The organism is Arthrobacter psychrochitiniphilus (genome assembly GCF_003185915.1).
GTDB lineage: Bacteria > Actinomycetota > Actinomycetes > Actinomycetales > Micrococcaceae > Specibacter > Specibacter psychrochitiniphilus.
The window spans coordinates 1-229,205 of the sequence record NZ_QHLZ01000001.1 but is presented as its reverse complement, the minus strand read 5'-3'; the positions used below and the strand labels follow the sequence as shown (position 1 = coordinate 229,205).

General features: G+C 60.7%; 213 protein-coding genes, 3 tRNA genes and 1 riboswitch. Of the genes, 147 read left to right on the top strand and 69 right to left on the bottom strand.

Annotation, left to right across the window (positions count from 1 at the left end; translation table 11 throughout):
* Positions 1–73 precede the first annotated feature (73 nt).
* A complete protein-coding gene (locus CVS29_RS01080; RefSeq protein ID WP_110104480.1) occupies positions 74–1,450 on the top strand; it encodes a CoA transferase in 1,377 nt (458 codons plus the stop codon).
* Here the strand turns inward: CVS29_RS01080 and CVS29_RS01075 are convergent.
* The 5 genes from CVS29_RS01075 to CVS29_RS01055 all read right to left on the bottom strand — a co-directional run bounded on the left by CVS29_RS01075 (position 1,447) and on the right by CVS29_RS01055 (position 7,368).
* Positions 1,447–2,847 carry a glycoside hydrolase family 3 protein gene (locus CVS29_RS01075; RefSeq protein ID WP_110104479.1) on the bottom strand — a complete coding sequence of 467 codons (1,401 nt, stop codon included), beginning with the start codon at positions 2,845–2,847 and terminating at the stop codon, positions 1,447–1,449. The genes CVS29_RS01080 and CVS29_RS01075 overlap by 4 nt on opposite strands.
* Entirely contained in the window at positions 2,844–3,683 is an 840-nt protein-coding gene (locus CVS29_RS01070) for a carbohydrate ABC transporter permease (protein ID WP_110104478.1), read from the bottom strand. The genes CVS29_RS01075 and CVS29_RS01070 overlap by 4 nt, the downstream gene beginning before the upstream one ends.
* Before the next feature lies 1 nt (position 3,684).
* The gene (locus CVS29_RS01065; RefSeq protein WP_110104477.1) at positions 3,685–4,647 is read right to left on the bottom strand and encodes a carbohydrate ABC transporter permease; all 963 of its coding nucleotides are present in this window, start codon (positions 4,645–4,647) and stop codon (positions 3,685–3,687) included.
* Between the two features lie 124 nt (positions 4,648–4,771).
* Positions 4,772–6,124, bottom strand: a complete 1,353-nt coding sequence (locus tag CVS29_RS01060) for an extracellular solute-binding protein (RefSeq protein WP_110104476.1) — start codon at positions 6,122–6,124, stop codon at positions 4,772–4,774.
* A gap of 92 nt (positions 6,125–6,216) precedes the next feature.
* A complete protein-coding gene (locus tag CVS29_RS01055) occupies positions 6,217–7,368 on the bottom strand; it encodes an ROK family protein (protein ID WP_110104475.1) in 1,152 nt (383 codons plus the stop codon).
* Positions 7,369–7,862: 494 nt separating this feature from the next.
* Between CVS29_RS01055 and CVS29_RS01050 the strand changes: the two genes are divergently transcribed.
* The 9 genes from CVS29_RS01050 to CVS29_RS18600 all read left to right on the top strand — a co-directional run bounded on the left by CVS29_RS01050 (position 7,863) and on the right by CVS29_RS18600 (position 16,275).
* Entirely contained in the window at positions 7,863–8,360 is a 498-nt protein-coding gene (locus tag CVS29_RS01050; protein WP_110104474.1) for a GNAT family N-acetyltransferase, read from the top strand.
* A gap of 42 nt (positions 8,361–8,402) precedes the next feature.
* On the top strand, positions 8,403–9,803 hold the full coding sequence (locus tag CVS29_RS01045; protein ID WP_110104473.1) for an LssY C-terminal domain-containing protein: 1,401 nt from the start codon (positions 8,403–8,405) through the stop codon (positions 9,801–9,803).
* Between the two features lie 124 nt (positions 9,804–9,927).
* Positions 9,928–10,224 (top strand): Asp-tRNA(Asn)/Glu-tRNA(Gln) amidotransferase subunit GatC, encoded by a 297-nt coding sequence (gene gatC, locus CVS29_RS01040; protein WP_110104472.1) that lies wholly within the window; start codon positions 9,928–9,930, stop codon positions 10,222–10,224.
* Between the two features lie 3 nt (positions 10,225–10,227).
* Positions 10,228–11,790 (top strand): Asp-tRNA(Asn)/Glu-tRNA(Gln) amidotransferase subunit GatA, encoded by a 1,563-nt coding sequence (gatA, locus tag CVS29_RS01035; protein ID WP_110104471.1) that lies wholly within the window; start codon positions 10,228–10,230, stop codon positions 11,788–11,790.
* Positions 11,790–13,298 carry an Asp-tRNA(Asn)/Glu-tRNA(Gln) amidotransferase subunit GatB gene (gene gatB, locus CVS29_RS01030; protein WP_110104470.1) on the top strand — a complete coding sequence of 503 codons (1,509 nt, stop codon included), beginning with the start codon at positions 11,790–11,792 and terminating at the stop codon, positions 13,296–13,298. The genes gatA and gatB overlap by 1 nt, the downstream gene beginning before the upstream one ends.
* A 251-nt stretch (positions 13,299–13,549) precedes the next feature.
* Positions 13,550–14,605 (top strand): hypothetical protein, encoded by a 1,056-nt coding sequence (locus CVS29_RS01020; protein ID WP_179442380.1) that lies wholly within the window; start codon positions 13,550–13,552, stop codon positions 14,603–14,605.
* Positions 14,606–14,629: 24 nt separating this feature from the next.
* Complete coding sequence (locus CVS29_RS01015; protein WP_110104468.1) at positions 14,630–15,439, top strand: hypothetical protein; 810 nt, start codon at positions 14,630–14,632, stop codon at positions 15,437–15,439.
* Positions 15,436–15,885 (top strand): hypothetical protein, encoded by a 450-nt coding sequence (locus CVS29_RS18605; protein WP_211315070.1) that lies wholly within the window; start codon positions 15,436–15,438, stop codon positions 15,883–15,885. The genes CVS29_RS01015 and CVS29_RS18605 overlap by 4 nt, the downstream gene beginning before the upstream one ends.
* 87 nt (positions 15,886–15,972) lie before the next feature.
* On the top strand, positions 15,973–16,275 hold the full coding sequence (locus CVS29_RS18600) for a hypothetical protein (protein WP_211315069.1): 303 nt from the start codon (positions 15,973–15,975) through the stop codon (positions 16,273–16,275).
* Positions 16,276–16,283: 8 nt separating this feature from the next.
* On the opposite strand, the gene CVS29_RS01005 is transcribed toward CVS29_RS18600, so the two are convergent.
* Positions 16,284–17,291, bottom strand: a complete 1,008-nt coding sequence (locus tag CVS29_RS01005; protein ID WP_110104467.1) for a formylglycine-generating enzyme family protein — start codon at positions 17,289–17,291, stop codon at positions 16,284–16,286.
* Positions 17,292–17,423: 132 nt separating this feature from the next.
* On the opposite strand from CVS29_RS01005, the gene CVS29_RS00995 reads away from it, so the two are divergent.
* Complete coding sequence (locus CVS29_RS00995) at positions 17,424–18,632, top strand: NAD(P)/FAD-dependent oxidoreductase (protein WP_245931997.1); 1,209 nt, start codon at positions 17,424–17,426, stop codon at positions 18,630–18,632.
* 35 nt (positions 18,633–18,667) lie between these two features.
* Here CVS29_RS00995 and CVS29_RS00990 read toward each other — a convergent pair whose 3' ends face one another.
* Positions 18,668–19,276 carry a LysE family translocator gene (locus CVS29_RS00990; RefSeq protein WP_245931996.1) on the bottom strand — a complete coding sequence of 203 codons (609 nt, stop codon included), beginning with the start codon at positions 19,274–19,276 and terminating at the stop codon, positions 18,668–18,670.
* Between the two features lie 170 nt (positions 19,277–19,446).
* Here CVS29_RS00990 and CVS29_RS00985 point away from each other — a divergent pair, with 170 nt between their 5' ends.
* A complete protein-coding gene (locus CVS29_RS00985) occupies positions 19,447–20,670 on the top strand; it encodes an amidohydrolase family protein (protein ID WP_110104465.1) in 1,224 nt (407 codons plus the stop codon).
* A 90-nt stretch (positions 20,671–20,760) separates the two neighbouring features.
* On the top strand, positions 20,761–21,492 hold the full coding sequence (locus CVS29_RS00980; protein ID WP_146212953.1) for a hypothetical protein: 732 nt from the start codon (positions 20,761–20,763) through the stop codon (positions 21,490–21,492).
* A 179-nt stretch (positions 21,493–21,671) separates the two neighbouring features.
* On the opposite strand, the gene CVS29_RS00975 is transcribed toward CVS29_RS00980, so the two are convergent.
* On the bottom strand, positions 21,672–22,025 hold the full coding sequence (locus CVS29_RS00975; RefSeq protein ID WP_306457037.1) for a hypothetical protein: 354 nt from the start codon (positions 22,023–22,025) through the stop codon (positions 21,672–21,674).
* A 17-nt stretch (positions 22,026–22,042) separates the two neighbouring features.
* Between CVS29_RS00975 and CVS29_RS00970 the strand changes: the two genes are divergently transcribed.
* Complete coding sequence (locus CVS29_RS00970) at positions 22,043–22,345, top strand: hypothetical protein (RefSeq protein ID WP_110104462.1); 303 nt, start codon at positions 22,043–22,045, stop codon at positions 22,343–22,345.
* A gap of 63 nt (positions 22,346–22,408) precedes the next feature.
* Here CVS29_RS00970 and CVS29_RS00965 read toward each other — a convergent pair whose 3' ends face one another.
* Positions 22,409–27,817, bottom strand: a complete 5,409-nt coding sequence (locus CVS29_RS00965) for an endo-alpha-N-acetylgalactosaminidase family protein (RefSeq protein ID WP_110104461.1) — start codon at positions 27,815–27,817, stop codon at positions 22,409–22,411.
* Positions 27,818–28,200: 383 nt separating this feature from the next.
* Between CVS29_RS00965 and CVS29_RS00960 the strand changes: the two genes are divergently transcribed.
* From CVS29_RS00960 to CVS29_RS00940, 5 genes are all read left to right on the top strand, one after another.
* Positions 28,201–29,106: an SIS domain-containing protein gene (locus CVS29_RS00960; protein ID WP_110104460.1), complete on the top strand. Its 906-nt coding sequence runs from the start codon at positions 28,201–28,203 to the stop codon at positions 29,104–29,106.
* A gap of 131 nt (positions 29,107–29,237) precedes the next feature.
* A complete protein-coding gene (locus tag CVS29_RS00955; RefSeq protein WP_245931995.1) occupies positions 29,238–30,278 on the top strand; it encodes an ROK family protein in 1,041 nt (346 codons plus the stop codon).
* A gap of 11 nt (positions 30,279–30,289) precedes the next feature.
* The gene (locus CVS29_RS00950; protein ID WP_218868120.1) at positions 30,290–31,297 is read left to right on the top strand and encodes a 1-phosphofructokinase family hexose kinase; all 1,008 of its coding nucleotides are present in this window, start codon (positions 30,290–30,292) and stop codon (positions 31,295–31,297) included.
* 13 nt (positions 31,298–31,310) lie between these two features.
* The gene (locus CVS29_RS00945) at positions 31,311–32,162 is read left to right on the top strand and encodes a class II fructose-bisphosphate aldolase (protein ID WP_110104459.1); all 852 of its coding nucleotides are present in this window, start codon (positions 31,311–31,313) and stop codon (positions 32,160–32,162) included.
* Between the two features lie 33 nt (positions 32,163–32,195).
* Complete coding sequence (locus tag CVS29_RS00940) at positions 32,196–32,993, top strand: DeoR/GlpR family DNA-binding transcription regulator (protein WP_110104458.1); 798 nt, start codon at positions 32,196–32,198, stop codon at positions 32,991–32,993.
* A gap of 8 nt (positions 32,994–33,001) precedes the next feature.
* On the opposite strand, the gene CVS29_RS00935 is transcribed toward CVS29_RS00940, so the two are convergent.
* Positions 33,002–33,703, bottom strand: coding sequence for a response regulator (locus CVS29_RS00935; protein ID WP_110104457.1), 702 nt, complete (start codon positions 33,701–33,703; stop codon positions 33,002–33,004).
* On the bottom strand, positions 33,700–35,397 hold the full coding sequence (locus tag CVS29_RS00930; protein ID WP_218867991.1) for a sensor histidine kinase: 1,698 nt from the start codon (positions 35,395–35,397) through the stop codon (positions 33,700–33,702). The genes CVS29_RS00935 and CVS29_RS00930 overlap by 4 nt, the downstream gene beginning before the upstream one ends.
* A gap of 154 nt (positions 35,398–35,551) precedes the next feature.
* Between CVS29_RS00930 and CVS29_RS00925 the strand changes: the two genes are divergently transcribed.
* Positions 35,552–36,943 (top strand): cation:dicarboxylate symporter family transporter, encoded by a 1,392-nt coding sequence (locus CVS29_RS00925; protein WP_110104456.1) that lies wholly within the window; start codon positions 35,552–35,554, stop codon positions 36,941–36,943.
* A gap of 104 nt (positions 36,944–37,047) precedes the next feature.
* Here the strand turns inward: CVS29_RS00925 and efeB are convergent, their stop codons facing one another.
* The 4 genes from efeB to CVS29_RS00905 form a co-directional block, all read right to left on the bottom strand.
* Positions 37,048–38,385: an iron uptake transporter deferrochelatase/peroxidase subunit gene (gene efeB / locus CVS29_RS00920; RefSeq protein WP_110104455.1), complete on the bottom strand. Its 1,338-nt coding sequence runs from the start codon at positions 38,383–38,385 to the stop codon at positions 37,048–37,050.
* Positions 38,385–39,641, bottom strand: a complete 1,257-nt coding sequence (gene efeO / locus CVS29_RS00915; RefSeq protein WP_110104454.1) for an iron uptake system protein EfeO — start codon at positions 39,639–39,641, stop codon at positions 38,385–38,387. Before efeO ends, efeB begins: the two co-directional genes overlap by 1 nt.
* A 123-nt stretch (positions 39,642–39,764) precedes the next feature.
* The gene (gene efeU / locus CVS29_RS00910) at positions 39,765–41,417 is read right to left on the bottom strand and encodes an iron uptake transporter permease EfeU (protein ID WP_110104453.1); all 1,653 of its coding nucleotides are present in this window, start codon (positions 41,415–41,417) and stop codon (positions 39,765–39,767) included.
* A 124-nt stretch (positions 41,418–41,541) separates the two neighbouring features.
* The gene (locus tag CVS29_RS00905) at positions 41,542–42,219 is read right to left on the bottom strand and encodes a histidine phosphatase family protein (RefSeq protein WP_110104452.1); all 678 of its coding nucleotides are present in this window, start codon (positions 42,217–42,219) and stop codon (positions 41,542–41,544) included.
* A gap of 70 nt (positions 42,220–42,289) precedes the next feature.
* Here CVS29_RS00905 and CVS29_RS00900 point away from each other — a divergent pair, with 70 nt between their 5' ends.
* Positions 42,290–43,171, top strand: a complete 882-nt coding sequence (locus CVS29_RS00900) for a CPBP family intramembrane glutamic endopeptidase (RefSeq protein ID WP_110104451.1) — start codon at positions 42,290–42,292, stop codon at positions 43,169–43,171.
* Positions 43,172–43,353: 182 nt separating this feature from the next.
* Here CVS29_RS00900 and CVS29_RS00895 read toward each other — a convergent pair whose 3' ends face one another.
* Positions 43,354–43,992: a VOC family protein gene (locus tag CVS29_RS00895; protein ID WP_110104450.1), complete on the bottom strand. Its 639-nt coding sequence runs from the start codon at positions 43,990–43,992 to the stop codon at positions 43,354–43,356.
* Positions 43,993–44,106: 114 nt separating this feature from the next.
* On the opposite strand from CVS29_RS00895, the gene CVS29_RS00890 reads away from it, so the two are divergent.
* From CVS29_RS00890 to metX, 3 genes are all read left to right on the top strand, one after another.
* Positions 44,107–46,644, top strand: coding sequence for a Tex family protein (locus tag CVS29_RS00890; RefSeq protein ID WP_373366675.1), 2,538 nt, complete (start codon positions 44,107–44,109; stop codon positions 46,642–46,644).
* Between the two features lie 220 nt (positions 46,645–46,864).
* Positions 46,865–46,982: riboswitch (SAM riboswitch) on the top strand.
* Between the two features lie 75 nt (positions 46,983–47,057).
* Positions 47,058–48,374: a bifunctional o-acetylhomoserine/o-acetylserine sulfhydrylase gene (locus CVS29_RS00885; RefSeq protein WP_110104448.1), complete on the top strand. Its 1,317-nt coding sequence runs from the start codon at positions 47,058–47,060 to the stop codon at positions 48,372–48,374.
* A 92-nt stretch (positions 48,375–48,466) separates the two neighbouring features.
* Positions 48,467–49,573: a homoserine O-acetyltransferase MetX gene (metX, locus tag CVS29_RS00880; protein WP_110104904.1), complete on the top strand. Its 1,107-nt coding sequence runs from the start codon at positions 48,467–48,469 to the stop codon at positions 49,571–49,573.
* Between the two features lie 77 nt (positions 49,574–49,650).
* Here the strand turns inward: metX and CVS29_RS00875 are convergent, their stop codons facing one another.
* On the bottom strand, positions 49,651–50,097 hold the full coding sequence (locus tag CVS29_RS00875) for a hypothetical protein (protein ID WP_110104447.1): 447 nt from the start codon (positions 50,095–50,097) through the stop codon (positions 49,651–49,653).
* A 169-nt stretch (positions 50,098–50,266) separates the two neighbouring features.
* On the opposite strand from CVS29_RS00875, the gene CVS29_RS00870 reads away from it, so the two are divergent.
* Positions 50,267–51,949: an MFS transporter gene (locus tag CVS29_RS00870; protein ID WP_110104903.1), complete on the top strand. Its 1,683-nt coding sequence runs from the start codon at positions 50,267–50,269 to the stop codon at positions 51,947–51,949.
* Positions 51,950–51,964: 15 nt separating this feature from the next.
* On the opposite strand, the gene CVS29_RS00865 is transcribed toward CVS29_RS00870, so the two are convergent.
* Positions 51,965–52,777, bottom strand: a complete 813-nt coding sequence (locus CVS29_RS00865) for an SGNH/GDSL hydrolase family protein (protein ID WP_245931994.1) — start codon at positions 52,775–52,777, stop codon at positions 51,965–51,967.
* 103 nt (positions 52,778–52,880) lie between these two features.
* Here CVS29_RS00865 and CVS29_RS00860 point away from each other — a divergent pair, with 103 nt between their 5' ends.
* Entirely contained in the window at positions 52,881–53,522 is a 642-nt protein-coding gene (locus CVS29_RS00860; protein ID WP_110104446.1) for an alpha/beta hydrolase, read from the top strand.
* A gap of 142 nt (positions 53,523–53,664) precedes the next feature.
* On the opposite strand, the gene CVS29_RS00855 is transcribed toward CVS29_RS00860, so the two are convergent.
* The 3 genes from CVS29_RS00855 to CVS29_RS00845 all read right to left on the bottom strand — a co-directional run bounded on the left by CVS29_RS00855 (position 53,665) and on the right by CVS29_RS00845 (position 54,968).
* Entirely contained in the window at positions 53,665–53,895 is a 231-nt protein-coding gene (locus CVS29_RS00855) for an RNA-binding S4 domain-containing protein (RefSeq protein ID WP_110104445.1), read from the bottom strand.
* A gap of 96 nt (positions 53,896–53,991) precedes the next feature.
* The gene (locus CVS29_RS00850) at positions 53,992–54,624 is read right to left on the bottom strand and encodes a DUF1700 domain-containing protein (RefSeq protein WP_110104444.1); all 633 of its coding nucleotides are present in this window, start codon (positions 54,622–54,624) and stop codon (positions 53,992–53,994) included.
* The gene (locus CVS29_RS00845; protein ID WP_179442382.1) at positions 54,621–54,968 is read right to left on the bottom strand and encodes a PadR family transcriptional regulator; all 348 of its coding nucleotides are present in this window, start codon (positions 54,966–54,968) and stop codon (positions 54,621–54,623) included. The genes CVS29_RS00850 and CVS29_RS00845 overlap by 4 nt, the downstream gene beginning before the upstream one ends.
* A gap of 101 nt (positions 54,969–55,069) precedes the next feature.
* On the opposite strand from CVS29_RS00845, the gene CVS29_RS00840 reads away from it, so the two are divergent.
* A complete protein-coding gene (locus CVS29_RS00840) occupies positions 55,070–56,266 on the top strand; it encodes a lactonase family protein (RefSeq protein ID WP_170120856.1) in 1,197 nt (398 codons plus the stop codon).
* 45 nt (positions 56,267–56,311) lie between these two features.
* Here the strand turns inward: CVS29_RS00840 and CVS29_RS00835 are convergent, their stop codons facing one another.
* Positions 56,312–58,240, bottom strand: a complete 1,929-nt coding sequence (locus tag CVS29_RS00835; RefSeq protein ID WP_110104441.1) for an HNH endonuclease signature motif containing protein — start codon at positions 58,238–58,240, stop codon at positions 56,312–56,314.
* A gap of 370 nt (positions 58,241–58,610) precedes the next feature.
* Between CVS29_RS00835 and CVS29_RS00830 the strand changes: the two genes are divergently transcribed.
* The 3 genes from CVS29_RS00830 to CVS29_RS00820 all read left to right on the top strand — a co-directional run bounded on the left by CVS29_RS00830 (position 58,611) and on the right by CVS29_RS00820 (position 62,480).
* Positions 58,611–59,996: a glycine--tRNA ligase gene (locus tag CVS29_RS00830; RefSeq protein WP_110104440.1), complete on the top strand. Its 1,386-nt coding sequence runs from the start codon at positions 58,611–58,613 to the stop codon at positions 59,994–59,996.
* A 2-nt stretch (positions 59,997–59,998) separates the two neighbouring features.
* The gene (locus tag CVS29_RS00825) at positions 59,999–60,988 is read left to right on the top strand and encodes a GNAT family N-acetyltransferase (protein ID WP_110104439.1); all 990 of its coding nucleotides are present in this window, start codon (positions 59,999–60,001) and stop codon (positions 60,986–60,988) included.
* Positions 60,989–61,178: 190 nt separating this feature from the next.
* Positions 61,179–62,480: a YibE/F family protein gene (locus CVS29_RS00820; RefSeq protein ID WP_110104438.1), complete on the top strand. Its 1,302-nt coding sequence runs from the start codon at positions 61,179–61,181 to the stop codon at positions 62,478–62,480.
* On the opposite strand, the gene CVS29_RS00815 is transcribed toward CVS29_RS00820, so the two are convergent.
* The 3 genes from CVS29_RS00815 to CVS29_RS00805 form a co-directional block, all read right to left on the bottom strand.
* A complete protein-coding gene (locus CVS29_RS00815) occupies positions 62,424–63,749 on the bottom strand; it encodes an FAD-dependent oxidoreductase (RefSeq protein ID WP_245931993.1) in 1,326 nt (441 codons plus the stop codon). The genes CVS29_RS00820 and CVS29_RS00815 overlap by 57 nt on opposite strands.
* Positions 63,742–64,437: a class I SAM-dependent methyltransferase gene (locus CVS29_RS00810; protein WP_257032615.1), complete on the bottom strand. Its 696-nt coding sequence runs from the start codon at positions 64,435–64,437 to the stop codon at positions 63,742–63,744. Before CVS29_RS00810 ends, CVS29_RS00815 begins: the two co-directional genes overlap by 8 nt.
* A gap of 76 nt (positions 64,438–64,513) precedes the next feature.
* Positions 64,514–65,692: a type III polyketide synthase gene (locus CVS29_RS00805; protein WP_110104436.1), complete on the bottom strand. Its 1,179-nt coding sequence runs from the start codon at positions 65,690–65,692 to the stop codon at positions 64,514–64,516.
* Positions 65,693–66,172: 480 nt separating this feature from the next.
* Here CVS29_RS00805 and mgtE point away from each other — a divergent pair, with 480 nt between their 5' ends.
* Positions 66,173–67,531 (top strand): magnesium transporter, encoded by a 1,359-nt coding sequence (mgtE, locus tag CVS29_RS00800; protein WP_110104435.1) that lies wholly within the window; start codon positions 66,173–66,175, stop codon positions 67,529–67,531.
* A 103-nt stretch (positions 67,532–67,634) separates the two neighbouring features.
* On the opposite strand, the gene CVS29_RS00795 is transcribed toward mgtE, so the two are convergent.
* The 4 genes from CVS29_RS00795 to CVS29_RS00780 form a co-directional block, all read right to left on the bottom strand.
* A complete protein-coding gene (locus CVS29_RS00795) occupies positions 67,635–69,089 on the bottom strand; it encodes an MFS transporter (protein WP_110104900.1) in 1,455 nt (484 codons plus the stop codon).
* 251 nt (positions 69,090–69,340) lie between these two features.
* Positions 69,341–69,928 (bottom strand): TetR/AcrR family transcriptional regulator, encoded by a 588-nt coding sequence (locus CVS29_RS00790; protein ID WP_110104434.1) that lies wholly within the window; start codon positions 69,926–69,928, stop codon positions 69,341–69,343.
* Between the two features lie 86 nt (positions 69,929–70,014).
* Positions 70,015–72,363, bottom strand: coding sequence for a YhgE/Pip domain-containing protein (locus tag CVS29_RS00785; RefSeq protein ID WP_110104433.1), 2,349 nt, complete (start codon positions 72,361–72,363; stop codon positions 70,015–70,017).
* Complete coding sequence (locus CVS29_RS00780) at positions 72,364–73,167, bottom strand: ATP-binding cassette domain-containing protein (protein WP_170120855.1); 804 nt, start codon at positions 73,165–73,167, stop codon at positions 72,364–72,366. It abuts the gene before it with no gap.
* Positions 73,168–73,541: 374 nt separating this feature from the next.
* Here CVS29_RS00780 and CVS29_RS00775 point away from each other — a divergent pair, with 374 nt between their 5' ends.
* The 6 genes from CVS29_RS00775 (at position 73,542) to CVS29_RS00750 (ending at position 79,717) form a co-directional block, all read left to right on the top strand.
* A complete protein-coding gene (locus CVS29_RS00775; protein ID WP_110104431.1) occupies positions 73,542–74,588 on the top strand; it encodes an alpha/beta fold hydrolase in 1,047 nt (348 codons plus the stop codon).
* A gap of 107 nt (positions 74,589–74,695) precedes the next feature.
* Positions 74,696–75,877: a tRNA dihydrouridine synthase DusB gene (dusB, locus tag CVS29_RS00770; protein ID WP_110104430.1), complete on the top strand. Its 1,182-nt coding sequence runs from the start codon at positions 74,696–74,698 to the stop codon at positions 75,875–75,877.
* 116 nt (positions 75,878–75,993) lie between these two features.
* On the top strand, positions 75,994–77,268 hold the full coding sequence (locus tag CVS29_RS00765) for a deoxyguanosinetriphosphate triphosphohydrolase (RefSeq protein ID WP_110104429.1): 1,275 nt from the start codon (positions 75,994–75,996) through the stop codon (positions 77,266–77,268).
* Positions 77,269–77,390: 122 nt separating this feature from the next.
* Positions 77,391–79,379 (top strand): DNA primase, encoded by a 1,989-nt coding sequence (dnaG, locus tag CVS29_RS00760; RefSeq protein ID WP_110104428.1) that lies wholly within the window; start codon positions 77,391–77,393, stop codon positions 79,377–79,379.
* A gap of 63 nt (positions 79,380–79,442) precedes the next feature.
* A tRNA-Asn gene (locus CVS29_RS00755) sits at positions 79,443–79,518 on the top strand.
* A gap of 126 nt (positions 79,519–79,644) precedes the next feature.
* Positions 79,645–79,717: transfer RNA gene (locus CVS29_RS00750), tRNA-Asn, on the top strand.
* Between the two features lie 69 nt (positions 79,718–79,786).
* Here the strand turns inward: CVS29_RS00750 and CVS29_RS00745 are convergent.
* The 5 genes from CVS29_RS00745 to CVS29_RS00725 form a co-directional block, all read right to left on the bottom strand.
* The gene (locus CVS29_RS00745; protein WP_110104427.1) at positions 79,787–81,043 is read right to left on the bottom strand and encodes a phospholipase D-like domain-containing protein; all 1,257 of its coding nucleotides are present in this window, start codon (positions 81,041–81,043) and stop codon (positions 79,787–79,789) included.
* A gap of 92 nt (positions 81,044–81,135) precedes the next feature.
* Positions 81,136–81,732, bottom strand: a complete 597-nt coding sequence (locus tag CVS29_RS00740) for an SOUL family heme-binding protein (RefSeq protein WP_110104426.1) — start codon at positions 81,730–81,732, stop codon at positions 81,136–81,138.
* Positions 81,733–81,828: 96 nt separating this feature from the next.
* Complete coding sequence (locus tag CVS29_RS00735; protein ID WP_110104425.1) at positions 81,829–83,562, bottom strand: thiamine pyrophosphate-dependent enzyme; 1,734 nt, start codon at positions 83,560–83,562, stop codon at positions 81,829–81,831.
* Positions 83,559–85,172 (bottom strand): FMN-binding glutamate synthase family protein, encoded by a 1,614-nt coding sequence (locus CVS29_RS00730; protein WP_110104424.1) that lies wholly within the window; start codon positions 85,170–85,172, stop codon positions 83,559–83,561. Before CVS29_RS00730 ends, CVS29_RS00735 begins: the two co-directional genes overlap by 4 nt.
* A 164-nt stretch (positions 85,173–85,336) precedes the next feature.
* Positions 85,337–86,557: a multidrug effflux MFS transporter gene (locus CVS29_RS00725; RefSeq protein ID WP_110104423.1), complete on the bottom strand. Its 1,221-nt coding sequence runs from the start codon at positions 86,555–86,557 to the stop codon at positions 85,337–85,339.
* Between the two features lie 317 nt (positions 86,558–86,874).
* Between CVS29_RS00725 and CVS29_RS00720 the strand changes: the two genes are divergently transcribed.
* The 6 genes from CVS29_RS00720 (at position 86,875) to CVS29_RS00695 (ending at position 92,109) form a co-directional block, all read left to right on the top strand.
* Positions 86,875–87,714, top strand: coding sequence for a phage holin family protein (locus CVS29_RS00720; protein ID WP_245931991.1), 840 nt, complete (start codon positions 86,875–86,877; stop codon positions 87,712–87,714).
* Positions 87,715–87,804: 90 nt separating this feature from the next.
* Positions 87,805–88,440: a CDP-alcohol phosphatidyltransferase family protein gene (locus tag CVS29_RS00715; protein WP_245931990.1), complete on the top strand. Its 636-nt coding sequence runs from the start codon at positions 87,805–87,807 to the stop codon at positions 88,438–88,440.
* Entirely contained in the window at positions 88,437–89,324 is an 888-nt protein-coding gene (locus CVS29_RS00710) for a DMT family transporter (RefSeq protein WP_110104420.1), read from the top strand. The genes CVS29_RS00715 and CVS29_RS00710 overlap by 4 nt, the downstream gene beginning before the upstream one ends.
* Positions 89,325–89,382: 58 nt before the next feature.
* Positions 89,383–90,588: a glycosyltransferase gene (locus CVS29_RS00705; protein ID WP_110104419.1), complete on the top strand. Its 1,206-nt coding sequence runs from the start codon at positions 89,383–89,385 to the stop codon at positions 90,586–90,588.
* Positions 90,589–90,658: 70 nt separating this feature from the next.
* Positions 90,659–90,732: transfer RNA gene (locus CVS29_RS00700), tRNA-Ile, on the top strand.
* A gap of 162 nt (positions 90,733–90,894) precedes the next feature.
* Complete coding sequence (locus CVS29_RS00695) at positions 90,895–92,109, top strand: acyl-CoA dehydrogenase family protein (RefSeq protein WP_110104899.1); 1,215 nt, start codon at positions 90,895–90,897, stop codon at positions 92,107–92,109.
* Positions 92,110–92,140: 31 nt separating this feature from the next.
* Here the strand turns inward: CVS29_RS00695 and CVS29_RS00690 are convergent, their stop codons facing one another.
* Positions 92,141–92,752, bottom strand: a complete 612-nt coding sequence (locus CVS29_RS00690; protein ID WP_110104418.1) for a M23 family metallopeptidase — start codon at positions 92,750–92,752, stop codon at positions 92,141–92,143.
* 349 nt (positions 92,753–93,101) lie between these two features.
* Between CVS29_RS00690 and rpsB the strand changes: the two genes are divergently transcribed.
* The 6 genes from rpsB (at position 93,102) to CVS29_RS00660 (ending at position 98,687) form a co-directional block, all read left to right on the top strand.
* Entirely contained in the window at positions 93,102–93,989 is an 888-nt protein-coding gene (gene rpsB / locus CVS29_RS00685; RefSeq protein WP_110104417.1) for a 30S ribosomal protein S2, read from the top strand.
* A 156-nt stretch (positions 93,990–94,145) separates the two neighbouring features.
* A complete protein-coding gene (gene tsf, locus CVS29_RS00680; protein WP_110104416.1) occupies positions 94,146–94,973 on the top strand; it encodes a translation elongation factor Ts in 828 nt (275 codons plus the stop codon).
* 248 nt (positions 94,974–95,221) lie between these two features.
* Positions 95,222–95,983 (top strand): UMP kinase, encoded by a 762-nt coding sequence (gene pyrH / locus CVS29_RS00675; RefSeq protein ID WP_110104898.1) that lies wholly within the window; start codon positions 95,222–95,224, stop codon positions 95,981–95,983.
* 121 nt (positions 95,984–96,104) lie between these two features.
* Entirely contained in the window at positions 96,105–96,662 is a 558-nt protein-coding gene (frr, locus tag CVS29_RS00670; RefSeq protein WP_110104415.1) for a ribosome recycling factor, read from the top strand.
* 470 nt (positions 96,663–97,132) lie between these two features.
* Positions 97,133–98,023: a phosphatidate cytidylyltransferase gene (locus CVS29_RS00665; protein WP_110104897.1), complete on the top strand. Its 891-nt coding sequence runs from the start codon at positions 97,133–97,135 to the stop codon at positions 98,021–98,023.
* 64 nt (positions 98,024–98,087) lie between these two features.
* Positions 98,088–98,687 carry a DivIVA domain-containing protein gene (locus CVS29_RS00660; RefSeq protein WP_373366676.1) on the top strand — a complete coding sequence of 200 codons (600 nt, stop codon included), beginning with the start codon at positions 98,088–98,090 and terminating at the stop codon, positions 98,685–98,687.
* 62 nt (positions 98,688–98,749) lie between these two features.
* Here CVS29_RS00660 and CVS29_RS00655 read toward each other — a convergent pair whose 3' ends face one another.
* From CVS29_RS00655 to CVS29_RS00645, 3 genes are read right to left on the bottom strand one after another with little or no spacing between them, the layout of a single operon-like run.
* On the bottom strand, positions 98,750–100,249 hold the full coding sequence (locus CVS29_RS00655) for a sodium/solute symporter (protein ID WP_110104413.1): 1,500 nt from the start codon (positions 100,247–100,249) through the stop codon (positions 98,750–98,752).
* Entirely contained in the window at positions 100,246–100,593 is a 348-nt protein-coding gene (locus tag CVS29_RS00650) for a DUF485 domain-containing protein (protein ID WP_179442384.1), read from the bottom strand. The genes CVS29_RS00655 and CVS29_RS00650 overlap by 4 nt, the downstream gene beginning before the upstream one ends.
* Positions 100,594–100,634: 41 nt before the next feature.
* Positions 100,635–101,360: a LytR/AlgR family response regulator transcription factor gene (locus CVS29_RS00645; RefSeq protein WP_110104411.1), complete on the bottom strand. Its 726-nt coding sequence runs from the start codon at positions 101,358–101,360 to the stop codon at positions 100,635–100,637.
* A 137-nt stretch (positions 101,361–101,497) separates the two neighbouring features.
* Here CVS29_RS00645 and CVS29_RS00640 point away from each other — a divergent pair, with 137 nt between their 5' ends.
* Positions 101,498–102,136, top strand: a complete 639-nt coding sequence (locus tag CVS29_RS00640) for a maleylpyruvate isomerase family mycothiol-dependent enzyme (protein ID WP_179442386.1) — start codon at positions 101,498–101,500, stop codon at positions 102,134–102,136.
* Between the two features lie 47 nt (positions 102,137–102,183).
* Here the strand turns inward: CVS29_RS00640 and CVS29_RS00635 are convergent, their stop codons facing one another.
* Positions 102,184–103,401 (bottom strand): sensor histidine kinase, encoded by a 1,218-nt coding sequence (locus tag CVS29_RS00635; protein ID WP_373366715.1) that lies wholly within the window; start codon positions 103,399–103,401, stop codon positions 102,184–102,186.
* Between the two features lie 184 nt (positions 103,402–103,585).
* Between CVS29_RS00635 and CVS29_RS00630 the strand changes: the two genes are divergently transcribed.
* Together CVS29_RS00630 and CVS29_RS00625 are read left to right on the top strand one after the other, a co-directional pair.
* Entirely contained in the window at positions 103,586–103,954 is a 369-nt protein-coding gene (locus CVS29_RS00630) for a DUF485 domain-containing protein (protein WP_110104409.1), read from the top strand.
* Positions 103,955–103,993: 39 nt separating this feature from the next.
* Positions 103,994–105,610 (top strand): solute symporter family protein, encoded by a 1,617-nt coding sequence (locus CVS29_RS00625; protein ID WP_373366716.1) that lies wholly within the window; start codon positions 103,994–103,996, stop codon positions 105,608–105,610.
* Positions 105,611–106,097: 487 nt separating this feature from the next.
* Here CVS29_RS00625 and CVS29_RS00620 read toward each other — a convergent pair whose 3' ends face one another.
* The 3 genes from CVS29_RS00620 to CVS29_RS00610 form a co-directional block, all read right to left on the bottom strand.
* Positions 106,098–106,847, bottom strand: a complete 750-nt coding sequence (locus tag CVS29_RS00620; protein ID WP_110104408.1) for a hypothetical protein — start codon at positions 106,845–106,847, stop codon at positions 106,098–106,100.
* Positions 106,848–106,849: 2 nt separating this feature from the next.
* Positions 106,850–107,254 carry a DUF4383 domain-containing protein gene (locus CVS29_RS00615; RefSeq protein WP_110104407.1) on the bottom strand — a complete coding sequence of 135 codons (405 nt, stop codon included), beginning with the start codon at positions 107,252–107,254 and terminating at the stop codon, positions 106,850–106,852.
* A gap of 123 nt (positions 107,255–107,377) precedes the next feature.
* On the bottom strand, positions 107,378–107,848 hold the full coding sequence (locus tag CVS29_RS00610; protein WP_110104894.1) for an Lrp/AsnC family transcriptional regulator: 471 nt from the start codon (positions 107,846–107,848) through the stop codon (positions 107,378–107,380).
* 181 nt (positions 107,849–108,029) lie between these two features.
* Here CVS29_RS00610 and pdhA point away from each other — a divergent pair, with 181 nt between their 5' ends.
* The 4 genes from pdhA (at position 108,030) to CVS29_RS00590 (ending at position 112,063) form a co-directional block, all read left to right on the top strand.
* Positions 108,030–109,133, top strand: coding sequence for a pyruvate dehydrogenase (acetyl-transferring) E1 component subunit alpha (pdhA, locus tag CVS29_RS00605; RefSeq protein WP_110104893.1), 1,104 nt, complete (start codon positions 108,030–108,032; stop codon positions 109,131–109,133).
* On the top strand, positions 109,130–110,146 hold the full coding sequence (locus CVS29_RS00600; RefSeq protein ID WP_110104406.1) for an alpha-ketoacid dehydrogenase subunit beta: 1,017 nt from the start codon (positions 109,130–109,132) through the stop codon (positions 110,144–110,146). Before pdhA ends, CVS29_RS00600 begins: the two co-directional genes overlap by 4 nt.
* Entirely contained in the window at positions 110,143–111,588 is a 1,446-nt protein-coding gene (locus CVS29_RS00595; RefSeq protein WP_110104405.1) for a dihydrolipoamide acetyltransferase family protein, read from the top strand. The genes CVS29_RS00600 and CVS29_RS00595 overlap by 4 nt, the downstream gene beginning before the upstream one ends.
* 106 nt (positions 111,589–111,694) lie before the next feature.
* A complete protein-coding gene (locus CVS29_RS00590; protein WP_110104404.1) occupies positions 111,695–112,063 on the top strand; it encodes an SPW repeat protein in 369 nt (122 codons plus the stop codon).
* A 206-nt stretch (positions 112,064–112,269) separates the two neighbouring features.
* Here CVS29_RS00590 and CVS29_RS00585 read toward each other — a convergent pair whose 3' ends face one another.
* Together CVS29_RS00585 and CVS29_RS00580 are read right to left on the bottom strand one after the other, a co-directional pair.
* Positions 112,270–112,917, bottom strand: coding sequence for a hypothetical protein (locus tag CVS29_RS00585; RefSeq protein WP_110104403.1), 648 nt, complete (start codon positions 112,915–112,917; stop codon positions 112,270–112,272).
* A 91-nt stretch (positions 112,918–113,008) separates the two neighbouring features.
* Complete coding sequence (locus CVS29_RS00580; protein ID WP_110104402.1) at positions 113,009–113,605, bottom strand: TetR/AcrR family transcriptional regulator; 597 nt, start codon at positions 113,603–113,605, stop codon at positions 113,009–113,011.
* Positions 113,606–113,706: 101 nt separating this feature from the next.
* Here CVS29_RS00580 and CVS29_RS00575 point away from each other — a divergent pair, with 101 nt between their 5' ends.
* From CVS29_RS00575 to CVS29_RS00545, 7 genes are read left to right on the top strand one after another with little or no spacing between them, the layout of a single operon-like run.
* Positions 113,707–115,314, top strand: coding sequence for a carboxyl transferase domain-containing protein (locus tag CVS29_RS00575; protein ID WP_110104401.1), 1,608 nt, complete (start codon positions 113,707–113,709; stop codon positions 115,312–115,314).
* Between the two features lie 8 nt (positions 115,315–115,322).
* Positions 115,323–117,410, top strand: coding sequence for an acetyl/propionyl/methylcrotonyl-CoA carboxylase subunit alpha (locus CVS29_RS00570; RefSeq protein WP_110104892.1), 2,088 nt, complete (start codon positions 115,323–115,325; stop codon positions 117,408–117,410).
* A 2-nt stretch (positions 117,411–117,412) separates the two neighbouring features.
* Positions 117,413–118,576 carry an acyl-CoA dehydrogenase family protein gene (locus tag CVS29_RS00565; RefSeq protein ID WP_110104891.1) on the top strand — a complete coding sequence of 388 codons (1,164 nt, stop codon included), beginning with the start codon at positions 117,413–117,415 and terminating at the stop codon, positions 118,574–118,576.
* Positions 118,577–118,596: 20 nt separating this feature from the next.
* Positions 118,597–119,451: a CoA transferase subunit A gene (locus CVS29_RS00560; protein WP_110104400.1), complete on the top strand. Its 855-nt coding sequence runs from the start codon at positions 118,597–118,599 to the stop codon at positions 119,449–119,451.
* 2 nt (positions 119,452–119,453) lie between these two features.
* A complete protein-coding gene (locus CVS29_RS00555; protein ID WP_110104399.1) occupies positions 119,454–120,107 on the top strand; it encodes a CoA transferase subunit B in 654 nt (217 codons plus the stop codon).
* Positions 120,104–120,613 (top strand): MaoC family dehydratase, encoded by a 510-nt coding sequence (locus CVS29_RS00550; protein ID WP_110104398.1) that lies wholly within the window; start codon positions 120,104–120,106, stop codon positions 120,611–120,613. The genes CVS29_RS00555 and CVS29_RS00550 overlap by 4 nt, the downstream gene beginning before the upstream one ends.
* 58 nt (positions 120,614–120,671) lie before the next feature.
* Positions 120,672–121,481: an HpcH/HpaI aldolase/citrate lyase family protein gene (locus CVS29_RS00545; protein WP_110104397.1), complete on the top strand. Its 810-nt coding sequence runs from the start codon at positions 120,672–120,674 to the stop codon at positions 121,479–121,481.
* Between the two features lie 168 nt (positions 121,482–121,649).
* On the opposite strand, the gene CVS29_RS00540 is transcribed toward CVS29_RS00545, so the two are convergent.
* Positions 121,650–122,225, bottom strand: coding sequence for an NADPH-dependent FMN reductase (locus CVS29_RS00540; RefSeq protein ID WP_110104396.1), 576 nt, complete (start codon positions 122,223–122,225; stop codon positions 121,650–121,652).
* Positions 122,226–122,343: 118 nt separating this feature from the next.
* Between CVS29_RS00540 and CVS29_RS00535 the strand changes: the two genes are divergently transcribed.
* From CVS29_RS00535 to CVS29_RS00480, 12 genes are all read left to right on the top strand, one after another.
* On the top strand, positions 122,344–122,847 hold the full coding sequence (locus tag CVS29_RS00535; protein WP_245931989.1) for a MarR family winged helix-turn-helix transcriptional regulator: 504 nt from the start codon (positions 122,344–122,346) through the stop codon (positions 122,845–122,847).
* A gap of 33 nt (positions 122,848–122,880) precedes the next feature.
* A complete protein-coding gene (gene dxr, locus CVS29_RS00530; RefSeq protein WP_110104394.1) occupies positions 122,881–124,095 on the top strand; it encodes a 1-deoxy-D-xylulose-5-phosphate reductoisomerase in 1,215 nt (404 codons plus the stop codon).
* A 22-nt stretch (positions 124,096–124,117) separates the two neighbouring features.
* Positions 124,118–125,449, top strand: a complete 1,332-nt coding sequence (locus CVS29_RS00525) for a M50 family metallopeptidase (protein ID WP_110104393.1) — start codon at positions 124,118–124,120, stop codon at positions 125,447–125,449.
* Positions 125,450–125,507: 58 nt separating this feature from the next.
* Positions 125,508–126,164 carry a MarR family transcriptional regulator gene (locus tag CVS29_RS00520; protein WP_110104392.1) on the top strand — a complete coding sequence of 219 codons (657 nt, stop codon included), beginning with the start codon at positions 125,508–125,510 and terminating at the stop codon, positions 126,162–126,164.
* 60 nt (positions 126,165–126,224) lie between these two features.
* On the top strand, positions 126,225–126,698 hold the full coding sequence (locus CVS29_RS00515) for a hypothetical protein (protein ID WP_110104391.1): 474 nt from the start codon (positions 126,225–126,227) through the stop codon (positions 126,696–126,698).
* Between the two features lie 9 nt (positions 126,699–126,707).
* Positions 126,708–127,001 carry a YciI family protein gene (locus CVS29_RS00510; protein WP_110104390.1) on the top strand — a complete coding sequence of 98 codons (294 nt, stop codon included), beginning with the start codon at positions 126,708–126,710 and terminating at the stop codon, positions 126,999–127,001.
* A 150-nt stretch (positions 127,002–127,151) separates the two neighbouring features.
* Entirely contained in the window at positions 127,152–128,318 is a 1,167-nt protein-coding gene (gene ispG, locus CVS29_RS00505; RefSeq protein WP_110104389.1) for a flavodoxin-dependent (E)-4-hydroxy-3-methylbut-2-enyl-diphosphate synthase, read from the top strand.
* Positions 128,275–129,168 (top strand): GNAT family N-acetyltransferase, encoded by an 894-nt coding sequence (locus tag CVS29_RS00500; protein ID WP_110104388.1) that lies wholly within the window; start codon positions 128,275–128,277, stop codon positions 129,166–129,168. Before ispG ends, CVS29_RS00500 begins: the two co-directional genes overlap by 44 nt.
* Before the next feature lie 147 nt (positions 129,169–129,315).
* On the top strand, positions 129,316–129,822 hold the full coding sequence (locus CVS29_RS00495) for a MarR family winged helix-turn-helix transcriptional regulator (protein WP_110104387.1): 507 nt from the start codon (positions 129,316–129,318) through the stop codon (positions 129,820–129,822).
* A gap of 77 nt (positions 129,823–129,899) precedes the next feature.
* Positions 129,900–131,402 carry an MFS transporter gene (locus CVS29_RS00490; RefSeq protein ID WP_245931988.1) on the top strand — a complete coding sequence of 501 codons (1,503 nt, stop codon included), beginning with the start codon at positions 129,900–129,902 and terminating at the stop codon, positions 131,400–131,402.
* A gap of 58 nt (positions 131,403–131,460) precedes the next feature.
* Positions 131,461–133,488 carry an NADPH-dependent 2,4-dienoyl-CoA reductase gene (locus CVS29_RS00485; protein ID WP_110104385.1) on the top strand — a complete coding sequence of 676 codons (2,028 nt, stop codon included), beginning with the start codon at positions 131,461–131,463 and terminating at the stop codon, positions 133,486–133,488.
* The gene (locus CVS29_RS00480) at positions 133,488–134,036 is read left to right on the top strand and encodes a PadR family transcriptional regulator (protein WP_110104384.1); all 549 of its coding nucleotides are present in this window, start codon (positions 133,488–133,490) and stop codon (positions 134,034–134,036) included. The genes CVS29_RS00485 and CVS29_RS00480 overlap by 1 nt, the downstream gene beginning before the upstream one ends.
* Before the next feature lie 69 nt (positions 134,037–134,105).
* Here CVS29_RS00480 and CVS29_RS00475 read toward each other — a convergent pair whose 3' ends face one another.
* From CVS29_RS00475 to CVS29_RS00465, 3 genes are all read right to left on the bottom strand, one after another.
* Positions 134,106–134,378 (bottom strand): hypothetical protein, encoded by a 273-nt coding sequence (locus CVS29_RS00475; RefSeq protein ID WP_110104383.1) that lies wholly within the window; start codon positions 134,376–134,378, stop codon positions 134,106–134,108.
* A gap of 177 nt (positions 134,379–134,555) precedes the next feature.
* Complete coding sequence (locus CVS29_RS00470) at positions 134,556–135,311, bottom strand: ABC transporter permease (protein ID WP_170120853.1); 756 nt, start codon at positions 135,309–135,311, stop codon at positions 134,556–134,558.
* Positions 135,308–136,141 carry an ABC transporter ATP-binding protein gene (locus tag CVS29_RS00465; protein ID WP_245931987.1) on the bottom strand — a complete coding sequence of 278 codons (834 nt, stop codon included), beginning with the start codon at positions 136,139–136,141 and terminating at the stop codon, positions 135,308–135,310. The genes CVS29_RS00470 and CVS29_RS00465 overlap by 4 nt, the downstream gene beginning before the upstream one ends.
* Positions 136,142–136,350: 209 nt before the next feature.
* Between CVS29_RS00465 and CVS29_RS00460 the strand changes: the two genes are divergently transcribed.
* Both CVS29_RS00460 and CVS29_RS00455 read left to right on the top strand, forming a co-directional pair.
* The gene (locus tag CVS29_RS00460) at positions 136,351–138,144 is read left to right on the top strand and encodes a proline--tRNA ligase (protein ID WP_110104381.1); all 1,794 of its coding nucleotides are present in this window, start codon (positions 136,351–136,353) and stop codon (positions 138,142–138,144) included.
* Positions 138,145–138,317: 173 nt separating this feature from the next.
* Entirely contained in the window at positions 138,318–139,118 is an 801-nt protein-coding gene (locus CVS29_RS00455; RefSeq protein ID WP_110104380.1) for a sulfite exporter TauE/SafE family protein, read from the top strand.
* A 14-nt stretch (positions 139,119–139,132) separates the two neighbouring features.
* Here CVS29_RS00455 and CVS29_RS00450 read toward each other — a convergent pair whose 3' ends face one another.
* Together CVS29_RS00450 and CVS29_RS00445 are read right to left on the bottom strand one after the other, a co-directional pair.
* Complete coding sequence (locus CVS29_RS00450) at positions 139,133–140,119, bottom strand: aminoglycoside phosphotransferase family protein (RefSeq protein WP_110104379.1); 987 nt, start codon at positions 140,117–140,119, stop codon at positions 139,133–139,135.
* A gap of 289 nt (positions 140,120–140,408) precedes the next feature.
* The gene (locus CVS29_RS00445; RefSeq protein WP_110104378.1) at positions 140,409–142,157 is read right to left on the bottom strand and encodes a DUF4439 domain-containing protein; all 1,749 of its coding nucleotides are present in this window, start codon (positions 142,155–142,157) and stop codon (positions 140,409–140,411) included.
* Positions 142,158–142,327: 170 nt separating this feature from the next.
* Between CVS29_RS00445 and CVS29_RS00440 the strand changes: the two genes are divergently transcribed.
* The 6 genes from CVS29_RS00440 to CVS29_RS18315 all read left to right on the top strand — a co-directional run bounded on the left by CVS29_RS00440 (position 142,328) and on the right by CVS29_RS18315 (position 148,305).
* Complete coding sequence (locus CVS29_RS00440) at positions 142,328–142,957, top strand: ribosome maturation factor RimP (RefSeq protein ID WP_245931986.1); 630 nt, start codon at positions 142,328–142,330, stop codon at positions 142,955–142,957.
* Positions 142,958–142,959: 2 nt separating this feature from the next.
* Positions 142,960–143,931 carry a transcription termination factor NusA gene (nusA, locus tag CVS29_RS00435; protein ID WP_110104376.1) on the top strand — a complete coding sequence of 324 codons (972 nt, stop codon included), beginning with the start codon at positions 142,960–142,962 and terminating at the stop codon, positions 143,929–143,931.
* Positions 143,932–144,070: 139 nt separating this feature from the next.
* Positions 144,071–144,337, top strand: coding sequence for a YlxR family protein (locus tag CVS29_RS18755; RefSeq protein WP_281268033.1), 267 nt, complete (start codon positions 144,071–144,073; stop codon positions 144,335–144,337).
* Positions 144,338–144,528: 191 nt separating this feature from the next.
* Entirely contained in the window at positions 144,529–147,465 is a 2,937-nt protein-coding gene (gene infB / locus CVS29_RS00425; RefSeq protein ID WP_110104374.1) for a translation initiation factor IF-2, read from the top strand.
* Between the two features lie 104 nt (positions 147,466–147,569).
* Positions 147,570–148,004 carry a 30S ribosome-binding factor RbfA gene (gene rbfA, locus CVS29_RS00420; RefSeq protein WP_110104373.1) on the top strand — a complete coding sequence of 145 codons (435 nt, stop codon included), beginning with the start codon at positions 147,570–147,572 and terminating at the stop codon, positions 148,002–148,004.
* A gap of 154 nt (positions 148,005–148,158) precedes the next feature.
* Complete coding sequence (locus tag CVS29_RS18315; RefSeq protein ID WP_170120852.1) at positions 148,159–148,305, top strand: hypothetical protein; 147 nt, start codon at positions 148,159–148,161, stop codon at positions 148,303–148,305.
* Between the two features lie 556 nt (positions 148,306–148,861).
* Here the strand turns inward: CVS29_RS18315 and CVS29_RS00410 are convergent.
* Positions 148,862–149,635, bottom strand: a complete 774-nt coding sequence (locus CVS29_RS00410; protein ID WP_110104371.1) for a hypothetical protein — start codon at positions 149,633–149,635, stop codon at positions 148,862–148,864.
* A gap of 133 nt (positions 149,636–149,768) precedes the next feature.
* Here CVS29_RS00410 and truB point away from each other — a divergent pair, with 133 nt between their 5' ends.
* From truB to CVS29_RS00370, 8 genes are all read left to right on the top strand, one after another.
* Positions 149,769–150,746: a tRNA pseudouridine(55) synthase TruB gene (gene truB, locus CVS29_RS00405; protein WP_110104370.1), complete on the top strand. Its 978-nt coding sequence runs from the start codon at positions 149,769–149,771 to the stop codon at positions 150,744–150,746.
* A complete protein-coding gene (locus tag CVS29_RS00400) occupies positions 150,743–151,147 on the top strand; it encodes a hypothetical protein (RefSeq protein WP_110104369.1) in 405 nt (134 codons plus the stop codon). Before truB ends, CVS29_RS00400 begins: the two co-directional genes overlap by 4 nt.
* On the top strand, positions 151,144–151,587 hold the full coding sequence (locus CVS29_RS00395) for a hypothetical protein (protein WP_110104368.1): 444 nt from the start codon (positions 151,144–151,146) through the stop codon (positions 151,585–151,587). Before CVS29_RS00400 ends, CVS29_RS00395 begins: the two co-directional genes overlap by 4 nt.
* A complete protein-coding gene (locus CVS29_RS00390) occupies positions 151,584–152,828 on the top strand; it encodes a GNAT family N-acetyltransferase (RefSeq protein WP_110104367.1) in 1,245 nt (414 codons plus the stop codon). The genes CVS29_RS00395 and CVS29_RS00390 overlap by 4 nt, the downstream gene beginning before the upstream one ends.
* A gap of 85 nt (positions 152,829–152,913) precedes the next feature.
* Positions 152,914–153,855 carry a bifunctional riboflavin kinase/FAD synthetase gene (locus CVS29_RS00385; RefSeq protein WP_110104366.1) on the top strand — a complete coding sequence of 314 codons (942 nt, stop codon included), beginning with the start codon at positions 152,914–152,916 and terminating at the stop codon, positions 153,853–153,855.
* Positions 153,856–154,012: 157 nt separating this feature from the next.
* Complete coding sequence (rpsO, locus tag CVS29_RS00380) at positions 154,013–154,282, top strand: 30S ribosomal protein S15 (protein WP_110104365.1); 270 nt, start codon at positions 154,013–154,015, stop codon at positions 154,280–154,282.
* 384 nt (positions 154,283–154,666) lie between these two features.
* Positions 154,667–156,907 carry a polyribonucleotide nucleotidyltransferase gene (locus CVS29_RS00375; RefSeq protein ID WP_110104364.1) on the top strand — a complete coding sequence of 747 codons (2,241 nt, stop codon included), beginning with the start codon at positions 154,667–154,669 and terminating at the stop codon, positions 156,905–156,907.
* A 3-nt stretch (positions 156,908–156,910) separates the two neighbouring features.
* Complete coding sequence (locus CVS29_RS00370) at positions 156,911–158,275, top strand: M16 family metallopeptidase (protein WP_110104363.1); 1,365 nt, start codon at positions 156,911–156,913, stop codon at positions 158,273–158,275.
* 60 nt (positions 158,276–158,335) lie between these two features.
* Here CVS29_RS00370 and CVS29_RS00365 read toward each other — a convergent pair whose 3' ends face one another.
* Genes CVS29_RS00365 through moaA form a run of 3 tightly spaced genes read right to left on the bottom strand, consistent with a single transcriptional unit; the run spans position 158,336 to position 160,151 of the window.
* The gene (locus CVS29_RS00365) at positions 158,336–158,752 is read right to left on the bottom strand and encodes a hypothetical protein (RefSeq protein WP_110104362.1); all 417 of its coding nucleotides are present in this window, start codon (positions 158,750–158,752) and stop codon (positions 158,336–158,338) included.
* Between the two features lie 25 nt (positions 158,753–158,777).
* Positions 158,778–159,059 carry a MoaD/ThiS family protein gene (locus CVS29_RS00360; protein WP_110104361.1) on the bottom strand — a complete coding sequence of 94 codons (282 nt, stop codon included), beginning with the start codon at positions 159,057–159,059 and terminating at the stop codon, positions 158,778–158,780.
* A 3-nt stretch (positions 159,060–159,062) separates the two neighbouring features.
* Positions 159,063–160,151 (bottom strand): GTP 3',8-cyclase MoaA, encoded by a 1,089-nt coding sequence (gene moaA / locus CVS29_RS00355; protein ID WP_110104889.1) that lies wholly within the window; start codon positions 160,149–160,151, stop codon positions 159,063–159,065.
* A gap of 190 nt (positions 160,152–160,341) precedes the next feature.
* On the opposite strand from moaA, the gene CVS29_RS00350 reads away from it, so the two are divergent.
* The 13 genes from CVS29_RS00350 to CVS29_RS00290 all read left to right on the top strand — a co-directional run bounded on the left by CVS29_RS00350 (position 160,342) and on the right by CVS29_RS00290 (position 172,898).
* Positions 160,342–161,715: a molybdopterin molybdotransferase MoeA gene (locus CVS29_RS00350; RefSeq protein ID WP_110104360.1), complete on the top strand. Its 1,374-nt coding sequence runs from the start codon at positions 160,342–160,344 to the stop codon at positions 161,713–161,715.
* A complete protein-coding gene (moaC, locus tag CVS29_RS00345) occupies positions 161,703–162,239 on the top strand; it encodes a cyclic pyranopterin monophosphate synthase MoaC (protein WP_110104359.1) in 537 nt (178 codons plus the stop codon). The genes CVS29_RS00350 and moaC overlap by 13 nt, the downstream gene beginning before the upstream one ends.
* The gene (locus CVS29_RS00340) at positions 162,236–162,736 is read left to right on the top strand and encodes a MogA/MoaB family molybdenum cofactor biosynthesis protein (RefSeq protein WP_110104358.1); all 501 of its coding nucleotides are present in this window, start codon (positions 162,236–162,238) and stop codon (positions 162,734–162,736) included. Before moaC ends, CVS29_RS00340 begins: the two co-directional genes overlap by 4 nt.
* Positions 162,726–163,211, top strand: a complete 486-nt coding sequence (locus CVS29_RS00335; RefSeq protein WP_110104357.1) for a molybdenum cofactor biosynthesis protein MoaE — start codon at positions 162,726–162,728, stop codon at positions 163,209–163,211. The genes CVS29_RS00340 and CVS29_RS00335 overlap by 11 nt, the downstream gene beginning before the upstream one ends.
* Positions 163,212–163,221: 10 nt before the next feature.
* Positions 163,222–163,980 carry a 4-hydroxy-tetrahydrodipicolinate reductase gene (gene dapB / locus CVS29_RS00330; RefSeq protein WP_110104356.1) on the top strand — a complete coding sequence of 253 codons (759 nt, stop codon included), beginning with the start codon at positions 163,222–163,224 and terminating at the stop codon, positions 163,978–163,980.
* 103 nt (positions 163,981–164,083) lie between these two features.
* The gene (locus CVS29_RS00325; protein WP_218868133.1) at positions 164,084–164,473 is read left to right on the top strand and encodes a hypothetical protein; all 390 of its coding nucleotides are present in this window, start codon (positions 164,084–164,086) and stop codon (positions 164,471–164,473) included.
* 3 nt (positions 164,474–164,476) lie between these two features.
* On the top strand, positions 164,477–165,265 hold the full coding sequence (locus CVS29_RS00320; protein ID WP_110104354.1) for an alpha/beta fold hydrolase: 789 nt from the start codon (positions 164,477–164,479) through the stop codon (positions 165,263–165,265).
* A gap of 88 nt (positions 165,266–165,353) precedes the next feature.
* Positions 165,354–166,259, top strand: coding sequence for a 4-hydroxy-tetrahydrodipicolinate synthase (dapA, locus tag CVS29_RS00315; RefSeq protein ID WP_110104353.1), 906 nt, complete (start codon positions 165,354–165,356; stop codon positions 166,257–166,259).
* The gene (locus tag CVS29_RS00310) at positions 166,260–167,951 is read left to right on the top strand and encodes a ribonuclease J (protein WP_110104352.1); all 1,692 of its coding nucleotides are present in this window, start codon (positions 166,260–166,262) and stop codon (positions 167,949–167,951) included. It abuts the gene before it with no gap.
* Between the two features lie 204 nt (positions 167,952–168,155).
* Complete coding sequence (locus CVS29_RS00305; RefSeq protein WP_110104351.1) at positions 168,156–171,095, top strand: FtsK/SpoIIIE family DNA translocase; 2,940 nt, start codon at positions 168,156–168,158, stop codon at positions 171,093–171,095.
* Positions 171,096–171,171: 76 nt separating this feature from the next.
* Positions 171,172–171,789: a CDP-diacylglycerol--glycerol-3-phosphate 3-phosphatidyltransferase gene (gene pgsA / locus CVS29_RS00300; protein WP_110104350.1), complete on the top strand. Its 618-nt coding sequence runs from the start codon at positions 171,172–171,174 to the stop codon at positions 171,787–171,789.
* Positions 171,790–171,797: 8 nt separating this feature from the next.
* Complete coding sequence (locus CVS29_RS00295; RefSeq protein WP_245931985.1) at positions 171,798–172,310, top strand: CinA family protein; 513 nt, start codon at positions 171,798–171,800, stop codon at positions 172,308–172,310.
* 147 nt (positions 172,311–172,457) lie between these two features.
* The gene (locus CVS29_RS00290) at positions 172,458–172,898 is read left to right on the top strand and encodes a helix-turn-helix domain-containing protein (RefSeq protein WP_110104349.1); all 441 of its coding nucleotides are present in this window, start codon (positions 172,458–172,460) and stop codon (positions 172,896–172,898) included.
* Positions 172,899–173,083: 185 nt separating this feature from the next.
* Here CVS29_RS00290 and CVS29_RS00285 read toward each other — a convergent pair whose 3' ends face one another.
* Complete coding sequence (locus CVS29_RS00285) at positions 173,084–173,557, bottom strand: MarR family winged helix-turn-helix transcriptional regulator (RefSeq protein WP_110104348.1); 474 nt, start codon at positions 173,555–173,557, stop codon at positions 173,084–173,086.
* 71 nt (positions 173,558–173,628) lie between these two features.
* Between CVS29_RS00285 and CVS29_RS00280 the strand changes: the two genes are divergently transcribed.
* The 9 genes from CVS29_RS00280 to dapF all read left to right on the top strand — a co-directional run bounded on the left by CVS29_RS00280 (position 173,629) and on the right by dapF (position 182,591).
* A complete protein-coding gene (locus tag CVS29_RS00280) occupies positions 173,629–173,850 on the top strand; it encodes a DUF3046 domain-containing protein (protein WP_110104347.1) in 222 nt (73 codons plus the stop codon).
* Positions 173,851–174,221: 371 nt separating this feature from the next.
* Positions 174,222–175,274, top strand: coding sequence for a recombinase RecA (recA, locus tag CVS29_RS00275; protein ID WP_110104346.1), 1,053 nt, complete (start codon positions 174,222–174,224; stop codon positions 175,272–175,274).
* A gap of 8 nt (positions 175,275–175,282) precedes the next feature.
* The gene (locus tag CVS29_RS00270; RefSeq protein ID WP_110104345.1) at positions 175,283–175,810 is read left to right on the top strand and encodes a regulatory protein RecX; all 528 of its coding nucleotides are present in this window, start codon (positions 175,283–175,285) and stop codon (positions 175,808–175,810) included.
* A gap of 55 nt (positions 175,811–175,865) precedes the next feature.
* Positions 175,866–177,233 carry an aggregation-promoting factor C-terminal-like domain-containing protein gene (locus tag CVS29_RS00265; RefSeq protein WP_245931983.1) on the top strand — a complete coding sequence of 456 codons (1,368 nt, stop codon included), beginning with the start codon at positions 175,866–175,868 and terminating at the stop codon, positions 177,231–177,233.
* Between the two features lie 63 nt (positions 177,234–177,296).
* Positions 177,297–178,880 carry a tRNA (N6-isopentenyl adenosine(37)-C2)-methylthiotransferase MiaB gene (miaB, locus tag CVS29_RS00260; RefSeq protein ID WP_110104344.1) on the top strand — a complete coding sequence of 528 codons (1,584 nt, stop codon included), beginning with the start codon at positions 177,297–177,299 and terminating at the stop codon, positions 178,878–178,880.
* A gap of 20 nt (positions 178,881–178,900) precedes the next feature.
* Complete coding sequence (gene miaA, locus CVS29_RS00255; protein ID WP_110104343.1) at positions 178,901–179,827, top strand: tRNA (adenosine(37)-N6)-dimethylallyltransferase MiaA; 927 nt, start codon at positions 178,901–178,903, stop codon at positions 179,825–179,827.
* A gap of 361 nt (positions 179,828–180,188) precedes the next feature.
* On the top strand, positions 180,189–180,695 hold the full coding sequence (locus tag CVS29_RS00250; protein ID WP_146212952.1) for a DUF6318 family protein: 507 nt from the start codon (positions 180,189–180,191) through the stop codon (positions 180,693–180,695).
* An 8-nt stretch (positions 180,696–180,703) separates the two neighbouring features.
* A complete protein-coding gene (locus CVS29_RS18750) occupies positions 180,704–181,630 on the top strand; it encodes a hypothetical protein (RefSeq protein ID WP_245931982.1) in 927 nt (308 codons plus the stop codon).
* Between the two features lie 43 nt (positions 181,631–181,673).
* Positions 181,674–182,591 carry a diaminopimelate epimerase gene (gene dapF, locus CVS29_RS00240; RefSeq protein WP_110104341.1) on the top strand — a complete coding sequence of 306 codons (918 nt, stop codon included), beginning with the start codon at positions 181,674–181,676 and terminating at the stop codon, positions 182,589–182,591.
* Here dapF and CVS29_RS00235 read toward each other — a convergent pair.
* The gene (locus tag CVS29_RS00235; RefSeq protein ID WP_373366677.1) at positions 182,588–183,232 is read right to left on the bottom strand and encodes a class I SAM-dependent methyltransferase; all 645 of its coding nucleotides are present in this window, start codon (positions 183,230–183,232) and stop codon (positions 182,588–182,590) included. The two genes, dapF and CVS29_RS00235, sit on opposite strands and share 4 nt — an antisense overlap.
* A gap of 152 nt (positions 183,233–183,384) precedes the next feature.
* On the opposite strand from CVS29_RS00235, the gene hflX reads away from it, so the two are divergent.
* Together hflX and CVS29_RS00225 are read left to right on the top strand one after the other, a co-directional pair.
* On the top strand, positions 183,385–185,046 hold the full coding sequence (gene hflX / locus CVS29_RS00230) for a GTPase HflX (RefSeq protein WP_110104339.1): 1,662 nt from the start codon (positions 183,385–183,387) through the stop codon (positions 185,044–185,046).
* Positions 185,039–187,066, top strand: a complete 2,028-nt coding sequence (locus CVS29_RS00225; protein WP_110104338.1) for an ATP-dependent DNA helicase — start codon at positions 185,039–185,041, stop codon at positions 187,064–187,066. The genes hflX and CVS29_RS00225 overlap by 8 nt, the downstream gene beginning before the upstream one ends.
* Before the next feature lie 57 nt (positions 187,067–187,123).
* On the opposite strand, the gene lexA is transcribed toward CVS29_RS00225, so the two are convergent.
* Positions 187,124–187,867 carry a transcriptional repressor LexA gene (gene lexA, locus CVS29_RS00220; RefSeq protein ID WP_110104337.1) on the bottom strand — a complete coding sequence of 248 codons (744 nt, stop codon included), beginning with the start codon at positions 187,865–187,867 and terminating at the stop codon, positions 187,124–187,126.
* Between the two features lie 279 nt (positions 187,868–188,146).
* Here lexA and CVS29_RS00215 point away from each other — a divergent pair, with 279 nt between their 5' ends.
* The 8 genes from CVS29_RS00215 to CVS29_RS00185 all read left to right on the top strand — a co-directional run bounded on the left by CVS29_RS00215 (position 188,147) and on the right by CVS29_RS00185 (position 194,686).
* Positions 188,147–188,626, top strand: coding sequence for a LysM peptidoglycan-binding domain-containing protein (locus tag CVS29_RS00215; RefSeq protein ID WP_110104336.1), 480 nt, complete (start codon positions 188,147–188,149; stop codon positions 188,624–188,626).
* 122 nt (positions 188,627–188,748) lie between these two features.
* On the top strand, positions 188,749–189,846 hold the full coding sequence (locus CVS29_RS00210) for a histidinol-phosphate transaminase (RefSeq protein ID WP_110104335.1): 1,098 nt from the start codon (positions 188,749–188,751) through the stop codon (positions 189,844–189,846).
* A gap of 241 nt (positions 189,847–190,087) precedes the next feature.
* Positions 190,088–190,714, top strand: coding sequence for an imidazoleglycerol-phosphate dehydratase HisB (gene hisB / locus CVS29_RS00205; RefSeq protein ID WP_110104334.1), 627 nt, complete (start codon positions 190,088–190,090; stop codon positions 190,712–190,714).
* On the top strand, positions 190,711–191,391 hold the full coding sequence (hisH, locus tag CVS29_RS00200; RefSeq protein WP_245931981.1) for an imidazole glycerol phosphate synthase subunit HisH: 681 nt from the start codon (positions 190,711–190,713) through the stop codon (positions 191,389–191,391). Before hisB ends, hisH begins: the two co-directional genes overlap by 4 nt.
* On the top strand, positions 191,391–191,540 hold the full coding sequence (locus CVS29_RS18310; RefSeq protein WP_170120851.1) for a hypothetical protein: 150 nt from the start codon (positions 191,391–191,393) through the stop codon (positions 191,538–191,540). The genes hisH and CVS29_RS18310 overlap by 1 nt, the downstream gene beginning before the upstream one ends.
* 114 nt (positions 191,541–191,654) lie before the next feature.
* Positions 191,655–192,389 carry a bifunctional 1-(5-phosphoribosyl)-5-((5-phosphoribosylamino)methylideneamino)imidazole-4-carboxamide isomerase/phosphoribosylanthranilate isomerase PriA gene (gene priA / locus CVS29_RS00195; protein WP_110104332.1) on the top strand — a complete coding sequence of 245 codons (735 nt, stop codon included), beginning with the start codon at positions 191,655–191,657 and terminating at the stop codon, positions 192,387–192,389.
* Positions 192,390–192,401: 12 nt separating this feature from the next.
* On the top strand, positions 192,402–193,298 hold the full coding sequence (locus CVS29_RS00190) for an SseB family protein (RefSeq protein WP_245931980.1): 897 nt from the start codon (positions 192,402–192,404) through the stop codon (positions 193,296–193,298).
* 41 nt (positions 193,299–193,339) lie between these two features.
* The gene (locus tag CVS29_RS00185) at positions 193,340–194,686 is read left to right on the top strand and encodes an MFS transporter (RefSeq protein WP_110104330.1); all 1,347 of its coding nucleotides are present in this window, start codon (positions 193,340–193,342) and stop codon (positions 194,684–194,686) included.
* 116 nt (positions 194,687–194,802) lie between these two features.
* Here the strand turns inward: CVS29_RS00185 and CVS29_RS00180 are convergent, their stop codons facing one another.
* Positions 194,803–195,210 carry a DUF1844 domain-containing protein gene (locus CVS29_RS00180; RefSeq protein WP_110104329.1) on the bottom strand — a complete coding sequence of 136 codons (408 nt, stop codon included), beginning with the start codon at positions 195,208–195,210 and terminating at the stop codon, positions 194,803–194,805.
* 277 nt (positions 195,211–195,487) lie between these two features.
* Here CVS29_RS00180 and infC point away from each other — a divergent pair, with 277 nt between their 5' ends.
* The 4 genes from infC (at position 195,488) to CVS29_RS00160 (ending at position 198,400) form a co-directional block, all read left to right on the top strand.
* Positions 195,488–196,633 (top strand): translation initiation factor IF-3, encoded by a 1,146-nt coding sequence (gene infC / locus CVS29_RS00175; protein WP_110104328.1) that lies wholly within the window; start codon positions 195,488–195,490, stop codon positions 196,631–196,633.
* A 104-nt stretch (positions 196,634–196,737) separates the two neighbouring features.
* Complete coding sequence (gene rpmI / locus CVS29_RS00170; RefSeq protein ID WP_044571805.1) at positions 196,738–196,932, top strand: 50S ribosomal protein L35; 195 nt, start codon at positions 196,738–196,740, stop codon at positions 196,930–196,932.
* Positions 196,933–197,039: 107 nt separating this feature from the next.
* The gene (gene rplT, locus CVS29_RS00165; protein ID WP_110104327.1) at positions 197,040–197,423 is read left to right on the top strand and encodes a 50S ribosomal protein L20; all 384 of its coding nucleotides are present in this window, start codon (positions 197,040–197,042) and stop codon (positions 197,421–197,423) included.
* Positions 197,424–197,488: 65 nt separating this feature from the next.
* Positions 197,489–198,400, top strand: coding sequence for a TrmH family RNA methyltransferase (locus CVS29_RS00160; protein ID WP_110104326.1), 912 nt, complete (start codon positions 197,489–197,491; stop codon positions 198,398–198,400).
* Between the two features lie 39 nt (positions 198,401–198,439).
* Here CVS29_RS00160 and CVS29_RS00155 read toward each other — a convergent pair whose 3' ends face one another.
* Complete coding sequence (locus CVS29_RS00155) at positions 198,440–199,660, bottom strand: MFS transporter (RefSeq protein WP_110104325.1); 1,221 nt, start codon at positions 199,658–199,660, stop codon at positions 198,440–198,442.
* 140 nt (positions 199,661–199,800) lie between these two features.
* Between CVS29_RS00155 and CVS29_RS00150 the strand changes: the two genes are divergently transcribed.
* The 3 genes from CVS29_RS00150 (at position 199,801) to CVS29_RS00140 (ending at position 201,194) form a co-directional block, all read left to right on the top strand.
* Positions 199,801–200,214, top strand: coding sequence for a (deoxy)nucleoside triphosphate pyrophosphohydrolase (locus CVS29_RS00150; protein WP_218868147.1), 414 nt, complete (start codon positions 199,801–199,803; stop codon positions 200,212–200,214).
* Between the two features lie 79 nt (positions 200,215–200,293).
* Positions 200,294–200,485 carry a DUF5302 domain-containing protein gene (locus tag CVS29_RS00145; protein ID WP_110104323.1) on the top strand — a complete coding sequence of 64 codons (192 nt, stop codon included), beginning with the start codon at positions 200,294–200,296 and terminating at the stop codon, positions 200,483–200,485.
* A gap of 160 nt (positions 200,486–200,645) precedes the next feature.
* Complete coding sequence (locus CVS29_RS00140) at positions 200,646–201,194, top strand: DUF4870 domain-containing protein (RefSeq protein WP_110104322.1); 549 nt, start codon at positions 200,646–200,648, stop codon at positions 201,192–201,194.
* Between the two features lie 58 nt (positions 201,195–201,252).
* Here CVS29_RS00140 and CVS29_RS00135 read toward each other — a convergent pair whose 3' ends face one another.
* Positions 201,253–202,461: an Rv2578c family radical SAM protein gene (locus tag CVS29_RS00135; protein WP_373366678.1), complete on the bottom strand. Its 1,209-nt coding sequence runs from the start codon at positions 202,459–202,461 to the stop codon at positions 201,253–201,255.
* Positions 202,462–202,664: 203 nt separating this feature from the next.
* On the opposite strand from CVS29_RS00135, the gene CVS29_RS00130 reads away from it, so the two are divergent.
* The gene (locus tag CVS29_RS00130) at positions 202,665–204,164 is read left to right on the top strand and encodes a long-chain-fatty-acid--CoA ligase (protein ID WP_110104321.1); all 1,500 of its coding nucleotides are present in this window, start codon (positions 202,665–202,667) and stop codon (positions 204,162–204,164) included.
* Between the two features lie 89 nt (positions 204,165–204,253).
* Here the strand turns inward: CVS29_RS00130 and CVS29_RS00125 are convergent, their stop codons facing one another.
* The 3 genes from CVS29_RS00125 to CVS29_RS00115 are packed head-to-tail and all read right to left on the bottom strand — an operon-like array spanning position 204,254 to position 205,985.
* Complete coding sequence (locus CVS29_RS00125) at positions 204,254–204,892, bottom strand: SIMPL domain-containing protein (protein WP_110104320.1); 639 nt, start codon at positions 204,890–204,892, stop codon at positions 204,254–204,256.
* Positions 204,889–205,419 carry a hypothetical protein gene (locus CVS29_RS00120; RefSeq protein WP_245931979.1) on the bottom strand — a complete coding sequence of 177 codons (531 nt, stop codon included), beginning with the start codon at positions 205,417–205,419 and terminating at the stop codon, positions 204,889–204,891. Before CVS29_RS00120 ends, CVS29_RS00125 begins: the two co-directional genes overlap by 4 nt.
* A complete protein-coding gene (locus tag CVS29_RS00115) occupies positions 205,416–205,985 on the bottom strand; it encodes a hypothetical protein (RefSeq protein WP_110104319.1) in 570 nt (189 codons plus the stop codon). The genes CVS29_RS00120 and CVS29_RS00115 overlap by 4 nt, the downstream gene beginning before the upstream one ends.
* A gap of 150 nt (positions 205,986–206,135) precedes the next feature.
* Here CVS29_RS00115 and pheS point away from each other — a divergent pair, with 150 nt between their 5' ends.
* Complete coding sequence (pheS, locus tag CVS29_RS00110; protein WP_179442389.1) at positions 206,136–207,230, top strand: phenylalanine--tRNA ligase subunit alpha; 1,095 nt, start codon at positions 206,136–206,138, stop codon at positions 207,228–207,230.
* Positions 207,231–207,235: 5 nt separating this feature from the next.
* Positions 207,236–209,779 carry a phenylalanine--tRNA ligase subunit beta gene (pheT, locus tag CVS29_RS00105; protein ID WP_110104318.1) on the top strand — a complete coding sequence of 848 codons (2,544 nt, stop codon included), beginning with the start codon at positions 207,236–207,238 and terminating at the stop codon, positions 209,777–209,779.
* A gap of 189 nt (positions 209,780–209,968) precedes the next feature.
* On the opposite strand, the gene CVS29_RS00100 is transcribed toward pheT, so the two are convergent.
* Positions 209,969–210,592 carry an MBL fold metallo-hydrolase gene (locus CVS29_RS00100; protein ID WP_170120850.1) on the bottom strand — a complete coding sequence of 208 codons (624 nt, stop codon included), beginning with the start codon at positions 210,590–210,592 and terminating at the stop codon, positions 209,969–209,971.
* An 85-nt stretch (positions 210,593–210,677) separates the two neighbouring features.
* Between CVS29_RS00100 and CVS29_RS00095 the strand changes: the two genes are divergently transcribed.
* The 3 genes from CVS29_RS00095 to CVS29_RS00085 all read left to right on the top strand — a co-directional run bounded on the left by CVS29_RS00095 (position 210,678) and on the right by CVS29_RS00085 (position 213,228).
* Positions 210,678–211,034, top strand: a complete 357-nt coding sequence (locus CVS29_RS00095) for a GntR family transcriptional regulator (protein ID WP_110104316.1) — start codon at positions 210,678–210,680, stop codon at positions 211,032–211,034.
* Positions 211,031–212,038, top strand: coding sequence for a hypothetical protein (locus tag CVS29_RS00090; protein ID WP_110104315.1), 1,008 nt, complete (start codon positions 211,031–211,033; stop codon positions 212,036–212,038). The genes CVS29_RS00095 and CVS29_RS00090 overlap by 4 nt, the downstream gene beginning before the upstream one ends.
* A gap of 236 nt (positions 212,039–212,274) precedes the next feature.
* The gene (locus CVS29_RS00085) at positions 212,275–213,228 is read left to right on the top strand and encodes an FUSC family protein (RefSeq protein ID WP_110104314.1); all 954 of its coding nucleotides are present in this window, start codon (positions 212,275–212,277) and stop codon (positions 213,226–213,228) included.
* Between the two features lie 52 nt (positions 213,229–213,280).
* Here CVS29_RS00085 and CVS29_RS00080 read toward each other — a convergent pair whose 3' ends face one another.
* Positions 213,281–214,255 (bottom strand): quinone oxidoreductase family protein, encoded by a 975-nt coding sequence (locus CVS29_RS00080; protein ID WP_110104883.1) that lies wholly within the window; start codon positions 214,253–214,255, stop codon positions 213,281–213,283.
* A 140-nt stretch (positions 214,256–214,395) separates the two neighbouring features.
* Between CVS29_RS00080 and argC the strand changes: the two genes are divergently transcribed.
* From argC to CVS29_RS00035, 9 genes are all read left to right on the top strand, one after another.
* Positions 214,396–215,442 (top strand): N-acetyl-gamma-glutamyl-phosphate reductase, encoded by a 1,047-nt coding sequence (argC, locus tag CVS29_RS00075; protein ID WP_110104313.1) that lies wholly within the window; start codon positions 214,396–214,398, stop codon positions 215,440–215,442.
* A complete protein-coding gene (gene argJ / locus CVS29_RS00070; protein ID WP_110104312.1) occupies positions 215,439–216,608 on the top strand; it encodes a bifunctional glutamate N-acetyltransferase/amino-acid acetyltransferase ArgJ in 1,170 nt (389 codons plus the stop codon). Before argC ends, argJ begins: the two co-directional genes overlap by 4 nt.
* Positions 216,609–216,839: 231 nt before the next feature.
* The gene (argB, locus tag CVS29_RS00065; protein WP_110104311.1) at positions 216,840–217,736 is read left to right on the top strand and encodes an acetylglutamate kinase; all 897 of its coding nucleotides are present in this window, start codon (positions 216,840–216,842) and stop codon (positions 217,734–217,736) included.
* The gene (locus CVS29_RS00060) at positions 217,736–219,028 is read left to right on the top strand and encodes an acetylornithine transaminase (RefSeq protein WP_110104310.1); all 1,293 of its coding nucleotides are present in this window, start codon (positions 217,736–217,738) and stop codon (positions 219,026–219,028) included. The genes argB and CVS29_RS00060 overlap by 1 nt, the downstream gene beginning before the upstream one ends.
* Positions 219,029–220,027, top strand: coding sequence for an ornithine carbamoyltransferase (gene argF / locus CVS29_RS00055; protein WP_110104309.1), 999 nt, complete (start codon positions 219,029–219,031; stop codon positions 220,025–220,027).
* A 2-nt stretch (positions 220,028–220,029) separates the two neighbouring features.
* Positions 220,030–220,563 (top strand): arginine repressor, encoded by a 534-nt coding sequence (locus CVS29_RS00050; protein ID WP_110104308.1) that lies wholly within the window; start codon positions 220,030–220,032, stop codon positions 220,561–220,563.
* Positions 220,564–220,706: 143 nt separating this feature from the next.
* Complete coding sequence (locus tag CVS29_RS00045) at positions 220,707–221,912, top strand: argininosuccinate synthase (protein WP_110104307.1); 1,206 nt, start codon at positions 220,707–220,709, stop codon at positions 221,910–221,912.
* A gap of 2 nt (positions 221,913–221,914) precedes the next feature.
* Positions 221,915–223,330, top strand: a complete 1,416-nt coding sequence (argH, locus tag CVS29_RS00040) for an argininosuccinate lyase (protein WP_110104306.1) — start codon at positions 221,915–221,917, stop codon at positions 223,328–223,330.
* 117 nt (positions 223,331–223,447) lie between these two features.
* The gene (locus CVS29_RS00035) at positions 223,448–224,182 is read left to right on the top strand and encodes a maleylpyruvate isomerase family mycothiol-dependent enzyme (RefSeq protein ID WP_110104305.1); all 735 of its coding nucleotides are present in this window, start codon (positions 223,448–223,450) and stop codon (positions 224,180–224,182) included.
* A gap of 54 nt (positions 224,183–224,236) precedes the next feature.
* Here CVS29_RS00035 and CVS29_RS00030 read toward each other — a convergent pair whose 3' ends face one another.
* The 4 genes from CVS29_RS00030 to CVS29_RS00015 form a co-directional block, all read right to left on the bottom strand.
* Positions 224,237–224,707, bottom strand: a complete 471-nt coding sequence (locus tag CVS29_RS00030; protein WP_110104304.1) for an SDR family oxidoreductase — start codon at positions 224,705–224,707, stop codon at positions 224,237–224,239.
* Between the two features lie 55 nt (positions 224,708–224,762).
* Complete coding sequence (locus CVS29_RS00025) at positions 224,763–225,245, bottom strand: GNAT family N-acetyltransferase (protein WP_110104882.1); 483 nt, start codon at positions 225,243–225,245, stop codon at positions 224,763–224,765.
* A 212-nt stretch (positions 225,246–225,457) separates the two neighbouring features.
* Positions 225,458–225,994, bottom strand: a complete 537-nt coding sequence (locus CVS29_RS00020; protein ID WP_110104303.1) for a TetR/AcrR family transcriptional regulator — start codon at positions 225,992–225,994, stop codon at positions 225,458–225,460.
* Between the two features lie 339 nt (positions 225,995–226,333).
* A complete protein-coding gene (locus tag CVS29_RS00015) occupies positions 226,334–226,591 on the bottom strand; it encodes a metal-sensitive transcriptional regulator (protein ID WP_110104302.1) in 258 nt (85 codons plus the stop codon).
* 526 nt (positions 226,592–227,117) lie between these two features.
* On the opposite strand from CVS29_RS00015, the gene CVS29_RS00010 reads away from it, so the two are divergent.
* Together CVS29_RS00010 and CVS29_RS00005 are read left to right on the top strand one after the other, a co-directional pair.
* Entirely contained in the window at positions 227,118–228,512 is a 1,395-nt protein-coding gene (locus tag CVS29_RS00010) for an MBL fold metallo-hydrolase (protein WP_110104301.1), read from the top strand.
* Between the two features lie 108 nt (positions 228,513–228,620).
* On the top strand, positions 228,621–229,205 hold the full coding sequence (locus CVS29_RS00005) for a rhodanese-like domain-containing protein (RefSeq protein ID WP_110104300.1): 585 nt from the start codon (positions 228,621–228,623) through the stop codon (positions 229,203–229,205).

The window sequence follows — 229,205 nt, the reverse complement described above, 5'->3', positions numbered from 1 at the left end:
GGCGGCACCCAGCCGAAGGCTAGGTCCGGTGCCCCGGTGGCCGGTCATGGGGTAGTTGTCGTACTCTGATGCCATGGGTGAGAAGCAGTTTCCGCAAGAGCCGGCGAGCACCGGTAACGGGGTGCTGGCCGCGGCCTTTGATGTGACCGGGCTGGCGGTCTCCAGCATGAGTGCTGCAGCCGGGGCAATTGCCCGGTTAGTCCAACACCATGGCTCCACCGCCCCTGACCTTTCCATCGACAGTCAGCTTGCCTCCTTCTGGTTTGGGGCATCGTTCAAACCTGTTGGCTGGGAGCTGCCTCCGGTGTGGGACAGCATTGCCGGGGACTACCGCTGCGCCGACGGCTGGATCCGGCTGCACACCAACGCTCCTCATCACCGTGCTGCTGCCTTGTCGGTACTTGGGCTGGGAGCCGGCGCAGACCGCGCAACTGTTGGCACCGAAGTCGAACATTGGATGGGGGAAGACCTAGAAGCTGCGGTGGTTGCGGCTGCTGGCTGTGCCGCGTTCATGCGCTCGCAGGAGCAGTGGCTGGCGCATCCGCAGGGCCAGTCTGTGGCTGCCGAACCGCTGGTGATCTGGGGTGCCCCGCGGCTGACGGACGACGGCGGCACGCGCCAACACGCCCGGCCCGCCAGTGCCGCACGCCCACTGGAAGGGGTGCGGGTGTTGGATTTAACCCGTGTCATCGCCGGTCCCGTGGCCACCCGATTCATGGCGATGTACGGGGCAGAGGTGCTACGAATCGATCCGCCAGAGTGGGCGGAGCCTGGGCTGGAAGCCGAGCTGACGGTGGGCAAACGCTGTGCCCGGCTGGACCTGAAATCTGCCGACGGGCTGGCCAAGTTGCACGAACTACTCGCCGGGGCCGACATCCTTATCCACGGCTACCGCCCTGACGCGCTGGACCGGCTGGGCCTGTCCGAAGGCTGGCTGGCGGAGCGCCATCCGAGCCTGGTCAACGTGGCGCTGGACGCTTATGGGTGGAGCGGGCCGTGGAAGCGCCGGCGCGGCTTTGACTCACTCGTGCAGATGAGCTGCGGGATTGCGCACGCCGGGATGCTTCACTTCGGCTCGGACCGTCCACATCCGCTGCCCGTGCAGGCCCTGGATCACGCTACGGGGTACCTTTGTGCCGCAGCCGCTATCGACGCCTGGCGCGAGCGTCTGGATGGAATTCTCCGCAGCGCCAAGTTCTCGCTGGCCCGGACTGCCGTGGAGCTCATGCGCACCGGGCCCTCGGACCCGCTGGCGCCGCCACCCCTACTTGACCCGGCGGTGCTGCTGCCCGAAGAGACCGCGTGGGGCCCAGGCCTGCGGCTGCCGCCGGCGTGCCGAATTTCCGGTCTTGTTGCCTCTGCCGATGTTCCGGCCCGGGGATTGGGCAGTTCCGAGGCTCGTTGGCTCAAGCCCCGGAATGCCCGAGTGGTGCGCGCCGAGGGAGGCTAGAGAAGCAGCTCCATGAGGGCCGTGGACACTGCCAGTGATGCCCCGTAGCTGACAATGTCGGCACCGCCGCGGGGCCAACCGCACTCCACGGTGATGGTGTTGTGCCCAGCGGAGCGAAGAGCTTGGGCCAGGGCCCAGACCGGATGGTCGGCGTCCAGCCCGCGTCCCACGAGGGCCACCTTCTGGCCCGGGTTCAGGCTTTCTTGAGGCACGGTGCCTCCCGTGGCGGCCGGACCCCACGGGACGGTGCCTACGGCAAAGTTGGCCTGTGTTTCCAACTGGACCACGGCGGCCGGGGACGGATCAGCCAGCCAGGTATCGGCCGTGGCAGAGAGATCAAAGGTGCTACGGATTTCTGCCGCCGCTGGAATGGCCGCGGAAGAATTCACGGCAGCACCGCTGTGGGCGGGGAAGTCCCCAGCCAGTTTTGCGGTGCGCGCCGCGGCGTCCTGCAGCCGGGCCAGCGGGAGTGTGCCCTCAGCAACTGCCGCCACCACGCCCTCGAGCACGTCCTGGTACTGGCGGGCCGTGGTCTCGGAGCCAATGCACAGCAGATCGGCACCGGCTGCCAGGGCACGGACTGCAGCCGCCGGTATGCCAATGACTCCGGAGGCACCCACCATGTCTAAAGCGTCTGTGATCACGGCACCTTTGAACCCGAGCTGGCCGCGCAGAATATCCTGCAGCACAATCGGCGAAAAAGTTGCAGGGTTGGCAGGGTCCAGTGCCTCAACCACAATGTGGCTGGTCATGATGCTTCCAACCCCAGCCATGGCCGCCGCCTTGAACGGAAGTAGTTCCCGTTCAAGAAGCGTCTGCAGCGGGGCTTTAACCCGGGGCAGGGCCAGGTGTGAATCATCGTGGGTGTCCCCATGCCCGGGGAAATGCTTGGCACAGGCAGCCACGCCGGCAAGCTGCAGGCCCTCCACCCAAGCCACCGTGTGCCGGGCCGCGTGGACGGGGTCCGCACCGAAGCTGCGGACCCCAATTACGGGGTTTTCGTCCGCGGAGTTCACATCGGCATCCGGGGCAAGATTCAAATTGATGCCAAACGCTGCGAGCTCCATGCCAATGGCCGAGGCCGCCGCAGCCGTCACATGGACGTCGTCTATCCGCCCCAGGACCGCATTGCCAGGCTGGTTGGAACCGGCCAGGTAGTGCAGGCGAGTGACATCGCCGCCTTCCTCATCGACTGACAGGAGGGCGTGCGGGGACCGCCGGCGCAACTGCGTGCACAGTGCCGCAAGCTGATCCCACGAGACCAGGTTGGTGCCGAACAAGCACACGGCGGCCAATCCGTCGTCGAACGCGTCAAGAAGCCAGTCCGGTGCAGTGGTGCCGACAAATCCTGGCATGAGCGTTCCGGCGGCCAGACGCCGCACATCCACCGGGCTCATCCCTTCACCGCCCCGCTGACGAGCCCGGAACTCATCTTGCCCTGGACGATCAAAAAGAAGATGATGACCGGAACGGCAACGAGCATGGAAGCGGCCATGACCATCCCCCAGTCGGTCTCCCGGGTGGCCGAGGCTTGGACGAAGCCGCGCAACCACAGCGGCAGTGTGCGGGACTGGTCCTCGGTCATGACGACCAGGGCGACGGTGAACTCATTCCAGGCCTGCAAGAACGCATAAACCCCGGACGCCACCAGGCCCGGTGCAAGCAGCGGGAAGGTGATCTTCAGGAACGCCTTGGTGCGGGAGAGCCCGTCCACCATGGCGGCCTCCTCCAGCTCTGCGGGGACGCCGGCGACGAAGCCGCGCAACATCCAGATCGTAAAGGGCACAACTGCGGCCGTGTACAAGATGGTCAGGCCCACAATGTTGTTGAGCATGCCAACTGAGCTCATCATCTTGTACTGGGCGATGAACATGCCTTCGGCCGGGAGCATCTGGATCAACAGCAGTGCCAGGATGAAGGACTTGCGGCCCTTGAACTTGAAGCGGCTGACGGCCAGGGCACCGAGGAAGGCGATGATCAGCACGGCCGCGACCGTGCTCAGCGTGACCGTCAGTGAGATGGTGAGTGCGCCGAGGAACTTGCCGTCGGCCAGGGCTGCCGTAAAGTTCTCCAGCGATCCGCCGAAGGGCAAGAACGTGGGTGTGGTGGACTGCAAAACAACGTTGGGCAGCATGGAGGAGTTGAACATCCAGTAGACCGGGAAGGCCCACAGGATTGCTATTGCCACGGCCAGGGCGGTGAACAGAGCAGTAATGATTGACTTGCGCCGCATGTTAGTTTTCTTCCTTCATGAGGGAACGGACGTAATACCAGCTGATGCCGATTGTCAGGATCAGCATGAGGATGGACACGGCGCTTGCCATACCGAAGTCCCCGGAGCCCACGCCGAGCTGGTAAATGAAGGTGCCCAGCATGTTGGTTTCGTTGGCAACACCGCCGGCGTCTTGCAGGAGCTTGATCTGGGTGAACACGCGCAGGTCCCAGATCAGCTGCAGCAGCAGCACGATCGACAGGACCGGGGCTATCAACGGCAAGATGATGTAGCGGGTGCGCTGCCAGCCGGTGGCTCCGTCCATACCGGCGGCTTCGAGGACCTCGCCGGAGATTTGGGTCAGGCCGGCGTAGAGGCTCAGCGCCACGAACGGTACGGACATCCACACGACAATGACGACGGCGATCAGGAAAAACGTGACCGGATCGGCCAGCCAGTTGTGGCCTTCGGCATCAATGCCGAACTGGACTAGGAGCCAGTTCAAGACGCCGCGGCGCCAGTCGATGAGCCAGACCCACACGGTCATGGCGGCCACAACGGGCATAGCCCAGGCCAGCAGCATGGAAACTTGCAGCATCAGGCGCGCTGCCGTGCCGACGCGCTGCATCAACAGGGCCAAGAGGCCGCCGATTGCCACGGTCAGGAACGCCGAAAGCAGACAGAACAGCAGTGAACGGCCAAGGACCACCCAGAGTTCGGAGGTGCCCAGAAGTGCAATGTAGTTCTCGAAGCCGACGAATTCAGGAGATCCGCCGAACTGCTGCATCAGGCCGAATTTTTGGAAGCTGGTGATAATCTGCCAGCCCACGGGGTAGCCCAGGGCTACCAACAAGATGATGATGGCCGGAAGAATCAGGTAGTAAGGAGCCTTGCTGGCTTTGCGGCGCCGGATGGCGGGGCCTGGCTCGGATGACTGTCCGCCGCGACCGGGTGCGAGGGGGGGCGCTTTGGCGTCCGTTGACATAGGGGGCCTTTCGTGACGGCGGAAACTGCCGTGGTTCTTGCTACAGGTGGCAAAGCGGTGGTGACCGGGGCTCTTACGAACCCCGGTCACCACTATTGGTGCTGTGTAGCTGCGCTCTGGGCTGTTACTTCAGGTTCAGCTGCGGGGTGATCTTTTCGTCGTACTGCTTGGCCAGTGCGGCAAGGTCAGTGGCGTCGCGAAGTTTTCCGAAGAACTCCTCAAGGACCAGCGAGGTCTCAACGGATGCCCAGCCGGGAGCGGCGGGGGTCAGCTTGGAGTTGGAGGCGGAGGCAATGGCTGCCTTGGCGAACTGGTCATCGCCCAAGGAATTCACGTAGTCCGAGTTGGCCGGGCCCAAGCCCGCACCGCCGAGCATGTTCTGGTATTCCTCGGAGAAGATGATGCGCATCAGGTCCTTGGCCAGATCCTGATTCTTGGACTTGGCGGAGATGCCGATGTTGGAACCGCCGGCCAGGACCGGAGCAGGCTTGCCGTCGTTGCCGGGAAGCACCAGAGTGCCGAACGTGTCCTCATTCCAGGTGCGCACGTCCTTGCCCGTTGCATCATCCTTCTTCAAGTCGCCGATGGACCAGTGGGCCCAGCCCGGAGCCATGATGGTGGCAGCAGCCAGGCTCGTCTTGCCTGTGGGCTTGCCGTCATCGCCGAGGATTTCATCGGCGTCGTTGATGTACAGCCACGGGGTGGCATCCTTGGCATCAGAGGGCGCCTTGGAAGCATTTTTGTACAGGTCCTGCAACTGTTCCAAGCCCTTGAGCGTCTTGGCATCGGCAAGGGTGGAAACCCACTTGCCGTTTTCCTTCTTGGCCAGATCCCCACCGTTCGCGAAGATCCAGGAAACGCCGTTGCGCCAGTCCTGGCCACCCAGGAAGAAGCCGGAGAAGTTCTTGATCTCGCGCGGATTCTTATCAGCAATGCTCTTCACACCTGCATTGAACTCATCCAGCGTGGTGGGCGTGGCAACGCCGGCTTCTGTCCAGATGTCTTTACGGGTGAACATGTAGCGTGAACCGAAGTAGTAGGGCAGCGCGAACTTCTTGCCGTCCACCGAACCTGCCTCGACGAAGGACGGCAGGAGCTTGTCACCGCCGAGTTCGTCGTACATGTCGGAGAGGTCGGCAAAGGCTCCGACGTTGGTGAAGGTGGGGGACTGGGTGTTGCCCATTTCCACCACATCCGGGGTGTTGTTGGCATCGGGCAGTGCCGTGGTCATCTTGGTGACAAGGTCCCCCCAGCCCTGTTCTTCAATCTTCAACGTGGCGCCGGTCTTGGCCTTGAAGGTGTCTTTCAAGTAGCCGCGCAGCTCATCAGAGGTGTCCCCTCCTGCGAGCCACAGGGTGATAGAGCGGTCGGCGTTATCTGACGGGTTACTCCCGGACTCGGCGGAAGTGCCGGAACCACAGGCTGACAGGGTCAATGCTGCAGCGGTAATAGCTGCGATCCCCAGATACTTCTTCATGCAATTTCCTCTTTCGACAAGGGGCCTCGGGTGGGCCGCAAGGGAACGATGTGGTGCTTATTCAAAGGTGTGTGGTGCCTGGCGGAATGCGCCTAGTCCACTCCCAACTGACTGGACAGAACCATGACGGCCGTACCGCGGAGCACCGTTTTTTCGGGTTCATCCGCGAGTCGAACAGTTGTTGGGGGTGGGTAGAGGGGGAGCACCCGTTGGGCGAGTGTTTCGCGGACGCTCTCAATCAGCGTCCCGTCCAGGAGGGCGGCCGGACCGCAAAGGACAACCTCCGCGACGTCGATGGCCGCCACGATCGGGGCTAGGGAAATGGCTAGGCGTTCGCCGGCGGTACGCAGGACAGCATGAGCGGCGGCCTCGGGGTCCGGGCTTTGCGCCGCGGCGGCGAGGGCCGTCTCGAGGGCGGGCACGGCCAACCAGGTTTCCAGGCAGCCGGTGCGGCCACACTGGCACGTGGCGCCGCCGTCGGTACCTACTGTGACATGGCCGATTTCTCCTGCGGCGTGGTGGACACCGCTGGCACGGACCCCGCCCACCATAATGCTGGAACCGACGCCGCGGCCCACCCGGACCAGGATCATGTCATCACTGCCGGTGCCGAAAGTGTATTCACCGTGCAGGGCGGCGTCGGCATCGTTATGGACAAGGGTGGGCAGGCCGGTAGCAGCCTGGATGGTGGCACCCAGCGGCACATTGACCCAACCCAGGTTGGGTGCGGTGATGACCACGCCGTCAGCGTCCACGATTCCGGGGCTGCCCACGCCGATTCCCAGCAACGGCTCGGTGGCCAGCGCCACGGCGTCCCGGGCCAGACCTGTAACGAGTGCCGTCAGCTCGGCACCGCTTTCGGAGGTGATGGCACAATCCGTGCGGGCCAAGATGGTGCCGTCCAGGTCCATGACGGCGGCGCGCAGGACATTGTTTTCCGTCAGGTCCAGGCCAACGATCTGCAGGCCGTGCCGGTTGATGTCGACGAGGATGGAGGGCTTGCCGGGGCGTATTGCCTCGGAAGGGCCCAGCTCTACGGCGTGAGTGCGGGCGATCAGCTCGGTGACAAGGTCAGAGATGGTGACACGGGTCAGGCCAATAGCGCGGGAGAGGTCGGCGCGGCTCATGGCACCGGCGGCGTGCAGGGTGCGCAGCACTAGTGAGAGGTTGTAGGCGCGGACGTCGGAGGGAAGGCTGCCTGCGCGGTCTGGGCCCGTCCTGATGCGGGGCCGTGGAGTGATCATGAATGTTAGTAAACTGTACTAACAAACTTTTTGTAAAGCTTTTACGCAAACTGGCCCCAGCGGCCCCAAGTGTGATAATGCTCTCAATGGCGTGAAATTCACGCACCCGCGGACGCTGCCAGTAACGGGAGGTCCGTGCATAGCTGCTGAGCTGCCTCGTCCTCGGCGCGTGGCCATCCTCTCCGCACCAATAAAGCGCACACTGGCACTTCGCAGCGCGCGTAAACAAGCCGTAAACAAGCGGCAATCCGTCTCGATTCCGGGGCCGGGCGGGCACTGACCGCAGAAACTGCCCGGCACCATACCCGTGCAAGTCACGAGGGAAAGCCGGACGAGACCGGCTGGAAAGACAGGGGAACCAGCTGGAAAGACAGGGGAACCGGACTGTGTCCGAAGCCGGTCTGCGGTGCTTTTGGTGTCAAGTGCGAGGCGTAGGGGAGCGAGAATTGAGAAAATACGTCACGCCAGCACCGAAAACGGAGAAATTTCCCGCCATGAACTTAAGCATCCGCACTGCAATTCCTTCCGATTATGACGCCATCGCTTGTATTACAGCCGACGCCTACCTTGGTGCCCGGTATTTTGAGAACGTGGACCATCCATACATGCGCAAGATCTTGCAGGTGGCCGAGCGGGCAGCTGTGGCGCAGATGATTGTGGCAGAGCGGGATGGCGCCGTCATTGGGTCAGCCACCTTAGCGGTGTACGGCGATGAATGGGCGGATGTAGCGCTGCCCGATGAGCTGGAATTCCGGCTTCTGGTGGTGGACCCTGCTGTGCAGCGCAGTGGTGCCGGGCGGTCCATGGTGGAATACATTCTGGCCCATGCCAAAAGTCTGCCCGGGATCAATGCGCTTAGCCTGACCACGGGCGAGGACTGGGTCAGCGCCCACGCCCTGTATCAGCGGCTGGGATTTTCCCGTGCACCCGAGCGTGACTGGCCCATCCCGGAAAACGGCAAGATGTTGCGTGTGTACCGGATGGAGCTTTAATGAGGAGGTGCCACCAAAAAGCCTCCGCTATAGGATGGCCTCATGAGACCCGGGGAGCACTCCGCGCCAGTACCGGCCGCACCTGTTGCCGCGCCAGTACTGGCCGCGCTAGAGGGCAGCCAGCATAAAGTGGGCAGCCATGACCAGCTGCTGCAGCGGAGCTCATTTAACTCGCTGGTGGACAACCTCGTCTTTGCCTTCAGCGGGATTGCGGCGTTGTGGCTGGCCTGGCTGATATTGAGTGAATCGTTGCACGTGGGCTGGTACCTTGTGCCGTTCTTCGTCCTGTTCTGGCTCATCTTGGCCTACCTGGTGTTGCCACGGGTGCATAAGATTTTGACCTCCATCTATGTCCCTGATTACTTCATTGGCCGCGCCCGCACCAGTGACGGGCTGCTGGGAGACCCCATTAACCTTGCCGCGGAGGGCAGTGAAGCCCAACTGATCGCGGCCATGAGTGGTGCAGGCTGGATCCGCGCCGATGCGGTGACCTTGCGCTCAAGCTGGCGCATCATCACCTCCACGGTATTCAAACGCAGCTACCACAAGGCGCCCGTGAGCCCCTTGCTGCTCTTTGGCCGGCAACAGGACCTGGCCTATCAGCAGGAAGTGGCTGGCAATCCCGCCAAACGCCACCACGTGCGGTTTTGGAAATGCCCCGATGGTTGGTTGCTGCCAGGCGGGCATAAGGTTGAGTGGCTCGCCGCGGGCACCTTTGATAGGGCTGTGGGCTTCTCACTTTTCACGCTCCAGATCACCCACAAGATCGATTCCGACACCGACGTTGAGCGGGATCACATCGTGGCAACTCTGACGGAGAGCCACCCAGAGGTATCGGTGCGCATTATTGAGGATTTCTCCACCGGCTACCACTCACGCAACGGTGGCGGGGACAGCATTGAAACTGACGGAAACCTGCCCGTGGTGGACGTTGGCAAGGTGAAGGGCGCCGCCCTGGCCGCGGACCAGAGTGCGGAGGCGCGTGTGGCTGCGCGGGAACGGCGCCGGCCGCTCTCGATTGTGCTTGGAGTGGTCCTCATGAGCATCCGGGTAGTGGTTGGTGTTCTCACCTTGAGCCTGGCGGTGGGGGACAGGGTCAGCATTATTGGCGAGGTAGCGGCCTCACTTCCCGGTGGTAACGCCTCCCTAGCTGCCCTGTTCGTGAACATTGCCATGGCCGTCACGGCCGCCTCCATACTCCTGTATGCGGCGCTCTCGGCCCTGGTTTTTCGCGGCAGCAATAGGGCTCGGGTCACGGTCATGGGCTTGAGCGTGTTGTTGTTGGCGGGTGCGGCCCTGGGTTTCTTCAGTGGCACCTCCGTCACCTTGCGCGGGGATCTGTTCGGCCTGCCCGTGGATATCCTGGTGCTGCTGGCACTGTCCGCGCAGAACTCAAGTACGTTCTCGCGCCGGGAAGCGAGCCCTGCTCCGAGCGTTGAATGACCATGCGCCAGTAGTAAATGCGCGGGCAGGAAACGCGTCAGTAGGAAATGCCAGGCGGGATTTGCCGCCCGCCATGGGAGATAAGCTAGGGGTACACACTTATTTACTTTTGTAGGGGAGATCCATGGCTGCGATCAACCGTGACGACGTGGCGCATCTGGCGCAACTGGCTCACATCGAGATGAGCGACGAAGAACTGGAGAGCATGGCCACTGAACTGGCAGTGATTGTGGATGCAGTGAAGAGCGTCAGCGAGGCTGCCGGGGCAGATGTTCCCGCCACCTCACACCCGATCCCGCTGACCAATGTCATGCGCGAGGACGTAGTGGGCCATGTGCTTACCGTGGAAGAGGCCCTGTCCGGGGCGCCCGATGCCGCCGATGGCCGCTTCAAGGTTCCCGCAATTCTGGAGGAGAGCTAATCCATGAGTGCATCTGCATTGATCCGTTCCAGCGCCGCCGTGATGGCCGCCAAACTCGCCTCAGGCGAGATCACCTCCGTTGAGCTGGTTCAGGCTCACCTTGACCGTATTGCCGAGGTCGACGGCGGTGAGCGCGGCATCCACGCGTTCCTGCACGTTAACGCCGAGGAAGCGCTGGCCGTGGCTGCCGACGTCGACGCCCGCCGCGCCGCCAGCGAAGAGCTCCATGAGCTTGCCGGTGTGCCCATCGCCATCAAGGACCTGATTGTCACCAAGGGCCAGCCCACCACGGCTGCTTCCAAGATCCTTGAGGGCTGGATGAGCCCCTATGACGCCACCGTCATCAAGAAGATCCGCGCCGCCCGCATGCCCATGCTGGGCAAGACGAACCTTGACGAATTCGCCATGGGTTCCTCCACCGAGCACTCCGCGTACGGCATCACCCGCAACCCGTGGGATCTGGACCGGATTCCCGGCGGCTCCGGCGGTGGCTCGGCTGCAGCCGTGGCAGCCTTCGAAGCACCCCTGGCCTTGGGCACTGACACTGGCGGTTCCATCCGCCAGCCCGGCGCCGTCACCGGTACCGTGGGCGTCAAGCCAACGTACGGCGCGGTTTCGCGCTACGGTGCCATCGCCATGGCGTCCTCGCTGGACCAGATTGGCCCGGTATCCCGCACCGTCTTGGACGCAGCCTTGCTTCAGGAAGTCATTGGCGGGCACGATCCCCTTGATTCCACGTCCCTGACGGATCCCTCCACGGGCCTGGCCGACGCCGCCCGCTTGGGCAACGTTGCCGGCATGAAGATCGGTGTGGTGAAGGAACTGCACGGCGAAGGTTTCCAGGCCGGCGTTGAAAACCGCTTCAACGAATCCCTGGACTTGTTGCGCGAAGCAGGGGCTGAGATCGTTGAGGTTTCCTGCCCCAACTTCAAGTACGCCCTCGGTGCCTACTACCTGATCATGCCCAGTGAGGCATCTTCTAACCTTGCCAAGTTCGACGGCGTCCGGTTCGGCAACCGCACGTTGCCCACCGATGCTCCGCTCACCATTGAGCGTGTCATGGCTGCCACCCGCGCCGCCGGTTTCGGCGATGAGGTTAAGCGCCGCATCATCTTGGGCACCTACGCCCTGAGCGCTGGCTACTATGACGCCTACTATGGTTCCGCGCAGCGTGTGCGCACTTTGGTGCAGCGCGATTTCGAGGCCGCCTTCGCCCAGGTGGATGTGCTCATCTCACCCACCACGCCCACCACGGCGTTCAAGCTGGGTGAAAAGATTGATGACCCGCTGTCCATGTACCTGCTGGACATTGCCACGATTCCGGCCAACCTGGCCGGCATCCCCGGCTTGACCCTGCCTGGTGGCCTGGCCGATGAAGACGGCCTGCCCGTGGGTATCCAGCTGCTGGCCCCGGCCCGCGAGGACGCCCGCGTTTACCGTGTTGGTGCCGTGCTGGAATCCCTGTTGGAGACCAAGTGGGGCGGCCCCATTCTGGACCAAGCCCCGGCACTGGCATCCACCGCCGACGAGGCCACCGCCAAGATCGCAGCCGAGGAGGCAAACTAATGAGCAACGAAACCATTCTGAGCTTCGAAGAAGCCCTGGAAAAGTACGATCCAGTCCTTGGTTTTGAGGTGCACGTTGAGCTGAACACCAAGACCAAGATGTTCTCCTCGGCACCGAACGTCTTTGGTGATGAGCCAAACTCCAACGTCAATGAGGTGTGCCTGGGTCTGCCCGGCGTGCTGCCCGTGGTCAACAAGAAGGCAGTCGAGTCCTCGATCCTGATCGGCCTGGCGCTGAACTGCAAGATTGCCCCGCACAGCACGTTTGCGCGTAAGCAGTACTTCTACCCGGACACCCCCAAGAACTTCCAGACCTCCCAGTACGATGACCCCATCTGCTACGACGGCTGGATCGATATTGAACTTGAGGACGGCACCGTCTTCCACGTGGAAATTGAGCGCGCCCACATGGAAGAAGATGCTGGCAAGCTCACCCACATGGGAGGTGCCACGGGACGCATCCAGGGTGCTGATTACTCCCTCGTGGACTACAACCGTTCGGGCGTGCCCCTGGTTGAAATCGTGACCAAGACTATCGAAGGTGCCGGTTCACGTGCGCCGGAACTGGCCAAGGCTTACGTTGCCGCCATCCGCGAGATTGTGAAGAACCTGGGTGTCTCAGACGCGAAGATGGAGCGCGGCAATGTCCGTTGCGACGCCAACGTCTCCCTGCGCCCCTACGGGCAGGAAAAGTTCGGCACCCGCACCGAGACGAAGAACGTGAACTCGCTGCGCGCCGTCGAAAACGCCGTGAAGTTCGAGATCCAGCGCCACGCCGCCGTCTTGGATTCCGGTGTGCTGATCACGCAGGAAACCCGCCACTGGCATGAGGACACCAAGTCCACCACCTCGGGCCGGCCCAAGTCAGATGCTGATGACTACCGTTACTTCCCCGAGCCGGATCTGGTCCCCATTGTCACCAGCGCCGCCTGGGTTGAGGAGCTCCGCGCCACTCTGCCCGAGCCGCCGGCCGAGCGCCGCAAGCGCCTGCAGGCGGACTGGGGCTACACCGACATGGAATTCCGCGACGTGGTCAACGCCGGACTCATGGACGAGATTGAAGAAACCGTCACCGCTGGCGCAACAGCAGCTGCGGCCCGTAAGTGGTGGATGGGTGAAATCGCACGCCGCGCCAAGCTGGCAGACGTGGATCCCGCCGCGTTGGGCGTCAGCCCCGCCGTCGTGGTGGAGATTGAGAAGCTCATCGCCTCGGGTGCCATCAATGACAAGCTGGCCCGCAAGGTGCTGGACGGTGTCCTTGAGGGCGAAGGCACACCCACAGAGGTCGTGGCCAAGCGCGGCCTGGCCGTTGTCTCCGACGACGGCGCCCTGCAGAGTGCGATTGACGAGGCCCTGGCAGCCCAGCCCGATGTTGCCGAGAAGATCCGTGGCGGCAAGGTGCAGGCCGTTGGTGCGATTGTTGGTGGCGTCATGAAGGTGACCCGTGGACAGGCCGATGCGGCTCGCGTGCGCGAGCTGATCCTCAAGACCCTGGGCGTGGAGGGCTAGTCCCCACACCCTCCCGACGTGTGGCTCGCAAGCGAGCCGCACTTCGGGGCCCTCGGGTGTGTGGGCCCACCCACACCCTCTTTCCCGTTCTTCCTCTTCGAGCCCTGACTTCCCCTTTGGAAGGTCACGGCTCGCAGTTTTTTCTGAGGTACTGTCACAATGCCGCTGGTGCAGGGGAGTGTCTGAGCCCGGGTGTAGCCTGTGAACGGGCCCTGAATGGGGCCAGTATCTGTCTCGAGGGGGACCAAGCAATGAGTGGACCACAACCCTGGCCGGGCCCGAACGGAAAGCCGTCAGGGAGCAACGTTCCACCCCCACCAAATGTGCCACCTGCCGGGTCACCCAGCGGACCATTTGCCGGGCCACCCGCTGGCCCGCCCAGCGGAGAGTCCAAGGGCAAGGGCAAGATCGCGGCCTGGATCGCGGCTGGAACCGTCCTTCTGGGCGCCATCATTGTGGGCGCGGTCTTTGCGGTAAATACCCTCTTGGGTGTCCCGGCCCAGCCGCCGCTTGCTGGCACGGCCGGCCAGAACCAGGGCGCCTCGCCCAACTCCTCGTCACAGATGCAAGACGCCATCGGGGAACAAGACTCTGCGCCACAACAGGGCCAACCCGAGTCGCAGACCGCACCCCAGCGCCTGAACACAGTAGATAACTCCGGCTACTCCAATGCTGACAAGGCGTATTGCAAGTGGCAGGGGAAAGTGGTGTTTGTGGGGGCCTCGGACTCCTTCCGTGCTGCGATCTGCGAGATCAACGGCGAGACCACTTACCTGGGTCTGGATAAGAAATCAGGCTCCACGATAGTGCTACCGGCGAGCCGAACCTCCAACTCAGCCCAAGCCCGAAACGGCAACTACAGCTATGCCTTGAACGCCTCAACGTTCACCATCTCGGCAAATAATGATGTTATTGCGGAAGAAAAAATGCTTTCGTGGTGGACTCCCAGTGCCCCAGAGTTGAAGTTGCCAGGGGACTTGGGCCTGAGCCAGCCCATCTCCTACCCGGCGTGCGATGGTACCGGGGTCATTGTGCTGGCCACAGCATTCGAACCAGCCACCAATGCGGCCACCATTGAACAGGCGTTACGGGCCAACCCAGGATCCATGTACCTGCGCACTGACCTGTCCTGCGATAACTTCCGGGGCCCGTCCAAGGCTAATAGCAATGGCAATTCCATTTACGCTGTCATCAAGGCCGTGCCGGGGAGCAAATCCGATGTCTGTGCCGCCATGAAGGCGTATGACGCCACTGGTGAATGGCTGGAAAACAATGTTGATCCGGCAACTAATGTCACGTGCTCGTGAGGGTACCCGTGGCATCATGAAACCATGACTTACGCTTGGGACATCCGTGCACGTGTGCAATCTGAGGGAGGGGCCCATGTCCAGGAGGACAGTTGTGGCCACTACGGCCCCAACGCGTGGATCATTGACGGCGCCACAGCGCTCCTAGAACCTCTGAACCTGCCATCCGCCTCGGACCCGCAATGGCTGGCCCAGCTTTTGAGCATGAAATTTGCCCAGGCCTCCGCACGAACCGGGGAACACCAGCGTGGGTCCGCGCAACCCGATGACAGCGGTGTTCGTGGCGTGCTTGCGCGTGCGCTGGAGGAGATTGATCATGAGGCAACGGCACTCGTGGGAAATGAAAAGGTGCGTTTTCCCAGCGCTGCCGTTTCCGTAGCCCAGCTGAACAGCAGCGGAGTTGAGATCGCCAGTCTGGCCGACTGTACTGTTGTTGCCAGAATGCCAGACGGAGAAACCCTCCTGATCCGGGCCGAACTTGCCGATTCCCGCATCCCACCGGAGGCAACGGCCCAGGCCCGGCTGCGCCTGCTGCAACAGGATCGCGAACTGCGTAACACCCCGGGCCGGTTGTGGGTGGCGCGGCGGGAGCCGGAAGCGGCTGATCACGCCCACGTGGTCCAGATTGGGCGTCCCGAGCTTTTGGTGATGGCCAGCGATGGGGCGTGGCGCGCAGTCGATCTTGGCCTGGTCAGCGGACCGGGCGAGTTCCTGGACCGGAGCCGCAACACCCTTGATGCCTTGGGGCTCCTGCATGAATTACGCATGCACCAGCAGCGGATCGGTGAGGTGGCCGATGACGCAACCATCCTCACCCTGGCCCCGCAGGCTTGAGCCGCGCAGAACCCAACCTCTCGAACTTCAGCCGCGCAGCCATGACCCGGCGCATCACCTGGGAGCAGCTGCCGCAAACGGTGCGCGACGGCGTCGAGAGTATCTTGACTGAGCCGGTGGTGGCTGCCGTGTCTGCCCCAGGCGGGTTTTCCCCGGGGTCGGCGGACCGGGTGTTGCTGGCCTCGGGGCGGCGGGCGTTTGTGAAGGCTGCCAGTGCGCTTGAGAATGCCACAACTCCGGTGCTGCACCGCCGCGAAGCCGCCGGCGCTTTGGCCCTGCCACAAGACATTCCGGCGCCTGAATTTCTGGGAATGTACGACTTCTGGGAATGTACGACTTCTGGGAATGTACGACGACGGCATCTGGGTTGCGCTGGTACTGGCCGATGTAGCGGGTCACCATCCGCAGGAGCCCTGGCAGGAGAGCGAACTTCTCGCGGTACTTGACGCACTGGAGAAGATTGGCCGTGTCCCGCTCAGGACGGAACTGCCGTTGCCGCACTCTCAAGAAGCGCTCAAGGGCGCCTTCATGGCTTGGGAGAAGTTGCGGACTGGTCCTGGGCTGCCAGCGGGGCGTCCTGGGTGGACGCGCTCAGCGTGCTGATCAACGTCAAGACGTTCAACCCCGAGGCGGCGCTGGATCATTGGTTCACCACACACCCCGTATTCGCCGCAGTGGGGGAGGATTCCGTAGCGGAGGATTCGATCAACGCCGTGATGGCAGGGTGGGCTGGATACTTCCTGGACATGTCCCGGCGCCCCGACCCGCCGGGCATCCCCACGTTGCGGGAGAGCCAAAGAAGGCAGGGGCAGATTGTGTGCGCGTGGCTGCGCTAGTGGCTGGATTAGTGCTGGGCGGCGACGGTCCTGAATCCGAGGTTTCCGCTGGCAGATTCGGGGGAGTTGGAGCTGCGGGCCGCTAGCCGGTAGCGGTTGCAATAAGAATCGTGGCACAAGTAGGAGCCGCCGCGCATCACCCGGCCGCGCCCAATGGTGGGGCCCGCCGGATCTTCCACAGTTCCTGCGGCCAGGCAGCTCTTGTAGTACTTGGGTAAGAACCAGTCCGCGCACCATTCCCAGACGTTGCCGCTGGTCTGGAGCAGGCCGTACCCGTTGGCTTCGAAACTGGCCACGGGAGCGGTGGTGAGGAATCCGTCGTCGCACGTGTTTTCCGTGGGAAAAGTGCCCTGCCAAATGTTGCAGCGGTGCAGGGTCTCGCCGTCGGCTCCTGTTCCGTGGAGCTCATTTCCCCAGGGGTACCGTGATTGGACTAATCCGCCGCGGGCAGCATATTCCCACTGTGCCTCGGTAGGCAGGACCCGGCCCGCCCACGCGCAATATGCCAAGGCATCCGTGTGCGAGACCTGGGTGACGGGGTGTTCCGGGATGTCCTGCCAGTGTGAGAGCGGCCCGGCTGGGTGCGCCCAGCTGGCACCGCGCACGTTCAGCCACCAGGGAGTGCCAGCTGCGGTGCCGAGAATATCGGCCTGATCCGCCTGGACGGCAAGGTGAAAAACGGCAGAAGTACCGTAGATTTCAGACTCCGTGCGGTAGCCGGTGGCTGCAATGAAGGCGGCGAATGCGGCGTTGCTGACGGCGGTGACATCAATTTCGAAGTCTGAGACGGAAACTTGGTGGACGGGCGTTTCACCGTCGGCGGGGTAGCCCTCGTCAAAGGGATCGCCCATGGCGAACGTGCCTGCCGGGATGTTCGCCTGCTGCGCATGAAAGGAATCTGTGGATGAGCTGTTCCCGGTTTTGGCGGGGACGCTCAGAGAAAACACCTGGTTCGTGGCGGAGGAATGCTCCGCATGGCCCGGCGCACGGCCTTCGGGACTGCAACAACTAGACATGGACTCTCTTCACACAGGGATCAAAGTACTCCTACCAGTCTAAGGAGTGAGACACGCCCTGGTGACACGCCCTGGTGACACGCCCGGGTGGGATGGTGGAATTTTCATGGCTGGATGTGCCAGCATGGCGCCATGGATGTTGATGCACTGAATGTTGATGCACTGAATGTTGACGCAATGAATGTTGATGCACTGAATGTTGACGCAATGAATGTTGATGCAATGAATGTTGATGTGGTGAATAGTGACGTGGTGAAAGCTGACGTAGTGATCATTGGCGGCGGAATTGCCGGGTTGTCCCTAGCCTGGGCCCTGGCCCCTACACGAACAGTGGTGTTGGTGGAAGCGGAGCCGGCCTTGGCGTTCCACACCTCCGCCCGCTCGGCCCGGCAGATGCAGCCACATTATGGCCCGGCCGTCATTCAAGAGTTGACCCGGCGCAGCATCGCCATGGTGGAGGATATTTCAGCCACGCTGGCGGCGCCCATCCTGATACCTCGCCCGCTCATCATGCTGGGCAACCACGCTGAGGTAGCGGAGCTGTTGGCGGGCCAGCCCGGCCTGAAATTGTTGGGCCACACCCAGGCCATGGCGCTGAGCCCGGATCTGCGCCCCGATACATTTTTTGCAGCAGCCCTGGATGACTCCGCCAAGGAGGTGGATGTGCCGGCCCTGCTGGAGTACTACCGCCGGCAGGGTCTGGCGGCAGGTGCCACCGTGCTCTTGAGTGCCCCCGTGACCACGGTACAGCATGATGACACGGGGTTCACGCTGACAGCGGGGGAGCATGAAATCAAGGCCTCAGTTGTGGTCAATGCTGCGGGTGCCTGGGCGCAGGAGGTGGCCACGCTCTGTGGCGTGCCATCTCAGAGCCTGATCCCGTACCGGCGCAGCGTGGCCATAGTTTCCACGGCAGGGCCTGTGAATCCGGCGGGGCCCATGGTGGAGCCCTTCGATGAAAGCTACTACTTCAGGCCCCACGGCGGGAACCTCCTGATCTCACCATGTGAGTCAGTGCCTGCTCCGGCGGGTGACGCGCAGGTGGTGGATGCCGATATTAGGGCACTGATCGAGCGCATTGACGCCGTGACCACCCTGGGGATCACCGGCGTCGTCCGGGCGTGGACGGGGCTGCGTACAGAAGCCCCGGATGGCATTCCCGTGGTGGGCTTCGATGCGGCTGTGCCCAACTTCTTCTGGCTCGCCGGGCAGGGCGGGTATGGGATTCAAACCTCGGCCGCGCTGGCCACGCTCGCGGCCGCGATGATCACCGGGACACTGCCGGCGGCAGATCAGGAACTGGCTGGCGAACTGAGCCCGCAACGGGCCGGCGTGCTGTAGCTGGCAGATTTAACTGCCAGCCCTAACTGGCGGTCTTAACTGGCGGCGCCGGAAACCATGACGCCAACACCCAGGACGCCCAAAATGGCGCTGCTGATCCGCTCGATCATGGAATTGACCTTGGGCTTGCGCAACCACTTCATGGCCCGGTTCGCCACAAAAGCAATGACAGTCAAATAGAGGAAGCCGATCACGGCCAGGGTCAGGCCCAACACCATGGCCATGGCCAGTGTGTTCACGCCCCGGGGGATGAATTGGGGCACCACGGCTAGATAAAACAGGCCAACTTTGGGGTTCAGAAGAGTGGAGATCATGCCGGCACCAAACCCAGCACGCTTGCTGTAGACCAGCGGTTGCGCACCATCATGGGCTGCCGCCAGGCCTGCCTTGGCAGCCTTGCGCGCCTTCAGGAACGAGGAAACTCCCAAGTACAGCAGGTAGATGCCGCCAGCAATCTTAATCCACCGGAACACCTCCGCTGACTGTTCCAAAATGGCGGCCAGTCCAAAGCCCACCAGGGCCGCCCAGAGCAGCGCGCCCACGCCGGAGCCTGCTGCTGCTGCAATGCCTGCCCCACCCGGTTCAGTGAAATACGCAGCACCATGAAGGTGTCCGGTCCGGGAATGAGGGCGAGCATCAGGCACAGTCCGGCAAAGCCCAGGAGTGAAACAAAAGTCATAAGTTCAATTCTCGCCGGGGGCAAGCCGGTGCGGCAAATGCAGGTGCCCTGCACGGCCATCTTGATGTCTGTCATGCCAGACGTGGCTCTGTGGCGTGGCGCCCGGGCCGCCCCATGGCGCCGTACGCTAAGAACATGAGCGAACTGATCTCCAATATTGGCGAACTAATGACCCAGGATGGCGAGCTGGGTACGCTGTACAACGGCGCCATTGTGCTTGAGGGGGAGCGCATCTCATGGATCGGTCCCAGCGAGCAGGCGCCCGCGGCGGATACCCATACGGATGCCCAGGGCCGGGCGGTGCTTCCCGGCTGGGTGGACTCGCACACGCATCTGATCTTCGCCGGAGACCGCACGGCCGAGTTTGAGGCGCGTATGGCCGGGGAGAAATACAGTGCCGGAGGCATAGCGGTGACCATGGAAGCCACCCGCAACGCAGGCGACTACGATCTCACCCGCATGGGCCTGGGTCGCGTTGGCGAGGCAGTCTCCCAGGGCACCACCTATCTGGAGACCAAGACAGGCTACGGTTTGGATGTGGATAACGAAGCCCGCTGCGCCCGGATCGCCTCCACCGTGGTGGACGAGGTCACGTACCTGGGTGCCCACCTGGTCCCGGCCGGCATGGACGCCGATGAGTACACCGCGCTAGTTTGCACGGACATGCTCGACGCCGTCCGCCCTTACGTCTCCTGGGCCGATGTGTTCTGTGAGCGCGGCGCCTTCACGGAAGAGCAGTCACGTGCCGTGCTTAACGCCTGCCGTGCCGCCGGCCTCGGGCTGCGCGTGCACGGCAATCAGCTGGGCCACGGAGCCGGGGTTGGGCTAGCCGTGGAGTTCAAGGCCGCCAGCGTGGACCACGTCAATTTTCTGACCGATTCCGATGTGGCCCTGCTTGCGCAGTCGTGGTCAGGCTGGCAGGCCGGTGCCAATGCGGGGCGCGGGGCGGGTGAGCGTGGCACGGTCGCCACCGTGCTGCCAGCCTGTGATCTTTCCACCCGGGCGCCGCTGGCACCCGCCCGCCAGCTGCTCGATGCCGGGGTGCCAGTGGCCATCGCTTCCAATGCCAACCCCGGTACCTCCTACACCTCCTCCCTGGCATTCTGCGTTGCAACGGCCGTGCTGCAGATGGGTCTGAGCGTACATGAGGCTGTGCGCGCTGCTACGTATGGGGGAGCACTGGCATTGGGTCGGGAAACCGGGCTTGACCAGGATGGGAAGCGGGCTGTTGGCACCCTTGCCGTGGGACACAGGGCTGATCTGCACATGCTCCGGGCGCCGTCCGCAACGCATCTTGCCTACCGCCCCGGCATGCCACTGACATCCGGTGTGTGGCGAGCCGGCGTGCGGGAAATCTAGGGTGCTGGAAATATAAGGTGCGGGAAGCCTAATGGTAGGGGTGGATCTGGCCAGTTCTAGATACCCCGGCCAAGGTAGAGTGGCAAGCAAATGAAGAGCTCGAGAAGTCAATTGCGTGATCGTGGATTCCTGGGTATCGAAGATCTTGGCGTATTCAGCCATCTGTCAACGGCGGACCTGGCTCAACTGCTGGACTCTGAGGATTCGCTGGAGCGATCCGCTGCCATTCGCCTGCTCGCACAAAAAGCACAACCGGATGCTTCGACGAACCGGCTCTTTGCGGATCGGCTCAAGCGCGAAACCAAGCTTTACACCAAGATTGAGCTCTGTGAAGCACTCCAAACTGGTGGTGAAGAAGCCGCTCAGATGCTGATTCCACTGCTAGGTACAATCGGCAGAAATCAACACAAGCAGCCATCCACTGATGCGTTCAGAAAATCTAGCTATCCGCTCCCAAGGGACATTGTGGCGCGAATTCTTGCTCGAATGGACCCCGCAATTTTGCCCACCATGACATCGGTCATTCAGAGCGGGACCCGGGCACAGGTAGTGGAGGTCATTGATGCTGTTGGCTTCATGTGCTTCTATTCCTCAGCGACCGAAGCTCATCGCTTGGTTGCGCTGCGAGCGCTGCTCAAAAGGCTCCAGGGCAGTCCGAATGATGAGCTAATGCAGTGGAAAATTGTGCGTGCACTGGAGAGTTTCAACCATCCCGACTCCTTATCGATCCTGCGCGGGATTATTGAGGACAGCGCGGTGCCTGCACTCCACCAGGAAGCGCAGCGCTCACTAGCGTTGGCCCTCAAACAACCCGCTATGTGAAAGCCGCAGATTTTTCCCCATTGATACACGGCAAGACTCGTTCGTGATGCCTGTTACCCGTTGCCCGCTTCCCGGCTGTGGTCGGAGCGGTAAGGCATGGCTGATCGGTGTCAATACCAGCCCGTTCAATACCAGCCTGTTCATTGCGGGGCTGGACGTGAGTACAGCGGGATCACCGATCATATCGAAGACTCATGCACCTGAACCTCATGGGTTTGCGGGGGCTCAAGCGATTGATTCTTTGTTTCTACCCGCCGGGTGTACCCCTCTGCGATCAGAACAGCCATGACCGAGAGCAGACCAACGGCGAGGAGAACAATTCCAACCAACCCCACTTGAACGTTCTGGTTTGTATCGGTATTTGGTGTACTAGGGTCGCTGACCCACATGCTTATCTTCCCCATAGCCACCAGAACGATGCCGCAAATCGTTGCACCGAGGGATACTGTCCAGGCAGCAATTCTTGCCCACCGCTGGCGCCCCGTAATGTGTGTCATTGCAGAAGCATACTGCCCGAGCGGCAGAGCAACCAGAGGGAAGGAAATGGCTCATGCCCACACTGGCTCATGCTCACACTGGCTCATGCCCACAGCTGGCACGCCTCAAGCATGGGCGTGCGAAAAGTGGCTCCTTCTACCGCATGGCCAAGATGTGTTGGGCTGCTTTTGTCCCTCTGAGGGCTGGCGTAGAGGACGCCGGCAAGGAGCAACCCGTAACCGGCTCTTGGACGGGGATGCACGTCTCTGAACTGCAGCTCACGGGCCAGAAGTCTTTAGTCAGCATTCAATTCCCCGTTGTTCCGGCATCTCACAGCACTCCTGGAGGAGCGCAAAAGGAAGGGGTGCTGGCTTGAATTTCTTCAAGCGAGCACCCCTTCTTAGTCACTGCTTACTGCTTACTGCCGTGGTGACAGTGGCTAGAACCTAACCATGGCGCCGGCGGCGGCGGACCAACATGGTCCCCGCACCACCAAATAGGGCCAGCAAGGCAACGCCGAGGATCGGCAGCACTCCGTTGGCGCCAGTGTGGGAGAGCTCATCCCCGCCGGCGGGAGCAGTGGTTGCTCCCGAACTTGCGCCCGGTGTGGTTGCGCCAGGTGTAGTTGCACCCGGTGTGGTTGCGCCAGGTGTAGTTGCACCCGGGGTGGTAGCCCCCGGTGCTCCCGGAGTTGTGGGTCCCGTGGTGGCCGGAGCCGTCGGTCCCGTGGTGGCCGGCGCAGTGGTGGCCGGAGCCGTCGGGTCCGTGGTGGCGGGGGTTCGGTGGTGGGCGGGTCCGTCGGGTCCACTGCCTTGGCAGTGATCGTGAGGTTGACGGTTCCGCTTGCTTCCTTGCCGAACTTATCCGTACCAGTGGCAGTCAGCGTCGCTGTGCCAACAGCTGCGTCAGCCGGAACAACCAAGCTAAACGTAGCCACACCATCAGCGTTGGCCACGGCCGTGAGGTCATCGCCGGCTGCCAAGGCAGCAACGGCACCGGTGGTCAGCTTCAAGGTGGCTGTGGAGCCAGCCTTCAAGTCGGCAACCGTAACCTTATGTGTGGAGCCTTGCGCAACGGCGTTGCCACCGTCAACAACGGGTACCAGCGTCAAGGCCGGGGCCTCATCGCCACAGCTGAACTTGGCATCTGCCCAGTCAGCCCACTCGTCGCCATTGGTGCCGCCCACATTGATCTTGGCAACGTTCAGGTCAACGTAGTTCTTACCCGTGACATCGGCAGTGAGCTTAAGTGCCTCGTCATCAACTGTCAGCTGCGGGGACGTGGCAAGAGTTTCGCCATCGCCAACCACGGTGAACACCACGTTGCCGCGGTGTGCCTTGGGCAGCTTTGCATCATCGATGCCTACCATGGCGGTGAAACTGGTGCACTGTCCGCCCAAGTAGAAGCGAACACTGGAATCGGCGTGAACACCCAGACCCTTCTTGTAGACGGTGGCATCGATCGTGATCGGAGCACCGTCGCCTTCGGCGTCCTCACCGTTGTTCAAGTCACGCTCAACAGGGCCCCATCCGTTGGTGGGCGTGCCCACAAACTCCAGGTCGCTTGCGAAGACGTCCTGGGTGGGAGCTGCCGGCGGGGTGCCAACAATGCTCACGGCGACGGAGCCGGTGGCTGCCTTGCCGTTGCTGTCGGTACCAGCCACGTTGATGCTTGACTCGCCCTCGGTTGCATCCGCGGCAACCTTGTAGCTGTAGGTGGCAATGCCTGTGGCGTTGGCGGTTGCCTTGCCCAGTTCGGCGGTTCCCAGCGAGAAGGTTGCCTCAGAGTTGGCCTTCAAGTCACCAACGGTGACGGTGTAGGTCTTGCCCTGCTCCAGCGGACCGGCCGGGTTGACCACGGGGGCCAGCTCGAGTGCGGGGGAGTCATCCGAGCAGCGGAACATGGCGTCGGCCCAGTCGGCCCAGTCATTGCCGTTGCTGCCGTTGGGGTCAACAATCAGCTCAATATATTTGGCGCCGTTGAGCTTGACGTCAATGTTCTTGGCAGGTGTTGCGCCTGTCATAATGCCGGAATTGTAAAGTTCCGTTCCATCGCCGAGCACCTTGAAGATGACAGAGCCCTTAGTGCCTTGGAAATCGTCAACGCCGATGAGGGCGGTGAAAGCGGAGCACTGTGCACCCACAAAGTACTTGATCTTGGAGGCTGCGTGAACGCCGAGGCCCTTGCTGTACGTTTTACCGTCCAGCGTCAGTGCCTTGCCATCCTTTTCTCCCTGCTCGCCGTTGCTCAGGTCCTTTTCTGCAGGACCCCAACCATTATCAGGAGTGCCAATCCACTGCATGTCTGAGGCATAGGTATCTTCGGTGGGCGGGTGGGGCATGGTGTAGGCGCCCAGTGTGGTTTCCGCCACGCGAGCCCCGATCGGAGCCACCGTGGTGGTGTAAGTGGACGTGGCCTTGATGTTGTAATTGCCATCTGCCGTGGCCGGAGCCACCACATTCCACTTGGTGACTAGTGATGCGCCCGGAGCCAAGGAGGTTGCCGTGGCGGAGGTTGTTGCGGTGGCAGTCCAGCCCTCCGGCAACTGCAGTGAAACCTTGGCGTTAGCGACGGCGGCGGGCTCATTGGAGACCAACGTGGTGGTGAACTCGTTATCAGTTCCCTGCTCAATGATGGGTCCGGTTTGTGCAAGGGACAGCTGCGCACAGGCCGGAGTTTTGCTGGACTCACCCAGGTCACGGATCAGAAGATTATCCAAAGAGAAATCCGCTGCCGTGGTTCCGCTGCGCAACAAGCCAACATAGCTATCCCCACAGGCCGAAGCAGTGAAGTTCTGCACCCAACGCTCAGTTGTTTGCATGAGCGGGACAGGAGTTGACACAGTCTGTACTGCCCCTGCTGCCCCGTCATAGCCGCCTACCCAGGTGTATTCGCCAGCCTTGGCAGACTGGTAATCGAAGGAAATCTCATAGTCGTGACCCTGCGTAAAGGCCATGGTGGCGGGGGTGGTGCGGTACACCAGGCCCCCATTTTCCTCGTGTGAGAGCAAACTGAACTGGCCATCAAGGACGTTGTCAATGGGCTTGTTGTTCCAGCCCTTTTGCGTGTAAGGTGCGTGGATTGGGGCCAGGTGGGTACGCGGATCGGTGATACCACCGGCGTTGCCCTTCACAAACGGGCCCCAGCCCTGGTCAACGTTTTCAAAGTCTTCAGCCAACACCACACCGGTCGGTGAACCGGAAACCACATCAGCGGCACTGACATGCTCGGTCTTGATGACCCGGAAATCATCAATCAAGACGGCGGTGCTGCCTGCCGGGGCGGAGAACTTCACGGTAGGTGCATCGCCGTTGTTCGCCACGTCAATCAGCACGCGGACGCGTTGAGTGTAGGTGCGGTTCTTCTGATCTGCTGCAACAGTGTTGAACAAAGCAGAGGAGTTTGTGGTGTTCTTCACCGCGGGCTTATTCGAAACCGTTGCCTCAAGCGTGGTTTCACGTTTGCCGCGCGGGAACTTCTCCTGGTTGTTCACGGTTGGGTCAATCTCAACCCAGGCACTGACAGAGTAGGTGCCCTTATTCAAGGGAGCCAGTTTTTGCGAGATGCTGGAGGCGGCAGCCCCGAACTTGACGCTGTTCAGGCCCTTGGCAGAGTTGTTCACGGTGACATCACCTGTTGGTGCCCAATTGGCCAGGGCGCCGGAGTTGAAACCCGGGTCCTTGATGCCGGTGCCAAAGCCCCAGGCGGCGTCAGCGTTCGCCGGAACTGTTGCCAGTGCCGAGGTCGGTGCCAGCACGTAGGCGGTATTGGCCTTCGGGGACAGGCTGATCTTGCCGCCTGTGACAGGAACGTCGCTGAGGAACTTACGGCCCTGATCGGTGAGCTCATAGAGCTTCAAGGTGCTCTGTGTGGCGAAGGCTGGGGTCAGAGTCCATGTCTGGGCGCCGCCATCACGGCTGTAGTTGTACAGCTTGGTCTGGTTGTTGGTGTCATTGACGGCCTCTTCACCGAACTGCACCAAATCGCTGGACCAGGGGAGCAAATAATTGTGCCCCTCCAGAACCTTGGCACCGTTCTGAGTGATGATGCGATTCTCCAGCGTGGTGCCCGTGACGCGCAGATTATTCTCGAGGGTGATGGCCTCGGGTGTCCACGTGGTGATTTCCTGCTGCTGGAGGAACTTGGCGGGGACGTTGTTGTCCCAGACGTTCTTGAGGAAATTGTTGTAGTTGTTCTGTCCCGTCCAGCCCTGCCACTCCACCAAGTGTGGTGTGCCTAGGCGCGGATCCGGGTTCCACGTATCGCGTTGGGTGTTCTGGGAGAAACGCAGAATTTCTGAGTTCCAACCCTTATTGGTGCTGCCACCGTAGTTTTCATCCACAGCCCAGTGTGACCAGGTGTTGTTGCGGACCAAGGAATCAGCCCACTCAGAAGAAACCGAGTACCCGGCATCGATGAGGTTGCGCTGGAGGCGCTCGCCCACCCATCCTGACTCGTAATACACATCAACATAGTTGGCCGTCAGATTGTCATTGACAGATTCGGCCATGCCATCCAAGCGGGATTTCTGATCTCCAGAAAGCACGTCGTGGCGTTGGTCAATGATGTAAGCCTGTTCCAGCCAGTTCCAGTTCTTCTGCGGCGGTTGCTTAATGAACTGCTCATTGAATGAATGGGCAGAAGGGTAGGCCTCGGTGTTGTTGATGTGCACAGTGAACGTGGCACCAAACTTCTTGGCCTGCTCCAGCATGGTGTTCATGTCGGCAAGCCCGCCAGCGCGGACGTTGAAGTTGCCGTCAAAGTCGGTGTTGGCGGAGTCGTGGCCCTCCGAGGTGAAGCCCTTCTCCAAGGAGTACTGGCCCAGTCCATCAGTGGCCAGAGCTACGTGCTTGACGTCATCGAGGGTGCGCAGGAACGGGTTGGTTGCCTGGCTGGCAAAGTTGAAGGGAATGCTCTGAACTACACGGTTCTTCACATCCTCCCAACCATAAGGTTTGATCTGAATATCACGCGAGGCAATGGCGCCATCTTGCCAATTGACTTTTCCATCGGCGTTGACGTCGCCGGTGATGATGACCTTGGCCATGGGTAGTGGCTCAGTTTCGGTGGAGTTCTTGGCACGGTACAGCCAGGCACCGGAGGAGAAGCCTACCAACTTGTTGGCGCCATCGGCCTTGACTTGACGCCAGATCCTGCCCTTGTCGGCGCCAGCGAGCCCGTTATCCGGGGCCCCAAAGGCACCGTCATACATTGAGTTGGACTCAAAGCTGGCTGCCAAATCATTGGTGTTGGCTATAGCCACCATGGAGGTTTTAGCCTCAGCATCAACAGCAGTGTCAGCGGTCAGCGCGGTGATGTTGTCACCGCTCTTGGCTCGGTCAACGGAAACCACTGCGGTGGCAAGGCTCGCCCCGGCCTGAGCTGAGGACAGTGTGATGAGGTCCTGGTCCATGATCTGGAGGCGTTCGACCTTGGCGGTCCCGGTTTCGGTGATCTCGGTGATGTTGAATGTGAGCACATTCTTCTCAACAGCGAGTTTGGCTTTCATGCTCACGCCAGCCATACCGGGAACGGCAATGGCGTACTCGATCGACTTGCCATCGACATTGACCTTGGAAGTCACGGTGACGGCCTGATCCGCGCCGTTGATCTTCATCTTGGTGGCGACGGCGGTGGCGCCCGTCATGGTTTTTGTCCCCAGCGTGTATTTCAGCGCCTGCGGGAAGGCAGTAGAAACCTCGACGGACATGGTTCCTGAGGTAATCACCGCCGTTCCATCAGCCGCGAAGGCAGGTAGGGCGGCGGCGATAGGGACAATGGTGCCAGCCATGACGGCCCCGGCAATTCCCATCCCCAACCACTTTCGGTGGTGTCGGGTCAATGACATCAAGAACTCCTTGAACAGCTTTGTTGCAGGTGCAAGTGGCAATTTGCGCACTTGTTGGTGGTGACGCTGATGAGGGTGAGCTTAAGGATTGTGGCCCACCTCACTCTGTTATCCATAACACTGTAGCAGTCCAGCGCTTGTGTGACGCCTCGTTTCGGCAACACTTTTTTGCTTGATGAGGGCGCTGCGCGCGCCCTGGCGAGGCCCTGGCCCTGAGCGACCCACGCCCTTCCTGCCAGGGCCAACCGGCGTGATGGTCAGTGATTGAATCTGACGTTTTCAAGACGTAAGCAATCAAGTTGTGCTATTGTTGAGGCAGCAGAAGATACCCGAAGGTATTGAGAATTTGCCCTCGGGGCCCTATTTGAGGAGAAATAAGTAGCATGAGCGAGAACACCCAGCTTGGCCCCTTCATGGATGCCGAACTCACCAGCCAGCCCGAAGTGTGGGCCCAGGCAATTGCCCAGGCTAAGAGTGAGAACCTGCTACCGGCCGACGGCGCACGCGTTGCTGTCATTGGCTGCGGCACCTCTTGGTTCATGGCACAGAGCTACGCCACGGCACGTGAAGCCGCCGGCAAGGGTGTAACCGACGCCTTCGCCGCATCCGAAGCCTTCTTGGGTGCCGAGCGCGGCTATGACGCTGTCATCGCCATCACCCGCTCAGGGACCACCACCGAGGTGCTGGAAATCCTCACCGCGATCAAGGGCACCGTGCACACCGTTGCACTGGTGGGCGATATCAACTCACCGATCATGACCTTGGCTGACGCCGTAGTGGAGCTTCCCTACGCTGACGAGCAATCAGTGGTGCAGACCCGCTTCGCCACCACCGCGTTGACCTACCTGTTGACAAGTGTTGGCATGGATCTGAGCGCCGCCGTTGAGGACGCCAAGATCACCGTCACCGCACCCGTTGAGCAGGAACTTATTGACGCTGAGCAGTTCACCTTCTTGGGAACCGGCTGGACCGTAGGCCTGGCCCACGAGGCTGGCCTGAAGATGCGCGAAGCCGTTCAGGGCTGGACCGAATCCTACCCGGCCAAGGAATACCGCCACGGCCCCATCTCCATCGCAGCCCCGAACCGTGTCACCTGGATGTTCGGCGACCAGCCCGAAGGCCTGGACCGCGACGTTGCCAAGACCGGCGCCCTGTACATCAACACCACCGTGCATCCGTTGGCCGAGCTGGCCCGCATTCACCGCGTCACCTTGGAACGTGCCCGCGCCCGCGGCATGAACCCTGACCTGCCGCGTAACCTCTCACGCTCGGTCATCCTGGACGACTAGTCACACCGGTGTCCGGCTAAAATGTTAGGCACCCCACTTCTTCCGAGGTGGGGTGCCTGCTGTTTGCCACCACCCTTTGAGCCGCAACCTTCCCAAGTTTGCACGCACTGAACGCCGAAAGAGACTTATTCATGAACACCTTGATGAACCGCGCTGGAGAAACTGGTGCTGCTGATGACAGCGGTGTAGGCAACACCTCTCTTGTCCAGGATGCCGTCCTGGCTTTTGATATTGGTGGCACTGACATGAAGGCCGGAATTGTCCTGGGTGGACTAGGCGGTGAGGGTGGACTAGGCGGTGAGGTTGGGCTAGGCGGTGAGGTTGAGGTCCGTGACCTCCAACGCCACCCCACACCTCTTGACGGGGAGCGCTCGGGGGCCAGCGTTTGCGCCCGCATTGTTGAGCTCACGGGACAGTACCGTAGCGCCCATCCCGAGCTGAAAATCTCCGCCGTTGGCGTCACAGTGCCCGGCATTGTGGATGAAGAGAACGGTATTGGCGTGTTTTCAGCCAACTTGGGCTGGAAGAACTTCCCCTTCACAGCAACACTGACACAAGCCCTTGGCCTGCCTGTGGGATTCGGGCACGACGTCGGGATGGCTGGTGAAGCTGAATTCCGGCTAGGTGCCGCCGTGGGCAAGACGGATGTGCTGGTCATGGTCATTGGCACGGGAATTGCCGGGGCCGTGGTGTGTGATGGCAAACGTATTGCCGGTGGCGGCTACGCAGGTGAAATTGGCCACGCCATGGTGCCTTCTCCGGATGGCGGCATGGCCATCATGGAATCCCTGGGCTCGGCAGGGGCTGTTGCCCGCCGCTACACCGCTGCCACCGGCACACCTGTGGCAGGGGCCCGCGATGTTTTGGCGCTGGCCGCCGAAGGTGACCTTGCGGCCAAGACCGTCTGGGCTGATGCCATAGACGCCTTGGCTTTTAGTGTGGCTCAGTGCGTATCCATCCTAGGTACCGAAACAGTTGTTCTTGGTGGTGGCTTGTCCATGGCTGGCGCGGCACTCTTTGAACCGTTGGCGGCACGGGTTGATGAACTCCTGACGTTCCACCGCCGCCCCCACTATGTACACGCAGCCCTGGGCGAGAACGCCGGCCTCATAGGTTCGGCACTGAAGGCTCGCAGCCTTCACGCCGCCTCGGCCGAGGAAGGGACAGCATGAACAACCCTGGCATGAACAACCCTGGCGTGAACAACTCTGGCGTGAACAACTCTGATTTGAACAACCTGGTCCTGACGCTCACCCCCAACCCGGCCGTTGATGTCACTTACACCGTTGACGGCGTGGAATTGGGTTCCTCCCACCGTGTCCCCACCCCGTTGTACAGGGCCGGCGGAAAAGGCTTAAACGTCTCACGGGTTGCCCACCAGCTGGGCTTTCCCACCCTGGCCATCGCCACGGTGGGCGGACTGTCGGGGGAGCGGTTCCGTGCGGACCTGGCATCCTCCGGCATACCGCACCACTTGGTACCCGTGGCTGCTGCCACCCGCAGCAGCATCGCCTTGGTGGATACCGCCGCGGATTATTGCACCAGTATTTTCAACGAGTCCGGCCCAGCACTCACCGCACAAGAGTGGCAGCGTCTGGCTGCGGCGGTGGTGGATGGCTTGGCTGGCAGCCAAACATCCACCGGTGTCCGCAAGCCGGGCGTGCTGGTGGGCTCGGGTTCCCTCCCGGAAGCTGCGCCGGATGATTTCTATCCGGCACTGGTGGCTCTGGCTCACGCTGCCGGGGTTCCGGCCATCATTGACACCTCGGGTTCCGGCATTGTGGCTGCTGCCAAGGCCGGAGCCGATCTACTCAAGCCCAATAACCACGAGCTCATGGAAGCCGTCGCTGAAAAGGACCTGGTTAGTGCCGCCCGCAAACTCATGGACTTCGGTGCCAAACGGGTGCTCGTCAGTGTTGGCGAGGAAGGCATGCTGGCCTTCAGCGCCGAGAGCCCGGGTACTTTTTTGCAAGCGAAACTGCCAGCACCCCTAAGTGGGAACCCCACGGGGGCCGGAGACGCGGCGGTGAGTGCGGCCGCCGTCGCGCTTGCCCAGGGAGTCTTGGACCTGCGGGAGATCCTGCGCCGGGCCACCTCCTGGAGTGCCGCCGCCGTTCTCATGCCCGGTGCAGGGGAAATATCCCCACGGTACGCGGAGCTCGCCGATCAACTCATCATCACAGAACACTAAGGACCTTTTTAAGATGGCATTGACAAACACCCGCGAGATCATGGACCTGGCCGTCAAGACAGGGGTGGGACAGGGCGCGTTCAACGTGATCCACCTGGAGACCCTTGAAGGGCTGATTGCCGGAGCGGAGCGGGCCGGGCGCCCTCTGATCCTGCAGATCTCGGAGAACTGCGCCAAGTTCCACGGTGGGCTGGAACCCGTTGCGGCAGCCACCCTGGCAGCGGCCCGAAAGGCCAGCGTGCCGGTGTCCGTGCACCTGGACCACGCCGAGGATGAAACCCTGGCCTACCAGGCCGTGGACTTGGGATTCGGCTCCATCATGTATGACGGCGCACACTTTGAGTATGAGCAAAACGTTGAGGTTACGGCCCGTGTGGCCGCCTACGCCCATGAGCGCGGCGTATATGTTGAGGCCGAGCTGGGCAAGGTGGGTGGCAAGGACGGTGCGCATGCCCCCGGTGTGTTGACCGATCCGCTTGAAGCGGCAGCCTTTGTTGCTGCCACGGGCGTGGATGCGCTGGCCGTAGCGGTGGGTTCCTCACATGCCATGACCGAACGTTCCGCAGCCTTGAACCTCACCCGTATAGCGGAGCTGAAGGCCGCCTTGAGCGTGCCCCTCGTGTTGCACGGCTCATCGGGTGTCTCGGATGAGAACATAGTGGCAGCCATTGCGGCAGGCATGACTAAGATCAATGTCTCCACACACCTGAACGGGTTCTTCACCCGGGCGGTGCGAGAATATTTGCAGGACAACCCTGCCGTGGTGGATTCACGCAAGTATCTTGGCGCTGGCCGCGATGCTTTGATCCCGGAAGTTTCACGGCTATTGAGCATGTTTGCAGGAATTGCCGCAACGGAAAGCTAATTCTCAAGGCCTGTGGGCCGCCAAGGAGTGGACATGAACAGAACTGAACGGCTCACAGCCATTTTGGACATCTTGGCGGCCGACGGCCATGTAGAGGTCGATGAGATCGTGGGAAAGCTCGGGGTCTCCCCGGCTACGGCCCGCCGCGATCTGGACTCGTTGGCCAATGAGCGGCTGCTGACACGAACCCGTGGCGGTGCCACCAGTGGTTCTGTTTCCTATGACCTTCCGGGGCGCTACAACCGTGATGACCATGCGGAAGAAAAGCAGCTGATCGCGCACGCTGCCAGCGCGTTGATTCCCAAGGGCGCTGTTATTGGTTTGTGCGGCGGAACCACCAGCACGGCTTTGGCACAGGTGCTCTCCACCCGCGAGGACCTGATGGTGCATTCCAACAGGCCCACGCTGACGGTTGTCACCAATGCCATCAATATTGCGGCGCAGCTGGCCATCCGCCCCAATTTTAAGATCATGGTGACAGGTGGGATCGTCAACCCGCGCTCGTACGAGTTGGTGGGTCCCTACGCCGACAGTATTTTGCAGCGCGTGGCACTGGATTTTGCCTTCATTGGTGTCAACGGGATCGAGCCAGGTGCCGGTCCCACCACCAATGATGAGGGGGAGGCCTCGGTGAATTCCAGGATGGCTCGGCGCGCCTCGGAAGCCTACATTTTGGCGGATGCCTCAAAAATTGGCAAGCGCGCCTTCGCCACCATGGAAGAGCATGATTTCCGCAACCTGATCACTGATGCCCGCATCACCGATGAGCAGCTTGCGGCGTTCCGGGAAGCCGGTACCAACGTGATTGTGGCCCCGCCGCTTGAGCATTGAGTAGTTGCTCAGCGGGGGAGTAGCCAGTGGTATTCCAGTTCCGGGCGGCCTGGGGAACCATGCCGGGGCGCTTTGCTGGCGGAACCAGTTTCCACCAAATGATCCATATACCGGCGCGCTGTCACTCGGGACATGGCTAGTTCGGCAGCGGCCTCGGTGGCCGATGCTGGATGCTGGTGGGAACGGAGCCAATCAGCTACTGCTCGAAGCGTCTCCGGAAGCATGCCCTTGGGCAACACCAATTTCCCTGTGGGCCGCAGCTGTGAAAGTGCCCGGTCAATGGCATCCTGGGAGGTTTGGGTCCTGTCCGCCAGAACAGAGTGGTAGCTGCGGTAATTCTCCAGCTTTTCCCGGAACGCAGCAAAAGTGAAGGGCTTGATCAGATACGCCGTAATGCCCAGCGCAATGGCTGACCGCACCACCTGAACATCGCGCACCGCCGTGATGGCCACAACATCCGGGACCAGTCCCAGTCCGTGAATGCGCCGCAACAAATCCAGACCGTGCCCATCTGTGAGGTTCATGTCTAACAGAATCAGTTGCACGGCAGGGATGGCGGGATCATGCAAGGCTGCCAACGCGGCCTGCATGCCATGGGCTTGGGCCACCACCTCAAAACCGTCCAAGCGGCGCACATACTCTGCGTGAGCGGTCAACGCGATGGCGTCATCGTCCACCACAAGGACCCTGATGGGGGCAGGTACGCTCATGGTGTTCCGTTCATTGATGACGAATGGGCTTCAAGGGCGTCCACCGGAAAAACCGCGGTCATGAGGGCACCGCCGTCGTTCTCACCGGTGATGGTGCCGCCCAGAGCGGTGGTTGCGCGGCGAATCAGTGCCATGCCGTAGCCGCGACCGCCCGGGGAGACCGAGGATTTATCTGTGGTGCCTATTCTGCCAAGGATATCCAAATCGGTAGTGGGCAGGCCGGGACCGTTGTCGGCAACTGTAATGGTGAGCTCGCCGTCGGCCACCAGCAGATCCACCCACACTGTGGGACTGTCGCTACAACTAGCGGCGGCGTCCATGGCGTTGTCCACCAAGTTGCCCAGCAGTGTGACCAGTTCGCGCGGATCCAAGGTGTCCGGTGGCAGTATTCCGGCGGCGGTCAGCTCCAGGCTCACGCCGCGCTCAGCAGCCTGGGCGCGTTTGCCCAGCAGCAGAGCGGCCAGGAATGGCTCATCGAGTGCTTCGACAAATTTCCCGCCCAGGCGCACGGTGTCACGATGTTCAGCCGTGGCGAAGTCCAAGGCTTCACGGGGCCGCTCTAGTTCGATCAAGGAAATGATGGCGTGCAGCCGGTTTGCATGTTCGTGGGTTTGGGAACGCAGGGCCTCCACCAACGTCTGGGTACTGCTGAGGCTGCTCGCCAGGGCCGTCAATTCTGTGTGGTCACGCAAGGTTGTCACAGTCCCTGCTGGAGCGTTGTTCCCCGGGGCGAGCGCCGGACGCTGGCTCACCACCAAGAGCCGATCACCGGCTAGATGAACCTCATCGGTGGCGGTACGGCCACTTTCCAACAGTTCCCGCAGTGAATCCGGCAGTCCCAAGGAATTCAAACTAGGCTGCGCTGCTGGCGTCTGCCCGGCAGTGGGAGCCGTGTGCCCTAGTGACTTGTGCCGTAGTGAGGTGTGCTCTGATGACTTGTTCCCGAGCGCCGTGATCCCGAGCAGCAATGCCGCGTGGTCGTTGTAGAGCACTATGGTGCCGCGCGTATCCACCAGTACCAAGCCTTCACGCACTGAATGGAGCACGGATTCGTAGTACGTGAACAGCTGGCCCAGTTCTTCAGGGCCCCAACCCAGGGTGACGCGTTTGAGGTATCTGCCCAATGCCCAAGCTGCCAAGGAACCGGCCATCAACAGCGCTGCAGCCAGCCCCAGAACTGTGGGGAGCCTGCTGGCTACCAGCACTTGGACATTGTCCACGGTGGTTCCAGCTGCCACCATGGCAAGCACTGTCCCGTCAGTGTCCTTGACGGGAACAATCACGCGAACCGACGGCCCAAGAGTGCCCGCCGTGGTTTCAAAATAAGTACTTCCGGCCTGTGCCTGGGCGATGGATCCCACATATTGCTTGCCGATCTCTGCAGGATCGGGGTGAGTCCACCGGATACCTGCGGGGTTCATCATGGTGACGAAATCTACGTGCGCATCAGCCATCACGGACTTTGCATACGGCTGCAGCGTGGCGCTCGGATTGGGTTGCTTAGCCGCAGCTGCCACGGCGGGGGAATCGGCGATTGCGGTGGCCACGGCAAGCAGCCGCGCGCTGGTCTGCTCATAAGTGCGGGAGCCGGCGTCGTGCACCATCACCGTGGCCAACCCGGCGGTCAAGAGCACCACAAAAATCAGGTTGGCAACGAACAACCTGCGGGCAATACTCCAGCCACGCCACACCATGAACAACCTTTCGTGCGACCAATATGAACACAACGGTGAGATAAGTCACGTTGCGGGGCAATCTTATGTGAGGCGGATGCCACGCCCTACCTACCAATGCTAATCACCAGCCGCGCAGACCTGCAAAGCAAAAACGCATAAGCAAGGAGTCACTATGAGCTCTCAAGGACGAGGGACCCTCAGCACGGCCAAGCCGGCAAAACGCCGGCTGGATAAAACCCATTGGCTGTACATTGCGGTCATCGCCGCGGTGGTTTTTGGTGCGGCGATCGGCCTGCTTGCTCCCGAAGTGGGCAAGTCACTGAAGCCGCTCGGGACCATGTTCATTGCGCTGATCAAGATGGTCATTGCACCCATCATTTTCTGCACCTTGGTGATTGGTGTTGGCTCCATTGCCAAGGCTGCCACCGTGGGCAAGGTGGGTGGCCTGGCGCTGCTGTACTTCATGACCATGTCCACCGTGGCGCTGGCTATTGGTTTGCTGGTGGGCAACATCATCCACCCGGGAGCCGGTTTGCACTTGCAGCCTTACAAGGCCGGTGGCGGCGCCGAGGAGAACTCCACTGTGAAGTTTTTGATGGAAATGATCCCCGGGGATATCCCCGTACTGCCCACCCTGGTGCTGGCCCTCATGGTTGGTTTCGCAGTGCAGTCCCTGGGCAAGGCCGGCGAGCCGGTGCTCAACGGCGTCAAGCACATTCAAAAAGTAGTGTTCAAGCTGATGACCATGATCATGTGGCTGGCTCCGGTAGGCGCCTTCGGTGCCATTGCCGCAGTAGTAGGTGCCACGGGCTGGGCCGCCATTGGTTCCATGGCCATCCTCATGGGTGCCTTCTACCTGACGTGTGCACTGTTCATCGTGGTGATCTTGGGTTCCATCCTGCGTCTAGTGACTGGCCTGAACATCTTCACCCTGATGCGTTACCTGGGCCGCGAATACCTGCTTATTTTCGCAACCTCCTCCTCCGAGTCGGCCCTGCCGCGACTGATGGCCAAGATGGAACACGCCGGTGTTTCCAAGCCCGTTGTCGGCATCACTGTCCCCACCGGATACTCCTTCAACCTTGACGGTACCGCCATCTACCTGACCATGAGTGCCTTGTTCATCTCCACCGCCATGGGCCTGCCGATGAACCTTGGCGAGCAGATTGGCCTGCTGGTCTTCATGGTCATTGCCTCCAAGGGTGCTGCCGGTGTCACCGGTGCCGGTCTGGCAACTCTGGCTGCCGGTTTGGCCGCTCACAAGCCGGTTCTGCTCGATGGCATGGGCGTGATTGTGGGGATCGATAAGTTCATGTCCGAGTGCCGCGCACTCACCAACTTCACCGGCAACGCCGTGGCCACCTTGCTGATTGGCAAGTGGACCCACGAGCTTGATATGGACAAGGCCCGCGAAGTCCTAGCCGGCCGTGACCCGTTCGATGAAATCAATATGGACGACGACGATCACGGCTTCGGCTCTTCGGCTGGTGCTGAGGTTACCCCGGGTGCTGCTGACGGTTCCGCTATCTTGGAAAAGGACAACCGCGTCCCCGTAAACGTCTAGTTTCAGCCCGCACCAACGAATCGATCCGTGAGCTAATGCCGCTTAGAAGTGTCTAAGAGGCATTAGCTCACGGGTCGATCTGGGAATAGCTGAGCGGGAGCCGTCTAGGCGAAGAATTCTTTGCCGTAGTAGCTACCCGCGGCGGGTAGCCCGGCCGGAACGGCAAATACTCCTGAGCCCACGTGCCGGATGTACTCGTTGAGCCGGTCCGATTTTCCCATCTTGCGCTGCAGCGAGATGAATTGTTCCGGGTCTTTCTGGAAGCTCAAGAACATCAGGCCTGCATCGAGCCTGCCTACGGAGTCCAGTCCATCGGTGAAGTTGTAGCCGCGGCGCAGGATCTTGGTGCCACCATTGTTTTCATGCGCGGCCAGGGCCATGTGTGAATCACCTGGAATGGCAGGGGCGCCGCCGTGCACGGCATGGAAGTTTGGGACATCATGTTCCTTGGCCCCTGACAGGGGTGCGCCCTCGGCCTTGGTGCGGCCAAAGATGCTTTGCTGGTCCCCAATGGGGTCCTCGTCCCAGGTCTCAATGAGCATGTGGATTTTGCGGGCCACCAAGTAGCTGCCGCCTACCATCCATGGTTGTCCGGCCTCGTCCCCGACCCACACGTGCTGCGCAAAGTCGTCGTCGCTGGTGATGTTCCGGGTGCCGTCCTTGAAGCCCATGAGGTTTCGCGGCGTGGTTTGATTCGCCCCGGCCGAGGCGCGGCCAAAGCCCAGGACAGTCCATTTTGTTCGCACGGACGTCCGGGCCATCCGTGCCAGGTTCCGTACCGCGTGGTATGCCACTTGCGGATCGTTGGAACAGGCCTGGATACACAGGTCACCGCCTGTCATGGCGGGATCCAGCGATTCCCCGGCCATGGCGGGCAGCTGTGCAAAGTCCACGGGCTTGAACTTCTCCAGCCCAAACCGTTCGTCAAAGAGCGAGGGCCCAAAACCCAGTGTCAAGGTCAGTCCGTGGGCACCCAAATCTGTAGCCTCACCCGTGTCAACGGGAATGGCGTGCTCACGGCTGGGCTCAACTTTCCCTACGGGGCGCCCGGCCGTCATTTGTGCCATGGCCGCAGACCACTTGGCCAGCACCAGCTGCAACTCCACGGCGGTTGTGGCGGTCAGATCAAAGCTGGTGAATACCAGATGGTCCTGCGGGGCTGTGGCGATCCCTCCTTGGTGTTCCCCGTAGAAAGGTTCCGTGAGGGCAGAACGCTGCTCCACCAGTTCAAGGTCGGTGGGCGGCGTGGGCGCCTTGGCGCCAGTCAGTGCCACAGCAGCACCAGCACCCAAAACCAGCCCGCCGGCACCGGCAACGGCTGCCGAGCCGCCAAAGAATCGTCGCCGCGAAAGCTGCTGTGTAGCAGGCTGTTCAGGCTGTTGTGTTTGTTGTGCAGGTTTTTGGGCGGGTTGTTGGTCCGGGGCGGCTGTGGGCTCGTTCATTAGACGGTGGCTACCTTTTCCGAGATCTTGGCCAGCGGTGCCTGCAAGGCCTGGATCAGTGCGGTGAGCTTGGCGCCGTCGCTCTTCTTGAGCTCGTCCGTGTAGGGCTTCCAGCCGCCCAGGGCCGCCTCATCCTGGTAGCCTGTCAAGGCCTTGTTGACATTCTCAAACTGGGCCTCAATTTGGGCGCTCAGGGTCCCGTCAATCTCTTCCAAGGCGGGCTTAAGGTATTCAAATGCCTGCTGTGAGCCTTCAATGTTGGCGGCGAAGTCCAGCAGATCCAGCTTGGAGTATGCTTCTTCTTCGCCGGTGATTTTGGAGGACTGGACCTCCTCGAGCAGTCCGCTGGCGCCGTTAGCCAGTTCCTCGGGCTTGTAGGCGCCGGTGTTTTCCAATTCCTTGGTCAGGGATGCCAGCGTGTGAACATTCTTCACGATCCCGGCAGCCAGCGCTTTGGTGGAGGCAGTGATGGCTTTGGCTTCGAAGAGGTCCTTTTCGAGGGGGTGGAAACCTGTCCACTCGGTGCCTGGTTCAACATCGGCCACACGCAAATCCAGGGCCGGATCCAGATCGGGGAAGCTCTCTGCCACGGGCTCAATCCTCTCGAAGAAGGGGCGCGCCGCTGCGTAGGCTTTTTGGGCGGCGTTCACGTCACCGGCATCCACTGCGGTTTGCAGCGCCGCCACGGCGCTGACAAGGTTCTCCACCTGACCTGTTACGTACTTTGCGTAGCCGCTGGTGCCTTCTTTGAGTAGTTCGCTGACACCGTTGGCTGCGGCTGAGGCAGCACTACCGGTCACCGTGAAGGGGACATTCTCTGTGCTGGCGCCGGGGCAGTAGAGCTGGTATTGGCCACCAGCCAAGGTCACGGTGAAACTGACAGGCTTCAGGCCGGGGATGACGTTCTCACGCTCGCCCAGGATTCGCTTGTCGCTGAGCAGTTCTACTTCGCTGACGCCGGAGGCATCCTTGTTCATTACGGTGAAGGTGACTGGGCCAGCCGGTGCAAAAGCGTGGTCAGGCACGCATTGTTCTTCACCGTTGACCTGCTCAACACTGACGTTGATCTGGGCTGCGCCATTACTGACGGGAGCAGCGCCCTCCTGAGAAGTGCTCTCTGCCGATTTTCCAGAGGAGTTCTCAGAGGAGTTTCCAGAGGAGGGAGCGGCGCCGCATGCTGCCAGCGAAAGCGCTAGCACTGCCGCTCCGGCGAAGAGGGCAGGAACTCCGGGGCGGGTGATTCGGGAGGAAGTCATTGAGGTCCTTAGATCAAGCTGGTGGTCTATATGAGGTGTGTTGCAAAAGTGATGCTCTAAAACGTGGTGTCTACAAAAGGATCGATTTCACGGCGTCCAGCGGCTGTTTCAAGATGCTGATTTTCAAGATGCTGCTGCCGAGCGCTGCGGGGTGGTTTCGGATTTTGTGGCGCGTGCTGTGCTGGTACCTGCTGCCCGGAGCTTTCGCAGGCCTGCGACGGCCAGGAAGAGTGCGGTGATGCCCAAGAGCGCTGGCAGATACCGCGCCCACAGAACGTTTTCTGAGGCGGCGGATTCGTAACTGTTCAGTGCCGCCACGGTGGAACTAACCTGGGCGTCCGGGACGTGCCAGCCTTGCCCGTTGTGCACGGCAATGGTCCGTGGTGAGCCAAGCCCGCCACCGGTGAGGGTGAGGGTGCTGGCCTGAGTGTTGACGGCGTCCACTATGACCCCTTGGGCCATCCAGAGCGTGATCTGGCCCTGGTGCTTCCACGAGGCGGTGAAGGGGCCCGGGTTGGCTGAGGCGCTGATACCCACCGGCATGCGGCCGCCGTTGAGAGTGGCCAGTTCCTTGGCCGTGAGGGTGGCAGATTCGGTGCTCTCGCCGGCAGTTCTCTGGCCTGGTGCGCTCTTGCTCGTGAAGACCGAGACGGTGCGCCCGGCGTGAGATTCCGTGCCGTGTCCCGTGAGTTCATGCGAAATTTCGGTGCCGTTGCTAGCTGTTTCTACGAGGGAGAGGGATGCTGGCGCGGACCAAGAAGCAAAGAGATCTCCGAGAGTGGCACCGGAAGCGTCTCTTTGCTGCGCAACGCGCAGCGTGGCTGCCGGGTCACCGGAGGAGGTGATGGCCGCCGTCGTGCTGGTAGCAAGAGAGTTCGCGGGGATGGCCAGGGGTGCGGCGATGGCGAGGGTCAGGGCAGCAATGCCCATGGCTCCGGCAGTGGCGAAGTACACGCGCGGCAGGGCTGCCGGGCTGGGTCGCCAGGTGCGCGGCCAGAGGATGAAGGCCAGCATGGGGATCAGGTACAGGGCCCAGCCCAAGAGCTCCACAACGCGGGGATCCGGCGAGATGCCGAACACGCCGGTGAGGATTGCGGCCCGGGCGGAGCCGTTGGGTGCCAGCCAGGTGAGATCGATCGTGGTGCCTTGGCCTACGTTAAGCCACCCGGCCTCGTGCGCGGTCCGTAGGGATTTCATGACCAGACCGGCGGCCACGAACACCAGAAATATGCCGGTGGCTTTGAAGAACTTGGCCAGGTTGAGCTTGATGGCGCCGCGAATGAGCAGGAAGCCAATGCCGCAAGCAATGCCCAAACCCAGCACGGCGCCCAATCCGGCTGCCAGCGGGCTCAGGGATGATTGGAAGGCGGCAACCATGAAGACGGCGGTTTCCACGCCTTCTCGCAGCACGGCCAGAAACGCCATGAGCGCCAGTGCAGTGACGGAGCCGCCCTTGAGGGCCGACCAAGCATGCGTCTCGAGAACGGATTTCATGGAGCGCGAATTCTTGCTCATCCACAGGATCATGTAGGTCACTATCAGCACGGCCGCGGCGCCAATGAGCGTCTCCATGGCTTCTTGCTGCTGTTGTGGCAGCGCCGCTGAGACTAGTTCCAGCACAATTCCTGTGAGGGCGCTCAGGAGGACCGCGGCACCCACACCCAGCCACATTGGCCGAAGGGATACGCCATTGCGGCGCAGAAATGCTGCGATCATACCCACTATGAGAGCGGCTTCGAGGCCTTCACGAAGGCCAATGACAAATGTTGCGAGCACGTGTTGCTCCGGAGTCCGTCGAAGGTGCGACTGGGGTCTGCCCCTGTACTTAGGCAAGGTTACCCTTTGAAGGACTAAAAAATATAATTAGGCCAGTGGAGTGTGGCCTATTGCGGCACTTGTGTCACCAAATGTGTTCGGGAGCGTCCATGACTGTTTTGGTGGGCTCGGCGGCCGTCCATTGCGCAAAGGGGGCGTCCAGGATGTAGCGCTGGCCGTCCTTGATGAGGGTGCGAGTTTCGGCGTTGGAGGGATTGTTCAGTGACTCAAAATACTCCACCGACCAGTGGAACCAACGCATGCAAAATAGCCGCATGGTCAGCCCGTGCGTGACCAGTAACGTGTTGGGAGCGTAGTCGGGGCGGGCCCAGTGGCGGAAGAGGGTTTCCATGAAGGAGGAGACCCTGTCATAAACATCTGAGCCCGATTCGCCTTCCCGAAAGCGGTAGAAGAAGTGACCGTAGGCGTTGCGGAGTTCCTTTTGGTCGGCAATCTCTGCGGGGTTCTGGAAATTTGCCCAATCCTGCTCCCGCAACCGCGGCTCTTCCATGACGGTCTCTACGAGGTCCCCCAAATTCATGGCTTCAAGGGTTTGATGGGCACGCAGATACGGTGAGACGTAGACGCGCACTTTTTGGCCATCCAATTGCCTGCGCACATGCTCACCGGTTGCCTTCGCCTGGGCCACGCCCAGCTCCGTCAATGGGATCCGGTAATCCGGCAGCCGGTTGTAAATGCTCTGGTCCACATTAGCCGCCGACTGGCCGTGACGGACCATGATGATTTGACGAGGAGCACCCATCTGCTGACCCTATCCCAGCCGGGGTGCGGTCCGGGTGCACAAATGCTCTGGGCCGTGCATCATTACGTATATGAGTGAACAGCGTCCCGTACTTCCCGCGTCCGACGGCGGCCCTTTTGTCCCAGCCCCAACCCCCTCACGTGCCGGGGGCGCTGGACTTGTGGGAAGCCCTGATTTTGCTGGGGGTGCGGATTTTGCTGGGGGTGCGGAGTGGGGGAGTAAGTCCCGGCGCCGGCTGATCATTGAAGTATTGCTGGTCCTGGGACTCTCACTGGGGCAGTCGGCCGTGTACTCGGTGGTCTCGTTGCTGGACAAAATGAGCCGGGCACCCATAGCCCAAGGCACTTCTACCTTGAATACTGTCCAAAGCAACCGCGAGTTCTTTGACTTTACGTACCAGATTCTTGGCATCTTCTTTGCCCTGGTGCCGGTCATGCTGGTGTTTTATCTGCTGGCCGAGCCGGGCAAGTCAGTGTTCAAAAAGATCGGGCTCGATTGGCGGCACCCGTTCCGTGATGCGCTGGGTGCGCTGGGCTTGCTGGTCATCATTGGGGTGCCATCGTTAGGGCTGTATGCGGCTGGCCGGGCCATGGGCATCACCACCGAGATCATCCCCAGCGCCCTGAATCAGTACTGGTGGACTATCCCGGTACTGATCCTCTCAGCCATCCGGGCCGGGGTGCTGGAGGAAGTGATTCTCAACGGCTACCTGCTGGGGAGGTTGACAAAGATTGGGCTAAGCTGGTGGGCTGCCATCTTCCTGGCGGCATTGCTGCGGGGAAGCTATCACCTCTATCAAGGCTTCGGCCCGTTCATTGGCAACTTTGCCATGGGCCTGCTCTTTGGCTGGGTTTATAAAAAGTGGGGCCGAGTAGCGCCGTTGGTGATAGCCCACGCGCTGGTAGACATTGCGGCCTTTACGCTGGGCCCGGCACTGGGCTTCGGCGGCTGATGTTTTCTGCCCGGCGTGCTGTGTGCACTGTGCGCCGGGTACGCGAGGGCGCGCCGAAGACCGCGGACCGTGCGCCGGGTACGCGTGGGCGCGCCGGGCGAACTGAGAAACGCCAGCAGGGCCCACCCTCACTGGAGGATGGGCCCTGCTGGCTTAGTGCTTAGTACTTGATGGTGAGAGTGCTAGATGGTGACCTGGCCGTTAGCCGTTTCAAAGGTGACGGACATGATGCCGGGGGTGCCGCGCGGGGCGATCCATTCCACAGCGACGTCTTCCAGAGGGGCCTCGACGGGTTCGCCGAGCCATTCTGTGACGCGTTCGGCGCTGCCGGCAATGGTCAAGGAGGACAACCGCACGGTGGCGGCACGGGCCTGGGAAGGGTGCAAGGTGGGGTCGCCCTCCCATTTGAGCATGTAGGGGACTTGGGGGTCGGCAATCAGGCCCTTGATGCCGATCTGTTGCCAGATAAGTTCCTGGCCGTCGGGGAATTTGCGGTTGCCCGGGACCGCGCTGCGTCCCAGTCGATCCTCAAAGGGGGCTAGGTCGTCAACGGCGACGCACCAACCCATCCAGCCACCACCTGCTGCGGAGCGGGCCTTGACAGCCTGTCCAAAGGGGGCCTTATCCGAGGCCGGGTGGTTGAGGCACTCGACAATTTCCAAATAATGGTGATCGGTCAGGGGGATGATCATATTGCGGGTGCCAAAGCGCGGGTGTATTCCGCCCTTCACCGCGGTGACCCCGAGGGCTGTCGCGATTCGCTCCGTGGTGGCAGCCAATCCATCTGATTCACTGGCGTAAGAAACATGATCCATTCGCATGAGTTCATCTTGGCACTTTGTTCCATTCCGCTCGACTTAGCGTTACCTAAGTCACATGGGACGTCTGATGTTGGGGTGCTGCGCGAACTCTGCCGGTGGGGCAGAATTGGTAAGGTGACTGAGACTGATGCACCCTTGAATCTGCCCACCGCCGCAACCGTGGCCGAGCGTATAGCCACCGCCATTGCCGCCGAGTTGGGTGTGCGCGCCGCCCAAGTGCGGGCTGCCATTGGCTTGATGGACGACGGCGCGAGCGTGCCCTTTATTGCCCGGTACCGAAAAGAAGTCACCGGGACCCTCGATGACACGCAATTGCGTGATCTGGAGGAGCGGCTGCGCTATCTGCGTGAGCTAGAGGCCCGCCGCATGGTGGTGCTGGAGACCATCCACGGGCTGGGCAAACTTAGCGCGGTGCTGCGCCGATCGGTGGAGACTGCCGCCACAAAATCGGAGCTGGAGGATCTGTACCTGCCGTACAAATCCACCCGCAAGACCAAGGCGGATACGGCTAGGGAAGCGGGTCTGGAGCCTTTGCTCGACGCGCTGCTGGCGGACCCCTCAAAGTTCCCGGCCGTAGAGGCTGACGCCTTCGTGGATGCCGGACGCGGCGTGGACACAGGCGATGACGCGCTTGCCGGCGCCCGGGCCATCCTGATTGAACGTGCTGGTCAGGATGCGGTTTTGGTGGGCGAGCTGCGTGAACGGCTCTGGAAAACTGGCCGGCTGCGTTCCTCCGTCAAGGCGGGCAAGAGCTCCGACGGGGAGAAGTTCAAAGACTATTTTGACTTCGCACAGCCGCCGCACACCCTGCCCAGCCACCGGGTATTGGCCCTGTTGCGCGGTGAAAAAGAGGGTGTGCTCTCACTGGACCTGGCAGAGGGTGATACCCGCGATGCAGACGCTCAAGTGCAGGCCCGCGCCAAGTATGAAAACGCCGTGGCCCACTCACTTGGCATTGCCGAATCCGGCCGCGCTGCCGACTCCTGGCTCGTGACCAGTGCCAAGCTGGCGTGGCGCACACGCATCCTGACCCGCCTCTCGGTGGACCTGCGCGTGCGCTTGTTCCAGAGTGCAGAAGAGGAATCAGTGCGGGTCTTTGCTGCAAACCTGCGCAATGTTCTGCTCGCCGCCCCGGCCGGAAACCGCTCCACCTTGGGCCTTGATCCGGGCCTGCGCACAGGTACCAAGGTGGCGCTCGTGGACGGGACCGGCAAAGTAGCGGCAACGGATACCATTTACCCGCACGCACCGGTAAATCGCTGGAACGAATCCCTGGCAACCCTGGTATCACTGGCGCAAAGGTATGACGTTGAGTTGATTGCTATTGGCAACGGCACGGCGAGCCGTGAAACTGACAGGTTGGCCACTGAACTTGTGGCTGAGCTCAAGCGGATCAATCCCGAGCGAAAAGTCACCAAGCTGGTGGTCTCCGAAGCTGGCGCGTCCGTCTATTCGGCGTCCGCCTTGGCTAGTGCCGAACTGCCTGGCATGGATGTGTCTTTGCGCGGCGCTGTCTCGATTGCTCGCCGGCTACAGGACCCGCTGGCCGAACTGGTCAAGATCGAACCCAAATCCATTGGGGTGGGGCAGTATCAGCATGATCTGACGCCGGCCAAGCTGGACCGCTCCCTCGACGCCGTCGTAGAAGACTGTGTCAACGCCGTGGGGGTGGACCTGAATACTGCTTCACCTGCGTTGTTGGCGAGGGTGGCCGGGGTGGGTCCCTTGTTGAGCGAGAATATTGTGGCTCACAGGAACCAGCACGGGCCCTTCAGCAAGCGGCGCGAACTGCTCAAGGTGGCGCGGTTGGGGCCCAAGGCTTTTGAGCAGTGTGCCGGGTTCCTGCGGATCACCGGGGGAGCGGAGCCGCTGGATGCCTCCAGTGTGCACCCTGAAGCGTACGGTGTGGCACGTAAAATCCTCGCTGCAGTGGGTGCAGGGGCCCACGATATTGCCGGAGGCGTTGGGGCCGTGGGTGGCGTGAACCCGGCCGACTTCGTGGACGGTGACTTTGGTCTGCCCACGGTTGCTGACATCATCTCCGAGTTGCAAAAGCCTGGCCGTGACCCCCGGCCCCGTTTTGAGACTGCCACCTTTGCTGAGGGCATTGAGAAGATCACCGATCTGCGCCCCGGCATGATTCTAGAAGGCACCGTCTCGAATGTGGCCGCCTTCGGAGCCTTCGTCGATATTGGTGTCCACCAGGACGGGCTGGTCCACGTCTCAGCCATGAGCAACAGCTTCGTTTCGGACCCGCACACCGTGGTTAAATCCGGTCAAGTGGTGCGGGTAAAGGTTCTAGAAGTTGAGCCCGAGCGCAAACGCATCTCTTTGACGCTGCGCCTTGATGATCAAGCCGGGGAGAGGAACGCCAAGCCCGACGCCGGCTCCCGCACGTCCGGAGGTCCCTCACCTGCGCGCAGTGCGCCCCCAAGTGGCAGCCCGGCTCCGAAGAGTGGCAGCCCGGCTCCGAAGAGTGGAGCTAGCGGCCAGCGCCGGCAGGGTAATCAGGGCTCGCAGGGTCGCCAAGGTGGGCAGCCCCGGGATAGAGGGACGGGTACCTCCACCAATACGGCTAATACCACCAGCACAGCCAGCACAGCCAATACAGCCATGGCAGAAGCCCTGCGCCGGGCAGGCCTAGGAAAGTAGCCACTCGCTTACCGGCCCGCCCGGACAAGCCAGTGGAAAATGATCCCGATCTACACCCGAAACCCTGCCGGGCGCCGTGCAGGGGGAAAAATCTCTCCAATATCAGTGACTAATTCGCCCTAAAGCTCTCTCTTGCGCAAATTCCACGCAAATATTCGCAAAAAGTCATAAACTCGTCATATTCTTGCGAAATCTTGGGCATTCTTTCACACTGGAGGCAGGTCATGAGTGTCAGCGAATAGCCCCGGCTTGCTGACCGGCAACCCTCCTTCCGCGGCGGGGTGCCCCGGGTGAAGACCTGGCACCGAACCATCCGGTTTGAGGTGCAAGCGCGGGCCATATCCGTTCAGGCCCTTCCCGCATGGCGCGGTGGAGGGCCTTTGCCGTAGGCCTCTAGTGTGAAGGAAACAACCATGAGCAACGGTTGGTCATTTGAAACCCGTCAGATCCACGTAGGTCAGGAGCCCGACGCCACCACCGGCGCCCGTGCCCTCCCCATTTATCAGACCACGTCTTTCGTCTTCCCGTCCGCAGAGAGCGCTGCCGCCCGCTTCGCGTTGACCGAGTTGGAGCCCATCTACACGCGCCTGGGCAATCCCACCACGTCCGTTGTTGAAGACCGCATCGCGAGCCTTGAAGGCGGCGTTGGTGCGCTGATGCTGGCCTCGGGGCAGGCCGCCACCACGTTCGCCATCTTGAACATTGCCGAGTCCGGGGACCATATTGTCTCCAGCCCCAGCGTGTACGGTGGCACGTTCAACCTGCTGGCCCACACGCTGAAGAAGCTCGGCATTGAGGTCACCTTCGTTGCCGATCCCGATAACCTGGATCAGTGGCGTGCCGCCGTGCAGCCCAATACCAAGGCCTTCTTCGGCGAGACGGTCTCCAACCCGCGCCAGGACGTCCTTGACCTGGAAAACATCAGCGCGATTGCCCACGAGGCCGGTGTGCCGCTGATTGTGGACAATACTCTGGCCACCCCGTACCTGATCCGCCCGCTGGAATGGGGTGCGGACATTGTCATCCACTCCGCCACCAAGTACCTCGGCGGGCACGGTACGGCCATTGGCGGCGTGATTGTTGACGGCGGCAAGTTTGATTTCGCTGCAAACCCGGAGAAGTTCCCCGGCTTCAACACCCCGGATGAAAGCTACAACGGTCTGGTCTATGCCCGTGACTTGGGTGTGGGCTGCGCACTAGGTGCCAACCTCGCTTACATTCTCAAGGCTCGTGTGCAGTTGCTGCGTGACCTGGGAGCAGCAATTTCCCCGTTCAACGCCTTCCTGATCGCTCAGGGTATCGAGACGCTGAGCCTGCGCGTGGAACGGCACGTCAGCAACGCCGTCACGGTGGCTCAGTGGCTGGAAGGAAATGAAAACGTGGAGGCTGTGGCCTACGCGGGCATTCCCTCCAGCCCTTGGTTTGAGCGCGGTCGCAAGTACGGCCCCAACGGCACTGGTGCCATCATCGGTTTTGACATCTTGGGAGGGCTCGAGGCTGGCAAGCGTTTTGTTGACGGCCTGGAGCTGCACTCGCTGGTGGCTAACTTAGGTGATGTGCGTTCCCTCGTCATCCACCCCGCTTCCACCACCCACGCCCAGCTCACGCCGGAGCAGCAGCTGGCCGCAGGTGTACGGCCGGGTCTGGTGCGCTTGTCGGTGGGTTTGGAAAACGTTGCAGACATCATCGCTGACCTTGAAGCCGGGTTCCGCGCCGCAAAATCGGCGTGATCCGCGTGGGACGGGCTGTGGATAAGGGCTTGTTGTCCTCGGGGTTCGCTGCTGCCGCGGCGCAACCTGTTGGTGAGGACTTCTGTGCAGCTGTGGGACAAGGCGGAGGTGTGTTGCGCTCGATCGAGATCGGCGCCCTTCCCCTAGAGGCCGGGGGCGTGCTGCCCTCGGTGACCATGGCGTTTGAATGCTGGGGGACATTGAACGCCGCCGGTGACAATGCCGTGCTGATCCAACATGCCTTGACCGGAAGCACGCACGTCAGCAGGGGCGAGTCCGAGGAAGATGGTTGGTGGGAAGGCCTCGTTGGCCCCTGCGCCGTTATTGACACCAATAAGTACTTTGTGGTGTGCGCCAACATGCTGGGCGGCTGTTACGGAACCACCGGCCCCTCCAGTATTGCGGAGGACGGCAAACCCTACGGTTCCCGGTTCCCCTTCATCACCATCCGTGATTCTGTCGAGGCCGAGGCCCGGTTGTCGTCGCGCCTGGGCGTCACCTCGTGGCATGCGGTCATTGGCGGTTCCATGGGCGGTGCCCGTGCACTGGAGTGGGCGCTCATGTACCCCGAAAAGGTGCGCCGTTGCGCCGTCGTCGCTTCCTGTGCCTCCAGCACTGCCGAGCAAATTGCCTTCGCCCAGGCCCAGGTGCTGGCCATCCGGCAGGATCCGCATTTTGTTGGCGGCGACTATTACGACGGCGCTGCCCCCACCACAGGTCTGGGACTGGCCCGGCGGATCGCGCACATCACCTACAGGTCTGAGCCTGAAATGGGTCAGCGGTTTGGCCGTAAATCCCAGGACGACGGCGGCACCATTAGCCACGTGCGGCTCGCCCCGGAGGTGGGGGGACAGTTCCAGATCGAGAGCTATCTGGACCACCAGGCGCACAAGTTGGTGGGCCGTTTTGACGCGAATAGTTACATTGTCATTACCGAAGCGCTCATGAGTCACGATGCGAGCCGTGGCCGGGGGAGCCTGGAACAGGCCTTGAAAGTGGCCTCAGGGGTGGAATTCATGGTGGCTGCGGTCAACAGCGACAGGTTGTATTTCCCCACCCAATCGGAGGAGCTCGCGGCAGCGCTGCCTGGAAATGTTGTGGTTGCCAGCATTGATTCACCCATTGGACATGACGGTTTCTTGACCGAAGTGGCCGCGGTGGGAGACCTGCTAGCGGCATCCCTGTTCAGGGCCCAGTAGCTCAAAGCCGAAGTGGCATAAAAAAAGTTGTTGGTCCCCCGTTCAGGGAGACCAGCAACTTTTTTGTTCTTGAAGTGCTAGAAGTTCTTGAAGATGGCCTCGCGGTGCACCGCGTATTGTTCGGCGGTGACCTGGCCATTGCGGCGGGCTGCATCCAAGGCATCGAGTTGGCGTTTCAGCTCTGCCTCGGCCTTCATGCGCTCGTTGGCGAAACCTGTGGTTTGGTGCCCGTGCGCAGTGTCATAGTTGCGCATCGGAACACCATTGAGCAAGGTGCCCACGTAAGGGGCGTTCATTTGCGGGTGGGCAACGCCCGTTCTGCCGGCGGAATTCGGGGTGTGCTGATTATTAGGGTACTGATTGTTGTTTTGTTTGTTGTTCCGCTTGCGGGCGGCAGCCTTGATGAAGGTACTTAAGAGAGCAATGCCCACTATTATCAGCACAAAAAACGGTTGGATATTGAAGGAGGACGATGAAGAAGCGGCGCTACTGACCGCTGCAACGGACGCGAATAGGACCGGCACGAGACACCTCTTCCGAGTACGGCAGCTGAGATAGTTGCCGTACTCATCCTATCCGTGAAAGCTGGTAGATACGCCGTTTGACTCCCGGGATGAACAGAACGTGTTTTCAGTGCGAACTCGCAGAGAAAAAGGATCCCTGTGCGCATTCTTTTCCTCTACTGTGGCGGCTATGGCACACCTGCAAAGCACCATCACCGGAGGCAGCGCTACCGCGCTCGTCTCGAGCCGGCGGTGGTGGACCCTAGGCACCGTGGCCCTGGCTCAGCTCATGGTGGTTCTTGACACTACGGTGGTTAACATTGCGCTGCCCTCCGCCCAACATGATCTGGGCTTCAGCGACGGTGAACGTCAATGGGTTATCACGGCCTACACGCTCGCTTTTGGCAGCTTGCTGCTCTTGGGTGGGCGGTTATCTGATCTGGTGGGCCGCAAACGGATGTTCCTCATTGGGCTGGTTGGCTTCGCTTCGGCTTCTGCTCTCGGTGGCGCTTCAACTAGCTTCGGGATGCTCATTTTTGCCCGTTCCCTCCAGGGCGCGCTGGGCGCAATGCTGGCCCCCACTGCGCTGGCAGTTTTGACCACCACGTTCACCATTCCCAAGGAACGTTCGCGTGCTTTTGGAGTCTTCGGTGCCATTGCTGGTGCCGGAGGCGCCGTTGGGCTTCTTGTGGGTGGCTTTGTCACGGAAGATTTGAACTGGCGCTGGAACTTGTACATCAATGTTGTCATTGCCTTCTTCGCCGTGATCATGGCGAGTATTTTCATTGATAAATCCCGCGGCGGGGGACCCCGGCCCAAGCTGGATTTGCCCGGTACCATCCTCGTCTCAGCCGGTCTTTTCTCCATTGTTTACGGCTTTTCCAACGCCGAAACCCACGGCTGGGGTTCGCCGCTGACTTGGGGCATGCTTGTGGGTGCCGCCGTGCTGTTATGTATTTTTGTGCTCTGGCAGCGCCGGGCCGTCCACCCCCTCTTGCCCCTGAAGATTGTGCTGGACCGTAACCGCGGCGCCGCTTTCATCTCTGTCCTGATTGCCGGTGCCGGCATGTTTGGGATCTTCCTCTTCGTGACCTACTACGTGCAAACCTCCCTGCATTATTCGCCCATACAAGCGGGTATCGGTTTTCTGCCCATGATTGGCACGCTAATTGTGGCCGCGCAGCTGGCCACGAATCTGCTGCTGCCCAAAATGGGCCCGAAAATTGTGGTGCCGGCAGGCATGATCGTGGCCTGCATTGGCTTGGTGGCTCTGACCCGGTTGGGCTTGGAGAGCAGCTATGCGGGCGGGTTGTTGCCCGCGCTGATGATTGTCGGTTTTGGTTTGGGTCTGATCATGCCCACTTCCATCCAGACAGCAACTTACGGTGTGGAGGGCGACTTTGCCGGCGTGGCATCGGCCATGGTGAACACGAGCCAGCAGGTAGGCGGGTCCATTGGGACGGCGCTTTTGAACACTCTTGCGGCCACGGCAGCCACGGCTTATGCCGCCTCGCATCTGCCGGTCACGCCCGAGGTTCTGGCCCAGGCTGCCGTGCACAGCTACAGCGTGGCGTATTGGTGGGCAGCAGGTTTCTTCGCATTCGGTGCGCTAATGTCAGCGCTGCTCTTTCGCCGGCACCACGCCGACGCACACCCTACAAATCCGCAAGCTACGGAGCCACAACACACGGGTGCGCACCTTGCTCCCGTAACCACGCCCGGGGATTCCTTCGAACCGTTCTCCACCTCTGCCGCTTTCCCTGAGAAGCATGGCAGGCACGAGTTGCACGGCAAACACGAAAAAGCGGGCAGCGGGATCGGTGAGGGTGGGTTTGGCCAAGGATCTCAAGCTGAGCTGGCACCGGACGCCTAGCCACTCGTGGAGCGCTTATTCCCTATGAATGCTTCCGTGGACTTGCCCGAACACGGGTCCCGGGGTGGGGCGCTTGGCGGTGATGCCGTCGCCGGAGGATTGGTGGCGGAGCCTACGCAGCACCCAGGGCATCAGATATGCCTTGGCCCAGACAAGGTCTTCGGCCCGCGCCGTCTGCCATTTCTGCACGGGAAGCGGCTTGGGGACCTCAGGCACAAGCGAATTTGGAACGTTCAACGCCTTTAGGGCCATCATGGTGACAGTGTGGTGCCCCAATGGTGCAAAATGCAGGCGGTCATCAGCCCACATTTGTGGCGTCAACAGCCCACGCAGAGACCACATGTCGGCAATAACGGCGTCGTGCCGGGCCGCGATGGTGCGCAGGTTCTCGTTATAGATGGCCACCCGGCCGCGCACCATGCCCAAGACCGGGGTATCGCGGATGTCGGGGCCGTTAAAGAGCAGCACGGTGGCGCCGGTAGCCGCCATTTTTGCGACGGCGCGATCAAGCTTCTCGGCCAGGGCATCGGGGTCCGAACCCGGGCGGATCAGGTCATTGCCGCCAGCGGAGATGCTGATCAGATCGGGTTTGAGCGCAACCGCAGGCTCAAGTTGTTCATTGAGAATCTGGCCCAGCATGCGGCCGCGAACGGCCAGGTTGGCGTACTTGAAATCATCGGATCCGCGGCTGAGCTCCTCGGCAAGACGGTCCGCCCAGCCGCGGTAGCCGCCGGGGCTGTTCGGTTCGGGGTCACCGATGCCTTCGGTGAAAGAGTCACCCAAGGCGACATAGCGGGACCACGGATGCTGATGCAATGAATCATTCACACCCTAATACTGCCCGGTAACATGCCGGTGGCGCCACCCCCTACTTTTTTGCCGTGCCGCTTCGGAGGAAAGGCCCGCCCGCACGGCATGGAAAGATGGGCCCATGAATGAAACCCCTACAGTCCTTTGGTCCCGTCCCGAGAATGAGCGTGCGCGAACTCCCCTGCTGGTGATATTCCACGGCTATGGCGCGGATGAGGCCGATTTGTTTTCGTTGGCAGCTCAACTGCCGCCCGACTTCACCATTGCCTCGGTGAGGGCCCCGCTGGCGGCCGGGCCGGGATACGCATGGTTCCCGTTGCGCAACGATCTGAGTTATTCGGTGAGCGCTGTGACGGAGTCCGCGGCCGCCGTCGAACTGTGGCTTGATGCGGTGCGTGAGCAGCACACCTCGGTGAGCTTGTTGGGCTTCTCGCAGGGGATGTGCATGGCAACGTCCTTGCTGCGCCACCGGCCGGCGGATTATGCCGCCGTGGTGGGACTCTCCGGATTTGTGGTTGATGCGGAGGGCGATCCGTTCTTTGACGATGCCGCCGTGGCAGCGCGCAAACCGGAGATTTTCTGGGGCCGCGATCAGGCTGACCCGGTGATCCCCGAGAGCGCCATCGAGGCCACGAACACCTGGATGCATGGGCACGCAAAGCTCACTAAAGTCCTGTATTCGGGCATGTATCACGGCATCAATGCCCAGGAGATTGCGCATGTGGGCGAATTCCTGCAGTACAAGGTCCTGAATCCGTCCTAGGCGCTGAGCGTCACATAGGAGCTGCACCAAGCACGACGGCGGGCACCCCAGTAGGGTGCCCGCCGTTTGCGCGTGCGGTGGATCCATTAGTCAACGGATCGGTTGATCGCAGGATTCCTTTGCAACCGGATCCTTGCGGAACCTAGCCGCCCGCGGTGATGCGGACGCTTTCTCCGTTCACGGTGACAGTGTCGCCATGGTGGAGCTGGCGGCCGCGGCGGTCGTCGATCTCACCGTTGACCTTGACCAGGCCGTTCTTGATGAGCTCGGTGGCCTCCACACCGTCTTCAACCAGGCTGGCAAGCTTGAGCAGCTGGCCCAGGCGGATCATGTCGTCGCGGATGGGGATGTCAATGATCTCGTGTGCACTCATGGGTTAATTGTGCCGCATCTCTAGGCGGTTCGATGACGTGATGTCCCCGGGGATGTGCGCGGGGATGATTAGGGCCTTGCTTATTCGGGGCGTGCCTTATGGTTGTTTGCCGCCGCGGCGCAAGCCGACCACCAACAAATACACTGCGACGATAATTGGGAGGCACATCATGGCCACCCCAGCGATCAAGCCCATGCCGGGCAATACAGGGTTCGAGATGGTGGCTTCGGCAGTATCTCCCCGCACGGACACGGGCGCAACCCAGAAGGGCATGAAGGTTGCGTGGAAGGCACCGAGCATCCCGCCGGGGAAAAGCAACGTTCCCATGATTTTTTCCCAGAGTTTCCACCGTGTCCCCATCCACAGTCCGGCCAATCCAAACAGGTAGCCGATGCCGGCAAGGAAGACGCCAAAGGGGAGCAGGATGACTGTCGCAACCACCCAGAGAGTTGAGGATTGGTAGTTCTGTGGCGCCGTAGGCGGGGCTATCGGCTGTTGGAGGACCGGCGGGGGAGTGTCCGCAAGGTAACCGGTGAGCACATCATCGGGGCTACCCAGAGACGCGATTACCTCGGCCGTCGATTGGGAACCTCGTGCCATTGCTTCGGCAATGTGCTCGCGCACACCGAACAGGATTTCCTCCGATTGATCGGCGGGCAGGTGGGCAAGTCGGGCTTCGAGAGCAGCCAGGTAGTTGCCGACTTCCGGACTGTCGGTGGCGTGTTTCATGGTGTTCCTCCGGTTGATGAGTCGAGTGTGTCGGAGACGGCGGTGCTGAAGGTCTCCCAGATGCTGGCAAAGGCAGTGAGCGATTCCTGGCCAGTGGCTGTCAGCGTGTAGTAGCGCCGTGGTGCGCCTTGGGCGGATTCACGCCAGCTGGTTTCCACCAGTCCGTTGCGGCGCAGCCGTGCCAACAGGGGATAGAGCGTTCCTTCGCTGGTGAGCAGCCCCCGGCGCTGGAGGCCGTTGGCAATGTCTAAGCCGTACATTTCCCCGCGGCCGATCAAAGCAAGTACGCAATACTCCAAAACCCCCTTGCGAAGATTGGTGCTGACAGTGTCATTGAGTACCATGCAATGCACAGTACCTTGTGATGTTGAGTCATGCAACCACATATTTGGGTGGGCGGGATACCGTGGATGAAACGTACCTTTTACCGTCTGAGGAGCCCTCCATGACAGCAGTCCCATCACTTCTTGTCAGCGGCTATACCGAGGCAGGCTCCGGAACAGGACCGGGGATTGCTCGCTATGAGCTGCTGGCCGACGGTGTTGTGGGGGAGCGTCAGGCGGAAGCAGTAGCTGTGACAAACCCATCCTTCATGGCGCGCTCCGTCATGACCCACTCCGTCGTGGACCAGTCTGTCGTGGACCACGGTAAAGGCATGGTGATCTCTGTTGAGGAACTGCCACATGGCAACGTCGTGGCCCTGGACATGCAGACCTTGGAGGTTTTGGGTAGGGCTTCCAGCGGTGGCGCCGATAGCTGCCACGTAGCCATCGTTGACGATGCTGCATGGGTAGCGAACTACTCATCAGGAACTGCCGCCGTGGTGCCTCTTGCCGGCCTGCTGGATGGAACTGCGGCCAAAGTTCCAGAACTCCTGTCCCACCCCGGCAGCGGTCCGGTGTCCGGGCGGCAGGGAGAATCGCACGCCCACCAGGTTACAGCCACTGCATGGGGAACCGTCTTGGTAAGTGATCTTGGTGCCGACAGGGTGGATGAATATTCGGCCAGTTCCCGGGTGCGGATAGTATCTGCTGAACTTCCGCCGGGCACGGGACCACGCCATGTTGCGCTCCGGGGGGACTATCTGCTGGTTGCCGGTGAGTTGGACGGGCACCTTCACGTGTTGCAGCGGGCCCTTCTCGCACGCTCGGGTGATGCGTCTGTGCCAACGGCTGGTGATGCGCCTGTGCCAACGGCGGAGCAGGGCGAGGATGGGCATTCTTGGCGCTGGCTGTTCAGGGTGCCACTGGCCGAATCGGCCGCAGAGATTGCGGCTTCCGCGGAGTTTTTCCCGTCCCATATTGAGCTCTCGGCCGATGGTAAGTTGCTCTATGCCGCGGTACGGGGACCCAACACAATAGTGGTGTTGGACGTGACTGGCCTGCCGGCCAACCCGGACATAAGGAGCATTGCAAGGCCTCCTGAGTTCCTGCGCCAAGTCTCCAGCGGAGGCAGATGGCCACGGCACTTCGCTGTGGTGAGAGCCGGCCAAGGTAATCACAAGCTCTATGTGGCCAACCAGCATTCCGATCAACTAGCCGTCTTTGTCCTTGACGAGCGAGGTCTTCCAGAGGCGAGTCCGGTGCAGATGGTGAACTTTGCCAGCCCCGCCTGCGTTGTGCCGGTTATGCCGATCCTCTAAACGATGGTGCCGATCCTCTAAATCCCGGACCCGCTGGAGGTGGGGCTAGGCATCATTGCTTCGAGGAGTTCTGCTGCGCGTGAGTGAGTGGGCGATGATCTTTTTGAGCCATGTTGGATAGTGCGGCGCAGGGGGATCGTTGTTCAGGGGTGGCTGATAGGTGCCGCTGGGCATGGTCCAGCCAATTCGGCCGTCCGGGTTCACTTTGGGTGTCCAGCCGCGCACTTTCAAGCCGTTCCTCTCGGGCTCATTGATGGAGCGCCGGCGCCCATGCCGGTCTTTGTCATCCTTGAGATGCTTCATGATGTGGTGGCGTTTGCAGGCCGGGCGTACATTGGCCAGGGTGGAGGCTCCGCCGAATTCAAAGGCCCGTAGATGGTCCAACTCGGTATCCATGACGGGGTTGGGGCAGTTTGGTATGTAACAGCCGCCTGCCAGGGCCTGGAGAACCGCCTTTTCTGCGGCTCTTAGGGTGTATCGCTGTGGTTCCAGAGGCAGCGGTGCTCCCGTAATGGGATCGGTCAAAACTCGCAGGAACGTTGAGGCGTTTTTTAGTAGTTTTCTGGCGATCTCTTCTGGAATTGGCCCCCCTTCACGTCCCGCCAGTTCAGCCGGTTCATCCGTGAGGCCCAGCAATCCCAGGAAGGGAACCGTTACCAACACCAGGGCCTCCGGCAGTGGTGGATCAACCAGGCTTCTTGACTGTGCCAGATCATGCAACTGCTGAAGATAAACGGCCTCGTGCTCACGATAAGTGGCCAGAGGGCCCGAAGTGCCAGTTTTCTGCGTATTCGGTTCCTGGGTTGCCGTAGTGCCAACTCCATGGCTACCGGCAGTACTCGGTTCCTGGCTAGAGCCGGTGTTAGCCCGGCGGGTACCTGGCGCGCCCGCAGTCCCCGCTGCACCTACAGTGGCTGTGTTGGTTGTGGTGTTGTTGCTGGGTAGCTCTTGGCCGAGTAAGAGAAGGGTGGCAACATCGGCCCTGAGCTGCTCGAGGGTTCTATATTCCCGGCAATCCTGGCCGGTCCCGGGTTGGTTTGTCCCTGGTTGGTTTGTCCCGGGTTGGGTGGTTCCGGGTTGGGTGGTTCCGGTTTGGTTTGTTCCGGTGTTGCCGGCGGTGGCTTGGTCCGCGACCCGTTGTGCTGCTGCGGCGTCGGACTTGATGGTGCGGGCCAGACTGGTGCAGCGCGTGTAAATGGCGCTGGCACTAATGGTTGGCAGGTGGAGGGTCAGCCAGGACATGCCGTCCTTGCCGGCATCACATTTGATATTGCGCTTGGCAAAGGCTTCTTTGGTACGGGTGGTGATGGTTTCCGGATGCATCTTTTCCCTGGCCCTGCGGGCCTTACCAAGGAAAGATGCCGCCGTGGTGTTTTCGGAGAGCACCAGCAGCCGGGCCTCTAGCATGGCCTTATCCTCGGCTGTGGTGCTGGCTGTTTCTTGAAGAGTCAGGATTTCCTCGTTGATGATGGTGGCGTGACGCCACGAGAGGATTCCGGCTTCCAGAGCCTCCAGTACCTCTGGATGCTCCTGTACCAAGACCGTGCTGTGATGCTCCAAGGCTGCGGCTGTTGGTTCCGGAATCCCCAGCGTCAAAGCCATTTCCGTAGCCGCAGAGGAAGCTGCAACGCCGTTCTGCCACCGATCCAATTTGAGCAGCTGAGCCTCAACGGCTGATGCCCCAGATATCCGCGCTACCAGCCTTGCCTTACATCCGGCAACGGCATCTTCAAGACGCTTGATTAGGCTCAGGGCTTCCATCCCCGAGTTGTATACGCACTGTGCCACCGACAGCTGCGTTATGGGCAGTGGGAAGGGTACTGGATACTCAGGGCGTCCCTGCAGTCCGTAAAGCTCTGGACTGTCAGACCCAAAGGGTTCAATGGAAGGAAGAGTAATTGCAGCGAGGATCGAGGCCACATCCTGTGTGGCTTCAGCGCCCCGGTCCCCGGGGAAATCCTCCCGAATACTCATATCTTCAGGATAAGTCCAAAGTAATCAAAACGCAATAGTTACCCGAAGAAAAATTCTATAAATATTTCTCCGAGGAAGGAGATCAAGCACACAATGCCACACTGAAAAGGGCTGATGGGGCACGTGAAGAGGCGCCGAGAGTCTGGCCCCGGCCACCCGGCCACCCAGCCAAGCACCCGCTCCAGCCAAGCACCCGCTCCAGCCAAGCACCCGCTCCAGCTGAGGGCCGCCGTCGTCCATCAGGGGCAGCGCAAAACCAAGGGGGATGTGTGGCGCAGTGAGCAAAATTGCTCCCAACCGGGCCCCCACCGGTAATGTGGAGCGCGGGACGGACCGCACCCAGCGGCCTCGTAAGTATTAGGAGTAATAAGTGGCGCCTCAGTCCAAGCTAGACCAGGTTATTTCACTCGCGAAACGTCGCGGCTTTGTTTTTCAGGCCGGTGAGATTTACGGCGGTTCGCGGTCGGCCTGGGATTATGGCCCCCTCGGCGTTGAGCTGAAGGAAAACATCAAGCGTGAATGGTGGCAGTCGTTTGTGCGCGGCCGCGAGGACATGGTGGGACTGGATTCCTCCATCATCTTGCCCAAGGCCGTGTGGGAAGCCTCCGGGCATGTTGCCACGTTCACAGACCCCCTCGTTGAATGCACCCAATGCCACAAGCGTCACCGTCAGGACCACCTCATCGAGGCGTTCGCGGCGAAGAAGAAGCGCCAGCCCGAAAACGGGATGGAAGAGATTGTGTGCCCGGATTGCGGCACCAAGGGCCAGTTCACCGAACCGCAGCTGTTCTCCGGCCTGATGAAGACGTTCCTGGGGCCCGTGGAGAGCGACGCCGGCATGGCCTACATGCGCCCGGAAACCGCCCAGGGCATCTTTGTGAACTTCAACAACGTGCTGACCACCAGCCGCAAGAAGCCCCCGTTCGGCATTGGCCAGATCGGCAAGGCTTTCCGCAACGAGATCACGCCCGGAAACTTCATTTTCCGCACGCGCGAGTTCGAACAGATGGAAATTGAGTTCTTTGTGCCCGGCGAAGACGCCGATAAGTGGTTCAAGGAATGGGTTGAGCTGTGCTGGGACTGGTTCATCGATTTGGGCATCGACCCGGAGAACATGCGCCGCTTTGACGTGCCCGACGACGAGCGCGCCCACTACTCCGCCGGCACCATCGACTTTGAGTACAACTTCGGCTTTCAGGGTTCCAAGTGGGGTGAGCTCATGGGCGTTGCCAACCGCACCGACTATGACTTGGGCTCACACACCAAGGGCTCCGGCACGGATCTGAGCTACTTCAACCAGGCCACGGGCGAGCGCTTCACCCCCTACGTGATCGAGCCCTCCTTCGGCCTGACCCGCTCCATGATGGCGTTCCTAGTGGATGCCTACGTGGAGGACGAGGCCCCCAACGCCAAGGGTGGCGTGGACAAGCGCACCGTGCTGAAGCTGGACCCGCGCCTGGCCCCCGTCAAGGCCGCTGTCCTGCCGCTCTCCCGCAACGAGGAGCTCTCACCGAAGGCCAAAGAACTCGCCAACACGCTGCGCAAGCACTGGAACATCGAGTTCGACGACGCCGGCGCCATCGGCCGCCGTTACCGCCGCCAGGACGAGATCGGCACCCCGTTCTGCATCACTGTTGACTTCGAGACCCTCGAGGACAACGCCGTGACCATCCGTGAGCGCGACACCATGAGCCAAGAGCGAGTACCCCTGGACCAGGTCCAGGCATACCTGGCAACACGCCTCCTGGGTGCCTAAGCATGGTTGAACTAAGTTACCGGCCGTGGCAAGACGGCGATGACCTGACCCTTCTGGAGATCTGGGGAGACGCCGATTCCGCCCCAGCCGGTGCGTTCCGTGCCGCGCTGGTACCGGCGCAGGATGCCAATCCGTGGCGGCGCACCATCGTTGCTACGGACCAGGGCATTCCGGTCGCGGCCGCGGTGGTCTATTCCACCAAGCTGCACCCCTCACGCCTCTGGGCTTATGTTGAGGTTGCCAAAGACCACCGGCGCGCAGGCGTTGGCGCCACCTTGGTCACCATGTTGCGCCGCGAAGCTGACGGCGCACTTGCCGCAGGTTTGGTAAGCACGACGGCGTTGCGCACCAAGGTTGCCCCCGGCACCTCGGGCGCGGCGTTTGCCGAGGCGATGGGGCTGGCTATTTTGCAGCGGAACAGGGTTGTTGAGGTGGGCCCCGGCGCACTGAAGCTGCCCATGTTTGGGGAGGGTACCGAGGAAGAAGCCGGGGCCCGGGTACAGGATCTGGCCACCGGCTCGGTGGAACTGACTGAGGTAGTGGGCCGTTACTACGAGGCCGTGAACCAGTGGGATCCCACAGGTCCGCTGAGCCCAGGACTGGTTCAGCGCATGTTCCTTGATGACCTCACCGGCGCCCACGGCGCCTTGGTTCTGCGGGCCGAGCCCGCCAGCGCCTTCGGTGCGGACGTTGCCCCAAGCAAAAAAGGCAAGATCCAGGCCTTTGCGCTGAGCTACTCGCAGGGGCACATTGAGACCACTGAGGAAGTTGCTGCTACGGCCTCCGAGGTGTTCCTCGGCGTGGAGCCAACGCTGGGACACGATGAGGCTGTGCAGTCGGCGTACGATCTGCTGGCGCTGATCACACACCAGTACCCGGTGCTGCTGGAACTGGACGATTCCATGGAAGCTCTCTGTGCCGTGGTCAACCCCATGATTTCCGTGGGTGCGGCCAAGGTGCGCGGCACCGAAACCCTGGTTCTCGGGGAGTAACCAAAGTGCGGGCTGGCTAAGGAGGCGGAGCTGGACTCCCGGAGCGGGGATGGATTTTCAAGGTCGCTTAGCGACCGCGGAAATCTTACTGCCCGCGAGGGAGCCCAGCTCCTCCTCTGTACTTTCTCTGTGCTTTCTCAGCACCGCATGTATGAACCACCGCACTCAACCACAAGGACTTTCATAGCCCATGGGCCATTCACATTCGCACGCTGATGAATCGGCTCTGAGCCGGCCGGAGCTCCGCCGCCGCAAAGCCATGCGCCGCAGGGCTGTGGTGCTGCTGAGCTGGATCTTGGTGCCACTGGCCATCCTGACCATTATTGCCATGGCCTTGATGTGGCCCAGCACTGAAGGCTCTCCCGCAGCGGCTGGCAATCCTTATGCCGCAGCGCCAGGGGCCAGTATTGATTCTGGAACTGTGCAGCGCACGGTCACGGAGGATTGCTCACTCAGTGCAGGTGGCAGCCCAGGCAGTAGCTGCTTCATCGCCTTCACCGCCGCTGACGGGCTGGCTGAAGTTCCCGTGCTCATCAGCCCTGACATTGTGCAATCCCGTGGCGTCCACGTGGGTGACTCCATCAGATATTTGAATCTCTCCGGCCTGGCGGCTGTTACGGGTGTTGAACAAAACGGCCCCGCCTACGTCTTCATGGATTTTGTCCGGACTTTCCCCATTGGTTTACTGGCGGTGTTGTATGCCGTGGTGGTGGTAGCGGTAGCCCGCTGGCGAGGACTGCGAGCCATCGTGGGCTTGATAGGAGCGTTCGGGGTGCTGGCCTGGTTCATCCTGCCAGCACTCGCCCAGGGCCAGCCGCCGCTGCTGGTGGCCCTCACTGGCTCCAGCGCCATCATGTTCGGTGTCCTGTACTTTGCCCACGGCTTCTCCGCCCGCACCTCAACGGCGCTTCTGGGAACCCTCTTCGGGTTGGGTGTCACGGCAGGTTTGGCAGCTTGGGCGGTGGACGCCGCCGCCCTGACCGGCACCTCGGGAGAATACGGCTACCAACTTCTGAACATGACCCAGGGCATGTCCTTATCCGGCATGATCCTCTGTGGTCTGGTGATCTCCGGATTGGGAGTGCTCAATGATGTCACCATCACCCAGTCCTCCGCCGTTTGGGAGCTCTACGAGCTGGCCCCAGAGACCAGTACCCGGGAGTTGTTCACCTCTGCCATGAGAATTGGCCGCGACCACATTGCCTCCACGGTCTACACCATTGCCTTCGCCTACGCAGGCAGTGCCCTGCCGGTGCTCTTAATGGTTTCACTCTTTGACCAAGAGCTCCTGCTCGCGTTGACTGGAGTGGAACTGGCTGAGGAGATTGTACGGATTCTGGTGGGCTCCATTGGTCTGGTTCTAGCCATCCCTGTCACCACTTTGGTGGCGGTGGCTGTTGTTAAAGCGACAGGCCGCGTCCGGGCCGTGCAGGTATCAACGGATGTTGTGCATGGTGAAGCGCCGGGCAGCAAAGTTTTGGACAACGCCTAGTGTGAACAGCCCTCCCAAGGCTGCGTTGCGCAATTGCAAGAACTGCGCCGGGGACTTCCGCCCCAGCATCATGTTCAGCTGGGCTTGGTGTGCTGCAGTGCGGGCCGCGCCCATCCTGACCCGCTCAAATTCCGCCAGCCGTCTGCCCGTTTTCTCACCCCGCAGGGCAGCGACGATGATGGGGGCCACGGCGGCGGCATCCAACCACCCCAGATTCATGCCCTGACCGCCAATGGGACTGATCTCGTGGGCAGCATCTCCCACCAGCACCACCCTGCCCTGGACCATGCGCCGGGCCAGCCGGGTACGGACCTCAAAAGCGCTGAGCATACTGTTCGCCCCGGGATCAAGTTCCACCCCCGTGCGCTGACGAACAAGTTGTGCAAGGTCTGCTGCGTCCGCGTCCGTGAGCAGCGAATCCGTGTGGACAACCCAGCGGCGCAAGCGGCCCGGCAGAGGGAACGATTCCAGAATGCCTTCTGGCTCCAGAAACAACACTGCAGTGTTTCCATCGTCTCCGGTGTCGGGAAAATCGCCCATCAAATACGTGTCAGGATAGTTGCGCCCGCTGGTAGGAATGCCCAGTAGCCGGCGTACAGCGGAACGTGCACCGTCAGCACCCACCACCAGCCGGCCCTGAACATGCTCCTGAACCGGGGCGTCCACAACAGCGCAGTCTCGAACAGAAGCGTCCACAACACTAGAGGCGACCGTGCCGGAGAGCGTGAGGAAGGTGCCGCCGTCGTGGATGGACTGCACACAGAAACCACGCACCACGGCGTTCGGGTCCAGCTCTGCGAGCCGCTGGGCCAGCAGGGCCTCTGTGCGTACTTGCTTGAGGGTCAGAACAAAGGGGCGTTCCGGTGCGCCCCGTGCGAAGTCTATGGAACCCACGTCACGGCCGCCGCTGCGGGCCACACCGCTGGGGATGCGCAGGCCTTCTGCCAGCAGGGGCGCCTCCACCTTGGCCAGCGCCAGAGCCGCCAGCGCGGGCGGGTGAATGCCGATGGCGCGCGAATCGCTGCGTGGTGAGGAACGTTGTTCCAGGATGCGCACCGAGAGCCCCTCCTGCAGTAGCAGCGTGGCAAGGAACAATCCCACCGGTCCGGCGCCCACAATGACGACGTCGAACATGCTCGTGTGGGGCTGATGGGATTGGGAGGACTGGGCAGGCTTGGAAGACTGGGCAGGCTTGGCAGGCTGGTGGGGCTGATTTGGCTGGGCAGTATGGGCAGTCTGGGCAGGCGCTGGCTGTTTGGCGTCAGACATGCTGTGGCCCAGGGGTGGAGCGCAGTAGATTGCGCCAGGGCCGCGCTGATTGTACCCACCAGCCAGGTGGCAGCTGGGTCCGCAATTCGGCTGCGGTGTAGCTGCGTCGAATGGAGATTAAGCCATCGTGGCGGATAAACGAGCCCGGAAAGAACGGCCAGGTCGCCACGGAAAACAAGGCGTAGGCCAGCGGGCTGCGGGCAATGTCGCTATGCACCACCAGCTGCTGAGCCATGGCTGCGGAGTCTGTCAGAAGGTCTGTGAGCTCGGCTGCGGATAAGTGGTGGAGCATGTGGTTGGAAATGACAACGTCATACACGGCACCCTCCGTGACCAGGGCACTGCTGTGGGCCTGGCGAAACTCCACGCCGGGATGCGCCGAATGAGCGCGGGAATAACCAATCGCTCGCGGATCGGGATCGATCGCGGTGATCTGTAGTGAGAGCCCATCCCGTGCTGCCCAGCGGGCCAAGGCTGCGGGAATGTCCCCGCCTCCGCAGCCTATATCCAGCAGCGTGGTGGTGTGCGTGGTTGACAGCAACGGCCTAATGAGCTGTTTGTAGACGCTGCGCCAGCGTGAAACAACGGCGTTAATGAGGGGGAATTGAGCGTAGGTGCGGGCTAGTTTGGTGGGCTCACAATGCGGATTGTCCATTTCCTCCCGTGCCTTCTGATCCCTGACGGCCAAGAACCGGGGGCTGGCTAAAGGCTGTTCAGGGTGTGCCGGTTCTGGCGCCGGTTCTGGCGTGGGTTCTGGTGCCCGTTCAGGCATGGCCGGCCGTTACGAGTTCCCCAGTCTCGGTGGGGGGAGAGGATGGCGAGCCCACTTTCGTGAAGAGTGCCGATTCCACCGTCAGGCCGGGGCCAAAAGCCATGGCGCAGATATCCTCCCGTGCGGACTGCTGGGGAAGTTCCAGAATGTGCTTGAGCACAAACATCACTGTTGCGCTGCTCATATTGCCAAAGTTGCGCAGCGTTTCACGGGCCGGGACCAGTTGCTCCTCGCTAAGTGCCAACTTGCTTTGGACCTTGTCCAAGATACTGCGGCCCCCGGGGTGGATGGCCCAGTGCTTGATGTCGCTATAGGGCAGCCCTTGCAAGGGGGAGGAAGCCAGAAGTGGTTCCAGGGCACCCACAATGTGTTCATCAATGATTTTCGGAACATAGCTATCAAGCACCATTTCAAAACCATGATCACCAATATTCCATGCCATGGAGTCCTCACCCACAGGGGTCAACACAGTTTCAAAGTGATCAAGTTCTAAGAAGGTGCCGGTGGTTTCAAGCTCCCTGGCCGTGACTACTGCCGCTGCTGCACCGTCGGCAAAGAGAGAGGAGCCCATGATGGTGTCAGGGTTGTTGGAGGTTCGCACGTGAAGGGAACAGAGTTCCACGGAGACCACCAGCACCACAGCCTGCGGATCGGCGTCGCAAAATGCTTTGGCTGCCCGCAGTGCAGGAAAGGCGGCGTAGCAGCCCATGAAGCCTAGGTGGTAGCGCTGCACCGAAGGTGCCAGCCCCAACGCCCGGACAATCTTGTAATCGGGGCCGGGGTTGAAGAATCCGGTGCAGGAAACAGTCACAACGTGGGTGATATCCTCGGCCGTGAGGCCCTCTGCGGCGGCGAGAGCCTTGGCAGCGCACTCGATGAACAATGCTGATGCTTCGCTGGCGAACAGATCGTTACGTTCTTTGGTGGTGGGATTGAGAAGGAGTCCGGAGGCGCCGTCGTAAAATGTTGGATCCGGGCCGGCGAAGTCTAGGCTCATCTCCGCAACGGCCGTATGCCGGGTGTCAATGGCGGCTCCGTCAAAGCAGGTACGTACCAAACGCTGTCCCAAGCGTGTCAGTCCGGGCTGCGCTGCAAAGACGTCGCGTGCCACGGGCTGGATGAGAATGGTGGGGGGAACTGCCGTTTCTAAAGACCTCACTGTGACCGTCATAGTCCATTCTTAGATGCCCCGGGAGCAGAACACAATGGGTGACCCATACGGGAGTGTGTGATTCGTGGTTCCGTCCGCTCGTGGCCTAGGATGAAATGAGGGCCAATTCCTTTGCAGTACAGGGGATTGATGCCACTTAATACGCCCGGGATGGGCCTTGGAATGTTGGAGGTGAGCCGCACGCATGGACGACGGACCTAGTCGATCTACCTCACCGCGCGAGCCTCGCCTGCGCCATCGGAGAACACGCTAACTTTCATTCCCAAGACGCGCACTGCGCCGCGAGCCCCGAACTTTTGAGCCGGGGGTGCTTTCTTGGATGAGTTGTCCCGCCGAAAGACGGGAATCCAGTGGTTCCCGGTCGCCGTCGTTGGTTGCGCGGTTGCGGTTTAGCGCATCACGCCCACAACAATTTCTGCACACACCTGCGGCCAGCACTGCAGGGCGTTCCCGTGTGCACCCACCGGAGGGACCCGGAGAATGATCAAGTACCCCATCCAGACCTTTGAGAACAGCGCCGAGCTTTTGATGAAGGCATTGAACGATCACGATCTGTCCGCTATTTCGCAGGCATTACGGCCGCTAAACATCAGCGAAATTTTGGAACAGCTGGAACGGCTCAACACCATTGAGCGGGCTGTGGCCTACAGGACGCTGCCAAAGGACCGTGCCATTGAGGTCTTTGAACGCCTGGATGCGGCGCTGCAGGCAGATCTTGTCTCAGGGCTGCAGGAAGCCGATGTTGCCGAGGTCTTCGCCCAGCTGAGTCCCGATGACAGGGTGGCACTGCTGGATGAGCTGCCGGCGTCCGTGGCCAACCGCCTGATCTCGGGCCTTGATGAGAAAGAGCGGGCGCTGACCAGCACTGTGCTCGGGTACCCGCAAGGCGCCGTGGGCCGCTACATGAGCCCCGAGTTTGTCACCACTCACCCGCACCTGAGCATGGCCGAGACCTTCGCCAGGGTTCGGACACACTTGGACGACGCCGAGAGCGTCTACACTCTTCCCGTCACCGATTCAGGGCGCCACCTGGTGGGTGTTATCTCCTTGCGTGATGTGTTGAGGGCCGACGACGACGCCCTAGTGGCAGAGATCATGAAGGCGCCGCTGAGCTTTCCCGCCACCGAGGATGTGGAAGAAGCCGCCCGCTACTGTGCTGATGCCAAGGTTCTGGTGCTGCCTATTGTCGACGCCGAGGAGCGGCTGGTCGGTATCCTCACAGTGGATGATGCGCTGCAGATTCTCGAGGACGCAGAAACAGAAGACGCTGCCCGATCCGGTGGAACCGAACCATTGCGCCGTCCATACCTGGCCACGCCGGTGGGAACCATCGTCCGGGCCCGGGTGGTGTGGCTGCTGGTACTGGCACTGGGCGCCACGCTCACCGTCCAAGTCATTGGCGCCTTTGAGGCAACATTGGAACAACAAGTGGTGCTCTCACTGTTTATCCCGCTACTGATAGGCACGGGGGGCAATACCGGCAATCAGGCGGCCACCACTATCACCCGGGCCTTGGCGTTGGGCGATGTGCGCCCGCGTGACTTCGTGAAAGTCTTTGCCCGTGAAGTCAGGGTTGGCGCGTTCCTCGGTCTGCTGCTGGGTTCCTTGGGGTTCGTGATTGCCTCACTGGTATTCACCGTACCGATTGGCTGGGTCATTGGCCTGACCCTCTTGGGAGTGTGCACCATGGCGGCGAGCATTGGCGGGCTCATGCCGCTGCTGGGCAAGGCCGTGCGTGCGGACCCGGCAGTATTCTCCAACCCGTTCATATCAACCTTCGTGGATGCAACGGGCCTGATCATTTACTTCCTGATCGCCACCAGCATCCTGGGCCTCTGATCCGCTGGGGCTCTGATCCGCTGATCCTTTGGGCCGCTGGGCCGCTGGGCCGAGGGCAGACATGCCGCAGCACACACGGGCACGGGGACAGCAACGAAAAAACCTAGTCGGTGACTACTAGGACTTTTCGTGGCATGGCAGCTGCCGCAATGAGCCCCAGAATGGCGCAAACCAGCACCGCCAAAAACACCCCATGGGCCGAGGCAATGATGGTGGCCGGGCCCGTTGCAGCAGCGCCGGAGCCGGCCATTCCTAAGTTAGGTGCGCCGGAGTTAGCAGCTTCGGAGTTAGCCACGATGGTATTCGCCACGGCCCCGAAGATGGCCACGCCCACCGAACTACCAACCGCCCGTGCCAGCATGTTCGAACCCGTCACCACCCCACGTTCGCCCCAGCCCACGGAGGACTGGGCCGCCACGATGGCCGGGGTGGAAGCGAATCCCAAGCCGGCGCCGATGACCAAACAACAGGCCGCCACCACCGCAACATTGGGACGCTCAGAGGTGATAACCAGAGCCAGGGCGCCCAGGACAATGATGGACATTCCCAACACTGCCGTGTTACGAAAGCCGTGCCGCATGTACAGGCGGCCGGAGAAGCTTGAGGCAATAGGCCAGCCAATGGATTGGGCGGCTACGGCCAGCCCTGCCAGTAGAGGAACCGTGCCAATGGAGCCTTCTAAAAAGGTCGGAACGTAAGAGCTGAGGCCAATCAACACGGCCCCGACGCCGAGGGAGACCAGCGTAGTGCTCAACAGTAGGCGGCGCGAGAGTACCCACAAAGGCAGAACCGGGTTGGCGGTTCGGCGTTCAACCAGGACAAAGGCGCCGAGGCAGGCGGCGCCAAGCGCAAAACCACCGATGCTTAGTGGCGAATCCCACGCCCATGCCTGGCCGCCCTCAAGCACAGCCAAGATGATCAGCGACATTCCTGTGGCGAGCAGCACCGTGCCGGGGTAATCAATACGGACCCGCCGGCGTTCCACCTTCTCGTGGTAGGAGTGGACGATCAACACCATAGCCACCAAACACACCGGAACGTTTATGAAGAAGATCCAGCGCCAGCTGACGAACTGGGAAAACAGGCCACCAATGGCTGGGCCCAACACGGCGGCAACTGCCCAAACCCCGGAGAGATACCCTTGAGCTTTGGCGCGCTCCTCGACGGAATATATATCACCGGCAATGGTTGTGGTGGCCGGCTGAATGGCCCCGGCACCGAGCCCCTGCACAACGCGGCACGCGATCAGCACTGGCATGCTCCACGCGAACCCGGCCAGGATTGAACCCGCCATGAAGATGCTGATACCGGCCAGAATGACGGGTTTGCGCCCCAGCGTGTCAGAAAGCTTCGCATAGACCGGGACCGTTACAGCCTGTGCCAGTAGATAGACGGAAAACAGCCACGGGAACGAGGCAAAGCCACCCAAGTTCTCCACGATAGACGGCACCGCTGTGGCAAGGACTGTTGAGTCCAGGGCCACCAGGGCCATGCTGACCATGAGCGCCAGTAGAACAGGGCCCCGCTCGGACCGTAAACCCACCCCGGATCCAGCCATCACCACCTCCTGCACAATGCGCCACCCCCACGGAATGCGCCACCCCCACTCCCGGTTCAGCACGGCACTGACGCGGGGACCGCCGTCGTTCCTGCCTGGGTGCCTGCCTGGGTGCCTGCCCTGGGGGCATCTTCACTGCGCCCGGGACTGTTCCTCTCCAATCTGCACCAAAGCCGGCCAGGCCACAAGAAGCCGGACTCAAGAAGCCTGACTTAAGAAGCCGGACTCAAGATCAAGGGTGGTGAGAAGAGTTAGGGGTTGGGCGCATCTGCGGCCAGCTTGCCCGAGAAAATGAACAAGATCGCGGCGGATACCTCCGCCACGGGGGTGTCCGGGCTGAACAATAGCCATTCCAGCCCGCCCATGAGGGTGGCCCCGAAGATTCCACCGGCCATCAGTAAGCGGCTGCTCTCAGAAGTGCCGGCTGGAACCAGCGGCAACAGTGCGGCACCAAACTCGCTGACCGCCTCACGGCGCAACACCGATACCGCATTTTGCCACACCCTGTCCGTGCGGAAAATTTCCGCCGCCATGAGCTTGGCCAACGCCCTGTTCTGTGCAATCAGCGCCAGCATGTCCGAGACCATGGCCTCAATCGCGGCAAACCCCGCAGCTTGTTCACGGGCTGTGCGCAGCGTCTGCGAGAGCGAAGCCACTCCCGTGGTCAACAGCTCCTCAAAGAGCTTGTCCTTGGAAGAGAAGTTGTAATAAACACTTCCCTTGGCCACACCGGCGCTTTCGGCCACCTCATCCATGGTGGTCCCGGAAATCCCGTGCAGCGCACCGAGCTCCAGCGCGGCAGCCAGAATGGCCTTCTTGGTGGGGGAGATGCGAGGCACTTAGATTCCTTGATTCTTGAACGGAGATTAGCTTCTAATAAGTCTAAAGACATCCGGCGCGCACTCAGCTCACCGCGCCCTGTTGGCTACATCTCCAGTTCCGGATGTAGCCGTTTGATGGAGAACACCCGCTGCCGGCCGGCGCAGAACGCGCTAACTGCCACGGAACCCGCCGCAAGCACGGCCAGGAACGCCACGGAGATCCACAACCGGGAGTCTATTCCACCAGTCATCAACTGCCGAAGTCCATTCACCACGTAAGTGGCAGGCATGAACGGGTGCAGCGCCTGGAAGAAGCCGGGAGTGGTCTCCACCGGGTAGGTGCCTCCGGAGGAGCTCAGCTGCAGCATCAGCAGCACCAGGCTCACCACCCGCCCGGCGGCTGTGCCAAAGACAATGATGAACATTTGCTGCAGCGCCAGGAAACACACCGTGGTCAGATAGATGAAGGCGGCCATCGCCACGGGATACACGGGCTTCATATCCAATCCCCACAGCAGCACGGCCACCATGATCAGCACCTGGCCCAGCCCTATGGCAAGTGCCGGGAGCAGACCTGTCAGAACACTGCGCAGCCCGCTCGCCCCGGCGGCAAGCGCCCGGGTGGGAAGTGCGCGCAGCAGCAGCCAAGAGATCAGGGCACCAACAAAGGTGGCCAAGGCGATGAAGAACGGGGCAAAACCGTCGCCGAAACCATTGGATTGATTGGCCCACTGCTGGTTCATGGCAACAGGGTTTGCTAAGACCCGAGATTTTTCGGAGAGGAGAGCTGCGGAATCGTCGGGGATTGCCTTGCCGCCGTCGTCGAGCTTCTGGGTGAGTGTGTGGCTGCCGGTGGACAATTTCTGGGCCCCGTCAGCTAGTGTGGTGCCGCCTTCCACCAGCTTGCCACTACCACTTGCCAGGTCTGTGCTGCCCGTGCTCAAAGAACCGGCGCCCGTGGCCAGAGCCGCGGCCCCGTCCTTTGCCGTGCCAGCACCTTCGGCCAGCGCAGATGCCCCGCCAGCGAGCTCGGATGCGCCAGTTGCAACACGTGAAGACCCTGTGGCGGCGCTCTCGGCGCCAGTGGACAGCGCGGTGGCGCCGGTGTTCAAGGCGGTGGCACCCTGCGAGAGTTTCCCGGCACCCGTGGCCGCCTCGCCTACCCCTGCGCTGAGTTTGGTGACACCCGCGGAGACTGTGCCAGCCCCGGCGGACAGCTTTGCGGCCCCGTCAGAGAGGGGCGTGATGGCGTTCGTGGAAAGCTGGTGCGCTCCGGCCGCCAACTTTCCGGCCCCGGCTGCCAGGGGAACGGCTGCATCGTTGTGCAACGTCTCCAGGCTCCCCAATATTGCGCTGGCGGGAGTGTCTGCCGGCATGGCCTCCACGGCGGCAATGAGTGCTGCCAGCTGTGTGGATGTGGCCGTGGCACCGGCGGCCACGTCATCGGCCGTGCCGGCCAGAGTTGATGCAGACGCGGAAACCTTGCTAGCGCTCGCAGACAGGGTGCCGGCGCTGGAGAAGACAGAGGCGGCGCCGGTATCCAGTGCCTTGGCGTCTGGGACTGCCTGGGCCAGTGACGTTGCCAAGTCCGAGGCGCCGATGGCCAGGGTGTTGCTTCCCGCTGCCAATGAGGCCGCGCCGGTGTTCAGCTCTGCTACACCGCTGGCCAGTGAACTAGCACCCGTGGACAGTGTGGCTGCGCCGGTGTTTAACGTGGTGGCTCCTCCGGCCAGTGTGGAGACGCCTTGGGACAAGGAGGTGGCGCCGTCGGCGAGTTGGAGGGCACCGTCTTGGAGCGTCACGGTGCCTGCGGCCAGATCCTTCATTCCCGCCACTAATTTACCGGCACCGTCCTTGGCGCTGTCGATGCCCTGGGTGACTTCAGCGGAACCAGACGTTGCGGCCCGGAGTCCTTCTCCGGCGTCGTGCAATCCCACGAGCAGGGCGGAGGAGGTTTGCTCGCCCAATTGCTCGGACACCGCGTCCCGCACCTGGGACATGGCCTGCTTGCCCAAAACGCTCGAGAGGAAGTTATTGGTGTCGTTGAATTCGACGTCGATCATGGTTTGAGCAGGTGTGTCCGTGCCTACCGAGACGGCGTTCTTGGAGAAGTCCGCCGGGATGCTCATGGCGAAGTAGTAGCTACCGTCCGCCACACCCTGCGCGGCCGTGGCCGCATCTGTCTGCTCCCACTTGAGCTCCATGCCGTCCATGAGCTCGGCGGCGAGGTCATCACCGGCGTTCACCGGCGCGCCATCTTTGATCGCACCGGTGTCTTCGTTGACCAGAGCCACAGGGAGGTTGTCCATGTGCTTGTCGGGGGCTTGGAACGCCCACAGGTAGAGGGCGCCGTAGATGAGCGGGATGAAGAGCATCACGGCCACGGCAATTTTGGGCAACTTGCCGCGTTTGAACCGGCCAAGTTCAGTGCCAGAGGATAAAAAGGCAAACATTTAGTGGGACTCCTTGATCGGTTCGGACTGGGCTGTCAGGTGTTCGGAACTGGCTGCCGCCGCCATGGTGAGAAGCGCAGGGCCGACGGCAGGCGGGTTCACCTCGGCGGGGTTCTCCACGCGCGGGTTCACATCTGCCGGTTGAAGATTAATATCGATGAGCGCCGGGGCAATGCCCAAGTCTGCCCAGAGCTGATCATCGAAAGACGAGGCGCAGACCACCACATGGGTGCCGGAAGCTGCCAGATCTGCCAGCCGGGCCCAGATGATGGAGCGGGAAGCCGTGTTGCGCAGTTGCTCAATGTCATCCACCAGGAGCAGTTCCGGGGCGGACAGGGTGGCTAGCACCAGTCGGAGCAAGAACTGCTGACTCTCCGCCAGATCCCAAATCACAGTGTCAGCGTGGGGGATCGGTTCGTTGCCAAAGATGGGTGAGCAGAGGCGCGCCACCGCCACGTCATTGGGGCTACGCACAATGGACCACCAGGGTGCGAGCCAGGCGAGGCGTTCGCGCAAAGCAGCCCCCACAGTGACAGATTCCTCGAGGCTGTCGATGCCCACGAATCCGGCCACGGAGCTAATTTTCTGAACGGCGCGCAGTTGGCGGGGGAGGTGATGCCCGCCGACAGTCAGGCTGCCGGAGTCGGGCCTCATGCGCCCGGCCAGTGTGAGCAGCAATGCGGTGCGCCCGCTTCCAGGATCCCCTCGGAGCACTGTCAGACCCCCGTTCGTGTCAAAGGTGAGTGGGCCGTAAACAGGGCCGCGGCCTGCGTTCAACGCGAGGTTGTTGGCATGAATCTGCACAGTGGTTCCTTCTCGTGGGGTGATGGCTGCCTTGCCCGGAGGTTTTTATTTCCGGAACAGGCACCCATTCCTAATCTTTGTACTGACCAGTCAGTCTAACAATAATTTGTGGGTTTGCGGCAACTTTTGAAGGCTTCGCTACTCCGTGACCTTGGGCACTAGGCCGGGTGAATGAAAAGGGAGGCGAAGCTAAGGGAAGGATGCAGGCGCCCCTCGCGCCGAGCTAAGTGTTGTCGCATCCTTGCTGGGCCGAGCAGAATCGCGCCGAGCACGATTGGGCCGCTCCGGGTCGCGGTGGCGTGGAATGTCACAACCCTGATCTAGGGTGGGGAATATCACAAGTGGGTACTGCAGCGTTAAGAAGGGGTCCCGTCGTGCCACTCTTTGAAGGCATCAGAGCCAGCACTGTTCAAACGGATCGGCTACTCGCCAACGTGCTCACCCGGACCGGGGCAGGAGCTGGCGGGCCCGCCGTCGTGTTTGTCCACGGGAATGTCTCCTCCTCACTGTTCTGGCAGCCGATCATGCTGGCCTTGCCAGATGATGTTGACGCTTATGCCATAGATCTGCGCGGCTTCGGCGGCAGCGAGGGTGCTCCCGTAGATGCAAGCCGGGGAGTGCGCGACTTCAGCGACGATGTCTACTCGGTGGTCCGTGAGCTGGGACTTGGGCCCGTCCACCTTGTGGGCTGGAGCATGGGTGGCGGGGTTGTCATGCAATATGCGCTGGACTACCCCGTTGCAAGCATCACCTTGCAGGCGCCCGTCTCGCCTTATGGTTTTGGCGGTACCCGACTGGACGGGACCCGCCTCACCACCGATGATGCTGGCACCGGGGGAGGCGGGGCTAACCCCGGCTTCGTTGCGGCGCTTGAGGCTGGTGACACGAGTCGGGAAAACCCGCTGGGACCTTGGTCGGTCTACAAGGGTTCCTATGTCGCTGCAGGTTTTGTCTCCGAGCACGAGGACACGTGGGTGGAGTCCATGCTCTCCACTGCGACGGGCCCGGAGAATTATCCTGGCGATTCCGTGCCTTCGGAGAATTGGCCAGGCTTCGCAGCCGGCGCCAGGGGAGTCTTGAACACCATGTCACCGGGTAACTTCAACGTCTCGGCCATTGCAGAGTTGGCCATCAAACCACCCGTTCTTTGGGTGCGCGGTGATGCCGATGCCATTGTCTCTGATGGTTCCGCCTTTGACTTGAACTTCTTGGGCCAAGCCGGTGTGATCCCGGGCTGGCCGGGGCAGGAGAAGGCTCCGGCACAGCAGATGCTGGCACAGACCCGGGCCGTGCTGGAGAGCTACGCTGCGAAGGGTGGCCGTTATTCAGAGGAGGTGTTTGCTGGGTCCGGGCACTCACCGGCACTGGAACAGCCGGAAAGGTTCGTGGAGTTGTTGGTGGCGCACGTGCGCGGTGCATAGTGAAGGACTCGTCGTGAGGAGGAACCCGTGACGGGCCATGGGTCGGTCCCGGGGCGTGGGCCGCTACCCGGGGAGATTAATTTGGTGGCATTTGAGAGAATTGCATAGTGACTGTTCTTGATATCCCCACCAGCGAGACCAAATTGGACCTCCCGCCCCTGAAACTAGGCAACATCACGGTAGAAACACCCGTGGTACTCGCCCCCATGGCCGGCATTACCAACACAGCCTTCCGTAGGTTGTGCCGTGAGCACGGAGGTGGTGTGTTTGTCTCCGAAATGGTGACCTCGCGCGCCTTGGTGGAACGCACCCCCGAGTCCATGCGGCTCATCAGCCACGACCCGGATGAAAAGATCCGCTCCGTGCAGTTGTACAGTGTGGATCCTGAAACTGTGGGCAAGGCCGTGCGCATGCTGGTTGAGGAAGATCATGCGGACCACATTGATTTGAACTTTGGCTGCCCCGTGGCCAAGGTGACCCGGCGTGGCGGCGGTGCTGCCCTGCCGTGGAAACTGGACCTGTTCACCGACATTGTCCAGACAGCGGTCCGCGAAGCAACCAAGGGCGGGCTGCCGCTGACCATCAAGATGCGCAAAGGCATTGACGAGGATCACCTCACCTACCTGGAGGCTGGCCGCATAGCCCGCGACGCCGGAGTTGCCGCGGTTGCGTTGCATGGGCGCACAGCCAATCAGTTCTACTCCGGCAAGGCAGACTGGGACGCTATTGCCCGGCTGCGCGAGGCCCTCCCGGATGTTCCTGTCCTGGGCAATGGAGACATTTGGAGCGCCGAGGATGCCATCGCCATGGTGCGCCAGACCGGGGTCGACGGCGTGGTGGTGGGCCGTGGCTGCCAGGGCCGCCCTTGGCTTTTCGCTGACCTGATGTCCGCCTTTGAGGGCAGCGATGAGCGCCACAAGCCCGGCATGGCTGAGGTTGCCGCGGCCGTGTATCGGCATGCGGAACTTCTTGTTGACACCTTCGACGACGAAAACAAGGCCCTGCGTGATATCCGCAAGCACATGGCCTGGTATTTCAAGGGTTATGTGGTTGGCGGGGAATTGCGTGCGGCGCTGGCCTCGGTGCCTACACTCGAGGTGCTGCGCGGGCTGCTCGACCAGCTGGACATGTCCGGGGAATACCCAGGCTCTGACGCTGAAGGCCCCCGCGGCCGCGCCGGAACGCCCAAGCGCACAGCCCTTCCTGCCGGCTGGTTGGACAGCCGCACCGTCAGCGGCTCGGAAAAGGAAGAGCTCACCGGCGCGGAGCTGGACTCCTCCGGCGGATAACCCAACCGCCGCGCCACCACCGGTGTCAGCCGCAAAAATGATCCGACATGGCGTTTTAGTGGTGCCTGTGGACCTGCGTCCCCTCCCTGTCCGGCGATGGCCCTAAACTTAGGGACATGTCCGCTGAATTGCAGTCCGTGTATTTGCCCCATGACCAGCAGCGTTGGGTTCAAGAAGCCCCCAAGAGCACTGTGCGCACAGTGTTTGAGCGGGACAGGGCCCGGGTGTTGCATTCCTCGGCGCTGCGCCGGCTCGGTGCCAAAACCCAGGTGGTGGCCCCGGACACGGACGATTTTGTCCGCACTCGGCTGACCCACAGTCTGGAAGTGGCCCAGATTGGCCGGGAATTGGGAAGGACGCTGGGCTGTGACCCGGACGTGGTTGACACCGCCTGTCTGGCTCACGATCTTGGCCACCCGCCTTTCGGTCACAACGGTGAATCGGTGCTCAATGATCTGGCCCACGCCATTGGCGGCTTTGAAGGCAACGCCCAGACTCTGCGGCTGCTGACTAGGCTCGAGTCCAAAGTTCTTACGGCCAACGGCGGATCGGCTGGGTTGAACCTGACCCGCGCCTCCCTGGATGCCTCCTCAAAATACCCGTGGCTGGCGGTTGACGCCCCCCTCATCAACGGACTGCGCACCGGAAAATTTGGCGCCTACACCGACGACCTTCCCGTCTTTACGTGGCTGCGCGAAGGCGCCCCGGCCGGGAAGACCTGCATTGAAGCCCAGGTCATGGACCTTGCCGACGATATTTCCTACTCCGTCCATGACGTTGAAGATGCCATTGTGGCCGGTCACGTCCAGCTCAAGTGGCTGGCCAATGCGGACCAGCGTAGCCGGGTCCTGGGCTACACCCAGCAGTGGTATCTGCCCAACGTGGATGTGGCGGAGATCGATGCAGCGTTGCAACGCCTGGAAGCCACTGATGTGTGGGTGCGCCACGCAGATGGCAGCCGCCGCTCCATGGCCGCACTGAAGGACATGACGAGCCAGCTCATTGGCCGCTTCTGCCAAAGCGCAGTTGCAGCGACCCGGGCCATTCACGGAACCGGGCCGTTGGCGCGGTACGCGGCTCACGTTGTGGTGCCTACCGAAACGTTGCTGGAAATTGCTGTCATGAAGGGCCTGGCCACCACCTTCGTCATGACTACCGATCACCGCCAACCGATTTATCAGCGCCAGCAGGATGTGCTCAGCGAGCTGGTGGCCGTGCTCAGTGTCACAGGGGATGCGCACCTGGAAACCATGTTTGCCGCTGATTGGCGTGACGCGGACGACGACGCGTCCCGGCTTCGGGTGGTTATCGACCAGATCGCCTCACTCACTGATGTATCGGCACTGGCGCTGCACGAGCGGCTCGTGGGCACGGAGCGGACACTCTTATAATTTTGGCTTGTAATTCTGGCTTGTAGGGCGGCTTGCAGGGCGGCTTGCGCGGGCCGGGGAAGTTCTCAACAGGTGGGCCCGGAACGGAACCTGGGCGCAGGAAACTCACGTAAACTGGCCCGGTGGCTGGCCTGATTAAACGTGAAGATATTGATGAGGTGCGCACGCGCACCGACCTCAAGGAAATTGTTGACGCCTACGTCACCTTGAAGTCCGCTGGAATTGGATCCTATAAAGGGTTGTGCCCTTTCCATGACGAACGCAGCCCCTCCTTCCATGTGCGTCCGCAAATGGGCTATTTCCACTGTTTTGGTTGCCAGGAAAGTGGCGACGTCATATCCTTCATCCAGAAAATGGATCATATTTCCTTTTCCGAGGCTGTGGAGAAACTGGCTGGCCGGATTGGCTATGAGCTGCGGTATGAGGACGGTGGAACGGGGCCGCGCCGTGAAGATGTGGGCAAGCGCCAGCGTCTGCTGGATGCGCACAAGATTGCCGGCGAATTTTTCCGCGCCCAGCTCCTGACCCCACAGGCAGCGGCGGGCCGGGCCTTCCTGAGTGAACGCGGCTTTGACCGTGAGGCCGCCGAACACTTCGGCGTGGGCTTTGCCCCGCAGGGTTGGGACGCGCTGCTCAAGCACCTCACGGGCAAGGGCTTCACCCACGAGGAACTGAAGCTGACGGGCATGTTTTCCGAAGGACAGCGCGGCATATATGACAGATTCCGTGGACGCCTGATCTGGCCCATTCGTGACATTGCCGGGGACACTGTGGGCTTTGGTGCCCGAAAGCTCTTCGAAGACGATCAAGGCCCCAAATACCTCAACACCCCGGAAACCAGCCTCTACAAAAAATCGCAGGTACTGTATGGGATCGATCTGGCGAAGAAGGCCATCGCCTCCAAGCGCCAGCTCGTAGTGGTGGAAGGATACACCGATGTCATGGCTTGCCATCTAGCCGGCATCGACACAGCCGTGGCCACCTGCGGAACGGCTTTTGGTGCCGAGCACATCAAGGTAGCCAGGCGCCTGCTCTCGGATGACGGCACGGGCGGCGAGGTAGTGTTCACCTTCGACGGTGACGCGGCAGGGCAGAAGGCAGCGTTGAAGGCGTTCGATGAGGACCAGCGCTTCGTGGCCCAAACCTTTGTGGCGGTGGAGCCCTCCGGAGCCGATCCCTGTGAGCTGCGCCAGCGCAAGGGCGATGAGGCGGTCCATGCCTTGATTCGTTCGCGCCGCCCGCTCTTTGAATTTGCCATTCGCACCACCTTGGCCAAGTTTGATCTGAGTACCGTGGAAGGCCGGGTCAGTGGATTGCGCGCCTCGGCCCCCGTGGTTGCCTCCATTCGCGACGGCTCCACCAGGATGGGCTACAGCCAGGAGTTGGCGGGCTGGCTGGGCCTGGCCGATCCCAACGAGGTCCTGCGCGCGGTCAAGGGCGCCGAGCGTCGTTCTCATACCCAGCCCGGCTCCCATACATCAGGTGCCCACACGCAGTCGGGTTCGCAGGCCCAGCCCGGCGCCCACAGCCAGCCAGGCGCTGCGCTAACGGGGCAGGGGAACCAGAGAGACGGCGTCGTTCATGGCCGGCAGCTGCCGGGGGCCGCAGCGGAGGTGATTGAGGCGCCACCAGCTTTTGTGCGCCCGGATCCGCGAGATCCGCAGGGACGCATGGAGCGGGAGGCGCTGGAAGTGGTTTTGCAGCACCCCGGGTATTTATCGGCAGGGAATTGGCAGCACTTTGCCGCCACGGAGTTTGTGGTGCCTGCTTACAGGGCAATTCAGCAGGGCATCTATCAGGCGGGGGAGTCGCAGGAGGCAACCTCTCAGTGGCTGGAGGGGGTACGGGCTCATGTTCCGCCCGAGTTGGGTTCTCTGGTGGCGGAGCTGGCCCTGAGCCCGCTGCCGGCCACACGGGAGGAAACGCTTCAGCGGTACTGCCGGGATATTCTGCGACGGCTTTTTGAGCTGCAGATCACGCGTTTGAAGGAAGAGCGGCTCGGGGCGTTGCAGCGCATGGATCCGGCGGTCGATCCGGAGAGTTATAACTTGTTGCAGCGAGAGTTGATGGAGTTGGAAACGGCCAGAAGACAGCTTCGGGGGGACGGCTAGGGGGGTTCGGGAGGCCCCGATTTCACAACTGGCCAACCCTTTGTTATTGTTGTTCCTGCACGATCCCCTATAGCTCAATTGGCAGAGCGTTCGACTGTTAATCGAAAGGTTCCTGGTTCAAGTCCAGGTGGGGGAGCCAAAGCAAAAATTGTCTCCGGCCCCTTTCTGGGTCGGAGACAATTATTGCGTTGAGTGTGCAGAAATGATTGGTTTTGATCTAATTTGATTTGAACTGTGAATGACTGCTAGGATTTACTTGCCGCATTCCCCTATAGCTCAATTGGCAGAGCGTTCGACTGTTAATCGAAAGGTTCCTGGTTCAAGTCCAGGTGGGGGAGCTTTCCATAAAAGATCCCCGTCCTCCTTGTGAGGGCGGGGATCTTTTGCGTTGGCCGCTAACCCAGAAATCAGAGTAGGGGGCGCAGGGGCACAAGAACCGTTTCGCTGAAACGAGCCAGCGGGGATCGGTGCTCCCATTCCTCCATCGTCAAGACCTTGGAGTTGACGCTGTCCACCTCGAAGATCGTCTCCATGTCTGCGGCAAAGTCGGAGTCGTGGATTTCAAGATTGATCTCGTAATTGCCCGTCAGGCTGAGCCTGTCAATATTGGCGCTGCCCACCGTTGACCAGGTGCCATCAATGGTTGCGGTCTTGGTGTGGATCATGGCGTTGCGGTACAGCAGAACGGTCACCCCATCCCTGAGCAGCGATGTGTAGAAGCCGCGTGAAAGCCAGTCAGAAAGGACGTGGTTGGAATCCATGGGCAGGATGATGCGAACATCAACACCCCGGCGGCTGGCCGCGAGAAGGGCCCGCAGAATCTGCTGGTCCGGGATGAAATACGCCATGGTCACGTAAATATGGTTCTGAGCCCGCGCAATAGCATCCAGATAGACCCCGCGGATGGGATAGACCAGATTTGAGGGGATGTTGTTCACGGCACGGACCCGCGGCTCCCAAACCTCCGGGCTGGTTTGGGGTATTTCGGTTCTGGAGCCCGAGCAGTTCTCATTCCACACTGTCACGAACGCCTGCCGCAGATCCCATACGGAAGCCCCTACCAGGCGCAGATGGGTGTCCCGCCATTCGGTGGCATACAAGGATCCGATGTTGTAGCCGCCCACAAAGCCGGTCTTGTCATCAACAATGAGGAGCTTGCGGTGGTCTAGCCCCGTGCTGCGCACAGTCTTGGTGAGCATGGCGGTGCGGACTACCGGGAAACGGTAGACATGGACGTTGGGGTGGAAGCGGTAAAAGGAAAAGGGCACCACCAGGTTTGCGAATCCGTCATAAATGACAAACACCTCAACCCCACGTTCTGCGGCGGCGTTGATAGCGTCCTTGAAGGCCTGCCCGGTTTCATCATCTTTCCAGATGAAGGTTTCGATCATGATGCTCTCCTGGGCCTCATTGATCGCCTGGAGCATGTCCTTGTAAAGATCGGCACCGAAGGTGTACGTGGTGAGCGTCGTATCAGCTATGGTCTGTTCAAAAGTACCGGGGTGGGGGAAGCCCTTGCGCTTGCTTCTGTCCCGTTTTTTGACGGTGTCCAAGGCCACCAGGCCCGCAATGACTGCGCCCTGCACGGCAAAGAAGGCCAACAATGAGCGGAGCACGGCTTTCCGGGCGGTTTTGGCAAGGGGAGGGGGGAGTAGTTCATCCATTTTTGAAGTCTAACTGTTAGCGGCCGCTGCAGGATCTGCGGAATCAGCAGTTGGGCATGATCTCCCCTGCTGACAAATGGTGGAGTGCGCGCTTATTCGGTGTCTTCTACATCAATCATGATTTCGTTGTGGCGCAGGAATGAAGGTTTGAAAGGAGGATCGAACCTGGCAAATCGGGGAGCACCCTGAGCCTGTAATCCTGCAACGTTCATAGCATGAGTCAGGCTCACACGATGGTGTTCATAGCTCTGTTGGCTCCACCGGCCGCTGAATCTAATGACAGCAGTAAGACTTTGTGGCACCGCCCGCAGATGAACTAAAGGGTTGGTGGGAGCAGGAGCGTTTTCTAGCGTGGTGCCTTGCGGCAGAATAAACGCCACACGAAAACTCTGTTCCCCTTGTGCTCCTTCTTTTCCAGCACCGTTTCCTGCGATGCCCTGTTGTAGGACCGGGGCTGTCATCTTGATCTTTTCCGAGGAGGAGTCTTGGATAACCGGTGCCGTCATGGCAACTGTGCGGTTCACCCGATTCGCGCCGCTGATGTAGGAAAAGAGGTAGCGGAACGCTCTGTTCCCCGCTTCTTCAAACGGTCCTTCGATGATGACTTCCACCAGGAGATGCTCTGGGTAGCGGCGCAGCTGAAAATCGCTGTAGTCCCGCACCAGGTCATAGTTCAGGTGCTCAGTCATTGCTCCACGCTGTCATTGTTAGGCGCTGTCATTGCTCGGCGCTTCATTGAGCCATACTGCCTTTGCCCCATGGCGATTTCCCCTAATAATAGTGCGCTAACTTTCTGAATCGCCAACGCTCCTCATGCCTTCCTTGAGTTTTGCAATGGCGAATCCCCAGGCCTGCCCTGCCGTGGTTTGCGGGGGTACGGAGATCTCTTGCGGGTTGGTGAGAACATCGAGCAAAACCGGGCCGTCATGGCGCATGGCTTCCTGCACAGCTGCATCGAGATCGTTGGCATCCTCGACCCGAATCCCATGCAGCCCACACGAACGCGCCACCAGAGCCAAATCCGGGTTCGCCAAAATGGTGCCAAATTCCGGTAAACCGCCCTGTTCCTGTTCAAGCTTGACCATGCCCAGACGGCCATTGTTGAACACCACCAACTTCACGGGAAGGTTATAGGCCACTGCCGTGAGGAGATCGCCCAGCAACATGGTCAATCCGCCGTCACCGCAAAAGGCAATCACCTCCCGGGACCTATCCACAGCGGACGCACCCAGTGCCTGGGGCATGGCATTAGCCATTGATCCTAGATTGAAGGAGCCTAGAAGCCGCCTGGTTCCGCGCATGGTGACGAAGCGGGCCAGCCACACGGTGGACATTCCCGTGTCAGAGGTAAAGATGGCATCCGAGGCTGCGTGCCTATCCACCGCCGCGGCCACTGCCTCGGGGCGAATCAGGGCGCCGGGATTATCGAGCACCGTCCTGGCCCTGCCCACAAGCGTGGAATCATAGTCCGGTTCTGCCAGCTTGGCCTGGCGCTGCGTCCACGCCTGATACTTTTCTCTTGCGTCCGCCAAATGCGTTTGGCTTTTCTTTTCCACCAGTGCAGGAAGCAAGGCAGCCAGTGTGAGTTGGCTATCACCGACAACTCCCAAGCCCACATTGGTCCGGCGGCCAATGACAGCGCCGTTGCTATCAATTTGGATGACAGTTTTTCCCTCGGGATAGGAATCACGGTAGGGAAAGTCAGTGCCAATCATCAAGAGCGCCTCGCAGCTTCCAAAGGCGTGCTGTGCAGCGGGGTTTCCTATCAGTCCGGACTGGCCCACCTGGTATGGATTATTGGCTTCCAGCCCTTCCTTGGCCTTGAGTGTCAGGACCATGGGCGCAGCCAGTTTGCGCGCCACCTCCAGTACCGCTTCCCTGGCGCCGCGCGCACCCATGCCAACGAGGAGCGTGACTTTTGCCGCCTCGTTGAGGAGCTGTGCGGCATCGCGAATAACTCCGGGATCCGGCGCGGCGGGCTGAGCGACGTCGACAAAGTGAGGCTGGGCGTCATTAGGACTGGCGGCGCTGCCAATGTCTCCAGGGATGGTTAGCACGGCCACCCCGCGAAGGGTCATGGCGGCGTTGATGGCTTGTTCTAACAGGTATGGCATCTGGGACGGGTGCGTCACTGTTTGGGTGTAGAGCGCCACATCAGCGAAAAGCCTGTCATTGTTTATTTCCTGGAAAAAGTCACTGCCAATTTCTTCACTGGGAACCTGCCCACAGATAGCCAGTAGGGCAGTGGAGGACTTCTTGGCATCATAGAGTCCGTTGAGGAGATGGATGGATCCCGGGCCCACCGTTCCCATGCAGACGCCCAAGGTGCCTGTCAGCTGGGATTGGGCTCCGGCGGCGAAAGCTGCCACCTCTTCATGCCGGACACCAATCCATTCCAGCCCGTCTTCGCGGCGAATTGCGTCAGTCAGGGGATTGAGGGCATCACCGACCACACCCCATACTGTTTTCACCCCTAGGCCCACGAGTGCTTCAATGATGGTTTCTGCCACGGTGCTCACTGCGATGTCCTCCCGCTGAGACCGCCATGAGCGGCAAACGAATCCGGGTCCGCTGCGGACCAATCTTCAGCCCAGTCCGCGGGCGCTTGTGCCAACAGCTCGCCGGGGGCCAGCCAGTTGTATAGTTCGGCATAGGATTTGGTGTTCATGTGTCCGATCCGGCGCCGGATCATCAACGGGTTCAGCCCCGCAGGGCCTTCACTGCCCATTGAGGCCATCATTCGGAGCGCTTCGCTGACGGTTGCTTCCTGGAAACGCTGCACCCGTACGCTCTTGCTTTCAACGTCAAGGGCACGTGCCCGGCGCGGGTCCTGGGTGGTCACGCCCACCGGACAATGGTTGGTGTGGCAGCGCTGGGATTGGATACAGCCGGTGGCCATCATCATGGCCCGGGCTGCGTTGGTGTAATCGGCGCCCTGTATTAGACGCTTGACAATGTCAGTGCCGGTGGCCACCTTGCCTGCAGCGCCAATCCGTATCTGGTCTCGAAGACCAACGCCAACAAGTGCGTTGTGCAGGAGCATCAAGCCCTCCGTCAAGGGTGTGCCCATATGGTCCTCATATTCCATGGGGGCAGCACCCGTGCCGCCTTCGGAACCGTCCACAATAATGAAATCCGGAGCCACGCCCTCGGACACTATGGCCTTGCAGATGGCGAGGACGTCAGTGCGTGAACCAATACACAGTTTGAACCCCACAGGTTTGCCGTTGGCCAGTTCACGCATGGTGGCCATGAAGTGGATGAGTTCACGTGGAGTGGAGAAAACTTTGTGCGCTGCGGGGCTGACACACTTCACACCCTGGGGCACATTGCGGGCCTTGGCGATTTCCGCACTCACCTTCCCCGCCGGGAGAACTCCACCTATGCCGGGTTTGGCGCCTTGGCTGAGTTTGAGGGAAAGGCACTTGACTGAAGCGTGAGCAGCCTTGTCCGCAAACATGTCCGGATCAAAATCGCCCTCTTTGGTGCGTGCCCCAAAATATCCACTGCCTAGTTCCCACACCAAGTCCCCGCCATGGCGTAAATGATATTCGGTCAGGCCGCCTTCCCCTGTGTCATGGGCGAATCCGCCCATCGCGGCGCCCTTGTTCAACGCCAATATTGCGTTGGCGGAGAGGGCTCCGAAACTCATGGCGGAAACATTCAACAGCGCCATCTCATACGGTTGTGTGCACTCCGGTCCGCCGATGCGAACTGTGGGCGCGTGCTCCGGGGGCTCCAGAGGGGCCGTTGAGTGGACAAGGTACTCGTAGCCAACCTCGTTGACGTCCCGTTCAGTACCGAAGGCCTGTTCTTGATTAGTTCCTTTGGCGCGTTCGTAGATCAAGGACCGGGTATCCCTGTCAAAGGGCCGCCCGTCATAGTTCCGCTCGATGAAGTACTGCTGAAGCTCCGGGCGGATGTACTCTAGCGCGAAACGAAGATGCCCGATAACCGGGTAATTACGCAGAATCGAGTGCTTCTTCTGTGTGGCATCGAAGACGGCCAGAATGAAGAGCGCGGCAAAGATCACTACAGCCACCCACCAACCCGGACCGAAAAATACCACCAGAAGCGCGGAAACTGCTGTCACGAGGAGCAATATGGAAACCATAAGTATCCTGAGCATGACCCCAGCATAAACCCGGGTGCGTGCCGTGTGTCATGTTTTTCAGATCAAACTAGCTGATCACTGCAGCTCGTGCTGAAGCGCGCAGGGGAGCAACCCAGGGGAGCAACTCGGTGTCATGCATAGCAAAGGCACACCTGACACAACCGGCGCCAAGAACAGGTTTAGATGGCTGGCACCAACCGTGGCCGCACAATGAACCAGAGGGCTGCCATTGCCAGCAGAATGCAGCAGCCCATGATGATGGCCATGGGAGTGGCTGTGGCCACGCCAACAAAACCCACGACGGGGGTGATGATGCCGGCGAAGCCAAAAGTTGCAGCCCCCAGTAGCGAGGCAGCAGTACCCGCCTGCTTTCCATGACGGGCCAAGCCAAGGACCTGAACCGAGGGGAACATGAATCCGGTGGCACAGATAAAGAACCACAGTGGAATCATGACACCCCACAAACCCAAGCCCAGCTGATCGCAGATAATCATGGCAGCCGCGGCGCTCACTTGGCCTACCGTGGCCCACGCTATAACCCATTGCGGACCGGTATGGCGCATGATCCTCGAAGCGGTCTGTACCCCTGCCACAATTCCCACGGAATTCACGGCGAACAAGTACCCGTATTGCTGTGGTGTGAAGCCGTAGGTGTTTTGGAAAAGAAACGTTGATGCGGACAAATAAGTAAAGAGGGCAGCAAAGTTCAAGCCGCCCACAAATAGCGTGCCGACAAAGAATCTGTCGCTGAAGAGTGCTTTGTAGCGCTCGGCGACGCTTGCGCCGTCGGACTTCCGTTTTTCAGGCGGCAGAGTCTCAACGATGAAAACAGTGGCGGCCACAACCACCAAGCTGCCGTACGCTGCGAGGAACCAGAAGATGCCTGGCCAGTCCATAATGCCCAGCAACTGGGAACCAATCACGGGAGCCAGGATGGGGGCCATGCCGTTGACCAGCGCCATCCGGGAGAGCATCCGGACCAGCTGGTAGCCGCCGAAGAGGTCACGGACCATGGCCATCGCAACAACACCACCACCGGCGGCACCAATGCCTTGCAGCACCCGGAACACCGCCAGCATGGTGATGTCTGTAGACATGGCGGCCCCCACCGAGGCCCCCACATGCAGTGCCGTGGCCAAAATCAGGGGAACGCGCCGGCCGAACTTGTCACTGAACGGGCCAACCACCAGCTGGCCGGCAGCGAAGCCGATGGTGGTGGCAGTCAGTGTTAGCTGAACCGCCGTGGCACTGACGCCGAGTTCCTGACCGATGACAGGAAAAGCTGGCAGGTACAGATCAATCGTGAATGGGCCAAGAGCTGTTAGCAGCCCCAACACGAGAACATAGATCAGCTTTTGCCGGCGAGATAGGGCATCGCCGGGGTGCACGGTGGTGGTCAAGTAAAAAATCCTCAAGAAATATGATCTGCGCGGAGGCTAGGACGTCGGAAAGACATGCCGCCATGTCCTATTTTATGTGCTGTTGTAGCGTTCCCACCACTGTCTGATGGCGGGCGCGGGTGGCACAGAATGAGCAACCGCCGCAGGAGCTTTACTATTCCGCAACACTGGCGCGGCAGGTGAGGGCCCTACACAGCGGTCAGGGATGGTAATTTTGACTTTACGGTAGTGCCACCGTGGTGGGGGCACTACAAAGATTTCGGGTTCGTGCCGGTCTCTCAGCAGAGGCGCGGGCCCTCACAATGGAGGCGGTCTCAGTGACGGATCTGCACAAGGATCTGCATATCTCGGCGGACGACAACTTAAGGGGCCACGGTTCTGCCCTGATTGAGGCGGCCAAGACAGCGTCCCGGTTGTTGCCACGGCAGATTAACGATGAAATTGCCTTGGCCAAGCTTGAACTTGAGCACAAGAAGTCCAAGGTGGGCGCACTGGCCGTAGTTGCCGCATTGGCACTTGTGTTCACGGTGCTGTTGGTCATTGCCCTGGTGGTTGCGGCCATCGCAGGTTTAGCCACGCTCATGCCTTTGTGGCTCGCTGCCTTGATTGTCTGTGCGGCCCTGCTGCTGGTCATTGGCATCAGCGCACTCATTGGTTATAAGAAGTTCAAGTCACTGCTGCCTTTGCTTCCCCGGCACGCGTGGCGTGGACTCCGCCATGACCTTGGCATCCTCAAGGAGGGCCGCGACTTTGATCCGAGCACCCTTGACCCGGTGGTTCTGACCAAGGAACAGAAAAAGGCCGCAGCCGCAGAGGCCGACGCCGCCGCAGCCAAGGCAAAGGCTGAACGCGCTGCCAAGGAAGCTGAACAAGGCCCCAAAGCCAATGAGAGCGAACTCCTTGCCCGGACCGCCGCACGGCGTGAACACTTGCTGGGGCTGCGTGAAGATCTACTCTCCGAGGCTGACGTGAAGAAACAGGCCACCTACTTGCTAGATACTGCCAAGACTCGGGCCAAGAAAACTGTTAATAAAGCAGCCTCGAACGCTATTGGCCAGAGCGTGGAAACGGTCAAGGAGCGTTGGAAGCCGCTGGCAATATTCGCCGCCTCTGCCACCACCTGTGTATTTTTGCTGCGAAAGTTGTTGAAGAAATAATTCGCGCCCAATATTTTGCGCACAAGAGGGCCAGCGGCTCCGGTGCTGCGCCGGCTGGCCGTGGTGACCTATTCGTAGGAGGTGAGTGTCTTGGCTGAACGTGCGCCAACAAACATGGACGCTTCCAACGCCATCCTCACCATTCCCAATCTGATCACGGTGGTCCGTTTCCTTGGCACGCCCCTGTTTGTGTGGCTGGTCCTAGCCCGCGAAGAGTACGGATGGGGCGTTTTCGTCCTGGCCATGATGGGCTGCACTGACTGGATTGACGGCTATGTTGCCCGCAAACTGCACCAAACCTCTCAGCTGGGCCGGATCATGGACCCTCTCGCGGACAGGGTTGCCCTGGTAGCGGTCACCATTACGCTAGTGTTGGCGGACATCTTGCCCCTGTGGCTGCTGCTGCTGTTGGTGATTCCAGACGTGGTACTGCTGGCAGTAACGCTGTACTTCTTCCGTGGAGACGCTGATCTCAAGGTCACCATGCTGGGCAAGACGCGGACCGCCGCGCTCATGGTGGGTACGCCCATGCTGCTGCTGGCCAAGGCCCTGGATTCCGAATTTACCTTTGTCTTGGCGTGGCTGATCCTTTTCGCCGGCATGGTGATGCACGTGATCGCGTTCAGCCGCTACATGGTGGCTGTTGTGAGTAAACACCGAAAACTGCATCACCCCGCAGACGCACAGGGTGATGGCAGCCATGCCTCAGGACTGGGCAGACCATGATGTGGATTGCCGTGTTGTGCGCCGTGGCGGGTGCTTTTTTCCTCGCTTTTGGAGCTCAGCGTCAAGGCAGTGCCGTGAAAAGCAACACGGGTGGACTGACACTTGGAGGCTCAGGTTTCCTGCGTCTGCTGACCAATCCGCGGTGGGTATTGGGCCTGATTCTACTAGGTATTGGCACCGCTTTGAATGTGGTGGCACTGACACTTGGAACGTTGACAGTGGTGCAACCCATCGGGGCAATAGCCCTGGTCATCACCACTATTGTGAACTCCCGTGAGGAAGGCATCCGGCTCAACCGGGCAACGGTGGTTTCCATCACCGCCTGCGTTGCCGGTAGTGCCCTGTTTGTCCTTCTGGCGGTCAACGCCGTGCGCGAGAATACGCACGTCACCGCCACAGAGGAACTGACTGTTGTGACGCTCCTCGCCGTGGTTGTCACCATCTTCGGCGGAACCTTCATCTTGTTCAAGCGGCGTCTGAAGTCATTCTTTTACATTGTCGGCTCGGGCATGCTCTTTGGTTTTGTGGCAGTTCTAACCCGCATTATTTCTAAACAGATCTTCGATCCGAACGGGCTTTTCCTACTCAACGTCCAATGGTATTCAGTGATCGCCATTGCGGTGGCAGGAGGACTGGGCAGCTGGTTCGTCCAGAGCGCCTACGCCAACGGTCCGCCAGAATTAGTGATTGCCGGGTTGACGGTCATCGACCCCATTGTGGGAATTGCCATTGGAATTACCATTTTGGGTGAGCTTCGTGACGATGTACCCGCCGTGCTGGCGATTGCCATGGCTGGAGCGGCGATACTTGCTATCGTAGGGGTTATCGCGTTGTCAAGACACCACCCGGATGTTGTGAAACGGCGTCGAGCTGCAAAGAAATAGCAACCTCAACAATGAGCCAGCCCGCGGGCCAGTCAAGAATCCACCAGGAGCTTTATCAGTGTCATCAACTTCGAGCGAAAGCGCCCAAAAGCCGCTGACCATCTTGATCGCGGCAGACACTTACCCGCCCCACATTAACGGGGCGGCACAGTTCTGTCTCCGCCTGGCGACAGGGATGACGGCGAGGGGCCACGACGTACACGTCATGGCATGCCGTGAAGATGGTGGGCCCATGTTTACGCAGAAGCGCCCAGAAGCCACGGTTCACCGGCTGCGCTCACGGCCAGTTCCCACCCACGAATACTTTCGCGTGTGCCTGCCTTGGGAGATCAAGAGGGACATTAAGGCACTTTTTGACGTGATCAAGCCCGATGTGGTGCACGTACAAAGCCATTATATGATTGGCGAGCACGTAGTCTACGAGGCTGCACGCCGGGGCATCCGCATTGTGGCTACCAACCACTTCATGCCGGAAAACCTCAACCCCTTCCTGCCGTTCCCGCAGTGGTTCAAGAACATTGTGGGCCGGGTTTCCTGGCGGGACATGGGCAAGGTCATGAGCCAGGCCGATGTTGTCACAACACCCACACCGCTGGCTGCAAAGGCCATGCATGAGCACGCGTTCCTGCGCAAGGTGCTGCCGTTGTCCAACGGTATTGAGTCGGGCAACTATGAGCTGGCCGAGGGTGAAACAGCGCCCCGCAATCCGTACCCTACCCTTGCCTTTGTAGGGCGGTTGGCCGAAGAAAAGCACATTGATGTCCTCATCGACGCGGTTGCCAAGACGCCTGCCGAGCTGGACCTGCACCTGGTTGTGGTGGGCGGAGGTGAAGTCAAGAATGCGCTCAAGGCACAGGTGGAGAAGTTGGGGCTGTCCTCGCGGGTGACGTTTACGGGCCTGATCAGTGACGAGGAATTGCGTGAGATCTACCTCAAAGCCGATCTCTTTGTCATGCCAGGGACAGCAGAATTGCAGTCGCTTGTGACACTGGAAGCCATGAGCGCCTCCACCCCTGTGATCCTGGCTAACGCCATGGCTTTGCCTCATCTGGTAGATGAAGGAGTCAACGGCTACTTGTTCATACCCAACGACAGCGACGATTTGGCGGCGAAAATCACCAAGGTCATGAGTTTGCCGCCACAAGAGCGTGCTGCCATGGGAGAAGCAAGCCATGCGATGGTGGCTCGTCACGGGCTGAGCAAAACACTGGACACCTTTGAAGATATTTATCGTGGCGGAAGCTACGAGGATCACGCAGTTTAGCCCGTGATCCTCTAAGATCGTAGGAGTGCTTTTCCGCGGAATGAATTTTTCTTGGCAAAGCACCTTACATGGGGCCATAGCTCAGCTGGTTAGAGCGCGGGACTCATAATCCTAAGGTCCTCGGTTCAAGTCCGAGTGGCCCTACATGTAACATCACAGGCCAGGACCCTTTCGGGGGTTCTGGCCTGTTTTTTGTTTAACCGGCGTGAAAACCGGGGATATTCGTGTTGCCGAGGCCACCCGAACTAAGGTAAGTTACTGACGAGTAACATGTTTGGTTTTGGCCAGACAGCCAGTTATCCAACGATGAGTACAAGCAAAGGAAATCCCGTGTCCAAGGCTGCAGTAGATATCAACAACCTCCCCTACGCCGATGGTGACTTCTATGGGTTTGAGCAAATGCTCACCGCGAAGGAACTCGCACGCCTCCATGAAATCCGGGACTTCCTGGCACGGGAAGTCAAGCCCATTGCCACAGACTGCTGGAACCGCGCCGAATTTCCCATGGAGATCATCCCGAAGCTGGCCGAGCTGGATATGATGAGCCCCGTTCATCGCCAAGGGTATTCAAACGTGTTTGCAGGCCTTGCCCATGCGGAGTTCACTCGAGCCGATGCTTCCATTGCCACTTTCATGGGAGTCCATGACGGCTTGTTCACCGGTTCCATTGAGGCGCTGGCATCACAGGAGCAAAAGGATGCCTGGCTGCCGGATATTTACTCCCTGAAGAAGATAGGCGCGTTTGGGCTCACAGAACCCCTGGGTGGCTCCGATGTTGCTGGCGGCACCCGGACCACGGCTGTGCGTGATGGTGATAACTGGATACTCAACGGCGCCAAACGCTGGATTGGCAACGCAACATTCTCCGACTGGGTGGTCATCTATGCCCGCGACGTTGCGGATAACCAGGTCAAGGCATTCCTGGTTGACACCACACTCCCCGGCTACAGCGCCAGCAAGATTGAAAACAAGACGGCCCTGCGCACCGTGCAGAACGCGGACATCGTGTTGGAAAACGTAGTGGTGCCGCATGACTATAAGCTGGCTGGCGGTAACAGTTTCCGCGACACCAACAAGGTCTTGAAGGTCACCCGCCTCGCCGTCGCCTGGCAGGCCGTGGGGCAGCAGATGGCCGCTTTTGACGTGACCCGGCGTTATGCGGTTGAGCGTGAACAATTTGGCCGGCCCATTGCCTCCTTCCAAATGGTGCAGGACCAGCTCGTGAAGATGCTTGGCAACACGGTGGCTTCCACCGGCATGATGGTCCGCCTCTCACAGCTTGAGGACTTGGGCCAGGCCAAGGATGAACAGTCAGCGCTCGCCAAGGCGTTCACCACTGCGCGCATGCGCGAAACCGTGGCCATGGGACGTAGCCTCTTTGGCGGCAACGGGATCGTTTCTGACTACGAGATCGCCAAAATCTTCGCCGACTCTGAAGCCATCTACTCCTACGAGGGCACCTACGAGATCAATACCCTTGTTACCGGGCGCGCCATTACGGGAATATCCGCCATCGTCTAACCTTCCTGTTTGACTCCATGGACGCACCGGGTCATGGCGCCAGCGGCAGCAGTACCGACGGGCGCAGGTCCAGGATGAATTGCAAGGGATTTAGATAGTCATCCCCGCGCCGCACACCCCAATGCAGGCAAGAATGAGCCGGTGAGCTCTCGCAATGCGTAGGCCCTTCCATGGTTCCCAACTGCTGCCCTCGTGCGACGGCGTCACCTACCTTTAGTGGGGACGTGACGGGTTCGAAACTCAGCCGCAAACCATCTTCTGTGGCAAGGGTGAGGACCCCTCTAGTAACCACGACGCCGGAGAAACTCACCACCCCTTCGGTGGGTGCCAGCACTTCTGCGCCCTGCTCAGCGGCCAAGTCCACGCCCCGGTGGCCGCTGAGCCACGGGTGTGACGGTGGATCAAAAATGTGAATCACCTCCGGTTTCCCCGCCAGCGGCCAACCCCAGGCGAGGGAAACAGGTAGGGGAGTGGCCGAGGTGGTGCGAGGCGGTCCGTTCCCAAGCTGTGCGCCGGCTGAAGCCCTCGCCTCGGATGAAGCCAGGGTGGATGCGGCCAGCGCGCCGGGTGCCGGTCCAGGCAATAGTGCGATGGATAGCAGCACCGCTAGAAGCAGTGAGATTCGGCGCGAAAACAAGTTCATCCTCCCAGCGTGCGCCAACAGTACTCCTTACTAAAAGGAGACAGGCGTTCAATGTGGCTGACCCGCCGAGAAGTGGGGCTGTGGGGGAGTGAAAGTGGTAAGTCACCAACGCGGCGCTGTAGTAGCATTGACAGAGCAGTGCACTGTTTGTGCACTGACTACGCGCACCCCACCCTGATGAGGTATTCAAGATTTTTCTTGAATCCTGCAAAAGGATTGTGCCCATACGGTCCACCTTGCGGTGGTTCATGGACAGCACGATGGGTGCCAGGAGCAGAGGGAAAAGTTCGGGGAACCGATGCGAAACCCAAGGCTAAATAACCGTAAATAACTAATAAGGAGCGTCGGCATGCCCGTCGTAACAATGCGCCAGCTGCTTGACAGCGGCGTCCACTTTGGACACCAGACCCGCCGTTGGAACCCGAAGATGAAGCGATTCATCCTCACGGAGCGCAACGGCATCTACATCATTGACCTGCAGCAGTCACTGTCCTTCATTGACCGCGCGTACGAGTTCACGAAGACCACCGTTGCACACGGCGGAACCGTACTCTTCGTCGGTACCAAGAAGCAGGCTCAGGAAGCCATCGCAGAGCAGGCCACCCGTGTTGGCATGCCTTACGTAAACCAGCGCTGGTTGGGCGGTATGCTCACCAACTTCCAGACGGTTTCCAAGCGTATTGCTCGCATGAAGGAACTCGAAGAGATCAACTTCGAAGACGTTGCTTCTTCGGGCCACACCAAGAAGGAGCTCTTGCTCCTCAAGCGTGAACTCACCAAGCTGCAGACCAACCTCGGTGGTATCCGCAACCTGACCAAGGCACCGTCCGTGCTCTGGGTTGTTGACACACCGAAGGAACACCTCGCCATCGACGAGGCACACAAGCTGAACATCCCGGTTGTTGCCATCTTGGACTCTAACTGCAACCCTGACGAAGTTGATTTCCCGATCCCGGGTAACGACGACGCCATCCGCTCCGTTGCGCTGTTGACCCGCGTTATCGCCGATGCTGTTGCAGAAGGCCTGATCGCCCGCAACAATAAGGCAACCGGCAACGCAGAAGCACCGGCTGAGCCCTTGGCTGAGTGGGAGCGCGAACTCCTCGAAGGCGACAAGGCTGCCGCTCCGGCCGAAGCCGTTGTTGAAGCACCGGTTGAAGCTGTTGTTGAAGCACCGGCTGAAGCCGCTGCCGAAGCCGTAGTTGAGGCACCTGCCGAAGACGCAACCGAAAAGTAAAAACTTTTCCCGGTAGCCCTGAAGGATTTACCCTCAGGGCTACCACCTAAGGCACCGGATACTGGCAGGATCGCACCGCTGACAAAGCGCAGCGGTCCTGCCAGAACTGGCCTATCACAGATTTATATACTCAAACATCTACACTGAGGGGTTCATATGGCGAACTACACCGCCGCTGATATTAAGGCTCTGCGCGAGCGCACAGGCGCTGGAATGATGGACGTCAAGAAGGCTCTCGACGAGGCAAACGGCGACGCCGATAAGGCCATGGAGCTCATCCGCATCAAGGGCCTCAAGGGCGCCACCAAGCGTGAAGGCCGCTCCACTGCTGAAGGCCTGGTTGCCGCAGCCGTTGAAAACGGTGTTGGCGTCATGGTTGAAATTAACTGCGAGACTGACTTTGTTGCCAAGGCTGCTCCCTTCATCGATTTCTCCAACAAGGTGCTGGCCACGGCCATCTCCTCCGGAGTAAGCGACGTTGAGGCCCTGCTCGCTGTTGATGTTGACGGCAAGCCCATGTCTGAGGTTGTCATCGAAACCGGCGCACTCTTGGGTGAAAAGGTTGCTATCCGCCGCCTTGCCCGCGTTGAAGGTGCAACCGTTGACGCTTACCTGCACAAGACCTCCAAGGATCTGCCTGCACAGGTGGGCGTACTGTTTGCCGTTGACGGTGACAACCAGGAAGTTGCACACGACGTAGCTGTGCACATTGCTGCCATGTCCCCGACGGTCCTGAGCCGCGACGAAATCGCTGCCGAGACCGTTGAAAGCGAACGCCGCATTGCTGCCGAAACCGCACAGGCCGAGGGTAAGCCCGAAGCTGCCATGACGAAGATCGTTGAAGGCCGGTTGACCGGCTTCTTCAAGGAAATGGTCCTCGTTGACCAGGCCTTCGCCAAGGATTCCAAGAAGAGTGTTGGCGCTGTTCTGGAAGAAGCAGGCGTCAAGGCTGTTGCCTTCGCACGCTTCCGCGTCGGAGCATAACTCCACATTTTTGTGCTGCTCATCTCCGAGCAGTCAGACGGATGTGACGAAGAAGGGGTAGCCGCAAACTGCGGTTGCCCCTTCTTTGCGTGCAACGTCGGATAAGATTTTAGACGCACCCCTGTGGGCCGGTAAAGCACCGGCTTTGGGTGCCAGCAAACAGCATCACAAACAACGGCACCCCGGCAATTGGTACCAGGCTAGCCCTGCACACGGGCAGCCACGTACCTGTACCCACGGAAGGCATCATGACCACGAATATTTCGCAGACCGAGCAGAGCAGCGCAGCACCCGCAGAAGTGCCAGCCAAACGCCGTCGTGTGTTGTTGAAACTCTCCGGCGAGGTCTTTGGCGCAGGAAAATTAGGTGTTGACCCGGACACCATCCGCGGCATAGCCCAGCAGATTGCCAGCACGGTAGACAGGGTGGAAGTGGCTATTGTTGTTGGCGGTGGCAACTTCTTCCGCGGCGCTGAGCTCTCCGCATCGGGCATGGACCGTTCGCGTGCCGACTACATGGGCATGCTCGGAACCGTCATGAACTGCCTGGCATTGCAGGACTTCCTGGAGCAGGCAGGCGTTGACACCCGCGTCCAGAGCGCCATCACCATGGGACAAGTTGCCGAAGCGTACATCCCCCGCCGTGCCATCCGACACCTTGAGAAGAGCCGCGTGGTCATTTTTGGTGCTGGCGCAGGCCTGCCGTACTTCTCCACCGACACGGTTGCCGCCCAGCGTGCCTTAGAAGTCCACGCCGACGTGGTACTCATGGCCAAGAACGGTGTTGACGGCGTCTACACCGCGGACCCCAAGAAGGACCCCACGGCAATCAAGCTGGACACGCTCAGCTACGACGAAGCCATGGCCCGCGATATTCGCGTCATGGACCAGACCGCGTTCAGCCTGTGCAGGGACAACAACGTGAGCATGCTGGTTTTCGGTATGGAAGGCGAAGGCAATGTTGCCCGGGCCATCCTTGGCGAAGAACTGGGCACCATGGTTACCCCATAAATATTGCCGGACCCGCTGGGCCGTTGGGCGCTGCTGGACCCCGGTCACGGTAGGATGGTTGAAGGATTGCCGTGGGCATGTGCCGCGGAAAAGTTGTGCACACTTATTGAGGGAGAGACGCGTGATTGAAGATACCTTGCTCGAGGCCGAGGAAAAGATGGACAAGGCCGTAGAGGTAGCCAAGGAGGATTTCTCCGCGGTTCGCACCGGCCGTGCCAACCCCGCCATGTTCCACAAAGTTATGGTGGATTACTATGGTTCACCCACACCGTTGCAGCAGTTGGCCGCATTCGCTGTTCCGGAAGCCCGTACGCTGCTCATCACACCGTTTGACAAGACCTCTATGCATGACATTGAGCGCGCTCTGAGTTCTTCCGAGGTTGGCGCCAACCCGTCAAACGACGGCAATGTTATCCGCATTATGATGCCGGAATTGACGCAGGAACGCCGCAAGGAATACGTCAAGATTGTGCGCACCAAGAGTGAAGACGCCAAGATCTCCGTGCGCAACATTCGCCGCAAGGCCAAGGAACAGCTGGATAAGCTGGTCAAGGATGGCGATGCCGGTGAGGACGAAGGAAACCGCGCGGAAAAGGAACTGGACGCGCTCACCAAGGCTCACACAGACAATATCGATGAGTTGCTCAAACGCAAGGAAGTCGAGCTTCTCGAGGTCTAATGAAGGACCCCCAGAGCACGCCGGCCGGCTCCGATTCGGAGCCGGCCGCGTCAAATCCAGAGCTCAAGTTGGCTCAACCACCAGCCGAGTATCAATTCCCCTCACGGAAAGCCCGTCGCCAAGCTGAGCTGACAGGCATGATTCCCGTTATAGTGCCCAAAAACAGTCCGGCAGCAAAAACTAATCTCACCGAGAGAGCAACCGATAGTACGGACACTGCCACTGAATCCGGGACGCAAGAGCAGGAAGAGCCGGCAACTGCCGGGGACTCCCAGGCCAGCGCCCAGACGCAGGTACAGGTAGGCGAGCCAGCCGTGACGGCGCGTGGCAACGACGACACCCTGGCCAACAATGCCGAGGCCGTGGCTCCGGAGGAGATGGAACCCTCCCTGATAGCTCCGGGACCCGTTTCGGCACTGGCGGTGACAGGTATCCCACTGATCCCCGTGCCACAGGGCCCCATTGGAGCAATGCCTGACGTTGCTACAACACCCAAAGCACAGCGCACCCCTAAAGCCGGCCGTGACTTGCCAGCAGCAATCACTGTGGGTGTCATTTTGCTGGGGTTGGTTCTGGGGTCCTTACTGTTCTACCCCGTGGGTTTCGTAGCTCTGGCCACCGTGTTCGCCTGCGTCGGAGTCTGGGAGGTGACGCGCGCCGTCACCGGTAAAGGGATTAAAGCTCCCTTGACCCCGGTAATGGTGGGTGCCCTGGCCATGCCATCGGCTGCTTACTTTGCTGGTTCCGAGGGCCTCCTTTTCGCCCTTGTTGCCAGTGCCGGTGCCACCGTTTTATGGCGCTCACTGGATTCCGAGCCGGGAGCTGTCAAGAGCATTCTGGCCGGTCTTTTCACCCTCATGTGGATACCGTTCCTGCTCAGTTTCGTCTTCTTGATGTTGCGTGCGGAAAGCGGCCCCACACTCGCATTGACACTGGATCTTGAACACGTGAACGCCGGCGTGGTGCAAGTGATCATCATGCTCCTTTTGGTTGTTGCAAACGATACGTTCGGCTACTTGGTGGGGGTGTTGTTTGGCAAACATCCCATGGCACCAAAGATCAGTCCGAAAAAGTCTTGGGAAGGTTTTGCCGGATCTCTGGGTGGAGCAACCCTTGTGGCTATTCCTGCAACAGTGTTCTTGCTCGATCAAGACTGGTGGGTTGGTTTGGCCCTGGCCGTGGGTATGGTCTTTGCAGGCACTGGCGGAGACTTCGCCGAGTCAATGGTGAAACGAGAACTCGGTGTGAAGGACATGAGTAACCTCCTTCCCGGCCACGGCGGGGTCATGGACAGGCTGGACTCCATCTTGTTTGCCGCTCCCGTTGCTTATGTGATCTTTACTGTTTTGGGCAGTTTCTAACTCTAGAAACCCGTGCTTTGCAGCGTATGTTGCACCTCTAACGAGAAATGTTCAAGGAATGACTGTGACTGTGGAAGAAACACACCGGACCAACTCCAAGTTCAAATTGGTGGGTCCCAAGGAAGTTGGATACAACGTCAAGCAAGTAGACGTGTTCTTGGAACGTGCCCGCGCCTACTTCCTCAACACTGATACGCAGGGCAAGGCAATCACCAGCTATGACGTGCGTACGGCCTCTTTTGATCCGGCCCGCGGAGGGTACAGCGCCCTGGCGGTGGATGCGGCCATGGATCGGATTGAAGACGAGTTTGTGTTGCGTGAGAAGGAACTGCTCATCGCCTCTGAGGGTGAAAAAGCGTGGATGATGAAGATCGGCAAGACGGCGTCGGTACTGCGTGGACGGCTGCACCGCCCCGACGGGGAACGCTTCCGCCGCCCGGCAAGACGCAACGCGCAAAGCTACACCATTGAAGATGTGGACGTGCTGTGCCGTGAACTTCTGGTCTACATCGAAGACAACGGCGAGCTGAGCGTAGATGTAGTCAGGCGTGCGGTGTTCGCCCCGGCAAAGGGAACCGACGGTTATGAAGAAAGCCAAGTTGACGCCTTCCTTGACCGGGTTGTTGAGCTCATGGCCTCGATTGACCCGGTGCCCGGCAAATGAAGTCCGGCCAGTAACACCCAGCAAGCAAGCACTTCCCGAAGCCCCCGCTCAACCAGCCTGAGTCAACCGGCCTGTGAGCGGGGGTTTTCTTGTGCCAGCGGCCGTTCCGGCACATGGAGCTTAGTCATGAACCGGGAGAGTGAGGCGCTGCGCCGGTGTTTTGTGGCTTTGGAGACCAAGATGGTGACCAGGAATGCTGCCGGGACAGTCCATGCGGCGGGCTGGGTCAGCACATCACGCCACGGTGAATTGTGCGCCACCCCGGAGCCAAGAAGTATTGCGGCACCGCACAGCAGCCCGCCGGTGAGCATTCCGGCCACGGCACCGGCGTCGGTAAGCCCGCGCCACCAGATACCCAACAGCAGCAGTGGGCAAATGGTGGAGGCAGTGAATGCAAACACAAGTCCCACACTTCCCGCCAACGCCAGTGAGTCTGTCATCATGGCAAAACCAAACGGGACGACGGCGGCAAGCACGGCTGCGAGTCGGAATCCCCTGACGCTTCCCCCCAGGAGATCCTGGCTAATGACGCCGGCCAGGGAGACCACTAAACCTGAGGTAGTTGATAGGAATGCGGCAAAGGCGCCAGCTACCACCAACGCGGACAGCATGTCACCGGCCACGCCTCCTACGAGTGTGCCCGGGATCAGTAGCACCGTGGCGTCAGGGGACTCCCCGGCTCCTGGCATTGGCAGAAACGCCCGTCCCAGCACCCCGTAGATAGTGGGGAAGAGATAAAAAATAGTGAGGAGTCCCAAAACGATCAAGGTGGTGCGCCGGGCAGCAGCGCCGTTGGGGTTGGTATAGAAACGGACCAGGACGTGAGGCAGTCCGAGGGTGCCAAAGAGCAAGGCGATGAGCAAGGAAAAGGTGCGGTAGCTTGAATCGCCCGTGATGGGAGCGGCTGGGGGGAACAGTTCCGTGCCGGTCTGCAGGACGGGTCCGGGGCCCTCGCCTGCCAGCATCAGGAGGATGAAGATGGCGGGAACGGCTAGGGCAGTGAGCTTAAGCCAGTATTGAAAGGCCTGCACAAAGGTTATTGAGCGCATGCCGCCCGTGACCACTGTCAGAACCACAACCACTACTACGACGCCGGCCCCAACCCATGAAGGCAGCCCCGTGGTAGTGCGTATGGTCAGCGCTGCCCCATGTAATTGCGGCACAATGTAAAACCAGCCGACTATGACCACCAGAACACTTGTGACATAGCGGGCTGTTGTGGACTCGAGTCTGGCCTCGGCGAAATCCGGAATGGTGTAAGCCCCTGAGCGGCGCAGGGGAGCGGCCACAAAGAACAACAGCATGAGGTATCCGGCGGTGTAACCGATGGGGAACCACAGGGCATCGATTCCGGAAATGACGATGAGTCCGGCGATGCCTAGAAAACTGGCGGCGGAGAGATATTCTCCGCCAATGGCGGAGGCGTTCCACCAGGGGCGCACTGTGCGGGAAGCTACGTAGAAATCACTGGTTGTCCGGGAGACTCGCAGCCCGTAAAAGCCAATAAGGGCTGTTGTGACGGAGACAAGAATCAGGGCCGTGTAGCCAATGCTCGGATTCATTTCTCCTCCACAAGGTCCCGGTACTGGGCCTCATTTTTGGTGGCCGCACGAACATAGAGCCAGGCGCAGACACCGATGATGGGGTAGGCGCCCACTCCAAGGAGAAGCCACGGTGCGGGGATACCCATAATGCGCCACTGTGAAAAGAATGGCACCCAACTCACCAGCACCCAGCAGAAAAGCAGGGACGCCATGAATCCTGCGGTCACCACTAAGGCAAGGCGCAATTGCGAACGGATCAGTGACTGCACCATGATCTCGCCCACGGCCGATTGTTCGGCAACCTCTTGTGAAACTGAGGTTGTGGCGGGAAGATGGGGGGCTTGGGTGCGCGGGGCTGACACCCGGACCCTGCCGGGCGCTGGGGGGCGGCCGGGGCCAAGGCTCACGGAGCGGGCCGCACGCGGGTGGCCTGCAAATGGTCGCGGAGGACGGGAACGTGCCTGCGACTGACAGGAAGAACTGCACTGCCCACTGACACGGTGGGTTTTGCGGTGCTGAGCCGCAAAGCAGTGACAAATTGCATGCATACCAGATAGGAGCGGTGAATACGTAAGAATCCGGCCTCGGCCCAGCGTTGTTCAAGATCTGCCAGTGGGACACGGATCAAATAGCTGGCCTCGGCTGTGTGCAGCCGGGCGTAGTCGCCCTGCGCCTGCACAAACTTGACCTCGTCCAAGCGGATGATCCGGCTGATCCCGCCTTGGTCTACTGTGATCATTTCTACTTCGTCGACGGCGGCCGGGTGTGCCACAAGTTCCACAACCCTGTCCACCGTCCGGGTCAAGCGTTCCGTGCGTAGTGGCTTAAGCAGGTAGTCAATGGCGGCGAGCTCAAAGGCTTCGAGGGCACGGTCGTCATCGGCCGTCACAAACACGACGACCGGCGGGTTGGGGCGCTGGCCAATGAGCTCGGCTAGTTCCAGCCCGGACAGCCCTGGCATGTGGATGTCCAAGAACACGGCATCCACCTCATGTGCCGCCAAGAGATCGAGGGCTTCGGCCCCGCCCATGGCTTGGTGGATGGTGCCGACACGGGGGTCCCGGCCCAACAGAAACGCCAATTCCTCGATAGCAGGCAACTCGTCGTCAGCAACAAGCACATTGATCATGGGGCTAAGCCTAACCGCCGAGGGGCCCCGCCGGAGCGAAGCGAGGGGTGGGGAGGCGGAGAGGCGCTAACCGCGGTAGGGCGCTGAGCCGTGTTGAAGTGTTGACATGTGCTGCGGGTGCTTGCTTTGATGGCGGGATGATGAAGGAAGCTGATGTGGCGTTGTGGCGTTTAGTCCATGATGAGCGCCAAGCACTGATTGCGGATCTGGAGCCATTGGCCTCCACCTCATGGCTTAGTGCCTCCACCTGCCCGGGGTGGAATGTCCATGATGTGCTGGCCCATCTCGTGGACACGGCAAAAACCACCCGTCTGAGCTTCATGCGGGACATGCTGGCTGCTCGCTTTGATTTTGACCGCGCCAATGCTGTTGGCGTAGCGAGGGAGAAGGCCCAAGACCCGCAGGAGACGCTCGCCGAGTTCCGTGCTGTGCGTTTGCGCACCTCTTCTCCACCGGCACCTTTAGCCACCCGCCTAGTGGAGGCGTTCGTGCATGGGGAGGACATCCGCGGCCCGTTGGGGATTGACCGGGACTACCCGGCTGAGCACGTTGCCACGGCCTTGGCATATCAGCTGAAGACCTCAGTGAAGATGGGCGGTGGGAAGGAACTGGCCAAGGGGTGGCACATGATGGCTACGGATACCGTGTTCAGCCATGGTGCCGGCGCCGAGGTTCGAGCTAGTGCCATGGCACTTTTGCTGGCAGTTTCCGGCCGTCCGGTGGCCGTCACCGAATTCAGCGGTGCAGGGGCGGAGACATTCGCAGCAACGCTCTAAACCCAGCGAGTTTGGTAGCGTCAAATAAACGGTGCGGAGTCGATTTTTTAGGCGTCGTGTCCGGGCTGGTTCTTGGGCACCGTCATGGTGATCAGCATCCCGTGGCCCACCCCTGTGTCAATGGTGAGGCCGTGATCGTCCCCGTAGACCTGCCGCAGCCGGGTATCGACGTTGCGCAACCCTACATGGGTGCCGTCCTGCTGGCCTGCCAACACAAGGCGCAGTTGCTCCGGATCCATCCCCACGCCGTCGTCCTCAATGGTGACTTCCGTGTAGGCGCCTAAATCACGGGCTCCGATCTGCACCAGCCCTTTGCCCACCTTGGCCTCGATACCGTGCCGGACAGCATTCTCCACGAGTGGTTGCAGGCTCAGGAAGGGAATGACGGTACTCAGGACCTCCGGGGCAATCTGCAAGCTGACCTGAAGCCTGTCCCCGAAGCGGGCGTTCTCCAGCAGCAGGTAGCGGTCAATGCAGCGCAGTTCCTCGGCAAGCGTGGTGAAATCACCGTGCCGGCGGAACGAGTAGCGAGTGAAATCGGCGAATTCCACCACCAGATCCCGGGCCCGCTGCGGATCAGTATTGATGAAGGAAGCAATGGCATTGAGCGAGTTGTAAATGAAATGCGGACTGATTTGGGCGCGCAGGGCACGCACTTCCGCCTCTGCCAGGAGCGTGCGGGAGGAAGTAAGCTCAGCCAGCTCCAACTGGGCGGACACCCACGCAGCAACCTCGTTGGTGGCCCGGACAAGCCCAGCACTGGGTGACTTGGACAAGATGATCACGGTTCCTACAGCCCGTGAATCTACTTTGAGCGGGCAGATCACGGCAGCTTTGAGTTCACCGTCCGGGGGTAGCCCCAGCGATTCGCGCAAGGTCTTATCCAGCGTGGCCACCTGGGTGCGGCCGTTGCTCAGTGCCTTTGCTGCCAAGGCCATGACCACCTCGGAGGTAGGTTCGCGCGCTGTGGTGCCTGTCCCATCCCACGCCAAGAGGCGGGCGCCGTCTGTCATGGCAAAGGCTGCACAGTTGAGCAATGCGCGCAACTGTTTGCTCGCTTTGAGGGCGCCGGCCGGTTCCAGCCCGTCACGCAGTTGTTCACCGGCGGCTGCCGCTGAGTGCAGGGCGGCGAACGTTGCATGTTCGGCGTCGGTGCCCAATTCGCGGTAAGAACGCGAGAGCCGGAACCCTACCAAAGCAACAACGGCGACGGCGGCCACCACGGCTGCAATGGCGATGACCAGCAGGAGCGTGGAGTCGCTCAGAACAGGAGAAGACATGCTCCCAAGAGTAACCGGCCCGGGCGGTGGCGTGAGGCGGGACAGCTGAAAGGAAAACTACCGTTCGGCGCACGTCTGAGACCGTTCACCGCGACAACACCCAATACACCCCAGGGCGTGAGCAAAAACACTTCATAGTGAAAGAGATCACATCACTTGAGGAGGAATCATGGGTAATTCTGCCCACGCACGTGCTGAAGGTCCAGTGGACTTTATTGCGGAACAGAACTCGGAAGAGTTCAAGAGTTTGCGCAAATCACACAGGAACTTTGTTTTCCCGGTAGCCATTGGCTTTCTGGTCTGGTACTTCGCCTACGTCCTGTTGGCCGCTTACGCCCATGACTTCATGTCCATCAAGGTGTGGGGCAACATCAATGTTGGTTTGATCTTCGGGATGCTGCAGTTCGTCAGCACCTTCGGCATCACCACGTGGTACGTCATGTACGCCAACCGCAAACTTGACCCCCAGGCAGCGGCCATTCGCCAGCGCCTGGAAAAGCAGATTGATTCAGACGCCAAGTCCAAGGAAGAGGTCTAGCCCGTGAGCCTATCCTCCGCTCTGTTAAACGTTGCACCGCTGGCGAAGTCGCTCAGTGAACAAACCAAGGAAAATTCTTGGATCAACATTTTGATCTTCATTGGCTTCGTGGCCGTCACCATGATTGTGGTGTTCCGCGCCAGCCGTAACAACAAAACCGCTGCCGACTACTACGCGGCGGGCCGCTCCTTCTCCGGCGGCCAGAACGGTACCGCGATTGCCGGTGACTATCTCTCCGCCGCATCCTTCCTGGGCATCACCGGTGCCATTGCCGTCAACGGCTACGACGGCTTCCTGTACTCCATCGGTTTCTTGGTGGCCTGGCTTGTAGCCCTGCTGCTTGTAGCGGAACTGCTGCGCAATACCGGCAAGTTCACCATGGCCGATGTCCTCTCCTTCCGGCTCAAGCAGCGCCCCATTCGCATTGCCGCCGCCACCACCACCTTGGTGGTTTGCTTCTTCTACCTGCTGGCCCAGATGGCTGGCGCCGGCGGACTAGTCTCGCTGCTGCTTGGCTTGGACAACACCAACAAGGCCGGCCAGAACATTGTGATCGCCGTGGTGGGCGTGCTCATGATCGTCTACGTATTAATCGGCGGCATGAAAGGCACCACATGGGTGCAGATCATCAAGGCGTTCCTGCTGATCATTGGCGCGGCCATCATGACCATCATCGTTTTGGCCATGCACGGTTTCAATCTCTCTACCCTCATGGACGCCGCAGTCCAGACCTCTATCAACGAAGGCGGTGTGGGCGAGGCGTTGCTGAATCCGGGCGCCCAGTACGGCAAGGCCCCGCTTGACTTTGTCTCCCTGGCCCTGGCCTTGGTCTTGGGTACCGCGGCCCTGCCCCACGTGCTCATGCGCTTCTACACAGTTCCCACCGCCAAGGAAGCCCGCAAGTCCGTGGTTTGGGCCATCTGGCTCATTGGCGCCTTCTACGTCTTCACCCTGGTTCTTGGCTACGGTGCAGGTGCACTGATCGGCAAGGAAGCCATCCTGGCGGCCCCGGGCGGCGTCAACGCGGCGGCTCCGCTGCTGGCCTTTGTGGTGGGCGGGCCCCTGCTGCTCGGCTTCATTTCCGCCGTTGCCTTCGCCACGATCCTGGCTGTTGTTGCAGGCCTGACCATCACGGCAGCCGCATCCTTTGCCCACGACATTTACTCCAACGTCATTGTCAAGGGCGAGCCCAAGCCGGAAATGGAAGTCAAGGTTGCCCGGCGCACTGTCATTGTGATTGGCCTGGTCGCCATTGGTGGCGGCATCCTGGCTAACGGGCAGAACATCGCCTTCCTGGTGGCTCTGGCCTTCGCCATTGCAGCGTCCGCAAACCTGCCCACGATTGTGTATTCGCTGTTCTGGAAGAAGTTCACCACCCAGGGTGCGCTGTGGAGCATGTACGGCGGCCTTGCGGCGGCCATCCTCTTGATCGCGTTCTCACCGGTGGTCTCCGGCAACCCGAAGGCCATGATCCCGGGCGCCGATTTCTCTTGGTTCCCGCTGGCTAACCCCGGCATTGTTTCCATCCCGCTGGCATTCTTCCTGGGCTGGTTGGGCACGGTCTTGGATAAGAACACTGAGGACCCGCGCATTCAGGCCGAGATGGAAGTGCGCTCACTGACAGGCATTGGCGCCGAAAAGGCAGCTGATCACTAGCCACCTTCTCTGAACAAGACAAACACAGCGCAGGCCCCGGGAGGTATCCCGGGGCCTGCGCTGTGTTGCGCAGTGAAAGCTTGCGCAGTGAAGGTTGCGCAGTGAAAGCTTGCGCAGTGAAGGTTTCGGGGTGAGGGTATACGCAGTGAAGGCTTGCCCGCTTGGCCGCGGTTAAAGTTCGACGACGATCTGCCGTGGATTTCGGCGGATCGCACCTTCCGTGCATGGCTACACATAACGGCTAAGTCAGCATGGCCACTCCATTGTTCGGGCGTAGCCGAGCGATTTCTTGAGCTTTGGCTTAGATGGCATCTCAAGATGGAGCCATGTAAAGGCAGCTGACACATAAAGTTAGCTGGCGCACAGGGCACAGGGCACAGGGCACAAGGCACAAGGCACAAGGCACAAGTCAGGAGCGTGGGGTCGGTTCTAGATGTTCCGAGAACCGCCTACTGTTCCGAGTACCGAGTACCGCCTACCGTGGGGCTTAGTGGTGGTGGCCCTGGTCCTTGAGCCGTTGTAGTTGGTCCGGTACCACTGATTCCTGGTGGGTGCCGCTGTGCCCGGAATGCGGTACCGCAAGCTCACCAGCGGTGGATGCGGACATACCAACCGTGGTGATTGCAGCAACCATGACCGATGCTAGAAAAAGTGTGCCAAGAACTGCTGCTGCAGAAGGGGCGGTTGCAGGCTTTGCTGAGCTTCCCTTGCGCAATGCGGCATTGTGGCGCCAACCGAGAGCAGCAATGACGCCAAGTTCCAAGGTCAGCAGCGCAGCCAGGGTCACGTCAAAGGTTCGTTCAGATTCCGGCAAGCGCCACAAGCCAGCTAGCAGCAGAACCAGATGTAGCCCCGCAGTACTCCCCAGGACTCGGACCGCTACCTCAGGGCGTTGAAGAGTTCCGCGTCGGAATGAAACAAAGCCGTAGACCAGCGCAGCCAAGCAGTAGGCGGCAGATACTATCCCTGCAGGCCACGCTAAGAAGCTCGCCATGTCAGCAAAGCCGCCACCAGCACCGCCCGCGCCAGCACCGCCAGCCGCAACGGTGGCGGGTGTCAGCAGGCTCGAGGTGGCGGCCGCCGCCAAGGCGGCTATGCCCAGCATGGCTACGGCGATGCAACTAGCGGACAGGGCGCTTACATCAGTCCGTGCCGGGGCAATTGCCTCCTGGCTGATGGCGAACCTGCGCCCGCCCATCCCGAGGGGTGGTGCGGGGCGGTGCTGGAGCGTTGCCATGATTAGGCCGTGCGGACTGCGGCAGAGCGGTCCTGAGAGAAACCGACGGCCAACAGGACCAAGGCGCTGCCCAAATGCAGGACGTTATCGGCACCGTTGAGAGCAATGATGTTCAGGGCCGTGCCCGGAAGGAACAACCCGGCAATGCCTACCAGCAAGTACACGGACCCCACCGTGGAGTTAACTGTCTTAGCGGCCGTGACCGAGGACAAACCGGCAATTAACAGCGCTGCACCGATGGCCAAGTGAATGACGTTATGCAGGGGATTGACCTCGAAGATGATCAAGTTACGGCCTTCGGTGGCGAAGAAACCAATGCCGCTAGTAACGAAGAACCCTACAATGCCAACGAGAAGGTAGACGGCGCCGAAAACTGTGGCGAGCAATCTATTGGGTGAAGTGCGCATGATGATTTGTCCTTTTCCTTACGGCGGGGCAGAGGTTGCGCACGCCGTTTCCTGAGAGGATTCTGAATGAACCCGTGACAGTCCTTCGGAGCCATCAGGGCATTAGATTGGCGGGAGCTGCAACTATTTTTTGCGGTGCCGTTCCAGCAGCGGTGACATGCGGAAGGGCACCACCTCATTCATGGCCAAGGACGTTTCGGTGCGTTCAACGCCGTCGCACCCTAAAATTTTGCCGTTGATCCGGAAAAGATCCTCAGCCCCGGTGCATACCACCCGCACCAGTAAATCTGCCCTGCCGCTGAGGCCGTGGGCCTCAATCACTTCCGGGATGCTGGCCAGGGCCGTACCCAATTGGGGCAACTTCTTTTGTTGCACATGCACAGTAATAAAGGCTGTCAACGGATACCCCAGAAGGGTAGGGCTAATGCGGTGGTCAAAGGGCAAAAAGACGTTGTTCTTCTCCAGCGCAGCCATCCTGGCCTGAACCGTGTTCCGGGAGAGGCCCAGCCGCTGTGCCATGGCCACCACCGTTTGGCGCGGATCCTTCACAAGGGCCAAAAGAATACGTGCGTCGGTTTCATCCAAAGTAGGCATAGTGCGCAGATTAGCACGGCGGATCACTTCTCAACAGTGCATAGTGCTCAATTTCTGCGCCTCATATTGCCCGCCATGCTTTGCGTGAGTATCGTCACATTCATAGGAACCATCCTCATTACAATGCAGGGAGGCGAGCACTTTGAGCCATTTGCGCCAAGAGCCCACAGGCCGTGACGAAATGACCATGCACCAGCTGATCACCGCAGAGGGAATCCGTGTTGCCGACGCGCTGCTGGATGAATTTGTGGACGATGTTGACGGGGAGCAACTTCGAAATTTGTACCGTGACATGGTGGTGATCCGCCGGATCGACTTTGAATCAACAGCGCTTCAACGGCAGGGGCAGCTGGCGCTCTGGCCGCCCTTACTGGGTCAAGAAGCCTCCCAAGTGGGCTCGGTCCGTGCTTTGGAGGACGAGGACTTCATCTTCCCCACCTACCGTGAAAATGGTGTGGCTTATTGCCGTGGTGCCAAGATGGCCGACGCTCTCGGAGTCTGGCGCGGGAACACCAACATTGGCTGGGACCCCTACGAGCTGAATATGGCCACCCCACAAATCATCATTGGCGCCCAAACACTTCACGCCACCGGGTATGCCATGGGTCTGACCCTTGATGGCAAGGATTCAATGGCCCTTGCCTATTTGGGTGACGGTGCCACGAGCCAAGGCGACGTGCACGAATCCATGGTCTTCGCAGCCAGCTTCCAGGCACCCGTGGTCTTTTTCTGCCAAAACAATCACTGGGCCATCTCCGAGCCCGTGGGGTTGCAATCTCATGTTCCCTTGGCCGGGCGGGCACCAGGGTACGGGATACCTGGGCTGCAAGTTGATGGGAACGATGTTCTGGCCGTGCTGGCCGCCACCCGTTGGGCCGCACGCCGGGCCCGCAGCGGGGGCGGGCCCAGCTTCATCGAAGCCATCACCTACAGGATGGGGCCACACACCACCGCCGATGACCCCACCCGGTACCGTGGCGTGACCGAACTGGAGGAATGGGGCGCCAAGGACCCCATCACCCGGATGCATAGCTACCTGTTGGAGTTGGGAATGCTCGACGACGGCGCTCAAGCCGCCATTGCGGCCGAGGCTGACGCCGTGGCAGCGGACTTGCGGCTGGCCTGCATCTCCCTGCCCGACCCCGCGCCGCAGGCTGCCTTTGAGCACGTTTACGTTGACGCCCATCCCCTCCTGGAAGAGCAGCGAGTGAACTACTTGGCGTATCTAAACTCCTTTGGGGAGCAAGAGAAAACTTCCGTCACGGTACAAGGGAGCCCGTCATGACCACGCTGAGCCTGACACAAGCCATCAACGCAGGATTGCGCCGTGCGCTGGAGGAAGACCCCAAGGTAGTGTTGCTCGGAGAGGACATCGGCACCCTCGGCGGAGTTTTTAGGGTCACCGACGGACTCATGAAGGACTTCGGCTCCCACCGTGTGATCGACACGCCACTGGCCGAATCAGCCATTATCGGCACCGCGGTGGGGTTGGCCTACCGCGGCTACAGGCCCGTGTGTGAAATCCAGTTCGATGGCTTTATCTACCCCGGATTCGATCAAATAGTGTCCCAAGTGGCCAAGATGCATGTTCGCACCCAGGGCGCGGTGCGCATGCCACTGACCATCCGTGTCCCATTTGGTGGCGGCATTGGCTCACCGGAGCACCACTCCGAATCTCCGGAAGCCTACTTTGTGCACACCTCGGGTTTGCGGGTCATCAGCCCATCCAACCCACAGGACGCCTACACCATGTTGCGCCAGGCCATCGCCTGCGATGACCCGGTCCTCTACTTTGAACCCAAGCGCCGCTACCATGCCAAGGGAGAGGTGGAAGTAGACGCACCGCTGGTGCAGGCGCTGCCCATGGGGGCCTCACGGATCGTCGCCGCCGGCACCGACGTGAGTCTTGTTAGCTATGGCCCGCTGGTGAAAACCGCGCTTGATGCAGCCATTGCGGCCACGGCGGACGGGGTCTCGATCGAGGTCATTGACCTGCGTTCACTCTCTCCCATTGACTATGCACCTCTGGTGGCTTCAGTGCGCCGCACTGGCCGGCTCGTCATCACCCATGAGGCCGGACGGACGCTGGGCCTTGGCGCTGAAATTGCTGCTGTCATCACTGAGCGCTGCTTTAACTACCTTGAAAGCGCCCCCGTGCGTGTCACCGGCTTTGACATCCCCTACCCACCGTCAAAGCTGGAAAAGCACCATCTGCCGGACCTTGACAGAATCCTCGACGGCGTAGACCGCGCCCTTGGCCGCCCCAACTCACACACAGGAATGGATGACTGGGCATGATTGCAGAATTCAGGCTCCCCGACCTTGGCGAGGGACTGACCGAATCCGAGATTGTTAGCTGGCATGTTGCCGTGGGTGACCTAGTTGAGCTGAACCAGGTCATCGGCGAGGTGGAGACGGCCAAGGCCGTGGTGGAGCTACCTTCACCCTTCGCCGGCACCGTTACGGACATCACCCACGAACCCGGCACCATGGTCGAGGTGGGCGAGGTCATCATCACCTTTGAGCTCACCGAGGCACAAACGAACCATGGCACAACTGGACCGAGGACAGCGGTCCCTGACCCAGGACCGGACGGCAAACGGGTCCCCACACTAGTGGGTTACGGGGCCGATCCGGAAACCTCGGCCCGCCCCGTGCGGCGCCAACGCCTGAGCGCACCCGCTGCGCCCGCTTCACCCGCCCAGCAGATCAGGCCAGCTGCGCCCGCTGCACCGTCGCCATCGGCTCAAGCGCCTGCACCTGTGCCGGCCCCAGCACCGCCGGAAACCGTCCGAGCCCGGGCGGATCGGCCACGCTCCACCCCGCCAGTGCGGAAAATGGCACGGGATCTGGGCCTTGACTTAGACCAGCTCAACGGCACAGGAGAGCGGGGGCTGATCACCCGCCACGATGTTGTTGCTTTCGCCGGGGATCATTCCAACGGGGAGCCCTCCCACGGGAAGAACTCAGGCGGTGAGAATTCCTATGGTGACGAAGACGCGGTGGAGGCTGTGCCGTCGGCCGTGAATCCGCTGGCGCAGCGTGAGGTGCGCACGCCCATTAAGGGTGTACGCAAGTTCATGGCCCAAGCCATGGTGCAAAGCGCCTTCACGGCCCCGCACGTGAGCGAATTTCTGACCGTGGACGTCACCTCCGGGATGGACTTTTTAGAGAAACTGCGCTCGCAGAAGGACTTTGCCGGGGTCAAGATCACCCCGCTGACCCTGGCCGCGAAGGCGGTGTGTCTTGCTGCCGTGCGGCGCCCGGCCCTGAATTCGCACTGGGACGAGGCTGCGGCGGAAGTGGTCCAGTTCAACTATATGAACCTGGGCATCGCGGCGGCCACCCCTCGCGGCCTTGTGGTGCCCAACATCAAGGACGCCCAGAGGCTGGGCCTGCGCGGGCTGGCGCAGGCACTGGGAGAACTTGCCGAGACGGCCCGTGCTGGCAAGACCCAGCCTGCCGATCTGGCTGGTGGCACCTTCTCCATCACCAACATTGGCATCTTCGGCATTGACGGCGGAACCCCCATCCTGAACCCCGGCGAGGCCGGTATTTTGGCATTGGGTGCAGTGCGCCGCATGCCGTGGGAACACGAGGGTGGTATTGCCTTGCGGCAGGTCATGACCCTGAGCTTGTCTTTTGACCACAGGCTGGTTGACGGCGAACAAGGCTCACGTTTTCTCGCGGATGTGGGTGCCATCATGGCTGATCCGGCTATGGCTTTAGCGCTGGGATAAACAGGGACCAGAATGCAACCCTGCGGCTCTGGATACGCAATGTGCATGGACGTATATTTGAAGTGACCCCCACTGTGGGAGCCAACTCATAAGGAGGTTGGTATCAATGAAGAAGTGGAATCGCTGGCAAGATTATGTTGCCGTGATCGCAGGCCTATTTGCTGCACTTTCGACCCTGTGGACAACGCAGCAGAGCAGTTCGATGGTCATGATGATTGGCGCAGGAGTGCTGCTGGTTGTGGCAGGAGTCGCGAACCTGATGAGCCCGGGGCGTCCGGTAGGCGAGTGGGTTCAGATGGTTCTTGGTGCTTTGCTGTTTATTTCCCCGTGGATTGCCGGATACTCCTCTCACACGGGAGCAGCCTGGACGTCATGGATTGCCGGAGGCGTAGCATTGATCGCGGGTGTTATGGCCCTGCAGCCGAGCATGCACGAACACACCTCTTCCCATCACGGAGGGGTGGCCGCACACTGATCGAACAAATTCATGTGGCAGGGAAGCACCGGAATCTCCGGTGCTTCCCTTTTGGTTTCTTTGAGCGCCCGGCACAAGCCCCCCCCGCGCACCGCCTCGGCGCCTGCCCGGTATGTCACCTCACACCTGCGCATGGCAAAAAGCCCGTTCCCGGCCACCGCTTCCACAATCCCCAGTGTGGACGGTGTTCTCACTAGTTCAGTACGCTACAACGGGCCAAAGCTTTGATTGCCCACCGGATCAACCCAGGTCTGTGACATGTGTTCAAGCTGTGTCCGCAGGGATGGGCTCTGGTCTATGTGGCGACGGAAATCTCGGCGTGCATAGTGGGCGAAATATCCGGGAAGGACAAAGACGCTGGTCATGAGAATAAGAATCAGTGCATAGACGGCTGCGGCGCAGGTGATGCCTTTGGCGCCCATGTGAAACCACGGATCCAGGGCAAAGCTGGCAAGAGCTACGAAGATTGCTGAAAGAAATATTGCTGCGCCTACGCCGGCAGAAATGCTCGCTGCCGCACGCGAGAGCATGGGCGATTTTCCGCTGGCAATCTTTGAAATTTTGAGCTTGGATATCAGTGGGCACAGCACCATGAGCAAAAGGGCAGCAACGATCAGAAGTGCCCATAGCCAGATGATCTGTGGCCGCCACACTGCGAGCAGCCAGGCGATGCCAAGTCCAACAACACCAATTCCGGCGCACGCCGCTGCGAAACCGCGCCACTGGCCAAAACGCCAGGCCATCTCACGGAGGGCTGAAGGAGTGTGTTGGGGGGAGAGTTTGGCCACCTCCGACTCAAGCCAGTAGTGAAGTGGCCGTTGAGGGGTTGGCGGCTGCGAATAGTTGAAGCTCATTACTTGTCCTTGGTTGCCGCAATATGTTGTTAAGCCCATTGTTAGCGGCCACAGCGTTTGCCAACAAGCCGCTTCCCTCGGAGCCAGCAGCTCAGACGCCCGTCAGCGCAGCCCACGCCATGTTTTCCAAGACGGACCGGGCCGTAGCTTCGGGGTGCCCATGTAATTGCACGCTGTGCGGCGTGGAGTTGATTAGACCAAAAACTGCGTGGGCCTGGACCCGGCGCACGGCGATGGGCCGGTCAGGGAAAAGCCTGCCCAGCACCTCAACCCACAGTTCAACATAGGCTCGCTGCAGGGAGCGGACGGCGCCGCGTTCGGCGTCGGGCAGGCTGTCAAAGTCCCTGTCCTGGACCCGGATCACATCAGGTTTGCAGAGTGCAAAGTCAACGTGGAAGGCGATGAGCGCGCGGAGGGAGGGGCCGTTCTCGAGCGTGGCAGTGAGCACGGCCCGCCCACCGGCCAGCAGGTCTTCGCTGACCTCCACAAGCAGGGCGCCAAGCAGGGCCTGCTTGCCATTGAAATGTCTATAAACGGCGGGTCCGCTCACCCCGGCGGCCGCACCGAGGTCCTCGATGGACACGCCGTTGAAGCCGCGCTGGGCGAAGAGGGTCGCGGCCGATTGCAGCAGCACCCCGCGGCGCTCGGCTTTGGCCTGCGTGCGGGCTGTTAGCGGTGGTTGACTCATTATTCTCCCTGTGCTGGACATCACAGAATAGACAGACTAACCTGAAATTCAGTTAGTGGACATTAACCAAGTGTAGCTGTTATGGACCGAATGAGGAGTCGATGGAGACTTTGGTGAGCCGGGTTGACCCGGCGGGGGAGGCGTTTGCGCGCAACGATGCCCAACAACGAGCCCTTGTGGCGCGACTGCGCGAGGAATTGGCAGTGGCGGCGCGCGGTGGTCCGGAAAAATCCCGTCAGCGGCACGTGGCGCGCGGGAAACTCTTACCCCGGGACCGGATCGGGCACCTGCTCGATGAAGGCAGCCCGTTCCTGGAGATTTCCCCGCTGGCTGCCCATGGCATGTACGAGGGCGCGTCCCCGAGTGCCGGTGTGATCGCTGGCATTGGGCTGGTTGCCGGGCGCCACGTCATGGTGGTGTGTAATGACGCCACGGTCAAGGGCGGTACGTACTATCCACTCACGGTAAAGAAGCACCTTCGTGCCCAGGAAATTGCGCTGGAAAACCGGCTGCCCTGCCTTTATCTAGTGGATTCCGGTGGGGCGTTCCTCCCCAAGCAGGATCAGGTGTTCCCGGACAAGGAACACTTTGGCCGTATCTTCTTCAACCAGGCAAAGATGTCTGCCCGGAAAATCCCCCAGATTGCCGCCGTCATGGGTTCATGTACCGCAGGAGGCGCATACATGCCTGCCATGAGCGATGAAACGGTCATTGTGCGCAATCAGGGCACCATCTTTTTGGGTGGTCCACCGCTGGTGAAAGCCGCCATCGGTGAGATTGTCACAGCGGAGGAACTCGGCGGAGGGGAGGTCCACGCGGGCATCTCCGGCGTGGTGGATCATCTGGCCGAAAACGACGAGCACGCACTGTCCATCATCCGCGACATCGTGGCAACGCTGCCGCCCAACCCCGCACCGGCCTGGTCCGTGGGCGCAAGCCAGCCACCCGCCGTCGAACCCTCAGAGCTTTATGGCGCCGTGCCAACCGATCTGAACACGGCCTATGACATCCGCGAGATCATCGCCCGGCTGGTGGATGGCAGCAAATTTCACGAGTTCAAGAAGAACTACGGCACCACCCTAGTCACCGGATTTGCCACACTGCATGGCCATCCGGTGGGTATTGTGGCCAACAACGGTGTGTTGTTTAGCGAATCGGCCTTGAAGGGTGCGCACTTCATTGAACTGTGCGATCAGCGCGGTATTGCGTTGATCTTTTTGCAGAATCTCAACGGCTTCATGGTGGGCAAGGACTACGAGCACGGTGGTATTGCCAAGCACGGGGCCAAGATGGTCACGGCCGTTGCCACGGCGCGGGTGCCCAAACTGAGCGTCATTGTGGGCGGATCCTTCGGCGCCGGCAACTACTCCATGTGCGGGCGTGCCTACAGCCCCCGCTTCCTGTGGACCTGGCCGGCCTCGCGCATCTCCGTCATGGGTGGCAATCAGGCTTCCTCCGTGCTGGCTACCGTCAAGCGGGACCAGATTGAAGGCCGCGGGGATCAATGGTCCGCCGAGGAAGAAGCAGCGTTCAAGGCGCCCATCTTGGCCCAGTTCGAGGACCAAGGAAGCCCCTACTACGCCACCGCCCGCCTGTGGGATGACGGCGTGATTGACCCCGCTGACACCCGCACCGTCTTGGGCCTGGCCCTGGATGTATGCGCCCGCACCCCGTTGCCCGAGACCTCCTTCGGTCTCTTTAGAATGTGAGCCCCGTTGTGAGCCCTCTCTTTGATACAGTCCTGGTGGCCAACCGCGGCGAGATTGCCTGCCGCGTCATCGCCACCCTGCGCAGCCTGGGCATCCGCAGCGTTGCCGTGTATTCCACGGCCGACGCCGGAGCCCGCCACGTGCGCGAAGCAGATACGGCCGTGTGCATAGGCCCCGCCGCGGCCACAGGGAGTTACCTGAACATTGATGCTGTCATTGTTGCCTGCCAGGCATCGGGTGCCCAGGCAGTCCACCCCGGCTACGGCTTCCTGTCCGAAAACCTGGCATTCGCCCAGGCTCTTTCTGATGCCGGGATCACATTCATTGGTCCCAATATTGAAGCCCTGAACGTCATGGGAGATAAGATCCGCTCCAAGAACCATGTGGCAGCCGCCGGGGTGCCCGTGGTCCCCGGCATCTCCGAGCCGGGGCTCAGTGATGCGGACCTGATCGCCGCAGCGCCCGGCATCGGTTACCCGCTGCTCATCAAGCCCTCCGCCGGTGGTGGCGGCAAGGGCATGGTGAACGTGTTTTCGCCCGGGGAGCTGCCGGCTGCGCTGGCAACGGCCCGGCGTGTGGCCGCTTCTTCCTTTGGTGATGACACCTTGTTCCTGGAACGCCTGGTGGCAAACCCGCGCCACATCGAGGTACAGATTTTGGGGGACACCTTCGGCGCTGTGGTGCATCTGGGAGAACGCGAATGCTCGCTGCAGCGCCGCCATCAAAAAGTTATTGAGGAGGCGCCCTCGCCGCTACTCACCGACGCCCCGGACGGTGCCGCCATCCGTGCCCGGCTCGGGGCCGCAGCCTGTGCCGCAGCAGCCAGCGTTAACTACACCGGTGCAGGAACCGTGGAATTCATTGTCTCTAACGATGCCCCCGATGAGTTCTTCTTCATGGAGATGAACACCCGGTTGCAGGTAGAACACCCCGTCACCGAAATGGTGGTCCGGGTGTCCGGGGAGTCCCTGGACCTGGTGGAATGGCAGGTCCGCATTGCCGCAGGGGAAGCCTTGGACTTTGACCAGGACGCTGTGAGCCTTGAGGGGCACGCTACAGAGGCCCGGGTGTACGCAGAGAATCCTGCCGAGGGATTCCTACCGGCTACCGGAACAGTGGTGGCACTTGATGAGTCAGTGGCCGGGCGTGAGGGTGTGCGCGTGGACTCCTCGCTGATGGACGGGCTAGAGATCTCCGCCAACTACGATCCCATGTTGGCGAAGGTCATCGCCTGGGGTGCGGACCGGGCGCAATCCCTGTCACGGCTGGATCAGGCGCTCGCCCATTACCTGGTGCTGGGATTGCCCACCAACATCGAGTACCTGCGCCTGCTCCTTGCCGATCCGCACGTCCAAGCCGGGCACCTGGATACCAACCTGATTGAACGCAAACTGCCGGGCATGAAATTCCGTGCCATCAGTGCCAAGGAATACGCCGTGGCGCCCTGGGCGCTCGATGCCAAGCCCACGTCACTGGCGCAGGTGGCTGCGCGGCAAGCGGGGCAAGCGGGAGCGCCAGCTGCGGAGCCGCCCCGCCCGTGGGAGCGCAGCGATGGCTGGCGTCTGGGTGAACCTGAGCCGTGGCGATCCGTTTGGGCGGCACCTGGCCGCACCGGAGTGGTGACGGTCAGCGGTAACCGTGGCCGCGGGGTGATGGAAGGTCCCGGCGTCGTAAATGTCAGTGGACTGGGTGAGGGACCCCAGGAGGTGAGCGCCGATGGTCTGCTCAACGACTACCATTTTGCCCACCAGGGGGACACGGTATTTTTGGGCAGCGGCGGCTGGAGCGTTGAACTGGTGCACCTGGACAGGGACGCGGCCACCGCACGCATGATCGCCGGACTTCAACGGGCGGACGCAGCGGCGGATCCACAGCTGCGCAGCCCCATGCCCGGAACCGTGACCGTGGTCAACGCGGCTACGGGGCAGCGGGTTGAGGCAGGGGACGTGCTGCTTGCGGTGGAGGCCATGAAAATGGAACACCAAATAGTGGCACCCATGGCCGGAACCGTACACATTGGCGTAGCCGTGGGTGTGCTAGTCAAGGCGGATCAAATTGTTGCAAGCATTCAAGAAGATACTCCTGAAGGGGAATGACAGTGCCAAACTTTGAACTCAATGACGAGTACCAGGCCCTTAGCAACATGGTGGCGGACTTTGCCGATCACGTGGTGGCCCCCGTCTCCGCCAAACACGACGAGGAACACAGCTTCCCCTACGAAGTGGTGGCGCAAATGGGTGAGCTGGGCCTGTTTGGGCTGCCCTTCCCGGAGGAATTCGGCGGGATGGGCGGAGACTACTTCGCGCTCTCACTCGCCCTCGAGCAGCTGGGCCGGGTAGACCAATCCGTCGCCATCACCCTGGAGGCAGGCGTCTCGCTCGGCGCCATGCCCATCCACCGCTTTGGCACCCAGGCGCAAAAGGAAGCGTGGCTGCCGCAACTAACCTCCGGTAGCGCGCTCGCAGGCTTCGGCCTGACCGAGCCCGACGCCGGATCCGACGCCGGGGGCACCGCCACCAAGGCGCGCCTCGAGAACGGGCAATGGGTTATTGACGGGTCCAAGCAATTCATCACCAACTCCGGGACGTCCATCACGAAATTTGTGACCGTCACCGCTGTCACGGACACCCACGAACGGGCCAACGGATCCATCAAGAAAGAAATCTCCACCATCATTGTGCCCAACGGCACCCCCGGGTTCACGGTGGAAAAGGCGTACAACAAGGTGGGCTGGAACGCCTCGGACACGCACCCGCTCACCTTAGCCGGCGCCCGCGTACCGGAGGAGAACCTGCTGGGGGAGCGCGGCCGCGGCTACGCCAACTTTTTGTCCATCCTCGATGAGGGGCGCATCGCCATCGCGGCGCTGGCAACCGGCACCGCCCAGGGTTGTGTTGACGAGGCTGTCCGCTACGCGAAGGAACGCAGCGCCTTCGGCCATAACATTGGCCACTACCAAGGCATCTCCTTCAAGATTGCCCGCATGCAAACCCGCGCCCACGTGGCCCGGTTGGCCTACTATGACGCCGCCTCACGCATGCTCGCCGGCAAGCCCTTCAAGACCGAAGCTGCCATCGCTAAGATGGTCGCAAGTGAGGCGGCCATGGACAATGCCAGGGATGCCACACAGGTTTTCGGAGGTTATGGGTTCATCAACGAGTTCCCCGTGGCCCGCCACTACCGAGACTCGAAGATTCTAGAGATTGGTGAAGGAACCACCGAAGTTCAGCTCATGCTCATAGCCCGCGATCTGGGCTTGTAACACTTCCGAAAGGACCAGCCATGATCAACAAAGTAGTTGCTTCCGCGGCCGCCGCCGTCCATGACATTCACGACGGCGCCTCCCTCGCCGTGGGCGGGTTTGGTCTGTGCGGCATCCCCGTGGCCCTCATCCAAGCCCTCTACGACGGCGAAATTTCCCAACTGGAGACCATCTCCAACAACTGCGGCGTAGATGATTGGGGGTTGGGGATACTGCTTGCTGACGGGCGGATCCGGCGCACCATCTCCTCCTATGTGGGAGAGAACAAAGAGTTCGCCCGGCAATTTTTGGCCGGTGAACTCGAGGTGGAATTGACTCCGCAGGGCACACTCGCCGAAAAGCTGCGGGCCGGGGGAGCAGGGATTCCCGCTTTCTACACCGCCGCCGGGGTGGGCACCCAAGTCTCTGAGGGTGGGCTGCCCCGCAAGTACAACGGCGCCGGCGGGGTTGAGATTGCCTCACCCGCCAAGGAGGTGCGCACTTTTGGGACGGACGAGTTTGTCCTGGAGGAGTCGCTCACCCCCGATTTTGCCCTGGTGCATGCGTGGAAGGGAGACCGCCACGGCAACCTCATATTCCACGCGACGGCCATGAACTTCAACCCGCTGTGTGCCATGGCCGGGAAGATCACCATCGCCGAGGTGGAGGAACTAGTAGAGCCCGGTGAGCTGGATCCCGAACATATCCACGTCCCCGGAATCTTCGTCCAACGCGTGGTCCATATTCCCGCCGGATCGCCCGGAAGTGAGAAGCGGATTGAGAAACGTACCGTGACCAGTCCGTCGTCGAGTACTCAAACGCTTCCCAACCTCGCAAGCTCGGCCGGGGACCCCTCGCGCCCGGGGCCCCATCCCACCAGTGAACAGGGAGCATAATCATGGCACTTTCACGCAATGAACTGGCAGCCCGTGTGGCACAAGAACTGCGCAATGGACAGTACGTGAACTTAGGCATTGGCATGCCCACCCTGATCCCCAACTACATCCCCGCAGGGGTGGAGGTGGTGTTGCACTCGGAGAACGGGATTTTGGGCACCGGCCCGTATCCGCTGGATGCCGACGTGGACCCGGATCTGATCAACGCCGGCAAGGAGACCGTCACCGTCAACAAAGGTGCGGCGTTCTTTGACTCGGCGCTGTCCTTTGGCATGGTGCGCGGTGGCCACGTTGACGTGGCCGTTCTGGGCGCTATGCAGGTGGCCGCCAATGGCGACCTGGCCAACTGGATGATCCCGGGCAAAATGGTCAAGGGCATGGGTGGGGCCATGGATCTGGTGTTCGGCGCCAAAAAACTTATTGTCATGATGGAACACACTGATCGGGAAGGCAACCCAAAGATCCTGCAGCGGTGTACTCTGCCGTTGACAGGGAAGCGCTGCGTAGACCTGATCATCACTGACCTAGCTGTCATTGAAGTGAGCCCAGACGGACTGGTTCTCAAGGAACTGGCACCGGATGTCAGTGTTGAACAGATAGTAGCCGCAACCGGGGCCCCACTAAACCTGGAGATGCATGATGTGGACAACGTATGAGTGACGGACACGCAGGCTACCCCAAGGCCCGTGGGCCTGAAGTAGTGACTCAACGCGGACTCTACTACGAGGAACTGCAAGTGAAGGTGCTCTACCAGCACCGGCCCGGCCGGACCATGACGGAAACGGACAACGTCCTTTTCACCACCATGACCATGAACACGCAGGCCTTGCATCTTGATGCGGCATGGAGTGCGGAGCAGCCGTTTGGGCAGCGGATCATGAACTCCATGTTCACCTTGGCTACCATGGTGGGACAGTCCGTGGCTCAGCTGACACAGGGCACCATCGTGGCCCAGCTGGGGATGAGCGATATCTCTTTCCCGCACCCGCTGTTCCACGGCGATACCCTCTACACCGAGACGGTAGTGACGGCGAAGAGGCTCTCAGCATCCCGTCCCGGACAAGGCATTGTGGTGATGGAACATACTGGGCGCAACCAAAACGGCGTCGTGGTGGGCAAAGCCAGCAGGACCGCACTATTTTGGCTCAAGCCCCATGACTAGATAAGCCCATTGAGTAGATAAGAAGGAGCGCACAATTTCAGTGAGTCAGGAATTCAGAATGGGCCCGGCGCTGTTATTTGCCCCGGCGGACAGGCCTGAGCGTTTTGCCAAGGCGGCCCAACGCTCCGATGCCGTGATTATTGATCTCGAAGATGCTGTGGCGCCCGGGGCGAAGGCGGCGGCGCGCGAGAATATGGTGGCCAGTGGGCTGGATCCGGCACACACCATGGTGCGCATCAACGCACTTGACACCCCAGACGCCGCCTTGGATCTGGCCGCCGTTGCTGGCAGCCCGTACCGAACCGTCATGGTCGCCAAGGCAGCTGATGTTCAGGCTATCGCAGCACTCACGGACTACTCAGTGGTGGTGTTGTGCGAAAGCGCGCCCGGGATTCTGGCGGCGCCGGCGTTGGCGCAGCTGCCCAATGTTGTGGCCCTGATGTGGGGGGCGGAGGATTTGGTGGCATCCCTGGGCGGAACTTCTAGCCGGTTCACCTCCGGACCCCGGGTTGGAGAGTACCGCGCTGTGGCAACGCAGGCGCGTTCGATGCTCCTGCTGGCGGCCGGGGCTGCGGGGAAGGTTGCCATTGACTCCATTTATGCCGACTTTGCCGACCTTGCGGGGCTCGGCGTCGAGGCGGAGGACGCGGTAGCCAGCGGCTTCGCTGCGAAGGCGAGCATTCACCCCTCGCAGGTGGCAGTTATTCGGGAGGCGTACCGGCCCTCAGATGAGCAGGTAGCTGCCGCGCAGGAGCTATTGGCTGCGGCGGCGGATGCAGGCACGGGTGTTTTTGCCTTCAAGGGCCAGATGGTGGACTCTCCGATTCTGCTGCACGCCGAGGCGACGCTGCGCCGAGCCCGCGCCTAGGTCACAGCGCCAGCGCCTAAACTCAACGCATAAACCCAACGCTCGGTTACTTTCGGCGCACTTTTCATAGACGCTCCTGCAGCTTCGGGTGATTAGTAAGGAACGCTCATGCATGTGAGAAAGCGTTCCTCATTAATCACCCGAATGTAACCGAGCGTTGGGAGGGGGTTAGGCGGTGGCTAGGGCTGACTCGCGCACGCTCTTCATGGCGTTTGTCCACGGAATGAGCTGGTCCAGCATGGGGGCCAGCGATGCGGCTTGGAGCTCGGTCGGTGTGAACGTGGAGAAGTTCTCAAAGTCAGTGAACAGAGAGAACATGCCTGTCTTTTGAACATGCGCAACCTGCAGCTCGGAAAGGATGCCCCGCAGGTGCTCCATGGCGCGAACTCCGAAGGCCGAGCCGTAGCCGACCATGCCAGCAGCCTTGTTGTTGAACTCGACGTTCAGGTAAGAGATGGCGTTCGCCAGGGCAGGCTGCACCGAGTGGTTGTATTCGCCGGTGATGAAGATATAGCCGTCGAACTCGTTCATCGTGGCGGCCCAGACTTTTGTGTGATCGTTCTGGTAGTTCTGGAAGCCAGCGGGGTAGGCCTCATCCAGGACAGGGAGATTGAAATCAGCAATGTCCACGAGTTGGTACTCCGCGTCACCGCGCAGTTGAGCTTGTGCCAGAACCCACTCTGCAACGCCCGTGTTGACACGGCCGGGACGGGTGGAACCGGTGACGATGGCGATTTTGCTCATGCTGTTTTCTCCTTGATGATGGGGCGGCGCGCCAGCCAATGTAGGTGACGTGTCAATTAAAACTTGATGTTTCCATCATGACCGGACATACTTGATATGTCAACTATCTCGAAGGAATGTGAGCAAAACTATGGAGGCTCCCAAAAAGTCGGCCCAGGAGCAGACGCGCTGGCTCAACGAGAATGAGCAGCTCATGTGGTTGGAGTTACGCGAGTTCGCGAGGGGTCTGCCACGTGCCCTTGACCGCCAACTTCTCGAGGACGCCGATGTCTCAGGTGTGGAGTATTCCATCTTGGCGGCCGTCTCGGAATCGAGCCAAGGGGCCCTGCGCTCGGGAGATCTCGCCGCAACGCTTGGCTGGGAACGGTCCCGAGTCTCCCACCTGCTCAAACGCATGGAATCCAGAGGGTTCCTCCACCGCTGTGCCGCCAGTTCCGATGGCCGTGGCCAGGAAATCGCGTTAACCCAGGCGGGCTGGGAGAAGATCCGGGGCGCGGCGCCTGGCCACGTCACCATGGTGCGCGAAGTTATCTTCGACCCCCTCACGCCAGCTGCGCAGAATCAGCTCCTGGAAACACTCATCCTCATCCGCCACGCCGCCGAGGAGCGCGGGCTGTGGTGAATTCGTCGCAGCAAGTGCGGAATACTTATCATCATGGCGCATCGTAAAATCATCATCCTCGGCTCCACAGGCTCCATCGGAACGCAAGCGATCGACGTCGTCGGCCAAGCCACCCTCCCCGACGGCAGTCCCCGCTTCAGCGTCAGTGCCATCAGCGCCGGCGGCGGGAACCTTGAACTTTTGGCACAACAGGCTGTTTCCCTGCGGGTTCTGGCCGTGGGTATTTCCACGCACGACGCCGGGACCTTGCGTTCCCTGATTGACTCCCGTGCCGCTGCGGCGGGGTTGGCAGGCTTCGCCCCGGAGATTTTCTCCGGCCCGGATGCCTCCACCGTCATCGCTGCTTGGGGTGCAGGAACCCCCGAGGGTGCCGAGGTGGTGCTCAACGCCATCACTGGCTCCATCGGCTTGGCGCCAACACTTGCCGCGCTGGGTACCTCCGCCATCCTGGCGCTGGCGAATAAGGAGTCCCTGATTGTGGGCGGAGCCCTCGTGAAGGAAGCCGCATCCCCAGGCCAGCTGGTGCCTGTCGATTCGGAGCACTCAGCCTTGGCCCAGGCGCTGCGCGCTGGCACGGCAGATGAGGTTCAGAAGTTGATTGTGACAGCATCCGGTGGTCCCTTCCGCGGCCGGAGCCGGGCGGAATTGGCGGATGTGACGCCAGCGCAGGCGCTCAAGCACCCTACGTGGGATATGGGCCCCATGGTGACCACCAACTCGGCCACCCTGGTCAATAAGGGCCTGGAAGTCATCGAGGCCCACCTGCTCTTTGATGTTCCGCTGGAGAGGATCGAGGCCGTGGTGCATCCCCAATCAGTGGTGCACTCCATGGTGCAGTTCACCGATGGTTCCACCATGGCCCAGGCGTCTCCTCCAGACATGCGCCTGCCCATTGCACTGGGGCTCGGCTGGCCGGAGCGAGTCCCCGGCGCAGCACAGGCCTGCGACTGGACCAAGGCGGCGACCTGGACGTTCGAGCCACTGGATAACGTGGCCTTCCCCGCCGTCGAACTGGCCAAGGAGGCTGCGCGCCGGGGGAGTACCTGCCCAGCCGTCTACAACGCCGCCAACGAGGAAGCGGTCCATGCCTTCCATGCCGGAAGGATAGGCTTCTTGGATATTGTGGACACCATTGCGCAAGTTCTCGGTGAACACACACCCAGTTCGCAGCTAACGCTCCAGAGCGTATTAGAAGCTGAAGAATGGGCCCGCGCACGCACCAACGAGCTGCTGGCCACCAAGGGCTGAGAATCTTCAACGCAGGAAGTACATTGTGACTGTCTTACTTTTCATTGGCGGAGTGCTCTTCGTTGCCATCGGGATTGCCTTGTCAATCGCGCTCCACGAGGTGGGCCATCTGCTGCCCGCCAAGTTGTTCAAGGTCCGCGTCACCCGCTACATGATTGGCTTCGGGCCCACCATGTGGTCAAGGAAAAAGGGTGAGACCGAATACGGGATCAAGGCCATCCCGGCTGGCGGCTATGTGGCCATGATCGGGATGTATCCGCCGAACCCCACGGACGGCAGTGTCCGGCCCTCCAGTACCGGCATGTTCCAGACGCTGGCCACGGAAGCCCGCAGTGTGGCCCATGAGGAAGTGGGCCCCGACGACTCCAACAGGGTCTTCTACAAACTGCCGGTGTGGAAGAAGATCATCATCATGCTGGGCGGGCCTTTCATGAACCTGCTCATTGGGGTGGTGCTCATGGGTGTGCTGCTGATGGGCTTTGGCATGGCTGCGCCCACCACCACGGTTGCCGAAGTCAACGCCTGCCAAGTGGCATTCGGAGACCCCGTACCTGTTAATCTCAATAACTGCACGCAGACCCCCGCGGCCGCCGCCGGACTCAAGCCAGGGGACACTATTAAGTCCTTTGATGGCAAGGAAGTCACCGATTGGACTACCTTTACTAGCTGGGTGCGTGCCGCGGCCGGCCAGAGCGTGCCGCTGGTGTATGAGCGCGGTGGCCAGAATATTTCCACAACCATCACCCCGGTTCTGACCGCCCGCCCCGTCATTGGTGCCAATGGTCAAGCGGAAGTGGACGCCTCCGGAACCACCGTCACAGTTCAGGCGGGGTTCCTCGGCGTTGGTCCCACCTCGGCCATGGTGCGGCAGCCGGCGTCGGCCGTCCTACCTGTTGTGGGGGAGAACATCGCCCAAATTGGCGGGATAGTTTTCCAATTGCCGCAGAAACTGGTGGGCGTGGCCCAAGCGGCGTTCAGCTCCGAACCGCGCGACCCCAACGGACCCATCTCCGTGGTGGGCGTTGGGCGGGTTGCTGGCGAGGTGGCCGCCATGGAGGACATCCCCTTGAGCTCACGCGTCGCCACGCTTGTCAGCTTGCTGGCCGGGGTCAACCTGGCCCTGTTTGTCTTCAACTTGATCCCGCTGTTGCCGCTGGACGGCGGTCACGTCCTGGGTGCCTTGTATGAAGGGGCGCGGCGCACAGTTGCCAAGGTGTTCAAGCGCAAGGATCCTGGCCCCTTCGATATCGCCAAGATGCTGCCGGTGACCTATGTGGCCGCAGTAGTGCTGATCGCCATGGGTGCGCTGCTGATCTACGCTGACATTGTTAAGCCAGTGAATCTCTTCGGGTAAGCCCGTGGATCGCACTTAAATGGTTGATAAATAGAAAACAATCATTTATGGTTTATTCATGTTTGTTGTAACGATTGACCAACGGGGTAGTCGCAGCCACGGGGATCGCGTGCCGGAGCTGTTGGCGCTTCTCGCTGACGTGCCCACGGTCCTGGAGTTTGAGCGCACTGTGGGAGATGAGGTTCAAGGTTTACTGGCAGACCCGGAAGCAGTTCTAGAAACTGTTGTCCGAGTGCTGCGGGAGCGTGATTGGTACATAGGCATTGGGATCGGCGGTGTTGATTTGCCTTTACCTGAGCAATCCAGAGAAGCCTCCGGCGATGCTTTTGTGGCCGCCCGGGAGGCTGTGGAAACAGCCAAGAAGGCAGGGGAGCGGGTTCTCTTGTGTGTGCGGAGCCCCTCGCCGGCGGCCGCTGAGTGGTCCGGCGCAGCCGAGGCAGTGCTAGTGCTCTTAGGTGATGTTATTCGCAAGCGTTCCAGTGCCGAGTGGCGTGTGATTGATGCTCTGGAGGTGGACCCGAATGCGCCTCAGAAAGATGTTGCCCTAGTGCTAGGGATTAGCCCTCAAGCCGTCAGTAAGGCCATCCTTCGCTCAGCTCACCGGGAAGAACGTAATGGGCGCCGCGCCGCCGCACTGCTTTTGCGCCAGGCCCAACGGGCACTCACTGTCCCATGGCCCAGCGAACGTGCGCTCAATGTCAGTGCTTCGGGCTAGATTGAGGGGGCATCGCCATCAAAGGCCCGCGCCGAGCCGGCGCTAACGTAAGGAGAGTGCATGGAAGCATTGTGGATAACGGCTACTTTGCTGGTGGCTATTGTGGGCGGCTGGCCCGTAACGGCAGGGCTTCTCAAATTCGCAAAGTCTAAGACAGTACGGGCTGTGGACGCTGCCGAGGCTGCTGACGGCCCACGGCCAGAGGACGGGGCACTGGAGGTTGCCGAACCCTTCCCAGCGGCTGCGCAGCCGGGAGTAAGCACTGAGCCGGAACTAAGCACTGAGCCGGAGCACGGCGCTGAGGTTCTGCGCGGTGGATTATTGATCGGGGTTCTGGAGCGTGCGGCTGTGGCGGTAGCCATCCTGGCCGGGCAACCGGTGGCCATAGCCTATGTTGTGGCCATCAAGGGTTTGGGGCGGTACCCGGAATTGAAGGACACTCCCGCGGCCAGTGAGCGCTTCATTATTGGTACATTGGCGTCAATGTTGTTCTCGGCCAGCGTTGCGGTGCTGGCCAAAGCTCTCCTGTTATAAGGTGAAACCATGTCTATTTTCGCTGTTGAATATATCTATGGTCCAGAGGCAGAAGCTGCCCGTGTAGAGCACCGCCCCCAGCACCGGGAATGGCTTGCCGCGCAGGCCGAAGCAGATGTTGTGCTGGCCTCGGGCCCTTATGGTGACGGTGCCGGGGCACTTCTGATCTTCCGTGCTGAAAACCAGGGCGCCGTTCAGGACCTGGTGGCGCAGGATCCCATGACCATTGGCGGCGGTGTCACAGGGCTGAAGATCTCCGCTTGGAACCCTGTCATTGGTAAGCTCAGCAGCTACGTAGGATAAAAGTCACTGGCGGGTAAACCGCAGCAGTCCCGTAAAAAGCAGTCATCGAGCCTACAATCTAAGGTAGATGCTGTGGATTTTCTTTTGCGGCGCCAAAAACTGGTGCTGCTGCCGCAGTATTTGAATATAAAGAACTCCTAGGAGCATATTTTGACCTCCGTCAGTCTCGGCATGCCGCAGTTGCCGCCGCCAGTGCTTGCACCGCGTCGCAAGACCCGGCAAATCAAGGTCGGTCCCGTGGGTGTTGGCTCGGATTCACCCATTAGCGTGCAGTCCATGACCACCACACCCACCACTGACATCAATGGGACTCTGCAGCAGATTGCGGAACTCACAGCGTCCGGTTGCGATATTGTCCGTGTTGCCTGCCCGTCGCAAGATGATGCCGAGGCGCTGCCCATCATTGCGCGCAAGTCCCAAATTCCTGTCATCGCAGACATTCACTTTCAGCCCAAGTATGTCTTTGCCGCCATTGAGGCCGGTTGCGCCGCGGTACGCGTGAACCCCGGCAATATCCGTAAATTTGATGATCAGATCAAGGAAATCGCCAGGGCTGCCAAAGATCATGGCACCTCCATTCGTATTGGTATCAACGCCGGATCGCTGGAACCGGGCATCATGAAGAAATACGGCAAGGCCACTCCTGAAGCCTTGGTGGAGTCAGCAGTCTGGGAAGCTTCACTCTTTGAAGAGCACGGCTTCCACGATTTCAAGATTTCCGTCAAGCACAATGACCCCGTTATCATGGTGGCCGCCTACGAGATGCTCGCCGAACAAGGCGATTGGCCGCTCCACCTGGGTGTCACCGAGGCCGGGCCGGCATTCCAAGGCACCATCAAGTCCGCAGTGGCCTTCGGTGCGCTGCTCTCCAAAGGCATTGGCGACACCATTCGAGTCTCACTTTCTGCACCGCCTGTGGAGGAAATCAAGGTGGGCAACCAGATCCTGCAGTCGTTGAACCTGCGCCCACGCAAGCTGGAGATTGTCTCCTGCCCGTCCTGTGGCCGCGCCCAGGTGGATGTGTACAAGTTGGCTGAGGAAGTCACTGCTGGCCTCGAAGGCATGGAAGTTCCGCTGCGCGTGGCCGTCATGGGTTGCGTTGTCAACGGCCCCGGCGAAGCCCGTGAGGCCGATCTGGGTGTGGCTTCGGGCAACGGCAAGGGCCAGATTTTTGTGAAGGGAGAAGTCATTAAGACTGTGCCCGAGGACCAAATTGTTGAGACACTCATTGAAGAAGCCATGAGACTTGCCGAAGAGATGGAGTCCGACGCCGATGAGCAGACTCTCCCGGGTGGCCCCGTGGTTACCGTTTCCTAAGGAGACCACCCATGAGCCGGTGCGCGTTCTTGTCCACAGGGATACGGGCGCGCTCCGGGCCTTGATTGCGCGTGACCGCGTGGCCAACGTCTTCGTTGACTCGCTGCTCACGCAAAACAGCAGTGCCGTACCCGCCTTTCCTGGGGCGCTCATGTTGGGCTTCTTCGAGGACGACGGCGTCAGCTTGGCCGCCGCCTGCTGGGTGGGTTCCAACGTGGTTCCCATAGAGTCCACCGCCGAGCATGCCCGTGCCTTTGGCCGGTGGATGGTGGAGCATTGGGAACCTCATGCCTCAATTTTTGGCCCGGCTGAACCCACCTTGGCCATCATGGAAGTGCTCCAAAGTGCAGGGATTACCGCTCAAGATATCAGGGCCAATCAGCCACTCTTAGCCATCTCGGGACCGCCATTGGTGGCCCCCAACCCGGCGTTGACCGTGAGTGAATCCGGACAATTTTCCGAAATCCTTGTAGCCGCGGCAGCCATGTTTGAAGAAGAAGTTGGCTACTCACCCTTTCTGGGTGGAGAAGCCAACTATCGCCGTCGTGTTGCCTGGCTCATCAGTAACGGCTTCTCCTTCAGCCATGGAGATGAGGTGGGCGAGGTGATTTTCAAGGCAGATCTGGGTGCTGTCACCTCCTACGCCACCCAAGTGCAGGGTGTGTGGGTGAATCCGGAACGCCGGGGGCAGGGCTTAAGCGCTGGCTATATGGCAGCCGTGGTTGAGTTGGCGCGCAAACACGCCCCCGTCACAAGCCTGTACGTCAATGACTACAACACGAAGGCTCGGGCTTGCTACGAACGGGTCGGTTTTGAACAAGTGGGAACTTTCGCCACTATTTTGTTCTAGCCCCGCCCCTCATTCCCTCAACAACTTGGGGGAGGGTTTTCCCTGCCTCGAGGAGCGCATGGTTTGACGTCATGGTTCGGCCGCAATATAGTTGCTTAACGCAAGCAAGTATTGTGTTGAGAGCTTCAGCTACCCAGGGGGACACCTGTGATTGATCACAATGAGGCCAGCGCCATCCTCTCCCAAATGGTGGCGATAGGGCGCACCTTCAGAGTTGCCGGTCAGCGGGGCCAGGCCCATGAGTTGACGGGAACCAAACTAGGATTTCTGCAGCAGCTTCGAGGCCGCGATGTCCGTTTGGGCGAACTGGCCCATCGGCTTTCAGTTTCGGCACCCGTAGCAACCAGAACGGTCGAAGCGCTTGAATCTGCAGCCCTGGTTGAACGGCGCCCAGACCCCCAAGACGCTCGTGCGTGTCTAATCTCCATGACTGAACGCGGACGCAGACAGCTGGAAGAAAATGAAACTCGGGCCGTAAATCAATTTGCCCACGCCCTGGCGGACTGGTCAACAAGGGATGCTGTGCAAGCAATTGACATCCTTGAAAGATTAAACGGCCACCTCATTGAGGTACTGCAAGGACCAGAGTGCAATGAGGCGGCGCAAGCTGGTCTCGGAGCCACAAATAACAACGGAAACGAGCATGAGGCATGAAAGACGCCACGTCCACCGCTGTGAAAAGCCTCCAGGAAGAGCCAAGAGAATATTCCCACAGGGAAATTCTTCAGGTGATGACAGGTCTTCTCGCCGCACTCTTTACCGCGATGATCTCCACAACCATCGTCTCAACAGCGCTGCCAACCATCATGGCAGACCTCCATGGCACGCAGCGGCAATACACATGGGTCATTACGGCCAGCCTCTTGGCGATGACCATTGTGACACCCATCTGGGGCAAGCTTTCTGATTTATTTAGTAAAAAACTCCTGACCCAGATCGCCATCCTCATGTTCGTGGCCGGAGCAATTGCGGCCGGATTCGCCACCACTATCCCAGTGATGATGAGCGCACGAGCCGTACAGGGTATAGCCATGGGTGGCCTCATGGCCCTAGTGCAGTCAATTATGGGTTCCATAATTTCGCCCCGTGAGAGGGGCCGGTACGCAGGATATATGGGTGCTGTCATGGCGGTTGCTACCGTATCTGGACCGCTACTGGGCGGCGTGATCACCGATGCCCTTAACTGGCGCTGGACCTTCTTTGTCAGTGTTCCGCTGGCCATAATTGCGCTGATCTTGCTCCAACTGAAACTGCACCTGCCCACCATTAAGCGTGCATCGATCAAGATCGATTACGCCGGCGGTGTTCTAGTTGCGATCACGGCGGCCCTGCCCATGCTGTGGGTGACCTTCGCTGGTAACGATTATGACTGGATTTCGTGGGAGTCCGGCGCCTTCCTGGTGGCTGTCTTGATTTCTGCCACACTGCTGGTGGTGGTGGAGCTCCGGGCCGCCGAACCAATGATTCCGCTGCGCCTACTGCGCAATAAGACTGCAGTGTGGATGATCATTGCCAGCGTCGGGGCTGGCGTGGGCATGTTTGGTTCGGGCGTCTTCTTGACCCAGTACTTCCAGCTCGGTCTCGGAGTGAGCCCCACGCAGGCAGGAATCATGAGTATCCCCATGATTATTGGCCAACTGCTCTCAGCCATGGTTGGCGGACAGCTCGTGAGCCGGATGGGCCGTTGGAAGCCGGTGATGATGGTTGGCAGCATCATCATGCTGATTGGCCTGTTGGGCTTGGGAACCATCAACCATGAGAGCAGCTACGTCTTTGTCGCCACCTTTATGGCACTGATGGGGTTGGGGATTGGTACTTTGGTCCAAAACGTTGTCCTAGCTGTCCAGAACACCGTTGACGTCTCCGAGGTTGGTGCTGCCTCGGCGGCCATTGCCTTCTTCCGCTCCCTTGGTGGTGCCATTGGAGTTGCCGTGCTGGGAGGCGTCCTCACTCACAAGGTCAGTGAGAATTTTGCTGCTGGATTGGACCGGCTGGGTATCGCCGCAGGCGCAGGTTCAGGGGACACCCAGCTGGATATTAGCAACCTTCCGGCCCCAGTGCAGGAAGTGTTCCACAACGCTTATGCTGACGCCTTTGGCCCCATCTTTCTCATTGCTGCCATGATTGCGGCCGTGTCTGTGGTGGCGATTGCCGTGGTTCGCGGCACCCCCTTGCGAGCTACGGTGGCCATGCGCCCCGCGAACACCAGTGAACAAGAGCTGCCCGCTGGCTAGTAGGGCCAACTGGATGTGCGCTACTATTATGCAACTTGTTGCGCAAAGGAGTGCATTGATGAACGCTGGTCAGTTTCCCCACCTGTTTTCCCCCTTGGATTTGGGGTTCACCACGTTGCCCAACCGGGTGCTGATGGGCTCAATGCATGTGGGCCTCGAAGAGTTACCCGGCGGCTTTGAACGGATGGCGGCATTCTATGCCGAGCGTGCGCGCGGCGGGGTGGCACTGATGGTAACCGGCGGTATTTCACCTAATGACGCGGGCCGGCCCATGAAAGGTGGCGCCAAACTCAGCACGCCCGAGGAAGCTTTGGCGCACCGGGTTGTGACGGAGGCTGTTCACGCGGAGGGTGGAAAGATTGCTTTACAATTGCTGCACTTTGGGCGCTACGCCTCGCATTCGGCACTCGTTGCGCCTAGCGCCGCCCAAGCGCCCATCAGCCCCTTGACGCCGCGCCCACTGACCGGGGACGAGGTTGAGCAGACCATAGAAGACTTCGCCGCAGCCGCAGCACTGGCCCAATCTGCTGGCTACGACGGTGTCGAAATCATGGGTTCCGAGGGGTACTTAATCAACGAATTCATAGCCGCACGAACCAACCACCGCAGCGATGAGTGGGGTGGCTCCTACGCGAATCGGATGCGTTTCCCGGTCGAGATCATTCGGCGCACCCGTGAGAGAGTCGGTAGGAACTTCATTATTATTTACCGTCTCTCCATGCTTGACCTCGTCGAGGGTGGTTCCACCCTGGCCGAAGTCATCACCTTGGCGCAGGCCGTGGAGAAGGCCGGCGCCACCATCATCAACACAGGAATTGGCTGGCATGAGGCACGCATCCCCACCATCGCCACCTCCGTTCCACGGGCAGGTTATGCGTGGGTCACCAAGATGGTCATGGGATCGGTGAGCATTCCCTTGGTTGCCACCAACCGCATCAACACCCCAGAGGTAGCCGAACAGTTGCTGGCGAATGGCACCGCCACCATGGTGTCCATGGCCAGGCCTTTCTTGGCCGATGCCTTCTTCATGCGGAAGGCGCGTGAGGGGCGCAGCGATGAAATCAACAGTTGCATAGCGTGTAACCAGGCCTGTCTGGACCACACCTTCGTGGGGAAAACGTCCTCCTGCCTGGTCAACCCCCGCGCCTGCCACGAGAGTGAAATAGTTATTGAACCAACCTCAGACCCGCAGAAGATTGCGGTGGTCGGCGCCGGTCCGGCAGGCTTGGCGTTCGCCGTTACAGCCGCTCAGCGGGGACACCAGGTGACGCTCTTCGAGGCGGCCGGGGAGATTGGCGGGCAGTTTAATCTTGCCAAGCAGATTCCTGGCAAGGAGGAATTCCATGAAACCATCAGGTACTTCAAACGCCAGATCCAGCTCCTTGACATCACCTTGGTCCTGAACACCACAGCCACGAGTGAGGAACTACTTGCAGCGAACTTTGCCCAGGTGGTGCTGGCCACCGGCGTCACACCGCGCAAACCCGAGATAGAGGGCGTGGACCATCCCAGCGTCCTGAACTACCTTGAGGTGTTGCGGGACAAAAAAGTTGTGGGAACTAACGTAGCCATCCTCGGCGCCGGCGGCATCGGCTTTGACGTGGCCGAATACATCACGGCCCACGGCACCAGCGCCACCCTCGTCCCGGAGAAGTTCTACCGCGAATGGGGCATTGACCCGGGCTACAACAACCCTGGCGGCATCACCACGGCCATCCCGGCCCAACCAGACCGCCGGGTGGGCCTATTCCAGCGCAAGGAAAGCAAAGTCGGTGCCGGGCTGGGCAAGACCACCGGCTGGATCCACCGCACGGAGCTCAAGGCCAAGGGCGTGCAAATGGTTCCCGGCGTGGACTACCAAAAGATTGACGACGCCGGACTCCACATCCGCGTTAACGGCGCCGAGACGGTCCTTGCGGTAGATACGGTGATCCTGTGCACGGGCCAAGAGCCCCGGCGTGATCTGTTGCCGGGGCTGGTAACAGGCGGAGCTTGCGTGCATGTGATTGGTGGAGCAGATGTGGCAGCGGAACTTGATGCCAAGCGAGCCATCGATCAGGGGACTCGATTGGCCGCAAAGATCTAATGTCACTCACGCATGCCATCATGACCTCTCTGCTGGAAAAGCCCTGTACAGGTGCGGAACTGGCCAGGCGTTTTGATAAGTCTCTGGGCTACTTCTGGCAAGCCACGCATCAACAGATCTACCGCGAGCTGGGAAAGATGGAACTTTCCGGGTTGATTGCCGCTCATGGGATGCCCACGGCGCGCGGACAGCAGCGCCAGTTTGCTGTGCTGGCCGCGGGACGCTCCGAGCTTGCTTCTTGGTGTGCGCAGGAAGGAGCGTTACGGCCCATCAAGGATGCCCTCCTTGTGCGGATGCGAGCCGCCGCAGTGTTGGGTGCCACAGGTGGAGACACGGTGGATATCCTCACTGAAATGCGGCGCCACATGCTGTTGCACGGAGAGGTACTGGCCCGCTACGAGGCCATTGAGGCACACGATTTTCCGGCCGGCTCCCCACGATCCGCGGCGGATGAGCTGCAATTGGCTGTGGTGCGTGCCGGCATTGCCTACGAAAATTCGTGGCTGGCGTGGTGCCACCAGGCCTTGGCGGCTCTCGAGGCTGGCTGATTACTAGAAGGCGGCGCCGGCTGAATACTAGGCGCTGGCTGAATACTTGGCGCTGGTGCTGAGTGGGGATCAGGCGCTGGCGGATTCCTGCTCAGCGGCTTGAGCCTGGAGAAGCCGGGCAGTGTCGGCCAACAGGGCGGCGGTTTGGCTGATGACGGGAGCGTAGGAGGAGGTCCAGGCGTGCTTGAAAACAAACGCGTCTGGACCTTCCCATCGAAGATTTCCCAGGATGCGCTGGCTCAGTTCAGATTTGGTGTGCAGCAAAATACTCTGAGCCTGTTCCAGTTCCCGGGCAAAGTTACGCAGCTCCTCTGGGTTGGCGCCCTGCAAGCCATTGCTCATTGACTCTCCTGCGTGTGCCGAGTCCGAGGACCGGTTCGGGATGTGGCCTGTATGCCGTCTCTGGGTCTCGAGGGTTCGCCGAGTTGGCCGCTGAGTTATTCCCCGAGGTTTACTGAACTTCAACCCTAGGGCCAAGGTCACCGTCAAGCGATGGGCAGAGGTACCCATGACCAAGGGTTAGGCGGTGCGGCGGCGCAACGTCAGCGACGCCAAGAGCAACCCTGCCAGCACAAATGCAGCAACTACTACCAAATCCCAGACCAGCTGTGATGTGGGGCTGCTGCTCTGTGCCACCTGCTGCAATCCGTCAACTGCGTAACTCAGCGGCAGCACATTGGAAATCACTTCCAGGACGCTATTCATTTGATCTCGGGCAACGAACAAGCCACACAAGAGAATCTGGGGGATCACCACCACGGGCATGAATTGGACGGCTTGAAACTCGGTGTGGGCAAACGCCGAACACAGCAAGCCCAGCGCAACACCGAGAACAGCGGTGAGTACCGAAATCAGCACCACCCAGCCGGCATTTCCTGCAATCGCCATACCAAAGACCCAGTATGCGGTACCGGTGGCCACCAATGCCTGGGCTGCGGCCATGATGGAAAATGCCAGAGCGTAGCCGAAGAGCAGGTCAGCCTTGTGAAGGGGAGTGCTCAGTAACCGTTCCAAGGTGCCAGAGGTACGTTCACGCAGCATGGTGATAGAAGTGAGGAGAAACATCACCACGAACGGGAAAATGCCCAGCATCATGAGCCCCACACGGTCAAAAGTTCGTGGCATTCCTGGCGCCAGGGTCTCATTTTGATACAGCCAATACACCAGCGCCAGCAACACGGCCGGCACCACCAGAATTAAGGCAATGCTGCGCGGATCGGAGCGTAGTTGCAGCAGCACCCGGGTGCAGGTGGACCACAACATGGATGGATTCATCGGGCATCCTCTCCCTCGGCAGCGCTAGCAACCTCGGCTGTCTCGGTAGGAGTGCCCTGGATCAGCCGCAGGAACGCCAGCTCAAGATCGTCCGTTTCACCGCGTTGGCGCAGCTGATCCGGGGTCAACTGGGCCAGCAGTAGGCCCTCACGCAGTAGCAGCAGTGTCTGGCAGTGGCTGGCTTCCTCCATGACGTGGCTGGAGATTAACAACGTGGTGCCTTCCTCTGCCATGGCCGCAAATTGTGCCCACAAATCTGCCCGCAGAACCGGGTCCAAACCCACCGTGGGCTCATCCAGAACCAACAGAGCAGGCTTACCCACCAGTGCGCAGGCAAGGGAAACCCGGCTGAATTCTCCGCCAGATAAATTCCGGGCCTTGCGGTTGGCAAGCACGGAAAGCCCCACGGAGGCCAGCACCGCCTTCGCATCCTGCCGGCTGCTGCCATGGACAGACCCAAAATAGTTCACGTTTTCCAACACGCTCAGATCCCGGTAGACGCTGGCCGCTTGGGTGACATAGCCGACGTCGTGCCTGTTCTGGGGATCTCCTGCAGGCCGGCCCAACACGGTGAGCGTGCCAGCCGTGATCTTCTGGACCCCCACCAGGGCCCGCATGAACGTGGTCTTGCCGCTGCCGGAAGGGCCCAATAGCCCGGTGATCCTGCCCTGCGGGATATTGCAGGAAATATTCGCCAACACGGCAACCCCTCGGCGGCACACCCGCAAGCCCTCCACACTGACACTAATAGGGCCGTGGGTGCCGGATGGATCGGCCGGAACCGGGGCAAACGGTGGCTCCGGGGCTGGCATCTGCGCTCGGTGGGACATGGTTGCTCCTGGCTTGGCGCGTCGAGTGCGTGTGAGTTCAAACTAGACCCGCAGGGTGGGCGTGTCCAGCTTTGCCGCGGACTCCTGGAAAGCTGCGTGCACCTCCTGGCCCGGCCGTTGTGCGAGAGCCTGTGTGGAACCGGTAGATTAGTATCTGTCCGTCCAGCTCAAGGCCGGCGCCCACCCACTTCAAGAAATGGAAAACTCGCGTGGCACTTCGCCTTTCCACACTCTTTCTCCGCACCCTGCGTGAAGATCCCGTCGATGCCGAAGTGGACAGCCACAAGCTGCTGCTGCGTGCCGGTTACATTCGCCGCGCGGCCCCTGGTATCTACACCTGGCTTCCTTTGGGACTGCGCGTACTGCGCAAGGTTGAAGCCATTGTGCGTGAAGAGATGGACGCGATCGGCGCCCAGGAAGTCCACTTCCCGGCGCTGCTGCCCAAGGAACCCTTCGAGCAGACAAACCGCTGGCTCGAATACGGTGACGGCATTTTCCGCCTCCAGGACCGCAAGGGCGCCGATTACCTCCTGGCCCCCACCCACGAGGAAATGTTCACACTCCTTGTCAAGGACCTGTACTCCTCGTACAAGGACCTGCCGCTGAGCCTGTACCAGATCCAGAACAAGTACCGCGATGAGGCACGTCCCCGCGCAGGCCTGCTCCGTGGACGCGAGTTCATCATGAAGGATTCCTACTCCTTTGACATTGACGACGCCGGACTCGACGCCAGCTACATGGCTCACCGCGGCGCCTACTTGCGGATCTTTGAACGCCTCGGATTGGAGATCATTCCCGTCGCCGCAACAGCCGGGGCCATGGGCGGCTCCCGGAGCGAAGAGTTCCTGCACCCCATGGCCATTGGCGAGGACACTTTTGTGCGCTCGGCCGGGGGATACGCCGCCAACGTTGAAGCGGTCACCACCGTTGTGCCAGCAGCCATTGACTTCAGCAATGCCCCGGCCGCCGTGGTCCGCGACACTCCCAACTCAAGCACGATCGCAACCCTGGTGGCAGCAGCCAATGAGCTCGCACCCCGGGCCGAGGGGCAGTGGAGCGCCGCTGACACCCTCAAGAACGTGGTCCTGGCCATCGATCTGCCCACGGGCGAACGCCAGATTGTGGTTGTGGCCCTGCCCGGAGACCGCGACGTTGATCTCAAGCGCATCGAAGCCAACATTGCCGAACACCTAGAAATTGGTGGCGAAGTAGGCGTTGAGGCTGCCGGTGAAGCAGATTTGAAGAAGCACGCGTTGCTGGTCAAGGGCTACATTGGTCCAGGCCTGAGCCTTGACGGCGCTGTTCTCGGCGCCGAATCAGCCAGCAAGATCCTTTACCTGGTTGATCCGCGCGTTGTCTCCGGCACCAGCTGGATCACGGGAGCCAACGAGGACGGCAAACACGTCTTCAATCTGGTGGCAGGGCGCGACTTCAGCTGGGACGGCACCATCGAGGCCGCCCAGGTCCGCGAAGGCGATCCCGCCCCGGACGGTTCCGGCCCGCTGGAAACGGCCCGCGGCATCGAGATGGGCCACATCTTTGCCCTCGGCACCAAGTACGCGCAAGCACTCGGACTGAAGGTCCTGGACAAGAACGGCAAGCTCTCCGTGGTGACCATGGGTTCCTACGGCATCGGTGTCACCCGCGCCGTCGCCGCCCTGGCGGAGTCAAACCATGACGACAAGGGCCTGACCTGGCCCGCGAATGTGGCACCCGCAGACGTCCATGTGGTTGCCGTTGGCCGCGGCGAGGAAATCTTCGAGACAGCTGCACAGCTCACCGCCGATCTGGAAGCCAAAGGACTCGAGGTCATTTACGATGACCGTCCCAAGGTTTCCCCCGGCGTGAAGTTCGGAGACGCTGAACTCATAGGCGTCCCCACCATCTTGGCTGTTGGCCGCGGGCTCGTGGACGGCGTGGTGGAGATCAAGAACCGCGCCACCGGTGTTGCTGAAAACATCGCTGTAGCCGACGCGGTCCAGTACATCCTCGACCAGCGCTAGACTCCAAGCCCGGTACACACCTCCGCCAGCAGCCCCTCGCGGGCAGTAAGATTTCCGCTCCGTGGCCCCACCTCGTTCCTCGGCGTAGGGCCACGCGCGGAAATCCATCCCCGCTCCGTGGCTGCTGGCTCCCGTGTGGGCCGGGTTTTTTGGCAACATAAGCAAGGAAAACCATGGTTTCCGGTTTTGAAAATATTACGCTGGCCACGATCCTTTTGGTCATCGTGGCCGGCTTCGCTGCTGGCTGGATCGATGCCGTGGTGGGTGGCGGTGGGCTGATCCAGCTCCCGGTCATGCTGATGATCCCCGGAATCACGCCGATCCAGGCCCTGGCCACGAACAAGATGGGCTCCATCTTTGGCACGGCCACGAGTTCCGTGACGTACTATAAACGTGTTAAACCAGATCTGCGCACGGCACTGCCCATGGCAGGGGTGGCTTTAGTGGGAAGCGTTGGTGGTGCGGTGCTGGCCGCCAGCCTGCCGGGTTCAGTCTTTAAACCCATTATTGTTCTGGCCCTGGTGGCGGTCTTGTTGTTCACAGTGTTCAAACCCACCATGGGAGAGCTGACGGAACTTCGGCATTCCGGGCGCAAACACTACGTTATTGCGTGTTGCATTGGTGGGCTAATTGGTTTTTATGACGGCCTGATCGGGCCTGGAACCGGCTCATTCCTGGTCATCGCCATGGTGGGATTGATGGGCTACGCCTTCCTTGAAGCCAGCGCCAAGGCCAAAATTGTGAACCTTGCAACCAACGCCGGGGCCCTCATGTTCTTCCTCCCGCATGGCTCCTTGCTGTGGGGAGTAGGCCTGATTTTGGGTATGGCCAACATGGCTGGAGGCTACTTGGGTGCCCGCACCGCGGTGAAACAAGGCAGCACCTTTATCCGCGTGGTGTTCCTGGCAGTTGTCACGGTGCTCATCATCAAACTCGGCTACGACGTGTTGAACGAGAATTTCCTCAACCGCTAGTGCAGCTCCGCGGGCTAGTGCAGCTCCGTGAGCTCGTGCGCGGCTGGCAGGCCTTGCAAGGTTTTTCCTGCCATGGTGCTGGACACCCAAAGTGAGCGCTGAGCATCACCGCTGTGACCGGCCTTTTCCAGATAGCTCAGCGCATTTTCCACCTCACGGACAACACTCCAACCAGCCACTAAGTCTTCATCCAGACCGGCAGCTTGCGCCAGATCACGGGCGCGGCGGCGGAGCCCGGCTTCGGCGTTCCGAACGGGCAAATCCTGCAGCCGGTTCCACAGGCACGGCGCCACGGAAAACTCGCCATCACCGACCTGGATCTGCGGGTCAATCGCCGAATAGTGCCCGCTTCCGGGTTTGGCCAGGATGTTCAAATAATGCAGGTCGGTGTGAATCAGCACGTCATTGCTGCTTCGGCGGGAAACTGCTCCCCGTGTTTGGCAGACTTCCAAGGCTGCCTCAAGCAACCAGCGCGGAAAAGGTTCGGAGAGCATGCTCCAACGCTCGGGGAGTTCATCACAGTACCGCTCTGCTGTGGCGGCAAGCTGGGGGAGCAGGTGCCACTCTGGCCGCGCATCGGGACGAAGGGATAGTTTCTTGACGAGCTCTCCCCACACGGCAATCGCTTCATCCAAGGGCAGTTTAAGCAGCGGTCGGCTCTGATCAAGACGCTCAATCAACAGCGCCCCAATATCGCTGTCACTGGCCCACAGGGCTGCTGCTCCCTTGCCGCCCCACAAGGAAAGAGCGAGGGGTTCCAAGAAGGCTTCCTCATAGGGGAAGGCGACTTTCAGCGCGGCCGGGGTGCCGTCTGTGGTGCGGACCGGCACCACCACTGCCGTGTGGCCATACCAGGGAAGTCCGCCATCAGGCAGATCAACTAGTAGCTGCCACTGTTCCAGGGCCAGATTCAGGAAACCCGGCAGGTGCCCCAGCCAGGCCCTGCCTTCAGGCGTCTGGCGGTGCCTGCGCAGCAGGGGCTCGGGGATCTCTAGCTTCATGCTCACGGTCAAGAGCCTATCGGCTGGCACATGGGTGGGAACACCGTCGTCGTACTTTTAGTGCGGGGGGCACCTTTCACAGCAGGGCCGAGCCGATGTGGGCAGGGTGGGGCACAGCAGAGGAGGACAGGGCAGGGCGCTGTAGAACGGGGCGTTGAGTCAGAGTACGAGTCCGCTGGCACCGAGCCGGGTGCCGATCGCGAAGGAGAGGATATCCTCGCGAAGGGGTTCCCCTGCCGTACCTGCCCTGACCCGCCCTACCTGCTCTACCCCGCCGTACCCGCCCTGCCTAGGGGGCGGTTGCGGCGCTCTCAATACCCGGCAAGGCATTCAATGTGCCACCCCAAGATATCTGGGCTTCGGTGGAGTCGAGCAGCCACAGCACCGAAAGCTCTCTGAGGTTGCTGCCCTTGGGAGGCTGCTGGGTTGCATCGGGTGATCCGGCCGCTCCGGGTGAGGCTGTTGCGTAGTCGGGGTTTGCTGCGCTGAACGCCGACAAATCCGCATAGAGAGCACTGAGCTCTGCCTCCAGAGTGCTGAGGGCCGGTTTGGGCATCGAGGTAAAGCTGGCATTCAGGGCGTAACCGGCCACGGGGGCTGCCGGTGGTAGGCAGCGCAGGCGCAGTTCCTCATTGAGGACGTTGAGCTTTTGTTGGTGCCGGTCCAACAGGGCTGTGGATTTGCTAAATTGCGGTTCGGCGAATCGGGTGGAGGCAACCTGGTAAGCGTAGATCGCCTTCTGCTCGCCCAAGGCGGCGGCACTCAACGCTGCATCGATGGTGGCGCCGGGGCGCGGTTCAAGGATGGTGGCGCACTGGGGCCCGGACGGAACGGGGAAATCAACCTTGGCCGGTAGCAAACCCGACGCCGGCATGGTGGCCGCCGTCGCAGAGCCCAGTTCACGAGCCTGCAGGAGCTGACCGGTACCTACTGAAGCAAACACACGGCCCATGGATCCTTCTGCAGTCAGAGCGCTAGCGAGCAAAGATTCCGCGTTGGCCGTGAGCTCCTCACGCAACTGCGTAACTGTTGGCAGAGAAGCAGCCGTGGGTGTTGGGGTAGCGGTCTCAGTGGGCAGTCCGTCACTCAAGGCGGCAGCCTGAATGCCCAGCTGTTGTGCCGTATTTGAGAGGATTGTGCGCAATTGAGGGGTGCTAGTCACCTCAACCAATCCGAGCGCGCCGATCTGCAAGGTGGTGGTTGTTTCCCATGCAGCCTGACGCTGTTCCTGAGTGTGCGAGTACTCATCTGCACCAACGTCCGGCCCGGAAAGAACCGTCCCGAGGCTCACCACAAGGGCCGAAATAACTATCAGGAAGCATAGTCCACGCACCAACGCGACGAAACGGTTCCGCTTTGGGCGGGGCTTTGACTTGTGTGTGCTGGCATTCCCGCCACGCTCCGCTGGATTATGGGGCCCGGCGGTGCCATTCGTAGCTGTTGCGCCGGTTGCAGCCGGTTCAGTGCCCGAGACTTCATCCGTGGATACGGCGGGTGAAGCCGAGGAGGCGCCATTTTCCGCTTGCTGCTCAGCAAGCCGGCGTTCACGCCGCGACAACATCGGAGAAGTCTGGGCTACCTCAAGCGGTGCCTCCACAAGGGCCGCCACATCGGCCCCTTCAGCCCCGGCGGTGTCCGCAACGGATTCAGACAGCTCGGTGGATTCTGCATCCTCAACACCGCGGGCTTTGGCTTCCTCAGACTCCTCAGCTTCCGTCTCAGAGGTGGCTACTTCCAGCTCAGGATCGGCTACATCCGGGGTATCCGCTTCGGCGGCCAGGGGGCCCTCGCAGGAGGTGGAAGGCGCAACCGCAGATGCCTCGAGATCGGCGGTGGTACCAGCTTCCGCGGACGGCGGAACTATCATGCCATTTGCATCAATGACCAGAATCGCGGGAGCAGCTGAAGTCTTCGCAACAGGGGAGCCGGCAGCAGCCGTGGCACGCCGGGGAGCCTTGCGTACGGGACTTATGACGGCGGGGGTCTTAGCATCGGGGTCAGATGCGTTCGGCTCAGCTGAAGGATTGGGGTTGGTCACAACCGTTGATCATCTCATGACTGGCCTGTAGAGTGCACACTTTTGCAGGTAGGAGCGGCCCAACGCTGCCACAATGCGTTCATACTCACACCTCCACTGTTCAGCGGCAGCGGTGGAAACTCGGTAGTCTATATACCTACAACATCATCAATAGGGAGGCGTGCGTTTTTATGACCAAGCCAGATAGGCCAAAAATGGCCGCACGCTCAGGGAACTCGCTCTTAGCCACTGATCCAGTAGCTGAAGCGCAAAGGCTCCACACGTTTCTTACCCCTACGGTGACCGCTGCTGGACTTTTCCTAGAAGAAGTCAAGGTGCACTTTGCTGGCACCCACCGCACCGTTTCGGTAATTGTTGATTTGCCCGAAGACGAAAGTGGCGGTGTGGGCCTGGACGCCATCTCCGCGGTATCACGGATGCTCTCCGAAGCAATGGACACAGACCCCAATGACGACGGTAAGCCGTTCGATCTGGAAATTTCCTCCCCTGGAGCCACCCGGCCATTGACCGAGCCCCGACACTGGCGCCGTGCCTTGGGCCGCATGGTCAAGGTCAACGCCTCCGACCGGGAGAACTTCATGGGTAGGGTTCTGGATGTGGATGAGGAAGGTGTGCTCTTCAAGCCCGAACTTCCGGTGAAAAAGGGTATGAAACCCAAACAGGGCGAGCCGGAAAAGCTGTTGTTTTCCGTTATTCGCCGTGGTGTTGTGGAACTAGAATTTGCTCGCCTGGATGAGGCTGAGCTGGACTTGGAATTTGAACCGACCGGCGGCAACGCTGTCGATGGAGAGGGAAGCTGACTATGGACATAGATATGAGTGCGCTGCGGGAACTGGAGCGCCAAAGGGAAATTCCCCTGGATCTACTGATCCCCACCATTGAACAGGCGCTCTTGATGGCCTACCACAAGTCACCGGGCTGCCACGAGATGGCCCGCGCCGAGATTGACCGCAAGAGCGGGCATGTCACCATTTGGGCTGCAGAGCTCGACGACGATGGTGCGGCTGTTGGTGAATTCGAAGATACCCCCAAGGGCTTTGGCCGTATCGCTGCCAGCACCGCACGCCAGGTCATTCTGCAGCGCTTGCGCGATGCAGAAGATGACAACGTTGTGGGTGAATACCGTGGCAAGGAGGGTGAGCTTGTTGCCGGCCAGATCCAGCAGGGTAACAACCCCAACATGATCCAGATCGATCTGGGTGCTGTTGAAGGTGTGCTTCCTCCGAACGAGCAGGTTCCCGGCGAAGACTACCGCCACGGAAACCGCATCCGCACCTTCGTCGTTGAGGTGCACCGCGGAACCAAGGGTCCGGCCATCACCTTGTCCCGTTCACACCCGGGCCTGGTGCGCAAGCTCTTCGAAATGGAAGTTCCTGAGATTGCCGACGGCACGGTAGAAATCGTCGCCTTGGCCCGTGAAGCTGGCCACCGCACCAAGATTGCCGTGCAGGCCAACAAGGCTGGCGTCAACGCCAAGGGTTCGTGCATTGGTGAAATGGGTTCGCGCGTGCGTGCAGTCATGACCGAGCTCCACGACGAAAAGATCGACATTGTTGATTTCAACGAGGATCCGGCCACTTTCATCGCCAATTCGCTCTCCCCTTCGAAGGTGATTTCTGTCACGATCGTTGATGAGGCTGCGCGCTCCGCGCGGGTTGTTGTCCCTGATTATCAGCTGTCTTTGGCTATTGGTAAGGAAGGGCAGAACGCGCGCCTTGCTGCCAAGCTGACCGGATGGCGCATTGACATTGTCTCTGATGCCGCAGCGGTTTAGGTAAGCAGTCACGCTGCGCGGTAGAATATCTAGAGCCGGGCCTGATTTGGCCCTGGTACTCAAAGAGCATGAAGGCACAGCAGAATTGGTTAAGAAAGCAGTAGCAGCGCAAAGCGAGGCAACTGAGGCCAAGAATGCTGTGCGGACGTGTATTGGGTGCCGGGGAACGTCAGACCGGATCCAGCTGGTGCGTTTGGTCAGATCTACCAGTGCTTCTGGTGAAACGGAAGCGTTGGTTGATGTTGCACGTCGCATGCCGGGGCGGGGAGCATGGCTGCACCCCAACCCTGACTGTTGGAAACTAGCGATCAAACGCCGCGCCGTTGGCAGGGCCCTTCCGGGGGTTACAAAACTGTCCGACGTCGAAGTGTTCGCACAAAAGAATTTGCCACTTTCGGCAGAGTAAGTACATACGAACCAATTGTCCCTTTTGTGAAAGCGGGTCAGAAAACCGATGGAAACCCGATGAGTACCCAGCGATGAGTGCCCAAAAATGAGCAATTTCATATGCTCTCACGCCGCCCGTTCCGACATGGAACGGCGCAGTAAGAATTAAGCGGTTCGTACCTGTCCGGTGCGGGCCGAGACAGGAGAAATGTGGCCAAGGCCCGCGTACACGAGCTTGCAAAAGAGCTCGGCATCACCTCGAAAGAAGCAGTAAGTAAGCTTCAGGAAATGGGCGAATTTGTTCGCTCAGCTTCCTCCACCATTGAGGCCCCCGTCGTGAGGAAACTTCGCGACGCATTCCCGTCTGCAGCCAAGCCTGCCGACGCTGCGCCCGCTGCAGCAGCCCCTGCTGGCGTTGCGCCCGCAGCTGCCAAGGAAGCAGTAGCACCGAAGGCAGCCGCTGCGGCTCCCTCGGCTGCGCCCGCTGTTCCTGGCCCGAAGGCTGTTCCGGGTCCCAAGGCGGCTCCGGGTCCCAAGCCCGGCGCCAAGGAAACCGCTCCGGCTGCGCCTGCTGAAGCAGCTCCGGCCGCTCCCGCTGCATCCGCCCCGGCTCCTGCTGCCCCCGCAGCTCCGGCTGCCCCTGCGGCGCCGGCCGCCAAGGCAGCAACCCCGGGAGCCCCGCGCCCCGGCAACAACCCGTTTGCCACCTCCCAGGGCATGCCCCGCTCCGGTGCACGCAACGAACGCCCGGATAACCGTGGTGGCGATAGCCGCGCACCCCGCCCCGCTGGTTCGGGTGCACCGCGCCCTGCTGGTGCGGGTGCTTCCCGTCCCGGCAACAACCCGTTCGCACCCTCACAGGGCATGCCCCGTCCGGGTGCACCCCGCAGCGCCGAAGCTGGTGCCGCAGGTCCCCGCCCAGGTGGGCCCCGTCCGCCGGCTGGCGCACCCCGTCCGGGCGCTCCGCGTCCGGCAGGTGCTCCGGGCGCCGGTGGTCCCCGTCCGGGCGCTCCGCGTCCGGGTGGTCCCCGTCCCACACCTGGCATGATGCCTAACCGCACCGAGCGCCCTGCTGCGCCCGGCCGCGGCAACGACCGTCCCGGTGCTCCGGGACGTGGCCGTCCAGGTGCTCCCGGCGCAACGCCGGGTGCAGCTCCGGGCGGAGCTCCCGCCGGTGGTGGCTTTGGTAAGGGCGGTCGCGGTCGCGGCGGCACCCAGGGCGCCTTCGGTAAGGGCGGCGCAGGCCGTGGCAAGCAGCGCAAGTCCAAGCGTGCCAAGCGCCAAGAGCTGGAGCAGATGAGCGCTCCTTCACTCGGCGGCGTCAGCGTACCCCGCGGTAATGGGGAAACAGTGGTGCGTTTGCGCCGCGGTTCCTCCATCACCGACTTCGCTGACAAGATTGAGGCCAACCCGGCCGCACTTGTAACGGTTCTGTTCCACCTTGGTGAAATGGCTACCGCTACGCAGTCACTGGATGAAGACACCTTCGCACTGTTGGGTACCGAGCTGGGCTACAAGGTTCAGGTTGTGTCCCCCGAGGATGAAGAGCGCGAACTGCTGAGCAGCTTCGACATTGACTTCGAAGCTGAGCTTGAAGCTGAAGGCGACGACGATCTCGAGGTTCGTCCTCCCGTTGTCACCGTCATGGGTCACGTTGATCACGGTAAGACCCGTCTGCTGGATGCCATTCGCAAATCTGACGTTGTTGCCGACGAGCACGGTGGCATCACCCAGCACATCGGTGCTTACCAGGTTGTCCACGAGCACGAAGGTAATGAACGCAAGATCACCTTCATTGACACCCCCGGACATGAGGCGTTCACCGCCATGCGTGCCCGTGGTGCCAAGGTCACTGACATCGCCATCTTGGTGGTTGCAGCTGACGACGGCGTCATGCCTCAGACAATTGAAGCGCTCAACCACGCACAGGCCGCTAACGTGCCGATCGTGGTAGCCGTGAACAAGATCGACAAGGACTCAGCCAACCCGGAGAAGATCCGTGGCCAGCTGACCGAGTACGGCCTGGTTCCGGAAGAATACGGTGGCGACACCATGTTCGTTGATGTCTCAGCACGCAACGGGATCAACATTGACGAGCTTCTTGAAGCCGTCCTGTTGACCGCAGATGCTGCCCTGGACATGCGCGCCAACCCGAACAAGGATGCCCGAGGCATCGCCATCGAAGCGAACCTGGACAAGGGCCGCGGTTCCGTGGCTACTGTCCTGGTCCAGTCCGGTACCTTGCACGTCGGTGACATCATTGTTGCCGGCACCGCACACGGCCGTGTTCGTGCCATGTTTGACGAGAATGGCGATACCATCTCCGAGGCCGGCCCGTCGCGTCCGGTTCAGGTACTGGGTCTGTCCAACGTTCCCCGCGCCGGCGATACCTTCTTCGTGACAGGGGACGAGCGTACGGCCCGTCAGATCGCTGAAAAGCGTGAAGCAGCAGACCGTAACGCGGCACTGGCCAAGCGCCGCAAGCGCGTCAGCCTGGAAGACTTCGATCAGGCCGTTGCTGATGGCAAGGTTGCCAACCTTAACCTCATCCTCAAGGGTGACGTTTCCGGTGCTGTTGAAGCACTGGAAGATTCGTTGCTCAAGATCGATGTCGGTGACAGCGTTGCGCTGCGCGTCATCCACCGCGGTGTGGGTGCCATTACGCAAAATGACGTCAACCTGGCAACAGTGGATAACGCGATCATCATCGGCTTCAACGTCAAGCCGGCAGAGCGTGTTGCCGAACTGGCTGACCGTGAAGGCGTGGACATGCGCTTCTACTCGGTCATCTATGGCGCCATCGATGACATTGAGCTCGCTCTCAAGGGCATGCTCAAGCCCGAGTACGAGGAAGTTGAACTGGGTACCGCGGAAATCCGTGAAGTATTCCGCTCCTCCAAGCACGGAAACATCGCAGGCTCGATCGTACGCAGCGGCATCATCCGCCGTAACACGAAGGCACGCGTACTCCGTGACGGCAAGATCATTGGTGATAACCTCACCGTTGACTCGCTCAAGCGCTTCAAGGATGACGCAACCGAAGTCCGTACCGACTTCGAGTGTGGTATTGGTTTGGGATCGTTCAACGATCTGCAGGCCGAGGACATCATCCAGACGTTCGAAATGCGCGAGAAGCCCCGCGTATAACGTTGCATAACCGGCTGGGCGTCCCTGAGGGCGCCCAGCCGGTTTTGTATTCCCTACGATGGTCAGTGACCGTCGACAGTTTTTCCATCATGAAGGAGAGCATCATGGCTGATTCAGCCCGCGCGTCCAAGCTGGCGCAGCGTATCAAGGTTGTGGTGGCCGAGGGCCTTCGCTCCAAGGTCAAGGATCCGCGCGTCGAGGGCATCACTGTCACCGATGCACGCGTCACCAACGACCTGCAGCACGCAACCATTTACTACACGGTTTTTGGTGACGAGACTGCCAGTTCCGAGGCCAAAATTGGTTTGGAGCGTGCCAAGGGCGTGCTGCGTGCCGAAGTTGGTAAGAACATCACGGTGCGCCTGACACCCACCCTCGAATTCATTGCCGATAAGATCCCGGAGAACGCCTCCAACTTGGAAGCCCTTCTTCGGGTAGCCAAAGAGCGTGATGCTGCGTTGGCGCAAATCTCCGCTAATGCGCAGTTCGCTGGTGAAGCGGATCCGTACAAGAAGCCTGAGGAAGACGAAGACGCCTAGTCCCGTTCTCCTTAGTTGGATCCTTTGATTCAAGCACGACGGCGGCCGGTCACCTTTTGAGGGGACCGGCCGCCGTCGTACTGCGTTAAGTGGCGGACGTGAGGAATTTGTGTAGAAGAAATTAGCGCAGGCCATCATGGCGGGGATGATGGTAGTGAGCTTTTTCGTTTCTGATGACGCTGACACCGTTTCCCATCACTTGGGATACGTACGCAGTGTTGATGCTGTCCACGGCAATCACGCTGGCGTCAATGGTGATGGCTTCGGCCGGGAGTACGCCTCACCCAACTGCTCCAGATAGGGTGTCTGCGCCAGGCAAGCGGCCCTGGCATCCCGCACACCGTAAACGGTTTTCCCGTCAGGGTTGTGGCTGACTTCAAAGAAGCTCAAGTCGGCAAGCTGGACACTGTTCCCGCACCCTTGGGAGGCAACCTTCCGAACGGGTGAGGGTTGATGGTGGCCGTGAGGAGCCAGAGCAGGCCCACCGGTCACGGTCAGGGCAAAGACGCATGCGGCTATGATGGCCACAATTCTTCACCTCATATTTTTTCCCTGACAAATCTCCTGTGCTGAAGGACGGGGAATAATCGCAAAAGTTGGTTTCCCTAGGAAAGCAGTGAGCGTGAAAGTCAGCGGGTTCCAACATGCCTGCCTTCTCGGGTGAATAGGATCTTGCCCCCAGAACCATCATTTGGCGTAGCTCAGGGGATCACTGGGGACCGCGCCTGAGTTAGGCAATCCTAAGCCCTGTGCTCTGGCATGGGCAGGAACTAAAAGAGGCTAGTACAAATCCTCACAAGCGTTAAACAACAGCGGGCACCCCCGCCAGGGAGGTACCCGCTGTTTGAAACTAGTTGCTATTTGCCCCAGATGACGGGCTTGTCGCGGTACGGGTTGTCCGAGTAGTTCTCATAGTTGAAGGAAGAGTCAGAGTAGCTGGCTGCCGTTACAGCGTCGCCACCGGGAGCCAAAAAGACACTGCAGCTGGTTTTGGTGGACCCCACAACATAGCTGAAAGCATCGCCGTCGCCCTCTGTCTTGAAGGAACCGGACTTGCAATTGCCCAACGTGCCGAAAACGATTAGTTTCTGGGCTTTGGAACCATCCTTGAGGTGACCGTCCAAGTAAGCGTCGGACATGCCCGCGGTCGGCTTGGAAAGTGATGTCAGCGTTGACTCGTAGAACACGTAGTACGGAGTTTGACCGGCAAACTTGGCTGAATCTTCTAGCTTGGCCAGATCCGCCGGGTCGCCAGCAACAATCTTGGTGACAGTGGTGTCGAAGGTCGCTTCCTTGTACTTATCAGTACCCTGTTCACCGCTGTTGCTGTGCGTCTTTGCCACGTCACCAATCTTCAAATTGGTCCCGGCAGGAGTCAGCTTGCCGTTAGCAGCCGCCGGAGCGGAGGCTTCCTTGGTGGCTGATGGCTCCACTTCCGAACTGCCCCGATCTGAGTCTGAACCATCCGCTGCGCTCTCCGTGGACTGTGCGGTGGCACTTTTCTGCATGGGGATCGGTGTGGGAACGTCCTTGGTCCCTCCCATGCAACCGGTCATGCCCATCATCAAAGCAGCGCCCAAACCCAAGGTTGTTATTGAACGTTTGTACATGCTGGACATTTGCTTGGCCATGATTCTCCGTCTGAAGGGTTTACGCATCTTTAGTAACGCATCTTTAGTAATAGAACGAGCCTAGCCACTGTGACATGGCACGCGCGATGGGGACAACTCACCATGGGGGAGTAGAACCGATATACTTCAAAGCGTGCTTTCTGGACTGGTAATTGTAGACAAACCGCAGGGATGGACCAGCCACGATGTGGTTGGCCGGATGCGAAGGCTCGCAGGGACCCGGAAAGTCGGGCATGCGGGCACCTTAGACCCTATGGCTACGGGAGTTTTGGTGGTTGGCGTCAATAAGGCCACCCGCTTGCTGACGTACATTGTTGGGACCTCCAAAACCTATGAGGCCACCATCCGCCTGGGCGTTGCCACCGTGACCGACGATGCCGAAGGTGAGGTTACTCACACCACCTCCGCCCAAGACGTCACAGAGCAAGCAATCGAGGCGGGCATTGCGGCGTTGCGAGGGCCCATTGAACAGGTTCCCAGTAGCGTCAGTGCCATCAAGGTCAATGGAGAGCGTGCCTACGCCCGGGTACGCGCTGGCGAAGACGTCAAGCTGGCTGCCCGCCCTGTCACCATCCACGAATTTAGAATCCTGGACATCCGCCGCGGCACCACAGATGCGCCCGGCCTGGACATTACGCACGAGCCGCGCAGCGTCAGCTGGGTTGACGTGGATGTTACCGTTAGCTGTTCCTCAGGAACCTACATCAGGGCGCTGGCCCGGGATCTGGGCAATGGGCTGGGAGTGGGCGGCCACTTAACAGCGCTTCGACGCAGCGCCGTGGGGCCGTACAGCTTGGAGCAGGCACGTACGCTAGAAGAGTTGGCAGAGGATCTGCAGATCCTGGACATTGCCGACGCCGCCCGGGCCCTCATGGCCGTCCGTGAACTCACTGCTGAAGAAGCCATTGAATTATCCTTTGGCCGGCGCATCCTCGCCAGCTCCCACGGAAACCACACCGTGGCCGCACCGGCAGCCGCCTTCGCCCCTGACGGAACCTTGGTGGCTTTATTATCCGACGCCGGTAAATACGCCAAGCCTGTTCTGGTCTTCCCACCAGACCCGCCAGCACCTGCCCCAGCGGCAGCGACGGACCCGGAGCCGGGCAAATGACCCTTGATGGCTGGATCATTGCCGGCATGGTGGTGGGAATAGCTTCAACTGTTGTCTGCCTTGTTGCGGCGATTATGAAGAAAAAGCCCAACGATGTCACTCTGCTGTCTTTAGCCGCCGTGGAACTTTTCATTGTGGTCTATGCCATTGCCTCAGGTGTGCGCCTCCTCGGCGCCGAATCACTGGCCGGTGAGGCGTGGGAATTCTGGGGCTATATGTTTACCGCGGCCATGCTTCCGGTGGCCGGTTTCTATTGGGCCATGATGGAACGCACCCATTGGTCCAACTACGTTATGAGCGCCGTGGGCATCACAGTGGTTGTCATGCTGGCCCGCATGGCACAAATTTGGTACGGCATGGCAACGCCCGTCTCAGCATTGCAACCAGGAATTGGATTATGAAAACCAGCAACACAGCGAATACCGGCGACTCCTCCACCGACAGCACCCCGCACGGACGCACCTCGGGGGCTGGGCGGCTACTCATCACTGTTTACGCAGTGTTCGCCATCTCCGCCACGGCCCGTGCCGGGTTCCAGATTGCCACCGCGTTTGCTGATGCGCCCGTGGCCTACCTACTCTCCGCCTTTGCCGCCGTGGTGTACATTGTGGCCACGGTGGCCTTGGCCAAGCCCGGTGCTGGTTGGGCCAAGGTGGCCAGTGCGGCCATCTGCGTGGAACTTGTGGGCGTACTGGTGGTGGGTGCGCTGAGCGTGTTTGATCCGGCCGCGTTCCCGCACGCTACCGTGTGGAGCATGTTCGGTAAGGGTTATGGGTACATTCCGCTCCTGCTGCCGATCATTGGACTGATCTGGCTGTACCGCCACCGCGACGAGAAGTGAGCGAACCGGCGCCCACCCATCCTGTCCTGCCAGTCAATCCTGTCCTGGGTGATGGGAGGACCACGCTGCGTCGTCTGAGAGTGGATGATGCCGTGGCCTTCGCAGCGCTCAACCGGGACCCCCTGAACGTCACATGGACGGGTTCGCAGGCTGATATGAGTGTGCGCCAAGCTGCCTTGATGATCACCGGATCCATTGATTCCGGGTGGGAAACAGGGCACTATCTGCGCTTTGCTATCACGGAGAAACTCGACGGCGTTGACACTCTCGTGGGTACCCTCAGCCTGCAAGAAGTTTTCTCAACCGCCGGAGGCGGATCAGCCAGTGTGGGCATCAAAATGCTCCCCAGTGGACGTGGTACCGGCTGTGCACCCCGGGCCATCACGCTACTGTGTGGCTTTGCCTTTGGAAATTTGGGTCTGGAAATTCTGCACTGGCGCACCACCTCTGGGAACGAGGCCAGTAGTGAACTAGCCCGGCGCACCGGCTTTGTTCACGCCGCCCGCATTCCCGGGTACGGGCGTCTCGCCGGGAGGGTGGCCGATGGCGAGCTGTTCTACCAAGGCCGCGAACAATTCCAAAACGATGCTGCGCCTGCTCCTGAGGAACCCGCCACGCTTGAGCCCGAGTTGCCCGAGCTGCCTGAACTGCTGGGCAGGGTTGCTGCAGCGCCGATTCTTGGCGCCGGAACCATATTGTTGCGGCCCTTGACCATGGCTGATGCGCCGCAACTGGTGGAAAACTGCCGGGATGCCGAGGCTGTCCGCTGGACTACCGTGCCTCTGGAGTATTCCATGGCGGACGCCGAGCATTTCATCAATACGCTGGTCCCGGAGGGGTGGCAGAGCGGGGAAACTCTCACCTTTGCCGCCGTGGACCCTGTGAGCGATGCGCTGTTAGGCGTGGTGGATTTACAATGCAAGGTCCCGGGGGTTGCCTCCGTCGGCATTAACTTTGGCCCGCATGCCCGCGGCACTGGCGCCGCACAGGCTGCCGTTGCGCTCTTGTTGGACTACGCCTTTGATCAACTCAACCTCGCTTATCTGCATTGGCATGTGCTGGCCCCTAACTGGGCCAGCCGGAAGCTTGCCTGGAAGCTCGGCTTCCACTTTGACGGGCAAATCCGTGGGGACTACTGCGATCGCGGAACCCCCAAGGATAGGTGGGTGCTCTCACTGGCCGCAGCTGATGAGCGTTCACCGCAAGAGCCATGGACCGGCCCGGACGCAATCAACAGGTAATCTTGGACAGGGCTGTGCAAACGCCCAAGAACATTGCCCGAGAATGAGCCACCAGGGCGAGCAACTAAGTGGATGAGGAAATGTAGTGCAGATTTGGAATTCTCTGGCAGAAGTTCCCCCGGCGTTTGGCCCTACCGTGGTCACGTTGGGCAACTTTGACGGGCTCCACAAGGGTCACCAGGAAGTCCTTGCCCAGGTGCGTGCCGAGGCTGCCTCCCGTCACGGCGCAGCGGTGGCATTGACCTTTGACCCGCATCCGGCACTGGTCCACCGCCCTGAATCGGCTCCAGAGCAGATCATGGGCCTGGCTGACAAGCTCAGAGCCATGGAAGCTCTGGGCCTGGACGGGGTACTGGTGATGCCCTACAACCTCGAATTTGCCGCCCAAAGCCCCGAAGAGTTTGTGCGCAGCGTGTTCGTGGAAACCCTCGGGGCTGTCGCCGTGGTGGTGGGCCAGGATGTCCGTTTTGGGCGGGGCAACGCCGGTGACCTCAGTACCATGGTGAGTTTAGGCGCAGACCTGGGGTTCGACGTCGTGGTGGTCAATGAGGAAGGCCATGACCGGCGCTGGTCCTCCACTTGGGTCCGGGAGGCACTTCAGCAAGGCGATGTCAGCACAGCCTTGAGCGTTCTTGGCCGCGCCCACACTATGAGCGGGGAAGTGGTTCATGGCGCCGCGCGCGGGCGTGAACTGGGATTCCCCACCGCAAACCTTTCACCCGATGCGTGCGGGATCATCCCCTCCGACGGTGTTTATGCCGGCTGGATGACCGACGGCGCCGGGCACCGCTGGCCGGCAGCCATCTCCGTGGGCTCCAACCCCACCTTTATAGGTGTTAGCCGCCAGGTTGAGGCCTACGTTATAGACAGGCCTGAAGAGCCCGTGGAGGCTTTCAATCTCTATGGTCAGCATGTGGTGGTTGAGTTTGTGCAGCGGCTGCGCGGGATGGTGGCGTACACCGGTCCGGAGGCTCTCATTGAGCAGATGCATCAAGACGTGAGCCAGGCACGGGACATCCTCGCCTGAGTGTTTGATCACCTTGCTTCGACATTGGTGCCTCTTCTGCACTAAACTGAAAGATGGAATCCGGCTGCAGTCCGTGGTGGCTGGAATTTCCTGTGTTTGGCCCAGCATTTGTGTTGGACGCAGGTATTTGTTCACGGCACATTTATAGGAGTTACTTGTGGCATTAGACGCCGCTGTAAAGCAAGAAATCATGCAGGCTTTCGCAACTAGCGAAGGCGACACTGGTTCACCTGAGGTTCAGGTTGCAATGCTCTCACGTCGTATCACCGACCTGACCGAGCACCTGAAGATGCACAAGCACGATCACCACACCCGCCGCGGTCTGATGCTCCTGGTTGGTCGCCGTCGTCGCTTGCTCGGTTACCTCAAGGACACCGACATCACCCGCTACCGTACGCTCATCGAGCGCCTCGGCCTGCGCCGCTAGTCTGCGATACAAGGCGGCCCTCCCATGCCAAGACGCTTGCGTCAACGGCGCGGGAAGGCCGCCTTTCACAGTGTTTGATCAGCTCACAACGTGGGCAACGCTCACACAGTGAAAAACGGGCCAGCCGTTAGCGCACCGGCCCGCAGCATTAGAAGCCCCTATATTTTCAAGGCACTTAAGAGACGCATTCACGCATTCGCGGTCCTCGGTAGTGGCCTCCGGGAAGAAACCTTCAGCGTTTCATGCCCGTGGGCCTCGATCGAAGACCGGGTGTTGTACAGAGAGCCACAGCAGTATCCGGTGGTGTCCTGGGAAGAACGCGGCACAGTTCCTTGGCAGGGGTTCATTAGGTTCATCTACCCAGGAAATGGAGGTGACTCTCACATGGAGGGTCCCGAGATTCAGTATTCAGAAGCCGTTATTGACAACGGCCGCTACGGCAAGCGCGTTATCCGCTTTGAAACCGGACGCCTTGCCCAGCAGGCAGCAGGTGCTGCCATGGTCTACATTGACGAAGACACCGTACTGCTGTCAGCCACCACGGCCGGCAAGCACCCGCGTGAAGGCTTTGACTTCTTCCCGCTGACAGTTGATGTGGAAGAGCGCATGTACGCTGCCGGGCGCATCCCGGGCAGCTTCTTCCGCCGTGAAGGCCGCCCCTCAACGGAAGCCATCCTGGCCTGCCGTCTGATGGACCGCCCGCTGCGCCCGGCCTTCGTCAAGGGCCTGCGCAACGAAGTTCAGATTGTTGTGACTGTTCTGGCAATCAACCCGGACGTGCTCTACGACGTGGTGGCTATCAACGCCTCCTCCATGTCAACGCAGCTTTCCGGCCTGCCGTTCTCCGGCCCCATCGGTGGCGTTCGCGTTGCCTTGATCGACGACGGTGAAGGCCCCCAGTGGGTTGCCTTCCCGAAGCACTCCGAGCTGGAAAACGCCGTGTTCAACATGGTTGTGGCTGGCAAGGTCAGCGGTGATGACGTTGCCATCATGATGGTGGAAGCAGAAGCTACCGACAACTCCTGGAAGCTCATCAAGGAACAGGGCCACCAGGCTCCTACCGAAGAGGTTGTTTCCCAGGGTCTGGAAGCTGCCAAGCCGTTCATCAAGGCATTGTGTGATGCACAGGCAGATTTGGCCGCACGCGCAGCCAAGCCCACCGTTGAATTCCCCGTATTCCTGGACTTCCAGGATGACGTCTACAACGCCGTTGAGGCTGCTGCCGGCACCAAGCTTGCCGCCGTGTTCTCCATTGCCGACAAGCAGGAACGCGACAACGCCTCCGACGCTTTGAAGGACGCCACCCTGGCCGCCCTGGCTGGCGATTTCGAAGGCCGCGAGAAGGAACTCTCAGCTGCTTTCCGTGCGGTCACCAAGCACGTCATCCGCCAGCGCATCCTCACCGAGCAGATCCGCATTGACGGCCGTGGCCTGACGGACATCCGCCAGCTCACTGCTGAAGTTGAAGTTCTGCCCCGCGTGCACGGTTCCGCCATCTTCGAACGCGGCGAGACCCAGATCCTGGGTGTCACCACGCTTAACATGCTCAAGATGGAACAGCAGATTGATTCGTTGTCCCCGGTAACGCGCAAGCGCTACATGCACAACTACAACTTCCCGCCGTACTCCACCGGTGAAACCGGCCGCGTGGGCTCGCCCAAGCGCCGCGAAATCGGTCACGGTGCCCTGGCTGAGCGCGCTCTCATGCCGGTTCTTCCTTCCCGCGAAGAGTTCCCTTACGCCATCCGCCAGGTCTCCGAGGCGCTGAGCTCCAACGGCTCAACGTCCATGGGCTCGGTTTGTGCATCGACTCTCTCGCTGCTCAACGCCGGTGTGCCGTTGAAGGCACCTGTTGCAGGTATCGCCATGGGCTTGGTCTCTGACCAGGTTGACGGCCAGACCCGCTACGCAGCCCTGACCGATATCCTGGGCGCCGAAGATGCTTTCGGCGACATGGACTTCAAGGTTGCCGGTACCGCAGAGTTCGTCACGGCTATCCAGCTGGACACCAAGCTCGACGGCATCCCGGCCTCCGTTTTGGCTGCCGCACTGAAGCAGGCCCGCGAAGCACGCCTGCACATCCTGTCCGTTCTGACCAGCGCCATTGACGTCCCGGACGAGCTCTCCGAGTTCGCGCCCCGCGTCATCGCGGTCAAGATCCCCGTTGATAAGATCGGCGAGGTCATTGGGCCCAAGGGCAAGATGATCAACCAGATCCAGGAAGATACCGGCGCTGACATCTCCATTGAAGATGACGGCACGGTATACATCGGTGCAACGAACGGTCCCTCAGCGGACGCCGCTCGTTCAGCGATCAACGCCATTGCCAACCCTCAGATTCCTGAGATTGGCGAGCGCTACCTGGGCACAGTTGTCAAGACCACCACGTTCGGTGCGTTCATATCGCTCACACCGGGCAAGGATGGTCTGTTGCACATCTCCGAACTGCGCAAGCTGGCCGATGGCAAGCGCGTGGACAACGTAGATGACGTAGTGTCCGTAGGCCAGAAGATTCAGGTGGAAATCACCAAGATCGATGACCGCGGCAAGCTCTCACTCTCACCGGTTGTTGCCGGCGAAGAGGACGCCGTTGAAGAAGCAGCTACCGAAGGTGCTGCTGAATAATTCATGGCTATTACCCTTTTGCCGCTTCTTAGCGCTGCTGACGGCCACGCCGGCAATGACTCCACCATAATTTCCGGACAGGCCGGAGGCGCCGTGGTGCGCCGCTCGGTCCTGCCCGGAGGGGTGCGGGTCCTGACGGAGTCCATGCCAGGACAGCGCAGTGCGACAATCGGGTTCTGGGTTGGTGTTGGCTCTCGGGATGAATCCGAGGGCCAACACGGCTCCACCCATTTCCTTGAACACCTACTGTTCAAGGGCACCAAACGCCGTACGGCCCTTGAGATTGCCTCCGCCTTTGACGAGGTGGGTGGTGAATCCAACGCCGCGACGGCCAAGGAAAGCACCTGCTACTACGCACGTGTGCTGGACACCGACCTGCCCATGGCTATTGATGTCATTGCTGACATGGTCACCTCAGCCGTGATTGATCCGGATGAGCTGGAGCAGGAACGCGACGTCATTTTGGAAGAAATCGCTATGGATGGCGATGATCCCACTGATGTTGCCCATGAAAAATTTGTTGCGGCGGTCATGGGCGAGCATGCCCTGGGCCGCCCCATCGGCGGAACCCCGGAAGCCATCAAGGCAGTTCCTCGCGAGTCCGTCTGGGAGCATTACCAGAAGCACTACCGGCCCGAAACACTTGTCATCACCGCCGCAGGTGGCCTCGATCATGATGTGGTTTGCACACTCGTGCTGGACGCCTTGCGCACGGCCGGCTGGTCCTTGGACGAGGGAGTTGTCCCCGTGCCGCGGCGAGCCAGCGATCCCGCCTCCATCACCGGTACCGCAGGTTTGCTGGTGGTCAACCGCCAGGTAGAACAAGCCAACATCATCTTGGGCTGCCCGTCACTGCGGGCAACGGACCCGCGCCGCTTCGTCATGAGCGTGCTGAATTCAATTCTGGGCGGCGGCATGTCATCACGCCTGTTCCAGGAGATTCGGGAAAAGCGCGGACTGGTCTACTCCACCTATTCCTTTGCCTCCTCCTATGCCGACGCCGGATACTTCGGCATGTACGCAGGCTGCGCGCCAGCCAAGGTTGGCCAGGTTGTTGGCTTGTTGGAAGCCGAGTTGGAGAAGCTGGCCGAACACGGCGTTTCCGACGAGGAGCTGCGCAAGGCCCTGGGTCAGCTCTCCGGAGGCATTGTGCTGGCGTTAGAAGACAGCGGCTCACGCATGTCAAGGCTGGGGCGTGCCGAGCTGGTCACGGGAGAGTACTTCGACATTGACGAGTCCCTCTCTCGCGTCCGCCAGGTGACTGCCGCCGAGGTGCAGGATCTGGCACGTGAACTGGCTGCCGCCCCGCGCACCATCACCGTGGTAGGACCCTTCGAGGAAAACGAAACCTTCGGCCTAGCGCTTTAGGACTTCGGCCCAGCCCGCTCCATTTCTGATGCGAGGTTGAAACGGCGCGGGCCGAGGTGTTCAGCCGCCGGAAACGATCCAGAAGGAGCCGTAGGCACGGCACCCATCGGGTATTTTCCAGTCCTGGGCAATGCCTTGGGCCTGGCCTCCTGCGAGGTTCACCGTGTCGCCGGCGACAGCCTTGTCCGTAGCGCTCAACGCCCCGCTGAAGGTGAGGGTGCCGCCTGACCAGGCTGCTGTATCCTCGGCGAAGACAGGAACCACCGCTTCACCGGCCGCCGAGTCCACGAATGTGCAACGGTCCTCATGGCGCAGTACGCCTGTCAGCAACGCTGAATCACCTTCTGTGCTAGTGGTGGCGGGACGCATGGCAAGGGTAGAGCTCTCGCCAGCTGGGGCGCACGCTGCGAGCGTCCCTGTCACCATCAACACACCAATAACCGCCACCGTCCGCACTGAAGCGCGTAATGAATGCATGGCGCCAAGCTATCAGACGGCGAGTTTATCCTCCAGCAAACGGCGGGAGTACGTCCACCACATCGCCCGGGGAGAGCTGGCGGGATAGGTCCCGGGTGGAAACCTCGTTGACCAGGAAGCTGCACCGGGTCAGGACCTCCGCCAGTGGGGGAGTGTGGCCTGAAGCAGAGACAGGGAAGCTGTCCACGAGGAAAACGGAGAGGTCAGCGAGTGTGAAAGGTGCGGCGCCGGCACCGAAGGCGAGGTCTAACCGCTGCTCTTCAACACCCGTGGCTGCTGCGGCTGCGGCAAAGAATCGAATGTGCATGGCTCATCCTCCAATGGCACTCATGCTGCGGTCCGGTTGGACAAAGTCGGCATCCCCTAGTCCGGGATGTCCCATGCCGTGAGCTTTCGGTTTGGCCCACATGGCGTCCTGCCAGCGGGCGGCGACGGCGTCGTCGTCGTCCTCGGAATCCCCGGCGCGCAAGAGCTCAAGTAGGTCCACCTCGGTGCGGGAGAACAGGCAGCTCATGACCTTGCCCTCAGCGGTGATGCGGGTGCGGCGGCAGTCAGCGCAGAACGGTTCGGTGACGGAGGCAATGATGCCCACCGTACCTAGTAACTGGGAAGTGCCGGCGTGGCGGACCTCGAAGCGCTCAGCGGGCGCACCGTCGCGGGCGCGCGGATCGGGGGAGAGCTCGAAGTCGGTGGCGAGCAGAGCGCGGATTTCCTCGGCGGTGATCATGCCTTCGCGGGTCCAGCCGTGATCGGCATCCAAGGGCATTTGCTCAATAAAACGCAGTTCGTAACCGCGGTCCAGGCTCCATTGCAGCAGTTCCCCCGCAGTGGTGTCATTAATGCCGCGCAGCAGGACAGCGTTGATTTTGATGGGCTTCAAACCGGCCGCCGCAGCTGCCTCAATGCCGGCCTTGACCTGGTCCAGGAATGGGCGCCGGGTCAGTTCAAGGAAGGCATCGTGTTGGATCGTGTCCATGGAAACATTCAGGCGTGTCAGCCCTGCGTCCGCCAGGGCCTGAGCCTTTTTGGCGAGTCCCACACCATTGGTGGTCAGCGAAATGGGCAGTTCTGGGTGGTTGCGGCGAAGCGCTGCAATGATTTCGACGAGGTCTGCGCGTACCAGCGGCTCGCCGCCGGTGAGTCGCAGCTCGCGCACGCCAAGACGGTTCACGCCCAAACCCACGAGCCGAACGATCTCTTCAGCGGTGAGCAGCTTGTCCTTTTTTAGCCAATCCAATCCGGCCTCGGGCATGCAGTACTGGCAGCGCAAATTACATTTGTCGGTCAGTGACAGCCGCATATCTGTTGCCACCCGGCCAAATTGATCCAGCAAGCCGGTCTCCGTACCGCCAAGGCGGGGGGCACCAGATTCTTCGGAGCCGGGGCGCACTTCCGGCATGCCCAGTGACACAGCTTGAGTATCCATGGTTCAACGCTACGCCATTATTGGCTTTCCGGCGCACCTATCGGCTTATAACAGCGAGCGCGGGGCCCTAAGGCGCCTGGATCGCCGTGTTGAACCTCGCGAAGGCCGCGCCCACCTAGGATAAGTGAAGAGAGCGCCGCCGGGCGCACAGGGGAAGGAAACCATGCGCAGAACTGTGGCCGAACATCAGCAGAGCGTTGAGCAGCTTTTACGGCAGTGCTTCTCGGAGCTGCCCGCGTCGGTGCAGAACGACGCCGGAACGCCCGTCCGGTTGGACCGTGCGGTGGGGCGGGTGCTCGTGGCCGATCTTGTGGCCCCCCTTGACCTTCCGCCGTTCGCCAACTCCCAAATGGATGGCTACGCGATCCATACCGGGATTGAACAACCTATAAGTGTTGATAATGGCGAATCAACCATTTACGGTATTGCTCCGGTCATTGCTGCAGGCGCGGTTCCGGCCCCGCTGGCCCCCGGTATGGCCGCTCCGATCATGACGGGGGCGCCCATCCCGGCGGGTGCCAATGCCGTGGTGCCCATTGAGATGGCGGATCCCAACCGCTTTGGTGCGGGGGACACGGTCCGCTTGCCGGCTGCCGCGGCAGGGCGATTTGTCCGGGCGCAGGGCTCTGACGTACAGCGCGGAAGTGTTGTCATTACGGCGGGAACCGTGCTGAACGCGGCGCACATGGGCCTCGCTTCGGCGTTAGGCCTCACTGAGCTGACGGTCCGGCGCCCGCTCCGCGCTTTGTTACTGACCACGGGGGATGAGGTACTGACACCGGGGGATCCTGCCGCGGCCCAAGGATTGCCGGCGGGAATGATCTACGACGCCAATCAGGCGCTGTTGCGTGCCTGCCTAGAGGAAGCCCGGATCGAGGTGCTAACAGCCACCACGGTACGTGATGACCCCGCCGAATTGCTGGCGCTTCTGGCCGCTCATACCCGGCCACCTGCCAACGCCACCAACACCACCGGCGCAACTGAGGCCACCGACTCAACTGGGGACGCCGACTCAACTGGGGACGCCGACGCCGGGTCCCCGCCAGCATGCGATCTCATCATTTCCGTGGGCGGCATCAGCGCCGGTGCCTTTGAAGTGGTCAAACAGGCCCTGGGTACGGCAGCGGACGCTGCCGTGGAATTCGTCTCGGTGTCCATGCAGCCAGGGGGACCTCAGGCGGCGGGCACCTTCCGGGGCATCCCTTTCCTCGGCTTTCCCGGGAACCCTGTCAGCGCCTTCGTCTCATTTGAGATGTTCCTGCGCCCGGCCTTGACTGCTCTGTTGGGAGCGCCCGTGCCACGTCAACGGGTGGTGGCCGTCCTGGAACACGCTATGACCTCACCCTTAGGCAAGCACCAGGTCCGGCGCGGAATTTACTCTGGTCCTGAGTTTGAATCTGCCCCGTCAGTGCGTGAAGTAGGGGCAGAGTCCTCCCACCTGCTGGGGGCCCTGGCGCAAGCCAATGCCCTGATCCAGCTCCCAGCCGGAGCCACTGAATTACAGGCCGGCGCAAAAGTGGAAGTATGGCTCTTGTGACTAATTCAGATTCTCCTTCTCTCACCCATTTGCGCCAGGATGGCACGGCAGCCATGGTGGATGTCTCCGCCAAGGCCGTGACCACCCGCGAGGCCACCGCCACCGGAACCGTCACCACCACCGCAGAGGTCATGAAACTGCTCGGCTCCGGTGGACTGCCCAAGGGCGACGCCTTGGCCGTGGCACGGGTGGCTGGGATCATGGGCGCCAAAAAGACACCGGAGCTGGTGCCGCTGTGCCACCCGCTGCCCATCTCCAAGGTCACGGTGGACTTTGACCTCGGGGCCACCACCGTCACCATCTTTGCCACCGTGAAAACACGCGGCGTGACAGGGGTTGAGATGGAAGCCCTGACCGCCGTTTCAGTGGCTGCCTTGAGTGTTTATGACATGATCAAGGCCGTGGACAAGCATGCTGTTATCTCCGGTATCCAGGTCCTGGCCAAGAGTGGCGGCAAAAGCGGAGACTGGAGCGTCGAGCTCCCGGCCGCTCCCACTGTGCCCTCAGAAGGAGCCACGGCATGAGCGCCTGCGAGCCCGGCACCTCCTTGGGGAGCGCCGCCGTCGTCATTGCCTCCACCCGGGCGGCACTGGGCGTCTATGAGGATAAAACCGGCCCCATCATCACTGATTGGCTGCGCGAGCATGGCTTTGACACCCAGCCGCCCGTCATCGTCCCGGACGGTGCGCCCGTGGGGGCGGCGTTGCGGGCCGTGCTGAACCAGCATCCTGCTCTCATTATCACCAGCGGGGGAACGGGTCTGAGCCCCACCGACGAAACTCCGGAGATGACGTTGCCCCTGCTGGAGCGCCAGATTCCCGGGCTCATGGAGGCCATCCGTGCCGCCGGGCTGGCTAAAACCCCCATGGCAGCGCTGAGCCGCGGCCACGCCGGAACCGCCGGGAACACCGTGATTGTGAACCTGCCAGGTTCCCCGTCCGGTGTCATGGACGGGCTGGCCGTGCTGGATCCCATCATCATCCATCTTTGTGAGCAAGTAGGCGGACGCCATGGGCATTAATATCCAAACCATTTACGCAGGCCTCAGCGCCGAACCGATTTCCGTAGATGCCGCCATCGCCGCCGTTGAATCTGACACCGCCGGGGCCGTAGTGACCTTTAGCGGCGTGGTCCGCAACCACGACGGCGGCCGTCAGGTTGCGCGGCTAAGCTACAGCGCGCATCCACTCGCCCAGGGCGTACTGGAGAAAATTGTGGAATCCTTTTACGAGGGGACACAGGACCCCAGCGGACACCCCGTGCGGATGTGGGTGGCGCACCGCGTAGGCCCGCTGGAAATCGGAGAGCCAGCGCTGGTGTGCGCCGTGGCCTCCTCACACCGGCGCGAATCCTTTGAACTCTGCTCGGTGCTCGTGGAGAGAATCAAGGCCGAGGTACCTATCTGGAAGGAACAATTCTTCACCGACGGCACTGCCGAATGGGTGGGTGCAGGGGCGGTGCCGGACCTGGAACAGGGCTTCGCGGAAAACCAGTAGGCTTAAACCCATGAGTGAAATGCTGAAGGTGGCCGTACTCGGCGCCAAAGGACGAATGGGAACGGCTGCTGTTGGCGCCATTGACGCCGCCGCGGACATGGAGTTGGTTGCCGCGCTGGGCCGCAACGATTCGCTGGAGGGGCTCCTGGAACACGGCGCCCAGGTGGTGGTGGATTTGACGGTCCCTGATTCCACCGTGGCCAACGTGCGTTTCGCCGTCGAACATGGCATCCACGCCGTGGTGGGCACCACCGGCTGGGACACCGAGCGCGTGGCTGCACTGGAGTCACTGCTGGCACAGCACCCCGAAACCGGTGTTCTGATTGCCCCCAACTTTGCGCTGGGCTCCGTCCTGGCCACCCACTTCGCCGCGAAGGCCGCCAAGTACTTCGACTCAGTGGAAATCATTGAGTTGCACCACCCGCGCAAAGTTGATGCCCCCTCCGGTACGGCCCTGCGCACAGCACAACTCGTTGCCGCGGCCCGCCGTGAGGCCGGTGTGGCGCCCGCCCCCGACGCCACTGAAACCGAGCTCGACGGCGCACGCGGAGCCTGCGTGGACGGCGTCCCCGTGCACAGCGTCCGCCTGGCCGGGCTCGTGGCCCACCAGGAAGTGCTGTTCGGTAGCCACGGCGAGGGCCTGACCATCCGCCACGACTCCTACAACCACGAATCCTTCATGCCCGGGGTGCTACTGGGTGTGCGTACTGTGGGCGCCCGCCCCGGACTCACGGTGGGCCTTGACGGCTACCTTGACCTAGAAGGCTAGGACCGTGGCACAGGCCGCAAATTCCACCGCAAAGGCTGCAAAAGTGAAAATCACGAAGACTAAAATTTGGGTGGCGCTCATTGCGCTGCTACTGGTGTTCTACATGGTCATCATGTTGCAGCGGGCCGTGCTGCTGATGGGTGATCCTGATTGGATTGCGAAGCTGCTGGGCGTGGCCTACCTGGTCATCCCCTTTGTGGCTGCCTGGGCTCTGGTCAACGAGATTCTCTTCGGTGCGCGGACCGAGAAGATGGCCAGCATCCTCGAAGCCGAAGGCGGCCTGCCCGAAGACAATCTGCCACGCACCCCAGCTGGCCGGATCGTTCGCGAAGCTGCCGACGCCGAGTTTGAAAAGTACAAGCTCGAAGCCGAAGGAGCACCGGCGGACTGGCGTTCCTGGTTCCGGCTCTCCTGCGCGTACGATGCCGCCGGTGACCGTAAGCGTGCCCGCCAGTCAATGCGGGACGCCATCGCCTTGTTCAAAAAGGCCTGAACCGTGCCATTGGCATGCAACCCGCAGGATGGAACCGAGATTTCCTGGGACTCCGTGGGGGAGGGGCCGGCGCTGCTGCTGGTCCACGGCAGCGCCCTGAGCAGGGCGATCTGGCGCGGTTTCGGCTACACCAAGGCGTTCCGCGAGCAGTACCGCGTCATCACCATGGACCTGCGCGGGCACGGCCGCAGTGGCAAGCCCACGCGGCCCTCCGACTACGCCATGGCCACGCTCGTAGCCGATGCGCTGGCTGTCCTGGATGCTGCTGGTGTGCAGCAGGCACACTTTGGTGGCTACTCGGTGGGGGCCCGGCTTGGCTTTTCCCTGGCGGTGGCCGAGCCCGGCAGGTTGCTCTCACTGGCGTCGCTGGGTGGCACCTACCGGATCCAACCTGGAACCATCGGGGAACTTTTCTTTCCCGAGTATGACGCCGCTCTCAGGGAAGGCGGCATGCCCTCCTTTGTTGAGGGGTGGGAGGCCCGCATGGGCGGGACCCTGGATCCCCAGACCCGTGCCGCGTTCCTGGCGAACAACGGCGCCTCGCTGCGGGCTTATTTTGCGCAGACGGAGGCCGATCCCGCAATTCCCGACTCCGATATGGCAGCCATCACCGTCCCAGCCCTGCTCATGGCGGGCTCCAGGGACAGCGGCAGGGTGGCGGATTCCCAACGTGCCGCGGAGCTCATGCCCCATGCCCGTTTTGTGGAACTCCCCGGACGCAGCCACGGTTCCACGCTGGTGCCGCCGGGCCCGGTGTTGGCCCACTGGCTGCCTTTTCTGGAGTCCGTGTAGGCACCATATTCCTGTGCTGGGCCACAATCGGTCCACGGGACGGGCCTGGGTTGCAAGAAAACACCCAGTAGCAGGTAACGTTTTAGCCATGTCTGTCATTGAAAAATCCCTCCGCACCTTCGGTACCTTGATGCCCGCCATGGTCACCCCCTTCACCGCCGATGGGGAAGTGGACTACAAGGCCGCTGGCGAACTGGCCAACAAGCTGGTAGACGACGGCTGCGACGGCATCCTCGTCACCGGCACCACGGGTGAAACCTCCACTCTGACCGACGAGGAAAACCTGGGCATGTTTCAGGCTGTCATTGACGCCGTGGGCGGGCGCGCACGCGTCATCGCCGGCACCGGAACTAACGACACCCGCCACTCCATCAGCCTGTCCCAGCGCGCAGCCAAATTGGACATTGACGGTTTGCTGATCGTGACCCCGTATTACAACAAGCCCAGCCAGGCCGGCATCCAGGCCCACTTTGAGGCCATTGCCAACTCCACTGAGCTGCCCGTCATGCTCTATGACATTCCCGGCCGCGCAGGTGTCCCCATCAGCACGGAAACCATCATCAAGCTGGCAGATCACCCGCGCATCACCGCGCTGAAGGACGCCAAGGCTGATTTCAGTGAAACCACCCGGGTCATGGCCAACACGGACCTCGATGTGTACTCGGGCGACGACGGGCTGACGCTGCCGCTGATGGCCGCGGGCGCCGTCGGACTTGTCAGTGTGAGCGCCCACGTGGCCGCCCCCAAGTTCCGGGCGCTCATTGATGCCGCAGCGGCCGGCGATTTCGCCACGGCCCGCCGCATCCACTTTGAACTGGACCCCGTTATCCGGGCCGCCATGGGACATGTGCAGGGCGCCGTGGCCGTCAAACAAATTCTCAAGTGGCAGGGTGTCCTGTCCAACTCGGTTGTCCGGCTGCCCTTGGTGGAGCCGGGCGAGGCCGAGATCGCCATGATCAAAGCTGACCTTGCGGAAGCTGGAATGGAAGTCTAAATGACCCAAATGACCGAGCCCGGCCTGCGGACCCCGCCCCCACTGGCGGATGGCACGTTACGGATTGTTCCGCTCGGTGGGATCGGCGAAATTGGCCGTAACATGACGGTGTTTGAGATGAACTCCAAACTGCTCATTGTGGACTGCGGCGTGCTGTTCCCGGAGGAAGACCAGCCGGGCGTGGACGTGATCCTGCCTGACTTTTCCTATATTAAGGACCGTCTTGAGGACGTTGTCGGGGTGGTGCTCACGCACGGTCACGAGGACCATATTGGTGCCGTTCCGTACCTTTTACGCCTGCGCAATGACATCCCGCTGATCGGTTCGCAGCTGACGCTGGCGTTCGTTGAGGCAAAGCTCATGGAACACCGCATCAAGCCTTACACCCTCACCGTCAAAGAAGAGCAGGTGGAGACTTTCGGGCCGTTCCAGTGCGAATTCATTGCCGTGAACCACTCCATCCCTGACGCGCTGGCCGTGTTCATCCGCACCCAGGGCGGCTCCGTGCTGCACACCGGCGATTTCAAGATGGACCAGCTTCCCCTGGATGGGCGCATCACGGACCTGCGCCACTTTGCCCGTTTGGGTGAAGAGGGCGTGGACTTGTTCCTCGTGGACTCCACCAACGCTGACGTGCCCGGCTTCACCACGAGCGAGGCCGAGATTGGGCCCACCTTGGAAGCCCTGTTCGGCAAGGCTGACAAGCGGATCATTGTGGCCAGCTTCTCCTCGCATGTGCACCGCGTGCAGCAGGTTCTCAACGCCGCCATGTTGCATGGGCGCAAGGTGGCGTTTGTGGGCCGTTCCATGGTCCGCAACATGGCCATTGCGGAAAAGCTGGGCTACCTGCACGTCCCGGCGGAGGTCATTGTGGACCTGAAAAACGTGGACAGCCTCCCCGATAATGAGGTGGTTCTGATGTCCACAGGTTCGCAGGGCGAGCCCATGGCGGCCCTGTCCCGCATGGCGAACGGGGATCACAAAATTGTTGTTGGCAAGGGCGATACCGTCATCCTGGCTTCCTCCCTGATCCCCGGCAATGAGAACGCCGTGTTCCGGATCATCAACGGCCTGCTCAAACTCGGCGCCGACGTCATCCACAAGGGCACCGCCAAGGTGCACGTGTCCGGCCATGCCGCCGCCGGCGAGCTGCTGTACTGCTACAACATCCTGACGCCCAAAAACGTGATGCCAGTGCACGGTGAAACGCGGCACCTGATCGCCAACGCCAACATTGCCATCTCTTCCGGGGTCCCGGCGCAGAACGTCTTGCTCACCGAGGACGGCTCTGTCATTGACCTCAAGGACGGCACAGCCACCATTGTTGGCCAGGTGGAGTGCGGATTCGTCTACGTTGACGGTCACAGCGTTGGCGAGATCACCGACGCCGACCTCAAGGACCGCCGCGTTCTAGGAGATGAGGGGTTCATCTCCATCATCACCGTGGTGAACCGTGCCACCGGCAAGATTGTGAGCGGGCCGGACATTCACGCCCGCGGTGTTGCCGAGGACGATTCCGTCTTTGACGAGATCAAGCCCAAGATCGCTGCAGCACTGGAGGAAGCCGTCATGGCCAGCTCCGAGCACACCACACACCAACTCCAGCAGGTGGTGCGCCGCGTGATCGGCACCTGGGTCAACCGCAAACTGCGCCGGCGCCCCATGATCATCCCGGTGGTCCTGGAAGCCTAGCCTGCCCGGAACCGTTTTTCGCGCCCGCCCCCCGCAGATGCGCCCCGTCTACCGGGCGCATCTGCGGGGGGCGGGCGCGCTTTTTTTTCGCACAGGTATAGAAGCGCGACGGCGGCTACCTGGCAACCGCTGTGCCTGCCACCACGTCCGGTTTCGAGGGCTAAATCCGGATACTTGCAGGCTTTGGCAGGTACCGTTGGAGACATGGCGACTCGTTCCACACCCGCCCGTCAGTCTTCCGGTCAACAGGGCGGCGCGTCCCCGCGCGCCCCCAAGACCACCAAGATGCCGGTGCCCCGCAAGAAAACCTCCCCTGCTGAGCCGGAGGTGACCTCGGTGTGGCCTGTGCGCATCGTTGTCTCGCTCTGGCAAGGATTGGGCCACTTGGTGGGCGGCGCCATCCGGCGCATGGGCTCGGATAAAAGCCAGATGCCAGCAGAGGAGCGCCGCGACGGCGCCGGGCTGCTGTTTATTCTTCTAGCCATTGTGATCGCCACCTTCGAATGGTGGGGTCTGAGCGGCCCAGTTGCGGACGCTGTTCGCGGCGTGACGCAGGGCACCTTCGGCTGGTTTGCGGCCCTGCTGCCCCCCATGTTCCTCATTTTTGCCGTCCTGGTGTTCCGCCAGCCCGCCAACATGGCCACCAACAATCGGGTAGCGCTGGGCTTTGCCATCATGACCCTTGCCGGCTGTGCCCTGGCACATGTGCTGGCCGGTAACCCGGACATTTCCGGAGGCTTTGCCCCTCTCAGCGCGGCTGGTGGCATGGTGGGAGCGCTCAGCGGCAGCCTCGTGGCGAAGTTGGGTTCCATCACCGCCATCATTTTCTTCTCGCTCGTAGCGTTCGCCAGCGTCCTGGTCCTGACCAATACCCCCGTACGCCACATCCCGGCCCGCCTGCGCGGTGTGTATGAAAAGCTCATGGGTGCTGTTCCTGACGGGCAGCCGCTGGGAGACGGGCACGATCAAAGCTACTTGTACCAGCATGATGATCAGGCTCAGGCTAAGAAACCACGCAACCTGCGGGCCCGGCAAAAGGCTGCTCGCGAATCAGATCTGGAGCTCCTGGGTGAGGACCCCAGCGAGGGTGCGTTTGCTACGCCACTCATAGGCACCGACGAGGACGAAAGCCAGGCTCCGGCGTCGAACGAGCCGACCGTGCGCCCCGGGGTCCGCCGGCCCACTAGGGATCAACTCGCCGCGGATAAGATCAAGGCACGCCAAGGTCTGCCCACATCAACCGAAGTGTTTGACCTCCAGCGTGATGGCAGTGAGCCTGTCACAGAAGCCATTGGCATCGTGGCAGAGAACTCACCGCGAGCACCTCGCCTGGCAACATCCGGAGCCGCCGCCGTTGGTGGCTTGTATGACGTTGACGCGGCCGTGGCACGCAGTATTCCTGCCCCGCCCCTGGCCCCGCCAACCCCCATTCCTGCGCGTTCCGAGCAACTCCAACTTTCCGGAGATGTCACGTATACGTTGCCGGAATCCGACTTCCTGCCTGCGGGCCCTCCGGGCAAGGACGCTACGGAAGCCAATGACCTGGTGGTGGCGGCACTGACCAACACCTTGCAACAGTTCAATGTTGACGCGGCCGTGACAGGGTTCAGCCGCGGTCCCACCGTGACACGCTATGAGATTGAGCTGGCGCCCGGCACCAAGGTTGAAAAGGTGACGGCGCTGAGCAAGAACATCTCCTATGCCGTGGCGTCCTCGGATGTCCGCATCCTGAGCCCCATCCCGGGCAAGAGCGCCATTGGTATTGAGATACCCAACGCGGATAAGGAAATTGTGGTCCTCGGTGACGTGCTGCGCTCAGCCAACGCGCGCCGCACCGAACACCCCATGGTCATGGGTGTGGGCAAGGACGTTGAGGGTGGCTTTGTGGTTGCCAACCTGGCTAAGATGCCCCACCTTCTCGTGGCTGGTGCCACGGGCGCCGGAAAGTCCTCCTTTGTGAACTCCATGATTGTCTCCATCCTGATGCGGGCCACCCCGGATGAAGTGCGCATGGTCATGGTGGATCCCAAGCGTGTGGAACTAACAGCCTACGAAGGCGTCCCACACCTCATCACCCCCATCATCACCAACCCGAAAAAGGCCGCAGAGGCGCTGCAGTGGGTTGTGCGTGAAATGGACCAGCGCTATGACGATCTGGCCAATTACGGCTTTAAACACATTGATGAATTCAACAAGGCTGTCAAAGCCGGAAACGTGCACCCGCCAGAAGGTTCCAAGCGTGTGGTCAAGCCCTACCCGTACCTGTTGGTGATTGTGGATGAGCTGGCGGACCTGATGATGGTTGCCCCGCGTGACGTGGAAGATTCCATTGTGCGGATCACCCAGCTGGCCCGTGCGGCTGGCATCCACCTGGTCCTGGCCACGCAGCGGCCCTCCGTGGACGTGGTCACAGGTCTGATCAAGGCCAATGTGCCCTCCCGCATGGCCTTTGCCACCTCTTCCGTGACGGATTCCCGGGTGGTCCTGGACCAGCCAGGCGCCGAGAAGCTGCTGGGACAAGGTGACGCGCTGTTCTTGCCCATGGGTAAGTCAAAGCCAGTCCGTGTCCAGGGAGCTTGGGTCACCGAAGCTGAAATCAAGGCTGTTGTTGACCACGTCAAGGGCCAGCTGAAGGCCACCTACCGTGACGATGTTGCCGTTGAGGCCCCCAAGAAGGTCATCGAGGATGACATTGGGGATGACATGGACCTGCTGATGCAGGCCACCGAACTTGTGGTCACCACCCAGTTCGGCTCCACCTCCATGCTTCAGCGCAAGCTGCGGGTGGGCTTCGCCAAGGCCGGCCGGCTCATGGACTTGCTTGAATCCCGCGGTGTGGTGGGACCCTCCGAAGGCTCCAAGGCCCGTGACGTACTGGTCAAACCGGATGACCTCGCCGAGACTCTCGCAGCCATCCGTGGGGATGAGAGCGCGCCAGGAGTTCCCGCAGCGGTGAGCTCCGAGGTGGATCCAATGATGGCTGCGCTGGCCGAAAATGCCAATGCCAACCATGCTCACGCGAATCCTTCCTGGGGAGGGGACCTGGTGGCTGATGATTTGGCAAACCGCCCCCAAACCGTGGAATACAACGATGGCGACGATGAAGACGGTGGCGAGGACGCATGGTCTTTGACAGGTCGTTAGCAGGCGCTGCAAAGACGGATGCAAGTTTCGCGGGGACGGATGCAGCCAGTTCCCAGTTTGCCGATAGCCTTATAGCGTGAGTGAAACGGTGGCGCCGCGCCCTTCGAACTGGAATCTTCCCAATGCCTTGACGCTTTTGCGCATTGTGATGGTGCCCTTCTTTATCTGGGCCTTCGTGGCCGATGGTGGTGCATACGGGCCCCTGCGCTGGTTGGCGGTGGTGCTGTTTGTGGTGGCCATTTACACTGACAAGCTCGACGGCGACATTGCCCGGGCGCGCGGGCTCATCACCAGCTTCGGTAAGATCGCGGATCCCATTGCGGATAAATTGCTGATTGGCTCAGCGCTGATCATGCTTTCCGCCACGTGCGAGCTGTGGTGGTGGGTGACCATTTTGATGCTGGTGCGTGAAGTAGGCATCACCTTGTTACGTTTCGTGGTGATTCGTTACGGCGTCATGGCGGCCTCCAAGGGTGGCAAACTCAAGACAGTCATGCAGACAGTGGCCATCTTCGTCTTCCTATTGCCGCTCACCCCGGCCAATGACTGGTTGGGAATTCTGGCACTGGTGGTGATGCTGGCAGCATTGGCTGTCACCTTGGTCACTGGCGCGGACTACCTGATTAAGGCCGGGCAGCTGGTCCGCTCTGGCCGCGGCGGCAACGGAAAAACAAGCAACACGGCACAAGGCTAAGGCGCTCTGTGACGGAGCAGGCTCTTCACTTTGGCCGCGTAGATCTTGCCCTGCTGGTGACCAGGGCTGTGGCAAAGAAATTGACGGTGGGCACGGCCGAGTCCTTGACCGCAGGCATGGTGGCGGCGGTTCTGGCTCAAGTTCCGGGCGCATCCGCCGTGCTGCAGGGCGGGGTCATCGCCTATCAAAACAAGGTCAAGGAGAAGCTGCTGGGGGTTTCCCCTGTGCTTCTTACCCGCAATGGGGCCGTTGACCCCCACGTAGCGTCAGAGATGGCCTTAGGTGCTTGCGCCGCTGTGGGGGCGCGGGTGGGCATTTCCACTACGGGTGTGGCCGGACCGGAACCTCACCAGGGCAAGCCAGTGGGGCAGGTCTTCGTTGGGGTGGCGCTTGACGGAGTGGCCCGGGCACGTGAATTTCACTTTGTTGGAGACCGTGAGTCCATCAGGAACCAGGCCACCGAGGCCGCCCTCATGATGCTCCTTGAGAGCATTGAAGAGTCTCGGGAACAAAACTTGTGACCAGATAGTTAGTCATGATGAAGCCCAAATGCTCTCCTTCCCTCTAGGATGGGAACACCAAGGCGACAAAGCGGCTCACGGTGAAAGCTTTCACTGGGGACCGCACCCTTAAATTGTAGTGATTGATCTAGGAGTTAGGCGATACCGATGGTGAAACAACCCGTATCCGTAAACGGCGTCGTGCGCTGGCGGGATGTGGGTTTGGCGGACGCAAAACCACATCAGCAGAAGGAGCGCAAAATGGTGGTATTACGCCACGAAATTGGCGATGTTCTTCGTGATGTACGTCAACGTCAAGGCCGCACGCTCCGCGAAGTCTCACACAACGCACGTGTTTCTCTGGGCTACCTCAGCGAAGTGGAGCGCGGACAGAAGGAAGCATCTTCTGAACTGCTTTCCTCCATTTGCTCAGCCCTTGAGGTCCCTTTGTCGCTCATGCTGCGTGAAGTGAGTGACCGTTTGGCCATTGCCGAAGGCGTGGCCGTCCCTGACACTGTTCCCCAGGAATTTGCTGCACGCTATGGACGCGACTTGAACGAGGAACTCTCAGACGAGCTCAATAAGGGCTTGATGTCCGGCGCCTTTTAGCGCTTGTTGTCCACAGTGGGCAGGCGTGCAAGAAACCGGTCTTACCAAAAGGTAAGGCCGGTTTCTTGTTCCTCAGCTGCAGTTCCCCTAAGCGGCTCTTTGAGAACAGTTTTTAGAAGTCTGGGCGCTGTGGCTGGGCTCGCCCTTGCGGATGTGTCTGTGCTCAGCGGGTGTTTAGTAGCAGCTCAACGGCCGTATTCGGCATTGAGTTTAGCCACTAGCCGGGCTAGATCGGCAAGTTCGCGTTCGTCCCACCCGGCAAGCTGCTCATGAAATGCGCGTTGCCGGCCGGCATGCACCGAACGCATCTTCTCCAGCCCGGCCGGAGTCAACTCGATGAGTTGCGCGCGGCCATCCAGGGGATCGGATTCCTTGGCCACAAGCCCAATCGAGACAAGAAAAGCAATCTGGCGGCTGACGGAGGGTTTGCCCACTCCAATGCGTTTGGCGAGCTCCGTTAGTCGCATGCCGCCTTGATGATGCAGTACGGAGAGCAGGCCGTAGGCCGCGGGCTCCAGATCTGGATGCACGCTACGGGTGAGCTGGTGGTTGATGGCCCTGGCCCTGCGCCAGAGCAGGCTCAGCTGGGCGTCAAGGAGCTCAACGGCAGCGAGCTTTTCGTCGCTTACCTCAATGCCGTGCTCGGCAGGACTTGTCATAGCTCAAGTCTAAGTGAGCCTGTGGCAAATAGCGGTCCTTCAGCTGATAAGGACATGCGAGAATAGGGGGCGTGAGAGTTAGTGAATTTTGGCGATTGATGGATGATGAATTCAGCCCCTCCTATTCCAGGGTGCTTGCCCAGGATCTGGTCTTGGCTGGTGTGGGTGGAAACACCGCAAGCGCCGCGTTGCGTGCCGGGTATGATCCCAAGGACATCTGGCAGGAGGTCTGCAAGGTCCAGGATGTTCCGCGCTCACGGTGGCTCGGTCGGGACATTGCACCCAAAGATTAGCTGTTGCGGCCCGGAAAAGATGCCGCATTGAGTTACCCAAGTTCAACGACACGCCAAAAACATCGAATATCTATTCGAACAGCCGTATACTAAATGAGTAATGGCCCGTGGAGGAAGCAAATTAAGTTCTCCACAATTTTGACTCTGGTGCACCATGACGGCAGACAATGTCAGTGCCTTGAACTAGCGTTTTAGGTGTGGAGCAGATTCGCTAGCTCCGCAACCTTCACAGGAGGCCGGGAAACCGGCAGAGAAGTACAAGTGTCCAGCAGTTCGCCAGGCACTGACCGCATCAACCACTGACCGTGGACCTCGCTCACAGCGCGGTCCAGGGGGCCGGAAACGGCGCAAAGGAAAGACCGAGGTGAATCATGGCCGCTCCCGCAGACCGTGACAAAGCGCTGGCAGCAGCATTGGCCCAAATTGATAAGCAATTTGGCAAGGGTTCTGTCATGCGCTTGGGTGATGATGTCCGTGCACCCATTGAAGTGATCCCCACCGGGTCCATTGCCTTGGATGTGGCCCTGGGTATAGGCGGGCTGCCCCGCGGACGAGTCGTCGAGATTTATGGTCCGGAATCTTCCGGTAAGACCACCCTGGCACTGCATGCTGTTGCCAGCGCACAGAAACTTGGCGGCCTTGCAGCGTTCATTGACGCCGAGCACGCCCTTGATCCTGATTATGCCGCCAAGCTAGGTGTGGACACTGATGCTTTGCTTGTCTCTCAGCCGGATACCGGTGAGCAGGCGCTGGAGATCATGGACATGTTGATTGGTTCTGGTTCCTTGGACGTCATTGTCATTGACTCCGTTGCCGCGTTGGTACCCCGCGCCGAAATTGAAGGCGATATGGGAGATAGTCACGTGGGCCTGCAGGCCCGTTTGATGAGCCAGGCCCTGCGTAAGATCACAGGTCGCCTGAGCCAGACCAAGACCACAGCCATTTTCATCAACCAGTTGCGTGAAAAGATCGGTGTCTTCTTCGGCAGCCCTGAGACCACTACCGGTGGTAAGGCGCTGAAATTCTACGCCTCCATCCGCATCGATGTTCGCCGCATCCAAACTTTGAAGGAAGGCGCGGACGCCGTCGGTAACCGCACCAAGGCAAAAGTGGTGAAGAACAAGATGGCACCGCCCTTCAAGATCGCCGAATTTGACATCATCTATGGTGTCGGTATTTCACGTGAAGGCGGCATCATTGACATGGGTGTTGAGCACGGCATCATCCGCAAGTCGGGTTCCTGGTACACCTATGACGGCGATCAGCTGGGACAGGGCATGGAGAACTCCCGTCGGTTCCTCAAAGACAACCCCGAGCTTGCCGATGAGCTGGAGCGGTTGATCAAGGCCAAGCTGGGAGTGGGTGTTACTGCGGAAACCGAGGTTGAGGCTGCGCCCAAGCTCAAGGCAGTGGACGGCTTCTAGGCTCACCCATGAACACCGCACGTCGCGGGCCAGAACTGGTAGCTGACGCCAACCCGGCGTCGGCTGCCAGATCCATTGTGCTGCGCCAACTCACGCACTCGCCCAAAAGCCGTTTCCAGCTCAGTCAAAAGCTGGCCGAACGCGACATTCCCCAAGATGTAGCGGATGCTGTGCTTGACCGCTTCGAAGCCGTCAAGCTCATTGATGATGGAGAGTTTGCCCAGGAATGGGTGCGCACCCGGTCCCTGTATAAATCGCTGGCACGGGGTGCGTTGCGCCGAGAACTGGCCGAGAAGGGCATCGATGAGCATCTTGCCGAGACCGCTCTTGAACAAATTGACGATGCCACAGAACGTGACCAGGCGCGCGAACTGGTGCGCAAGAAGCTCCGCCCGTCCAACAATCTGGAGGATCGGGCTGAGCGTGATAAATACACAAGGCGATGGGTGGCCATGCTTGCCAGAAAAGGATTTAACCCTTCCCTGGCCTATCAAATTGTGGCTGAAGTCATTGACGAAAGCCTCACGGAGGGCTGACTCAAAGCTGCGCTTGCATTCATAGTTGAGCCGGTACCCGCTATGCTGGCGGCATATGCGTAATCACAATCCAACCCTGCGCCAAATCCTTGCCGTTGCTTTGACGGGAGGGCTATTGCTCGTCACCGGCGTCACAGCCGGACCTGCGCTGGGACAAGAGGGGCCGCCGTCGGGCTTCCCCAGCTGGGAGGATGTGCAAGCTGCCAAGGGCAACGAGGCCGCCACCGCGGCCGAGGTGTCCAAGATCGGAGGGTTGCTGGACTCGTTGGAAAATGAGGCAACAAGCCTCAGTGAATCCGCCGTTGGTGCTGGTGCCACGTTGGCCCTGACCCAACGCAAACTAAATGCCGCTGTTGCCGAGGTTGATGTTCTCAACGCTCAGGCTAACCGTGCTTCCGTGGACGCCGCTAAATACAAGAAGGACGCGGTGGCTGTTGCCGTGCAAAGCTACAAAAACGGTGGCACCGGCTTGGGACTCTTTGCCAGCGTGGCAGCGCTGGAATCGCCGGAGAGCCTAAACGGCGTTGAATTAATGCAGCAGGTGGGGGAGAAGGCAGCTCGGAAGCAAACCAAGGCCTTAGAGTCACAAGCTGCAGCAACGGCGCTGGAGAAGACTCGTAAGGCCGCGCAGGAAGTACAAGCTCTTTTAACCACTGAGGCCCGGGCTGCCAGTGACGCCGCCGTGGCCGCACACTCCGCCGTGGTTACACAACTCAATGCCAAAGAAGAGCAAAGCGCCACACTCACGGCCCAGTTGGCTTCCTTGAATAACACCACGGTCGCCAAAGAAGCCCAATACCGGCAAGGGCAGGAAGCCCAAGCTGCGTACTATCAGGCCCAAGAAGCCAAGCGCCAAGCTGCCGAGACCGCTGAAGCCCTGCGGCGGGCAGAAGCCGAACGTGAGGCGGCACGGCACCCGCACAAGCCCTCACGTCCTCAAGTTGTGCCCAATCCCGTGGTGCCACCCGCCAATCCCGCACCTGGACCCGCCAAGCCTGCCCCCAAGCCCGTGCCCGCCAACCCTGTACCTAACCCCGTCCCTGCCAAGCCTGTGCCAGGAGGTGGCTATATTCCCGTTGAGGTGCTGCTGCCCAATATTCCGGGCGGTGCTGTCAATGACCCTGCCGGTGCCAAAGCCTATGCTTCCTCCCGTATGGGCGGTTTTGGGTGGGCGCAGAGCGAATTCAACTGCCTGAACCTGTTATGGGAACGCGAATCCAATTGGCGCACCAACGCCACCAACCCCTACAGCGGGGCGTATGGAATTGCTCAAGCGTTGCCGCCAGGAAAATATGCTGCGGCAGGATCGGACTGGCTCAGCAATTACCGTACCCAGATTGAATGGGGCTTGGGCTACATTAAAAATCGCTACGGCTCACCGTGCGGGGCCTGGAACCATTCCCAAAGCGTCGGCTGGTACTAACCGAGCACGTGCCGGGTTCCGCCGGTTTAGCTCTTCTATGGCCGTTGGACTTAAGCTTGGTGGGTGAGCCTGATCCTAGAGAGCGTTGATTCGTCCGCCAGCCCAGCTAAGCACCCCCGCACCTACCAGGTGCGAACCTATGGCTGCCAAATGAACGTCCATGACTCCGAGCGCATGGCCGGACTTTTAGAGACTGCTGGGATGGTGGCGCTTGAGGAAGCCGGCCCCGCACGTGTGGTGGACAGCAACGGGGAGCCTGTGCCCGATGTGGTGGTTTTTAACACCTGCGCCGTGCGTGAGAACGCCGACAACAAGCTCTACGGCAACTTGGGCATGTTAGCCCACATCAAAGAATCCAACCCTGGCATGCAGATTGCTGTGGGCGGCTGCTTGGCGCAAAAGGACCGCGAAACCATTCAAAAGCGGGCACCTTGGGTTGACGTGGTTTTCGGCACTCACAATGTTGGTGCCTTGCCGGTCTTGCTTGAGCGGGCCAGGCACAATGCGGACGCCGAGATGGAAATCCTGGAATCCTTGGAAGTCTTCCCTTCCAGCCTGCCCACCAAGCGCGATTCGGTCTACTCCGGCTGGGTCTCCATCTCGGTAGGCTGCAATAACACCTGCACTTTCTGTATTGTGCCCTCCCTGCGCGGTAAGGAACGTGACCGTCGCCCCGGTGAAATTTTGGCTGAAATTCAGGCGCTGGTGGACGACGGTGTCATCGAAATTACGCTGCTGGGCCAAAACGTAAACTCCTACGGCGTGGAATTCGGTGACCGCCTGGCCTTCGGCAAACTGCTGCGTGCTTGCGGCGAGATCAAGGGCTTGGAACGCCTGCGCTTCACCAGTCCGCACCCGGCCGCGTTCACCGACGACGTCATCGACGCCATGGCCGCCACCCCCAACGTCATGCCGCAGTTGCATATGCCGTTGCAGTCCGGATCGGACAAAGTCCTCAAGGACATGCGCCGCTCCTACCGTTCGGCCAGGTTCTTGGGCATCCTGGATAAGGTGCGCCAGCAAATCCCGAACGCATCATTCTCCACGGATATCATCGTCGGCTTCCCCGGTGAGACCGAGGAGGACTTCCAAGCAACCCTCGACGTCGTTGAGAAGTCACGCTTTGCCACCGCCTTCACCTACCAATACTCCAAGCGTCCCGGCACCCCGGCCGCGGACCTACCTGATCAGCTGTCCAAGGAAGTGGTTCAGGAGCGATTCTTGCGTCTGACCGCCCTCCAGGACCGGATTGCTGCCGAGGAAAATGCCAAGCAGGTGGGGCGCAAGGTTGAGGTCATGGTGACCGCAGCATCGGGACGTAAAGCCGCCGAGACTAATCGCCTCTCAGGACGCGCCCAAGACCAACGGCTGGTTCACTTCAGTGTGCCGGAAGGTGCCACCGCTCCACGGCCCGGTGACCTCGTGACGGTCACCATTACCGGGGCCGCAGCCTTCCACTTGGTAGCTGATCCCGCCACTGCAACGGATTATCATCTACGCCGTTCGCGCGCCGGTGACGCTTGGGATCTGGCTCAGGCCGAGTCCTGTGGCGTGCCCACGGCTGGCGGCTCGGCTTCCTCATCGGTGAAGGGCGTGCGGCCCAAGGTGAGCTTGGGCATGCCGTCGCTGCCGGTCCGGACAGCGTGAGCCTTTCGCCTCAAGCCCGGATGGCTGCCCAGAGAGCTGAGCTCCCGCTGGTGGCCATTGTTGGCCCTACCGGTTCGGGTAAGTCTGAGCTGGCACTGACGCTGGCTGAGCGCTTTGACGGGGAGGCTATCAATGCCGACTCCATGCAGTTCTACCGGGGCATGGATATTGGCACGGCCAAACTGCCGCTGGCGCAACGGCGCGGCATTGCGCACCACCTGATGGATTTCCTTTCCGTTCGTGAAGACACCACCGTGGCCGCGTTTCAGAGCATGGCCAGGGAAGCCATTGCGGAGATCCGTTCCCGCGGCAAGCTACCCATCCTCGTAGGCGGATCAGGGTTATACAACAGGGCAGCCCTTGACGTCTTGGAGTTTCCCGGGACGGACCCTGACATCAGGGCAATGCTTGAACACGAGTTGGAGAGAGACGGCTTAGCGGTGCTCGTGGCTCGGCTACAAGAGGTGGACCCCGTCTCCGCAGCTCGCATCAATGATGCCAAGCGCGTAGTCCGGGCCCTTGAGGTACATGCGTTGACAGGACGTGCCTTCAGTTCCTTCATGCCGGAACGTGAGTATGTCAGCCCCACCCTGCAGATTGGTTTGAACGGTGACCGTGCCGAGCTCCATGCTCGGCTTGCCCGACGAGTCCACGGCATGGTGGACGCCGGCCTAATCGATGAGGTGAGAGCACTCATCCCCGAAGGCCTGCGGGAGGGCCGGACCGCGCACAAGGCGCTTGGCTACCAACAGTTCCTGCGAGTCTTGGACGGCAGCTCCACAGTGGCCCAAGCCAGCGAAGAAACCATTGTGGCCACCCGGCAGTTTGCCCGGCGCCAACTCACATGGTTCCGTGCAGACCCCCGAGTGAACTGGCTTGACTGGTCCCAGCCGGATCTTGGCGAGGCCGCAGCGGCACTGCTGAAGGCGGATTTTCCGGAAGTCTAAGACTTGCGCCAGGGTCCGGGTGGCTCGTGGCACTTCGTTGCGGGTTGCGGGTTGCGGGTTGCGGGTTGACGGTGACGGGGCTGGGAATGTGGGCTGTGGATAACGTGGTGGCGTGTAAGGCCCATGCACGGTATTTTGGAAGTAAGCCAGCCGCAACGACTTCAACGGGGAAGCCGCTGCTTCGCAGCAGACTTGGGGGCAGGCAATGCGCCACACCAGAGCTGAACAGTTCCACAGGCCAAAGGCTGCTCTACTGCTGTTAGTAGTGGCTATCTTGGGTATCTCTGGTTGTTCCTCCTTGCCGCAGGAAGTTGTAGAGGCTCCAACAAGTGCGGTTCCGGTTGCCAGTAATACAGCGGAGATGACGACGCAAGCTCTTGCCACCACTGCTGCTGCTTATAAGCCGGCTACGGAGACAGGGCCAGCCGAGAATGTTCCGGTGCCTGTCTTGCCTGAGAAGGCCAAGGAATTCAGTAAAGAAGGACTGATTGCCTTCACTGAATACTGGTATCAAACCCTGGGTTATGCCTTTGAAACCGGAGATCCTGACCCCATGATGGCCATTACTGGAGCGGCTTGCCCCTCTTGTGAAGCGATGAAAGTGGCAGTAGTGCCGTGGCACTCTGAGGGTCGGTGGATCATGGGTGGGCAGATGATGGTCTTGTCCGCCACAACATCCTTTGTTCCCCTCGAAGACGGCACCTATCAGGTTACTGCCTTGGTAAGACAGCAGCATTTGAAGTTCTACCGCGGTGACGGGACTCTTGCTGATGATCGAGGGCAGAAGCCTTCGGTGGGCGACTCGCTAGGTGCGGTTTACGATGCTGGCCGATGGAAGGCTCTTGACATCCAACGGCTGAAAGGTTGATAGGTCTCATGAACGGGTTTAAGCTGCTAGCGCGAAGCATGCTTGCGCTTGCAGTAACAGTGGCCTTTCTATTGGTAGGCAACCACCAAGCTCTTGCTGATAGCGCAGATCCCTTTCTTCCCGAATGGAATAATACTGGTGTTGATACAGGCGGGACGGTGGAAATTCCTGGGTCGGGTGGTGATCAAAGAGAAGTTCCTTCTTCCCAACCGAAGAGTGGTGTCGTCTTCGAGGCGCGACTCGCCTGTGCTGACGGAGACATTGTCATCTTCCCAGAATGTGCGGTAGTCATGCCGGAGTGCGCTGCGGGTGCAGGGAGCAAGGATGGTAAAGCTGGGACAGCCATTTACTGGTATTTTTCTGATACAAGAATCACGCCAGCCGTTTGGGTATTCCACTCGGGGCCGGTGTGTGTCTTTGGAGAAAAACCGCGTGACTTATTGGCGGAAATTGCTGGGCTGATAGCGCACGAGTTTCAGCGTACTCCCGTCGCCGCTGCAGAATTTGGCAGCCAGCCGGGGCCTCACACACTTCGGGGTAAGGAGACCAATGTCTGGGCCGAAGCTAAAACTCAAACGTTCAACCTGACCCTGCTTGGCCAAAAGGTGGTCATCACTGCCACTCCGGCCGCCTATACCTGGAGCTACGGGGACGGTACCATCTGGGGTCCTACTCCAATCCACGGTGCACCGCTGCACACGGATCGCATTGGCGAGCAAACGCAAACCAGCCATGTCTACACCGAAACGGGCCGCCTGGCCATCAACCTGACCACTCACTTCAACGGCAGCTATAGTGTCAACGGCGGCCCAGACCTGCCCATCCCCGGCCAAGGAAGTATCCCCTCATCGGCACTGCCCCTGACGGTTTGGCGTGCCGAAACCCATCTCTACGCTGACGACTGCTTCGTGAACCCACATGGAGTCGGCTGTTGACCGATGTTCCGGCGCCGTGCCCAAGGTGCTTTAGTCTTGACTCATGACGGCTACCATCACCTCCCTGACAGGCATGCGCTTTGCAAAAGGCCACGGCACCGGTAATGACTTTGTGCTTATTGCTGATCCTGGTGGCATGCGCGAATTGGCGTCCGAGCAAATTGCCGCGTTGTGCGATCGGCGCCGGGGGATCGGCGGTGACGGACTGATTCGAGCCGTCCGCTCCCGGAACATCGCCGACGGAACAGCCATCCTGGAGGAAAATCCTGCAGCAGAATGGTTCATGGATTACTACAACGCTGACGGTTCGCTCTCTGAAATGTGTGGCAATGGTGTGCGAGTGTTTGTCCACTTCCTCGTGACTCAAGGTCTCGTGGCATTGGAGGCAGGGGAGAAACTGGCCATCGGAACGCGCGGTGGCATCAAATACGTTGCCCGATTAGGTGAGGGTTACCAGGTGGACATGGGGCCGTGGGGTTTTATCTTCCCGGAGGAGTCGGGACAAGGCAGTGATTCGCTGGTGGAGGCATCGGGGCTTGAAGTGGCACGGCCCGCGCTATCCATCACGCTTGGAAACCCGCACACCGTGGTGGCTCTAGCGGATCTGGCCGAGTTGGCAACCGTGAACCTCACCCTTACACCCGTTGTGACTCCGCTGCCCCTGCACGGGACAAATGTTGAATTTGCCGTACCTGCCGAGCCGCTCGTGAAAGACGACGTCGGCCACATTAGTATGCGTGTCCACGAACGTGGCGTGGGGGAGACGCTCTCCTGTGGGACCGGAGCCTGTGCCGCAGCTGCAGCCACCCGTTTCTGGGCTGGCTCTGGGACCCCGGACTTGTGGGCCGTTGCCTTACCCGGTGGTGTACTGGGTGTGCGTTTCCAGCCCGGGCCGGACGGGCGCGAACATGTCCACCTCAGTGGACCCGCCGTGATGGTGGCCGAAGGTGTTCTGGCCTAGGGGTTGGTGCGTGTAACGCGCAGAATCCTAAACGCCTTGTTGGTGGAATCGCGGGAAACAACAAATCCCGCCTCCGGGAATTGCTCCTTAAGTTCGCCAGCAAGCCAGCGCTGGAGCGAGTCTGAGCCCAAGTTTTTTTGTACCACCAAATACGCTTTTCCGTTGTGGGCCAAGCGTGGCAGCCACATGAGCAGGATCGAATGAAGTTCTGATTTGCCGACCCTGATAGGCGGGTTTGACCAGATGGTGTTGAAGCGCACCTCTGGATCCACGGCGTCTGGGGTTGAAGCTTTGACGTTCTCCAAACCCAAGGCCTTGGCGTTGTCTTGGGTGAGCTCAATGGAACGAACATTGACATCTACTGCGTACACAGTGGTTGCCGGTGAGCGAAGGGCCAAAGTCAGCGCAATGGGCCCCCAACCGCAGCCGATGTCCAACAAATTGCCCTCGGCTGCAGGCGGCGGGGCCTCGTTGAGAAGGATCGTGGTGCCTTTATCTACACCGTCGGGGCTAAAGATGCCCCCAGCGGTGTGCAGTTGGCGCACCTCGCCGGCCAAAGTGACGCTGAGCGGACGGCGTTTCATTGGCGTTGACGGTTCTGAACTGAAATAGTGATCTGCACCCTGAGTACCCATAGTCATGCCAGATTAGTGCCGAATCCGTCCATTGTGTATCTAGGCACGCCTAAGGCATCCGCGGATACAGTGTGGGTTTATCCACATAGGAGGGCAGCAGAAGGTGTCAGTGTCGGTGTGGCGGACTACGATTGTAGAAAAGCGCCTATAAGGAGAATATGTCCAACGCATCTGCAAACAACGGTTCCGACGGCAACGAGCTGCCCAACGAAGGGCACAACGCGGCAACGTCGGAGAGCCACGGCACAGGAGAGAACGCCCTGTCAGCCGCTGAGATCGAAGTGGTGATTGACCGCATTTTGGCCAAAGACGCGGCCGCAAGCCGTGCTGTGCGTGCCGAGGATGAACTTGAGGGGCAGGATCCTTTCTCTGCTGCGCCGTCAACCCGGCCCCTGAGCGGCCGTGCCCAAGCCGTCTCCACCCTGAATTTTCAGCACAGTAGCTCTGACGGTGATCAAAGTGCGCTGGCAGACCGTAATGCCCTGCGCCGGAAGGCCAGCCTCTCCACCGAACTCGAAGATGTTAGCGAGGTTGAATACCGGCAGCTGCGGCTTGAGCGGGTTGTGCTCGCTGGGCTCTGGTCTTCAGGGACCATGGCGGACGCCGAGAATTCCCTGAAGGAACTGGCCGCGTTGGCCGAAACTGCCGGCTCGGAAGTCCTGGACGGCTTGGTCCAACGCAGGGCCAAACCGGATCCAGCAACATATCTGGGCCAGGGTAAGGCTCAGGAACTCAAGGAGATCGTGCACGCAACGGGAGCAGACACGGTCATCATCGATGGTGACCTTGCTCCCTCACAGCGCCGTACCTTGGAAGAAGTTGTCCACGTCAAAGTCATTGACCGCACAGCACTGATCCTGGATATTTTTGCCCAGCACGCGCAATCGCGGGAAGGTCGGGCCCAGGTTGAGCTGGCACAGATGGAGTACCTGTTGCCGCGCCTGCGCGGTTGGGGCGATTCCATGTCTCGCCAGGCGGGCGGCCGGGTGGGAACTGCCGGAGGCGGTATTGGTTCACGTGGTCCCGGTGAAACAAAGATGGAACTGGATCGACGCAAGATCCGCAACCGCATGGCCAAGTTGCGCCGTGAAATTGCTGCGATGGCGCCGGCTCGGGAAACCAAACGTGCCAACCGCAAGCGCAACAGTGTGCCCTCCGTGGCCATTGCTGGGTACACCAATGCGGGCAAATCCTCCCTGCTGAACCGTTTGACGGACGCCGGTGTGCTGGTAGAAAACGCCTTGTTTGCAACCCTTGATCCCACGGTCAGGAAAACCGAGACCTCAGAAGGTTTGGGGTACACCTTGGTGGACACGGTAGGTTTTGTGCGCGCCTTGCCCACCCAGCTGGTGGAAGCTTTCCGCTCTACGTTGGAAGAAGTGGCTGACGCCGATCTGATCCTGCATATTGTGGATGCCTCGCACCCTGACCCGGAAGGACAAATTTCTGCCGTACGTTCGGTCTTTGCCGAGGTAGGCGCGCTGCAAATACCTGAAATCATCGTCTTGAACAAGGTGGACATCGCCGATCCCTTTGTGGTCGAGCGGCTCATCCAGCGTGAATCCCGCACCGTGGTGGTCTCAGCCCGTACTGGCCAGGGCATGGATGAACTGCTCCAAGCCATCGAAGAAGGTATTCCGCACCCCAGCGTCTTAGTAACCTTGTTGATCCCCTATGACCGTGGTGATGTACTCAATAAGCTCCATCGCAGCGATGCAGAGATCATCAGCTTGGAACACGGAGAGCATGGCACTTTGGCCCACGCCCGTGTCAGGGAAGACTTGGCAGCTGAGGTTGAGCCGTTTGTCCAGCATGCCTGAAAGTGAACTTTCGCAGCAGGCTCTGGAATTACTGGATCGTGCCGTTGCTGCCATGGGCGGACAGCGCCGTGATGGGCAGCATGAAATGGTCCGCCGGGTAGTTGCTGCCTTGGAGAGCGGGGACCACCTTTTGGTTCAGGCGGGCACAGGCACCGGAAAGTCCCTGGCCTACCTGATTCCGCTGATAGTCAATGCGCTCACCAGCGAGAAGCCAGCCGTCATTGCAACAGCCACTCTGGCCCTTCAAGCACAGATTGTGGGCCGTGACGTGCCCCGGCTGCTCGCTGCTTTGGCGCCAGTATTGCCGCGCCCCATTGACGTGGCTCTCGTAAAAGGCCGCAGCAATTATGTATGCAAGCAAAAGCTGGCTGGAGGCTTCCCCACAGAAGATACGGGGGAAGGCGCCCTGTTCAGCCTGGGGGAGGACACCAGTGTGGCGCACCTGCCCGGTGCTACTTCCGGGCCCACCTCACAGCTGGGTAAGGAAGTGGTCAGGCTGCGTGACTGGGCGCAGGAGACTGACACAGGGGATCGGGATGAGCTTGTCCCTGGCGTGACGGACAAAGCATGGCGGCAAGTCTCTGTTACCTCCATGGAATGCCTCGGCGCGCAAAAGTGCCCCCTTGCCACCGAATGTTTCTCTGAGCTGGCCCGTGCCCGCGGCGCCCAGGCAGACATTGTTGTCACCAACCACGCCATGCTGGCCATTAGCGCCTTCGAAGGTATAGCAGTGCTTCCTGACTATGACGTTGTGGTGGTGGACGAGGCCCATGAGCTCCAAGATCGGGTGACGGGGGCTGTTACAGGGCAACTATCTGTCCAGATGGTTTCCGCAGCGGCATCAAGCACGCGAAAGCACACGGCGGTTTCCGTGGATGCCTTGCATGCCAGCGCGGCCGCTCTGGACCTAGCTTTGGCGGGGACCCCTGAAGGGCTCTTTCCCAACGGCCTCAATGAACAGCAGTCCCAGGCGGTGGAACAGTTACGCGACAGCGTCCGGGCAGCCCTCTCCGACTCCAAACCTGAGGGCAATGCGGCGGTTGACAGTGGCCGTTCCATTGCTCGTTCACGGCTCAATCTGATCTTTGATCTGTGTGAGCGTTTGCTGGATGCCACCAATGCAAGGGAAGTGGTGTGGGCATCCCGGCCAGGTTCTTTCACCCCCGGGAAGGGCTACCAAAAGGCCGATGAAAGTGAGCCTGCGGTGCTCAATATTGCGCCGTTGAGCGTGGCCATGAAATTGCGGGAAGGACTCTTCGCTGACCGGACGGTAGTGCTCACCTCAGCTACCCTTGCCATTGGAGAGTCTTTTCAAGCCACCGCTGGCGGACTGGGATTGTTGGGTCCTAGCGCACCCGCGTGGACGGGGGCCGATGTTGGATCTCCCTTTGACTACCCCAAGCAGGGCATGCTCTATGTTGCCGCTCATCTGAAAAAGCCGGGCTTTGGCATGTCGGAGGAGCAGCTGGATGAATTGGAAGCACTGATTTCTGCCGCCGGTGGGGGAACCTTGGCATTATTCTCCTCACGGCGTGCGGCGGAAGATGCAGCTGAGAAGCTCCGCAAGAAGTTGAAGGTGAAGATCCTGTGTCAGGGGGATTCCTCCATGTCGGGGCTCATCAAGGAATTCGCGGATGAACCCGACACCTGCCTCTTTGGCACCATGTCCCTTTGGCAAGGGGTTGATGTTCAGGGCACCTCGTGCCGGCTCGTTGTGATTGACAGGATTCCCTTCCCCCGCCCTGATGATCCGTTGGTGACCGCCCGGGCGCGTGCCGTGGCGCAAAGTGGTGGGGATGGATTCATTGCCATTTCAGCCACCCATGCCGCAGTGAGGTTGGCGCAGGGGGTGGGGCGCCTGATCCGCTCTAGCGATGACCGGGGTGTGGTTGCTGTTCTTGACTCGCGGCTGGCCAATGCCGGTTACGGAGGCTTCCTGCGAGCCGCCCTGCCGCCATTCTGGTCTACGAAAGACCGTACCGTGGCGCTTGGTGCGCTGAAACGGCTTTCCGGAAAGTAGTGCTGCCAACACAAAAGCGCCCCGCTAGACGGGGCGCTTTTGTGTAGGCAGCTGCTGTTACAGGCTGCGAAGTACCGAGACAACCTTGCCCATGATGGTGGCATGATCGCCAAGAATGGGTTCATAGCGGGTGTTTTGCGGAAGAAGCCAAGTATGGCCGTCGCGTTGCCTAAACGTTTTCACAGTGGCTTCGTCCTCCAGCAAGGCTGCCACGATGTCTCCATTGTTGGCCGTGGGCTGCTGCCGAACCACGACCCAATCGCCGTCGCAAATTGCGGCGTCGATCATGGAATCACCCTGGACCTTGAGCATGAAGAGTTCGCCGCTGCCCACAATCTGCCGCGGCAGAGGCATGATGTCATCCACCGCCTGATCGGCCAGGATGGGCCCGCCTGCCGCAATACGTCCCACAAGGGGTACGAACGCGGTGTCGGAGGAGGAGCTCAGCTCAGCAAAGTTCAATCCATTCGAACTGCGCAACGCCGACGGGGAGCTTACCCCTTCAATCTCAACCGTGCCGCTGTCCAGCACCAGCGGAATCAGAACTTCCATGGCGCGGGGACGCTTGGGATCGCGGCGCAAATAGCCGTGGCGTTCGAGCTGAGTCAGTTGGTGCGTAACGCTGGACAAGCTAGCCAGGCCAACGGAATCACCAATCTCACGCATCGACGGCGGGTACCCTTTGTCTGCAATACACCGCTGTATGCACTCAAGGATCTTCTTCTGCCGCACGGTGAGGCCCTTCATGCCGGCCCGGCTGGGGGCTTGAGGAATGCGGTGCGGCGGGTCTGGAAGCGTCATGGTTCCGTCGGTCCTTTCGTGGCTGCCCTGAACAATGTCAGTGCCTGCTGGTGGACTGCATCATGCGGCCAATCCTTGTTCTTCCGAGTTTAAGCCACCAAGAGGCGAATTTCAAACATTTGTTCTATTTACTCTTGGCAAGTGTCGTCTATAGATGCTAAAACTGTACTAGAAGCAAATTAGAACATACGTTCTATCGAAGATGTTGAGTGTGGAATTTCGATCCGATGGGTGTGCTTGGCCACGGGATCCGGATTCACGGTGAAAGGACCACAAGTCATGAATGCAGCGCTTATCTCCCACGCATCCTTTGGCGTTTCCACAGCAGGTGTCAGCGCCCGTGCGGCCCGCATTGACCAGACAGTTGGAGCGGGGCGCACCGGTGCCATCACCGCTTCCCATTCCAGGGGTGCCTCCGATGCTGCAGGAAGGCTAGCGCTGACCAGGCGCGGGCGTCTGGTGTTCTTAGGGATTCCAGCCATTGTCACCGCCGCCCTACTACTGTTTTTGGCGCTGGCCATCATGGCGGGCTCCCTGGCGGGACCGGCGAATGCTGCAACGGAGTCGCAGCCGGTGAACCTTGCAGATTATGCCGTTGCGGTAACCGTCTTACAAGGTGACAGCCTCTGGAGTATTGCGGCCGCCGCAGATCCGGGCCGTGATGCACGCCATGTGGTCAGGGAGATCGTTGCTCTCAACGACTTAGGAAGCGGGATACTTCACGCCGGGCAGCGACTCTACGTCCCCATTCCCAAATAGCCCTCCGTACCAATAGGTCCGCAGGCCAAGAGCGCTCCTCCACAGCCGGGTAAGGTCTTGGCAGGTGTCCGCATTGTGTCGCCGTTTCGAACTTTCTCACGGCCACCAAATATGCTGGGGGAATGGACCAGTTTGAACGCCTCCGTCAATTGCCGCTTCGTGACGATCTGCGAGGCCTGCGCCCTTACGGGGCTCCTCAGCTAAATGTTCCCGTTCTGCTGAACGTCAATGAAAACACCCATGGCGTTCCCACGGATGCAAAAGAGGCCATCTTGGCAGCCGTTGCGCAGGAGCTTGACGGCCTCAACCGCTACCCGGATAGGGAATTCACGGTGCTTCGTCAGGAATTGGCGGCATATCTGGGTCATGGTCTGACGGAGGAGAATCTCTGGGCGGCCAACGGTTCCAATGAAGTTCTTCAACAACTGTTGCAAGCCTTCGGTGGCCCCGGCCGAACGGCCATGGGTTTCCCTCCCACCTATTCCATGTACCCGCTGCTCGCCAGTGGCACAGGGACTGGCTACGTGGCAGGTGTCCGTGAGGATGACTTCACCCTCACCGCGGAATCTGCGGCGGAGCAGGTGCGCCGCAACGGCCCCAACATCGTCTTCCTGTGTTCGCCCAACAACCCTACGGGAACGGCTCTTGGGCAAGATGTGGTCGAGGCGGTCTACCAGGCAGGGGAGGAAGCTCAGGCCATCATCATTGTTGACGAGGCGTACGCCGAATTCGCCCAGACGGGAACCCCTAGCGCACTGAATCTTCTCAAGGGCCGTCCTCGACTAGTCGTCTCACGCACTATGAGCAAGGCCTTCGCCTTGGCCGGTGCCAGACTTGGGTACTTGGCCGGCGCCCCTGAAGTAACCGACGCGCTTCGCCTGGTCCGCTTGCCCTACCACCTCTCGGCCATCACCCAGGCAACTGCTGTGGCTGCTCTGCGGAACTCCACCTCTTTGCTGGCTAACGTGGAGCAGATCAAGGTCCAACGTGACCGGATTGTGCAGGAATTAAAGGAATTGGGACTCACCCCGGCCCCCTCAGATTCGAACTTTGTTTTCTTCGGTGGTCTAGAGAATCCCCATGAAGCGTGGCAGGCGTTGTTGAATGACGGTGTGCTCATCCGCGATGTTGGAATCCCCGGGCACCTGCGCGTCACCGCCGGCACGGAAGCGGAAACTACTGCATTCCTCACCGGGTTGCGTACCTTCCTAGCTCGCTAGTGTTCCCTGTAGGGTCCGGCATTGGACTAAGTTCATCATTTGCGCCGCGGTTCATGAGTTCCACCGGACCCGGGTAATTGGGTCAACATCACCGAGCCAATAAGTTCGCCAGTGGGGAACTGGTTGGGCATAACAGGGCCTTCCCTTCTAAGCTGGTATCAATACACCCCGTTTCGTTTGAGCGCCCCACCCTGCCCGGTATCTGCTGGTCGGGGCGCATAGTACACAAAGGACTGCCGCAATGACTGAGAACAGCCCGAAACCCGGCCAGGGACGTACCGCCCGACTGGAGCGTGCCACGAGCGAGTCCAGCGTCATGGTGGAAATCAACCTCGACGGGACAGGCGTGTCAAACATTGACACCTCTGTGCCCTTCTATGACCACATGCTCACGGCGCTGTCTAAGCACTCCTTGATTGACATGAACATCAAGGCCACGGGTGACACCCACATCGATGCCCACCACACCGTGGAAGATGTTGCCATCTCCCTGGGCGAGGTTCTCAAGGTAGCCTTGGGCGACAAGGCCGGCATCCGCCGTTTCGGGGAGGCAACCATTCCGTTGGATGAGGCATTGGCCAACGCCGTGGTAGATGTTTCAGGCCGCCCGTACCTGGTGCACAGTGGCGAACCTGCCGGTCAGGAATACCACCTGATTGGTGGTCACTTCACCGGGTCGCTGACACGTCACGTGTTTGAAGCCATCACCTTACACGCGCAAATCTGCCTGCATATGACGGTCATCGCCGGCCGAGATCCGCACCACATTGTTGAGGCCCAGTTCAAGGCCTTTGCCCGGGCTCTGCGCTCAGCCGTCGAAGCCGATCCCCGCGTCACTGGAATCCCATCCACGAAGGGTCTTTTGTGAGCTCTGGAGCTAACGAGACAGCAGTAAATAGTAAGCCCACGGTCACAGTTCTGGACTACGGTTCCGGCAACGTCCGCTCCGCAGTCCGGTCGTTGGAACGCGCCGGCGCCGTTGTCACACTCAGTGCAAAGGCCGACGACGTGCTGCATGCCGATGGCCTGGTGGTCCCCGGCGTTGGTGCCTTCGCCTCCGTGATGGATGAGCTCAAAGCCGTGGACGCGTTGCGCATGATCGGGCGCCGGGTTGCTGGGGGCCGGGCGGTGCTGGGTATCTGCGTGGGCATGCAAGTGCTTTTTGATGCCGGTGTAGAACATGGTGTGCACCGGGAAGGAATGGGGGAGTGGCCTGGAACTGTGGAACTGCTCCCTGCCCCTGTGGTTCCACACATGGGCTGGAACACCGTCACCGCAGCTCCGGGCTCCATGCTCTTTGAAGGTGTGGATTCGGAACGCTTCTACTTTGTCCACTCCTACGGTGTGCAAAAGTGGGATTTTGAGGTTCTCCAGCCCAAAATGCGTCCGCCCATGGTGACCTGGTCAGAGCACGGCGCACCATTCATTGCCGCCATTGAAAATGGCCCGCTGTGCGCCACACAATTCCACCCGGAAAAATCCGGTGACGCCGGAGCGCGCTTGCTGCGCAACTGGGTCCAGTCATTGACCAAGGCGGCACGCTGATGTATTCGCTGTTACTGATGGCCCTGGCAGGCGTGCTGATTGGTGGAGCCTATACGTTCTACCAGCAGAAAACCGCCCGCTGGATTCCCATCTGTTTTGCCGCACTTGCCGTCATGTCCCTGATAGCGGCATACCTCTTTACCCAATAGGACACAGCTCTACCCACTAGGGCCTAGTTCTACCCATTTGGCACCAGCGCCACTGCTGGCACCTGCTCCATTGATTCCCTGAAAATCTCTTGAACTAACAACGTTGAGGAACCCATGACCACCCCCATTTTGGAATTGTTGCCCGCCGTGGATGTTGCTGACGGACAGGCCGTCCGCCTGGTACAAGGCGAAGCTGGTTCGGAAACCGGATACGGTTCGCCCCTGGAAGCTGCCCTGAAGTGGCAAAACGACGGCGCGGAGTGGGTCCACTTGGTTGACTTGGACGCCGCCTTCGGCCGTGGCTCCAACGTGGAATTGCTGCGTGAGATGGTGGCAAGCCTGTCTGTCAAGGTTGAGCTCTCGGGCGGAATCCGCGACGATGCGTCCTTGGAAGGTGCCCTCGAATTGGGTGTTGGCCGGGTCAATTTGGGCACTGCTGCGCTGGAAAACCCCGAATGGACCGCCAAGGTGATTGAGCGCTTTGGTGAGAAGATCGCCGTCGGACTTGATGTCCGGGGCACCACCTTGGCTGGCCGTGGCTGGACCAAGGAAGGCGGGGATATCTGGGAGGTTCTTGCACGTTTGGAGGACGCTGGCTGTGCCCGTTACGTGGTCACCGACGTCACCAAGGATGGTACGCTGCGCGGCCCTAACGTGGAATTGCTGCGTGAAATGTGTTCCCGCACGTCCAAGCCCGTTGTCGCCTCCGGTGGCATCTCCAGCTTGGAAGATCTGCGCGTACTGCGCGAGCTGGTGGGGGTAGGAGTGGAGGGCGCCATCATTGGCAAGGCCCTGTACTCTGGCCAGTTCACGCTGCCGCAGGCCCTTGACGTTGCAGGCCGCCGCTAAACGATGACACAGATGCCCAAGAAGGAACTGCCCGGCCACATTGCCGCGGCCTTGGCCGGTGCCGGTGGGTCTACCGATTCGGCCGGGCAGCCTTGGGCGGGGCGGAACCTTCCGTCCCACGAGCAGTACCATAACTTTGAGACGGACGACGGCGCTGCAGACTCCGGCTACACCGCGGCCTTGGAGAAACTTCTCACGGGTGAGTGCACGGAGGCGGATGTTGTGGCTGCACTTGCCACCGCCCGCGTCTTCATCCCGATCGTGGCTCAACTTGCGGAGCAAACCGTGGGAGAGAACGGGCTGGTCTCCGATAAGGAATCCGATATGGCTTTGGTGACCTTGCAAGGGCCGGATGGGCGCCGGGCGCTGCCCGCCTTTACTCATGCACTTGCACTGTCCCAGTGGTATCCACAGGCCCGCCCTGTTGCTGTGTATGCGGCCAGGGCGGCTCTTTCGGCCGTGGCTGAAGAAGCACAACTGTTGGTTTTGGATCCCGGTTCGCAGCGACCGTTCGTGGTGCGCAGGCCGGCCATGTGGGCCTTGGCCCAGCAGCAGGAGTGGGTGCCAAGCTATTGTGATGATGCCGTCAGCCGTATTCTGGCGGACTCGGCGCTCGCTCTGGGACATCCATCCGTGGTAAGAATTTCCGCAACGTCAGGGCAGGGCATACAATCCCTTTGGGACACAAAAACCGAACCGTCTGGACGGTTGGTGGCCGGTGGCGGAACGGGCCCGGAATTGTGTGTCACACTGACCCTCTTGCCCGGGCTGGATCAGTCCGCTGTCAATGGGGTCCTCGCAGCCCTTCAAGAGTCCTGGGCGGCGAACGAGCACTTTGCCTACGCTGTTGATTCGATCCAGATTCGGCTTCAGCATCCCCTCACCCCGCAGGACCCCATCGCAACGTAGCACAGGTGCTCATTTGTGATCATCATGAAAGAGAGTGCCCCGTGAACTTTGCCGCGTACCGTGAAATCCTGGCGGTTGGACCCGTGCGCAGACTGCTGATCATAGCCATGTTTGCACGCATCCCGCATGCGGCTGCCGGCGTTCTCCTGACACTGCACGTTGTTGAAACCATGAAGCTCAGTTACGCCTCCGCTGGGCTGGTTGCCGCCGCCATCACGATCGGCATGGCCTTCGGCGCCCCGTGGCGTGGGCGGCTCGTTGACATTCATGGACTGCGCAGAGCTCTAGTTCCCTCAGTGATAGCCGAGGTTGCCGTCTGGAGCGTGGCGCCGCTCTTGAGTTTTCAATTCCTTGTGGTGGCAGCATTCATCGGTGGAATCTTCGCCGTACCCATCTTCTCCGTGGTCCGTCAAGCGCTGAGCGTGATGGTGCCTCAGGCGCAACGGCGTACCGCGTATGCCTTGGACTCCATGGGGGCCGAAATCACGTTCATGATTGGTCCGGCTGCGGGCGTTTTGTTGGCCACCACCATTCACACTGTGGTTGGTCTGGTCATCATTGGGCTCACGGCGTCCATGGCCGGGGTGTTCTTGATGATCTTCAACCCACCCACCAGAACCGGGCAAAAGGGATCCTTCGTAGCCGTTGGCAGCGCCGAGGTGGCGCCCATCGATGCCGTTGAGGACCGCCCAGCCCCCGACCTTGCAGATAAGAACATCCTACTCAGGATGTGGGGCGGTACACGGCACAACCTGCGCTGGGTCAACATTGCTGTGCTTGCCATTTTGGGGACATCATTGGGAGCCGGGCTGGTCCTGGCCGGCACCAATGTGGGCATGGTGGCCATCATGCGGGAAAACGATGTTGTAGGAGATTTGGGTATTGTTTTCCTCTTCTGGTGCGGTGCCTCGATTGTTGGTGGCATTCTCTACGGAGCCCTCAAACGCTCCATTAACCCCTTGTGGCTGCTGATGGCCATGGCACTGCTGATCATCCCGATGGGATTTGCCACCGATGCGTGGACACTGGGCCTGCTCTCTATTCTTCCGGGCCTGCTCTGCGCGCCAGTCCTGACCTCAAGCGCTGAACATATTGCTGACCTGGTATCGGAACGCCGGCGCGGTGAAGCCATGGGCTGGTATGGATCCTCGATGACTATTGGCAGCGCCATGGGCTCACCCTTTGCAGGAGCCATGATTGATCGCATTGGCCCTTGGGCTGGCTTCGCCATCATTGGAGCCATCTGTGGCACGTTGGCAATCATTGGCCTGATCGCCATGTCGGTGTGGAACCGCCGCCGCAATGCTGCACTTGCAAAGAGTGCAACATCAAAGCTCGGGGCCGAGTTGGACCCGGATGAGTTCCTGGGCCAACCAGATCCGGTCTAAAGGGAGTTTAGAGACAAAAGAGAGTGCAGTTGGTGGACCAGAATGGTTTCGGTCCACCAACTGCACTCTCTTTTTCAAGTGCCCGGCCGGGTTTATCTAGAACCCTGAGCTAGGAACTAGTTGACTGCTCCGGTGAATTTCTCGCCGGGCCCCTTGCCTGGTGCATCAGGGAACTCGGAAGCTTCACGGAAGGCGAGCTGCAAGGAGCGCAGGCCATCGCGCAACGGGCCAGCATGCTGGCTGCCAATCTCGGGGGCCGCGGCCGTGACGAAGCCGGCGAGGGCCGTAATGAGCTTGCGGGCTTCATCCAGATCCTTCAGCTCTTCCGCGTCCGGTCCCGCTGCCAGGCCGCACTTGACTGCTGCCGCGCTCATGAGGTGAACGGCCGCGGTTGTTATGACCTCAATGGCCGGAACTTCGGCGATGTCACGCACCACCGAAGCTGCCTGGCTGTCCGTCAGGGACTCCTCCGCGGCCGCCTGAAAAGTGTTGCGTGACTCTGAATTATTATCTTGGGTACTCATACTGCTAAGCTTGTCATAGACCGACTCGATGCTGTTATTTAGAGTGTGTCCAAAAGACGAAAGTCACAGGATACGCCAAGGTAATGGCACAGAGTTTGCAAGTGGAGTCCTCTCCCACCTTTCGACCCTTCCAAGGCGTTGTCTGGTTCAGGTTGGCGCTTTCGCTTACGGGGAGCCAGCACAGTCCGTTCGCGGAAAGTGTGTGCCAATTTTTCGAGGCCTCCATTGCATCAGCAAATTGGAGGCCTTCTTCGTTGCTGATGGTACTCACCTTTTTATGCAACAGGAGCGTCACATTAGCGAGCCACGAATCAATGATCGAATCCGCGTCCCTGAGGTGCGGTTGGTTGGGCCAGCAGGCGAACAAGTTGGAGTTGTCCGCATTGAGGATGCCCTTCGTTTAGCAGCTGAGTCTGACTTGGATCTGGTTGAGGTAGCACCGACGGCCAAGCCGCCGGTGTGCAAACTGATGGACTTCGGCAAGTACAAGTACGAAGCCGCAGTCAAGGCTCGTGAAGCCCGCAAGAACCAGACCAACACCGTTTTGAAGGAAATCCGTTTCCGTCTCAAAATCGACAAGCACGACTACGAGACCAAGCGTGGACACGCCCTCCGCTTCCTCGGTGCCGGCGACAAGGTCAAGGCCATGATTCAGTTCCGTGGCCGTGAGCAGCAGCGTCCCGACATGGGCATCCGCCTCCTGCAGAAGTTTGCCGAAGACGTTGCCGAGGTTGGCGTGGTTGAATCAAGCCCCCGCATTGACGGACGCAACATGGTCATGGTTATTGGCCCGCTGAAGAATAAGGCTGAAGCTAAGGCTGAGGCTCGTCGCAATCAGCAGCGTGCAGATGCCAAGGCCCACAACGAGGCAGTTGCCAATGGCACGGCCCGCGTTGATGTGGACCGCGATAACAAGGCGCCCATGACCCAATCATTGGCTGACTTGCTGCCCGACGGCCTGCACCTGGGCGAAGACGCACCGGCTCCAGTCGCCGTCGAGACCGTTGAAGAGGTAGTCGTTGAGGCTCCCGTAGCGGCGCAGGCTCCGGCTCCCGAAGCAGCCCCGGCCAAGGAGGTTCCGGCAGAAAAGTCGGCCCCCGCCGCCGTCGTACCTGCCAAGTCCCCGGAAGCGAAGGTAGCTCCCAAGGCTGCTGCTCCTAAGGCTGCAGCTCCCAAGGCTGCCGCGACTAAGTCTGTTGCACCCAAGGCGCCCGTAGCAACAAAGCCTGCCGCAGCCGCCAAGCCGGTTGCAGCTCCCAAGCCCGTGGCCGCAAAGCCCATCCCCATGCCCAAGCCCATGGCCAAGCCTGTTGTTGCGAAGCCCGCAGCCAAGCCTGCCGCCAAGGCTGGTGCAAAATCGGCTGCCAAGCCTGCCTCTGCAAAGAGCACCCCGGCAGCCGAAACCCCCAGCTCAGCTGAATAAGGTTCGCACCTTTTCAGCGGTGAATACACCCACACAGTGACCCAACCGGTCGCTGCAAGAGAACCACAGGCAGCGCCGGTGGATACGTAAGGAGACAGGTCCTCATGCCTAAAATGAAGACACATAGTGGTGCTAAGAAGCGTTTCAAGCTCACCGGTTCCGGTAAGCTTCAGCGCCAGCAGGCTAACCGCCGCCACTACCTGGAGCACAAGCCTTCCAGCTTGAAGCGTCGTCTGAAGGGTGACCTCACGGTTGCCAAGGCAGATGTTCGCAACATCAAGAAGATGCTCGGCATCTAATTTCGCAAGTCAATCGGTGTGATTCCCTTCCGGGATGACTCACTATTCATCAAAGCCTTCCCTGGCATGATTGGCTTGGGATCTTTAAAATTTGAAGGAGTACGCACGTGGCACGTGTGAAGAGGGCTGTAAACGCCCACAAAAAGCGTCGGGTTATTCTTGAGCGCGCAAAGGGTTACCGCGGACAGCGTTCACGCCTTTACCGTAAGGCCAAAGAGCAGCTGCTGCACTCGTTTGTGTACAGCTACGGTGACCGCCGCAAGCGCAAGGGTGACTTCCGTCGCCTCTGGATCCAGCGTATCAACGCTGCATCACGCGCCAACGGCCTGACCTACAACCGTTTGATCCAGGGCCTGAAGGCTGCGCAGATCGAGGTTGACCGCCGCATGCTGGCCGACCTGGCCGTCAACGACGCCGGTGCTTTCGCCGCGCTGGTTGGCTTGGCCAAGGCTGCACTGCCTGCCGACACCTCAGCACCGGTAGCAAAGTAGTTCTAGCTTTCAACAGGAACCCTTGAGTTCCTTGTTCATGGCAAGTGACTGCTAAAGTCCTAACCATGAATGAACCCGGGCGCCCACCAGCAGATGCAATGACCAACCCTCGAGCAGATCGAGTGAGGGACGTTGCCAAACTGGTTGGGCGCTCGGGCCGTTTAAAGCGGCGCCAGTTCTTCGCTGAGGGTCCACAAGCCGTACGTGAAGCCCTACGGGCACACCGCGAGTGCCTGGCCGCTGGCGGTACACCCGTGGTGGAGGCCCTCTACGCAACTGTGGAATGCTTGAAAAAATTCCCAGAGATCATGGAGTCCGCCTCCGCGCCAGGGTCTCGCCTTCAGGTGCGGATTGCCAGCGACATGGTCCTGGCGGCCATGACGGACACCGTAACACCTCAGGGTGTTGTGGCCGTCTGCAATTTCGTTGACGTGCCTCTTGAAGAAGTCCTCGCCGCTAAGCCCAAACTCATCGCCATGCTGTGCCGCGTGCAGGACCCTGGTAATGCTGGCACTGTCCTGCGTGCCGCGGATGCCGCTGGTGCGGACGCCGTCATTTTCTCCTCGTCCAGTGTGGATATTTACAACCCCAAGGCTGTGCGCTCCACTGCCGGTTCGCTGTTCCACCTGCCTGTGGTGCTTGGTGCCGACGTGGCCCAGGTTGTGGCAGCGGCCAAGGCGGCCGGTGTAGGCATTCTGGCAGCGGATGGCTACGGGCAGCTCAATTTGGACCTCTTGCAGGATGAGAGTGCCGCCCGGTCCTTTGACCAAGAGATTCCCGATTCCCTGTATGACCTGGCGGAGCCCACTATGTGGCTCTTCGGCAACGAAGCCCAAGGCCTGGCGGGGGAAGAGAAGGCTCTGGCCGATCATCGGGTGGCAGTACCTGTCTACGGCGCCGCAGAATCGCTGAATCTGGGCACCGCAGCAACGGTATGTCTCTACGCTAGCGCCAGGGCCCAACGGCGCCTGGGGTGAGCCCTGGCTTTTTATAGCTGGGGCCAATTGCGGGTGTGGCTAGTGAGCCACGTTTTTGGGGGATCTCTTATCGAGCAGGCCGCTGAAGAGAGCTATGACCAGGCCCAGCACCGCCAGCACGGCACCAACGAGGGCAGGTGCGGTGAATCCCCAGCCCCAGGTGATGACGAGCCCACCAGCGAAGGCTCCCAATGCATTGGCCATATTCAATGCTGAATGGTTCAGTGAGGAAGCCAAGGTGGGGGCGCCGGGGGAGACGTCCAGAAGCCGGGTCTGCAGAGATGGGACAAGCATGGACCCTGAGGCGCCAATGACGAAGATCATCAAAAGTGCCATCCACTGGATATGGACCGTGGCCGCGTAGATCACCAGAATAACGGCGATGAAACCCATCATGACGTAGATGCTGCCCATGACGGACCAGTCGGCCATGCGTCCGCCTATGTAGCTGCCAGCAACCATTCCCAGCCCGTACAGGCCAACAATGACGGGAAGGAAACCGGAGTCAAAGCCGGCCACGTCCGTCATGGTGTTGGCCACGTACGTATAAACGGCGAAGAATCCGCCAAAGCCCACAACTCCCACCAGCAGGGTTAGCCATACCTGTCCGCGGCGCAGTGCGCTGAGTTCCTTGCGCAGGCTTGCATCGGGATGAGCCTTTTGCGCCGGAACCAACAAAGCAATGCACACCATGGTGATGACGCCAATGATTCCAACCAGGATGAACAGCCAGCGCCAACCAAATTGTTGGCCCACAAAGGTAGCCAAGGGCACACCGAGAACGTTCGCTACGGATAAGCCCATCATGACCATGGAGATGGCACGCCCGCGCTTGCCGGGAGCAACCAGTGATGCTGCCAAGACAGCGGCTACACCGAAGAAGGCCCCATGGGGAAGGCCCGCAATGAATCGGGTGATGAGCAAAGTGGTGTAATCCTGCGCCATGACGGAGAGCAGATTGCCCACGGTGAAAAGTGCCATCAGGCCCAGAGCCAGTGTTTTTCGCGGCATCTTCGCGCCGATGGCGACCAGCATGGGTGCGCCCACAACTACTCCAAGGGCGTAGGCAGAGATGACGTGTCCGGCTGCTGGCACACTGACGCCCACACCTGCTGCCACGTTGGGCAGCAGGCCCATCATGGCAAATTCGGTGGTGCCGATGCCGAATCCGCCTATGGCCAAGGCCAGAATTGCCCAGGCAATAACGTTGGGGGAAGTGGGTGTGGTGTCACGCCAGGTTTTAAGCAAGGACAAAGACATAGAGACAAACTTTCACAAGGTGGGATCCCGGTTCCGCCGCGGGAAGCGGGAAGCAGGTGCCGGCGCCATAGTGCGCAGCGGCAGGGCCAAGATGATGCTTTGGTCAGTCTAGTTCGCCCTAGACTGAGCTGGTGACTTCAATGAAACAAATCGTAGGTGCCGCCCTCGTGGACTCGCTATCAAATCCCCAACAACTCCTAGCCGCACGCAGGACCGCGCCGCCAGAGTTTGCAGGTATGTGGGAGTTCCCCGGAGGAAAAATTGAGAAAGGTGAGGGCCCAGAAGAAGCTCTTCATCGGGAGCTACGTGAGGAACTGGGCGTTACTGTGACGCTAGGTGCTGAAATAGAGGGCTCGACGCCGGATGGCTGGCCCTTGAACTCGGGCGCAGCCATGCGTGTCTGGCTCGCTGAGTCAATGGAGGGCACCCCCGAACCGCTGGAAGACCATGACGCACTGGTGTGGGTGGATCTGGGAGGGCAGGAGATCTTGGAGTTGCCATGGATTCCTGCCGATCTGCCCATTGTGCATGCCTTGATCGAGTACACGTCCTGAGAACAATTGTTCTCGTGGGTGTTGAAATAGTATTTGGCTGTGCCAGACTGGGTGCTGAAGACCCCAAGGAGGTTGTGCCATGACGAGTGATCACCACGACGAACAAGCCGCCGCAGGTGCCAGCGATGAAACAAAAGAGAAGTTTCGTCAGGCCCTAGAGAATAAGAAGAACCAGCAACACGGCAGCGTGTCTGCTACTGGTGGACCGAAGATCAATGCTTCCCACGGAGCAGCGGCTCACAAGCGCGAATTCCGCCGCAAGAGCGGATAAACCCACGCCCAGAAACACGGGCGGACAAGGTGAGGTAAGAACATTCGTTCAATCGACTCCGTCCGCTCGTGTTTCTGGGGATCTGCCCGTCATATGCGGGCTTTCACGTGGGCCATGGGTTAGGTTGTTAAGCAAATATCAACCATTCAGGAGTGAAAACGTGACTGAGAATAATTCCCCCACACCGCCCGTCGAGCCGACACCTCCGGGCTACAACGCACCGGAAACACCTACGTCCTACCCCCAGCCCGGCTACGGCCAACCCGCCCAGGAACAGCCGTACCAGCAAGCACCCCAGCCCGGCTACAACCAGCCAGCTGCGCAGCAGCCGTACCAGCAGGCCCCGCAGCAGAACTACAGTCAGCCGGCTCAGCAGCCGTACCAGCAGGGTGCGGTTGATCCTGCCGGAAACGTGGTGCTTAACTACTGGCTCTCCGTGTTCTTTAGCTGGATTCCTGCTCTGATCTTCTTCCTGACGGAAAAGGGCAAGAACGGCCTTTCCGATGAATACCACAAGGCGAACCTGAACTTTTCGATCCTGCGTGGCATCGCCGGAGTCCTGACCTTCATTCCCTACCTCGGGTTTGTCTTTGGGATTATTGGTCTGGGACTGTTCATCATCCACATCATCGCTGCGGTGGAGGCGCCCAAGAAGTTCCGCAACGGGGAAGTTTACAAGTTCCCGTTCAACGTCCAGATCATCAAGTAGGGCGGTAACAAACTGCCCGTGAACTGAGGATGTTCAAAGTGGCACGGGAATTGCGACCCTAGAACAATGTGGGTGCAGGATCGGCAGAGGCGGGGGTCCCTTCGGGGATTCCCGCTTTTTTGCTGCCGCGGCCCTCCCTGGCGTTGGAGTTGCCACGGAAACCGCCCATGGTGAGTGGCACGGTGGTCTTGTGATCCTTGCCGGTTAGAGCAGGCAGGCTACCGTGCGGATAGCTGGCTTCTTCCTGGCGGGGATCGTGAACAAAGCCTTGGGTGCCAAAGCCGTGGCGTGCCTTGGCCTCATTGACCCTCGATGCCAGCCACTGCCGGTACTCCTTGGGCGCATAGGCGCCGGAACCGTAGAGCCGCCGGTACCGGCCCACCAAGGAAGGGTGCTCGCGGGCCAGCCACCCCATGAACCATTCCCGCGTTCCCGGGCGCAAATAGAGGGCTCCGGCGCTGACTCCCGTTGCCCCTGCGTGGGCCAGGCTGGCAATAAGTGCATCCAAAGCGTCCTCGGAGTCGGTCAGCCAGGGCAAAATCGGCATGGCCATGACCCCGCAGGGCAGGCCGGCATCTCGCAGCTTGCTAATCAGGGACAGCCGAGCCTTGGGGGAGGGTGTGCCTGGTTCAAGTGTCTGAGCCAGTTCCTCATCCAGCAAAGCCAGCGAGATGCCCATACCCACGTTGACGTCGCGTCCTGCTGCGCGCAACAAGGGCAGATCGCGCGCTAACAGCGTGCCTTTGGTAAGAATGGAAAACGGGGTGCCGGACTCGGCGAGGGCACCAATGATGCCGGGCATGAGCTTGTACCGTCCTTCCGCCCGCTGGTAGGGATCGGTGTTGGTGCCAAGGGCCACATGGCGGTGCTGCCAGGAAGGCTTGAACAGTTCCTTGCGAAGCACATCCGCAACATTGACCTTCACCACCACTTGGGAGTCAAAGTCCGTGCCGGCATCGAAGTCCAGATACGTGTGGCTTTTGCGGGCAAAACAATAAACACAGGCGTGGGAGCATCCCCGGTATGGATTGACAGTCCATTCAAAGGGCATGGTGGAACTGGGAGGAACCTTGTTCAGGGCCGTTTTAGAAAGCACCTCATGGAAGGTGATGCCAGCAAATTCCGGGGTGGCAACGCTTTGGATTAGCCCGGCCATCGGCAGCAGAGGTGCTTGAAATCCGGGCGGCTTCACCTGCTCAGCCGTTCCCGGAATGGGCTGAAGGGACGCAAATAAGGGTTCATTGAGTTGTTGAGCCATCCACCGCATATAGAAATTAGAACATATATTCTAATTTGATTCAATGGGTGAAAAGCTTGAATTTGGTTACCCGCAGGTAGGTATGTGGCGTAAATCACTTATTGTGAGGATAGGGTGGAGCCATGGGGCAAGGAAGCCCCGCCCACTTGGCGCGGAGCAGCGGTCATGGCCGGTTCTTTCGCTGCTCGGTAGCCCAGAACCAAGGAGCCTTCATGACGAACCTAGCCACCATTGTTGGGGCATCTGCTCAGCGAAACCCAGCCGGAGTTGCCATCAAGATGGACGATATTGAGCTCACCTTCACTGCTTTGGAAGTTCTCAGCTCCAAGGTTGCCGGGCTGTTGGCTGCACGTGGGGTCAAACCGGGTGACAGGGTGGCCTTAATAGCGCCCAACATTCCCCAGATGCCTCCCATCTACTTCGGAATCCTGCGGTACGGGGCCATTGTGGTGCCACTGAATCCGCTGCTGAAGTCCCGCGAGGTGGCCTACCACCTGAAGGACTCCGGGGCCACCTTGGCCTTCGCGTGGGATGGTGTGATGGCGGAAGTGGTGCCGGGGGCGCAGGAATCCGGCACGGAGGTCATTGCTGTCGACGCCGATTTTATGGCGTTACTGGCCGGGGCTGAGCCGATCCCTGAGGTGGCCCTTGCACAGAAGGACGACACCGCTGTAATCCTCTACACCTCCGGCACCACGGGCCGGCCCAAGGGTGCGGAGCTGACACACGAGAATCTGCGCAGTAACGCTGAGGTCTCCGTCAGCCTCTTCAACAGCCAGCCCGGTGACGTCATCTTTGGCGGCCTGCCCTTCTTCCACATCTTCGGGCAGACGTGCGCCCTGAACTCGGCCGTGATGGCAGGTGCCACCGTGACCATCTTGCCAAGGTTCGATCCTCTCAAGGCGTTGGAGATCATTCAGCGCGACAAGGTGACCATTTTTGAAGGCGTCCCCACCATGTACATCGCGCTGCTGCGTGCCCCTGGCCGGGAAAATTATGACCTCTCCACCCTGCGCCTTGCCGCATCAGGGGGCTCACCCTTGCCGCTGGAGGTGCTTCATGAATTCGAGACGGTCTTTGGGGCCACCATGCTAGAAGGCTACGGACTCTCGGAGACTTCTCCCGTGGTCACCTTCAACCAGCTCGACGGGATCCGCAAGCCAGGCTCTATTGGTCAGCCGGTTGCCGGTGCGCAATTGCGGGTACTTGACGATGCTGGCAACGATGTTGAGCCCGGTGCCGTGGGTGAAATTGCTGTGGCCGGGCCCTATGTCATGAAGGGGTATTGGAATAACCCCGAGGCGACGGCCCAGGCTATCCCTGACGGCTGGTTCCGCACGGGTGACTTAGGCCGGATGGATGAGGATGGCGTGTACTTCATTGTTGATCGCAAGAAGGACATGATCCTCCGTGGTGGCTACAACATCTACCCGCGTGAAATTGAAGAGGTCCTCTACGAACACCCCGCAGTGGCCGAGGCTGCCGTAGTGGGAATGCCCGACGACGTCCACGGCGAGGAAGTCTGTGCCGCGGTGTCGCTGAAGCCCGGAGCTGTTGGCGCCGAGGATCCAGAGGCCCTCGCAGCCGAGATTGTGGAGTTCGTCAAGGCCAGGGTGGCCGCCTACAAGTTCCCGCGCAGGGTCATCATCATGGATACCCTGCCTAAAGGGCCCACGGGCAAGATCCTCAAACGCGAAATCAGTGTTTCCTAACATGCGAAGCCGCTGATTGACGGTTGTGTGCCGCTGATTGAGCTTGCCGAGATCTTGGTTTCGGCAGGCTCAATCAGCGGGGAACAGACTTAGTTCAGTTCCCAGGTGACCTGCACTGAGAGAGAGAGGCTGCTTTGCCCCGGTTCAATGGGCATCGAGGCATCGGCGGACATAAGCGCCCGGGCCATCATGGGCCGGGGGGCGCTATCGCGCACCGAACCCTCAATGACTTCCGTGACGGCACCTAGCGAGCGTCCAGCCAGGCCCGCATAGTTCTCAGCCGCCCGGACTGCATCCGCCCATGCGGCTGCTCGAGCGGTGTCCTGAGCGGCTGCCGGATCGGACAGGACTGGGGTGAGCCCGTTGAGGCGGACATTGTTGTTACCGGTATCAACCACCGCAGCAATAACCTCGCCGGGACTCTGGTCATAACGCAGTGCCACTGTGAGCGTGCTTGAGACCGTGTAGCCGGTCACGATGGTTCCGGTGCCATCCTCCCAACGGGTATTGGCCGCAACGTTGAGGGAGGAGGAGCTGATGGCCTCGCGGGCCACTGTGAGGGCTTGCAGTTTGGTGTTGACAGCCGTCATGGCCTCGCCAGCATGGGAGTATGCTGCACGCACGGTGGGGGCGGAAGCTTCAATACCGATGTTGATGTTGAACTGGTCCGGTGCAGCATGGGCCGAACCATGGCCCGTGACGGTAATGCAGTGGAAGGAATCTGTCATGGTCGGTTCTCTTTCGGTGGTGTACTGCGGCGGTGGGGGCGGGAGGTTCTCTTGAGGGGGTTGAAAATTATTGGCATCCGGGCAATCGTGGGCAGTTCGCGGTAGCCGCCCAGTGCCAACCCGGCATTGCGCTCAAAGAAGTTCCTGCTGCCGGGGTCTCCCGTGCGCCACCACGACCAGGCTGCGCAGGAAAAATAGAGCGGTAAAAACGGCAGGCCTAAACACCAGGCGTACTGGGTGGCATGGCCGGCTTCGTGGTCGAGCAGATCGGGGCGGGAATCAATGAAGGCACGGTCTGCGCGGTAGAAGATGACGTTGCCCACTGTGAACGCCCCGGCCAGCGGCAGCCTCGGGGTGTAGTTGGTGCCAAGGATCAGCCCGTGCGGGCCGGGCTCTACCGGGGTCCGGCTCAGCGTCGCTAGCAGCAAACCGGCTGCCGTGGACAGGTTCACGGCATTGGCAAGCGCCCGCAGTCGTTCAGCGCGGGTTACCGTGGTGACAGGAGTCAGCGGGCCCACCGTGTTCACGGGGCGGCTTCCGGGGAGGGTACGCTGCGTGATTCGGAAACTGTGAGCGCCTGCAACGCCTTGGCCGTGTCTGGCTTGGTGTGTTCGCACGAGTCAAGGGGCCACTGGATGTTGACGGCCTGGCCCTCGGCGTTGACCAACCAGATCGCAGGCGGAAGCTCTGCGTAGTCCAGGCAGCTGACCGGCCCGCCGCGCTCGCTAGGCTGCGCCAGTGCCGCAAGCAGAGGCGCAAAGTCGCCGCTGAGGTGATCCTCCTCCACCACGCGGCTGCCGGGGTCGGACGTACAGCGGACCACGCCAACCGTGGTGAAGCCCTCCGGGATGCTGCCCTTGTGCAGCGATGACGGCGACGCTGCTTCCGGCTCCCACCAACCAGCCGTGGAGCAGTCGACGCCGGACTGGATCTTGGCAGGTTCCGGGATGTACTCGAGGGGGGAGGCACCCACTGCGGAGCACCCGCCCAACACCAGAGCAAAGAACCCCAGCGCAAGGCAGCCCAGCGCAAGGCAGGCCAGCGGCGCACGGCGGGAGGCCGGCGTCGTACTTCTGCGCAGAGGGATGCCCATGGCGCCAGCGTAGCAAGCGGGGAGGGAGAAAGGGCGAGAAAGTTCTAACGAGTTGGATTCAAAACAGGGCTGCCCCGTCAACTAGACTGGTACGGGCGGGATGAGCCACCCCGCCGGTTACTCGCACACAAGCTTAGGTAAAAACTGTAGATGTCGAAGATGCCCCACGAGACGGCTGAGATGCCCGAACCAACCACAGAGACCATTGCGGTCCCGGACCCGCTGGACGAAGCCGCCATTGGCACAGCCGTCGAGAACGCGCTCGGCGCCATTGCTGCCGCCGCGACGCTAGATGAGTTGAAGACCGCACGGCTGGCGCACACCGGTGAGAAATCACCGCTGAGCCTGGCCAACCGTGAAATTGGCGGGCTCGCCAAGGAATTCAAGGCCGCCGCCGGCAAGCTAATGGGCGGATCGCGTGGACGTGTTGCCAAGGCGCTCGCAGCCCGCACCGAGGTGCTCGAAGCCGAGGACGCCGCCCGGATCCTCCTCGAGGAAACCGTTGATGTGACGGCTGCCCCGCGCCGCCGCCGCGCTGGTGCCCGCCACCCGCTCTCCACCCTCCAGGACCGCGTCTGCGACATCTTCGTGGGCATGGGCTGGGAAATTGCCGAAGGCCCGGAGCTGGAGTCGGAATGGTTCAACTTTGACGCCCTGAACTTCGCCCCGGACCACCCGGCCCGCGAAATGCAGGACACCTTCTTCGTGGAACCTCCCGAAGCCCACCTGCTGCTGCGCACCCACACCTCACCGGTGCAGGTCCGTTCCATGCTTGAGCGTGAACTGCCCGTATACGTGCTGTGCCCCGGCAAGGTGTTCCGCACCGATGAACTCGACGCCACGCACACCCCCGTGTTCCACCAGTTCGAGGGCTTGGCCATCGATAAGGACCTGTCCATGGCAGATCTGGTGGGCACGCTGGAGCACTTCACCCGGCAGATGTTCGGCGACGAGGCAAAGGTGCGCATCCGCCCCAACTTCTTCCCCTTCACCGAGCCCTCCGCGGAGCTGGACATCTGGCACCCGGGCGCCAAGGGTGGCCCGCGCTGGATCGAGTGGGGCGGCTGCGGCATGGTCAACCCGAACGTGCTCCGCGCGGCCGGCATTGACCCGGACGAATATTCAGGATTTGCCTTCGGCATGGGCATCGAACGGGCGTTGATGTTCCGCAACGAAGTGTCCGACATGCACGACATGATCGAGGGCGACGTACGATTCAGCGAACACTTTGGGATGGAGATCTAAGACAAGTGCGAATTCCACTGACTTGGCTGCGCGAGTATGCGCAGGTGCCGGCAACAGCAACTGCCGAAGACGTCATGACCGACCTTGTCAAGGTTGGCTTTGAAGAAGAGGACGTGCACCGTCCCTTGGATGAAATCAGCGGCCCCATTGTGGTGGGCCAGGTTCTATCCAAGGAGCCCGAGGCGCAGTCCAACGGCAAAACCATCAACTGGTGCTCCGTCCGTGTGGTACCCGAAGGTACCGCCCAGACCCTGGACATTGAGGGCATCGACCCCTCCGGTGTGCAAGGCATTGTGTGCGGTGCACACAACTTCGAGGTAGGGGACAAGGTTGTGGTGACCCTGCCCGGCGCCGTGCTGCCCGGAGACTTCCGCATCTCCCCGCGCAAGACCTACGGCCACGTCTCGGCCGGGATGATCGCCTCCGTGCGTGAGCTCGGCATTGGTGATGACCATGACGGGATCCTGGTGCTCTCCACCTTGGGCCTTGACCCGGAACTGGGCACTGACGCATTGGCGCTGCTGGGTCTGGATGACGAAGCCGCCGAAATCAACGTCACCCCGGACCGTGGCTACGCGTTCAGCATCCGCGGCGTGGCCCGTGAATACGCGCACGCCACGGACAGTGTGTTCACGGACCCGGCATCGCTGGTTTCCGTGAGCCCCGCCACCGGTGACGGACACGGGGTTGTGCTTGCCGATCAGGCACCCATCTATGGCAAGGACGGCTGCGACCGCTTTGTGGCCCGCACCGTGAGCGGCATCAATGCTTCAGCGCCGGTTCCGACCTGGATGTCCTCACGCCTGCGCCTGGCCGGGATCCGCTCCATCTCCTTGGCCGTGGACATCTCCAACTACGTCATGCTCGAGCTGGGCCAGCCGTTGCACTTCTACGACGCCGACAAACTCGCCGGTGACATTGTGGTGCGCCGTGCCGCCGCTGGAGAAACCCTGAAAACCCTCGACGGGAAGGTCCGCAAGCTCGATACCGAGGACCTCCTGATCACTGATTCCTCCGGCCCCATCGGCATTGCCGGGGTCATGGGCGGGGCCTCCACCGAGGTCACCTCCGCCACCGTGAACGTGCTTGTTGAGGCTGCACACTTCGAAGAAATCACGATTGCCCGCTCGCGCCGCCGCCACAAGCTGCCCTCCGAAGCGTCCAAGCGCTTCGAGCGCGGCGTGGACACCCAGATTGCCGACGTCGCAGCCCAGCGCGCCGTGAACCTGCTGGTCGAACTGGCCGGCGGCACGGAGGAAACCACGGCCACCGACGCCGGTTCCGTTGTGCCGGCGCCTCCCGTGTTCCTGCCGTCCGGCTTCACATCGGGCCGCATCGGCATGGAGTTCACCCAGGCCCAAGTCATGGGATCACTGACGGATCTGGGTGCGCGCGTTGAGAAGGTCGACGGCGGGTACTCCGTGACAGCCCCGAGCTGGCGTTATGACTTGGTCACCAAGGAGGACCTGACGGAAGAGGTGGCCCGCCTAGTGGGCTATGACCTCATCCCGTCCACCCTTCCCACGGCACCTCCGGGCCGCGGCTACTCACGCGCCCAGCAGCAGCGCCGCCGTGTGGTCCAGGCCCTGGCCGATTCCGGCCTGACAGAGATTTTGGCCTACCCGTTCGTGTCCAAGGTTTCCAATGACACCTTCGGTGTTGCCGAGGCCGGGGCGCCCCTTGCGGCCATCAAGCTGGCGAACCCGCTGAGCGAGGAGTTCGGCTTCCTGCGCACCTCCGTGCTGCCGGGTCTGATTGAGATTGCCAAGCGTAACCACTCACGCGGCTTCCATGACCTGGCTCTGTTCGAGTCCGGTTTGGTGTTCCTGCCGGGCGCCGAGATGGGTACCGCCTCGATCCCGCCTCTGGGCGCCAAGCCCTCCGACGAGGTCCTTGACGCGCTGTACGACGGCATCCCGTACCAGCCGCTCACCATTGCGGCCGTATTCACGGGCAAGGACACCCCGGCAGCCCCGGCCCACACCCCGCGTGCCTGGGACTGGGCTGATGCGATTGACGCGGCCCACCTCGTGGCTGACGTTGTCGGTGTTGATTTGGTGGTCGAGCAGGGCTCGCACCAGGCATTCCATCCGGGACGTGCTGCCGTGCTGAAGCTGCGCAGCGGCGAAGTTGTTGGCCACGCTGGCGAACTGCACCCGAAGCTGCTGGCTGAACTGAACATGCCCGCCCGCTCGGTGGCCATGGAAATCAATGCCGACAAGGTATTTGCCGAAGCTGCGGATGTCATTGTGGCCAAGCCGATCTCCACGTTCCCGCTCGCCACCCAGGACGTTGCTCTTGTGGTTCCTGCGCAGATTCCGGCACAGACTGTGCTCGAAACTCTGCGTGAAGGCGCCGGCGAGCTACTGGAGGATGTGGCCCTGTTCGATGAATACCAAGGCAAGGGCATTCCGGAGGGCCACAAATCGCTGGCCTTCGGTCTGCGTTTCCGTGCCACGGACCGCACCCTGACCGCCGATGAGGCCTCGGCTGCCCGCGCCTCGGCCGTAGAACTGGCCGCAGAACGGTTCGGCGCCACGCAGCGCTAGTCCCCACGGCCTCCCGTAGTCGGCTCGCAAGCGAGCCGACTACGGGTCCCTCGGCCTCGTGGGCCCAGCGTGGGCCCAGCGTGGGCCCAGCGTGGGCCTAGCGGGGGCGCACACCTGAAGGGCCTTGGCGGGTCTAACCAGCAAGGCTTGGTTGAACCCGCCGGGGCCTCTTGATATTTGGGTGCTCTTCTAGCGACGTCTTTGGGTGACCTTGCCGTGTCCGGGACAAACCCAGTCAACATCTACTGTTGTCAACTGTTGGCGTGATACCCGCGCCTGTTGACTGTCAGTATTGAGCGCGTGCATGAAGTCCCGCAGCGTGCCGTCAGCGTTGACTCTGGCACTGTCCCCGCACAAAAGCGTCCGTTCCCAGACAAAAGCGAAATGCCCCGGTGTGTGCCCTGGTGTAGGAACTGCCGCAATTGTGGCGGGGAATCCGGGGTCCTTATCGATGTACGCGGTGTCCTCAGGGATTTTGGGCCGGAAAAGTGAAGACGTGATGCGCCGCACGAACGTCCCCGCAGGCCGGCGCCCGGTGAGGATGTCGGCGTCGGCCTGACCGATCCACAGCGTCGCTCCGGTCTCTGTTGCTAGTGCCTGAGCTGCGCCGGCATGGTCAAGATCGTAGTGGGTCAAGAGAATGTGTTCCACGGACCCTAGGATGCCAGCGGTTGCCAACTCCGTGATGACGGCCTTGGCCCCGAACCACATACCCGGATCCACCACGGCGTAGCTGTTTTCCAGCGGAATCACGTAACCATTCGCGCCGAATGATCCCTGTAATTGCAGGGCACCACATTTAAGCTCTCTCATAGGAGAACAATCCCATATGTTGGCCAATTTGGCACTGGCTAACTCCGCTTTTTTCTGTTCGCATTGTTCTAGTAGAATTACTAACATGTTATTCCGTGTCGATGCTTCTTCAGCACTGTCCCTCGCAGATCAGATTGCCATTCAGGTGCGCTCTGGTGTGGTTGATGGATCTTTAGCGCCAGGGGAGCGGCTGCCGCCTGCGCGGGATCTTGGTGCCGCATTGCAGATCAATATGCACACGGTGCTGCGGGCCTACAAAGCGCTCAGGGATGAAGGCGTCATTGAAATGCGCCAAGGCAGGGGAGCCTACGTGCGCCACGACGCCGGCCCCGGACTTGTCCGCCTCACGGAATTGGCACAACAACTAGTAGGAGAAGCGCGCAAGCTGGGAATGTCCCAGCAGGACATTGTGCGATTGATTGGGGGAGTTGCAAAAGCATGACAAAGGTACAGCAAAGGACCAGCGCCACGCGGCGGATCGGTGCAGCCATTGCGGGGGTGCTGCCGCTGGCCGTCGTCGGCATGACGTGGTTCGCATGGCAGGATAAACTACCGGGTGACCTTGCCTCACACTGGTCCGGAACCGGCAGACCTGATGATTTCATGAGCACCGGGACAGCCTTGACCGTAGGACTGTCGCTGACGGGCATTCCCGCCATCATTGGACTTGTTGCAGCCTTCATCAGCACCCTACGCCCGGCAGTTTTGCGCGGAATATTGGGATTTGCGGGGATGCTCTCGGGCATGGGTGCGTCCACTTGGCTCGTCTCCGCCGGCTTAACTCTGCGCGCCGGCAGCGCCGAAGATGCGGTCCTGGGCTGGTGGTTGGCCGCAGTCATGGGCTCTTTCTTGTTCGGGGCAGTCCCCTATTTCATAGCGCCCAAGCCGAAGTTCACCACCGGAAAATTCGAGCACCGGATGCCGCTGGGGGAGCAGGAAACCGGGGCGTGGTCGCGCACCATCACCTCGAAAATGCTGCTCTGGATGCCCGTTGCACTGCTTGGTCTCACCGGCCTGATCTACATTCCGGACTTGCTGAACGATGAGTTCTCCGCCGTGTGGATTGGTGGCGCCACCATGTTGCTCAGCACAGTCATCGTCGCCATGATCGCCCACTTGCAGGTGACCGTGGACTGGCGCGGGCTGCGCATCGTCTCCACCCTGGGCCGGATCCCGCTCAAGCGCATCCCCCTCGAGAACATTGCCTCCGTCGAGGTCACCGAGATTCGCCCCTCCGAATGGGGTGGCTGGGGTTACCGTGTCATGCCCGGCCGCTCGGCGGTCGTCATGGGTGCCGGCCCTAGTCTCATTGTCACCACCACGGCGGGTAAGCAGTTCGCCGTCACTGTACCGGACCCTGACAGCGCCGCCAGCTTGTTGCTTGCCCTGCGGGATCGGAAGCACGACGGCGGAGCCCACGCCAGTGCCACCGAACAGCGAGCCTGAAGCTGGGCCAAGCTGACGGGGCAATTGGGTGTCCCTGCAGCCGTGTAGCAGCCGTTTCAAGGTGGCGCCACTGTGACGTGACTGACAAGAAACGTTTTGCCGGAGCATGGATTTGTGGACCGCGATGGATAGTCTTACTTCTAGGCTCCGTTGCGTAGCTCCGTTGGGTAGTTCCGGTGACGGAATATTCGGGGCGAGCCTCGCTCCCAACGCTTTGAAAGGGCAGGAACCACGCCATGGCACTCTTTAGCCGCCCGCAACCGGGTGCTTTGCCAACCACCTTGAAACTTCTCGTGGCACTCTTGGTCCCCTCGGCCCTTGTCAGCATCCTTGCAGGCCCGTCAGCGGGCATGGGATTTGGCATTGCCATGGGACTCGGCATGGCTGTTTCACCCATTAGTAAACCCCGGCAGACAGTAGTTCTGGTCCTGATCGGAGCCGTCCTTGGTGCGCTTGCCTCCTACGCGGTGGACACCCCCTGGGCCATTGCTGTGCTGCTTTTTGTTGCGGCCATTCTCTCGGCGCTCACCAATCAACGATCAGCCGGGTTGCTCTCGCTGGCGCCCATCCTGGTGATCCTCTTTGGTCCTGGCCCCATCAATCTCGTGTGGTGGCAGGCGGCCGTTTGGATCGTGATCGGAGGCGCCGTTGGTGCACTCATCACCAAGTTACTCAAGTTCCAGGCTCCCGTTCAACCGGTGGCCAGGGCTGTCGCTTGGGAGCACGGGATTGTGGTTGGCCTGCTCTGTGCAGCGGCCATGTACTGGACATTGTCCAATAACATTCCCCACGGCTACTGGATCGCTGTCACCGTACTGATGGCCCTGCGTCCGCTACCAAACCAGCGCCGTGACACCCTGAACGGGCGAATTCTGGGAACCCTGCTGGGAGCTGTTTTTGCGCTGCTAGTGGTCATCTTCCTGCCGCTCTGGGCCGGGGTCATTGTTGCTGTGCTCTGCCTGTTCGTCATGGTTTGGTACACCATGGGCGGTGCTTATCTAATGCAGACCCTGGCACTGACGCCCATGCTGCTCATTTTCGCTTCCCTCGGTGATGCCGAGCGGGGCGTGGAACTCACCCTTGAGCGGGTGATGTACACGGTGGTCGGTTTTGTGGTTGCCGTGCTGATTGCCCTGTTGCTGCGACGGTGGGAATCCCGCCGGGAGGAACGTCAGGCCGGCATGGTCTGACGTTCCTCCCAGATTCGCGAGGTGTGGTCCAAGGACTGCCATCGGGCAGAGTTTAGGGCTCCAAGATGACCTTGCCGGTGGTGAGCCGGCCCTGCAACGCCGTGTGCGAGGCGCCAGCCTCGGCCAGCGGGAAGCGGGCGCCGATCCGGGCCACAAGTTTCCCTGAAGCGGCTGCATTGAAAACCTCAGTGGAACGCCACAGCCGCTCCTGTGCGTTGAGCAGGTAATCGCCCAGCTTGGGCCGGACCACCGTCAGGGAGCCGCCGGCATTTAGTCGCTGCAAATCAAAGGCCGGCACCTGCCCGGACGCGCCGCCAAACAACACCAGCGTCCCCCGGGTGCGCAGCGACGCAAGGGAACCGTCGAAGGTGTCTTTCCCAACGCCGTCGTACACCACGTCCACGCCCACACCATCGGTAAGCTCACGCACCTTAGCGGCGAAATCGTCGTAGCCCAGCACCTCGTCGGCGCCGGCCACGCGGGAAAGCTCTTCCTTCTCCTCCGTGGACACCGTGGTGATGACGCGAGCGCCACGGTCCTTCAAAAGCTGGGTCAGCAACAAGCCCACTCCGCCGGCGCCGGCATGCAGCAGGACGGTCTCGCCAGGCTCCACATGGTAGGTGGAATTCATCAGGTAATGTGCCGTCATGCCTTGCAGGGGGAGTGCCGCGGCAACGTCCAGGGGCACGCTGGAGGGTACTGGCAAGCTCACCTCGGCCGGGAAGATCGCATACTCGGCGTAACAGCCGCTCCCTTCAGCCGTGGCAACGCGATCGCCCACTTCATAGGATCTGACGCCGGGCCCAACGGCAACTACCGTGCCAGCGGCCTCGGCTCCCGGGGTGAAAGGGAATGGGACGGGATAGATGCCTTCGCGCTGGTAACTCTCAATGAAGTTCACGCCCACGGCGGCAATCTTGACCAAAAGCTCACCCGGGCCGGGAACGGGCATGGGCACTGCCGCGAGTTGCAAAACCTCGGGACCACCCGGGGCTTTGGCGAGAATTGCCTGGCACTGATCTGTCATGGTGAACTCCACATCATTGGTTCCGGTACAAAATTTTCGGGCATGCCCTTCAGATCATCATAGGACGGACCGAGGTGCAAAAAATGAAAGCCATGCATAAATATCGGTAACACTGAATATTTCTGCTGTATAGTCGACGTATGACAATCTCAGTAGCAGTCTCCGGCGCCAGCGGATATGCCGGGGGAGAGGTGTTGCGCCTGCTGGCCAGCCACCCGAACGTAACCATCGGCGCCATCACGGCCCACAGCAACGCTGGAGAACGCCTCGGTGCTCTGGCACCGAATCTGCATGCCTTGGCCAACCGCGTCCTGGTGGACACCACCGTGGAGAACCTTTCCGGGCACGACGTCGTTTTCCTGGCACTGCCGCACGGCGCATCCGCGGCTATTGCAGCCCAGCTCTCACCGGACACTTTGGTGATTGACGCCGGCGCCGATCACCGCCTGGAGGATTCCACCGCGTGGGAAAAGTTCTACGGTTCCGAACACGCCGGCACGTGGCCCTACGGCCTACCTGAAATGCCCGGACACCGGGAACGACTCAAGGGCGCCAAGCGCATCGCCGTCCCTGGGTGCTACCCCACCAGTTCGCTGCTGGCCCTCATGCCCGGCTTCGCTGCTGGCGCTCTGATGCCTGATGATGTGGTGATTGTTGCAGCCTCAGGCACCTCCGGGGCGGGCAAAGCCGCCAAGGTCAATCTGATTGGCTCCGAGGTCATGGGGTCCATGAGTCCCTACGGCGTGGGTGGACTGCACCGCCACACCCCCGAAATTGAGCAGGGCCTCTCCAACGCTTCAGGACTGGATGTGCAGGTTTCCTTCACACCCACCCTGGCGCCCATGAGCCGCGGCATCCTCACCACGGCCACGGCGAAGGTGTCCGCCGAATTTGCTGCGCTGGAAAACCCCGAAGCGGTGTTGCGGGAAATCTGGGAAAAGGCCTACGCGGACGAGCCCTTTGTCCATGTTTTGCCGGCAGGCCAGTGGCCCGCCACCAAGTCCGTGCAGGGCTCCAACTACGCAGCCATTCAAATCGCCTACGATTCCCACGTGAACCGTGTGGTTGTGTGCGCCGCCATCGATAACCTCACCAAGGGCACCGCTGGCGGAGCTGTCCAATCCATGAATATTGCCCTCGGCCTGCCCGAGACAACAGGCTTGACCTTCCAAGGAGTAGCACCATGAGTGTGACAACCCCGCTAGGCTTCCGTGCTTCAGGCGTCACTGCCGGGCTGAAGGTATCCGGCAAACCGGATCTGGCCCTCGTTATTAACGATGGCCCCGAACACGCGGCCGCCGCCGTGTTCACCAGCAACCGTGTGGCTGCTGCGCCCATCCACTGGTCCCGCCAGGTCCTCAGCGATGGCCGCGTTGACGCGGTTGTGCTGAACTCTGGCGGAGCCAATGCCTGCACCGGTCCCGAGGGCTTCCACAACACGCACGCCACAGCCGAGAAGGTTGCGGCCGTGCTGGGACTCTCCGCCACGGATATTGCCGTGGCCTCCACGGGCCTGATTGGCGAGCAGCTGCCCATGGAAAAAATACTTCCCGGTGTTGAGGCTGCCGCCGCTGCCTTGACGGAGCACGGCGGAGCTGATGCAGCAACCGCGATCATGACCACCGACACCGTCAACAAGCAGGCGTCCTGGACCTCCGCGGCCAATGCTGAAGGTGTGAGCTACAGCATTGGTGGCATGGCTAAGGGTGCTGGCATGCTGGCTCCCGGTCTGGCCACCATGCTGGTGGTCATCACCACAGACGCCGTGGTGGAAGCTGAAGGCCTGGACGCGGCACTGCACGACGCCGTCCGCGTCACCTTCAACCGGGCCGACTCTGACGGATGCATGTCCACCAACGACACCGTCCTGCTCATGTCCTCCGGCGCCTCCGAAGCATTCCCTGACATGGCAGAATTCACGGCAGGCCTCACCGAAGTGTGCGCCACCCTGGCCCGCGCCCTGATTGCTGACGCCGAGGGCGCTAGCCACGACATTGCCATCACCACAGTGAACGCGGAGAGCGAACGCGACGCCGAAGTAGTCTCACGCTCTGTGGCCCGTTCCAACCTGTTCAAGGCGGCCATCTTCGGCAACGACCCCAACTGGGGGCGCGTGCTGGCCTCCGTGGGCACCACCGACGCCGTCTTTGACCCGGATCAACTCAACGTGAGCATCAACGGCGTGCAAATCTGCCGCAACGGAGGAATTGGTGACTCCCGTGACTTGGTAGATCTGGCACCGCGTGAAGTCACCGTAGAGATTGACCTCAACGCCGGCCATGCCACCGCCACGATCTGGACTAACGATCTCACACACGCCTACGTCGAAGAAAACAGCGCGTACTCCTCGTAACTGGTTCGCCGCCGAGCCCTTGTTGCGGCCGGCTGGCTGTGGTTGGCTTCGGCGGCGTTGCGAGAGTTGGAAGTGCCAGATGACGAGCCGGATGGTGGCGGTGGCCCCGGAGCGGGGATGGATTTTGCAGGCGAGGTCACGAGCAGCAAAATCTTACTGCCCGCGAGGGGCTGCCGGCACCAGAAGGTGGCCCGCAGTGATGTACACAAACGCAGAAGAAGGACTTTCATGATGACGTCGGTGGAAACCGCACAGGATAAGGCTGGCACGCTGATTGAGGCGTTGCCGTGGATTCAGCAATTTGCGGGCACGGTAGTGGTGGTCAAATACGGCGGAAACGCCATGATCAACGATGAGCTGCGCCGGGCCTTCGCCGAGGACATTGTCTTCATGCACCATGTGGGCATCAAGCCCGTGGTGGTCCATGGTGGTGGGCCGCAAATCAACGCCATGCTCAAGCGTCTGGACATCAAGAGTGAGTTCAAGGGCGGGCTGCGCGTCACCACGCCGGAGGCCATGGACGTGGTCCGCATGGTCTTGACCGGCCAGGTGGGCCGTGAACTGGTGGGCCTGATCAACGAACATGGGCCGTACGCCGTGGGGCTCTCCGGCGAGGATGGCGCACTGCTTCAGGCCGAACGTACCGGCACCATTGTTGACGGGCTACCCGTGGACCTTGGTCTGGTGGGCGAGGTGGTGGGGGTGAATCCTGGTGCCATTCTTGACTTGCTGGAGGCCGGGCGGATTCCGGTGATCTCCACCGTGGCTCCCGAGGTGGGGGATGCCTCCACCGTACTGAACGTCAACGCCGATACCGCTGCTGCAGCCCTGGCTGTGGCGTTGGAAGCCTCCCGCTTGGTGATTCTGACCGATGTGGAAGGTCTCTACGCCAACTGGCCGGATAAGTCCTCGCTGCTCAGTGAACTCAGTGCTGGTGCCCTGCGTCAGATGCTGCCCAGTCTGGAAGCAGGCATGATCCCGAAGATGGGTGCCTGCCTTGCCGCGGTGGATGGCGGTGTGGCCCGTGCAGCTGTTGTTGACGGACGCAGCGCCCACTCGGTGCTGCTGGAATTGATGACTTTTGAGGGCAACGGGACCCAAATTTTTCCCGATGAGGATGAGAAGTGATGACTGAAGAAAACGCAGGCACCGAGCCCGGCAACGCAACCGACCTGTCCAACGCCAATGCCGCAGCCGTCACCGGAACCGGCACGGGTGAGCAGTGGCTGGCCCGTTACAAGGATTCTTTGATGGGTGTCTTTGGCGCCCCGCAGCGCGTCCTGGTGCGTGGCGCCGGCGCGCTGGTCTGGGATGCCGATGGTAAGGAGTACCTGGACCTGCTCGGCGGCATTGCCGTGAACGCGCTAGGCCACGCCCACCCGTTTGTGACCTCCGTGATTGCCAGCCAACTCGCCACTTTGGGCCATGTCTCAAATTTCTTCACAAGCCCCACCCAGATTGCCTTGGCTGAAAAGCTGCTGGAATTGAGCGCAGCCCCGGCCGGTTCGAAGGTGTTTTTTGCCAACTCCGGGACCGAGGCCAACGAGGCCGCTTTCAAGCTGGCCCGCTCCCACGGCGGTAAGGCGCGCCCCACCATCTTGGCCCTGGAAGGCGGCTTCCACGGCCGCACCATGGGCGCCTTGGCCATGACGGCCAAAACCGCGTACCGGGAACCGTTCGAGCCCATGCCGGCCGGTGTGCGCCACCTGCCCTTCAATGACATTGACGCACTCCGCGCAGCACTGGATGACACCGTTGCTGCACTTGTCATCGAACCCATCCAGGGTGAGGCCGGCGTACGCCCCCTCTCCGCCGAATATTTGCAGGCCGCCCGCGAACTGACCCGCGAGCACGGGTCCCTGCTGATCATGGACGAGGTCCAAACAGGCATTGGCCGCACCGGCAACTGGTTCGCCAGCATCGCAGCCGGCACCACCCCGGACGCCATGACCCTAGCCAAGGGCTTGGGCGGCGGCTTCCCGATCGGCGCCATCATCACCTTCGGCGAAGGCCCCTCACAGCTGCTCAGTGCCGGCCAGCACGGCACCACCTTCGGAGGCAACCCCGTGGCCACGGCCGCGGCGCTGGCCACCTTGCACGTCCTGGAAACCCAGAACGTGCTGGCCAATGTCAACGCCGTGAGCGAGCTTTTTGCCACCGGCCTGGCCAAGACCAGCGGCGTCACCGAGGTGCGCGCCTTCGGTCTCCTGATTGGCTTCGACCTTAGCGATGACATTGCCCCCGAGGTAGTCTCCGCCGCGCTGGATGCTGGCTTCATCATCAACGCACCCCGCCCCAACACCATCCGCCTGGCCCCGCCCTTGAACCTGACCGTTGAGCAGGCACAGTCATTCCTGACGGCCTTGCCGGCATTGATCACCACGGCCACCGCCGCAAAACTTATGGAAAAGAGCTTTTAGATGACACGCCACTTTCTGGTAGACACCGATCTGAGCCCCGCTGAACAAGCCGAGGTGCTGGAGCTGGCCGCACAGTTGAAGAAGGCACCGTACTCCAAAAACACCTTTGCCGGTGACGGTTCGGGTTCTCAAACCGTGGCCGTCATTTTTGACAAAACCTCCACGCGGACCCGTGTCTCCTTTGCCGCAGGCGTAGCCGCCCTAGGTGGCAACCCGCTGATCATCAATCCCGGGGAGGCCCAAATTGGTCACAAAGAATCCGTGGCCGACACCGCCAAGGTGCTTGAACGCATGGTCTCCACCATTGTCTGGCGCACCTACACCCAGTCCGGGCTGGAGGAAATGGCGGCCAACTCGCGCGTGCCCGTTATCAACGCCCTCTCCGATGATTACCACCCGTGCCAGTTGCTCGCGGACCTGCTCACCATCAAGGAACATAAGGGTGAGCTGGCCGGTCTGACCATGACGTACATGGGGGATTCGGCCAACAATATGGCCAACTCCTACCTGCTGGCCGGGGTCACGGCTGGCATGCATGTGCGCATCACCGGGCCCGCCGGGTATTTGCCGGCCGACGCCGTGGTGCTGGCTGCCCGGGAGCGTGCCGCACTAACCGGCGGCTCCGTCCTGATCACCACGGACGTGGCGCAGGCTGTTGCGGGCGCTGACGTGCTGGTCACCGACACCTGGGTTTCCATGGGCCAAGAGGAGGAGAAGGCTGCCCGCATGGAGCTTTTCACCGATTACGCGCTCGACGACGCCGCTCTCGCCCAGGCGTCCCCGGATGCGATTGTGTTGCACTGCCTGCCCGCCTACCGCGGCTACGAAATTTCCGCTTCCGTCATTGACGGCCCGCAATCCGTTGTTTGGGACGAGGCCGAGAACCGCCTGCATGCCCAGAAGGCGCTCATGGTGTGGCTCGTGGAGAACTCTGCCGTTGAGAGTCCTGCCGTTGAGCACTCAGCGGTGAGGGCTACAGCCGCCGGGACCGGCGCGTAATCATGGCTAAACCCCCCATTCCGGCCGGGATGCCGGCCACCAAGACGGCGCGGCAGGCTCGGGTGCAGGCGCTGCTGACCAGCCGTGCCGTCCGATCCCAGGCTGAACTTGCCGCACTGCTGGCGGATGATGGTTTGGTGGTGGGCCAGGCCACGCTCTCACGTGATCTGGTGGAATTGCGGGCCGTTCGGGTCAGGGGCAAGGATGGTGCCCTGATCTATGCCCTCCCCAAGGAAGGCGGTGACCGCAGCGTGCACAGCGCCTCGTCACAAGAACTGTTGGATACCAGGCTCATCCGGCTCTGCGGGGAACTGCTGGTCACGGCCGAAGCCTCAGGCAATATTGCGGTACTGCGCACACCGCCAGGTGCCGCAAACTTCCTGGCCTTAGCCATCGACCACTCTGTGATGCCCTCCATTCTGGGCACCATCGCAGGGGATGACACCGTCATGATCATCACGCGCGAGCCCTTGGGAGGGGCAGAAGTAGCCGAAAGGTTCCTGCAATTCGCCGAAGAATCCGGCGCTGGGGCGTAACCCACGCCGGGAGGCGAGGGGGCCGACGTCGCACTTGTGGGCACTATGAATATCTTTTAGTAAGAATGCATAATCATGCACTATGCTGTGTATTAATGAGAAGCACACTCTTGTGAAGAGTGTTGAAATAGGGAGATAAAAACGTGACTGAACGCATTGTATTGGCTTACTCCGGTGGCCTGGACACCTCCGTAGCGATCGGCTGGATCGGCGAGGCGACCGGCGCAGAAGTCATCGCGGTGGCAGTGGATGTAGGACAGGGCGGAGAATCCCTGGAAGACATCCGCCAGCGCGCATTGGGCTGCGGCGCCGTCGAAGCCTATGTTGCTGACGCGCGTGATGAATTCGCCAACGAATACGCCATGCCAACGCTGAAAGCCAACGCCCTCTACCAGGGCCACTACCCGCTGGTTTCAGCCATCTCCCGCCCCGTGATCGTCAAGCACCTGGTCAAGGCCGCCCGCGAATTCGGCGCCACCACGGTTGCCCACGGCTGCACCGGCAAGGGCAACGATCAGGTTCGCTTCGAGGTCGGCATTCAGACCCTGGGCCCGGACCTGAAGTGCATTGCACCGGTCCGCGATCTGGCGCTGACCCGCGATAAGGCCATTGTGTACGCAGAGTCCCACAACCTGCCGATTGAGACCACGAAGAAGAACCCGTACTCGATCGACCAGAACGTGTGGGGACGCGCCGTGGAAACCGGATACCTGGAAGACATCTGGAACGCCCCCACGAAGGACATCTACGATTACACGGCCACCCCGGAATTCTCGCCGGCACCGGATGAGGTCATCATCTCCTTCGCGCAGGGTGTGCCCGTCGCCATTGATGGCGTGAAGGTCACCCCGCTGCAGGCCATCCAGGAACTGAACCGCCGTGCAGGTGCTCAGGGTGTTGGCCGCATCGACGTCGTCGAAGACCGTCTGGTCGGCATCAAGAGCCGCGAAATCTACGAAGCACCCGGCGCCATGGCACTCATGACGGCCCACAAGCACCTCGAGGACATCACGATCGAGCGCGAGCAGGCACGCTTCAAGGCCACCGTTGGTCAGCGCTGGGCCGAGCTGGTCTATGATGGCCAGTGGTTCTCCCCGCTGAAGCGTTCACTGGATGCCTTCATCGAGGACACCCAGCAGCATGTCAACGGCGACATCCGCATGACCATGCACGGCGGGCAAGCTATTGTCAACGGCCGCCGCTCCGAGACCTCGCTGTACGACTTTGACCTGGCCACCTACGACACCGGCGATACGTTCGACCAGTCACAGGCCAAGGGCTTCATTGAGCTGTGGGGCATGTCCTCCAAGGTTGCCAGCCAGCGCGATCAGCGCGTTTCAGGCCTGTAACCATGGCTCATGGGACCAACGAAGGTGCCCTGTGGGGTGGCCGCTTTCAGGGCGGCCCCGCAGATGCTCTTGCTGCATTGAGCAAGTCAACTCACTTTGACTGGCGGCTGGCACTGTATGACATTGCCGGTTCCAAGGCACACGCCCGCGTTCTGAACACGGCTGGGCTTCTAGATGCTGCTGAGCTGGAGGGCATGCTTGCTGCGCTCAACCAGCTTGAGGTGGATGTAAAGTCCGGTGCTTACACTCCTTCCGAATCGGATGAGGATGTGCACGGCTCCCTGGAGCGCGGCCTGATTGAGCGCGCCGGTACGGCACTGGGCGGCAAGCTCCGTGCTGGCCGGTCTCGCAATGACCAGGTTGCCACGCTGGGGCGCATGTACCTCCGCGAACATGCACGGATCATTGCCGCCGGAGTTCTCTCCGTGGTGGATGCGCTCGTGGAACAGGCCAAGGCACACCATGGTGTGGCCATGCCTGGACGCACGCACCTCCAACACGCTCAGCCTGTACTGCTCAGCCATCACCTGCTGGCTCACGCCTGGGCCTTGTTGCGTGATGTGCAGCGCCTGGTTGACTGGGATAAGCGTGCCGCGGTTTCACCTTACGGTTCCGGCGCATTGGCCGGTTCCTCGCTGGGTCTGGACCCGAACGCCGTCGCGGCTGACCTTGGCTTTGATTCCGCCACGTGGAACTCGATTGATGGTACCGCCTCACGGGATGTCTTTGCCGAGTTCGCCTGGGTGTGCGCCATGATCGGTGTAGACCTTTCCCGGATTTCCGAGGAAGTCATCCTGTGGGCCACCAAGGAATTCTCCTTCATCACACTGCATGATTCCTACTCCACGGGATCCTCGATCATGCCGCAGAAGAAAAACCCCGACGTGGCGGAGCTGGCCCGCGGCAAGGCCGGGCGCCTCATTGGCGACCTGACCGGGCTGCTGGCAACACTCAAGGGCTTGCCTCTGGCGTACAACAGGGACTTGCAGGAGGACAAGGAGCCCGTCTTTGACGCGGCCGATACCCTTGAACTGCTGCTGCCCGCCGTCTCCGGCATGATCGCTACTTTGGTGTTCAACACCGAACGCATGGAGTCTCTGGCTCCGCAGGGCTTCGCCTTGGCCACCGACATTGCCGAATGGCTGGTCCGTCAGGGTGTTCCGTTCCGTGACGCTCACGAGCTATCCGGGGCAGCCGTCAAGGTTGCCGAGGGCCGCGGCGTGGAGCTGTGGGACCTTACGGATGAGGAATACGCCGGCATTTCTACGTACCTGACACCGGAGGTTCGCACGGTTCTGAGCACGGAAGGCTCGCTGAACAGCCGCAACGCCCAGGGCGGTACGGCACCGTCCGCAGTACTGACGCAGCTGGCGGCCCTTGAGTGTCAGCTGGGCGAGGTTCGCACCTTCCTCGCCTGACCGGCCTCGCACTTCCTTGGCACGATCGTAGAAATGGCTGACAGCTAGAAATGCCCGTATCTGTGAAGGATGCGGGCATTTCTTTGTTCGGGCCCCTCGCCCGCTAGGCTTGGGTGCATGACTGATATTTCAAATGCGCAGCTACTGGAGCGACTCACGGCTGCCGCCGAGAACGTGAGCGCGAAATTGGGGGCTCTGACGGACAGCGACGTCCTGGACCCCACTGATTTGCCCGGCTGGACCCGCGGGCACGTACTGGCCCATATTGCCCATGTTTCCACTGCTGTAGCGAGGCAGGCTGAGTATGCGCTGCGTGGTGAGCTTGTTGATTTTTATGACGGCGGCCCGGGCGGACGCACACAGGCAATCGAGATGAACGCCGGCCACACCGCGGCCGAACACCGGGACTATATTGCCACCGCCTTCACGAGGGCACTGACTGTTCTGGGCGGGCTCGAGGAGAGCCAGTGGGAACTTCCTGTCAGCTACCGCAATAGTGATATTCGGGGCGTGGCCCTGGCATACTGGCGCGAGCTCGTGATCCATCTGGCTGATTTGCAGCTGGGCCGCGGCCCCGAAACTTGGTCCAAGGAGTTTTGCCTCTACCTGATCGGGTTCCTGCGCCCCCGGGTGCCGGAGCCGCTGCAGCTGAAGTTGTTGCCGCTGGCGCTGCCGCCCATGACGGTGGGTTCTGGAGAGAGTACCGTGTCTGTTTCCGGCATGCTGACCGATATTGCTGCATGGCTCTCCGGGCGTACACCCAGTATGGGCTCCCTGCGCGCCGAAGCTGCCGCCGATTCAGTGGAATTGCCCACTCTGCTGCCCTGGCCGTCCGCGTTCGCGGCAAAGTAAGCACCACAGCTTTGTCGCAGAAGTGAGTGCACAGCTAATTGGTTTGATCAAGGTTTAGTTGACATCTAACTTATGAGCTGTGTGATCACTTGTCAGCGCCACGATTCGGCCGACTCCGTGCGGCTCGGTGTAGAGCTCGGCGAAGGCCCTGATAAGTAACCAGTTTGCCCGGGTGTTGACAGCGAAGTGGTTGTCAAAGCTCTCCTGAGTGGTGTTTAGGATGCTGCTATTGATACACAGTGCGTGGCTTGATACAAGAGCACTGATTGGCCCGATTACATAGGTAGCTTCCCGCAATATCGCTTCGGTGACGACCACCTCTGCCATGTCGGCCTCGATGGAATGGATTATGAGACCGAGGGACTCAAGCTCAGCTGTGAATGCAGCTACGAATCCTTGATCTGGCTTATAGCTGGTGATGGCAATGTTCCATCCATCAGCGGCGAGCTGCCGAGCGATTTCGGTGCCTATCGATGCGCACCGACCTACTCCTGTGATCAGAACACCGGGGCGGTCGTTGTGCACATGAGGGGTCCTCTCTCATTGATTAGTGTTGGATGCCGTGCAAACCGCCTGAAGCTTAGGCCAGATGTAGGAGCAAGGTGTCGGAATTTCCAGCCCGGTCGACTCTGCTGAATCCGGCTCGCTCGTAGAGGTGAACTGCTGGATTTTGGTCCTCTACGCTTAAGCTCAGTGCCGTTAAGTCGAGTTTTTTAGCTTGCTCGATGATGGCTGTCATCAATGCGGTTCCGACCCCGCTTCCGCGGTTCCCCGGAAGCACCCCCAGAGTCAGCTCAGGAGTGGTGGATGATACAAATCCATAACCAGGATCGTCTTCGCTTAGGAGTCGGGCCCAGGCGGTTCCTATTGGTTCGCCGTGGTCGGTTTCGGCGACGAATCCGAAGTCTACTTCGGATTGCCAATCCACTACGTAGTGGCTGATCTCAGGTTTTTGAAGGATCTGTTCTCGGGTTAATGTCTGATCTTCTGACCAGTTGAATGCCTGGAGGAGGACGTCGGTGAGAAATGAAAAGTCTGCTGCGGTAGCGGTGCGTAAATGCATGATCACCAATGCTAGGTCGAGTTCAAAGGAAATCTCAGGTTGTGACTGACATTTTTCGAGAGTCCACCGTTTGTCTTGGTTCGGGCCCGTAATGCGAAAGACCCGGGAAAGGTAAGCGTTCACAAGCCGAACCCCGTACGGGGACTAACCTGGACGGGTCCAATGCGAGCGCTGCCCCCTGACCACTCCTTTGCGGCGTGCAGGGCGGCGGTCTACTTCACGGAGGGGACGAGCGTGGCCAGCAGTGCGAAGACCGAACGCATCTCTGCCTCGCTTGGAGTGGGGAAAGCTGCCGAGCTGCTTACCATCACGAGGTAGGGAACCAGCGCTGCGATGTGCGCGTGGGACGGGTCGGGCAAGATGCCACGCCAGAGAGCGACAAGCGCTTCGAGGCGCGCCGTGTCTACCCGGCCCTGTACGGCGCGCGCAGATTCGTCTTCAAACGCCCAGGCGCGCATCGCAGCATCTAGCCGTGGGTCGAGCGACACGTCCGTGGCAACCCGCGCGAGTGCCTGATGCGACGGGAGTTCGGATGCGGCGAAAATCGCGGCGCGGATCGATGTCATCGAGTCCTCTTCGCACCGCGTCAGTAACGCACTGCGGTAGTCGCCGATGCCGATGAAGTGGTGATGGAACGAGCCTTTGGTAAGACCGAGGCGCTCCGCGATGCGATCGATCCGCACGCCAGACCTCCCCTGCAACTTGAGCACGTTCAAACCCTCGTTTACCCATTGCGATCGCGTAGTCATCACTCAACCTTCACTGTGACACTGCCACTTGGTAGCGCCCGATTGGTGTGAAGCACAACGTTAAGTGACCTGTTTTCACAACGGTCAATGGCCGCGCGGCCCGGCCTCTGCTTCACTCTTTGGGCCACTAGATGAACCAACCTCAGTGAATGGTCCTGCCCATTGCGCGGTACCTGGGCGGCGAATAGCGGTTTTGGCTACCCCGGCCTGCTTTACGGCAGGGGAACAACGAGTTGACTGTTGCGCCATCGCGGCACCGCTTGGTTCGCGCATGGGTTCCTCCCAAAGGCCACTTTCCCTGGTCAGTATCCAGTAAAAGTGGCCGCCGGATGGTCGAGGCTAAGCCAAGGAGAGGAACAGCTTTTCCAGGTCGGCACGGTCTGCCGTGGGGTCCTCGCTTTTCAGGCACTGCTCCAACCCGGTGGCGATAATTGCAAAGCCGGCGCGATCGATGGCCTTGGATGCTGCGGACAGCTGGGTGACGACTGTGCGGCAGTCACTGCCTTCCTCAAGCATGCGAATCACCCCGTTCAGCTGGCCCTGGGCGCGCTTGAGCCGGTTGATGACGGGCTTCATGGTGTCCACTTCAAGTTCCATAACGGGTTCCTCCAGTGTGTTTGTTTCTTCAAGTGTATACCCCCGGGGGTTTCTTGAGATAACATCGACAGCGGATCTCGCATACCCCCACGGGTATGCTTTTCAGTCTATTGCGGGGGTAAGTGAGTCTCCGTGGACAATTCCAGAATAAAGGAATGCCCCCCCATGTGCCGAGCGGCCAAATGTCGTAAATGCCAGAAAGCCACCTGGGCCGGATGTGGCCAACATGTCAAGCAGGTCATGGCCCACGTGCCACGCAATGAACGCTGCGCCTGCGACCCAAATGCGCCAAAGAAGCCTGCGGAATCCAAGGGCTGGCTGGCACGCCTCCTTGGTCGCTAAACAGCGGGTAGCGATTGCCTCATGGCGGTCAGCAATCCTCGGGGGATGCTGACCGCCATTTCCATCGCCCTTCCAAAGTCCTTCGGAAGACATGTTGCAAATATACCCCTGGGGGTATTATGGTTATGGGGAACCAAATACCCGCTGGGGTATAAAACTTCTTTATCTCACTCAAGGAGAGACCATGCTTCTCGAACGCATTTATGACGAAGACCTTGCCCAGGCCAGCTACTTCATCGGCTGCCAAGCCAAGGGCGAGGCCATCGTGGTGGACGCCCGCCGCGACATCCAGATTTACCAGGACCTTGCCGCGAAGAACGGCATGAAAATCGTGGCCGTCACTGAGACCCACATCCACGCCGACTACCTCTCCGGCACCCGCGAGCTTGCTGCGGCCACGGAGGCAGCCATCTACGTATCGGGTGAAGGCGGAGAGGACTGGCAATACGGATTCGAAGGCGAACGCCTCTTCGACCAGTCCACCGTCAAGCTGGGCAACATCACGCTCACCGCCCTGCACACCCCTGGCCACACCCCCGAGCACCTTTCCTTCCTGATCACCGACGGCGCCTTCGCCGAACACGCCGGTTTCCTGCTCTCCGGGGACTTCGTCTTCTCCGGGGACCTGGGCCGCCCGGACCTGCTGGATGAAGCGGCCGGCGGAATCGACACCCGCTTTGCCGGGGCGCACGACCTGTTCGTCTCGCTGAAGGAAAAGTTCCTGACCCTGCCCGACTACGTTCAGGTCTACCCGGGCCACGGTGCCGGCAGCGCCTGCGGCAAGGCGCTGGGCGCGATCCCCTCCTCCACCGTCGGCTACGAACGCAACTTTGCCTGGTGGGGTCCCTACCTGGAGACCGACGACGAGGCCGGCTTCGTGGAGGTGCTACTTGACGGGCAGCCCGATGCCCACGCCTACTTCGGGCGCATGAAGCGCGAAAACCGGGTCGGCCCGGCGATCATGGGCGAACGAGCACCGCTGGCCGAACTGTCAACCGAAGTGGTCGCCGCGGCCCTGGCCGCCGACGAAATCGGCATCGTCGACACCCGCCACCACAGTGAGGTCCACGTTGGGACCGTGGCCGGGGCGCTGAACATCCCTGCCGGGAACAAGGCAGCAAGCTTCGGCGGCTGGGCCGTGGACCCGGCTACCGACCAGCGCCCGCTGGTGCTGCTGGCACCGAACAGTGAAACCGCCACCGAAATGTGGGACCACCTCATCCGCGTGGGCATCGACAACGTCGCCGGCTACGTGAGGACGTTCGATGGGCTTCCGGCCTTCACACCGCAGACCGTGGCTCCTGCCGACCTGGCCGAATTCGATTCAGCCATGGTGCTCGATGTGCGCAACAAGACCGAGCACCTTGCCGGGCACATCCCGGGCTCCGTCCAGCTCAACGCCGGACGTGTGCTCTGGAACACCGCGGAACTGCCCACCGACGGCATCATCGTCAGCTACTGCCAGTCCGGGGTGCGCAACTCGGTGGCCGCCTCGAGTCTGCGCCGTGCCGGACACCGCGTGGTGGAACTCGAGGGCAGCTATGCGGGCTGGAGCGCCTGGGAAACCCAGAACGCCTAACACCCCCTGATTCACCCTCCCTGTTTCACCCCGTATCGCGGGTTCCGGCGCCGGCTTGTTCGGTGCCGGGACCCGCGATGCAATTGGACCCTGAAAGGCCCACGCACCATGACTGCAACAAACGGTTCCATTTCCCCCGCGGAACTGAATTCACTGATCTCCTCCGGTGAGGGCGTCGTGATCCTCGACGTGCGTTCGGCCGCGGAATTCGAATCCCTGCATATCTTGGGCTCCTACAACGTGCCCCTGGCACTGCTGGCCGAACACACCGAGGAACTAGCCGCGAAACTGGGCACCAAGACCGTGCTGGTCTGCCAGTCTGGCGTGCGCGCCACCGAGGCCCACAGGAACCTGAACAGCGTCGGCTTCTCCGATGCGCTGGTACTCACCGGCGGCGTCCCGGGCTACCAGCAGGCTGGCGGCAAAACCGTGGAGGGCTCCAAACGCTGGGCCCTGGAACGCCAAGTCCGCATGGCGGCCGGTTCGCTGGTCGTGGCCGGGTTGGCCGGCGGCAAGTTCCTCTCTCCGCAGATCCGCACCGTTGCCGGGGTGATCGGTGCGGGCCTAGCCTTCTCCGCGGCCACCAACACCTGCGCCTTGGGCAAGGCATTGTCGAAGATGCCGTGGAATAAGACCGGCAACGAGCCGACCCGCGAATCGGTCATGGCCCAGCTTCCGCCCAAGAAGTCCTGA

Excerpts from the sequence above, each read along its gene's own strand:
- CVS29_RS01080 (WP_110104480.1), top strand. The coding sequence starts at position 74 with ATGGGTGAGAAGCAGTTTCCGCAAGAGCCGGCGAGCACCGGTAACGGG.
- CVS29_RS01075 (WP_110104479.1), bottom strand. The coding sequence starts at position 2,847 with ATGAGCCCGGTGGATGTGCGGCGTCTGGCCGCCGGAACGCTCATGCCA.
- CVS29_RS01070 (WP_110104478.1), bottom strand. The coding sequence starts at position 3,683 with ATGCGGCGCAAGTCAATCATTACTGCTCTGTTCACCGCCCTGGCCGTG.
- CVS29_RS01065 (WP_110104477.1), bottom strand. The coding sequence starts at position 4,647 with ATGTCAACGGACGCCAAAGCGCCCCCCCTCGCACCCGGTCGCGGCGGA.
- CVS29_RS01060 (WP_110104476.1), bottom strand. The coding sequence starts at position 6,124 with ATGAAGAAGTATCTGGGGATCGCAGCTATTACCGCTGCAGCATTGACC.
- CVS29_RS01055 (WP_110104475.1), bottom strand. The coding sequence starts at position 7,368 with ATGATCACTCCACGGCCCCGCATCAGGACGGGCCCAGACCGCGCAGGC.
- CVS29_RS01050 (WP_110104474.1), top strand. The coding sequence starts at position 7,863 with ATGAACTTAAGCATCCGCACTGCAATTCCTTCCGATTATGACGCCATC.
- CVS29_RS01045 (WP_110104473.1), top strand. The coding sequence starts at position 8,403 with ATGAGACCCGGGGAGCACTCCGCGCCAGTACCGGCCGCACCTGTTGCC.
- gatC (WP_110104472.1), top strand. The coding sequence starts at position 9,928 with ATGGCTGCGATCAACCGTGACGACGTGGCGCATCTGGCGCAACTGGCT.
- gatA (WP_110104471.1), top strand. The coding sequence starts at position 10,228 with ATGAGTGCATCTGCATTGATCCGTTCCAGCGCCGCCGTGATGGCCGCC.
- gatB (WP_110104470.1), top strand. The coding sequence starts at position 11,790 with ATGAGCAACGAAACCATTCTGAGCTTCGAAGAAGCCCTGGAAAAGTAC.
- CVS29_RS01020 (WP_179442380.1), top strand. The coding sequence starts at position 13,550 with ATGAGTGGACCACAACCCTGGCCGGGCCCGAACGGAAAGCCGTCAGGG.
- CVS29_RS01015 (WP_110104468.1), top strand. The coding sequence starts at position 14,630 with ATGACTTACGCTTGGGACATCCGTGCACGTGTGCAATCTGAGGGAGGG.
- CVS29_RS01005 (WP_110104467.1), bottom strand. The coding sequence starts at position 17,291 with ATGTCTAGTTGTTGCAGTCCCGAAGGCCGTGCGCCGGGCCATGCGGAG.
- CVS29_RS00995 (WP_245931997.1), top strand. The coding sequence starts at position 17,424 with ATGGATGTTGATGCACTGAATGTTGATGCACTGAATGTTGACGCAATG.
- CVS29_RS00985 (WP_110104465.1), top strand. The coding sequence starts at position 19,447 with ATGAGCGAACTGATCTCCAATATTGGCGAACTAATGACCCAGGATGGC.
- CVS29_RS00980 (WP_146212953.1), top strand. The coding sequence starts at position 20,761 with ATGAAGAGCTCGAGAAGTCAATTGCGTGATCGTGGATTCCTGGGTATC.
- CVS29_RS00970 (WP_110104462.1), top strand. The coding sequence starts at position 22,043 with ATGCCCACACTGGCTCATGCTCACACTGGCTCATGCCCACAGCTGGCA.
- CVS29_RS00965 (WP_110104461.1), bottom strand. The coding sequence starts at position 27,817 with ATGTCATTGACCCGACACCACCGAAAGTGGTTGGGGATGGGAATTGCC.
- CVS29_RS00960 (WP_110104460.1), top strand. The coding sequence starts at position 28,201 with ATGAGCGAGAACACCCAGCTTGGCCCCTTCATGGATGCCGAACTCACC.
- CVS29_RS00955 (WP_245931995.1), top strand. The coding sequence starts at position 29,238 with ATGAACACCTTGATGAACCGCGCTGGAGAAACTGGTGCTGCTGATGAC.
- CVS29_RS00950 (WP_218868120.1), top strand. The coding sequence starts at position 30,290 with ATGAACAACCCTGGCGTGAACAACTCTGGCGTGAACAACTCTGATTTG.
- CVS29_RS00945 (WP_110104459.1), top strand. The coding sequence starts at position 31,311 with ATGGCATTGACAAACACCCGCGAGATCATGGACCTGGCCGTCAAGACA.
- CVS29_RS00940 (WP_110104458.1), top strand. The coding sequence starts at position 32,196 with ATGAACAGAACTGAACGGCTCACAGCCATTTTGGACATCTTGGCGGCC.
- CVS29_RS00935 (WP_110104457.1), bottom strand. The coding sequence starts at position 33,703 with ATGAGCGTACCTGCCCCCATCAGGGTCCTTGTGGTGGACGATGACGCC.
- CVS29_RS00930 (WP_218867991.1), bottom strand. The coding sequence starts at position 35,397 with ATGGTGTGGCGTGGCTGGAGTATTGCCCGCAGGTTGTTCGTTGCCAAC.
- CVS29_RS00925 (WP_110104456.1), top strand. The coding sequence starts at position 35,552 with ATGAGCTCTCAAGGACGAGGGACCCTCAGCACGGCCAAGCCGGCAAAA.
- efeB (WP_110104455.1), bottom strand. The coding sequence starts at position 38,385 with ATGAACGAGCCCACAGCCGCCCCGGACCAACAACCCGCCCAAAAACCT.
- efeO (WP_110104454.1), bottom strand. The coding sequence starts at position 39,641 with ATGACTTCCTCCCGAATCACCCGCCCCGGAGTTCCTGCCCTCTTCGCC.
- CVS29_RS00905 (WP_110104452.1), bottom strand. The coding sequence starts at position 42,219 with ATGGGTGCTCCTCGTCAAATCATCATGGTCCGTCACGGCCAGTCGGCG.
- CVS29_RS00900 (WP_110104451.1), top strand. The coding sequence starts at position 42,290 with ATGAGTGAACAGCGTCCCGTACTTCCCGCGTCCGACGGCGGCCCTTTT.
- CVS29_RS00895 (WP_110104450.1), bottom strand. The coding sequence starts at position 43,992 with ATGCGAATGGATCATGTTTCTTACGCCAGTGAATCAGATGGATTGGCT.
- CVS29_RS00885 (WP_110104448.1), top strand. The coding sequence starts at position 47,058 with ATGAGCAACGGTTGGTCATTTGAAACCCGTCAGATCCACGTAGGTCAG.
- CVS29_RS00870 (WP_110104903.1), top strand. The coding sequence starts at position 50,267 with ATGGCACACCTGCAAAGCACCATCACCGGAGGCAGCGCTACCGCGCTC.
- CVS29_RS00860 (WP_110104446.1), top strand. The coding sequence starts at position 52,881 with ATGAATGAAACCCCTACAGTCCTTTGGTCCCGTCCCGAGAATGAGCGT.
- CVS29_RS00855 (WP_110104445.1), bottom strand. The coding sequence starts at position 53,895 with ATGAGTGCACACGAGATCATTGACATCCCCATCCGCGACGACATGATC.
- CVS29_RS00850 (WP_110104444.1), bottom strand. The coding sequence starts at position 54,624 with ATGAAACACGCCACCGACAGTCCGGAAGTCGGCAACTACCTGGCTGCT.
- CVS29_RS00845 (WP_179442382.1), bottom strand. The coding sequence starts at position 54,968 with ATGGTACTCAATGACACTGTCAGCACCAATCTTCGCAAGGGGGTTTTG.
- CVS29_RS00840 (WP_170120856.1), top strand. The coding sequence starts at position 55,070 with ATGACAGCAGTCCCATCACTTCTTGTCAGCGGCTATACCGAGGCAGGC.
- CVS29_RS00835 (WP_110104441.1), bottom strand. The coding sequence starts at position 58,240 with ATGAGTATTCGGGAGGATTTCCCCGGGGACCGGGGCGCTGAAGCCACA.
- CVS29_RS00825 (WP_110104439.1), top strand. The coding sequence starts at position 59,999 with ATGGTTGAACTAAGTTACCGGCCGTGGCAAGACGGCGATGACCTGACC.
- CVS29_RS00820 (WP_110104438.1), top strand. The coding sequence starts at position 61,179 with ATGGGCCATTCACATTCGCACGCTGATGAATCGGCTCTGAGCCGGCCG.
- CVS29_RS00815 (WP_245931993.1), bottom strand. The coding sequence starts at position 63,749 with ATGTCTGACGCCAAACAGCCAGCGCCTGCCCAGACTGCCCATACTGCC.
- CVS29_RS00805 (WP_110104436.1), bottom strand. The coding sequence starts at position 65,692 with ATGACGGTCACAGTGAGGTCTTTAGAAACGGCAGTTCCCCCCACCATT.
- mgtE (WP_110104435.1), top strand. The coding sequence starts at position 66,173 with ATGATCAAGTACCCCATCCAGACCTTTGAGAACAGCGCCGAGCTTTTG.
- CVS29_RS00795 (WP_110104900.1), bottom strand. The coding sequence starts at position 69,089 with ATGGCTGGATCCGGGGTGGGTTTACGGTCCGAGCGGGGCCCTGTTCTA.
- CVS29_RS00785 (WP_110104433.1), bottom strand. The coding sequence starts at position 72,363 with ATGTTTGCCTTTTTATCCTCTGGCACTGAACTTGGCCGGTTCAAACGC.
- CVS29_RS00765 (WP_110104429.1), top strand. The coding sequence starts at position 75,994 with ATGTCCGCTGAATTGCAGTCCGTGTATTTGCCCCATGACCAGCAGCGT.
- CVS29_RS00745 (WP_110104427.1), bottom strand. The coding sequence starts at position 81,043 with ATGGATGAACTACTCCCCCCTCCCCTTGCCAAAACCGCCCGGAAAGCC.
- CVS29_RS00740 (WP_110104426.1), bottom strand. The coding sequence starts at position 81,732 with ATGACTGAGCACCTGAACTATGACCTGGTGCGGGACTACAGCGATTTT.
- CVS29_RS00730 (WP_110104424.1), bottom strand. The coding sequence starts at position 85,172 with ATGCTCAGGATACTTATGGTTTCCATATTGCTCCTCGTGACAGCAGTT.
- CVS29_RS00710 (WP_110104420.1), top strand. The coding sequence starts at position 88,437 with ATGATGTGGATTGCCGTGTTGTGCGCCGTGGCGGGTGCTTTTTTCCTC.
- CVS29_RS00695 (WP_110104899.1), top strand. The coding sequence starts at position 90,895 with ATGAGTACAAGCAAAGGAAATCCCGTGTCCAAGGCTGCAGTAGATATC.
- CVS29_RS00690 (WP_110104418.1), bottom strand. The coding sequence starts at position 92,752 with ATGAACTTGTTTTCGCGCCGAATCTCACTGCTTCTAGCGGTGCTGCTA.
- rpsB (WP_110104417.1), top strand. The coding sequence starts at position 93,102 with ATGCCCGTCGTAACAATGCGCCAGCTGCTTGACAGCGGCGTCCACTTT.
- tsf (WP_110104416.1), top strand. The coding sequence starts at position 94,146 with ATGGCGAACTACACCGCCGCTGATATTAAGGCTCTGCGCGAGCGCACA.
- pyrH (WP_110104898.1), top strand. The coding sequence starts at position 95,222 with ATGACCACGAATATTTCGCAGACCGAGCAGAGCAGCGCAGCACCCGCA.
- CVS29_RS00665 (WP_110104897.1), top strand. The coding sequence starts at position 97,133 with ATGCCTGACGTTGCTACAACACCCAAAGCACAGCGCACCCCTAAAGCC.
- CVS29_RS00655 (WP_110104413.1), bottom strand. The coding sequence starts at position 100,249 with ATGAATCCGAGCATTGGCTACACGGCCCTGATTCTTGTCTCCGTCACA.
- CVS29_RS00645 (WP_110104411.1), bottom strand. The coding sequence starts at position 101,360 with ATGATCAATGTGCTTGTTGCTGACGACGAGTTGCCTGCTATCGAGGAA.
- CVS29_RS00640 (WP_179442386.1), top strand. The coding sequence starts at position 101,498 with ATGATGAAGGAAGCTGATGTGGCGTTGTGGCGTTTAGTCCATGATGAG.
- CVS29_RS00630 (WP_110104409.1), top strand. The coding sequence starts at position 103,586 with ATGGGTAATTCTGCCCACGCACGTGCTGAAGGTCCAGTGGACTTTATT.
- CVS29_RS00620 (WP_110104408.1), bottom strand. The coding sequence starts at position 106,847 with ATGGCAACGCTCCAGCACCGCCCCGCACCACCCCTCGGGATGGGCGGG.
- CVS29_RS00615 (WP_110104407.1), bottom strand. The coding sequence starts at position 107,254 with ATGCGCACTTCACCCAATAGATTGCTCGCCACAGTTTTCGGCGCCGTC.
- CVS29_RS00610 (WP_110104894.1), bottom strand. The coding sequence starts at position 107,848 with ATGCCTACTTTGGATGAAACCGACGCACGTATTCTTTTGGCCCTTGTG.
- pdhA (WP_110104893.1), top strand. The coding sequence starts at position 108,030 with ATGACCATGCACCAGCTGATCACCGCAGAGGGAATCCGTGTTGCCGAC.
- CVS29_RS00600 (WP_110104406.1), top strand. The coding sequence starts at position 109,130 with ATGACCACGCTGAGCCTGACACAAGCCATCAACGCAGGATTGCGCCGT.
- CVS29_RS00595 (WP_110104405.1), top strand. The coding sequence starts at position 110,143 with ATGATTGCAGAATTCAGGCTCCCCGACCTTGGCGAGGGACTGACCGAA.
- CVS29_RS00590 (WP_110104404.1), top strand. The coding sequence starts at position 111,695 with ATGAAGAAGTGGAATCGCTGGCAAGATTATGTTGCCGTGATCGCAGGC.
- CVS29_RS00585 (WP_110104403.1), bottom strand. The coding sequence starts at position 112,917 with ATGAGCTTCAACTATTCGCAGCCGCCAACCCCTCAACGGCCACTTCAC.
- CVS29_RS00580 (WP_110104402.1), bottom strand. The coding sequence starts at position 113,605 with ATGAGTCAACCACCGCTAACAGCCCGCACGCAGGCCAAAGCCGAGCGC.
- CVS29_RS00575 (WP_110104401.1), top strand. The coding sequence starts at position 113,707 with ATGGAGACTTTGGTGAGCCGGGTTGACCCGGCGGGGGAGGCGTTTGCG.
- CVS29_RS00560 (WP_110104400.1), top strand. The coding sequence starts at position 118,597 with ATGATCAACAAAGTAGTTGCTTCCGCGGCCGCCGCCGTCCATGACATT.
- CVS29_RS00555 (WP_110104399.1), top strand. The coding sequence starts at position 119,454 with ATGGCACTTTCACGCAATGAACTGGCAGCCCGTGTGGCACAAGAACTG.
- CVS29_RS00550 (WP_110104398.1), top strand. The coding sequence starts at position 120,104 with ATGAGTGACGGACACGCAGGCTACCCCAAGGCCCGTGGGCCTGAAGTA.
- CVS29_RS00545 (WP_110104397.1), top strand. The coding sequence starts at position 120,672 with ATGGGCCCGGCGCTGTTATTTGCCCCGGCGGACAGGCCTGAGCGTTTT.
- CVS29_RS00540 (WP_110104396.1), bottom strand. The coding sequence starts at position 122,225 with ATGAGCAAAATCGCCATCGTCACCGGTTCCACCCGTCCCGGCCGTGTC.
- dxr (WP_110104394.1), top strand. The coding sequence starts at position 122,881 with ATGGCGCATCGTAAAATCATCATCCTCGGCTCCACAGGCTCCATCGGA.
- CVS29_RS00520 (WP_110104392.1), top strand. The coding sequence starts at position 125,508 with ATGTTTGTTGTAACGATTGACCAACGGGGTAGTCGCAGCCACGGGGAT.
- CVS29_RS00515 (WP_110104391.1), top strand. The coding sequence starts at position 126,225 with ATGGAAGCATTGTGGATAACGGCTACTTTGCTGGTGGCTATTGTGGGC.
- CVS29_RS00510 (WP_110104390.1), top strand. The coding sequence starts at position 126,708 with ATGTCTATTTTCGCTGTTGAATATATCTATGGTCCAGAGGCAGAAGCT.
- CVS29_RS00500 (WP_110104388.1), top strand. The coding sequence starts at position 128,275 with ATGAGCAGACTCTCCCGGGTGGCCCCGTGGTTACCGTTTCCTAAGGAG.
- CVS29_RS00490 (WP_245931988.1), top strand. The coding sequence starts at position 129,900 with ATGACAGGTCTTCTCGCCGCACTCTTTACCGCGATGATCTCCACAACC.
- CVS29_RS00485 (WP_110104385.1), top strand. The coding sequence starts at position 131,461 with ATGAACGCTGGTCAGTTTCCCCACCTGTTTTCCCCCTTGGATTTGGGG.
- CVS29_RS00480 (WP_110104384.1), top strand. The coding sequence starts at position 133,488 with ATGTCACTCACGCATGCCATCATGACCTCTCTGCTGGAAAAGCCCTGT.
- CVS29_RS00475 (WP_110104383.1), bottom strand. The coding sequence starts at position 134,378 with ATGAGCAATGGCTTGCAGGGCGCCAACCCAGAGGAGCTGCGTAACTTT.
- CVS29_RS00470 (WP_170120853.1), bottom strand. The coding sequence starts at position 135,311 with ATGAATCCATCCATGTTGTGGTCCACCTGCACCCGGGTGCTGCTGCAA.
- CVS29_RS00465 (WP_245931987.1), bottom strand. The coding sequence starts at position 136,141 with ATGTCCCACCGAGCGCAGATGCCAGCCCCGGAGCCACCGTTTGCCCCG.
- CVS29_RS00455 (WP_110104380.1), top strand. The coding sequence starts at position 138,318 with ATGGTTTCCGGTTTTGAAAATATTACGCTGGCCACGATCCTTTTGGTC.
- CVS29_RS00450 (WP_110104379.1), bottom strand. The coding sequence starts at position 140,119 with ATGAAGCTAGAGATCCCCGAGCCCCTGCTGCGCAGGCACCGCCAGACG.
- CVS29_RS00440 (WP_245931986.1), top strand. The coding sequence starts at position 142,328 with ATGACCAAGCCAGATAGGCCAAAAATGGCCGCACGCTCAGGGAACTCG.
- nusA (WP_110104376.1), top strand. The coding sequence starts at position 142,960 with ATGGACATAGATATGAGTGCGCTGCGGGAACTGGAGCGCCAAAGGGAA.
- rbfA (WP_110104373.1), top strand. The coding sequence starts at position 147,570 with ATGGCTGATTCAGCCCGCGCGTCCAAGCTGGCGCAGCGTATCAAGGTT.
- CVS29_RS00410 (WP_110104371.1), bottom strand. The coding sequence starts at position 149,635 with ATGGCCAAGCAAATGTCCAGCATGTACAAACGTTCAATAACAACCTTG.
- CVS29_RS00400 (WP_110104369.1), top strand. The coding sequence starts at position 150,743 with ATGACCCTTGATGGCTGGATCATTGCCGGCATGGTGGTGGGAATAGCT.
- CVS29_RS00395 (WP_110104368.1), top strand. The coding sequence starts at position 151,144 with ATGAAAACCAGCAACACAGCGAATACCGGCGACTCCTCCACCGACAGC.
- CVS29_RS00375 (WP_110104364.1), top strand. The coding sequence starts at position 154,667 with ATGGAGGGTCCCGAGATTCAGTATTCAGAAGCCGTTATTGACAACGGC.
- CVS29_RS00370 (WP_110104363.1), top strand. The coding sequence starts at position 156,911 with ATGGCTATTACCCTTTTGCCGCTTCTTAGCGCTGCTGACGGCCACGCC.
- CVS29_RS00365 (WP_110104362.1), bottom strand. The coding sequence starts at position 158,752 with ATGCATTCATTACGCGCTTCAGTGCGGACGGTGGCGGTTATTGGTGTG.
- CVS29_RS00360 (WP_110104361.1), bottom strand. The coding sequence starts at position 159,059 with ATGCACATTCGATTCTTTGCCGCAGCCGCAGCAGCCACGGGTGTTGAA.
- moaA (WP_110104889.1), bottom strand. The coding sequence starts at position 160,151 with ATGCCGGAAGTGCGCCCCGGCTCCGAAGAATCTGGTGCCCCCCGCCTT.
- CVS29_RS00350 (WP_110104360.1), top strand. The coding sequence starts at position 160,342 with ATGCGCAGAACTGTGGCCGAACATCAGCAGAGCGTTGAGCAGCTTTTA.
- moaC (WP_110104359.1), top strand. The coding sequence starts at position 161,703 with ATGGCTCTTGTGACTAATTCAGATTCTCCTTCTCTCACCCATTTGCGC.
- CVS29_RS00340 (WP_110104358.1), top strand. The coding sequence starts at position 162,236 with ATGAGCGCCTGCGAGCCCGGCACCTCCTTGGGGAGCGCCGCCGTCGTC.
- CVS29_RS00335 (WP_110104357.1), top strand. The coding sequence starts at position 162,726 with ATGGGCATTAATATCCAAACCATTTACGCAGGCCTCAGCGCCGAACCG.
- dapB (WP_110104356.1), top strand. The coding sequence starts at position 163,222 with ATGAGTGAAATGCTGAAGGTGGCCGTACTCGGCGCCAAAGGACGAATG.
- CVS29_RS00325 (WP_218868133.1), top strand. The coding sequence starts at position 164,084 with ATGGTCATCATGTTGCAGCGGGCCGTGCTGCTGATGGGTGATCCTGAT.
- dapA (WP_110104353.1), top strand. The coding sequence starts at position 165,354 with ATGTCTGTCATTGAAAAATCCCTCCGCACCTTCGGTACCTTGATGCCC.
- CVS29_RS00310 (WP_110104352.1), top strand. The coding sequence starts at position 166,260 with ATGACCCAAATGACCGAGCCCGGCCTGCGGACCCCGCCCCCACTGGCG.
- CVS29_RS00305 (WP_110104351.1), top strand. The coding sequence starts at position 168,156 with ATGGCGACTCGTTCCACACCCGCCCGTCAGTCTTCCGGTCAACAGGGC.
- CVS29_RS00290 (WP_110104349.1), top strand. The coding sequence starts at position 172,458 with ATGGTGAAACAACCCGTATCCGTAAACGGCGTCGTGCGCTGGCGGGAT.
- CVS29_RS00285 (WP_110104348.1), bottom strand. The coding sequence starts at position 173,557 with ATGACAAGTCCTGCCGAGCACGGCATTGAGGTAAGCGACGAAAAGCTC.
- recA (WP_110104346.1), top strand. The coding sequence starts at position 174,222 with ATGGCCGCTCCCGCAGACCGTGACAAAGCGCTGGCAGCAGCATTGGCC.
- CVS29_RS00270 (WP_110104345.1), top strand. The coding sequence starts at position 175,283 with ATGAACACCGCACGTCGCGGGCCAGAACTGGTAGCTGACGCCAACCCG.
- CVS29_RS00265 (WP_245931983.1), top strand. The coding sequence starts at position 175,866 with ATGCGTAATCACAATCCAACCCTGCGCCAAATCCTTGCCGTTGCTTTG.
- miaA (WP_110104343.1), top strand. The coding sequence starts at position 178,901 with ATGGCTGCCCAGAGAGCTGAGCTCCCGCTGGTGGCCATTGTTGGCCCT.
- CVS29_RS00250 (WP_146212952.1), top strand. The coding sequence starts at position 180,189 with ATGACGACGCAAGCTCTTGCCACCACTGCTGCTGCTTATAAGCCGGCT.
- CVS29_RS18750 (WP_245931982.1), top strand. The coding sequence starts at position 180,704 with ATGAACGGGTTTAAGCTGCTAGCGCGAAGCATGCTTGCGCTTGCAGTA.
- dapF (WP_110104341.1), top strand. The coding sequence starts at position 181,674 with ATGACGGCTACCATCACCTCCCTGACAGGCATGCGCTTTGCAAAAGGC.
- CVS29_RS00235 (WP_373366677.1), bottom strand. The coding sequence starts at position 183,232 with ATGACTATGGGTACTCAGGGTGCAGATCACTATTTCAGTTCAGAACCG.
- hflX (WP_110104339.1), top strand. The coding sequence starts at position 183,385 with ATGTCCAACGCATCTGCAAACAACGGTTCCGACGGCAACGAGCTGCCC.
- CVS29_RS00225 (WP_110104338.1), top strand. The coding sequence starts at position 185,039 with ATGCCTGAAAGTGAACTTTCGCAGCAGGCTCTGGAATTACTGGATCGT.
- lexA (WP_110104337.1), bottom strand. The coding sequence starts at position 187,867 with ATGACGCTTCCAGACCCGCCGCACCGCATTCCTCAAGCCCCCAGCCGG.
- CVS29_RS00215 (WP_110104336.1), top strand. The coding sequence starts at position 188,147 with ATGAATGCAGCGCTTATCTCCCACGCATCCTTTGGCGTTTCCACAGCA.
- CVS29_RS00210 (WP_110104335.1), top strand. The coding sequence starts at position 188,749 with ATGGACCAGTTTGAACGCCTCCGTCAATTGCCGCTTCGTGACGATCTG.
- hisB (WP_110104334.1), top strand. The coding sequence starts at position 190,088 with ATGACTGAGAACAGCCCGAAACCCGGCCAGGGACGTACCGCCCGACTG.
- CVS29_RS18310 (WP_170120851.1), top strand. The coding sequence starts at position 191,391 with ATGTATTCGCTGTTACTGATGGCCCTGGCAGGCGTGCTGATTGGTGGA.
- priA (WP_110104332.1), top strand. The coding sequence starts at position 191,655 with ATGACCACCCCCATTTTGGAATTGTTGCCCGCCGTGGATGTTGCTGAC.
- CVS29_RS00190 (WP_245931980.1), top strand. The coding sequence starts at position 192,402 with ATGCCCAAGAAGGAACTGCCCGGCCACATTGCCGCGGCCTTGGCCGGT.
- CVS29_RS00180 (WP_110104329.1), bottom strand. The coding sequence starts at position 195,210 with ATGAGTACCCAAGATAATAATTCAGAGTCACGCAACACTTTTCAGGCG.
- infC (WP_110104328.1), top strand. The coding sequence starts at position 195,488 with ATGCAACAGGAGCGTCACATTAGCGAGCCACGAATCAATGATCGAATC.
- rpmI (WP_044571805.1), top strand. The coding sequence starts at position 196,738 with ATGCCTAAAATGAAGACACATAGTGGTGCTAAGAAGCGTTTCAAGCTC.
- CVS29_RS00160 (WP_110104326.1), top strand. The coding sequence starts at position 197,489 with ATGAATGAACCCGGGCGCCCACCAGCAGATGCAATGACCAACCCTCGA.
- CVS29_RS00155 (WP_110104325.1), bottom strand. The coding sequence starts at position 199,660 with ATGTCTTTGTCCTTGCTTAAAACCTGGCGTGACACCACACCCACTTCC.
- CVS29_RS00150 (WP_218868147.1), top strand. The coding sequence starts at position 199,801 with ATGAAACAAATCGTAGGTGCCGCCCTCGTGGACTCGCTATCAAATCCC.
- CVS29_RS00145 (WP_110104323.1), top strand. The coding sequence starts at position 200,294 with ATGACGAGTGATCACCACGACGAACAAGCCGCCGCAGGTGCCAGCGAT.
- CVS29_RS00135 (WP_373366678.1), bottom strand. The coding sequence starts at position 202,461 with ATGCGGTGGATGGCTCAACAACTCAATGAACCCTTATTTGCGTCCCTT.
- CVS29_RS00130 (WP_110104321.1), top strand. The coding sequence starts at position 202,665 with ATGACGAACCTAGCCACCATTGTTGGGGCATCTGCTCAGCGAAACCCA.
- CVS29_RS00125 (WP_110104320.1), bottom strand. The coding sequence starts at position 204,892 with ATGACAGATTCCTTCCACTGCATTACCGTCACGGGCCATGGTTCGGCC.
- CVS29_RS00115 (WP_110104319.1), bottom strand. The coding sequence starts at position 205,985 with ATGGGCATCCCTCTGCGCAGAAGTACGACGCCGGCCTCCCGCCGTGCG.
- pheS (WP_179442389.1), top strand. The coding sequence starts at position 206,136 with ATGTCGAAGATGCCCCACGAGACGGCTGAGATGCCCGAACCAACCACA.
- CVS29_RS00100 (WP_170120850.1), bottom strand. The coding sequence starts at position 210,592 with ATGAGAGAGCTTAAATGTGGTGCCCTGCAATTACAGGGATCATTCGGC.
- CVS29_RS00095 (WP_110104316.1), top strand. The coding sequence starts at position 210,678 with ATGTTATTCCGTGTCGATGCTTCTTCAGCACTGTCCCTCGCAGATCAG.
- CVS29_RS00090 (WP_110104315.1), top strand. The coding sequence starts at position 211,031 with ATGACAAAGGTACAGCAAAGGACCAGCGCCACGCGGCGGATCGGTGCA.
- CVS29_RS00085 (WP_110104314.1), top strand. The coding sequence starts at position 212,275 with ATGGCACTCTTTAGCCGCCCGCAACCGGGTGCTTTGCCAACCACCTTG.
- CVS29_RS00080 (WP_110104883.1), bottom strand. The coding sequence starts at position 214,255 with ATGACAGATCAGTGCCAGGCAATTCTCGCCAAAGCCCCGGGTGGTCCC.
- argC (WP_110104313.1), top strand. The coding sequence starts at position 214,396 with ATGACAATCTCAGTAGCAGTCTCCGGCGCCAGCGGATATGCCGGGGGA.
- argJ (WP_110104312.1), top strand. The coding sequence starts at position 215,439 with ATGAGTGTGACAACCCCGCTAGGCTTCCGTGCTTCAGGCGTCACTGCC.
- argB (WP_110104311.1), top strand. The coding sequence starts at position 216,840 with ATGACGTCGGTGGAAACCGCACAGGATAAGGCTGGCACGCTGATTGAG.
- CVS29_RS00060 (WP_110104310.1), top strand. The coding sequence starts at position 217,736 with ATGACTGAAGAAAACGCAGGCACCGAGCCCGGCAACGCAACCGACCTG.
- argF (WP_110104309.1), top strand. The coding sequence starts at position 219,029 with ATGACACGCCACTTTCTGGTAGACACCGATCTGAGCCCCGCTGAACAA.
- CVS29_RS00050 (WP_110104308.1), top strand. The coding sequence starts at position 220,030 with ATGGCTAAACCCCCCATTCCGGCCGGGATGCCGGCCACCAAGACGGCG.
- argH (WP_110104306.1), top strand. The coding sequence starts at position 221,915 with ATGGCTCATGGGACCAACGAAGGTGCCCTGTGGGGTGGCCGCTTTCAG.
- CVS29_RS00035 (WP_110104305.1), top strand. The coding sequence starts at position 223,448 with ATGACTGATATTTCAAATGCGCAGCTACTGGAGCGACTCACGGCTGCC.
- CVS29_RS00025 (WP_110104882.1), bottom strand. The coding sequence starts at position 225,245 with ATGCATTTACGCACCGCTACCGCAGCAGACTTTTCATTTCTCACCGAC.
- CVS29_RS00020 (WP_110104303.1), bottom strand. The coding sequence starts at position 225,994 with ATGACTACGCGATCGCAATGGGTAAACGAGGGTTTGAACGTGCTCAAG.
- CVS29_RS00015 (WP_110104302.1), bottom strand. The coding sequence starts at position 226,591 with ATGGAACTTGAAGTGGACACCATGAAGCCCGTCATCAACCGGCTCAAG.
- CVS29_RS00010 (WP_110104301.1), top strand. The coding sequence starts at position 227,118 with ATGCTTCTCGAACGCATTTATGACGAAGACCTTGCCCAGGCCAGCTAC.
- CVS29_RS00005 (WP_110104300.1), top strand. The coding sequence starts at position 228,621 with ATGACTGCAACAAACGGTTCCATTTCCCCCGCGGAACTGAATTCACTG.